This is a genomic window from Pseudomonas sp. AM14(2022) (genome assembly GCF_036346455.1).
GTDB lineage: Bacteria > Pseudomonadota > Gammaproteobacteria > Pseudomonadales > Pseudomonadaceae > Aquipseudomonas > Aquipseudomonas putida_A.
Genome location: NZ_JAOTNY010000005.1, coordinates 57672 through 286049, shown reverse-complemented (window position 1 = coordinate 286049; position 228378 = coordinate 57672). Strand labels below are relative to the sequence as shown.

Sequence of the window (228378 nt, the reverse complement as noted above, 5' to 3'; positions counted from 1 at the left end):
TATTGTTGCAGGCTACGGCGCGGGCGCCGCTGCATCGGTTGCTCAGCAGCTGGTTGCTGGAGCTGGAGCAGATGCCGAGCGGGCGCGCGGTGCGCTGGTCGCTGGATGTCGATCCCGTGGATCTGTATTGATCTGAAATCGCCTTCGCGAGCAAGCTCGCTCCCATAGGGTATGAGCCAGACAAGTGAACGCCGCTGATCCATTGTGGGAGCGGGCTTGCTCGCGAAGAGGCCCGAATTGTCACCACATATCCATAAGCTGCCTGCTAAGGTTGGCAAGCCCGTCTTCGCAACGGATAATGCCCAGTTTTTCCACCCGCGCATCGATGCGCCGCCGCGCTTGCGGTCGAAAGAGAAGACCATGAAAGACACCATTCGCCAGCTGATCCAACAAGCCCTCACCCAACTCGTCAACGAAGGTGTGTTGCCTGAAGGCCTGTCGCCGGCGATTCAGGTGGAGAACGCCCGTGACAAGACCCACGGCGACTTCGCCAGCAACATCGCCATGATGCTGGCCAAGCCTGCGGGCATGAAGCCGCGCGATCTGGCAGAGAAAATCATCGCTGCGCTGCCGGCCGACGAGAACGTCACCAAGGCCGAAATCGCCGGTCCAGGCTTCATCAATTTCTTCCAGAACACCCAGGCCCTCGCCTCGCGCCTCGACGCCGCTCTGGCCGACGCTAACGTTGGCGTGCGCAAGGCCGGCCCGGCGCAGCGCACCGTGGTCGACCTGTCGGCACCGAACCTGGCCAAAGAGATGCACGTCGGCCACTTGCGCTCGACCATCATCGGCGACGGCGTGGCCCGTGTGCTCGAGTTCCTTGGCGACGAAGTGATCCGCCAGAACCACGTGGGCGACTGGGGCACCCAGTTCGGCATGTTGATGGCGTATCTGCAGGAAAACCCGATCACCAGCGACGAGCTGTCCGATCTGGAAAACTTCTACCGCGCCGCCAAGCAGCGTTTCGATGAATCCGAAGAGTTCGCCGACCGTGCCCGTGGTCTGGTGGTCAAGCTGCAGGCCGGCGATGCCGAGTGCCTGGCGCTGTGGACCAAGTTCAAGGACATCTCGCTGTCGCACTGCCAGAAGATCTACGAACTGCTCAACGTCAAACTGACCATGGCCGACGTGATGGGCGAAAGCGCCTACAACGACGACCTGATCAACGTGGTCAACGACCTGAAAGCCGCCGGCATGCTGGTCGAGAGCAACGGCGCCCAGTGCGTGTTCCTCGACGAGTTCAAGAACGCCGATGGCGATCCGCTGCCAGTGATCATCGTCAAGGCTGACGGCGGTTACCTGTACGCCACCACTGACCTGGCGGCCGTGCGCTATCGTTCTGGCAAACTGAAGGCCGACCGCGCGCTGTACTTCGTCGACCAGCGTCAGGCCCTGCACTTCCAGCAAGTGTTCGCCGTGGCGCGCAAGGCCGGTTTCGTGACCCATCCGATGGAAATGGAGCACATGGGCTTCGGCACCATGAACGGCGCCGACGGCCGTCCGTTCAAGACCCGTGATGGCGGCACCGTGAAGCTGATCGATCTGCTGACCGAAGCGCAGGAACGTGCCTACAACCTGGTCAAAGAGAAAAACCCGACACTGGCCGAAGACGAACTGCGCAACATCGCCAAGGTTGTCGGCATCGGTGCGGTGAAATACGCCGACCTGTCCAAGCACCGCACCAGCGACTACAGCTTCAACTTCGACCTGATGCTGAATTTCGAAGGCAACACCGCGCCGTACCTGCTGTACGCCTACACCCGTGTGGCCGGGGTGTTCCGCAAACTGGGCAAGGACTTCAGCGAAGTCGACGGCCAGATCGTCCTCGAAGCGGCGCACGAGCAAGAGCTGGCGGCGAAGCTGGCGCAGTTCGGCGAAGTGCTGAACAACGTCGCGGAAAAAGGCACACCGCACATCCTCTGCACCTATCTGTATGACGTCGCCGGTCTGTTCTCCAGCTTCTACGAGAACTGCCCGATCCTCGCCGCCGAGACGCCGGTCCAGATGCAGAGCCGTCTGCGTCTGGCCGCGCTGACCGGTCGTACTCTCAAGCAAGGCCTGGAACTGTTGGGCCTGGAAACTCTGGAGCGCATGTAAGTTGGCTGCCAAGAAAAAACCTGCACCCAAGCGTGGCGCCAGCCGTTACCAAGCTCCTGCAAAGCAACCGATCCCGGGCTGGCTGTGGATGGCCATCGGCCTGACGGTCGGTGCGTTCATCGTGTTCCTGATGAAACTGGAGCCGGGCAAGGGCAGCGACACGGTCAAGCGCGAGAAAGTCGAGCAGGCGCAGCAGCAGAAAGCGTCGAAGATCGCCGAGGCCAACAAGACCCCGCCGAGCCCGACGCAACCGGTGAAGCCGAAGTACGACTTCTACACCCTGCTGCCGGAATCGGAAGTGATCGTGCCGCCGGATGCCGTGCCGGAGAAAACCCTGCCGACGCCACAAGTGCCGACCACGCCGGTCACCCCGGCGGAAGCGGCGAAGATCGACACCGCGCGGGCGCAGGCTGCGCTGTCAGGTATTACCCCGCCGCCAGCGCCACCGGTGGCGAAAGCGGCGCCGGTGACCAAGTTCTTCCTCCAGGCCGGTTCGTTCCGCAAAGAGGCCGATGCCGACAAGGTTCGGGCGCAGATCATTCTGCTCGGCCAGGCCGTTTCGGTGGAGTCGGGCACGGTCAAGGATGAGACCTGGTACCGCGTGCTGGTCGGCCCGTTCAGCAACCGTGAACAGCTGACCACCGCCCAGAAACAACTGGCCGGCAGCGGTTTCAGCAACCTGCTGTTACAACAACGCCAGAGCCGCTGATTCCGTCAGTCGCATCGCGTCATCGTTCATTCGCGAGCAGGCTCGCTCCCACAGGAATCACGCAGTCCCTGTGGGAGCGAGCCTGCTCGCGAAGGCGTCATAACCGGCACAACATATTCCCGGTCTGTCCTCCGCCGTTCGTCCCCCTGCGCCCTCCCCGGTTGAAATCCTATCCAGCACCCCCATATGAATGGGCATAAGGCATTTTCGCCCCGCTGCGTGGAGACTCTTCCCTTGACCACCATCGTTTCAGTCCGCCGCCACGGCAAAGTCGTCATGGGCGGCGACGGCCAGGTTTCTCTCGGCAACACCGTGATGAAAGGCAACGCGAAGAAAGTTCGTCGCCTGTACCACGGCCAGGTCATCGCCGGTTTCGCCGGTGCCACCGCCGACGCCTTCACACTGTTCGAACGTTTCGAAGGCCAGCTTGAGAAACATCAGGGCCACCTGATCCGCGCCGCTGTCGAACTCGCCAAAGAATGGCGCACCGACCGCTCCCTGAGCCGCCTCGAAGCCATGCTCGCGGTCGCCAACAAGGACGCCTCGCTGATCATCACCGGCAACGGTGACGTGGTCGAACCCGAAGACGGCCTGATCGCCATGGGGTCCGGCGGCGCCTACGCGCAAGCCGCAGCCAGCGCGCTGTTGAAAAAGACCGACCTGTCGGCCCGTGAGATCGTCGAAACTGCCCTCGGTATCGCCGGCGACATCTGTGTATTCACCAACCACACCCAGACCATTGAGGAGCAGGATCTCGCTGAATAAGCCTGACGCGGCCAAAGTGCCACGGCTTGTTTCTGCTTGAGGACCGTCAATTACTATGTCCATGACTCCCCGCGAAATCGTCCACGAACTCAACCGCCATATCATCGGCCAGGACGATGCCAAGCGCGCCGTCGCGATTGCCCTGCGCAACCGCTGGCGCCGCATGCAGCTGCCTGAAGAGCTGCGCGTTGAAGTGACCCCGAAAAACATCCTGATGATCGGCCCGACCGGTGTCGGTAAAACCGAGATCGCCCGTCGCCTGGCGAAACTGGCCAACGCGCCGTTCATCAAGGTCGAAGCGACCAAATTCACCGAAGTCGGCTACGTTGGCCGTGACGTCGAATCGATCATCCGTGATCTGGCCGACGCCGCGATCAAGATGCTCCGCGAGCAGGAAATGACCCGCGTGCGTCATCGTGCCGAAGACGCTGCCGAGGACCGTATCCTCGACGCACTGCTGCCGCCTGCACGCATGGGCTTCAGCAATGAAGAAGCACCGAGCAGCGATTCCAACACCCGTCAGCTGTTCCGCAAGCGCCTGCGCGAAGGCCAGTTGGACGACAAGGAAATCGAGATCGAAGTCGCCGAAGTGGCCGGCATCGAAATCGCCACGCCGCCTGGCATGGAAGAAATGACCAGCCAGCTGCAGAACCTGTTCGCCAACATGGGCAAGGGCAAGAAGAAAGCTCGCAAGCTCAAGGTCAAAGAAGCGCTGAAACTGGTGCGCGACGAAGAGGCCGGGCGTCTGGTCAACGAAGAAGAGTTGAAGGCCAAGGCGCTGGAAGCGGTCGAGCAACACGGCATCGTGTTCATCGACGAAATCGACAAGGTCGCCAAGCGCGGCAATGTCGGCGGCGCCGACGTGTCCCGTGAAGGCGTACAGCGCGACCTGCTGCCGCTGATCGAGGGCTGCACCGTCAACACCAAGCTGGGCATGGTCAAGACCGACCACATCCTGTTCATCGCCTCCGGTGCGTTCCACCTGAGCAAGCCGAGCGATCTGGTGCCGGAGCTGCAGGGCCGTCTGCCGATCCGTGTCGAGCTCAAGGCGCTGAGCCCGGAAGACTTCGAGCGCATCCTCAGCGAGCCGCACGCATCGCTCACCGAGCAATATTGCGCGCTGCTGAAAACCGAAGGCCTGAACATCCAGTTCCAGCCGGAAGGCATCAAGCGTCTGGCGGAGATCGCCTGGCAGGTCAACGAGAAAACCGAGAACATCGGTGCCCGTCGTCTGCACACGCTGCTCGAGCGCCTGCTGGAAGAGGTGTCGTTCAGTGCCGGCGACCTGGCCAGCGCGCATGACGACAAGCCGATCCTGATCGACGCTGCGTACGTCAACAGCCATCTGGGCGAATTGGCGCAGAACGAAGACCTGTCCCGTTATATCCTGTAAGCCATACTTACAGCGGTAGCGGACCCTGTGGGAGCGGGCTTGCTCGCGAAGAGGCCGTGCCAGTCGACACCAATGTTGGCTGACACACCGCATTCGCGAGCAAGCCCGCTCCCACATTTGAATCAGGGTCGCCCACACAACGGACGCCAGACCATGACCTCAATCCCCACCGACATCAAACTGCACAAAGCCTCGAAAACCCTGACGCTCAAATACGCGTCCGGCGAGGAATACACCCTGCCCGCCGAATTCCTGCGCGTGCACTCCCCCTCCGCCGAGGTCCAGGGCCACGGCAAACCGATCCTGCAATTCGGCAAGCTCAATGTCGGCCTCAGCGGCCTGGAACCGGCCGGTCAGTACGCACTGAAACTGACCTTCGACGACGGTCACGACAGCGGCCTGTTCACCTGGGATTATCTCTACGAGCTGGGGCGACGTCATGACGCACTCTGGGCCGATTATCTGGCCGAGCTCAAAGCGGCCGGGAAAACCCGCGATCCGGACCAGTCAATCGTCAAGCTGATGCTCTAGTCCGAGACTCTTGCTCTTTAGAGGGCATTTTCTAAATTCATCTGTTTGAATGCTCTGCTGTGTGGCCGAGGATCGGCCTGCTTGCGAAAAAAATTAAACTCGGGTAACCAATGGAGCTGGCAAGTTCCCTGCAGTGCTCTACGACTGTAAAGCAGCTATGCAGAATTAACGGTCACCCGAGCAGTAGTACCTGGCATTCGCTGTGGAACTGCACAGCAGAAACCGGGTACTCGTCTCAGGACAATGGAGCGTCGTAGATGAGTAACAAGAATAACGATGACCTGAAGTACCAAGCCTCGGAAAACACCCTGGGGCTTAATCCCGTCGTTGGGCTGCGCGGAAAGGATCTGCTGGCCTCTGCTCGAATGGTGCTGACCCAGGCCATCAAACAACCGATCCATAGCGTCAAGCACGTGACCCATTTCGGTCTCGAACTGAAGAACGTGCTGTTCGGCAAATCGGAACTGCAACCGGCCAGCGATGACCGTCGCTTCGCTGATCCGGCGTGGAGTCAGAACCCGCTCTACAAACGTTATCTGCAAACTTATCTGGCGTGGCGCAAGGAGCTCCACTCCTGGATCGACGACAGCAGCCTGTCACCCAAAGACATCGCGCGCGGCCACTTCGTGATCAACCTGATGACCGAAGCCATGGCCCCGACCAACACCGCCGCCAACCCGGCGGCGGTCAAACGCTTCTTCGAGACCGGCGGCAAAAGCCTGCTCGATGGCCTCTCGCATCTGGCCAAGGATCTGGTGCACAACGGCGGCATGCCGAGCCAGGTCAACATGGGCGCGTTCGAGGTCGGCAAGAGCCTCGGCATGACCGAAGGCGCAGTGGTGTTTCGCAACGACGTGCTGGAGCTGATCCAGTACAAGCCGATCACCGAACAGGTCCACGAGCGGCCATTGCTTGTGGTGCCGCCACAGATCAACAAGTTCTACGTTTTCGATTTGAGCCCGGACAAGAGTCTGGCGCGCTTCTGCCTGCGTAATAACGTGCAGACTTTCATCGTCAGCTGGCGCAACCCGACCAAGGCCCAGCGCGAGTGGGGCCTGTCGACCTATATCGATGCGCTGAAAGAAGCAGTCGACGTGGTCACCGCCATCACCGGCAGCAAAGACGTGAACATGCTCGGCGCCTGCTCCGGTGGCATCACCTGCACCGCCCTGCTCGGCCACTACGCCGCCCTCGGCGAAAAGAAGGTCAACGCCCTGACCCTGCTGGTCAGCGTGCTCGACACTACCCTGGACAGCGACGTCGCCCTGTTCGTCGACGAGCAGACCCTCGAGACCGCCAAGCGCCACTCGTATCAGGCCGGCGTGCTCGAAGGCAAAGACATGGCCAAGGTCTTCGCGTGGATGCGCCCCAACGACCTGATCTGGAACTACTGGGTCAACAACTACCTGCTCGGTAACGAGCCGCCGGTGTTCGACATCCTGTTCTGGAACAACGACACCACCCGGTTGCCGGCCGCGTTTCACGGCGACCTGATCGAGATGTTCAAAAACAACCCACTGATCCGCCCCAATGCACTGGAAGTGTGCGGCACGCCGATCGACCTCAAACAGGTTACCGCCGACATCTTCTCGCTGGCCGGCACTAACGACCACATCACCCCGTGGAAATCCTGCTACAAGTCGGCGCAACTGTTTGGCGGCAAGGTCGAGTTCGTGCTGTCGAGCAGCGGGCACATCCAGAGCATCCTCAACCCGCCGGGCAACCCGAAGTCGCGCTACATGACCAGCGAAGGCATGGCCGCCAATGCCGACGACTGGCAAGAGAACTCGACCAAGCACACCGATTCCTGGTGGCTGTACTGGCAGGCGTGGCAGGCCGAGCGCTCGGGTAATCTGAAAAAAGCACCAACCAAACTCGGCAACAAGACGTACGCGCCAGGTGAAGCATCGCCGGGCACATATGTTCACGAGCGGTAACTGACACACCTCATCCCCTGTGGGAGCGGGCTTGCTCGCGAAAGCGGTTGATCAGCCAACATCATTGGCGACTGACACGACGCCTTCGCGAGCAAGCCCGCTCCCACAAGGGATTGGAGGTGATATTGAGATTGACCCACAGGGCCTGAAGCATGCCGCAACCGTTCATTTTTCGTACCGTCGATCTGGATGGGCAGACCCTCCGCACCGCGGTACGCCCCGGCAAGCCTCATTTGACGCCCTTGCTGATTTTCAACGGCATCGGCGCCAACCTGGAGCTGGTGTTTCCGTTTGTCGCGGCGCTGGACCCGGATCTGGAAGTGATCGCCTTCGACGTGCCCGGTGTCGGCGGCTCGTCGACGCCCAACCGGCCGTATCGCTTTCCCGGGCTGGCGAAGCTGACGGCGCGGATGCTCGACTACCTCGACTACGGTCAGGTCAACGTGATCGGCGTGTCGTGGGGCGGCGCGCTGGCGCAGCAATTCGCCCACGACTACCCCGAACGCTGCAAGAAACTGGTGCTGGCGGCGACCGCGGCCGGCGCCTTCATGGTGCCGGGCAAGCCGAAAGTGCTGTGGATGATGGCCAGCCCACGCCGCTACATCCAGCCATCGCACGTGATCCGCATCGCGCCGTTGATTTACGGCGGCTCGTTCCGCCGCGACCCGACGCTGGCCGCCAGCCATGCGGCGAAAGTGCGTTCGGCGGGCAAGCTCGGTTACTACTGGCAACTGTTCGCAGGCCTGGGCTGGACCAGCATCCACTGGCTGCACAAGATCCATCAGCCGACTCTGGTGCTGGCCGGCGACGACGATCCGCTGATCCCGCTGATCAACATGCGCATGCTCGCCTGGCGCATCCCCAACGCCCAGTTGCACATCATCGACGACGGTCATCTGTTCCTGATCACCCGCGCCGAAGCCGTGGCGCCGATCATCATGAAATTCCTTGAGGAGGAACGACAGCGCGCCGTGATGCACCCGCACCCGACCCCGCTGGGCGGATAAATCACGGCGGCAGGCTTTATGCAGGGTTTTGAACAAAGTGCGCGGCAGGACGCCGCGCAGGCAGCAACCCGTAACAGCGACTATGGTGTTCTGGTTCGGTGAGTTTGTTTTTGACCTGAAGACGAAGGAGTGTTGAGTCATGCGCGACAAACCTGCGACGGGCGTAGTGCCCAGTCCCGCCGTGTTCATCAATGCACAAAGTGCAATGACCGGCCTGCGTGGGCGGGACTTGCTCTCGACCTTGCGCAGCGTCGCCGCCCACGGTCTGCGCAACCCGTTCCACAGTGCCAAACACGCCTTGAAACTCGGCGGCCAGCTCGGTCGCGTGCTGCTCGGTGAAACCCTGCACCCGACCAACCCGCAGGACGCGCGGTTCGCCGACCCGGCGTGGAGCCTCAATCCGTTCTACCGGCGCAGCCTGCAGGCGTATCTGGCCTGGCAGAAACAGGTCAAGAGCTGGATCGATGAAAGCAGCATGAGCGAGGACGATCGCGCTCGCGCGCACTTCGCGTTCACCCTGCTCAACGATGCCGTCGCGCCCTCCAATACCTTGCTCAATCCGCTGGCGGTCAAGGAGCTGTTCAATTCCGGCGGCCAGAGTCTGGTGCGCGGCCTGAGCCATCTGTTTGATGATCTGCTGCACAACGATGGCCTGCCACGCCAGGTTACCAAGCAGGCGTTCGAGGTCGGCAAGACCGTCGCCACCACCACCGGCGCCGTGGTGTTTCGCAACGAGATGCTCGAGCTGATCCAGTACAAGCCGATGAGCGAAAAGCAGTACGCCAAGCCGTTGCTGGTGGTGCCGCCGCAAATTAACAAGTACTACATTTTCGACCTCAGCCCGCAGAATAGCTTCGTCCAGTACGCGCTGAAAAACGGTCTGCAGACCTTCATGATCAGCTGGCGCAACCCGGACGTGCGCCACCGTGAATGGGGCCTCTCGACCTACGTCGAAGCGGTGGAAGAAGCGATGAACATCTGCCGTGCGATCACCGGCGCGCGCGAGGTGAATCTGATGGGTGCCTGCGCCGGTGGCCTGACCATCGCCGCGCTACAGGGTCATCTGCAGGCCAAACGGCAACTGCGACGGATCTCCAGTGCGACCTATCTGGTCAGCCTGCTCGACAGTGAGATCGAAACCCCGACCACCCTGTTCGCCGACGAACAGACCATCGAAGCGGCCAAACGCCGCTCCTATCAGCGAGGCGTGCTCGACGGTCGCGACATGGCCAAGGTGTTTGCCTGGATGCGGCCCAACGATTTGATCTGGAGCTACTTCGTCAATAACTACCTGCTCGGCAAAGAGCCGCCGGCCTTCGACATTCTGTACTGGAACAACGACAACACCCGCCTGCCCGCCGCGTTCCACGGCGACCTGCTGGACTTCTTCAAACACAATCCGCTGACCCACCCGGGCGGGCTGGAAGTCTGCGGTACGCCAATCGACCTGCAGAAAGTCACGGTCGACAGCTTCAGCGTGGCCGGCATGAACGACCACATCACGCCGTGGGACGCGGTGTACCGCTCGACCCTGCTGCTCGGTGGCGAGCGACGTTTCGTACTGTCCAACAGCGGCCACGTGCAAAGCATCCTCAACCCGCCGAGCAACCCGAAAGCCAATTACGTCGAGAACGGCAAGCTGAGCAGCGATCCACGCGCCTGGTATTACGACGCCAAGCGCGTCGACGGCAGTTGGTGGCCGCAGTGGCTGGAGTGGATACAGCAGCGCTCCGGCACACAGCACGAAACCACGTTTACCCTCGGCAACCCGAATTATCCACCGATGGAGGCAGCTCCCGGCACCTACGTGCATGTGCGCTGACGCTTAACCGAACTTTCCTAAGAAGACTGGATGAAAACCCGCGACCGGATTCTCGAATGTGCCCTGCAACTGTTCAACGAAAAGGGTGAGCCCAACGTCTCCACCATGGAAGTGGCCAATGAAATGGGGATCAGCCCCGGCAACCTCTACTACCACTTCCACGGCAAGGAGCCGTTGATTCTCGGCCTGTTCGAACGCTTCCAGAACGAACTGGCGCCGCTGCTCGATCCGCCATCGGATGCCGAGCTGGCGCCGGAGGATTACTGGCTGTTTCTGCACCTGATCGTCGAGCGCCTGGCGCAGTACCGGTTTCTGTTCCAGGACCTGTCGAACCTCGCCGGGCGCCTGCCGAAACTGGCCAAGGGCATCCGCAACCTGCTCAACGCGCTCAAGCGTACGCTGGCGTCCTTGCTGGCGCGGTTGAAGGCTTCGGGGCAACTGGTCAGTGACACCCAGGCGCTGGGGCAACTGGTGGAACAGATCACCCTGACCCTGCTGTTCTCGCTGGACTATCAGCGGATTCTCGATCGCGAAGGCGAGGTCAAACTGGTGGTGTACCAGATCATGATGCTGGTGGCGCCGCATCTGCTGCCGCCGGTGAAAGTCGCTACTGAACGGATGGCATTGCAGTACCTCGAAGATCACGACTGAAGGGGCTACACATTCCCCCCTGTGGGAGCGGGCTTGCTCGCGAAAGCGGTGGCTCAGCCAACATCAATGCTGAATGACACACCGCCTTCGCGAGCAAGCCCGCTCCCACAGGGGGAATGGTGTTGTTCCAGCGATTATCTGCACAAACAAAAACGCCCGACCTTCACAGGCCGGGCGTTTTGTTTTGCCCTGAAAAATCAGGACTGACTGGTTGGCGTCGACGGGGTCGATGCAGCAGTCGGGGTGGCTACCGGAGTCGGTGCAGCGGCGGAGTTCGACGCGCTGGCCGGGGTTGCCGGGGTAGCTGGCTTGGCTGCTGCGGGTGCAGCTGGCTTCGGCGCAGCGGCCTTCGGCGCGGCCGGTTTTTTCACTGCCGGTTTTTTCGCCGCAGCCGGTTTGGCCGCAGGCTTGGCAGCCGGTTTCGCGGCAGCGGTTTTCGCTGCTGGCTTGGCGGCTGGTTTGGCCGCGGACTTGGCCGCAGGTTTCGCAGCGGCTTTGGCAGCAACCGGTTTCGCGGCAGCCTTGGCGGCTGGTTTGGCAGCGGCCGTTTTAGCAGCAGGCTTGGCGGCAGCGGTTTTTGCCGCTGGCTTGGCCGCAGCTTTGGCAGCTGGTTTCGCAGCCGCTTTAGCCAGTGGCTTCGCGGCGGTTTTGGCTGCCGGTTTGGCCGCTGCGGTTTTCGCCGCGACCGGTTGGGTTTTCAGACCGGTGAGTTTCTCGATCTGCTTGGTCAAGGTCTCGACCTTGCTGTGCAGCGCTTTGACTTCATTGCGGCTAGGCACACCCAGGCGCGAAATCGCGCTGTTCAGGCGCTTGTCGAAAGCCCCTTCCAGCTCGTCCCACTTGCCCAGTGCGCGATCTTTCACGCCGCTGATGCGCGACTTGGCCGAAGAAGCGGAATCCTTGGCGGCATCGACTTTCTTGCCGACTGCCGACTTGGTGAGCTTCTCGGCTTTCTCGCCGTCTTTGACCAGTGACTCGAAGAGCTTGCTGCCGTCAGTGTCGATCTTCGAGTACACGCCTAAACCAGCCAGCCAGATTTTGCGGGAGTAGTCTTCGACTTTCCCAATCCACGAGCTGCCTTCTTTATCGGTGTTCTTTTTACCAGCCATCCCGTTCTCCTTAAGATTTACGCGCGACGCGTTCGAGCAATGCCGTCAGCTCATCGAGCTTAGCAGAGAGTGTCTCAACGTCATGTTTAGACGGAATGCCGATACGATTCAAGGCGCTTGCTACACGGGAGTCGAACGCCTTCTCGACCTTGTCGAGCTGAACTTCGACGCGACCTTTGAACGAGCTGACTTCATCCCTGGCTTCGTCGATCTCGGCGTTGGCGGCTTCGAGTTTTTCGGTGACGGCTTTTTTGCCTTTCTTTTCAACAGTTTGACCAGCCTTGATCAACTCTTGAAAGTAGTCGCTGCCCTCTTGGCCGACCTTGGTGTAGGCACCCAGGCCTGCCAGCCAGATCTTGCGGGCATAGGATTTGACGTCGCTCAGAGCAGAAGTCGAAGCGTCGATTTTTTTCTTCAGAATGACTTTGGCCATGGTGCACCTCACGCGCAGAAGGTTTGAGGAACTGCCCGCAGATGTGTCGGGCTCAGGCACAAAGTAGGGAGAAAAATTAGAAACGGCACCCTAACAACTGACATAAACAGCAGGAGCGCCACAGAACAAATGTAGGAGTGAGCCTGCTCGCGATAGCGGTCTGTCAATCAACATTCCAGTGACTGACAGACCGCTATCGCGAGCAGGCTCACTCCTACAGGGGATCGTGTTTCAGACCAGGGCTTTGTCCAGCGCCTTCTCGATCTCGGCTTTGATCATGCCGCTCATGGCCGACATCATGATGCCCAGTTCCACGTCGACGCGGATCGAGTCGTCGGCCACATGCACCGCGCCTTTCACGCCCGAGCGCTTGAGGTTCAGGGTGTCGCCCGACCACTGCGGCTTCAGACCATATTGATCGGAGAGTTTCTGCGCCAGCTTGTCGGCCTTCTCGCGGGCGGCTTCCTTGCCCAGGCTGTGGGCACGCTCAACACTGATTTTGGCCATCGAATGACTCCTGCTTGATGAATAGGTGACGGTAAATCTTGACCGCGTCTGCGGCAAATCGTCCCGAAGGTCGCCCATCTTACCTTTAGCCATTCCAAGACAAAGCATGGCTTGGGGATTAGAATGTCGCGCATTCTCTTTTGGTGACAGCGATATGACTGATCAGCGCAAAGGCAGCGATGCCGAACCCACCACTCACTTCGGCTTCAAAAACGTTCCGGAAAGCCAGAAAGCGGAAAAAGTCGCTGAGGTGTTCCACTCCGTAGCCGCGAAGTACGACCTGATGAACGACCTTCTGTCGGGCGGCATGCACCGTCTGTGGAAGCGTTTCGCGATCGAACTGTCCGGTGTGCGTGCAGGCAACCGCGTGCTCGACATCGCCGGCGGTACCGGTGACCTGACCAAAAAATTCTCGCACCTGGTTGGCCCGACCGGTCAGGTGGTATTGGCCGACATCAATGAATCGATGCTCAAGGTCGGCCGTGACCGTCTGCTGGATCTGGGTGTGTCGGGCAACGTCGAATTCGTTCAGGCGGACGCGGAAAAACTGCCGTTCCCGGACAACCATTTCGACTGCGTGACCATCGCCTTCGGCCTGCGCAACGTGACGCATAAAGAAGACGCCCTGCGCTCGATGCTGCGCGTGCTCAAGCCCGGCGGCCGCTTGCTGGTGCTGGAGTTCTCCAAGCCGACCAACGCGCTGATGTCGAAAGCCTACGACGCCTACTCGTTCGCCTTCATGCCACTGATGGGCAAGCTGATCACCAACGATTCTGAAAGCTATCGCTACCTGGCCGAATCGATCCGCATGCACCCGAATCAGGAAACCCTGAAGTCGATGATGGTCGACGCCGGTTTCGACCGCGTGACCTATCACAACATGACCGCAGGCATCGTCGCCCTGCACCGCGGCATCAAGCCCTGATGTTGCTCACCGGGCTGCTTGCCAGCGTCGAACTCGGTCTGAACCGGGTGCTGCGTCTCGACAGCACGGCGCTGCCGCGGCTGGCGCATCTGACTGGCAAAGTGATTGCCGTCGATTGCCGCAGCCCGGCGCTGCAACTGTTCATCCTGCCCAGCGATGAGGGCCTGATGCTCGCCTCGCACTGGGAAACCGGCGTCGACTGCACCCTGCGCGCCCCGGCCTCGAGCCTGGTAAAACTGGCCGTGAGCAAAGACAAGACCGCGGTGCTGCACGCCCCGGAAGTCGAGCTCGACGGTGACAGCGGCGTGCTGCTGGAACTGGCCGGGGTGCTGCAGGACCTCGAGCTGGACTGGGAATACGAACTCTCGCGCTGGCTCGGACCGGTCGCCACGCAACTGATTGGCGGTCACCTGCGCAGCCGCGCACGCTGGTATCAACAAGGATTTGCCAGCCTCAACCAGAACCTCGCCGAATACCTCGCCGAAGAATCGCGCACCCTAGTCGGGCAGCGCGAAGCCGAAGCGCGGTTCAGCGAACTGGACCGGATCAAAGTTGATCTGGAACGTCTCGAGGCGCGTTTCGAGCGCCTTTCCCGATCCCTCGACCCAAGCGATAACGCATGAAGCTGCTTGCCGTCCGCCGTCTGTTGCGCATCCAGCGCGTCGTGATCCGCTACCGCCTCGATGACCTGCTGTTCGAGCTGCCGCTGCCCTGGTTCCTCCTGGCGCTGCGCTATGTGCTGCCGTGGCGCTGGTTGCCGCGCAAGCAGTTGGAGCTGAGCCGTGGTGCGCGCCTGCGTCTGGCGCTGCAGGATCTGGGGCCGATTTTCATCAAGTTCGGGCAGATTCTCTCGACCCGCCGCGACCTGCTGCCGGAAGACATCGCCGATGAGCTGATGCTGCTGCAGGACCGCGTGCCACCGTTCGATTCGCAGCTGTCGATCAAGCTGATCGAAGAACAGCTGGGCAAGAAGATCAGCGAAGTGTTCAGCCGTTTCGACGTCGAACCGCTGGCCTCGGCCTCGGTGGCGCAGGTGCATGCCGCGCAACTGAAAACCGGCGAAGAAGTGGTGGTCAAGGTGATCCGCCCGGGCCTGAAACCGGTGATCGCCCAGGACCTGGCGTGGCTGTTCATCCTCGCCCGCGCCGCCGAAAAGGTCTCCGCCGACGCCCGCCTGCTGCACCCGGTGGACGTGGTGCAGGACTACGAAAAAACCATCTACGACGAACTCGACCTGCTGCGCGAGGCGGCCAACGCCAGCCAGTTGAAGCGCAACTTCGAAGGCTCGCCGCTGCTTTACGTGCCGCAAGTCTATTGGGACTGGTGCCGGCCGAAAGTGCTGGTGATGGAGCGCATCTACGGGATTCAGGTGACGGATCTGGCGACCCTCGCCGACCAGCGCACCGACATGAAAATGCTCGCCGAGCGCGGCGTGGAGATCTTCTTCACCCAAGTGTTCCGCGACAGTTTCTTCCACGCCGACATGCACCCGGGCAACATCTTCGTCAGCACCGTCAACCCGTGGAGCCCGCAGTACATCGCGATCGACTGCGGCATCGTCGGCAGCCTGACCCCGGAAGACCAGGACTACCTGGCACGCAACCTGTTCGCTTTCTTCAAGCGCGATTACCGCCGTGTGGCGCAGTTGCACATCGATTCGGGCTGGGTGCCGGCGGAAACCAAACTCAACGAATTCGAAGCGGCGATCCGCACCGTATGCGAACCGATCTTCGAAAAACCGTTAAAAGATATTTCATTTGGCCAGGTGCTGATGCGCCTGTTCCAGACCGCACGGCGCTTCAACATGGAAGTCCAGCCTCAACTGGTTCTGCTGCAGAAGACTCTGTTGAACATCGAGGGCCTCGGTCGTCAGCTGTACCCGGATCTGGATCTGTGGAACACCGCGCAGCCGTTCCTTGAGCGCTGGATGCGCGAGCGCGTCAGCCCGAAAGCCTTGCTCGGCAACGTGCAGAGCCAGTTCGAGCAGCTGCCGCACCTGGCCAACATGGCTCGCGATCTGCTCGAACGCATGTCGCAACCGCACGCCTACGACCCGCCGCCACCGTGGCACAAACGCAAGGACGACTGGTTCCTGCGCCTGCTCGGTTGCGCGCATCTGGCCGGCGGCACGATCCTCGCCGCGGGTGGCCCGCTGCACGAACTGGGGCATTGGCCGGCGGGCATCATGGTGGCAGTCGGCTTGTATCTGGTCGTTCGCCGATAGCCAGTTCGCTGATCGGCTGGCACACTGTTTCAACGCCTGAACCTGACAATTGAAGTACGGGTTCGCTGTCGGAGTCGAAGATGAAAAACTGGCTGGACGAGATCAAGTGGGACGCAGATGGCCTGGTGCCGGCGATTGCCCAGGATCACAAGACCGGACGCGTGCTGATGATGGCCTGGATGAACCGCGAAGCGCTGGAACTGACCGCTGCGGAAAACCGTGCAATCTACTGGTCACGTTCCCGTGGCAAGCTGTGGCGCAAGGGCGAAGAGTCCGGCCACGTACAGACCCTGCATGAAATGCGCCTGGACTGTGATGCCGACGTGATCATCCTGATGGTCGAACAGATCGGCGACATCGCTTGCCATACCGGCCGTCAAAGCTGCTTTTACCGCGTCTTCGAAAACGGCGACTGGAAAACGGTCGACCCTGTCTTGAAAGACCCGCACGCAATCTATTCCGCAGGACACAAACATGAGTGACACCCTGACCCGCCTCGCTCAGGTACTCGAAGAGCGCAAGGGCGCCGCTGCCGACAGCTCATATGTAGCTAGTCTGTATCACAAGGGCCTGAACAAGATTCTGGAGAAAGTCGGCGAAGAGTCGGTCGAAACCATTATTGCCGCCAAGGACGCCGCCATCAGCGGTGACTGCAGCGATGTGATCTACGAGACTGCCGACCTGTGGTTCCACAGCATGGTCATGCTCGCCCAACTGGGGCAGCATCCGCAGGCCGTGCTGGATGAACTGGATCGTCGCTTCGGTCTGTCCGGACACGTCGAGAAAGCCTCGCGTCCGTCCGCCTGAACAATTTTTAGAGAGGAACAGCAACATGGGCATTTTTGACTGGAAACACTGGATCGTCATTCTGGTAGTCGTGGTGCTGGTGTTCGGCACCAAGAAACTGAAAAACCTCGGCACCGACGTCGGCGAGTCGATCAAGGGCTTCCGTAAAGCCATGAACGATGACGAAAAACCGGCCGCCGATCCGACCGTAACGCCTGCGCAGCCGGTACCGCCGGTGCAGCCGCAAGCCACCGCTCAGGCCAACCCGCCGCACACCATCGACGTGCAGGCGCAGAAAGTCGAAGAGCCGATCCGCAAAGACGTGTGAGACTGACAAATGTTTGGTATCAGCTTCTCTGAACTGCTGCTCGTCGGCCTCGTCGCCCTGCTGGTGCTGGGCCCCGAGCGTCTGCCGGGCGCTGCGCGCACCGCCGGCCTGTGGGTCGGCCGGCTGAAGCGCAGCTTCAACGCGATCAAACAGGAAGTTGAACGTGAAATCGGTGCCGACGAGATCCGTCGGCAACTGCACAACGAGCACATCCTGTCGCTGGAGCAGGAGGCGCGAAAGATTTTCACGCCGGTTCAGCAGGAGCCGACGCCAGTTGAGCATGTCGGCGAGCAGACGATTCATGCGCCAGCCGCGCCCGCTGCACCTGCACCTGCACCTGTTGCTGCGCCGACAGAACCAGTGCCCGCTGCTGCAAATACTTCGGTTGAACACGTAGCCCCAACCGCCGCGCCGACCACACCAGCGCCTCACGACCCTACACTGCCGCCGCGAGCCCCATGAGCGATCTCCCTGAAAACGACCAGCACATGCCGCTGGTATCGCACCTCACCGAGTTGCGCACCCGCCTGCTGCGTTGTGTGGCGGCGGTGTTCATCATCTTCGCCGGGTTGTTCGCCTTCACCCAGCAGATCTACACCTTCGTCTCGACGCCGCTGCGCCAGTACCTGCCGGTCGGCGCGACGATGATCGCCACGGATGTGTCGTCGCCGTTCCTGACGCCGCTGAAGCTGACGATGATGGTCTCGCTGTTCCTCGCGATTCCGGTGATCCTGCATCAGATCTGGGGCTTCATCGCGCCGGGCCTGTACAAGCATGAGAAGCGCATCGCCGTGCCGCTGCTGGTGTCGAGCATCCTGCTGTTCTACACCGGCATGGCGTTCGCCTATTACTTCGTGTTCCCGCTGATCTTCAAGTTCTTCGCCGCCGCCACCCCGGCCGGCGTGGAAATGATGACCGACATCACCAGTTACCTCGACTTCGTCATGACGCTGTTCTTCGCCTTCGGCGTCGCGTTCGAAATTCCGGTGGCCGTGGTGCTGCTGGTGTGGATCGGCGTGGTCGACGTCAAATACCTGAAGAAGATTCGCCCGTACGTGATCATCGGCTGCTTCGTGGTCGGCATGATCCTCACCCCGCCGGACATCTTCTCGCAGACCCTGCTGGCGGTACCGATGTGGATGCTGTTTGAAATCGGCATTCTGTTCGGCGGCCTGATCAGCAAGCGCGAACGCCCGGACGAAACGCCAGCCGACGATCACAACGACCAGCCGCCAGCGACCCAGGCATGAACCTGCTGCTGCTCGAAGAGGCCGACTTCATCGCGGCCGACCGCGTCGTGCTGCGTGACCGGCGCCTGACCCACATGCAGGAAGTTCACCGCTCGGAAGTCGGTGACAGCCTGCGCGTGGGACGGATCAATGGCTTGATGGGCTCGGCTGAGCTGCTTCGCCTTGAGGCCGGTGAAGCCGAGTTGCGTGTCACCCTCGATCAATCACCACCGGCCAAGCTGCCATTGACGCTGGTATTGGCCCTGCCCCGCCCGAAAATGCTGCGACGGGTGTTCCAGACCGTGGCGACCATGGGCGTGTCGAAGGTGATTCTGGTCAACAGCTACCGGGTCGAGAAGAGTTTCTGGCAGACGCCGTTTCTCGAGCCGGAAGCGATTCGCGAGAACCTGATTCTCGGCCTCGAACAGGCCCGCGATACCGTGCTGCCGGAAGTCATCATCGAGAAGCGCTTCAAACCGTTCGTCGAAGATCGTCTGCCAGCGATCAGCGAAGGCACCCTCGGCCTGGTCGGCCATCCCGGCAATTACCCGCCGTGCCCACGGGCATTGAGCGAACCGGTGACCCTGGCGATCGGCCCCGAGGGCGGCTGGATTCCCTACGAAATCGACCTGCTGGGCAAATCCGGCCTGCAACCGGTGCAACTGGGCGAACGTATCCTGCGCGTCGAAACCGCCGTCACCGCCCTGCTCGCCCGCCTGTTCTGACACACCTCTCCCTGTAGGAGCGGTGTCGGACAAATCGGGTTACAGATTGCCATCACCCCGCCGATACAGTCCCCATAAGTCCAATTAGTGGTCCGAGGGGAGTCGTCGCATGTACCGTTGGTTAGCCGAGAATCTTGGGAACGTCAGCGTCAAACGCAAGCTGGGTATCGGTTTCGGCCTGGTGCTGTTGCTCACCCTGCTGATTACCTTTACCGGCTGGACCGGCATGGGCGGCATCATCAGCCGTGGCGACAAGCTGGGCTTCATCTCCAGCCTCAATGAACTGACCAAGGACCTGCGCCTGGCGCGTCTGGACTATGAAGCGCGTCGTGGCGAACAAGGCCCGGGCGCGGTCAACGAGTTGCTGGCCAAACTCGGCAGCGGCTTGCAAACCGCGCGCGGCCTGATCGAGCAGCCCTCAGATGCGGCCATGGTCGATCAGCAACTGGCCGCTGTCGCCGAGTACAAACGTGCCTTCGCCGACATGACACAGGCCACCGTGCAGCGTGAGGATGCGCGCAGCAAGCTCGGCGCCAGTGCCGACAATGCCGTGGCCAAAGTCTCGGAAGTCGAGAAATCCATGCTGCAGGGTGACAGCGTCGCGCAATTCAACAGCGTGATCGAACTGAGCAAACTGTTGCAGCAAGCGCGCTATCAGGTGCGCGGCTATACCTACAGCGGCAAGGCCGAGGCGGAGCAGCCCGCGCTGGACGCCATCGACAATGCACTGAAAAACCTCGACAGCCTGCCGGCGAAACTGCCCGAACAGCACATCGCCAACCTGCAACAGGCCACCGACTCGATCAAGGCTTATCGCGCGGCGGTCGCCCAGTTCCGCGACTCGCAGGTGAACAATGCCAAGGCCGGGGTAACCATGACGGCGCAGGGCGACATCTTGCTCGACGTCAGCAAGAAGCTCACCGAATCACAAACCGTGGTGCGCGACACCGATGCCGCGCACGCCAAGAACATGCTGATCATCGCCACCTTGCTGGCCGTGGCCTTCGGTTTGCTCGCCGCATGGGCGATCACTCGGCAGATCATCATTCCACTGAATCAGACCCTGAAGGTCGCCGAGCGCGTGGCTGCCGGCGACTTGACCCACAACCTGGTGTCTCAGCGTCGCGACGAACTCGGCCAGTTGCAACGTTCGATGCAGAGCATGACCCAAGGCCTGCGCGAGTTGATCGGTGGCATCAGCGACGGCGTCACGCAGATTGCCAGCGCCGCCGAGGAACTGTCGGCGGTCACCGAGCAGACCAGCGCCGGGGTCAACAATCAGAAGATCGAGACCGATCAGGTCGCCACCGCCATGAACGAAATGGCCGCCACTGTGCAGGAAGTCGCGCGCAACGCCGAGGAAGCTTCCGAAGCCGCTGTGGCCGCCGACCAGCAGGCCCGCGAAGGCGACAAAGTGGTGGGTGAAGCCATCGCGCAGATCGAGCGTCTGGCCGTCGAAGTCGGCCACTCCACCGAAGCCATGGGCGAACTCAAGCGCGAGAGCGACAAGATCGGCAGCGTGCTCGACGTGATCAAGTCCGTGGCCCAGCAAACCAACCTGCTGGCGCTCAACGCCGCGATCGAAGCAGCGCGTGCCGGTGAGGCCGGGCGTGGTTTTGCGGTGGTTGCCGATGAAGTGCGCAGCCTCGCCCAGCGCACGCAGAAGTCCACCGAAGAGATCGAAGAGCTGATCGTCGGCCTGCAAACCGGCACCCAGCAAGTGGCGACGATCATGGACAACAGCCGCAGCCTGACCGACAGCAGCGTCGAACTGACCCGCCGCGCCGGTGGCTCACTGGAAAGCATCACCCGCACCGTCTCGGCGATTCAGGCGATGAACCAGCAGATTGCCGCAGCGGCCGAGCAGCAGAGTGCCGTGGCCGAGGAGATCAACCGTAGCGTGCTGAATGTGCGGGATGTGTCGGATCAGACCTCGGCGGCGAGTGAAGAGACCGCGGCGTCGAGTGTTGAGCTGGCGCGGCTGGGGACGCATCTGCAGATGCTGGTGGGGCGGTTCAAGGTTTGAGGTGATTCATCCACCTCGGTTCGCTCTGAACCGAGGTGATGCATTCGCGAGCAAGCCCGCTCCCACAGTTGACCTGGTTGTCCATGCGGACGCGGTCTAATGTGGGAGCGGGCTTGCTCGCGAAAGCGGTAGGTCAGACGCTGAAATTAAAGGACCTGACGCAGAAAGGCCTGCGCCCGCGGATCCTTCGGCGCATCAAAAAACTCCGCCGGGGAAGCATCTTCCAGCAGTTTGCCGTGATCGAAGAACAGCACTCGATCCGCCACTTCCCGGGCGAAACCCATTTCGTGGGTCACGCAAACCATGGTCATGCCTTCCACGGCCAGATTCTTCATCACATCCAGCACTTCACCGACCATTTCCGGGTCGAGGGCCGAAGTCGGTTCGTCGAACAGCATCACTTTCGGGTCCATCGCCAGCGCCCGGGCAATCGCCACGCGCTGTTGCTGGCCGCCGGACAGGCGTGATGGATATTCCCGAGCCTTCTGCGCAATACCGACCTTCTCCAGCAACGCCAAGGCCTTGGCCTCGCTTTCCTTCTGCCCACGCTTGCGCACGACTTTCTGCGCCAGACAGAGGTTTTCCAGCACGGTCATGTGCGGGAACAGGTTGAAGTGCTGGAACACCATGCCGACTTCGCGGCGGTAGGCGTTGACGTCGGTTTTCGGGTCGGCCAGTTGCAGGCCGTCGATGCTCACCGAACCCGAGTCGAATTCTTCCAGGCCATTGAGGCAGCGCAGGAAGGTCGATTTGCCCGAACCCGACGGGCCGATCACCACCAGCACTTCGCCTTTGGCAACGGAAGTGGTGACGTTATCCACAGCCCGAACTACCTGGCCACGGGTGTCGAAGACTTTTACCAGATCGCGGACTTCAATCACTTTGCGCGAGCCTCCGCTCAAGACGGCTGGCGATTTTCGACAGCGGCAGGTTGATCAACAGGTACAGGCCGGCGACGCAGAACAGGATTTCGAACGGCGAGAACGAGGTGGTGATGACTTCACGGCCACTTTTCAGCAGCTCGGTGATCGCAATCACCGACACCAGCGAGGTGTCCTTGACCAGGCTGATGAACTGCCCGGCCAGCGGTGGCAGTACGCGTTTGAATGCTTGCGGCAGTACCACGTGGCGCATCGACTGGCCGGCGCTCAGACCGAGCGAACGCGCCGCTTCGTTCTGGCCACGGGCAATCGACTGCACCCCGGAACGGATGATCTCGGCCACGTAGGCGCCGGTAAACAGCGACAGCGCGGCGATCCCGGCGAACTCGCGGGACAGGTTCATCACCGTGCCGATGAAGAAGTAGAAAATGAAGATTTGCACCAGCAGCGGCGTGCCGCGTACCAGTTCGACGTAGATGCTCGACAGGTCGCGCAGGGTCGGGTTGTTCGACAGGCGGCACAGCCCGGTGACCAGACCGATCAGCAGACCGAGCACACCCGACACCACCGACAGCCACAGCGTGGTCCAAAGGCCCCACAGCAGCGGCCCTGCCGCCCAATGCCGGGTCACGCCCACGACGTCGCCTTCTGCCACATCGTCGCCCTGAGCGAATTGCAGGCTGTTTTCGTCGACGGTCAGGTGCTGCTCGTCACCGGCGTCGTTGCGCAGGGTGACCTGCGCGCTACCGCCCTTGCGCACCAGCTCGGTGACGGTGGAGATATCGGTGGCACGCTGGGATTCTTCGGCCTGATAGGCGAAGTACTGCGGCACGCGGTTCCAGCGCCATTCGTAGGACATCAGCGACGTGGCGTAATACAACGCGCCCGCCAGGCCGACCAGCACCAGCACGGTCAGGACGTGCCAGGGCCATTGGGCTTTTTTCTGTTTCATTGCAGGTTCCGGATTTTTGTTGCTATGGAGGGCCTCTTCGCGAGCAGGCTCGCTCCCACAGGGGAATGCATTCCAATGTGGGAGCGAGCCTGCTCGCGATTGGGGCGACTCGGTCTGACTGACCCAGTGTTATTCCATGTCCTTGAGCCACTCGGTGCTCTTGAACCACTTGTCATGGATGCGATCGTAGGTGCCGTCTTCGTGGATCTGGTGCAGGAAGTTGTTGATGAAGTTGATGCTGTCGTAATCACCCTTCTTCAGACCGAAGGCCAGCGGCTCGTAGGTGAACGGTTTGTCGAGGAACACCAGTTTGCCGGCGCCGACCTTGTTCACCGCGACCACGTTGTACGGCGCGTCGTAGATGAAGGCGTCAGCCTTGCCGTTAACTACATCGAGCACCGCTTCCTGCTCGTTGTCGTAGCCGTGGTACTTGGCTTTGGCAATCAGCTTCTTGGCAACCATCTCGCCGGTGGTACCGAGCTTGGAGGTGATGCGGTAGTCGGCGGTGTTCAGGTCTTTATAGGACTTGATGGTGCCTTCCAGTTCCTTGCGGATCAGCAGGGTCTGGCCGACCACGATGAACGGTTCGCTGAAGTTCAGGCGCAGGTTGCGCTCCTGAGTCAGGGTCATGCCGCTGCCGATCATGTCGAACTTGTCGGTCATCAGGGCCGGAATGATCCCGTCGTAACCGGTGGACACCAGCTCGAGCTTGACGCCCATGGCCTTGGACATGGCTTTGAGGATGTCGACTTCGAAGCCGATGATCTCGCCGCGCTTGTTGGTCATTTCGAACGGCATGTAGGTCGGATCCATACCGACTTTCAACGTGCCGCGCTTGACCGCGTCATCGATTGCACCGGCGTGCGCCGCATTGACTGCAACCAGTGCCGTGACGCCGACCAGCAGCATCGACAGATACTTCTTCATCTTCAAGTCCCCAAAACCATTGCAATTGCGGCGCGAAAACCGACTGAAATGGACAAGATCGTCCGGGCGCGCCAATTCGGGGACGGATGCTAACGCACTCGTTCGTTTGCACAAGGTTTTTTGATCGATTGCAGATCAGCGCCCGCTGTCGTCAGGACAAAAAAACCCCGCTTTCGCGGGGTTTCTTCATCAGGCCGGTTGCGCCTGCAAGCTCACAGGCTTGAGTGGCAACAGCGGCGCATGCGGATCGGCTTTCACCGAAGCACGCCAGGCATCCAGCCATTCCTTGTGATCTTCGGACCAGACCAGCTCGTGCAGACGCGCCAGGGCCACCGGATCGCTCAGCAGTTGCAGGCGATCGTGGTTGCTCAGTGCCGCCGGGCCAGCCTTCAGGGCATGACGTACACGTTCCTGACGCAGCCATTCGATCGGCTCGGCCTGACCGTGACGCGAGGTCGCCAGCGAGCACGCCAGGGCGTTCTGCTGCGGATCGACCACGGCGCGGATGAAGCCGTCGTTCAGCGCGTGCCAACGGTTCTCGTGGGTGTACTGGTCGGTCGCCAGCAGTGCCTGCGGCGGATTGTATTCCTCGGGGATGAGGAACAGGCTCTCGTCACGGGATTTGAGGCCCAGACCGACACGGCTGGAAATCACCGATACCGGGATCGACAGCATCAGCGAACCGACGATCGGGACCAGCCACCACAGGAAGCTCGGGTTCAGCCAGATCACCAGCAGCGCCCAGCAGAAGCCCAGCAGGGTCTGCGGACCGTGGCGCTTGACCGCCTCGCTCCATGGCGTGGAGTCGTCGTCACGCTGTGGCGAGTTCCAGGTAGCGGCCCAGCCGAGGAACGCGGCGAGCACGAAACGGGTGTGGAAAATCATCCGCACCGGCGCCAGCAGCATGGAGAACAACATCTCCAGCAGCATCGACAGGGTCACTTTGAACTTGCCACCGAACTCTTTCGCGCCCTTGGCCCAGATCAGGATGATGCTCAACAGCTTCGGCAGGAACAGCAGCACGATGGTCGTCGAGAACAGCGCGATCGCCTTGTCCGGGTGCCATTGCGGCCACAGCGGATAAAGCTGACGCGGTTCCAGGAAATACTGCGGCTCCATCAGTGTGTTCACCGCCAGCAGCGCGGTCGACAACACCAGGAAGAAGAACCACAACGGCGCCGACAGGTACGACATCACGCCGGTCAGAAACACCGCGCGGTGCACCGGGTGCATGCCTTTGACCAGGAACAGGCGGAAGTTCATCAGGTTGCCGTGGCACCAGCGACGGTCACGCTTGAGCTCGTCGAGCAGGTTCGGCGGCAGTTCTTCGTAGCTGCCCGGCAGGTCGTAGGCAATCCACACGCCCCAACCGGCACGGCGCATCAGTGCGGCTTCAACGAAGTCGTGAGACAGAATCGCACCGGAGAACGCACCCTTGCCCGGCAACGGCGCCAGGGCGCAGTGGTCGATGAACGGCTTCATGCGGATGATCGCGTTGTGACCCCAGTAGTGGGATTCACCCAGCTGCCAGAAGTGCAGGCCGGCAGTGAACAGCGGACCGTACACGCGGGTAGCGAACTGCTGCATGCGCGCATACAGGGTATCCATGCCCGACGCACGCGGCGCGGTCTGGATGATCCCGGCGTCCGGCGTCGCTTCCATCAGGCGTACCAGACTGGTCAGGCACTCGCCGCTCATCACCGAGTCGGCGTCGAGCACGACCATGTACTTGTAGTCACCGCCCCAGCGACGGCAGAAGTCGTCGAGGTTGCCGCTCTTGCGTTTCACACGGCGGCGACGGCGGCGGTAGAAGATCTTGCCAAAGCCTTTGGCTTCGCGGCAGACGTCCAGCCAGGCCTGTTGCTCGGCGACGCAGATATCGGTGTCGTTACTGTCGCTGAGGACGAAGAAGTCGAAGCGATCCAGATCACCGGTAGCGGCGACCGACTCGAAGGTGGCGCGCAGACCGGCGAATACCCGGGGCACGTCTTCGTTGCAGATCGGCATCACCAGCGCGGTACGAGCGTCTTTCGGAATCGGCTCGTTGCCGGCACTTTTGCCGGAGATACGGTATTTATCGTGACCGGTGAGCAACTCGAGGAAGCCCATCAGTGCCGTCCAGAAACCGGCCGAGACCCAGCAGAACAGAATCCCGAACAGGATCAGGATGCTGGTCTGCAGCGCATACGGCAGCACTTGCGTGGCGGTTTGCAGCAGCGGCTGGTGCAGCACTTCGTCCAGATCGACGAACGACCAGCCCTGGTACGGCATGATGCCTTTCATGTACCAGCCGGCAACGATGGTCTGACCGAGCATCAGCAGCAACAGAATGTAGCGACGGATCGAACCGACGGTACGCCAGCGCGCCGCCGGCAAGACGTTTTCGTCCTTCGGCGGCTGTGGCGGGTTGGTGCGCCCGGTGAGGCGGCGCCAGCCACGCACCAGAATATTGGTGCGCCAAGGCTCCGGCACGACTTTGGTCCGACGGATCGGCGGAGTCGCCTTCATGCTGACCCGACCGCTGGCGTCGAGCACCAGCATTTCCGCCTCTTCCAGCTCCTCGGCGGTGCTCAGGGTCAGGCGCTTGCCCACCGAAGCCTGGGCGGCTTCGGCAGGCGCGTCGAACGTCGGCGACGACAGACGCTGGTGCAGTTCGCTGAAGGACTGGCAGCCCGCGAGTTCCGCGCGCTGCTCGTCGGTCATCGGCAGATGCGCCAGATACTCGGACAGAGTCTCTGGCTGTACTTGAGAGTTACTCATCGGCAGGCAACTGATAGCTCCAGGTCTCGGTCAGGACTTCTTCAGTCGGTGCCGATTCCGGTGTGGCTGGGGCCGCGTTCGCAGCCGCTGGCTGCTTGGCGTCTTTGTTGGCCTTGTCCTTGGCATCTGCGGCTGGCTTGGCGTCGGCCTGTTTGGCCTCGGCTGCCTTGGCTTCCTTCTCGTCTTTCTCTTGTTGCTTGGCCGCGACCTTGTCCGCCTTGGCCACCGACGAGTTCGACGCCGGCACCGAAGACTTGGCCAGATCAGCGGTCACCACTGGCTGTACCAGGGCAGCGCGCATCTCGGTGGACTTGCTCGCGTCCTTGATTTTCATCCGCAGAGTCAGGCGCCAGCCCTTGGTTTCCGGGTTGTAGCGCACGCTGTTCTCGACCAGCTCGGCGTTATCGCCAACGCTGACCTGACTGCGCACGTCGGCATCCGGGGCCAGAGCCGCCAGCGATGGACCTTCGAAGTCGACCAGGTAAGCGACGCTGCCGTCCGGCTGACGGATCAGGTTCGACTGTTTGACGTCGCCGGTCGAACGCAGGGTCTGCTTGACCCAGGCGCTGTCGGGGGCGTGAATCGCCGCTTCGTCCATGGTCCAGTGCAGGCGGTAGGCGAAGTCCAGCGGCTTGCCTGGCTCCGGCATGGTTTCCGGGCTCCAGAACGCAACGATGTTGTCGTTGGTTTCGTCGGCAGTCGGAATCTCTACCAGATCAACGGTGCCCTTGCCCCACTCGCCCTTCGGCTCGATCCAGGCGCTTGGGCGCTTGTCGTAGCGATCGTCGAGGTCTTCGTAGTGGCTGAAGTCGCGGCCACGTTGCAGCAGACCGAAACCACGCGGGTTCTCGACGCTGAAGTTGCTCACGGCCAGGTGTTTCGGGTTGTTCAGCGGACGCCAGATCCACTCGCCGTTGCCGGCATGGATCGACAGACCGCTGGAGTCGTGCAGTTCACGACGGTAGTTGAGGACTTTCGACGGCTGGTTGGCGCCGAACAGGAACATGCTGGTCAACGGTGCGATGCCCAGTTTGCCGACCTTGTCACGCAGGAACATCTGCGCCTTGACGTCGACAATGGTGTCGCTGCCCGGACGCAGGATCAGGCGATAGGCACCGGTGGCGCGCGGCGAATCAAGCAGGGCGAAGATCACCAGGTGCTTGTCGCCCGGCTTCGGCTGCTGAATCCAGAACTCGCGGAAACGCGGGAATTCTTCGCCCGACGGCAGTGCGGTGTCGATCGCCAGACCACGGGCCGACAGACCGTAAGTGTGACCCTTGCCGACGACGCGGAAGTAGCTCGCGCCGAGCATGGTCATGATTTCGTCTTGTTTGTCGGCCTTGTTGATCGGGTACAGCACACGGAAACCGGCGTAGCCCAGTTGCTCGGTGGCTTTCGGATCGAACTTGAGGTCGCCGAAATCGAAGCGGGTCGGATCGTACTTGATCTCTTCGACGGTGTTCGCCGTGATTTCGTTGATTTTCACCGGCGTATCGAAGTGCATGCCCTGGTGATAGAAGGACAGCTTGAACGGTGTCTTCTGATCGGCCCACTCAGCCTTTTCGGTGAGGAAGCGGATTTTCTGATAATCCGCGAACTTCATGTCACGGAATTCGTTCGGCAGGTTGCTGCGCGGGGCTTCGAACTTCTGCCCGGCCAGCTCTTTAGCCTTGGCTGATACATCGTCAAGATTGAACGCCCAAAGCTGGCCGGCGCTGAGCAGGCACAGGAGCGCCGAGCCGGCTACCAGGGCACTTCGCATGCGTTTGGCAGACATTTTTGCTGCATTACAGGGACTAACAATCACGAGCAACCCTCGCCGAAAACAGATCAAAAAACCAACGGCCAGCTATCTATATGCCAGGTTGGCGAGCATTGTTCCGACTCCGCTGGGGCAAAATGATTCCCCAATCGGATCCAGACAAGTCTCTACCTAAGTCAAAAATGGAACAGCGAACGCTGATCCCCATAGCGCGCGATTATCTAGTAGCCCGCGTGACAACGCATCAGGGGTAACAAAGTATTTATCGCGAAAAACGCCTGTTTTCAGTCGAAAAGCCCTTGAAAAGCTGTTTCAAGCGCTTTCATGTCTGTAACAGGAAGGTTACCGGGCCATCGTTGACCAGGTGCACCTGCATATCCGCGCCGAATCTACCTGATGCCACAGTGCCATGCATCTGTTTCGCTTTGCTGAATAGATAGTCGAACAATTCCTCGCCCAATGCCGGAGGGGCCGCGGTCGAGAAACTCGGGCGCAACCCGCTCTTGGTGTCGGCAGCGAGGGTGAACTGAGAGACCAGCAGCAACCCGCCGCCCACATCCGCCAGGGACAGATTCATCTTGCCCTCAGCGTCACTGAATACCCGATAGTTAAGCAGCTTATGCAGAAGTTTGTCGGCGCTGGTACGGGTGTCGTCGGGTTCGACCGCCACCAGCACCAGCAAACCCTGATCCACCGCGCCGACTGTCTCTCCCGCAACCTCTACCCGCGCACCGCGCACGCGTTGTAAAAGCCCCTTCATGCTTCTTCGGGCGGCAGGTCGAGCAGGCGGCGGGCCATGTTGCTCGCGGCACGCACCAGCGCATCGGTGATACCCGGTTCGGACGCGGCGTGACCGGCGTCGCGAATCACCTGCAGCTCGCTGTTCGGCCAGGCCTGATGCAGCTCCCAGGCGTTGTCCAGCGGGCAGATCACGTCGTAGCGACCGTGAATGATCACCCCCGGCAGATGAGCGATCTTGCCCATGTCGCGGATCAGCTGATTTGGCTCGAGGAATGCGTTGTTGGTGAAGTAGTGACATTCGATCCGCGCGATCGACAGGGCGCGCTGCGGCTCGGAGAAACGGTCGACCACCAGCGGGTTCGGCCGCAGGGTCGCGGTGCGTCCTTCCCACGTCGACCAGGCCTTGGCCGCGTGCATCTGAGCGATCTGATCGTTACCGATCAGGCGCTTGTGGAAGGCGCTGAGCAGATCGTCGCGCTCGTCCAGCGGGATTGGCGCGATGTAGTCCTGCCAGTAATCGGGAAACAGACGGCTGGCACCGGCCTGATAGAACCACTCGATTTCCTGCGGACGGCAGAGAAAGATCCCACGCAGGATCAGACCGTGTACGCGCTCCGGGTGGTTTTGCGCGTAGGCCAGCGCCAGGGTCGAACCCCACGAACCGCCGAACAGCACCCATTTATCAATGCCCAAGTGCTTGCGGATACGCTCGAGGTCGGCGACCAGATCCCAGGTGGTGTTGTTTTCCAGGCTGGCGTGCGGGGTGGAGCGTCCGCAGCCACGCTGGTCGAAGGTGACAATGCGGTACAGGTTCGGATCGAAATAGCGACGGCTCTGCGCGTCGCAACCGGCACCCGGGCCGCCGTGGATGAACACCACCGGCAAGCCTTCCGGCGAGCCGCTTTCATCGACGTACAGCGTGTGGGTGTCATCGACAGCCAGATCGTGCCGGGCATGGGGTTTGATCTGCGGAAACAATGTCTGCATTGCGTGCTCCGTAAGGGGTCGAGGTCATCCCTGGGGGGACTTCTATTATTCTGCCGTCCGGCATCATAAACCCGATTTACGTCAATGAGCATGCCCGTACGCAGTCACAATTTTTCTGCTGCATACAAAACCTGTGGGAGCGGGCTTGCTCGCGAAAGCGCTGTGTCATTCAACGCATATGTTGCCTGATGCGCCGCCTTCGCGAGAAGGCTCGCTCCCACAGGGGTTATGCGGTGTAGTGCGACTTTGCCCAGGCCAGCAGGCCCTGCAGCAACTCCTTGAGCACCACCCGCGTCGGCTCTGCCAGATCGGCGCGGTAGCGGAACGGTACGAACTCTTCCATGTAGGTGCTCTGGCACAACTCCAGTTGCACGGCGTGGATGTTCTCGGCCGGGTTGCCGTAATGGCGGGTGATGTGGCCGCCCTTGAAGCGTCCGTTGAGCACGTGGCTGTAATGATCGTGACGGGCGCAGATGGCTTCCAGTTGCGTCGCCAATTGTGGATCGCAACTGGCGCCGTTGAAGGTGCCGAGGTTGAAATCCGGCAGTTTGCCGTCGAACAGGTGCGGAATGATCGAGCGGATCGAGTGCGCGTCGAACAGCAACGCGTAGCCGAACTCGGCCTTCAACCGCGCAAGCTCTTCCTGCAAGGTGCGGTGGTATGGCGTCCAGATCTGCTCCAGATAAGTCGCGCGCTCCTCTTTCGAAGGCTCCAGGCCTTCCTTGAACAACGGGATACCGTCAAACAGCGTCGCCGGGTACAGGCCTGTGGTGGCGCCGACATACAACGGTTTGTCATCGGACGGACGGTTAAGGTCGATGACGAACCGCGAGTATTCGGCGGCCAACGTGCTGGCGCCCAGTTCCTCGGCAAAGTCATAGAGCTGCGGAATGTGCCAGTCGGTGTCCGGCAGGCTTTTCGCGTCCGCGATGAGCCCGGCTTCGACCGCTGGCGTCAGGCGCACACCGGCATGCGGCATGCTGATCAGCAGCGGTACGCGACCTTGTTTGAAACTCAGAACCTTATCCACAACCGCTCTCCTACAGACTTGATTCGACGCCGTGACGCACGACGCATTTGTCCAGATCACCACCGAGCCAATAGGCCAGATCCGCCGGACGATCGATGTGCCAGGCGACGAAATCCGCGACCTTGCCGACTTCCAGCGAACCGTGGGTATCAGCCATGCCCAGCGCTTGCGCGGCGTGAATGGTCGCGCCGGCCAGGGCTTCTTCCGGAGTCATGCGGAAGCAGGTGCAGGCCATGTTGAGCATCAGGCGCAACGACAGCGCCGGCGAGGTGCCGGGGTTGAGGTCGCTGGCGATGGCGATCTTGACCTTGTGTTTGCGCAGGGCGTCCATCGGCGGCAGCTGGGTTTCGCGCAGGAAGTAGAACGCCCCCGGCAGCAACACCGCGACGGTGTCGGACTTGGCCATGGCGATGGCGTCGTCTTCGTCCATGAACTCCAGATGGTCGGCAGACAACGCGTGATACCGTGCGGCCAGACTGGAGCCATGCAGCGACGACAATTGCTCGGCATGCAGCTTCACCGGCAGGCCGAGTTTTTGTGCGGTGATGAACACCCGCTCGACCTGCTCCGGCGAGAACGCCAGGTACTCGCAAAACGCATCCACCGCATCGACCAGCCCTTCGGCGGCCAATGCCGGGAGCATCTCGGCGCAGATGTGCTCGATGTAGTCGTCAGCGCGATCCTTGTACTCCGGCGGCAGCGCGTGGGCGGCCAGACAGGTACTGCGCAAGCTGATCGGCAGCTCTTTTTCCAGACGACGAATGACCCGCAGGATCTTGCGTTCGCTGGCCAGGTCCAGACCGTAGCCGGACTTCATCTCGACCGTGGTCACGCCGTCGCGCATCAGACTTTTCAAGCGTTTCGCGGCGCTGGCGAACAACTCGTCTTCGCTCGCTTCACGGGTGGCGCGCACGGTGCTGGCGATGCCACCGCCCTGCGCCGCGATCTCGGCGTAGCTGACGCCTTGCAGACGCTTCTCGAATTCGCCGCTGCGGTTGCCGCCGAACACCGTGTGAGTGTGGCAGTCGATCAGGCCCGGGGTCACCCACGCGCCTTGCAGATCGTTGACCGCCGGGTATTCACCGGACGGCAGCAGATTGCGCGGACCGATCCACTCGATGTGCGCACCGGACGTCACAATGGCCGCATCCTCGATGATCGAGTAGACGCCCTGCGCCATGGTTGCGACGTGGCAGTGTTGCCAGAGGGTTTTCATCCCTTAGTCTCCACAGTATTCAAAATCGATTTCGCGAGCAGGCTCGCTCCCACAGTTGAAATGCATTCTCCTGTGGGAGCGAGCCTGCTCGCGAAGAGGCCATTACAGGCTAGGCAGCAATTTCGCCGGAACCAATTCGCTCAAGCAGCGCGAAGCCAACAACTCGGTCGCCGCATTGATGTCCGGTGCAAAGAAGCGATCCTTCTCATAGAACGGTACTTCGCGGCGCAGAATCGCCCGGGCCTGCTCCAGCTTGGCCGAGGTCTTCAGACCGTTACGCAGATCCAGCCCCTGCACCGCCGCCAGCCATTCCACCGCGAGAATCCCGCGGGTGTTCTCGGCCATTTCCCACAGGCGCTTGCCAGCGGCCGGGGCCATCGACACGTGGTCTTCCTGGTTGGCCGAGGTCGGCAGGCTGTCGACCGAATGCGGATGGGACAGCGCCTTGTTCTCGCTGGCCAGTGCCGCGGCGGTCACCTGGGCAATCATGAAGCCGGAGTTGACCCCGCCATTGGCCACCAGGAATGGCGGCAGTTGCGACATGTGCTTGTCCATCATCAGCGAGATACGGCGTTCGCTCAGCGAGCCGATTTCAGCGATGGCCAGGGCCATGTTGTCGGCGGCCATGGCCACGGGTTCGGCGTGGAAGTTGCCACCGGAAATCACATCGCCTTCAGCGGCGAACACCAACGGGTTGTCGGAGACGGCGTTGGCTTCGACCACCAGCACGTCGGCGGCCTGACGGAACTGGGTCAGGCAGGCGCCCATGACTTGTGGCTGGCAACGCAGCGAGTACGGGTCTTGAACCTTCTCGCAGTTCTGGTGCGAGTCGGAGACTTCACTGCGCTCACCGAGCAGATCGCGATACGCGGCTGCAGCATCGATCTGACCTTTCTGACCACGAGCGGCGTGAATACGTGCATCGAACGGCGAGCGCGAACCGAGCACCGCTTCAACCGTCAGACCGCCAATAGCCAGAGCACCGGCAAACAGGTCTTCACCTTCAAACAGACCGCGCAGGGCAAATGCAGTGGACACCTGAGTGCCGTTGAGCAGCGCAAGACCTTCTTTCGCCGCCAGGGTCAGCGGGGTCAGGCCGGCGACTTTCAGCGCTTCGGCGGCTTCCATCCACTCGCCCTTGTAGCGCGCCTTGCCTTCGCCCAGCAGCACCAGCGACATGTGCGCCAACGGTGCGAGGTCACCCGATGCACCCACCGAACCCTTGAGCGGAATATGCGGATAAACCTCGGCGTTGATCAGCGCGATCAGCGCGTCGATCACCACACGGCGGATGCCGGAAAAACCACGGCTGAGGCTGTTGACCTTGAGCACCATGATCAGGCGCACCAGCTCATCGCTGATCGGCTGGCCGACACCGGCGGCGTGCGACAGCACCAGCGAACGCTGCAGGTTTTCCAGGTCTTCGCTGGCGATGCGGGTCGACGCCAGCAGGCCGAAGCCGGTGTTGATGCCGTAGGCAGTGCGGTTCTCGGCGAGGATCTGCTCGACGCAGGCGACGCTGGCCTCGATCTGCGCCGCAGCGCTGTGGTCGAGGGTCACCTTGACCGGTTGCTGATAGACGTCACGCAGTTGGGCCAGGCTCAGTTGGCCGGGAATCAGGTTCAGCGCAGTCATTAAAATGCTCCTTTTGAACATTGTTATTAACTACCAGTCGCTCCGGAGCATTCCGTTATCCGTCGTTTCTCGTCTTGTGGACGATCCGCGCCTTGGCACGCTGGTATGGGTAGTTGTCAGTGCAGATTCGGTAATACGTTGTGCAGCGCATTCGGGTTTTTCAGCACGCTGGCAGCGGCGGCGATATCCGGCGCCAGCCAGCGATCCTGATCGTAGGCCGGGACGGTTTCACGCAACAGACGCCACGCCCGATCAGTGCCCGCGCCAAAGCGCTGCTCCTTGAGGAATTCAAAGGCCTGCGCCGCCAGCAGGTACTCGATGGCGAGAATCTGCGTGCAGTTTTCCAGGGCGCGGTGCAGCTTCAGTGCAGCGCTGGTGCCCATGCTCAGGTGGTCTTCCTGCAGGCCCGAGGTGACGTAGTTGTCGAGCACCGCCGGTTGCGCCAGTTGGCGATTCTCGGCACATAGCGAAGCGGCGACGTATTGCACGATCATCATTCCGGAGTTCACCCCCGGATTGGCCACCAGAAACGCCGGCAGACCGCTGACGTGCGGGTTGACCAGACGATCGAGGCGGCGCTCGGCAATCGAGCCGATTTCAGCCATGGCAATCGCCAGCAGATCCGCTGCCATCGCCACTGACTGGCCGTGCGGGTTGGCCTGCGACATCACCCGGAAGTTGTCCGGCGTGCCCAGCAGCAACGGGTTGTCGGTGCAGCCGTTGAGCTCGGCTTCCACCTGTTTTATCGCGTGTTCCAGTTGATCTCGCGCAGCGCCATGCACTTGCGGGATCGAGCGGATGCTCAGCGCATCCTGAGTACGAATGCCTTTACTGGTCGCGATCACTTCACTGCCATCGAGCAAGGCGCGCAGGTTGCTACCGACCTGCTGCATGCCGGGGTGCGGCTTGAGCGCGATGATCTCGGCATCGAACGCGGCGATCTGCCCACGCTGCGCTTCGAAACTCATGGCGCCGATCACATCGGCCCATTGCACCAGACGCGTCGCGTCGGCAATCGCCAGGCAGCTGAGGCCGGTCATGCACGGCGTACCGTTGACCAGGCACAAACCGTCTTTCGCGCCGAGTTGCACCGGTTGCAGGCCTTCTTCGGCCAGCGCCTGTTGCGCCGAAGTGATCTGCCCGCGATAGCTGACATTGCCCACGCCCAGCAGCGCGATGCCGATGTGCGCCATGTGCGTCAGGTAACCCACCGAACCTTGCGACGGAACCTGCGGGGTGATGCCGCGATTGAGCAGCGCCAGCAACGCTTCGACCACCCGCCGGTGAATGCCGGATTTGCCGTGGCTGTAGTTGTGGATTGCGGCGCAGATGATCGCGCGGGTCTGCTCATCAGGCAGCACCGGGCCGACGCCGCAGGCGTGGCTGAGCAAGGTGTTGCGTGAGAGCTGGCTGAGCTGTTCGTCCTTCAGCGAGACGTTGGACAGACCACCCAGGCCGGTGTTGACGCCATAGGCACGCTCGCCGCTTTCGACGATGCGCTGGACGATGCCCTGAGCGTTTTCGATGCGCGCCCAGGTCTCGCCGGACAGTTCCAGTTGCGCGCCGTGACGGGCGACGGCGACCACGTCCTGCCAACGCAGGGGGCTGCCGGTGATGATGATTTTTTCAGCCTGGGACATCTAAAACCTCATGCCTATTCTGTTGATACACCAACTGTGGCGAGGGAGCTTGCTCCCGCTGGACTGCGAAGCAGGCCCAAAATTTTTGCGACCGCTGCGCGCTCGAGCGGGAGCAAGCTCCCTCGCCACAAAAGCAGTCTCACCCTTAGTCGACTAAACCACCGCCGCCCGCCGCTGCACGAACCGGTCAACATACTCATCCGCCGGCGAATGCAGGATCTCTCTCGGGGTTCCGACCTGAATCAGCTTGCCGTCCTTGAGAATCGCGATGCGGTTGCCAATGCGCACGGCCTCATCGAGGTCGTGGGTGATGAAGACGATGGTCTTGTGCAGAGTCTTTTGCAGCTCCAGCAACTGGTCCTGCATCTCGGCGCGGATCAGCGGATCCAGCGCACTGAACGCTTCGTCCATCAGGATGATGTCGGTGTCCGCCGCCAAGGCGCGGGCCAGGCCGACACGCTGGCGCATGCCGCCGGAGAGCTGATGCGGGTATTTGTTTTCGTAGCCTTTGAGGCCCACGGTGTTGATCCAGTGCAGCGCACGTTCGGCGCACAGCTGTTTGCTTTCGCCGCGCACTTTCAGGCCGTAGGCGACGTTCTCGATCACGGTCTTGTGCGGCAGCAGGCCGAAGCTCTGGAACACCATGCTGATCTTGTGCCGGCGAAATTCGCGCAGCGCTTCCATGTCGTATTGCAGGATGTCCACGCCGTCGACCAGGATCGCGCCGCTGGTGGGGTCGATCAGGCGATTGAAGTGGCGCACCAGGGTCGATTTGCCGGAGCCGGACAGGCCCATGATCACGAAGATCTCGCCAGTGCCGATGCTCAGCGACAGGTCGTTGACCCCGACCACGCAACCGGTTTCGTTCAGCACCTGATCCTTGGTCTTGCCCTGGCCGACCATCGCCAGTGCGTCCTTGGCACGGTTGCCGAAAATCTTGAAGACGTTTTTGACTTCGATCTTGCTCACGGTTGCGTTATTCATTTGCTCACCTCATGCCGTGGCCGACCGTACGCCTGAGTAATACGGTCGATGACCACCGCGAGAATCACGATCGCCAGACCGGCTTCGAGGCCGCGTCCGACGTTGAGGGTCTGAATCCCCACCAGCACATCTTCACCCAGGCCACGGGCGCCGATCATCGAGGCGATCACCACCATCGACAGGGCCATCATGGTGGTCTGGTTGATCCCGGCCATGATGCTTGGCAGGGCCAGCGGCAGTTGCACGCCGAACAGTTGCTGCCAGCGGTTGGCACCGAAAGCGTTGATCGCTTCCATCACTTCCCCGTCGACCTGGCGGATGCCCAGATCGGTCAGGCGGATCAGCGGCGGCGCGGCGTAGATCACCGTGGCGAAAATCGCCGGGACCTTGCCCAGACCGAACAGCATCAGCACCGGAATCAGGTACACGAAACTCGGCATGGTCTGCATGATGTCGAGCAGCGGCATCAGCACCGAACGCAAGCGATTGCTGCGCGCCGAGAGGATCCCCAGCGGAATGCCGATCAGCACCGAAATGATCGTCGCGACCATCATCAGCGCCAGGGTCTGCATGAGTTTGTCCCACAGGCCGACAGCACCGACGAGGAACAGCAGACCGACGATGACAGCGGTGGTCAGCACTTTGCGCGTGGCGTGCCAGGCGACGACGCCGACGATCGCCAGCATCAACCACCACGGCGCCGCACGCAGCAGGCCTTCGAGGTTGACGATGGCCCACAGCAGCGTGTCCGAGATGTGGCGGAACACATCACCGTAGTTGGTGACCAGCGAATCGACCCAACCGTTGACCCAGTCGGCGATGGAAAAGGTAAAGCTTTCGGGAAACATAAGCGGCTCTCAATCAGAAATCTCAATCAAGCGATTTACGGCATATCTCCCGGCCAGCCTCACGGTTGACCGGGAGGTATCGACCTACAGCGCCGCGTCGATTTTCTTGGCTGCGTCGTCACTGACCCACGCATGCCAGACTTCAGGATGTTCCTTGAGGAAGATTTTCGCCAGTTTTGGCGACTCGATACGTTCCTTCGCCATGCGGCCCAGGTTTTGGTTCAGCAGGTCGATCGGCAGGTTGACCTTTTCCAGCACGGCCACCAGTTCCGGCGCTTGTTCGTGGAAGGTTTTCGACAGGCCGACCTTGATGCTCACGCTTTTGTCGACGCCCGGTTTTTCTTCCAGCTTGACCGCGTCGATCTGGCCCATCAGCGGGGTTGGTGACCAGTAATAGAACAGGATCGGCTCGCCACGCTTGTAGCTCGACAGCACCGCCGCATCCAGGGCCGGGCCGGTGCCCGGGCGGAAGTTGGTGTAGCTGTTTTCCAGGCCGTAGCTTTTGAGCATTTCGCTGTTGTCCAGCTCGCAGGTCCAGCCCGCCGGGCAGTTGTAGAAACGGCCCTTGGACGGCTCTTCGGCGTCTTTGAAAACGGCCGCGTATTTGCCCAGATCGGCGATGTTTTTCAGATCCGGGGCTTTTGCCTCGATCTTGCGTTTGGCGTCGCCTTCGATCACGTAGCGCGGCACGTACCAGCCTTCGATCGCGCCGACGATCGGGGCGCCGACACCGACGACCTTGCCGGCCTTCTCGGCCTTGTTCCAGACCTCGCTGCGGCCGACCCATTCTTCGGCGAACACTTGAATGTCGTTGCTGCTCAGGGCGTTCTCCATGGTGATGGAATTGCCCGGCAGGCTGTCGGTCTTGCAGTCGTAACCTTTCTCCAGCACCACTTGCAGCACGTCGGTCAGCAGCATGCCGCTTTCCCAGTTCAGACCGGCGAATTTCACCGGTTTGCCGGACTCGCACCAGCCGGCTGCCTGAGTGGCACCGGCACTGGCCAACAGGCCCATGGACAGCAGTGTGGTGAGCAGGGTCTTGTTCGATTTCATTGTTGCGACGCTCCTAATCATGAATTGGCTTACGGCAGTCAAGAGGCATCCAGCCCTGTCCACGTCCAATCAGGCCTGCGCCGCAGCGCGCCCGGCCCCACTTTTTTCAGGTGGTACAACGCTGTTCTGCTCGACCGGCAGAATCAGTTGATCAGGCACCGAGCCGTGCCATTTTTTTGCGCACACGTAATAGAGGGCAGCAGGTAGCACCAGACCGATGATCCAGGAGATATCCACGTCACCGAGGGCGGCCACCAGCGGGCCGGTGTAGAACTTGGTGGAGATGAACGGCAGTTGCACCAGCACGCCGAACACATAGACGCTGATCCCGAGCAGGTTCCAGCGCCCATAGCGACCGTTCGGATCGGCCAGCGCCGGCACGTCATAGCGCTCGCGGGTGATGCAGTAGTAGTCGACCAGGTTGATCGCGCTCCATGGCGTGAAGAACGCCAGCAGGAACAGGATGAACGACTTGAACGCACCGAGGAACGAGTGCTGACCGAGCAAGGCGATCAGGGTTGCCGCGCCGACGATCACCAGCACGAACACCAGACGCTGCATACGCGTAACGGTCAGGTGCCCTTTGAAACCACTGATGATGGTGGCGATGCACATGAAGCTGCCGTAGGAGTTCAGCGTCGAAATGGTCACCTTGCCGAAGGCGATGCTGAAGTACAGCAGCGCGGCGGTGGCACCGGTGCCGCCCAGACCGACGATGTAGGCCACTTCATGCCCGGCGAACTGGCCGTTGGCCGAAGCTGCCGCGAACACGCCGAGGACCATCGCCACCTGCGCGCCGATGACCGAACCTGCGCCAGCGGCAAAGAAGGTTTTCACCGAGGAAATCTTGCTCGGCAGGTAACGCGAATAGTCCGCCACATAAGGGCCGAACGCGATCTGCCAGGACGCCGCGAGCGACACCGCCAGCAGGAAGCTGCTCCAGCTGAAGTGACGGATCTGCAACAGTGCGCCCACGTCCACCTGGCTCAGCAGACGGCTGAACAGATACACAAAGGCAATCACGCCGATGACACTGGCAACCCGGCCGATCCAGTGGATCACCCGATAACCGAGCACCGTGACCACCACGATGACACTGGCGAACAGCAGGATGCCAACCGTGTCGCTGACGCCAAACAACTGGCCCAGCGCCTGCCCGGAAAGCACCGTACCGGTGGCGGTGAAACCCAGGTACATCAGGCACACCAGCACGATCGGGATCGCCGCGCCGTAGACGCCGAATTGCACGCGGCTGGAAATCATCTGCGGCAGGCCCAGTTTCGGCCCTTGCGCCGCATGCAGCGCCATCACGCCACCGCCCAGCAGTTGACCGATCAACAGACCGATCAACGACCAGAACACATCACCGCCCAGCACCACGGCCAGGGCCCCGGTGACAATCGCAGTGATTTGCAGATTCGCACCCATCCACAGAGTGAACTGGCTCAACAGACGACCGTGTCTTTCCGCTTCCGGGATGTAGTCGATCGAACGCCTTTCGATCAACGGTTTGTTGCCTGCACGATCGGGGGTTACAGCCATGATTCAACCTCTGTGGATTGTTATTCGAGTTCACTGAGCGTCTTGCGCGGGCGGCTTTTGGTGGGAGCGGGCTTGCTCGCGAAGGGGCCGGCACATTCGAAACATGTGCTGACTGATCCAACGCGTTCGTGAGCAAGCCCACTCCCACCAAAAGCATTTCCCACAGAATTGCGTTTATTTACCGGTAATCATCGGCAGGTTCAGCCCCTGCTCCTTGGAGCAGTCGATAGCGATCTGGTAACCGGCATCGGCGTGACGCATGACACCGGTCGCCGGGTCGTTGTGCAGCACGCGCGCAATACGCTCGGCCGCTTCGTCAGTACCGTCGCAGACAATCACCATGCCCGAGTGCTGCGAGAAGCCCATGCCCACACCACCGCCGTGGTGCAGGGAAACCCAAGTCGCGCCGCTCGCGGTGTTCAGCAGAGCGTTGAGCAGTGGCCAGTCGGACACGGCGTCGGAACCGTCCTGCATCGATTCGGTTTCGCGGTTCGGGCTGGCAACGGAGCCGGAGTCGAGGTGGTCGCGACCGATCACGATCGGTGCCGACAGCTCGCCGCTGCGCACCATTTCGTTGAACGCCAGACCGAGCTTGGCGCGCAGGCCCAGACCGACCCAGCAGATACGTGCCGGCAGCCCCTGGAAGCTGATGCGCTCGCGGGCCATGTCCAGCCAGTTGTGCAGGTGCGCGTCGTCCGGGATCAGCTCTTTGACTTTGGCGTCGGTTTTGTAGATGTCCTGCGGATCACCCGACAGCGCCGCCCAGCGGAACGGACCGATGCCACGGCAGAACAGTGGGCGGATGTAGGCCGGTACAAAGCCTGGGAAGTCGAACGCGTTCTCCACGCCTTCTTCTTGCGCCATCTGACGGATGTTGTTGCCGTAGTCGAAGGTCGGAATGCCTTGCTTCTGGAAGTCCAGCATCGCTTTGACGTGGACGGCCATCGACTGCTTGGCGGCCTTGATCACAGCGGCCGGCTCGGTCTTGGCGCGGGCGCGGTATTCGTCCCAGGTCCAGCCCGCCGGCAGGTAGCCGTTGAGTGGGTCGTGGGCGCTGGTCTGGTCGGTGACCATGTCCGGGCGCACACCGCGCTTGACCAGTTCCGGCAGAATTTCTGCCGCGTTGCCCAGCAGCGCGATCGAGATCGCCTTGCCTTCAGCGGTGTATTTGGCGATGCGCGCCAGGGCGTCGTCGAGGTCTTTGGCTTGCTCGTCGACATAACGGCTTTTCAGGCGGAAATCGATGCTCACCTGCTGGCATTCGATGTTCAGCGAGCAGGCACCGGCCAGGGTAGCGGCCAGTGGCTGAGCACCGCCCATGCCACCCAGACCTGCGGTCAGCACCCACTTGCCTTTGAGGTTGTCGTTGTAGTGCTGGCGACCAGCTTCGACGAAGGTTTCGTAGGTGCCCTGAACGATGCCCTGGCTGCCGATGTAGATCCAGCTGCCGGCGGTCATCTGGCCGTACATGGCCAGGCCTTTGGCGTCGAGTTCGTTGAAGTGTTCCCAGCTCGCCCAGTGCGGCACCAGGTTGGAGTTGGCGATCAATACGCGCGGGGCGTTGCTGTGGGTCTTGAACACGCCGACCGGTTTGCCCGATTGCACCAGCAGGGTCTCGTCGTCGTTCAGATTGGTCAGGCTTTCGACGATTTTGTCGTAGCACTCCCAATTACGCGCCGCGCGACCGATGCCACCGTAGACCACCAGCTCTTTCGGATTCTCGGCCACTTCCGGATCGAGGTTGTTCATCAGCATGCGCAGCGGCGCTTCGGTCAGCCAGCTCTTGGCGGTCAGCTTGTTGCCGCGTGCAGCGCGGATCTCGACGTCACGGTATTTAGTAGGTTTTGTGTCAGTCACGAAAAAGACTCCTCAGCGATCAATTCAAACCAACCCTGGCAGTGGGCAAGCAGCCTGCGCGCCTCAATGCGCGACAAGCGAATCAGTGGACGCTGCGGACTCATACGCATACGTCTTTACTTGTACATACAAGCATATGCAATCAAGCGGCCAACTTGCTGGAGGGGCGTTCAAGAAAAATTGCGGACAGGGCTGCAGAGCGCCTGAGACAAGGGTTGCGGCGTGAATGAAAATTTTTGCGGAGGTGTATGAGGGAAGTGTGCAGCTGTTACGAAAGTGTGGTTTTGCGCCACGCTGGGGCGTTCGGTAACAAGTTGGTGCGCCGAGGGAAACAGGATTGAAATGCAATTGTGGCGAGGGAGCTTGCTCCCGCTGGAGGCCGAAGGACTCCCATTCCGGCATTTACCGAAATGGCGCCGCTTCGCAGCCCAGCGGGAGCAAGCTCCCTCGCCAGAATGTGTTTTATATGAGCAGAAGGATCAGCGCGCAGTCAGCTCAATCACGCAGCAGCCCGCATTGACCGCCACTTCAACCAGCCCGGTGTTACTGTCCAGTTGCAGACAATCATGCCGACCCAGCTGCGCAGTGCTGTCACCGACCTGCACTTGCAGCAGCTCACTGACACTGAACACCAGCACCGTCGTCGCCGAGCTGAAAAACCGCTGCTCGCCATCCAGCCACTGCAACCGCGCGCTGTACCGCTGCGGCGCGTAGATCAGGTTGAAGTCGCGGATCGCGCCGCCGAGCAAGGTGCAGGACACCTGGCTTTCGCCGCTGAACGCAAACGGATCCAGCGGTAACAATGGGCGTGTGTCATCACCATCGACGCACAGGGTCATGCCATCGCCCTGCAGTACCGTGATCACCCGCTGGTAACCGGCAAAGGTCGAGAAACCACCGGACTCGGCAATGTCGGCAATCGACAGGCGCCAGCCGAAACCATCGAGGCCGGCACCCGCATCACGGGTAATCTCCTCGGTGCTGCCGCCGCCGTTTTTCCACGGCATGCGCGGGTAGCCTTCAGCGCGTAAAACCTTTACCTGACTCATTTATGAAAGCGTCCTTCCAGACGATGACGGGAACCTGGGTGAATCAAACGCGCGGCGGTCACCGGCTGCCGTCCCGACCACGTGCGGCGACGGATCAGCAGGCAAGGCTCGCCTTTTTCGATCTGCAGCAATTTGCACTCGGACGGCTCGGCGAGGATCGCCTCGACGACGTGCTCGCCTTCGGTCAGTGGCGCGACCTGGTTGAGATAGGCGTAAGGGGTCTGCAGGGTGAAGTCCTGCTTGAGGTATTCCGGGGCGACCAGTGCGTTGACGAAACGGTCTTCGATTTGCACCGGAATGTCGTTTTCGTAATGCACGATCAGCGAGTGGAAGACCTTCTGCCCTTCGCGCATGTCCAGCGCCAGCGCGCGCTCGGAACCGGCGGCCTCTTCTTCGAGGGTGATCACCTGGCAGGTGTGGCGATGGCCACGGGAGGCGATTTCGTCGGCGATGTTGTGCACTTCGAACAGCGCGGACTGGCTCTTCGGTTCAGCGACAAACGTACCGACACCTTGCATGCGCACCAGCAGGCCGTCGGCGGTCATCTCGCGCAGGGCGCGGTTGATGGTCATGCGGCTGAAACCGAGCTGGCTGACCAGTTCGCTTTCCGATGGCACGCGGTAGTGCGGTGGCCAGTTACCGCTGTCGATCTGCTGGGTGATCATCTGTTTGACGCGGGCGTACAAGGGCGCCGGACTGTCGCCCAGGTTCGCGGCCAACGGAGAGACTGGAGGCGGAGTCGGCACGGTTGATCCCTGTTCATTGGATGAAGGTTGCTAGCTTGCCGGAGTTTACCGGGCAGGCAAACGTCTGTATATGTATATACAAATAACACACGATGGGGTGCTGAACCATGTCCGCTTTCTTTGCCGAACGCGCGCTGCTGCCTAACGGATGGGCCAACAATGTACGTCTTGAGGTCAGCGCCGATGGCGTGCTGACCCAGATTCAGGCCGATTCCACCGCAGACGGCGCCGAACGGCTGAGCGGTCCGCTGCTGCCGGGCATGCCCAATCTGCACTCCCACGCCTTCCAGCGCGCGATGGCCGGGCTGGCGGAAGTGGCTGGTAATCCCAACGACAGTTTCTGGACCTGGCGTGACTTGATGTATCGCCTCGTCGGAAAAATCAGCCCGGAGCAGCTCGGCGTGATCGCCCGTCAGCTGTACATCGAAATGCTCAAGGCCGGTTACACCTCGGTTGCTGAATTCCACTACGTGCACCACGACAACAACGGTCAGCCGTATGCCGATCCGGCCGAACTGGCACTGCGCATCAGTCAGGCAGCGAGCGAAAGCGGCATCGGTCTGACCCTGCTGCCGGTGCTCTACAGCCATTCCGGATTCGGCGGCCAGACGCCCAATGATGGGCAGCGCCGCTTCATCAACAGCACCGAAAATTACCTGAGTCTGCAATCGCGCTTGCAGCCATTACTGGCTCAGCAAAAAGCGCAATCACTGGGTCTGTGCTTCCACTCGCTGCGCGCGGTCACCCCGCAGCAGATCAGCGAAGTGCTGGCCGCCAGCGACAAGCAGTGCCCGGTGCACATTCACATCGCCGAACAACAGAAGGAAGTCGATGACTGCCTGAGCTGGAGCGGTCGCCGTCCGCTGCAATGGCTCTACGAAAATACCGAAGTCGATCAGCGCTGGTGCCTGGTTCACGCGACCCACGCCAACCCGGAAGAAGTCACGCTGATGGCCAAAAGTCGCGCCATCGCCGGACTGTGCCTGACCACTGAAGCGAATCTGGGCGACGGGATTTTCCCGGCGGTGGATTTCCTCGCCCAGGGCGGACGCATGGGCATCGGTTCCGACAGCCATGTCTCGCTCAGCGTGGTCGAGGAATTGCGCTGGCTGGAATACGGCCAGCGTCTGCGTGATCAACGGCGTAACCGTTTGTATGGCGCGGATCAGCCGATGGTCGGACGCACATTGTATGACGCAGCGCTGGACGGCGGCGCCCAGGCTTTGGGGCAGCCAATTGGCGCGCTGCAAGTCGGCAAGCGTGCCGACTGGATCGTGCTCGATGGGAATGATCCGTATCTGGCGACGGCCAGCGGCGACGGGATCTTGAATCGCTGGCTGTTCGCTGGCGGCGATCGCCAGGTGCGCGATGTGCTGGTCAATGGTCAGTGGGTGGTGCGCGATGGCCGGCACGCGGGCGAAGAGGAAAGCGCACGCGCCTTCACCCAGGTTCTGCGCGAACTTTTAGGCTGACACAAAACAAAAATGTGGGAGCGAGCCTGCTCGCGAAAGCGGTGTATCAGCAACATTTTTGTTAACTGACACGCCCTCTTCGCGAGCAGGCTCGCTCCCACATTTGATTTGTGGTGACCTTTAGTTCGAAGTCTTGGCCATCTGCCGATCCGACGCCCGCCAGATCAGTCGCGTGGTGTCGTAACCCTGCTGACGGGCCTTGCTCAGCAGCTCCTCACGCACCACACCGTTGACGGTCGGCGTGCGCGACAGCAACCACATGTACTTGCGACTCGGGTCGCCGACGATGGCGGTCTTGTAGTCGTCGCTGACGTACAACACCCAGTATTCGCCTTTCGCCACACCCGGAATCAAGCGCGAGAACCAGGTATCGAACTCGACCCACAACTTGTCGGTCTTGCCCGGCACCTGTGGATAAGCCTTGCCTTTGGCTTCTTCCCACTGCCAGTCGGAGGTCAGGCAGCGATTGAGCACATCGACATTGCCGTCCGGTCTGAGCGAGTAATGGGCTTCGGACTGCGCGCAGTTGCGCTGGAAGTACATCGGCAGGCGCGCCAGTTCATACCAGGTGCCCTGATAACGCTTGAGATTGACACTGTGAGCCGTCTTGGGCGCCAGCGGATCTTCACCGTGGGTGGCGCAGCCGGCCAGTACCAGGCCGGCAAAAAGGACGAACAATAACCGCTTCATTATTTTTCTCCCGTGGGCGCATAGCCCCGGTTTACTTCAGGCCTTGGCCGGAAAACATCAGCACTTTGTCACCGGCGTACTGCACGCTGATAAAGCTGTTTTTATCGCCCCAGGTGCAACTGGACATGCCGAGCGCGCCCGAACAGTCGGTGGGTTTGCCGAGCAGCGTCTCAACCTCGGCCTTGGCCATGCCGGCCGAAAGCTTGGAATAGTTTTCCTGATTGACCTTGCTGCACGCGGCCAACAGCACGCAAAAAGTCAGAAGGGCGATAGATCGCAGCGACATGAAGTAACTCCTGGAGCGGAAGGGGGATGGCATGGTGCCAACCAGAAGCTTAGAAGAGAAAACCCTCATCTGGTTCCCTTCAGAAAGGGCTATTTATCGCTCCGCTCGTCTGGCATTTACCGGTAAATCAGACACTTTGTGCGGCTATTGAGCATTTCGTCGCATTTCATCAAAGACGCCTAATCTTTGGCGCGCGGCGGTCGAAATAAGAGCAGCGCAAAGCCCCCGAGTGTGGCAAATTGCCGCCCTTTCTCGACCAGCCCCTTCGCGGTAGTTCATTCGATGACCAGAAACATGAAATTCAGCCACAAGATCTTGTTGGCTGCCGCCCTAGTGGTGGCCGTTGCGTTCGCCTGTTTCATTTTGTTCAACGACTATCGACAACGCGAAGCCCTGAACAGCAGTACCGAAGCCTCGATGCAGGAACTGGGCAGCCTGACCACCAGCAACATCCAGACCTGGCTGGAAAGCCGCATCCAGTTGCTGCAATCGCTGTCGCAGCAGGTCGCCGCCGACGGCAGCGCCCCGGCCAGCCTCAAGCGCATCATCGACCTGCCCGCCTACACCGGCAATTTCCAGCTCAGCTACTTCGGCGGCGCTGACGGTGTGATGTTCTCGGTACCCGCCGGCAATCGCGCGCCGGACTACGACCCGCGCGCCCGAGGCTGGTACAAGGCAGCCAACAGCGCCCAACAGACCATCGTCACCGAACCCTACATCGCCGCCTCGTCGGGCAAACTGGTGATCACCGTCGCCACCCCGGTGCAGCGTCAGGGTCAGATGATCGGTGTGGCCGGCGCGGACATCGACCTGACCAGCGTCAGCGCGATCATCAACTCGCTCAACTTTGGTGGCCACGGCCATGCGTTCATCGTCAGCGCCGATGGCAAGATTCTGATTCACCCGGACAGCAAACTGGTTCTGAAAACCCTCGCCGAGGCTTATCCAAACGGCGCACCGAAAGTCAGCCCGGGCCTGAAAGAAGTCGAATTCGACGGCAAGACTCAACTGATCTCGTTCACCCGCGTTAACGGCGTGCCATCGGCCGACTGGTACGTGGCGCTGGTGCTGGACAAAGACACCGCGTTCTCGATGCTCAGCGAATTCCGCACCTCGGCGCTGATCGCCATGGTGATCGCCGTGGTGATCATCATCGCCCTGCTCGGCATGCTGATCCGCGTGCTGATGCAACCGCTGCTGACCATGGGCCGCGCCATGCACGACATCGCCGAAGGTGAAGGCGACCTGACCAAACGCCTGGTGATCCACGGCCACGACGAATTTGGCGCGCTGGGTCTGTCGTTCAACCGCTTCGTCGAACGTATTCACACTTCGATCCGCGAGGTGTCCTCGGCCACCGGCCAGGTTAACGAAGTCGCCCTGCGCGTGGTTGCCGCGTCGAACTCGTCGATGTACAACTCCGACCAGCAGGCCAGTCGCACCAACAGTGTGGCCGCGGCGATCAACCAGCTCGGCGCCGCCGCTCAGGAAATCGCTCAGAACGCCGCCCTCGCCTCGCAGCACTCCAGCGATGCGCGCAGCCTGGCGGTCGACGGCCAGCAGGTTGTGGATAAAACCATCCACGCGATGCAGCAGTTGTCGGCAAAAATCAGCGACTCCTGCGGCAACATCGAAACCCTCAACAGCAACACGGTGAACATCGGGCAGATTCTGGAAGTGATCACCAGCATCTCGCAGCAGACCAACCTGCTGGCGCTAAACGCTGCCATCGAAGCGGCCCGCGCCGGTGAGGCTGGCCGTGGTTTCGCCGTGGTCGCTGACGAGGTGCGCAACCTCGCCCACCGCACTCAGGATTCGGCGCAGCAAGTGCAGAAGATGATCGAAGAACTGCAGGTCGGCGCACGCCAGGCAGTCAGCATCATGACCGAGAGCCAGCGCGAGAGCGAAAGCAGCGTCGGCATCGCCAACCAGGCCGGCGAACGCCTGGGCAGCGTGACCCAGCGCATCGGCGAAATCGACGGCATGAACCAGTCGGTGGCTACCGCGACTGAGGAGCAGACGGCTGTGGTCGAATCGATCAACGTCGACATCAACGAGATCAATACGCTGAACCAGGAAGGTGTCGAGAACCTGCAGGCGACCTTGCGCGCTTGCTCGGATCTGGAGCAACAGGCGGCGCGCTTGAAGCAGTTGGTAGGCAGCTTCAGGATCTAAGGCGCGGCCACTGGCCTCTTCGCGAGCAAGCCCGCTCCCACAGGGATCTTCGGTGTTAACACAATGTGTGTTCCACCATGAGGCACTGTGGGAGCGGGCTTGCTCGCGAAGACGGCAGCAGCCTTAACGCAAGTTTAGAATCGGGAACCTGGCCCGGCGAGAAACTCAAGTTCTTCCGCCGTCGACTCCCGCCCCAACACCGCATTGCGATGCGGAAACCGTCCAAACCGCGCAATCACTTTCTGATGCCGCTCGGCATAGTCCAGATTGTCGGCAAACACCGCCCGCTCGGCTTCCGGCTGTTCAGCCAGCAGATCGATAAAGCGCGAAACGGCTTCGTTCTGCACCGCGAGGTTTTCGCAGTGTTCGAACACCAGATAAATGAATACCCGCTGAATCGGCTTCAGTTGCCGGTCGAAGTCCGCCGCAATGCCTTGGGCGACGAGTTTCTGCGCGCGCAGATCACCGGAAAACGCTTTGGGAGTGTCGCGAAAGATCATTCGCGGCAATTGATCGAGCAGCAACACCACCGCCAACCAACCTTCCGGACGTTGCGTCCACTCGGTCAATTCGCCGGCGAGGGCCTGATCGACAAAGACCCCGAAACGCTCACGCGCTTCGAGGTCCTGGCTGTCTTTCTTGCCGAACCACAACTTGCCCTTGTCAGCCGCAATCTCGTCCGGTGATTCGGCATGTCCGAACCACCAATCGAGCAACGGCTGCCAGGGCGCAGTCATGGTTTATTCCTTGTGGTAAGCCGTGGCGCGGGCGACTTCTTCTTTTGAGCCGAGGAACACCGCTACGCGCTGGTGCAGGCCTTCCGGCTGGATGTCGAGGATACGCTGGTGACCGTCGGTGGACGCGCCGCCGGCCTGTTCCACCAGGAACGACATCGGGTTGGCTTCGTACATCAGACGCAGTTTGCCCGGCTTGGATGGCTCACGGCTGTCGCGTGGGTACATGAACAGACCGCCACGGGTCAGGATACGGTGCACATCGGCCACCATCGCCGCGACCCAGCGCATGTTGTAGTTCTTCTTCAGCGGGCCTTCTTCGCCGGCCAGCAGTTCGCTGACGTAGCGTTGCACCGGTGCTTCCCAGTGGCGCTGGTTGGACATGTTGATCGCGAATTCCTGGGTGGTTTCAGGAATGGTGATGTCTTCGTGGGTCAGTACGAAGCTGCCCATTTCGCGGTCCAGGGTGAAGCCTTTGACGCCGTCGCCCAGGGTCAGCACCAGCATGGTCTGCGGGCCGTAGATCGCGTAACCGGCGGCAACCTGCTGGGTGCCTGGCTGCAGGAAGGCTTTTTCGTTCAGCGGCTCGTTCTGGCTCAGGTATTCGTTCGGGCAACGCAGTACCGAGAAGATGGTGCCAACCGGAGCGTTGATGTCGATGTTCGACGAGCCGTCCAGTGGGTCGAATACCAACAGGTAGGCGCCTTTCGGGTATTTGCCCGGGATCTGGTAGGCATTGTCCATTTCTTCGGACGCCATGCCGGCCAGGTGACCGCCCCATTCGTTGGCTTCGAGCAGGATTTCGTTCGACAGCACGTCGAGTTTCTTCTGCACTTCGCCTTGGACGTTTTCAGTGCCCATGCTGCCCAGAACACCACCCAGGGCGCCTTTGGACACGGCGTGGCTGATTTCTTTGCAGGCACGCGCCACCACTTCGATCAGGAAGCGCAGATCGGCAGGAGTGTTATTGCTGCGGGTCTGCTCAATCAAATAGCGACTCAGGGTAACGCGGGACATGGACGGCTCCGGTGGAATGGGGGGCTAAAAACCCGCGCAGTTTACAGGGAGTCTGAAAACGTAGCGAGCGATGACGCCCGGTAACGTGCATTGGGGCGCAATTGCTTGTATCAGACGTGATCGGGTCGAGAGAGTTCAGGTACCGGATTGAGCGTAGTTCGAAACGGGACGGGTGGTGCGTGGCGCAAACGTCCGGACAGAAATCTTTGTCGGCTGACCGGACGCCTTCGCGAGCAAGCCCGCTCCCACAGTGATCGCATCCATCAGGGCTACTCGGTCAACTGTGGGAGCGGGCTTGCTCGCGAATGGCGCGCAGCGCCAGCCATTCTCAGGAATTGGTCGGCGGCTTGCGCAACAGGCTCGCCGCCATCGCCCCGAGGAACACCACACTCACCAGCAACACCGCCCACAGGCCGATTTTCTTCCAGTTGGTCTCGGCTACTGCCGCCGTAGTCGCCGGCGCAGCCTGAGTGGCAACCACCTCACCCTGCACCGTCGCCTTGCCCAGCGTCGCGAGCTTCTGCGGTTTGAAATCCGGAATCAGCGTGCTCAGCGGCAAGTTCGCGGTTTTCACCGTCGGATTGCCCAGCGCCAGGCTGTAAGGCCCGTCACCCCGTGCGAGGAAAATCACCTGGGTCGCCCGCACCGCGTACTTCAGGCTCGGTGCCTGCTCACCCAGACCGCCGCCGCGCTCGTCCACGCTCAGTTTCAACTGCTGCACAGTTTGCCCGTACAACTGCAATTCGTTTTGCACCACGTCCTGACCGTTCTGGGTCAGGCGATACAGCAAACCGTTGCTCAACGTCTGCCACGGCAGGCTGCTTTCGCGCCGGCCCGCGAGTGTGACCGGAGCCAGACTGTTCGGTTGTTTCAGCTCGACTTGCACCCGCTCGACATTCAGGCCCATCGGCAATTGCCAGATGTACTCACCGGACTTGGTGCTGTTGCCCGCCAGCGCTTGCGACCAGACCAACGGCAGCGGCACGTTACGCGGATCGCTGCTTTTCAGTTGAGCGGACGTGAGGATTGGCGCCGAGGTTGGCGCATCCCACAGCAGACGCAGATAGCGCGCCGATTGCCCCGGCAGCGCCACCTCATGCTGCTCGATGCGCTCGTCGGAAAAGGTCAGCCGTGCCACCTGCCCCTCGCCCCACGCCTGCCAATGCTGCAAATCATCACTGGCCTCGATGCTGAAACGCTGGAAGCCGTCGCGCTCGCTGGTCCAGTCGAGAATCAACTGCTGCAGCGGCGCCTTGATCGCACTGGCATCGAGCAGCCAGCCACGCAGCACTTCTTCACCAGCCTCCAGCTGAGTCGACGGTTGCACTTCCACCAGTGTGCCGGTGGTGGTCGATTGCACGCGCACGTTCGGCGCACGCTCACTGGCATCGGCGGCGTTGTACAGCGGGAACCACTTCACCTCATGCAACTGACCGTCGTCGCGAGTCTGCGCCGATTCCCGGGCCAGGGCGTAGGCCTGTGGTTCGCCGGCGGCGTTGAACACGCGCAGGTCGCTGAGATCGGTCTGGCGGGCCTGCAATTGTGCGCTCAGCGGCAGGTCGAGGCGATACCACGGGCCGTTGCCGCTCACCGTCAGCGGCACCTGCGTGGCGAAGTCCGCCGGTTTTTCCTGCGCGCCAGCAGCCATCACCACGCCCAGCGCCAACCACCCCAGATTCAGCATGCGACTCAAGATGAAACTCCTTCGGTATCCGGCACGGGTTTGTCCGCCACCGGTTCGGCTTCGACACGTTTCGGTGGCAGCGGTGCGAAATAGCCCACCACCAGCAGCAACACGCCGACGCCGATAAACGAGACGATCCGGGCCAGTCCGCCACGGTTGCTCAATTCGACAAAAATCAGCTTTGCCACCACCAGCGCAATCAACGCCGCGCCGATCAGCCACACTTCGCGCCGGTGACGCAGGTGTCCGCCGATCATCAGCCCCAACGCCATCAGGGTCCAGACGATGGACAACCCGGCCTGCACCAGCATCGATTCGAGCAGCAGATCCAGCTCGAACGGAATGCCCACCCAATGGTGCGCAGCGCGGGTCACCAGCGCGGTGCAGAAAGCGAACAGCGAAACCCCGGCGACCAGTTGTGTGGCGTACTCGGCGTAATCCTTGCGCAGGGCAAACTGCGTCACCGCATGGCGCGACCACACGTACACCCCGAACAGGGCGAACAGCAGGCCCAATTCCAGCGGGTTGATCAGCGGCACGTACGGCAGCGGTTCGGCGTTACCGTCGCTAACGCCGTTGGCCAGCCAGAACCACGCCAGCATCAGCACTGCCAGCGGCGCGGCGGCGTACAAACGATATTCCCGCGGGAACGCTGCCACCGGCCACGGCCAGTTGCGCGGAGCCGCCGCCAACAGCAGATACAGGCTCGGCAGTATCGCCCAGCCCAGCCAGCGCCAGGCGTTGTATTGCTCGGACAACAGCAGCAGACCGTAGCGCAGCTCCAGCGCCAGTACGCCGATCAGCAGCCAGCAACCCAGCACGTGCGCCGTGCTCAAGGCGCGTGCCAGTAGCATCGGCGCCAGACGCCGCAGGCTGAAGAAATGCACGGCGAACACCAATACCCACGCCAGCCAACCAAAATTCGCCGCTGGGTGATAACGCGCATGCCACGCCGCCAGCAACACCAGCCCCGCCGCCGGAATCAGCAAGGTGCAGAGCAGGCCCAGCGCCGGCCATTTCAGGCGCAGCGCCAACAGCGTCCACAGCGCCACACTCAGCGCAGCAACCAGCAGCAATAGCGGCGCCTGCAGACTCAACGGCGCAAAACGCAGCACCTCACTGACCCACGCCAACGCCCACCAACCGGCGCCCCACACCAGCAGCACTTCAGACAGGCGTTGCAAACTCAGCGCATCGAAGGCCGAGGCGTGATTGCCCAATTGCAGGCGCCAGGCACCGACCAGCGCGGCCAGCCCCAGCACCAGCGGCGTCCAGAAGCCGCCATGGGCCAACGGCCGCAGACCTTCGCTGGACAGCGGCCCGAGCAGCTCGGGGCCGGCCAACAAGAATGCCGCGCCACCGATCAACTGCAACAACAGGCCGAAAACAAAACTGACGCGCTGCTTGAGGTACAGGCTCAGCCAGATGATCAGCAGACCGCTCGCCGCCCACACCGCACTTGCGGTTTGCCACGGCAGCACGAACAGCACCGCCAGATTGATCAGCACCAACCCCGCCAGCAACACCACCGACAAGCCGCGCAGCAGCCGCACATCGCCGCGCACCATCTCGTCGCGCGCCGCCAGCAGCATCCCGCCGATCAATGCCAGACCGATCACGGATGCGCTGAGCAAACCGCTCCACCCGGCGCTGAACACGGCCGCCGAATCCTCACCTGCACCTTGCAGACGCAACAGGAACAACGCACCACCGAGCAACTGCACAGTGAACGCGGTGAACAGGAACGTGCGCGATTGCAGGCGCAGACCGACGAACAAGGTCACCAATCCGGCCAAGGCCCAACTGATCGCTGTCAGCTGAACAAAGAAAAACAACGGCGCCAGCAAATACAGGAACGTCAGGCCCAGTGCCGCCAGCACCGGCAAACCCTGGCGCTCCCACGGCGAAGCCTGTTCCGCCGAGGCTTTGCGCAATTGATAGAAACTGAACAGCAGCGCGATGCCGAGCATCAACGCCCCCAGCGGTGCGCCGTCGAGCAGGCTGCTTTCGCCAACCCGCAACTGACTGAGAAAGGCCAGCGCCGACCCCAGTTGCAGCAGCAGGGCAAACGCTCGGGCGAACGGCCGATGCTGACGCAGGCCGAGCCAGAAAATCCCCGCGCCCTCCACTGCCCACGCCGCCGAAGTCCAGCGCGCATCGAGGCCCAGCGGGATCGCCAGACTGGCGAAAATCACCCCCAGCGCCAGACAGGTTTCACCCAGCAACAAGGCGCGGCCGCCCATCAACACCCGGGCCAGGCCCATGTAGATCACGCCCAGTGCGAGTGCGCTGAACGCAGCGGCGAACTCCAGGTGCTGCACCAGCGCAAACTGCAGACCGAAGCCCACGATCGGCGGGCCGAACAGCATCGTGCCGTCGACGTAGTCGCCCTTGCGCGCCGACCAGTGCAGCAGCGCCTCGCGATCGCCGTCTGCTGGCGCATCGGGCATGTCGAGCAACTTGCGTCGGGCGAACAACAGGCCGATGCCCAGGTACATCAGGAAGAACAGAATCAGGAACGGCTCGGTGCTCCACAGCAACTCGGGCGCATAGGAGCGCAGGCCCCAGGCGAAGCCGATACCGAACGTGCCGACGAACCCGATCAGGTTAAGCAGGCGCCAGGCCTTGAACCAGGCAATGGCGAGAATGCCGGCATTGAGCAACGCGAAATAGCTGAACAGCGCGACATGGTTGCCCTCCCCGGTCGAGGTCAGGATCGGCGCGGCGAAACCGCCCAATGCTGCAGCCGCCGCCAGCCCCAGCGCATCCTGAGTGATGGCGAGAATCGCCGAGAACACCGTGACCGCCACCAGCAACCCCAGCGCGGCGGACGGATCGAGCAACGGATGCAGACGCATCGCCGCAAACACCGCCAGGTACAGCACAGCGATCCCGGTGCCCTGCAGAATCAGCGCATAACTGCTGTTGCGCGTACGCAGCCACCAGCCCAGTGCCAGCAGGGCCAACGCCGCCGCCGCGACGCCGGCATAACGCAGTTCGATCGGCACCACCATGCCCTCGGTGGCGTAGCGCAGCAGGAACGCCAGACCGAAAAACAGCAGCACCACACCAACCCGCAGCACGGTGTTGCCACCGAACAGCCAGTCACGCGCAGCGCTGATGCCACGCTCGATCAGGTTCGGGCCACGAGGTTCGGCAGGCTGTGCCGGCGCTGCTGGCTCGTCGGTAACAGCATCCAGACGCCAGACATCCGCCGGCAGCGGCTGGCTGGTTTCGCTGGCAACGGTAGACATCGGTTCGAGTTCGGGTGGCAGTTCCCAGACCAGATCCGGCGTGGGGGAGGATGATTGTTCGGCGACGATGATCGGCTCAACGATGGCGTCCGGCATCGGCGCCACGCTCGGCGGCGTGCTGCGCAAGCTGGCACCTTCAAGCAGAAACAGACGCTGCTCGACGGCTTGCAGGGCGACCTTGGCCTGTTCCAGTTGACGCTGTTGGTCGGTGGCCTGCGAGCCAAGCCGGGCGATGCGTAGCGTTTGCCCGATCGCAAGCCCGAGCAGTGCACCAAGCAGCGCGGCACTGAACGACTCATCGAGCAGCCAGCCGAGCAGCAGCCCGATCAACATGAACATCCATTGCATGGTCGATATCCCTAAGCAGCCCCAAGGCGGGGCAATCCCGACAGTTGCTTCAGTCTAGGCACAAACCCTTGTAGGAGTGAGCCTGCTCGCGATAGCGATTTGTCAGTCAACGAAGCTGTTGAATGTGACGGCGCTATCGCGAGCAGGCTCACTCCTACATTGGATCAGTGGTGACTGAACAGCCCGGTAACCGGCGCTCAGTATATCGATCCGGCCCAACAATCGTTGGGCCTTACGCACATTTGTTGCAGAAAATCACTCCAGTGCCTTCCAGATATCCGTGGCGTACTCGCGAATCGTCCGGTCGGACGAGAACCAGCCCATCCGCGCCGTGTTGAGCACCGCCGAACGCCACCAGTTGTTGGCGTCGTGCCAGTGCGCATCGACGCGTTTTTGCGCTTCCCAATAGGAATCGAAGTCAGCGCAGACCAGGAAGCGATCGTAGTCCACCAGCGAATCGATCAGCCCGGTGTAGCGCGACGTGTCATCCGGCGAGAACACACCACTGCGGATCGCTTGCAGCACGTCGCTCAAACGATGCGACGCGGCGATGTCCGGTGCAGCGCTGAACTCGTGGTTCTGCTTGCGCGCTTCAACCTGCTGCGCGCTGAGGCCGAAGATGAACATGTGCTCGGCGCCGATGCGCTCGCACATTTCCACGTTGGCACCGTCGAGGGTGCCGATGGTCAGCGCACCGTTGAGGCCGAACTTCATGTTACTGGTGCCCGAGGCTTCGAACCCGGCCGTGGAAATCTGCTCGGACAAGTCCGCCGCAGGAATGATGCTTTCCGCCAAGCTGACGTTGTAGTTGGGCAGGAACACCACTTTCAGCAAACCACGCACTGTCGGGTCGTTGTTCACTACCCGGGCGATGTCGTTGGTCAGCTTGATGATCAGTTTGGCCTGGTGATAACTGGCCGCCGCTTTACCGGCGAAGATTTTCACCCGAGGTACCCAGTCGACTTCCGGCTCGGCACGAATTGCCTGATACAGCGCCACGGTGTGCATCAGGTTGAGCAACTGGCGCTTGTATTCGTGGATCCGTTTGACCTGCACGTCGAACATCGCCGCCGGATTGACCGCGATCCCCAGCCGCTCGTGAATCAGATAGGCCAAGGCCTTTTTGCTGTGCAGGCGCTGTTCGGCGAAGGCTTTGCGGAAGGCGGGTTGCTCGGCGAACGGTTCGAGGTCGAGCAAGCGTTCTTCCGGGTTATCCAGCACTTCCGGACCGAGGGAGTCGACCAGCATCGAGGTCAGTTCGGAGTTGGCCTGGAACAGCCAGCGGCGGAAGGTGATGCCGTTGGTTTTGTTGTTGATCCGCTCCGGATAGAGTTTGTGCAGTTCGGCGAACACGGTCTTGCGCATCAACTGCGTGTGCAGCCCGGATACGCCGTTGACGCTGTGCGAACCGAGGAACGCGAGGTTGCCCATGCGCACTCGGCGACCGTTGTCTTCCTCGATCAGCGACACCGCGCGCAGCACGTCGAAATCGTGAATGCCTTTGGCGCGCAGCGAGTCGATGTGCTGGGCGTTGATCAGATAAATGATCTGCATGTGCCGCGGCAGCATGCGTTCCATCAGGCCGACCGGCCAGGTTTCCAGCGCTTCGGGCAACAGCGTGTGGTTGGTGTACGACAGGGTGTCGACGGTGACTTGCCACGCCGCATCCCAGGCCACGTCGTAGACGTCGACCAGTTGCCGCATTAATTCAGCAACGGCAATCGAAGGGTGGGTGTCGTTGAGCTGGATCGCCGCGTGATCGCCCAGGGTCAGCACCGAGGTATGCATGTTGCGATGACGACGCAGCAGATCCTGCAAGGAAGCGGCGACGAAGAAGTATTCCTGGCGCAGGCGCAGTTCCTGCCCGGCCTCAGTGCTGTCGGCCGGATAAAGCACGCGGGAAATACTTTCAGCGCGGGCGACTTCGGCGACGGCACCCAAGTGGTCACCGGCGTTGAAACGCTCCAGGTGCAGATCTTCCATGGCGCGCGCACGCCACAGGCGCAAGGTGTTGACGCTCGCCCCGCGCCAGCCGACCACCGGCGTGTCGTAGGCAATCGCGCGTACGGTTTCCGCTGGTGACCAGACCTGTTTGGTCTTGCCGCTGGCATCGGTGACGGTTTCGACGCTGCCGCCGAAGCCGATCGAGTACACCACTTCCGGACGTTCGAACTCCCACGGGTTGCCGAAATCCAGCCAGTGCTCGGTCTGTTCCTGCTGCCAGCCATCGACGATGGCCTGCCGGAACAGCCCATGCTCGTAGCGAATGCCGTAGCCGTGTCCGGCGATGCCGAGGGTCGACATGCTTTCCATGAAGCACGCCGCCAGACGTCCAAGGCCGCCGTTGCCGAGTGCCGCGTCAGGTTCCAGCAGACGGATGCGTTCGAGATCGACGCCCAGTTCGGTCAGCGCTTCACGCGCGACGTCGAGCAGGCCGAGATTGCTCAGGCTGTCGTAGAGCAAACGACCGATGAGAAATTCCAGCGAGAGGTAATACACCCGTTTCTGGCCTTTGCGGTAGATCTGCCGGGTGTGGTCCATCCAGTGTTCGACCATGTGGTCGCGCGCCGCCAGGGCAATGGCTTCGAACCAGTCATGGTCGAAAGCGTGATCCGGGTCTTTACCCACTGCATAGGTGAGCTTGGTCAGGACGGCATCGCGGAATGCGGCCACCTCTGCTTCGCGAACTAGTGGTTCTTGAGTCATCGATAGGACCTCGAGCGAGCGGGGAATTGTCTGAGCCTAGACGGTCTGACCGACGGTAGAGGCGCAGGTTCGGCAGTTTTTCCGAAGTCGGTGAGATAGCCCGGCATTAGCTTGGCGAGCGGGCTAATGAATGCAGGGGCCGTGCCGGACTGAATGGCACTTGCACGCCATTCGCAAAAATCTGGCGAAAGGTTGTTCAAAAATCCACCAGTCCCGGTATGATCGCGCGCCCTGATGCACACACGCCTGGTAACCCCCGATGATGAAGCCCAACCTGATTGCCGCCGCCGAGATCGATCGTCTCGATACGTGGGCCAAATATTCGGCCCCGATGTGCGGCTCTTGTGTCTCCAGCTGCTGCACCCTGCCGGTCGAGGTCAAGATCAAGGACCTGGTACGCATCGGCGTGGTCGACGAGTTCGAACTGGGTGATCCGCCGAAGAACATCGCCAAGCGTCTGCAAAAGGAAGGGCTGGTCGAGCGCTTCAACCAGAAGTCGGGGATCTTCACCCTGCAGCGCATGAGCAACAACGATTGCTACTACCTGGATCGTAAGAGCCGCCTGTGCACCATTTATGACAAGCGCCCGGACACTTGCCGCAACCACCCGAAGATCGGCCCGCGGCCGGGGTATTGCGCGTACAAGCCGAAAGAAGTCGAGCGGGTGCAGAATTCGCGGTCGATCGAGAAGTTCTGACCTTTCCTGAAATTTGCGGCGGCTGATCCGCCGCCTTCGCGAGCAGGCTCGCTCCCACATTGGAATGCGTTCCCCTGTGGGAGCGAGCCTGCTCGCGAAGGGGCCGGCACAAACAACGCGTAAACCCCAGACAAACAAAAACGCCCCCGGTCTCGCGACCGGGGGCGTTTTTTTCAGCCTGGGCTAAATCTTATGCCTTGGCTTTCTTGGCAGCGCGGGTACGCTCGCTTTCGTCCAGGATCTTCTTGCGAAGACGGATGGACTTAGGCGTGACTTCGCACAGCTCGTCTTCCTGGATGTATTCCAGAGCCTGTTCCAGAGTGAAGCGAACAGGTGGTACCAGAGCGATGGTTTCGTCTTTACCCGAAGCACGCATGTTGTCGAGCTTCTTGCCTTTGGTTGGGTTCACACCCAGGTCGTTGTCGCGGCTGTTCTGACCAACGATCTGACCGTTGTAGATCTCCTGGCCGTGTTCTACGAACAGCTTGCCACGAGCCTGCAGGGTTTCCAGCGAGTAGGTCAGTGCCTTGCCGGTTTCAACCGAAACCAGAACGCCGTTCTGACGGCCGGACATGTGGCCCGACTTCACTGGAGCGTAACGATCGAAGATCGAGGTCAGGATGCCCGCACCGTTGGTCAGGGTCAGGAACTGGTTACGGAAACCGATCAGACCGCGAGCAGGGATGTTGTATTCCAGACGAACACGGCCCTTGCCATCCGGCACCATGTTGCTCAGGTCGCCCTTACGCAGACCCATCTCTTCCATGACCTTGCCCTGCGATTCTTCAGGGATGTCGATGGTGACGTTTTCGAACGGTTCCTGCTTCACGCCGTCAACTTCACGGATGATCACTTCAGGACGGCCCAGGGCCAGCTCGAAGCCTTCGCGACGCATGGTTTCGATCAGTACCGAGAGGTGCAGCTCACCACGGCCGGAAACCTTGAACTTGTCAGCCGAGTCGCCTTCTTCAACGCGCAGTGCAACGTTGTACAGCAGCTCTTTGTCCAGACGATCCTTGATGTTACGGGAGGTCACGAACTTGCCTTCTTTACCGCAGAATGGCGAGTCGTTTACCTGGAAGGTCATGGAAACGGTTGGCTCATCAACGGTCAGCGGCTTCATCGCCTCGACGGTGTTGATGTCGCACAGGGTGTCGGAGATGAACAGCTCGTCGAAGCCGCTGATGCAGACGATGTCGCCAGCCGCTGCTTCTTCAACGTCAATGCGGTGCAGCCCGTGGTGACCCATCAGCTTCAGGATACGACCGTTGCGGCGCTTGCCGTCGGCGCTGATCGCGACAACCGGGGTGTTCGGCTTGACGCGACCACGAGCGATACGGCCAACACCGATAACACCCAGGAAGCTGTTGTAGTCCAGAGCGGAGATCTGCATCTGGAACGGACCGTCACGGTCAACGGCCGGAGGCGGAACGTGGTCGACAACTGCCTGGTACAGCGCAGTCATGTCTTCGCCCATGGCGGTGTGATCCAGACCGGCGATACCGTTCAGGGCCGAAGCGTAAACAACCTGGAAGTCCAGTTGTTCTTCGGTAGCACCGAGGTTGTCGAACAGGTCGAAGATCTGGTCCAGAACCCAGTCCGGACGCGCGCCTGGACGGTCAACCTTGTTGATGACCACGATTGGACGCAGGCCGGCTTCGAACGCCTTCTTGGTCACGAAACGGGTTTGCGGCATAGGGCCGTCTTGAGCGTCAACCAGCAGCAGAACGGAGTCAACCATCGACATTACGCGTTCTACTTCGCCGCCGAAGTCGGCGTGGCCCGGGGTGTCCACGATGTTGATGTGGTAGCCGTTCCAGTTGATGGCGGTGTTTTTCGCCAGAATGGTAATACCGCGCTCTTTTTCCTGGTCGTTGGAGTCCATCACGCGCTCGTCGTTGAGCTCGTTGCGCTCCAGAGTGCCGGATTGACGCAGGAGTTTGTCTACCAGGGTGGTCTTACCATGGTCAACGTGGGCAATGATGGCGATGTTACGTAGATTTTCGATCACTTGTGTATCTCGATCAGAGGATTCGGTTTGCTGACAAGTCTTGGCAGCGATTAACAGTAGTGTCCGGCATGGCCGTTACAGCTTGACGGCGGTGTCGGGGGGCCGGTGACGCAGGCCACAGGCAAACAGCCCCGGGCACTTAGCTCGGTCGATAAACGCGCACATTGGCATGCCCCTCACTGAGCAAATGGTGAGCATGCAGGCGACTCATCACGCCTTTGTCGCAATACAGCAGGTACTGGCGAGTCGGATCCAGCTCCTTGAAACGAGCGTTCACTGCGTAGAACGGCATCGTCTGTACTTCTATGCCGGCGAGTTCCAGCGGGTCATCCTCGGCCGCATCCGGGTGACGGATGTCGATGACGATCTGACCGGCCAGCGCTTCGCCGACTTCTTCGATCTGCAAATCCTGGCCCAATTCGTCGATCACTCGGTCGATCGGCACCAGCTTGGCGTTTTCGAGCGCACGCTCGAGAACCGCCATGTCGAATTCTTTCTCTTCGTGCTCAACACGGTGGCGCTTGGCGGCGGTCTTCGGATTGACCGAGATGACTCCGCAGTACTCCGGCATGTGCCGGGCGAAATCGGCGGTGCCGATCTCGTTGGCCGTGTCGATGATGTCCTGCTTGTGCGCAACGATCAGTGGACGCAGGACCAGTTTGTCGGTCACGCAGTCGATCACCGACAGGTTCGGCAGCGTCTGGCTCGATACCTGGGAGATCGCTTCGCCGGTGACCAGCGCATCGATGTGCAGCCGGTCGGCGATGGCCGACGATGCGCGCAACATCATACGCTTCAATACGACGCCCATATGACTGTTATCGACTTTGCCGAGAATTTCGCCCAACACTTCTTCGAACGGGACACTGACAAATAGCACGCGTTGCGAGCTGCCGTACTTCTTCCAGATGAAATGCGCGACTTCCATCACGCCCAATTCGTGGGCACGCCCGCCCAGATTGAAGAAGCAGAAATGCGCCATCAGGCCGCGACGCATGATCTGGTACGCGGCAACCGTCGAGTCAAAGCCGCCGGACATCAATACCAGCGTCTGCTCCAGTGCGCCGAGCGGGTAACCGCCGATGCCGTTGTGCTGGCTGTGGATGACAAACAACCGTTGGTCGCGAACTTCGATGCGAACTTCGATTTCCGGGTATTTGAGGTCGATTCCGGCCGCACCGCACTCACGACGCAGCTTGCTGCCAACGTATTTTTCGACGTCCATTGAGCTGAACGGATGCTTGCCGGCACGCTTGCAGCGCACCGAGAAAATCTTCCCGGCCAGTACATCGCCGTAGTGCTGTTTGCACTTCTCGGTGATGTCATCGAAGTCGCCCAGTGGGTATTCGTCGATCTGCAGAAAGTGCGCGACGCCGGGAGTACAAGTGAGGCGCTCGCCCATCTCTTTCAAGGCTTTGGGGTCGGTAACGCGGGTTTCCAGCTCGAGATTGTCCCACACACCGTTCACCACCACGGCCGGGTCCAGATCGCGGAGCACGGCGCGGATGTTCTTGGCCAGCTGGCGGATGAAACGCATCCGGACAGGGCGGCTTTTGATGGTGATCTCGGGGAAGACTTTTACGATTAGTTTCATGAAAACAGCGCGCGCAGGGCCAGCCGAAAAAGGGGGGCGCGGATTATAGCGGAAATTGCTCAAGGTTTAACCAGTTAATATGCAGAAGGTTTCACTTGCACCAAAACGGGTCATTTCTGATTTGAAGCGCTACATTAAGGGGCGAGATTTTCACCCTTATGGCACTTTGCGGTGCTCAAAGCGTGAAATTGGGGCAAAAAACCCATGCTGGGGCACTGGCATGCAATTTGCTCCCTTGTGAGGCAGGTTGCCTTGGCAGAGTATCTGCGCCGGCATCACCCCTATTAAGGGCATCCACTACCAAGCCCTAAGCCACCCGGAGGACACTATGTCGAAGTCGGTTCAACTCATCAAAGATCATGACGTCAAGTGGATTGATCTGCGCTTCACGGACACCAAAGGCACTCAGCACCACGTGACCATGCCGGCTCGCGATGCGCTGGAAGACGACTTCTTCGAAGTCGGCAAGATGTTCGATGGTTCCTCCATCGCTGGCTGGAAAGGCATCGAAGCCTCCGACATGATCCTGCTGCCGGACGACGATACTGCCGTTCTCGATCCGTTCACCGAAGACGCAACCCTGATCCTGGTTTGCGACATCATCGAACCGTCGACCATGCAAGGTTACGATCGCGACCCGCGCGCCATCGCTCACCGCGCCGAGGAATACCTGAAGACCACCGGTATCGGTGACACCGTCTTCGCTGGCCCAGAACCAGAATTCTTCATCTTCGACGAAGTGAAGTTCAAGTCGGACATCTCCGGCTCGATGTTCAAGATCTACTCCGAACAAGGCTCGTGGATGTCCGACCAGGACATCGAAGGCGGCAACAAAGGCCACCGTCCTGGCATCAAAGGCGGCTACTTCCCGGTTCCGCCGTTCGACCACGACCACGAAATCCGTACTGCCATGTGCAACGCACTGGAAGAGATGGGCCAGACCGTTGAAGTTCACCACCACGAAGTGGCGACTGCCGGTCAGAACGAAATCGGTGTCAAGTTCAACACCCTGGTGAAGAAAGCTGACGAAGTTCAGACTCTGAAATACGTTGTCCACAACGTTGCCGACGCATACGGCCGCACCGCGACCTTCATGCCGAAGCCACTGTACGGCGACAACGGCTCGGGCATGCACGTGCACATGTCCATCGCCAAAGACGGCAAGAACACCTTCGCGGGCGAAGGCTATGCCGGCCTGTCCGAAACCGCCCTGTACTTCATCGGCGGCATCATCAAGCACGGTAAGGCCCTGAACGGCTTCACCAACCCGGCCACCAACTCCTACAAGCGTCTGGTGCCAGGTTTTGAAGCGCCGGTGATGCTGGCCTACTCGGCTCGCAACCGTTCCGCCTCGATCCGTATTCCTTACGTCAACAGCCCGCGCGGCCGTCGTATCGAAGCCCGTTTCCCGGATCCGGCTGCCAACCCGTACCTGGCTTTCGCAGCACTGCTGATGGCCGGCCTGGACGGTATCCAGAACAAGATCCACCCAGGCGATGCCGCTGACAAAAACCTGTACGACCTGCCGCCTGAAGAGGCGAAAGAGATCCCACAAGTTTGCGGCAGCCTGAAAGAAGCCCTGGAAGAGCTGGACAAGGGCCGTGCGTTCCTGACCAAGGGCGGCGTGTTCTCCGACGACTTCATCGACGCTTACATCGCGCTGAAATCCGAAGAAGAAATCAAGGTCCGTACCTTCGTACACCCACTGGAATATGAGCTGTACTACAGCTGCTGATCCGGTAGCGCCGCGCTACGCGGCGTGACAAAAAGAGGCCTCCTTCGGGAGGCCTTTTTATTGCCCACGATTTATGAAACTACGCAAAACCCCTGTGGGAGCGGGCTTGCTCGCGAAGGCGGTGGGTCATTGACAGGGATGGCGACTGATACGCCGCCTTCGCGAGCAAGCCCACTCCCACAGGGATTTTTGGCGTCTGAATGATCTCCGGATATGTCCCGGGTTGGGCCAACCGCCGCACCTGGCCTATGCTGCACCCCATCGCTTTCTTTCCCGGTCGATTTCATGGGTCGCACCTTTCTCTACATCCTGCTGCTGATCGCCCTGCCCGCCGCCGCGCAGATCTACAAGTACACCGATGCCAATGGCAACACGGTTTACAGCGATCACTCGCCGGACGGTGTTCAGGCGCAGCCGGTCGAGTTGCCGCCACTCAACCGCGTCGAGCCACAGGCACCGAGCGCGCCAGCGCCTTCAAGCACCGACACACGCCCCGCGGCACGCAGTGCCTACGAGGTGCTGGAACTGACCGGCCTGCCCAGCGAAGAAGCGCTGCGCGCCAACAACGGCACCTTCACTGTCAATGTGCTGATCAAGCCGCGCCTGCAGGCGCCGCACCTATTAAGGCTGGTGCTGGACGACACACCTTACGGCCAGCCGAGCAACGTGCCGATCCTGCAATTGGTGAATGTCGATCGCGGCGAGCATCGTCTCGCGGTGCAGGTGATCGACGGCGAAGCGATCATCCAGCAGAGCCCGGCGGTGGTGTTCACCGTGCAGCGGGTGCACAAGCCATGAGAATTTTCTGGCTGATCCTGTGCCTGTTCGCCCTGCCCGTTTCGGCAGAGGTCTTCACCTATGTCGACGCGCAGGGCAATCGCGTCTACACCGACCAGCCGCGCGGCAACGCCAAGCGCGTACCTATCGCGACCAGCAATCGCATGTCGGCCAACCCCACGGCAGCAGCACCGATCAGCGCTGTAAAAAAGGTCGCGGAACAACCACCGTTTCACTACGACATGCTGCGCATCCTGATCCCCGAGCCGGATGCGACCCTTCGCAGCAGCGCGGGCGAGGTGATCGTCAGCGTCACCAGCGAACCGGGCCTGCAGCAGGGCCATCGCTATCGCCTGCTGCTGGACGGTCAGGCCACTGGCGAGCCGGGCCTGAGTCCGGTGTTTCCGTTGAGCAACATCGACCGCGGCAGTCACAACCTGTCGGTGGAAATCCTTGATGAGCAGGGTCGCACTGTCGAGCGCACCGCCAACCAGCCATTTCACATGCTGCGCATCTCGCTGGCGCAGAAACGCCAGGTCAAACCCTGCGTCAGCGAGGACTACGGCGTGCGCCCGGAATGTCCGCTGAAAGACAAACCCGCCGAAGAAAAAAATCCCTTCCTGCGCTTCTTCTAACGCCATTCAGCTTTACGCACTATATTGGTGCAATAGGCTGCACCGTACCCAGATTCCAACCCATTTTGGTTCGAAACTTCCCGTTCGAGCTGGCATCCTGCCACGCAAACGAGCGTCAAACGCCTGTTTCACGGGTTGAACGCTTCTTTTCGGAGCCTTGGTTTGGTTTTTGCATTTTCCGTTTAACGACGCCTGCTTCTTGCGCACGCTCCGCCCCCAAAAGAGGCTCCGATGACTATTAGCGACGCAATCCACCGTTTGCTGCTCGACAACCTGACCACCGCCACCATCCTGCTCGACGCCGAACTGCGCCTTGAGTACATGAACCCGGCGGCCGAGATGCTGCTGGCCATCAGCGGTCAGCGCAGCCATGGGCAGTTCATCAGCGAGTTGTTCACCGAGTCCACCGAGGCGCTCAACTCGCTGCGTCAGGCGGTCGAACAGGCACACCCTTTCACCAAGCGCGAAGCGATGCTCACCGCCCTCACCGGCCAGACTCTGACCGTGGACTACGCAGTGACACCGATCCTCAGCAACGGCGCGACCATGCTTCTGCTTGAGGTGCACCCACGTGATCGCCTGCTGCGGATCACCAAGGAAGAGGCGCAACTGTCCAAGCAGGAAACCAGCAAAATGCTGGTGCGTGGTCTCGCCCACGAGATCAAGAACCCGCTCGGCGGCATCCGGGGCGCCGCGCAGTTGCTGGCCCGCGAACTGCCGGAAGACAGCCTGCGCGACTACACCAACGTGATCATTGAAGAGGCCGACCGCCTGCGCAATCTGGTCGACCGCATGCTCGGCTCGAACAAGCTGCCGTCGCTGGCGCTGTGCAACGTCCACGAAGTGCTGGAGCGCGTCTGCCAACTGGTCGAAGCGGAAAGCCAGGGCTGCATCACCTTGGTGCGAGACTACGACCCGAGCATTCCCGACGTATTGATCGACCGCGAACAAATGATTCAGGCCGTACTGAACATCGTGCGCAACGCGATGCAGGCGATCAGTAGCCAGAACGAGCTGCGCCTGGGCCGCATCAGCCTGCGTACCCGGACCATGCGCCAGTTCACCATTGGCCACGTCCGCCATCGCCTGGTGACCAAAATCGAGATCATCGACAACGGCCCGGGGATCCCTGCAGAACTTCAGGAAACCATCTTCTTTCCCATGGTCAGCGGCCGCCCGGACGGTACCGGGTTGGGCCTGGCCATCACCCAGAACATCATCAGCCAGCACCAGGGCCTGATCGAGTGTGACAGCCACCCCGGCCACACCACGTTCTCGATCTTTCTGCCACTGGAACAAGGAGCCACATCGACATGAGCCGTAGTGAAACCGTGTGGATCGTCGATGACGACCGTTCTATCCGTTGGGTTCTGGAAAAGGCCTTGCAGCAGGAAGGCATGACCACGCAGAGCTTCGACAGCGCCGATGGCGTGATGAGTCGTCTGGCCCGTCAGCAGCCTGATGTGATCATTTCCGACATCCGCATGCCGGGCGCCAGTGGCCTCGACCTGCTGGCACGCATCCGCGAACAGCACCCACGGTTGCCAGTGATCATCATGACCGCGCACTCCGACCTGGACAGCGCAGTGGCCTCCTATCAGGGCGGTGCTTTCGAATACTTGCCGAAGCCATTCGACGTTGACGAGGCGGTATCGCTGGTCAAGCGCGCCAATCAGCATGCGCAAGAGCAGCAAGGCCTGGAAGTAGTGCCGGCGCTGACCCGCACCCCGGAAATCATCGGCGAAGCGCCGGCGATGCAGGAGGTGTTTCGCGCTATCGGCCGCTTGAGCCACTCCAACATCACCGTGCTGATCAACGGCGAATCCGGTACCGGTAAAGAACTGGTGGCCCACGCCCTGCACCGCCACAGCCCGCGCGCGGCCTCGCCGTTCATCGCGCTGAACATGGCGGCGATCCCGAAAGACCTGATGGAATCCGAGCTGTTCGGCCACGAGAAAGGTGCGTTCACCGGCGCGGCCAACCTGCGTCGCGGGCGCTTTGAACAGGCGGACGGCGGCACGCTGTTCCTTGATGAAATCGGCGACATGCCAGCCGATACCCAGACCCGTTTGCTGCGGGTGCTGGCGGACGGTGAGTTCTATCGCGTCGGCGGCCATGTGCCGGTCAAGGTCGACGTGCGGATCATTGCCGCGACTCACCAGAATCTGGAAACCCTGGTGCATGCCGGGAAATTCCGTGAGGACTTGTTCCACCGCCTCAACGTGATCCGCATCCACATCCCGCGCCTGTCGGACCGTCGCGAAGACATTCCGACCCTGGCCAAGCACTTCCTCAGCCGCGCCGCGCAAGAACTGGCGGTGGAGCCGAAGCTGCTGAAAAGCGAGACCGAGGAATACCTGAAGAACCTGCCATGGCCGGGCAACGTGCGGCAGCTGGAGAACACCTGCCGCTGGATCACCGTGATGGCCTCCGGACGCGAAGTGCACATCAGTGACCTGCCACCGGAACTGCTGAGCCTGCCGCAGGACTCGGCGCCAGTGACCAACTGGGAGCAGGCGCTGCGCCAGTGGGCCGATCAGGCGTTGGCCCGTGGCCAGTCGAGCCTGCTCGACAGCGCGGTACCGGCGTTCGAACGGATCATGATCGAGACTGCACTGAAGCATACGGCCGGTCGCCGTCGTGATGCGGCGGTATTGCTCGGCTGGGGGCGTAATACCCTGACGCGCAAGATCAAGGAATTGGGGATGAAAGTGGACGGTGGGGATGATGATGAGGGGGATGAGGGCTGATCAACCACGCCCTCTGTGAGAGTGGGCTTGCTCACGAAAGCGCTGTTCATGAAACGTGTCAGTGACTGACGCGACGCCTTCGCGAGCAAGCCCGCTCCCACAGTGGTCCCGCCGTGCACCAACCTAATGCACTTTGACCCGTGATCGGGCATCGCAACCTGTGCAAAAACCATCCAGGCAAGACTGAAAAACCCAGCCAGTAAAAACACCAAAGCCCCGATTTACGGGGCTTTGGTGCATTTGAGGGATTTTTCTGTTTCCAAATACTAAAACTGGCACGCCGCCTGCAATAACCCTCACAGGTGATTCGATTCACCAACCCTTTCGGGGACCTTGGTACAGGCAGGCCGGGGATTCCCCTCTTTACACCGGGTTCAAACCGCAACGCGGCGAACCCACCCTTTTGGGATCCTTGGTACAGGCAGGCCGGGGGTTCCCTCTTTACACCGGACCGACGCTCTCAGCGAAGTCCACCCCGTTTTGGGAACCCTGGTACAGGCAGGCCGGGGATTCCCGCTTTTATTGCCCCCGGAGATGGATCTCCAGCCGCCAGCGGTCATCGACCTTGCTGCCGGCCCAGTCCCCCTGCAGCGGCCGCGCCGCCAGCACCGTCAGCAACAACCCACCGTCACTCACGCGCGTTCGCCAGTTCACGTCCTTGCCGTTGAGCTTGAGCTGACCCTTTTGCGCCTTGCCCTCTGCCTGAAACAACAGGGCCACCGTGCCATCGATGATTTCACCGTGCAGCTTCGGTTCGTTGCTGAACCACACCACCAGGCCGTCACCGGTCACGTCGACCTGCTGCAGCACGCTGGGGTCCGGCGTGGTCAGGCGACCGATCATCAAGCCGACCATCACGCCGACAATCGCCAGCGAACCGATCACCCGCGGGAATAGTTTCGAACGCGGGTCGGCTTGCGGCGTAGAATGCGCGTCATCTTTACCTTCGGAGCCGTGCATGTTTCACGTCATCCTTTTTCAACCAGAAATTCCGCCGAACACCGGCAACGTTATCAGGCTGTGCGCCAACAGCGGCTGCCACCTGCATTTGATCGAACCGCTGGGTTTCGAGATGGACGACAAGCGCTTGCGCCGGGCCGGTCTCGACTACCACGAATATGCCACGTTGCAGCGCCACGCCGACCTCGCCAGTTGCCTGGAAAGCCTCGGTAACCCACGGTTGTTCGCCTTCACCACCAAGGGCTCGCGGCCGTTTCACGATGCCGCGTTCGTCCCGGGCGATGCGTTCATCTTCGGCCCGGAAAGCCGTGGCCTGCCGGCGGAAGTGCTCGACGCCCTGCCCGCCGAACAGCGCCTGCGCCTGCCGATGCGTGAAGGCTGCCGCAGCCTGAACCTGTCCAACACCGTGGCGGTGGCCGTTTACGAAGCATGGCGGCAGAACGACTTCAAATAACACCGAATAACAAATGTGGGAGCGGGCTTGCTCGCGAAGGCGTCGGATCAGATGACATTGATGTCGCCTGACACTGCGCTTTCGCGAGCAAGCCCGCTCCCACATTGGACTTGCGTCGTCGCTCAGATACTTACTGAACGGTCGGCGTCTCGCCAGCTTCCTGCATGCGCTGCAGCTCTTGCGCGTACAGGGCGTCGAAGTTCACCGGCGCCAGCATCAGGGCCGGGAAAGAACCACGGGTCACCAGGCTGTCCAGGGTCTCGCGAGCATACGGGAACAGGATGTTCGGGCAGAACGCACCCAGAGTATGGCTCATCGAAGCCGCATCGAGGTTCTTGATCAGGAAGATACCGGCCTGCTGCACTTCAGCGATGAAGGCCACTTCGTCACCGTTTTTCACGGTTACGGACAGGGTCAACACGACTTCGTAGAAATCGCCTTCCAGCTCTTTCTGACGAGTGTTCAGGTCCAGGCCGACGGTCGGGTCCCACTGCTGGCGGAAGATCGCCGGGCTTTTCGGGGCTTCGAAGGACAGATCGCGTACGTAGATGCGCTGCAAGGAGAATTGCGGTGCGGTTTCTTCTTCGCTGGCTGCAGTGTTCTGTTGGTCAGTCATCTCAGATCCTTTCTGATCTTGGGTCTTTTAGGGAGTGCTGTACGTGGGTGCAGCCGTTCAGGCCTTGAGCAGCGCGTCGAGCTTGCCGGCGCGCTCCAGGGCATACAAATCATCACAACCGCCGATGTGCTTTTCGCCGATCCAGATCTGCGGCACGGACGTGCGTCCGGCCTTCTGGCTCATGGCAGCACGAATCTGCGGCTTGCCATCGACCTTGATCTCTTCGAAGGCCACACCTTTGTTCGCGAGCAATTGCTTGGCTCGCATGCAATAAGGGCAGTAGTCGCTGGAGTAGACGATGACTTCGCTCATATCACTTCACCAGCGGCAGGTTGTCGCCTTTCCAGCTGGAGATCCCGCCGGACAGCTTGGCGGCAGTGAAGCCGGACTTCATCAGCTCGCGAGCGTGGGTGCCAGCGGTCTGGCCCAGGGCGTCGACCAGAATAATGGTCTTGGCCTTGTGCTTTTCCAGCTCGCCGGTACGCGCAGCCAGTTTGTCTTGAGGAATGTTGATCGCGCCAACGATATGGCCGGCGGCGTAATCTTTCGCCGGACGGATGTCCACCACCACGCCTGCGTCCTTGTTGACCAGTGCGGTCAGTTCGCCGGTGCTCAGGCTTTTACCGCCGCCCTGCATCGTGTGCGCCAGCAGCAGAGCCAGCAGTACGACGAAGATACCGACAAGAATGTAGTGGTTAGTGGCAAATTCAATCAGGTGAGCAACCATCGAAGGAGGTTCCAGGGCGTTAAAATGTCGGCCAGTATACACAGCCACTATGGTGGGCCAAACCCCGTCCGGCGGTGACGTGGTCGGAACTAAGCATTAAACTCGCCACTCCCTTTTCCATCGCCCTCTTCTTTATTAGCCACGAGTGGATTCCATGACTACCACGCCTAAACCTTTGGTCCTGATGATTCTCGACGGCTTCGGTCACAGTGACAGCCACGAATCCAATGCCGTGTATGCGGCGAAGAAGCCTGTGCTCGATCGTCTGTGGGCCACGGTGCCGAACGGCCTGATCTCGGGCAGCGGCATGGACGTTGGTCTGCCGGACGGCCAAATGGGCAACTCCGAAGTCGGCCACATGAACCTCGGCGCCGGGCGCGTGGTGTATCAGGACTTCACGCGCGTGACCAAAGCGATCCGCGACGGTGAGTTCTTCGACAACCCGACCATCTGCGCTGCCGTGGATAAAGCCGTGGCCGCCGGCAAAGCCGTGCATTTCATGGGTCTGCTGTCCGATGGCGGCGTGCACAGCCACCAGGATCACCTGATCGCCATGGCCGAACTGGCCTTCAAGCGCGGCGCCGAGAAAATCTACCTGCACGCCTTCCTCGACGGTCGCGACACGCCACCGAAAAGCGCCGCTTCGTCGATCGAGCTGCTCGACGCGACCTTCCAGGCGCTCGGCAAGGGCCGCATCGCCAGCCTCATCGGTCGCTACTTCGCGATGGACCGTGACAACCGTTGGGACCGCGTATCTCAGGCCTACAACCTGATCGTCGACGGCAACGCCGAATTCAACGCCGCCACCGCTCAGGAAGGCCTCGACGCCGCCTACGCCCGTGGCGAGAGCGACGAATTCGTCAAAGCCACCACCATCGGCGAGCCGGTCAAGGTCGAAGACGGCGACGCCGTGGTGTTCATGAACTTCCGCGCCGACCGCGCCCGCGAGCTGAGCCGCGTATTTGTCGAAGACGATTTCAAGGAATTCGAGCGCGCGCGCCAGCCAAAAGTGCAGTACGTGGGCTTGACCCAATACGCTGCCAGCATCCCGGCCCCTGCAGCCTTCGCTCCGGGCAGCCTGGAAAACGTGCTTGGCGACTACCTGGCAAAAAACGGCAAGACTCAGCTGCGCATCGCCGAAACCGAAAAATACGCGCACGTGACCTTCTTCTTCTCCGGCGGCCGTGAAGAACCGTTCCCGGGTGAAGAGCGCATCCTCATCCCGTCGCCGAAAGTCGCCACCTACGACCTGCAACCGGAAATGAGCGCACCCGAGGTCACCGACCGCATCGTCGACGCCATCGAGCATCAGCGTTACGACGTGATCGTGGTCAACTACGCCAACGGCGACATGGTCGGCCACAGCGGCGTGTTCGACGCTGCGGTAAAAGCCGTGGAATGCCTGGACACCTGCGTCGGGCGCATCGTCGAGGCGCTGGAAAAGGTTGGCGGCGAAGCGTTGATCACCGCCGACCACGGCAACGTCGAAAAAATGGCCGATGAAGAAACCCATCAGGCGCACACCGCGCACACCACCGAGCCGGTGCCGTTCATTTATGTCGGCAAGCGTGACCTCAAGGTCCGTGAAGGCGGCGTATTGGCGGACGTCGCGCCGACCATGCTGATGCTGTTGGGCCTGGAGAAACCGGCGGAAATGACTGGTACCTCGATTCTGGTCTGACCGAATCCATCAAACGCCGCAAAACCCTGTAGGAGTGAGCCTGCTCGCGATAGCAATCTGACAGTCAACTACTCTGTTGAATGTGAGAACGCCATCGCGAGCAGGCTCACTCCTACATTGGTTTATGGTGGTTTCAAAGATTATTTGATGCTGTATCTCCAGCCAGTTATCACACAAGCCCAATTGGGCGTTTTTTTTGCAGCCTCGGGCGGGCATACTAGGCCGTCCATTACCCTGGTGCCGCCCGCCTCTATGCTCCGCGTCCTGATCGCCCTCGCTCTGACCTGCCTGCTCCAACCGGCCTTCGCTGACGAGCGCGCGCAAACCCAACAGCAGTTGGATGCCACGCGTCAGGACATTGCCGAGCTGAAAAAGCTGCTGGGCAAGCTGCAGGAAGAAAAATCCGGTGTGCAGAAAGAGCTCAAGGGCACTGAAACCGAGATGGGCAAGCTCGAGAAGCAGGTCGATGCCCTGCAGAAAGAGCTGAAGAAGAGCGAATCCGAGCTGCAGCGGCTCGATGCGGAGAAAAAAAAACTCCAGAGCGCGCGCACTGAACAGCAGCGACTGATCGCCATCCAGGCCCGCGCGGCCTACCAGAATGGCCGTCAGGAATACCTCAAGCTGCTGCTCAATCAGCAGAATCCCGAGAAATTCGCCCGCACCCTCACCTATTACGATTACCTGAGCCAGGCCCGCCTGGAGCAGTTGAAGAACTTCAACGAAACCCTGCGCCAACTGGCCAATGTCGAAAAAGACATCGCCATGCAGCAGGCGCAATTGCTGGTACAGAAAAGCAGCCTCGACACCCAGCGCGACGAGCTGGAAAAGGTCCGCAAGGAACGCCAGCAAGTCCTCGCCAAGCTCAACGATGACGTGAAAGCCCGCGACCAGAAACTGGCCGCCCGCGAGCAGGATCAGGCAGACCTGTCTAAAGTCCTTAAAACCATTGAAGAAACCCTGGCCCGTCAGGCCCGTGAGGCAGAAGAAGCGCGGCAGAAAGCGCTGATCGCCCAGCAGGAAGCGGAAAAAAAGCGTTTGCGTGAGGCGCAGGCTGACAACAGCGACGCCCCACGAAAACCCGTCAAATCACCCCCCGGCGCACTGGTGTCCAGCAGCGGCGAGACCTTCGGTGGCCCTTTTGCTGCAACCCGGGGAAAACTTCCGTGGCCGGTTGATGGTCGATTGCTGGCACGCTTCGGCGAAAGCCGTGGCGACGATGCCCGTACCAAGTGGGATGGCGTGATGATCAGCGCCGCTGCCGGCAGCCAAGTGCATGCCGTGCATGGCGGGCGCGTGGTTTTCGCCGACTGGTTGCGTGGCGCCGGGCTGCTGGTGATCCTTGATCACGGCAATGGTTATCTGAGTCTTTACGGTCACAACCAGACACTGCTCAAGTCGGCCGGTGACGTGGTAAAAGCCGGTGAGTCGATCTCCACTGTGGGTAACAGTGGCGGTCAGGACACACCAGCGCTGTATTTCGCAATTCGTCAGCAGGGTCACCCGAGTGATCCGGCGCAATGGTGTCACGCGCAAGGATAAGCGCGTCGCCTAATTCAGGAGTTCGTTCGACATGCTGCATTTGTCCCGCCTTACCTCGCTGGCCCTGACGATCGCTCTGGTGATCGGCGCGCCTCTGGCGTTCGCCGCTCAACCGGCCCCGGCCGTCGCTCCGGCAGGCACTGCCGCGACCGCCAAGGCCCCGTTGCCGCTGGAAGAGTTGCGCACCTTTGCCGAGGTCATGGACCGGATCAAGGCGGCGTATGTCGAGCCGGTGGATGACAAGACCCTGCTGGAAAACGCGATCAAGGGCATGCTCAGCAACCTCGATCCGCACTCCGCGTATCTCGGCCCTGAAGACTTCACCGAACTGCAGGAAAGCACCAGCGGCGAATTCGGCGGCCTGGGCATCGAAGTCGGCTCCGAAGACGGCTTCATCAAGGTCGTCTCGCCGATCGACGACACCCCGGCGTCGAAGGCCGGCATCCAGGCCGGTGATTTCATCGTCAAGATCAACGGTGCGCCAACTCGCGGCCAGACCATGACCGAAGCCGTGGACAAGATGCGCGGCAAGATCGGCCAGAAGATCACCCTGACCCTGGTGCGCGACGGTGGCACGCCGTTCGATGTGACCCTGGCCCGCGCCGTGATTCAGGTGAAGAGCGTCAAGGCGCAACTGCTGGAGTCGGGCTACGGCTACATCCGCATCACCCAGTTCCAGGTCAAGACCGGCGAGGAGGTCTCCAAGGCTCTGGCCAAGTTGCGCAAGGACAACGGCAAGAAGCTCAACGGCATCATCCTCGACCTGCGCAACAACCCGGGCGGCGTGTTGCAGGCGGCAGTGGAAGTGGTCGACCACTTCATCAAGAAAGGCCTGATCGTCTATACCAAAGGCCGGATCGCCAACTCCGAACTGCGCTTCTCCGCCACCGGCAAGGACGAAAGCGAAGCGGTGCCGATGGTCGTGCTGATCAACGGTGGCAGCGCCTCGGCTTCGGAAATCGTCGCCGGCGCCCTGCAGGATCAGAAACGCGCGGTAGTCATGGGCACCACCAGTTTCGGCAAAGGCTCGGTGCAAACCGTGCTGCCGCTGAACAACGACCGCGCGCTGAAGATCACCACGGCACTGTACTTCACGCCGAACGGCCGCTCGATCCAGGCCCAGGGCATCGTTCCGGACATCGAAGTGCGCAAGGCCAAGATCACCAACGAAGCGGACGGCGACTACTTCAAGGAAGCCGACCTGCAAGGCCACCTGGGCAACGGCAACGGCGGCGCGGACAAGCCGACCGGTTCCGGCACCAAGGCCAAGGCCATGCCGCAGGATGACGATTACCAGTTGGCCCAGGCCCTGAGCCTGCTTAAGGGCTTGAGCATCACGTCCGGCCGTTGAGGATGTCTTTGCGTTTGCTCTTCGTCCTGCTGTGCTGTCTGGCGGGTGCTGCTCACGCAGAACCCGCCAGGACGCCACCGCCAAAAGCCTACCTGACGCTGATCATCGACGACCTGGGGCAGAACCTGCCCCGGGATCGCCGTGTGCTGGCCCTGCCCGGCCCGGTGACCACGGCGATCATGCCCGACACCCCGCACGCCACTGAATTCGCCCGCGAAGCCCATCGCGCCGGCAAGATCGTGATCCTGCATATGCCCATGGACCCGGCCACCGGCCCGTATGCCTGGCATCCCGAGTTGCCGCTCGAGGAACTGCAAAAGCGCCTCGACGCCGCCTTCAAAATGGTTCCCTACACGGCGGGCATCAACAACCACATGGGCAGTCGCATGACAGCCCAGCCGGTGGCGATGGCGTGGCTGATGGGCGAGTTGCAGCGTCGGCACAAGTTCTTCGTCGACAGCCGCACCAGCGCGCAGACCGTGGCGGCGCAGCAAGCACAGAAGATCGATCTGGCGAGTGTTTCGCGCGATGTGTTTCTCGATGACGAACGCACCGAAGCCGCCATTTTCAACCAGCTGCAGGCGGCGATCAGCCTGGCCCGCAAGCAGGGCTCGGCCGTGATGATCGGCCACCCTTACCCGCAGACGCTGGCGGTGCTGGAACGTGAATTGCCGAAGCTCAAGGCGCAAGGCATCGAGTGGATCGATATCAAGCAGATGATCAGCGTGCGGAGTAACAAAGCGACAGCTGCACACGGGAAAAATGGAATTTATCGTTAAGCTATCAACTGATTAAATTCTTATAAGCCTCTACGTCCAAAATAAGCAGCAATAACTTATAGAACCGACTCAAGCCTAACTGTCTTATTCTGCGCCAGTCTTGCACCCATATATTAGCCAAGGACTGGCCATGAACTTTAAATATATCCCCCCAAGCTTTTTATTACTGACTGCCTTCTCACTTCCTGCCTGTTCCAGTCCTGTCGATTTCGGCAAGGGCGCTGAAAACTTCTCACCGTCGCGACACCTGACTAACAAAGATGGCGAAAATAACCACTGGATGGGGATCGGCGAGTACAAAAGCCGCGAGCACGGTTCCTGCACCGCCTTCCTGATCGATACAAACAGCTCTCGACCGTCCGATTCCGCCTATGCACTCACCAGTGCCCACTGCGTGGGCAAGGAAAACGGGGTCATGCGAATAGATGATCCTATCGAAGCCAGCATTACCTTCAACAACTTCATCGATACGACTGCTGCCTCCAGGACTGCGCCTGTGAGGAAAGTAGCCTGGAGCAGTATTCAGGGTGTCGACCTGGCTCTGTTGGAGCTTGGAGTGTCGCAGGGCGAACTTCTGGCACAGGGCATCACGCCCATGAAACTGGCCCGGCAGGCGCCGGCAGAAGATAGCGACATTCTGATTGTGCACAAACCCGTTGGTGCTCCATTACAAATGTCAGCCTGCACCCACATGCCCTCCCCGGCGATTTTCGAAAAGCCCTGGGTTTGGCGGCATACCGTCAGCAACCAATGCAAAGATATTGCTGCCGGCAGCTCGGGGAGTCCGGTCATCGTTCGAGCGACCAACGAGGTCTACGGCGTCCTTGGAACCTTGGCTCACCATCTGACGCCGCTGCCTGGATACGGTCAGATGCCGAACGGCAGTTACGGCAGTCCCGTCTCGGTTTTCAACGGCTGCTTTATCGATGGCAAACTCGATACGGATCCGCAGGTGTGCGAGTTATTTCCAGTGGCCTCTATCAGAATGCCTGCCCAACTGCCAACGCATGCAAAGATCAGCATAAACGCTCAGGGTAACTACGTTTATCCAGAGTGGAACTTTGAAATAACCGCCAGCACCCGGTTTATCCGAACCAAACGTACGCCTGACCCGGTCGATTGCGAAGTTCCGCAAGGCTACGGCCAGCCAATCACCACCGGCACTGCGCCCACTCGATTAAATGTTCCGATGGGACCTGAAACCGGGCCTAGCAACCTTTGCATCATCGCCACAAACAGTACTGAGGACATATTACCCGCAGGCACTTATCGCAGTGCCGTCACTGTTCCCACTTATCTGGTTGATGCGGGCCCGACGCCTGTTCCGACCATAGAGACTTCGTTTAACAAAGAGATAAACAGGGCACTGATTCTGTGGCCGGAACGCAAGAACGAGGGTCTTGATCGATACGAGGTAAAAGGCGGCCTTGCTGAAAAAGTCAGTTGCGAAGACCAGCAGGGTTATAGGCATGTGACCTCCAATTGGCTACGCCCGCAAAGCAACTTCCCCCTCAAACTCTGCGTTTACGCTGTCGACCCCAACAATCAGCGCTCAGAATTGAAGGAATACATCCTGGAATGGGAAGCGCTCGAAAACAGCGCCCCCTGAGCTGATCAGTGACGTCGGCCTTGTGCTTCTGCATCAATAGGCAAAACAGCAGCGCAAGGCTGCCCATGGCAAGGAACGGTTTTTTTGGAAATAACTGGTCACGACGTCATACATAGTTACCGCCAGAGACCGGTTGCGATTACCGATAGTGAGACCTGCAACGGGTCGCGACTCCCTTGAGTCGCCGTTCAACTATCAGGAGTGACCATGACCATTCATGACCAGGCCGCAGCGCCATCCAGGCAAATCGAGCCGATCCGCCACGACAATCTGCTGATCCATTTCACCACGGAATTTCACCGCATCTGGGACAGCACCGGCTCACGGGCTAAACCCGCGGCCTTCTGGCGCCCGACTCCGGCTCCGGATGTATTGCCGGGCTATTTCCCGCTCGGCGACGTGTTCGTCGCCGGGCACGACAACATTAACGGCAGCACCGTGGTAGCTGTGGTTTGCGAAGGCGATGCACCCAGTGCAGATCCGGCCAGGGGCCCGGCATTAAGGCGCCCGGAGGATTTCGAGCTGATCTGGAAAGATTCCGGCTCAGGCTCGAAGAAAGACGGGGCCGTATGGCGACCGATCGCCCCGCAAGGTTATGTGGCCATGGGCGCGGTCTGCTCCAATGATCACGAAAAACCTTCACTCAACGCGGTTCGCTGTGTACGCGCCGATCTGGTGATCGCCTCGGACGTTGGCGAACTGATCTGGAATGACAGGGGTAGCGGCGCCAAGCAGAGCTTCAGTGCATGGAGTGTCATACCACCCAATGCACCGCCGGGAGAGATTCATTTCGCACCGGGAACATTTGTTGCGGCCAGCAGTTTCAACCGGCCAGAGGGCAATGTCGGTGCCTATTCACTAAGCATGCAGATCGCGCCGCTGATCCAGTCACCGCCACAGCTACCAACGCTCTCCGCAGCGCAAGCCCCAGAAACCAAAGGCGCGGCCACGCTCTCCCAAGTCATCAAGCTGCCATGGTTCGTGGTCAAGGATGACTTGTCGCCAATTGATCAATTACGCACCACGCCTTTTTATCGCCTGGAAAGAACCGACCAGTACTATTTGGTTGGGAGCGGACACAACACAGGCGAGGAAGCACGGGCTTTCAAGTGGACTGCGCAGCGGCTGCAGAATCCGAAGACGCTGCGTCTGTTCACTCAACTTACCGCGATCAGTTTTGTGAGCCCGTGGGCAACGAAGGCAGACGCTCCTGTGTCACTCCCATTCTCGGCAAGACTGGACAGCCAGTTCACTCACAGCGAGACGTCAACCAGTGGCTGGCAGACTCCATTTGTTACCCATGTGATCGCGATGGCCGGCAAAGGCAAATTCGTCGCGGTTTATCAGCTGGAGAGTTTCTACGAGCTGCGTCGTGCTGACGGCTCGCAAGCGGGGATCAATCTGGCTTACACCCAGAACGATAACCTGAGTCTGCTGCAGTTTCCGCCGCAAGAATGCACCCACCAGGCAACAGACAAGTCGTTGCCGACGGCTACAGATAGCGCCCCATGATCTCGTCGACAACCCCGTCCTTGCGCATTTGATCCAGCGCCGCCTGCAGCCTGGCGACCGTTGCGTCCGACACATCCTTGTTCAGCGCCAGATATAACTCGGCGCTGTTGAAGCGCAACACGGTCTTGAGTCCAGTGACCCCGTCCTGCCGCGCCAGATAGCGCCCGGCAGGATCACCCGTGGCCCACAGGTCGATCTGGCCATTGACCAGTTTTTTCGCGTTGTCCTGATCGCGCAGCACGACCATAGGCTTCAAGCCCTGTTTGGTCAGCGTCTCGGCAATCGCGTCGCCCTTGTAGGCGCCGATCTTGTATTTGCGCGCATCGTTGAGGGTGTCGAGGGTGATTTTGCTGTCGGCCCTGGCCAACATGATCCAGTCGTCCGGACCGATCGGGCCGACCCATTTGAAGAGTTTTTCGCGATCCGGCAGGCGGGCCATCACGAAGGCGCCGTAACCGGGGTTTTCCAGCGCCAGTTTGTAGACGCGCTCCCATGGGAAGCGCAGCGTCAGGCTATAGGTGAGCCCGGCGCGCTTGAACATTTCGCGGACGATGTCGGCGGCAATGCCGTTGATGTTCTCGCCCTTGGCGAAATTCTTGCCGTCTTTCGCCATGTTGTAGGGCGGAAAGTTTTCGGTGAGGAGCACCAGATCGGTGTCGGGACTGTTTTCGGCCCGCGCCGTGATGAGCAGCAACACAGAGGCACTGGCGAGAACAAGAAGCAGGCGTTTGATCATGTCGGGCTACCGGAATCCATGGCGTGCCCAAGAGTGCCTTGGGTACGCCATGCTGTCCACTGGCCTGTACGGTTTAGCGCATCACGATGCCGCGTTTGGCCATGTACGCTTTCGCTTCCTGCACAGTGTATTCGCCGAAGTGGAAAATACTCGCCGCCAGTACCGCGCTGGCGTGGCCTTCAAGGATGCCGTCGGCCAGATGCTGCAGGTTGCCGACGCCGCCGGAAGCGATCACCGGAATGCCCAGCGCATCGCTGATCGCGCGAGTCACGCCGAGGTCGAAACCATTTTTCATGCCGTCCTGATCCATGCTGGTCAGCAGGATCTCGCCGGCACCCAGGCCTTCCATCTTCTTCGCCCACTCGACGGCGTCGAGGCCGGTCGGCTTGCGCCCGCCGTGGGTGAAGATTTCCCAGCGCGGGGTTTCGCCCGGGCCGGAGACCTTCTTCGCGTCGATGGCGACGACGATGCACTGCGAGCCGAAATGCTGCGCCGCTTCGCCAACAAACTCCGGATTGAACACCGCTGCGGTGTTGATCGAAACCTTGTCCGCACCAGCGTTGAGCAGGTTGCGAATGTCCTGCACGGTGCGCACGCCGCCGCCTACGGTCAACGGAATGAACACCTGGCTGGCCATGCGCTCGACGGTATGCAGCGTGGTATCGCGGCCATCGACGCTGGCGGTGATGTCGAGAAAGGTAATCTCGTCGGCACCCTGCTCGTCATAACGACGGGCGATTTCCACCGGGTCGCCGGCGTCGCGGATGTTCTCGAACTTCACACCTTTGACGACCCGGCCGTTGTCCACGTCCAGGCAAGGGATGATGCGTTTGGCCAGCGCCATGGTCAGTCCTCAGCCTTGGTACGCATCGCAGAAAGCTTGCGCTTCGGCGACGTCGAGGGTGCCTTCGTAGATCGCCCGGCCAGTGATTGCACCGATGATGCCCGGCGCCTTGGCGTCGAGCAGCGACTTGATGTCACCCAGATTGTGGATACCGCCGGACGCGATCACCGGGATCTTCGTCGCTGCCGCCAGTGCAGCGGTGAACGGTACGTTGCAGCCCTGCATCATGCCGTCTTTGGCGATGTCGGTATAAACAATCGACGAGACGCCGTCGGCTTCAAACTGCTTGGCCAGGTCGATGACCTGCACGGTGCTGATTTCAGCCCAGCCGTCGGTGGCGACGAACCCGTCTTTGGCATCCAGGCCAACAATGATCTTGCCCGGGAACGCGCGGCAGGCCTCAGCGACGAACGCCGGATCTTTAACGGCTTTGGTGCCGATGATCACGTAGCTGACGCCCGCCTTGACGTAGTGCTCGATGGTTTCCAGCGAGCGGATACCGCCACCGATCTGGATCGGCAGGTTCGGGTAGCGTTTGGCGATCGCGGTCACCACTTCACCGTTGACCGGCTGGCCTTCGAACGCGCCGTTCAGATCGACCAGATGCAGACGGCGGCAACCGCCCTCCACCCACTTGGCAGCCATGCTCACCGGGTCATCGGAGAACACTGTGGAATCTTCCATGCGGCCCTGGCGCAGACGTACGCAGGCACCGTCCTTGAGATCGATAGCGGGAATAATCAGCATCTGGCAAACCTTCAAATTTGAATGTTCAGCTTGGCTCGGAAATCAGTTTTTCTCGAGCGCCCACAGGTCGCTTTCGATGCTTTCAAACCGCTCTTTGAGGTGGGTCTGCACATCGAAAATCGCCCTGTTGTAATAGTGCGGAGCAATTTCGCGGGTAAACAGCTCAAGAATTTCCGCCGCTTCGAACGAACCCAGGTCAAGTTCGAACCGATCCTCCATGAACCGCTGGATCTTGCGGTTGGCCTCGTTCTCCTGTTCGGGAGTGAGGGTCAGGATCGGCGGTTTGGACTTCTTGGCAGCCATTTACCAGCGACCGTCCCACGCGGCGAAGTTCTGCAGCAATTGCAGGCCATGGGTATGGCTCTTCTCCGGGTGGAATTGCACGGCGAAACGCGAGCCTTCGGCCAGCGCGGCAGCGAAATCGACTCCGTAATGACCGCTACCGACTACCTGCCGCGCATTGGCGGCAGCGATGTAGTAGCTGTGCACGAAGTAGAAACGCGCCATGTCCGGAATGTCGTGCCACAGCGGGTGACTGACCTTCTGCTGCACTTCGTTCCAGCCCATGTGCGGGACTTTCAGGTGCTCGCCGTCTTCATGCAGGTCTTTGCCGAAGAACTTCACGGCGCCCGGGAACAGGCCGATGCAGTCGACGCCGTCGTTCTCTTCGCTGCTGTCGAGCAGGGCTTGCATGCCGACGCAGATGCCGAGGAACGGACGATCCTGGCTGACTTCACGCACCAGTGCGTCGAAACCGAGACGACGGATCTCCGCCATGCAATCGCGAATCGCACCAACGCCGGGGAACACCACGCGGTCGGCTTCGCGGATCACGTCGGCATCGCTGGTGATCAGCACCTTGCCGGCGCCAACGTGCTCGAGGGCCTTGGCGACCGAGTGCAGGTTGCCCATGCCGTAGTCGATAACTGCAACCGTCTGCATTACAGAACGCCTTTGGTCGATGGCATTTGCCCGGCCATGCGCTCATCCAGCTCAACGGCCATGCGCAGCGCGCGGCCGAAAGCCTTGAACACGGTTTCGATCTGGTGGTGGGTGTTGGTGCCACGCAGGTTGTCGATGTGCAGGCTGACCAAGGCGTGGTTGACGAAGCCCTGGAAGAATTCCTGGAACAGGTCGACGTCGAAGCCGCCCACGGTGGCGCGGGTGTATGGCACGTGCATCTGCAGGCCTGGACGGCCGGAGAAGTCGATCACCACGCGCGATAGCGCTTCATCGAGCGGCACGTAGGCGTGGCCGTAGCGACGGATGCCTTTCTTGTCGCCGATGGCTTTGGCGAAGGCCTGGCCGAGGGTGATACCGACGTCTTCCACGGTATGGTGGTCGTCGATATGCAGATCGCCCTTGCATTCAATATCCAGGTCGATCAACCCGTGACGGGCGATCTGATCCAGCATGTGCTCAAGAAAAGGAACACCGATATCGAATCGGGCCTTTCCGGTGCCATCAAGGTTGATCGAGGCTTTGATCTGGGTTTCCAGAGTGTCGCGCTCGACAGACGCCTTACGTTCGGCCATCACCAGCTCCGCAAAATCATTGGGCGAAAAAGGCAGCCATTATAGGCACGCGAGGCCGAAACAGAAACACGCGACGTGAGATGGCTGACGGATAGAACGCCCGGCTGTCGCGGGTAGACATGTCCATACAAGCCATTACAGCCACCCCGAAAACAAATGTAGGAGTGAGCCTGCTCGCGATGAGGGCGTGACAGCCAACATTTCCGTGACTGTCAGACCGCTATCGCGAGCAGGGCTCACTCCTACAGGGGTACTACGTTTTGCTTAGTGAAACAGTACCGCCGTCTTCTGCAGGGTCACCCACACGCCCCACGCCAACGGAATACCCACCACCAGCCATGCAGCGATTGCCAGCGGCTTGCTGCCCGGTGCGGCTTTCCACTCCAGCACGGTGCTGGCATCAGCACCTTTGTCGTGACCCAGCGCCTGTTCGGCGGCCAGTTCAGCGTCGGTCATGAAGTACTTGTCGGCCACCGGACGCACCATCAGGTTGCACAGGAAACCCAGCACCAGCAGGCCGGCGAGGATGTACAGGGTGATGTCGTAAGCGGCAGCGCGTTCAACGCCGATGCTCAACTGATACTCACGCAGGTAGTTCACCAGCACCGGACCGAGCACCCCGGCCGCAGCCCAGGCAGTCAGCAGACGACCGTGGATCGCACCGACCATTTGCGTGCCGAACAGGTCGGCCAGATACGCTGGAACAGTCGCAAAACCACCGCCGTACATCGACAGGATGATGCAGAACGCCGCCACGAACAGCGCTACGTTGCCCAGATGGCCCATGTTCGGAATCAATGCGTACAGGGCAAAACCGAGGGCGAAGAACACGAAGTAGGTGTTTTTGCGCCCCAGGTAGTCCGAGAACGAAGCCCAGAAGAAGCGGCCACCGATGTTGAACAGGCTCAGCAGACCGGTGAAGCCGGCAGCGATCGCAGCGATCGAAGCCAGTTGCCCGGCGTCCAGTTGACCGAACGGCACGTCAACGCCCAGCAGCTTGCCGCCGAACACTTCCTGCAGCAATGGCGAGGCCATGCCGAGGATGCCGATACCGGCCGACACGTTCAGGCACAGCACCAGCCACACCAGACGGAACTGCGGGGTTTTCCACGCCACATTCACGTGCACGTGACGGTGAGTGATCATCGCGTTCGACGCTTTCTTCGCTGGAGCGGTCCAGCCTTCAGGCTTCCAGCCGGTTGGCGGCACACGGTAAGCCAGGGCGCCACCGATCATGAACACGAAGTAGATCGCCGCCATGGCCACGAAGCTCTGCCACACGCCGACACCGGCAGGCGAAGCGAAGTGGCTCATCAGCGCAGTGGCCAACGGTGCACCGACCATCGCGCCGCCACCGAAGCCCATGATCGCCATGCCGGTCGCCATGCCGCGCTTGTCCGGGAACCACTTGATCAGGGTCGAGACCGGCGAAATGTAGCCCAGGCCCAGACCGATACCACCGATCACCCCGGAGCCGATCCACATCAGCCAGATCTGGTGGGTATAAATCCCCAGTGCCGAGATCAGCAGACCGCCGCACCAGCACAATGCCGACACAACGCCAGCCTTGCGTGGCCCGGCGTGTTCCAGCCAGCCACCCCAGATCGCTGCCGAGCAGCCGAGGAAGATGAAGAACAGGGTGTAGATCCAGCCGAGCATGGAGATCGGCCAGTCGCATTGCGAAGAGAAGACCTGAGCGATGAAGCTCATGTCCGGTGCGCAAGCCACCGGAGCCGTGACGCCCAATGCCTTGGACAGCGGCAACCAGAACACCGAGAAACCGTAGGCCATGCCGATGCACAGGTGGATGGCCAGAGCGGCCGGTGGAACCAGCCAGCGGTTGAAACCGGGCTTGGCGATGATGCGTTCCTTGGACAGGAACGCAGGCTGGTCGGCGCGAAGGCCGTCCGCCGTGATGCTCGTGCTCATTGTGTATCCCCCAATTATTAGTATGGTTCGCCAGCCACTGCTCACCCTCGGCCTTTATGCACGCAGGCATGACCGTTTTTTCGGGTGAAGCTCCTTGAAGGCGCGACGTTAAGTCGCAGAAGGACGGACGAACCGGCGAAGGTTACCATTTGCACGTGACAGAAAAACCAAACTGATATCACCTTTTTCATGTCATCTGATCTCGTCCCCACAGGAAAAAGCCATGCCGATCGCTGTCCAAACGCTGAACGATGCCAGTTACCAGGATCAACAGGACCTGCAAAAAATCTATCGTGACGCTCCGCAATGGCTGTTCGCACCGTATTCCGGGGACGCTCAACTGATCGAAATCAGCCTGGCTGACGGCTCTTTGATTGCAGGACGTTTCAACGATCGCCTGCTCGGTGCAGCACGCCTGACAAGGCACGACCGGGTTTGGTACTTGTCACATTTGTGTGTACGAAAAGTCACCCGGCGCCGGGGGGTAGCCGAGAGACTGGTGAACCAGGCACAGAAAATGGCGTCGCAAGCGGGTGCCCAACTGCGCCTGCTGGCACCGGCCGGGCACCTTGAAATCCAGGCGCTGGCCGCCAGATTGCAATTGCCGCTGGACGTGATCGCGACATGACAGCGCCCCGAATCGGGCGGATGCAGCGCTATACTCCCCGGCTAAATTACGAATTCGACTAACTACAAGGACTCGCCCATGAAAGCGTTCGGCAAAATCCTGGGTCTGGTACTTCTCGGGCTGTTGCTGATCATTGTGGCGGCGGGCTTCGCCCTGACCCACCTGTTTGATCCCAACGACTACAAAGACGAGATCCGCCAGATAGCCCGCGACAAGGCCCACATCGAGCTGACGCTCAATGGCGATATCGGCTGGAGCCTGTTCCCGTGGCTCGGCCTGGAACTGCATGAGGCCAGCATCGCCACCCTGATCAACCCGACCGAACCGTATGCCGACCTGCAGATGCTCGGCCTGTCCGTGCGTGTGTTGCCACTGTTGCGCCGCGAAGTGCAGATGAGCGATGTGCGCGTCGAAGGCCTGAACCTGCGCCTCAAACGCGACAAGAACGGCCACGGCAACTGGGAGGACATCGGCAAGCTGCCACCTCCTGCCACGCCTGCCGGCAGCCCGACGCCTGCCAGCCCACCTGCAGCAGAGGCCACCGCCCAGCCGGAAAAACCGCCGCAGCCGATCCGCCTCGACATCGACAGCCTGACCGTTAACAACGCCCGTGTTGAATACACCGACGAGCAGACCGGCAAGCAGTACAGCGCCGAAAGCATCCAGCTGAGCACCGGTGCAGTACACGACTCGACCAACATTCCGCTGAAAGCCACGGCGTTCCTCAGCACCAATCAGCCTGTGCTGCGGGTGCGCACCGAACTCAATGGCGAGCTGCGCATCGAGCGAGCCTTGCAGCGCTACAAGTTCGAAGACATGAAACTGTCCGGCGAACTGACTGGCGATCCGCTGCAGGGCAAGGCCATGACCTTCTCCGCCCAAGGCCATATTTCCCTGGACAAGGCGGCGAACGTCGCCGAATGGACCGGGATCAAGATCTCCGCCAACCAGTTGCGTGCCCTCGGTGAGCTGAAAGCCAACGACCTCGACAAGACCCCGCAGATCACTGGCGGAATCTCGATCGCCCAGTTCGATCTGGCAAAATTTGTCGACAGCATCGGCCAGACGTTGCCAGCCATGGCGCCCGGCAGCCTGAGCAAGGTCGAACTGGTCAGCCGCGTGGCCGCCACGCCAACCAGCGTCGCCTTCGACAACATCAACCTGAAACTCGACGACAGCAGCTTCAGCGGGCGCATTGCCGTGGAAGATTTCGCCAAGCAGTCGCTGCGCGCGATCCTCAAGGCTGACACGTTCGACGTCGACCGCTACCTGCCGCCGAAATCGGAAAAAGCCAAAAACGCCACGCAAGTGCGTCAGGCCGAAGTCGCCAGCACCGAAGCCGATGCCATGGCCGGCGCCGGCAGCACACCGTTGCCGGACAAACCAAGCAAAAGCGCCTGGAGCACCGAGCGTCTGCTGCCGGTCGAGCGTCTGGCCAAACTCGACGTCGATGCCGACCTGACCTTCGGCCAACTGACCCTCGACAAACTGCCGATCCAGAACGCCGCGCTCAAAGCCACTGGCCAGGGCGGCCTGCTGACGTTGGAAAATCTGCGTGGTGGCCTGTACAACGGCGACTTCGAAGCCAAGGGCACCCTCGACGTACGCCCAAGTGCGCCGGTGCTGAACCTGCAAACCAGGATCAACCGCGTGCCGGCCGAGAAAATCCTCGAAAGCCAAGGCAAGAATCCGCCGGTCAAAGGCCTGGTCACACTGACCAGCAGCCTCACCGGCAGCGGCAACAGCCAGCAGGCGCTGATCGAAACCCTCAACGGCAACGCCAGTTTCGTGATCAACAACGGTGTGCTGCTCAACGCCAACCTTGAACAGCAACTGTGCAAAGGCATCGCCACCCTCAACCGCAAAACCCTCAGCGGCGAGCCACGGGGCAAGGACACGCCGTTCCAGGAACTCAAGGGCAACCTGACCTTCCGCAACGGTATCGCCAGCAATCCGGACCTGAAAGTGCGCATCCCGGGCATGACCGTCAACGGCGATGGCGACATCGACCTGCGGGTGCTGGGCATGGATTACCGCGTCGGCATCATCGTCGAAGGCGACACCAGCGCGATGCCGGATCCGGCCTGTCAGGTCGGCGAGAAATTCGTCGGCATCGAGTGGCCGCTGCGCTGCCGCGGCCCATTGGAACTGGGCGCCAAGGCCTGCCGTGTGGACAACGAACGCCTCGGCCAGGTCGCGACCAAAATGGCCGGTGACAAACTCAGCGAGAAGATCGATGAAAAACTTGGCGACAAGGTCAGCCCGGAATTGAAAAACGCATTGAAGGGGCTGTTCAAGCGATGAGAGCGGAGCAGTTTTCCACGGCGGTGCTGGAATGGTTCGACCGCCACGGCCGCCACGATTTGCCTTGGCAGCAAGACATCAACCCGTATCGGGTGTGGGTGTCGGAGATCATGTTGCAGCAGACCCAGGTCAGCACCGTGCTCAATTACTTCGACCGCTTCATGGCCGCGCTGCCAACGGTGCAAGCGCTGGCCGAAGCGCCGGAGGACGAAGTGCTGCACCTGTGGACCGGGCTCGGTTACTACACCCGCGCGCGCAATCTGCAGAAGACCGCGAAGCTCGTCGTCAGCCAGTACGGCGGCGAGTTTCCGCGGGACGTCGAAAAACTGACGGATCTGCCGGGGATCGGCCTGTCCACCGCCGGCGCCATCGCCAGCATCAGCATGGGCCTGCGCGCGCCGATCCTCGATGGCAACGTCAAACGCGTTCTCGCGCGTTTCACTGCGCAAGAGGGTTACCCGGGTGAACCGAAGGTCGCCAAACAGCTGTGGGCCAACGCAGAGCGTTTCACGCCGCACGATCGGGTCAACGCCTACACCCAGGCGATGATGGATCTCGGCGCCACGCTGTGTACGCGCAGCAAACCGAGCTGTCTGCTGTGCCCGCTGGAAAAGGGCTGCGAGGCGCACATGCTCGGGCTGGAGACGCGCTACCCGATCCCCAAACCGCGCAAGGCCATCCCGCAGAAACGCACGCTGATGCCGCTGCTGGCCAACGGCGAAGGCGCAATTCTGCTTTATCGCCGCCCGTCCACGGGGCTTTGGGGCGGCTTATGGAGCCTGCCGGAACTCGACGATCTCGACGACCTGCAACATCTGGCCGACCAGCACTCGCTGACCATGGGCGAGCAGCAGGCGCTGCCAAGCCTCATCCACACGTTCAGCCATTTCCAGCTGTCCATTGAACCCTGGCTGGTTCAGGTGCAGGAGGCCGGTCAGCACGTGGCCGAGGCCGACTGGCTCTGGTATAACCTCGCCACCCCGCCGCGCCTGGGCCTTGCCGCCCCGGTCAAAACCTTGCTCGAACGCGCGGCCGCCGTATTGAACGCAGGAGAGTCGTCATGACCCGCACCATCATGTGCCGCAAGTACAAAGAAGAACTGCCCGCGCTGGAACGCGCTCCTTTCCCGGGCGCCAAAGGTCAGGATATTTTTGACCACGTCTCGGCCAAGGCTTGGGCTGACTGGCAGAAACACCAGACCCTGCTGATCAACGAAAAGCGTTTGAACATGATGAACGCCGAAGACCGCAAATATCTGCAGGGCGAAATGGACAAGTACTTCTCCGGCGAGGAATACGCCCAGGCGGAAGGCTACGTTCCGCCTGCGGAGTAAACCCGCAAAATCGGGGGGCGGATCGTAAGCGACGGAATTAATTTAAGAAATTTTAAAAAAGTCGTTGACGTAAATCCGAAAAACCCTTTTAATGCGCCCCGTTGCCCAGATAGCTCAGTCGGTAGAGCAGGGGATTGAAAATCCCCGTGTCGGCGGTTCGATTCCGTCTCTGGGCACCAAATACCGAAAACCCTGAATCGCAAGATTCAGGGTTTTTTTATGCCTGCGATTTGATGGCGGCTCAATCCAGTCTTTTTTCTGGGCTGCGCAAATGCGCGACGGGTTTCGAACAAAGGCGATCCGCGCTACTTTGGCCGCACCTTAAGGAAGAGGGTCATCCGCTCGATGAACCAGAAAAGAACCCGCGTCCCGCTGCCCCATCCGCCACCCTATCGCCAGAGCCGGGTGGCATTCTGGCTGACGGTGCTGGTCGGCGTACTGATCGCCTTCCTCATCGCCGCGTCGACTTATCTGATCATCCACAGCTTGATCAGCGGCTCCATCACCACCTGGAACCGATCGGGCCCACGCCATACCTACACCCTCGCGCTGCAACCCCGAATGTTCTGGTTCGAGATCGTGTCGCAGTGCGTTGGCACCCTGTTTTTCATAGCCGTGGGCTGGATCGGGTTGTGGATTCACCGAATGGCGCGCGAACCCGGCGACAAGCAGAAGTCCCAGCGTACGCGGGGATAAAGGAAGGCGCGGGATACCCGTGCCTCGATTCCTCAATGCACCCGAGGTTATCCAGCGTCATTCCAATGGAACACCAGATTGCGTGCAGTGCCGCTGCCAACGTCTGTCACGTCACGCCGTGTTTCGCCATTGCGCGTGGCGACCACGGTGTACTTACCGGGTGGCAGTTGCACGTACACCAGCGGCCCCGTTTGGGTGAGAGTCAGCACGGTTTGCCCCGGCGACTTTTGAATCACCACATCGACATCAGCGGTGTACTGGTCTTGCGCGCCCACCGCGAACGTCATGTGCAGGTTGTAGCCGGGGGTTTGCTGAATGGCTTTTGACTCGTCCAGGCCAATCCCGCCGGACAGGTAGTTGATGCCGTTTTGCTGTTGTTGCTGGACTTGCACGCCGGCACTGTCGATCAGGTCGAGGTTGGCCGCCTGCAACATCGCCGGAAAGACCAAGGCAGCCACCGCCGCGATGGGCAGCAGGAATGAAAGAACGCGCTTCATGATGACGACTCCCGGGCTCTTGTAGAGCCCAACCGTTACTCTTTGTTTGATCCGGCCAGGGAAGCACGTGTTTTAGAATGATTGGAACTTGGCCTGTGTCCGAAATGGACTACGCCGGCAGGACTGCATTGATTTTGTGACGCAGTGCGTCACGAATTCTCGAAAGCGCACTGCCTGCGGATCTGGAACGCAGCGCGTTCCAAATCGTTGCATTTACGCCTTGATGAAGCTCATGCTCAGGAGATCCCGCAAAGACCGAGTCCTTATGAACTCATGCAGCACTGCGCTCACCCACAGCGCCGTTATCGTCAATGAGCCCTTCCATGAGGCCGCGGCCGACGACTTTGTCCTTGGCGGCTTTACCTGGCGTCACGCCCTGCCCGACATCCAGCGACCAGTTGTCATCATCAACGCCGCCACTTCGGTCCGCTGCCGACACTATTCACGCTTCGCCGATTACCTGTTCGCCAACGGCTTCGACGTGATCACCTACGACTACCGCGGCATCGGCGAATCGCGTCCGGCAACCCTGAAAGACCTTGAGGCTACATGGACCGATTGGGGCGCGCTGGATTTCGAAGCGATGCTCAAGCGCGCTCAACGGGAATTCCCCGGCCAGCCAATCGATGTGGTCGGCCACAGTTTCGGCGGTTGCGCGGCTGGGCTCGGCGAGTCCGGGCAGGTCATTCGTCGACTGGTGACAGTCGGCGCGCAGTTCGCTTACTGGCGCGACTATGCGCTGGCACAGCGCTGGCGCATGTTTGGTAAATGGCATTTGCTGATGCCGCTGCTGACGCGGCTCTGTGGCTATTTCCCGGGCAAACGCCTCGGCTGGCTCGAGGACACGCCAGCAGGCGTCGTACGCGACTGGAGCACGCCTGCCGCGCGCTACGAGCAGCGTCCGAGCGGCCGCCGACTGCTGAAAGCAAGCGGTCGCCTGCCCTTCGCCAATGTCCGCGCAAAGACCTTGGCGATCAGCATCAGCGACGACCCTTACGGCACGATCCCTGCCATCGAACGCCTGCTCGGCTACTTCAGTCATGCGCACAAAACCCACTTGCGCATCGAGCCGCAGGACATCGGCGAACAACAAGTCGGACATTTCGCCTTTTTTCGCAGCGCATACCAAGCCACACTATGGCCCATTGCTCTGACCTGGCTGCAAACCGGCGAGTTGGCCCCCGACACACTCGGGCGGCCAGTGCCACGCAGCTGAGCCCTTTCAACGCACGACGGAACACACCATGGCCTCCGCCAACAAGCAGCAAAAACGCGCCGCCCGGGCCAAGACCAAGGCCAAGCAGAACCGCAGCAAACGCGCCGAGGCGCCGGTCGAACTGGACCCGAACGATGACCGTATCGACTTCGAGTCGGTGGACCTGACCGAGCTGTTCAAGAAAATGATCGACGCCGAGAAGATCAGCCAGCAAGCCATGTGCACCGCGTTCCTCGAAGACCCGTTGCTGGAACTGGTCTACGAGCAGGAAGGCGAAGAAGGCGCGATGGATTTCATCCTCGCCGCGCTGATCGAGTATCGCCAGTGGTCCCAGGAAACCGACGAAGCCGGCGCCCTGGCGTGGATCGAATCCCCGGCCTTCCAGGCCGACTATGTGGCGGCGTCCGACGCGATCGCCGCACAAACCCAACAGAAGAACTGAGTTCCCATGGCATCCCTGAACAAGCAACAGAAACGCGCCAAACGCGCCAAGGCCAAAGCCAAGCACATCCGCATGGTCGGCCGTAAGCCGCTGGACCAGGACGACAACCTCGGGCATCTGGACGAGCCGATCCCGGAATACACCCTCGCAATGTTCAGCAAAATGCGCGACGCCGAAGCCGTCAGCCGCAACGAAATGCTGCTGACCCTGCTGCGCGAACTGGCGTTCATCATCGTTGACCATCCAGAGCTGCTGGACATGGAAAACGCCGAGAACGAAGGCATGGCCGCCACTCACCTGGCCGCCGACATGCTGATCGACTACCGCATGTGGGCCGACGGCATGGACATCGAAACCGCCCAGGCCTGGCTGACCGAGCCACAGTTCATCACCGATTTCGGGGTTGCGCTGGATACTTATGGCAAGTCGGTTGAAGCGCAGGAAGACAAGAGCGAATAAATTACGCTCACAAACAAAAACGGCCGCTCGTCATCACTGACAGCGGCCGTTTTGCATTACGCGTTGCGGATCAGTTCAACACCACCGCACCACGGTTTTCCAGCTTGCGGCGGCGTGCCACCAGCAGGCCTGCGGCAACGACCATGAGGCTCAGTAGGCCGGTTGCGAGGATTTCCACGCGATGGGCTTCCTGGAACAGCATGATGGTCAGGGCGGCGACGATGAAGATGATCACCGCGTAGGTCAGGCCCGGGAACAGCCACATGCTGAAGACGATTTTCTCGCCGCGGGCCATGCGTTGTTTACGCATGCGCAGTTGCGAGAACGCGATTACCAGGTACACCAGCAGCGCGATGGCGCCGGAGCTGGCCAGCAGGAATTCGAACACGGCAGCCGGGGCCACATAGTTGGCGAAGGTGCAGAGGAACGCCGCGCCGGTCGACAGCATGACGGCCCAGTAAGGCGTACCGCTTTTGTTGACCCGAGTTGACATGGCCGGTGCGTCACCGCGCTTGCCGAGGGAGAACAGCATGCGCGACGAGGTGTACAGCGCCGAGTTCAGGCAGCTGGTTACCGCGACCAGCACAACGATGTCGACGATCATTTTCGCGTTCGGGATGCCCATGCGCTCAAGCACGGTCTGGTAGGAACCGAGGTTGGCCAAGGTCGGATCGTTCCACGGCACCAGGGCCACAACGATGAAGATCGATACGAGGTAGAACAGGCCGATCCGCCAGATCACCGAGTTGGTGGCCTTGGAAATCTGCTTGCCCGGGTTCTTCGATTCCGCAGCCGCGATGGTCACGATTTCGGTACCCATGAACGAGAACATAGTGGTCAGGATTGCACCCAGCACCGCGCCCATGCCATTTGGCAGGAAGCCGCCGGAATCAAACAGGTGCGAAACACCGCTGACCTGGCTGTTCGGCAGGAAGCCGAAAACGGCCGCAAGACCCAGCGCGATGAAGCCGATGATCGCCAGGACTTTGATCAAGGCAAACCAGAATTCGAATTCACCGTAGTTTTTCACGCTGAACAGGTTGGTGACCGTCAGCAGCATGGTGATGATCAGTGCAAACGCCCAGATCTCGATCCCCGGGAACCAGGCATGAAGAATGGTCGCGGCGGCGTTGGCTTCCAGTGGAATCACCAACACCCAGAACCACCAGTACAACCAGCCGATGGTGAAACCGGCCCAGTGCCCGATGGCACGGTCGGCGTATGTCGAGAACGAGCCGGTGTCGGGCGAGGCGACAGCCATCTCACCGAGCATGCGCATCACCAGCACCACCAGAGTACCGGCGGCGGCGTAGGCCAGCAGCACGGCGGGGCCGGCGGCAGCGATCGCGTGGCCGGAGCCAACGAACAGACCGGCGCCGATAACACCGGCGATCGACAACATGGTCACATGACGCGGTTTGAGCCCCTGTTCGAGGCCATTGGAGCTTGGGGTACTGCTCATCGGAACTACCTTTGCGAGGAAAGCGATTGCGTCCGTCCTGTCTGGTTTTCCTTCTCGTAAAAAGAAACCAACAGGGCGTTCCAGATTCTGCACGCAATAAATGCGCCAAAATGTTTCAAACTCTTCTGGGCCGCGGTTTTCAGCGAGACCGGACAGTCATCGCAAGTCATTGGAATGAATGGCAATTCGCCAGAGCGTTACCCTGCGACTCACTTTTCAGACGATTCAGCGCACCAGAAACACACTGAAAAAGTGTGGGATGCACAATAAAAGGGCGATTCAGGAACGTTCGGCCGGATAGCGCTTCCAACACCCCGCCAAAGCTGGCAACATCGCGCCTTTTTTTACGCAACACCCACGGGTTTGCACGATCAAACACCCGTTCGGTTGTTGATGGGGCGACAGTCTGCTGTGCCGATGCGACAACCTGCCACACGCCATCCGCTTACCGCCCGTAGCGCTGTTGGCTGCCATTGAAACGCTATGCTAGCTTGGCCGCCTCGCCAGGAAGGCCCGCCAACAGCAGGAGCGCAACATATATGAGGAACGCACATGGCTGAGGCCACGCCCGCGCTTGAAATCCGCAACTTGCACAAACGCTACGGACAGCTTGAGGTGCTCAAAGGCATCTCGCTGACCGCCCGCGACGGCGATGTGATCTCGATCCTCGGTTCCTCCGGTTCCGGCAAGTCCACGTTCCTGCGTTGCATCAACCTGTTGGAAAACCCGCACCAGGGTCAGATTCTGGTGGCCGGGGAAGAACTCAAGCTCAAGCCCGCCAAGAATGGCGAACTGGTTGCCGCTGATGGCAAACAGATCAACCGCCTGCGTTCCGAGATAGGTTTTGTATTTCAAAACTTTAATCTGTGGCCGCACATGAGCGTGCTCGACAACATCATCGAAGCCCCGCGCCGCGTGCTCGGCCAGAGCAAGACCGAGGCAATCGAAGTCGCCGAAGCGCTGCTGGCCAAGGTCGGCATCGCCGACAAGCGCCACGCCTACCCGGCGCAACTGTCCGGCGGTCAACAACAACGCGCCGCGATTGCCCGCACGCTGGCGATGCAGCCGAAGGTGATTCTGTTCGACGAGCCCACCTCCGCCCTTGACCCGGAAATGGTTCAGGAAGTACTTAGTGTCATCCGCGCACTGGCCGAAGAAGGCCGCACCATGTTGTTGGTGACCCACGAAATGGGCTTTGCCCGTCAGGTCTCCAGCGAAGTGGTGTTCCTCCACCAGGGGTTGGTGGAAGAGCAAGGATCGCCTCAGCAGGTGTTCGAAAACCCGCTTTCGGCGCGCTGCAAACAATTCATGTCCAGCAACCGCTAACGGAGCAACATGCATGCAGAATTTTAAAAAGGTCTTCCTGGCCGCCGCCGCCGCCGTCACCCTCGCGTTCAGCGCCGGAGCCATGGCCGAGACCCTGAAGATGGGCATCGAAGCGGCGTACCCGCCGTTCAACAACAAAGACGCCAGCGGCAACGTGGTCGGCTTCGACAAAGACATCGGCGACGCCCTGTGCGCCAAGATGAAAGTCGAGTGCAGCGTGGTTACCTCCGACTGGGACGGCATCATTCCTGCGCTGAACGCCAAGAAGTTCGACTTCCTGGTCTCCTCGCTGTCGATCACCGAAGAGCGCAAGGGCGCGGTGGATTTCACCGACCCGTACTACTCGAACAAACTGCAGTTCATCGCACCGAAAGATAAAGAGTTCAAAACTGACAAGGATTCGCTCAAAGGCAAGATCATCGGCACTCAGCGCGCAACGCTCGCCGGTACCTGGCTGGAGGACACCTACGGTAGCGATATCGAAGTCAAACTCTACGACACCCAGGAAAACGCCTACCTGGACCTGACCTCCGGTCGTGTCGACGCCATCCTGGCCGACAAGTACGCCAACTACGATTGGCTGAAAAGCGACGCCGGCAAGAACTATGAGTTCAAGGGCGACGCGGTCGTGGAAAGCGACAAAATCGGCATCGCCGTGCGCAAAGGTGATCCACTGCGTGAGAAGCTGAACGCCGCGCTGAAGGAAATCGTCGCTGACGGTACCTACAAGAAGATCAACGACAAGTACTTCCCGTTCAGCATCTATTGATCTGACCTGCGGGACCGGCACCGTGATCCGACGGCGCCGGCTCCCGGCCTTGCCTGCCGCGATTTGAAAAGAAATCCATGATTATCGACCTCTACGGATTCGGCCCGGCCCTCGCCGCCGGTGCGCTGATGACCGTCAAACTGGCGCTGACGGCCCTGTGCCTGGGACTGGTGCTCGGTCTGCTCGGCGCCTTGGCCAAGACTTCCCCGTACAAGCCGCTGCAATGGCTTGGCGGCACTTATTCGACGCTGGTGCGTGGCGTCCCGGAATTGCTCTGGGTGCTGTTGATCTACTTCGGTACGGTCAACCTGATGCGCAGCCTCGGTGAGTTTTTCGGCAATCCCGACCTGCAACTCAGCGCCTTCGCCGCCGGCGTGATTGCGCTGGGCCTGTGCTTCGGCGCCTACGCCACGGAAGTGTTCCGCGGCGCGATCCTTGCCATTCCCAAAGGCCATCGCGAAGCGGGTGTGGCGCTGGGACTGTCGAAATGGCGGATCTTCACCAAGCTGATCATGCCGCAGATGTGGCGCATCGCCCTGCCCGGCCTGGGCAACCTGTTCATGATCCTGATGAAAGACACCGCGCTGGTCTCGGTCATCGGTCTGGAAGAAATCATGCGTCACGCACAAATCGGCGTGACCGTGTCGAAACAACCGTTCACCTTCTATCTGGTGGCGGCGGTCATGTACCTGGGCCTCACCGTGCTGGCGATGACCGGCATGCACTTCCTGGAAAAACGCGCCGCTCGCGGCTTCGCGAGGAGCGCTTCATGAACTGGGAAGTGATCATCAAATGGCTGCCAAAACTGGCGCAGGGCGCGACCCTGACCTTGGAGCTGGTGGCGATTGCCGTGATTGCCGGCCTGCTGCTGGCCATTCCACTGGGCATCGCCCGCTCCTCAAAGCTGTGGTATGTGCGCGCCTTGCCCTACGCCTACATCTTCTTTTTCCGTGGCACGCCGTTGCTGGTGCAACTGTTCCTCGTCTACTACGGCCTGGCGCAATTCGATGCAGTACGTAACAGCGCGTTGTGGCCGTACCTGCGCGATCCGTTCTGGTGTACCACCGCGACCATGACCCTGCACACGGCGGCGTACATCGCCGAAATTCTGCGCGGCGCGATTCAGGCGATTCCACCCGGCGAGATCGAAGCGGCGCGAGCGCTGGGCATGTCCAAACCCAAGGCGATGTTCTACATCATGCTGCCGCGAGCGGCGCGCATCGGCCTGCCGGCCTACAGCAATGAAGTGATCCTGATGCTCAAGGCCAGCGCGCTGGCGAGCACCGTGACCCTGCTGGAACTGACCGGCATGGCCCGCACGATCATTGCTCGCACCTACCTGCCGGTGGAAATCTTCTTCGCCGCCGGCGTGTTCTATCTGCTGATGTCCTACGTGCTGGTGCGCGGCTTCAAGCTGCTGGAGCGCTGGCTGCGCGTCGATGCCTGCCAAGGGCGTTGATACTTCCCACGTGCTGACGGGCGAGAACCTACTCGCCCGTTTCACCGCGCTGGATGCTTTTCTGATTGAGCATCAGGCGCTGTGGAAACCTCGTCCGTTCACCTATCTTTCGCTTCCATGGGAAACCGCCTACCCCGAATTGGCTTCGTGGCTACGCGGACGATCGCTGGAAGATGCAGAGCGGGCGCATAACCACCCTGCCGACCTCATCGATGCGCCGGAGCCGTTCGCTTCATTGGCGGCATTGTCGATTGAGCTGAGCGCGGTTGGTGAGCTACCGGAGCATGCGCTGGAAACCCCAGGCCATCGATTGAATGTCGATGTGCCGGGGCGCAAGTGGCAGCAGATCGAGGCGTTCGCCAGTCGCTTGTCTTTCGCCTCGCCACCGGCGCATTGGCTGGACTGGTGTTCCGGCAAGGGGCATTTGGGCCGACGCCTGCTGGGTGCCGGGCAACAGCTGACCTGTGTTGAATACGATCCGGCGTTGGTCGCCAGCGGTCAGGCATTAAGTCAGCGCCATCATTTGCACGCCCTGCATGTCGAGCAGGATGTACTGGCGGCAGACGCAGCGAGCGTTATAAGCGCTCAGCACACCCCGGTCGCCCTGCATGCCTGCGGCGACCTGCATGTGCGCCTGATGCAACTGGCAAGCGCTGCCGGATGTCAGCAGATGGCCATCGCCCCGTGCTGCTACAACCGGATCGATCGCAGCGAGTATCAGGCCTTGTCCTGCGCCGGCATGCGATCCACCCTACAACTCTCGCTTGAAGATCTGGCACTGCCCATGAGCGAAACCGTCACCGCCGGTGCACGGGTCCGACGTCAGCGCGACACCTCCATGGCCCGACGTTTGGCCTTTGATCTGCTGCAACGACAAGTGCGCGGAGTAGACGAATACTTGCCCACCCCGTCCCTGCCCAGCGCCTGGCTGGACAAACCTTTCGCCGATTACTGCCGCGATCTGGCAGCGCTGAAAGAGTTATCCACAATCGGCACGCCAGACTGGCAGGCACTGGAAACTGCCGGTTGGCAGCGGTTGGCCGAAGTTCGCAACCTGGAATTACTGCGCGGACTGTTCCGACGACCGCTGGAGCTTTGGCTGAATCTTGATCGAGCCATTTTCCTCGCCGAACAGGGATACGTCGTACGCCTCGGCACCATCTGCGACGCACCGCTGACTCCGCGTAATTTCATGCTGCTGGCCGAGCGCGCTTGAAATCTTTACAGCCTGTGGATAACTCTGTTGATGGTTTTCCCGTGGATCCAATATTCACGGCCGTTAGACCGCTTAAACAGCATTGGTCATTTTTTGTTCATATTGATAAAAAACCTGTAAAACAGGGATTTGCGCACAAAATGAGAACGTGTCCACAAAATCCCCTGCAATACTGCAGTTGCGTCGATCCGTTGTGCATAAGCTTCCAATCAAAACGACATAAACGGGTGAAATGGATGCTTGAACGGTGCAGAAATCCTGCCCTCACGCTCATTCTGGCTTGATCGCGTAGCACCTCGGTTTTGCGGCTAAAAACTCGGCGACACCGCTCACGCCAAGCCTGATCCAGCGCCTGCGTAAAAATAGTCTGAATTCAGGGGTTTACAGAACCAACCCAATCGCTATAATCGTCGCCCACACGCCGGTATAGCTCAGTTGGTAGAGCAACTGACTTGTAATCAGTAGGTCCCGGGTTCGACTCCTGGTGCCGGCACCATACAAAACGAAGGCTCGCAGAAATGCGGGCCTTTGCTTTTTCTGCAGCGCGTAAAAACGCACGCAACAAGCATCCTACGGATCGGCTCTAGACGTACGCATCGTCTGAGGAACAGTGATGAAACGGAGTTTCGACTGGAAGTATCTTCTCGCGACCGCGCTTGCAGTTGTCGGTTTGGCGATTCCTGTTTATTTGTGGCAGTTCGACCTACAATCACACGACCTCTCCGCGCGACTCGTCTCGTCATCTTCACTGCAGCCCTTCGCTAGCGCAAAAATTTACGATGTCAAAGTGACGCTCAACGGGGTTCAGCTAGCGAACCCACACTTCACATCTTTCGAGTTAATCAACTCCGGATCGAAGCCGATCTTAAATTCAGATTTTGAATCACCTATTGAGCTTTCAGGCAACAACGGGTTGGAATTCGTAAGCGCGCGAGTCGACTACACCGATCCGAAAGAAATTCCGGTCAAAATTTCAGTCGACTCTAAGCATGTCTCAATATCCCCTTTTCTGTTTAATCCAAAGGACAAAGTCGTATTCTCGGTGATCACCTCTGGTGCCAACCCGGTGATCAGTATTAGGGCAAGAATTGCAGGGATACGTGAGATCACTTTCGTAGATGCGTCTGTGGATCGCGGCAGTCCAACACGGCTTGCCACTTACTTTATTCTCGGCCTCTCTGCGCTCGCAGCCTATTTTTCGTACATTTTGATTATTCCAAAACGGCGGAGCATTTTGCTTGACTGGCGCTTTGCGCTTGCGTCGACAGTGGGTTGCGGATTGGGCGGCATTCTAGCCATGGGAAAAGTCGTCGAGGACCTTGACCGTATGTTTGGTGGAGTCTCCGGCTACGCGGCTTGGATAAGCGGCGGCCTGGTAGCGTTCGGTGTGGGCGCTGGCGATGTGATCGTGAGGAAACTCAGACTTATCAAAGTAGACAAAGGCGATGACGATGGTTCGACTTAATGAGAGAGTCGGCTATGGGAACGCCGTAAAACGCCTATTCCGATCATGGCGTCAAAGCGCTTTATCATCGTGGCCATCCACGGTGGCCCGCTTCGAAAAACGAGTCTCGACACCGCTTGGCAACGCTTTATCACTTTGGTGATCGTAGACGGAAACGTAAATTCGGAAGATCGCTTCGCCCTGCACGACCTGAAACGGCGTGGCATAACTGACACGACCGAGACCCGGGCTGAAAAAAGCGAGTGGCCACTGTGACGCAAGGATGGTTTCCTACGAGCGCATCCTCGAAAAATCTGGAATGATGAACTTCGTAGGACCGGCTGATATTGGAAAACATTCAACCCTATGGTTCTGACTCTGAAAATATCGTTAAATGATGGCGCATCGCCACATTATTAGGCACACATTGATTTTAATAGAGAAAATGCGGCTCGAATGCAGCTCAGTAATTTGATCACACATCGAGCCATGGAAATCTCTAACGAGATTATTTAAAGGAAGACTTCAGATGCTTATCCGAATGCCGAGCGAGGCACTGCTTAAACTTACCAAATACGACCGAATTGTTGTGTATCTTTTCAGGCACTTAACTGTAGGAATGACTCCTACTTCCATGCCATATGAAATTCATTTTAGTCAAGAGCACGTACGCGTCGCCATGCGAGCAGCAGTCGCTGATGGTGTCATTGACGCTGAAGTAGCCAATGTGCCAGACATAAAATATACCTACGATGCACGACGCGAATTCCCTGCAGAGGTTGAACAGTGCGGGCCAGTGACTTGGCTGCAACGAGGAAAGGGTCTATACAAACTTCGTCGGACTCGACGTAAAAACATTATCGACTTTGATCAGTTTGTACCGCCACCACTTGAAATTGCCATCGACCAGACTACACCGTTTATTTCATCTCTCTTAGGTAATGATGAACAGGCAGTTTTCACTCGAGTCCGGAACATAGACCTGTTGAGTACTGTGCTCGGTTTCAAAGCATGGCCAATACAAGGGCACCACCGTACGTCCGTCAGTTATGGTCAAATTGAGATTGACGAAGTGCAAGCAGGTATTGATCGTGACGGTATTCAAACAATTGTCCCAATTTCAGGAAAAGGGGGGCAAGATAAACTTTCTTGGTCTCAAGCTTTGAATCTCAACACCTACGCATCGGAAAAACCGCCTATACCAGGACTGAAAATTCGTAGCATTGGCCTATGGCGTGACAATCTTAATACTGTGTGGATCGTCGAATTTTCTCCCCACACAGATATAGACCAAATAGATATAGTGAGCGTTCGACGGTTTAGCTTTCAATAACTAATTCAAGACGCTGTGCTTCCACTTCATGTTGCTTACGTTTTTTTATACCGCTTTTTTGATCACGCCGACCAATAGGATTCTTTATTCCCCAGTATCGTGAAGCCTCAGTAACCCCCATTCGTAAGAGCTCTACAGCTCCTAGTTCAACTTTTTTGTCTGGTCGAACAGGCTCAACTCCCATAGCAATCAGAACTTGACCCGCCACCGCCCTTGCAAGCGGTGGCGGTACAGCATTACCGATCTGTCTCGCGCCATGCCACTTAGTTTCATTAAAACGGAACCAGTCTGGGAAGCCATGTAGCCTGGCCATTTCACGGACAGTAATGCATCGATTATACTTATAATGTATCGGGCGAGGGCTAGTGAAAGCACCGCGGGCTGAGTCCGTTCCTGCACGCAAAGTATTTGATACCCCATCTAGTGGCAGCTTAAAAAAGCGCGACACCGGCTCTACACGACCAGGTGCAGTCTCTGAAAACCTACGTCTGGATATTTCCGTATGATCTGTTCTAAGGCTTGCAGTAAGTAGATCAGGCCTCCATTCCCGCTGATAACCGAAATACCAACCGTCCTCCCCCGTACACCTCATGAGCCGACCATATTCACTGGGTTGCCCCCACTCATTAGTCTGAACTTCATCTGTATTAAGAAGTTCTACGAACTGCTCTGCGTCTGGAAGATCAGCAAGAGCATCTAAACACGTGGGTCCATCAGGAAGCTCGCTTTCATTCCTTCCTGGGCGAGAGGTAATCGATAGTGGATATTCGGGGACGCTTAAACCTTTCTTAGCCCCCAACAGAAATAGACGCTGCCGATCCTGTGGGACACCGAAATTACAAGCATTTAGAACACGCCACTCCTTTCGGACTTGGTATCCTTTTTTTCCAAACTCAGCTATCAACTCTTCCAAAAATTTTCGATGCTTACCAACGGTTAATCCTTTAACATTTTCGAAAACAAAATATTTCGCGTCGAGTTCGTGAACAATGCGAACAAATTCATTGACCAATGAGTTGCGGGGGTCATCCAAGGCTCGCTGTCCTATCATTGAAAATCCCTGGCAGGGAGCCCCTCCGAAAACTACATCTACCTCTTTATTACCTAACCCTGCTTGTTCACGAATAATTGCGCCTGTCAAATCAGTAACTGATTGAGCAAGAACCTTGCACTGAGGAAAATTAAACTCATGGATAGCAGAATGCACCGGGTCAATTTCCACGGCAGCAACTACTTCGAATCCAGCCTGCTCAAAACCCAAGCTGAGTCCGCCAGCTCCGGCAAATAGGTCAATTCCAATTGGTCTGGACATTTCTATAGTGATTCTCTTGCTATTCAACACTGTATAAACCCCCAGTCTATCTCATCGATGCTATAGATCGAAGGCCGATTCTTGTAGACGCGACCAAACGCATCGGGGGAAGCTTTTTTCAGCCCATCGGATTTCAAGTATTTCCACAACCATCCCTATCATGAGCCATCACGTTGATGACACACGTTGTAGTCAGGGTTCACCTAATTCCGAAAAAGAAATTTTCACAGACTGCACCGTTTCTACCATTGAATAGGAAAGGGTCTCGTTTATAATTCAAAAGAATATTTTGCCTAACCTGTTCTCACAACCCACGACGCCAGCGCATTTGAAAAGAATTCCTCCACAATTTGGCAGACGGAAGATCCCCCCTCAAGCTGAAAATCGTGGATCGTCTTCCAAAATCGAACCGAAAGTCGCAGTGCTGTACGAAATCCAATGAGTGCCGAAGATAGCTCAAGCTGGGCGCAGATCCCGCAACGCTTCTGGATGCTGACTAGCCACCCTTAAGAGGGTTTGCGCTGCTCCTGTCGGCTGCCGGCGACCCTGCTCCCAATCCTGCAAAGTCCGCAGACTCACACCGATAAGTTTGGCAAACGCACTTTGTGAAACGCCCACTTTGGCACGTGCTTCCGCTGCCGCAGAGAGCGGCACCTGCGTAACGCGCGCGGCCTTTCCGGCCTTCATCTGACGTACAGATTCGAGCAAGTCCTGCTGGAATTGCTCCAGTTCATAGACCATCGCTGATTTCCTCCTTCAGTTGCTTAAGGAAGGCTACGGGCAAGTTGTCGAGCTTTGCCTTGGTGTAGGCAATGAGCAACCAAATCGAGCCTTCAGAAAGCGTGTTGTAATAAATCATGCGTGTACCGCCTCGCTTACCCATGCCGCTGCGAGTCCACCGCACCTTGCGCATACCCCCACTACCAGGCACGACATCTCCAGCCAGAGGGTTTGCAGCAAGCCAATTTATGAATTCATGGCGTTCACCATCGACCCATATAGCGTCTGCATAGCGCTTAAACATTTCCGTTTCGATGATTGTATACATGAATCGCACTATACGGCTACGCCGTATAAACAAACCATAAACGCTTATGGGTAAAGATCGACGAAATGCATGGCGTTAAGCGCTGTGAAATCTGCTGTAACGAGAAGCCACCACTAGCCACCGTTGCTCATTCGCCCATCGCAAAGCTACCGTTCAGCTCGTCGCTGCCAATTCAGCGACCGGGCCTGATAACCCGGGTAAGATACAGGCGCACCAGCGCCCCAATTCACGTTTGCCGGCGCTTTTTTGTGTCTGCATTACCGTGCAATGGCGGCTGTGCGTGGGAGATCTTCGGGTCTGCCGGGTTCCTGTATCTCCGGTTTATCAGCCCGCGCATAGCTGCCACCCATTCGCCTGATAACGAATTGGCAGCTCTCATTTGATACAGGGAGTTCACAAATGAATGCCATCGATCCATCCGTAATCCGCCGCTCTACCACACCGGTCACCTCACTTCACGCCTTGGATACGGCAGGTGAAACGAAATGACCGACTACCTCGATTTGAAAACCCCAGGCCTCACGCACTTTTCCTTCCAGGCCAATCAAGCGCTGTTCCGCACCAATCGTGGTGTGCCATTAATCGCCGCCCTTTCGCACGCCTCACACTTGCTTCACATCTCGAAGCTACTCACTGCAGATTCCACAGTTTCTCGCGATCCTTACCTTCACGCTTACGCCTCGCAGTATCTGCAGGAGTTGAGCAAGGCGCTGATTGACGATGTGGTGAAAGTTCTGGATGCGCCAACAACAAGCCATTGACGTAAACCGCCAATACGAAGCCCTCGCCATACCGCGAGGGCTTCTTGTGTTTCAAACCTGACTGATCTCAAACACAAACGAAATCCTGCGTTGACTCGCACTCCACACATAACGCAGATGTTTGCCCTGCTTCGGAATCGACACCGCTGGCGGCCGGAAAGCGGCGACACATTCGTGGCCCGGCAGGCGAACGCTGTTGTAGAGCATCCCCCACGATTCAGACTCGCGCAGTTGTCGGGCAAATGCCTGGGATGGGCCGTAGGCTTCCGGATCGGGTTGATGCAAATGTGCAAAACCATCACGAACATCGTGCAGCGGCTTAACCACATGATTGACGTAAGTACGCATGGTCAACTCAAGGTCCGCTTCGTTGGTGGCCGCGAGGAAACGCTCCTGGTGATAGCAGGTTTCGGCGATGGCCGCGGCCTGGCTGCTGGCGGCGTAGTAGACGCCGAAGGTGCCATCGGTGAAGCGGCTGCTTTTGCCGATGTGGGTAAACGCCGCCATCACCGGAGTTGAACCGGGGCCGGAGAGCCGGTCTTCGGGACGCACGCGGGCGAGAACGCCGGCCTGTTCGATCAGGCGATCGTTGGTCAGCGCTTCCAGCGCGTAGGCGATTTCCAGGTCTTCGGGGTCGAGCACGTCTTCAAATAGTGCAATCGGCGGGAAGCTGCTGTTGACGATCCGGTAGGCCTTGGGCCATTGCGGATCGGCCAGTGGCGGGGCCTTCAACCGCGCACCCCGTCGAGGTAGCGGCGCACGTCGGCGATATCGACCACCCTCCCCGCCAGCATGTAATCCAGCGCGGTCCGGCCATTGAATGGCGCCGCCGTGTTCGGGCTGCTGACCCATGTGTAGGCGCGCTCGCGGCTGTTGCTGAAGATGATGCTCAATGCCTTGTGAATGCCCATCAGGTACGAGATACGCTCCAGCGTGTCGTGTGGCAGGCGAATGTTCGGCGGCAGGTGTTTGTACTTGTAGAACGTGGTGTTGCCGACGCCGCCCAGCAGCGTGCGCTGCTGCTCGGCATTGCAGCCCCAGCGTTCCATGAGGTTGAAGAAGAACTTCAGCGCGACGCGCCCGGCTTCGGGGACGTCGAGTTGTTCACGCGGGGTGAGGGCTGGGGATGAGGTAGGCATGATTGTCCTTCTTCGCAGGTCCGCAAGCTGAGCGTAGTACAGATATGAATATTTTCAATAGAGTTATTCATATACGAATGAAAATCCTCAAAACCCAGGTTGACATCTCAATGCTCGGTGGCAGAGAATCCGGCTCAAGAGCGCGAAACCGACTGCCTTCAGGTGGCAATAGTCGGCGTTAGGAACCCCGTTGATGACCTGAAAATCAGCGCTCGGGTGAGACCTCTTCTCCCCTGCTTGAGGGAGCACAATATCAAGCAACATTCATGTGAAGGGCAGCCTGAGAAGGCTGCCCTTTTTCGTTTGAGCTACCGGTAACGTCGATACAACAGCTCACCATGCCGATGCTTGTTCAAGCCTTTCTTGTCACAATTCATGAAATTCCAGAGTACGTTGCCGCGCTCAACATGAACCACCACCAGCATTTGGTATCTCGCGTTGTAAGCACCGATGAAAGAGAGTCGAAACGAGGCGTCATCGTAGGAAACCCGCCATATCTCTAACGGCCTCGTCAGGGTATCTCGCGCAAATTCGGTGAACCGCTCACGGGCATTCGGGCGCTTTTCCACCGTATGAAGCAAATGCTCGCGCTTCACCAAAATCGGCACATATGGCGTTTCGATCAGAACAGCATCAAGACCATGATCAAGTCCGAAGACTCTGGCAACCTGCTCCCACGCTGCATTAAGACTCAGTTCACCTGGCAGCTCTCTAACCGCAGAAATCAGAAGGCCGGGGTCAATATCGCGAATATCCGGCAGGCCCAGATCTTTCCAGTTTTTTTGATCGGGTAACGCCCTGCTCCCCTGCAAACTCATGGCATCGACTCGCTAGCTTCGCGGATGCCGGCATTGCCTGGAAATCCATGGCCTCGGACTAGAAGTCCCGAAAATAACTACCTGATATTTCAGCCACTTGTGCTTCGGCGGTAAATAAGCCCGTTCGCTCTTTTCTATAGGAGGCTTCCGACAACGGTGCAAAACAGTGGCGTTTCGGTGTGGGAAACATTCAAAAAAGCTGTAGTCCGAGGCGTAAAAAAAGTGCCCGACTCGTCCGAATCGGGCACTTTTCTTGACCCCAATCACCCCCACGTCATCAAAAATCCCGATCCTGTGTCAGCTTCCAGCCATCGGCGGGGACATCAATTCGCTACTAAACCCGCGACAACTATGCTCAGGTGCTGGAATATAGCCGGCATATGACGCCGGATCGGCAGTCTCGTAAACAACAATACCCAGCCCACTTCAGAGGGCATTACCCATGGATAGCAGAACCTTACGCAACCTCATGCGCATCGTGCAGACCGGCTCGTTGTCGGCCGCAGCCGAGCATTCGTGCCTGACTGTGCAGGCCCTGGCCGCGCAGTTGAACAAGGTCGAAGAGCAGTTCGGTTTCCGCTTGTTTCGACGTTCCAACAAAGGGCTGACGCTGACGCCGCAAGGCACGGAGCTGACGCCTTACATGGACAAAGTGCTGATTGCCACGCGACAGATGGAAGAAAAGGTCGAGGCGCTCAAGGTGCCGGGGCAGCGCACATTGAAGGTCGCGTTGAACAACACGTTGTCGTCTGACTTCAACCGGCGAATGATCGGACGCCTGATCGAGGTGTTTCCCGATTACCAGATGGAATTCAGCTACGCCGAGTCGATGGAGAACCTCAGCAAGCTGAAGAATGAAGACTTTGATCTTGCGGTGCTGATCGGCCCGCAGCGGCCGGGTCTGCCGAGCATTGTTTTGCCGGATGTGCAGGTGCAGGTGGTCGGCGCCCATTGCGGGCAGGAAAACGATCCACTGACGTTGCTGGGCAACAAGTTTCAGGTGCGTCCTGCGGAAGATTGTCCGTACTCCCACAGTTTCCTGCGTTTTCTCGACGCCGGACTGGGCAATCACGAGAACGGTCAACGCATGGTCTATTCCTGCAGCGAGACCCTGACGCTGTCGTTGATCACGCAGATGGACGCAGTGGGCATGGTGTCTCGTGAGGCCGCGCAAAAGAACGGCCTGACGATTTTCCCCGGATTCGAGGATTTCCTCGAAGTGCGTCTGGCGGTGAACAACCCGAATCTTTCAGGCCAGGCCCTGAACGATGTGGTCGATCTGCCGCTACATGAACGAGCCGAGCGCAATGTACGCAGCCGTCCCAACCGCCACACTGAGAAAGAGGTTTTTGCTGAAATACGCACATAACAGCGTCGGAATGGCTGCATAAAATTCCGGGCGATCGAGCTGCAGGTGCTGATCCTTGATCAACAAGGGTGTCAGGCTGATCGCAGCGACGATCGCCACCGGCAGGTATTCCAGCGCTCGCGCAACGAACGGCGGCCAGTGCTCGGTGTTGACTTGCAGCGGCAGCGCGCGTGGCAGGAAGGTCACGGCCATCATCAGCGCGACCACCAGAATCAGGAACGTTTGGTCAGGCATACACCCACTCCGCAGCCCAAAAACGTGGCGATGAAAACGTTGAACGGCGAAGTGCCGACCAGGCTCAGCGCGCCCATGCAGACGACGGCAGCCGCGGCGGCGATGAGTTTGTTGCGGGTGTTGCACAGCGACACCAGCACGTAGAGCATCATCGCGGTCAGTGCGTAGTCGAGCTGATATTTGATCAGGTGCGATGCATATTGCGCGCAGACGGCGCCCAACAATCCACCCAGCACCCAAGAGGTGTGGCAGAACAGGTTGAAGCCGATCAGGTAACGGATGTTGACCGGCGCGCCGGTGCCCAGTTTGACGCTGTGGAACGCAAAGGACTCGTCGGTCAGGCCACCGGCGTAAGCCCAGCGCTCCATGCGGCTGAGCCCCAATGCGCGCAGGGCCTTGGCCATGTACACCGACATCAGCATGTGCCGCGCATTGATCAGGAAGGTAGTCAGCACGATGGTGGTCAGCGAAGCGCCGCTGGAGATCAGCGCCAGCGCAGCGAATTGCGAAGCGCCGGCGTAGACGAACAGACACATCGCTACCGGCAGCCACATCGGCAGCCCGGCATTGACCGCCATCAGCCCGAACACGAACGACACCGTGAAGTAACCGGCCACCACCGGGCTGGCTTCGGCAAACGTGCGCGATGGCTGATGAGCAGCCATCAGCGGCGCACTGCCGGACGTTTCATTCATAGATCCCTCTCAAATGTCCGCTCGCCGTGGGGTTCGCAAAAACCCTGGGCAGTCCAGAATCGCTTGCCCGCGAGGTTAGCATCGTCGACGAACAGAAACATCCGTAATACACCGACCCGTTTCATGTCGGATGACGCCGCTTCCACCAACCGCTGGCCGACGCCCTGACTGCGATAGCGTGGGCTGACCGCCAAGTGGTTGATGGTGCCGCGACTACCGAGCATGCCGCCGAGCACCGCACCGACGATTTCGCCTTCGACGTCGAAGGCCAGATAGGCCGTGGTGGTCTTCTGGATCAATACACCGCGCAGGCATTTGGCGTCCTGCCATTCGCAGAACGACACTTCGTCGAACTGCCGGAAGAAGCGCTCCATGCGCTGCGCGTCCTTGGCGGTGGCGCGTCGCAGCACCACCGGCGTCGAGCACTCGACGCCATCGATTGGGGTGATCTGATTAGCGAACAATGTCGAAAGCGGTCCCGGGCCGCGAGAAGGAAATCGCCAGAATCTGCCGGTACGCCATGGCATGCGTGTGGGTGTTGCGCGCCGGAGTCACGTAATGGCGCATGTCGCGATCAAGAAAGTACGTGGTGTCGAGGATTTCCTTGTAGGTGGTCGACGCCAGTTGATGCTCGTGAACATCGTACAAACGGCTTTCCGCGCCCTCGACGTTGTTGCGCCCCCAGAAGTGCACACCACTGAACGGATAGCCGTCGCAGTGAATCCCTTCCGGGGTGATTTCCAGTTGCTTGCCGGGTTTGATCTCGATGCGGATCTGATGAATCTGGCACTGCCAAATCTCATCGTGCAATTCTTCCGGCAACACGCTTTTGTACACTTCAAAATCGGTGTCGATCAGGCTGCGCATTACCGGCGAAGTGATCACTTCATCAGAGAAGTCCTGAAAGTGCCGCACAACACCGCCCACGTAGGCGTTGTTCTCTTTCGACTGCACGTACGCGCGATGCTCGAGTTGCTTCAATTCACGTGTTTTCGGGTTGTACTCAAAGTCGCTGTAACGACGGTAACGCATGCCGGCTTCGGCCTGACCGTAGTAACTGTCTGGCTCCATGTTTTCCCAACTTTTGGTCAGTCTGACGAAGTCGGCAAAATGACCGTAGAGATTGAAGTCACCACCCTGGACGTTGACATATTTGTCGCGCCGTAGCGATTCGCCCACTTCTCTATTCAAAACGATCATTACCAAATTCTCCGCTGCGTTGAGCGGCCTAATCTATTAGGTGGAGAATTTGCGTCCATGAGAAAGAATTTCAGGCATTTAAAGCCCTGCTTGAAACGGTACTTGAAGACGCTTCAAAACAACTTTTACGTGACAAAAACACGGGTTTTTTACGGTTTTTGCGAAAAAGACGTCGAAAAAAAACCCCGAGCCAGTCGGGGTTTTCTCATGTTTCTTACACCGGATCGTTCATCAGAAGATGTTGATCGGGTAGTCCACGAACACACGCACTTCGTTGCCGCTGCTGTTGTAGTCGGCGGATTTCTGCGACACGCGCAGAATCGAGCTGCGCAGTTTCACGCTAAGGTCTTTCGCCGGACCGCTTTGCACGACGTATTTGACCTGGTTGAAGATCTCACGCTCGGTGCCGCCACTGCTGGTGTCGGTGGTGATGTTGTCGCCACGCACGTAAGCAAAGTTGTAGCTCAGGCCAGGTACGCCAAAGGCACCGAAGTCCAGGCCGTAGCCCAGTTGCCAGCTGCGCTCGTCTTCAGCGTTGAAGTCCGACCAGTACGAGTTGGCCAGGTAAATGGTGTTGCCACCGTCGCCCTGACGACGACCATCGTTCTGATAACCGCCGTACGGATAACCCAGGTTGCTGTCACCGGTACTGCGCTGGTGCGCCACGGTGAACGAGTGCGGGCCGGTGGCGAATGTGGCCGCCAGGCTCCAGATCTTGTTGTCCTGGCCGCCGGTGTTCTTGATGTCGGCATAGGACTTGTCGAGCTTGGTGCGATAGCCGTTGAAGTCCAGGGTCAGGGACTGATCCTTGTCGATCGGGAACACGTAGTTGGCGTTCACGTACTGCTTCTTCATGACGTCTTCAACGTCGGAAGCGTACAACGCCGCCTTGAACTGTTCGGTGAACTGGTAGCTACCGCCCAACACGTTGATCGACTTCAGACCACCGCTGTCACGGCCTTCAGCGCTTTTACGCGATTCGGCGGTGAAACGACCGGCGTCCAGTTGCAGGCCTTTGATCTCTTTGGAGGTGATCAAGGTACCGGTGTAGCTTTCCGGCAGCAGACGCGAGTTGTCGTAGTTCAGCACCGGCAGGGCCGGCATCTGGTCGCCGTAGGTCAGCACGGTGTTGGACACGCGGAATTTGACCGCAGCGCCACCCTTGGACAGGTCGTCAGCCGCATTGCCGCTGTCACCCTGTTTGAAGAAGTCGATACCACCGGCGCCGCTGCGGCCCTTGCCGCCATCCAGACGCAGTGCATACAGACCGAAAGCATCCACACCCACACCCACGGTGCCTTGGGTGAAACCGGACGAAAACGTACCGATGGCCGCTTGGCCCCACTCGGCTTTGTCCGGGTTGCCGTCTTTGTAATCACGATTGATGTAGGCATTGCGCAGCAGCACTTTCAGGCTGCTGTCTTCAACAAAACCCTTGGATTCGGCCTGGCCGTCAGCCATTGCCGAAGTGGCACTCAACATCCCCAGTGCGATCAGACTGATTCGCTTGTTCAACATTTTGTTTTCCTTATTACGGGTTGAAACGCGCTGTGTCGAACGGCTGAAACGGCGCTATTGCACTCTTTTTTCACCCCGAAACAAAAAGACCCGCCCACGGCAAAACCGTGTCGGGCCCTTTTATTATTTTTGAGTCATGGCGGTTGGCCACAGGCGTTGGGCCGAATCGTAGCCGCGCCCTCAATAATGTGTCAATTTCAAGAATCGTCTTTAAATAGGTAAAAATCGTCTAAGAATCGTAAATTTTGCGATAGCGCATTGCTCGGAAATGCGCTCAGCCAGTGAATCCAGTGCGATTACGCACAGCCGTCGATACCGCATTGCGCGGCGGATTGCCTCCGCTCAACCGCGACCACCGCTTGCCCCAACCAGTCGGCGAAAGCCTGTGGTTTGCCAAGCCATGGGCTGATGTCGATCAAGGTGAACTGCCCGTCCCGCTCAAGCGCCAACGTCGGAAATCCCTGGCCGCCCAGTTGTGCCAAGAGTTCGCGGCTGGCTTTTACATGCGCTGTCGTATCAACGGATTTAAACGCAGCCGCAAAGGTGTCCTCGCTGTAGCCCAACTCCCGGGCGAGTTCGAAAAGTACGGATTCATCGGCAATCCGCCGTCCTTCCACGTAATGCGCCGTCTGCAAACGTCCGAGCATCTGCAAACCGCGACCGTCGATGGACTCTGCCGCCATCACCGCCGCAATCGGCGGCGTCGAATCGAAAACCGCCGAGTGATCACGCAGCAGACCCTCGAAATACGCTTCGCCAAAGGGTTGTCCGGTGTATTCGGCAATGCGCCGATCGTGGGGCATGACGTAATCGCGCAATTGCGGCGAAACTTGCTGGCGATTCGCACCGCTCATCATTCCGCCCGCATGGACAACGACCGGCAACACTTGCTGCGCCGCTTGCACCAGCGGTTTGGCGCCGTAGCACCAGCCGCACAACGGGTCGTAGATGTAATGAAGGATCATGGGAGAACTCCGGCAGCAAAGTAGAAAAATTCGATGCCGGCAGACTATTCCTACGCGTGTTGGGGAAAAACGCCGGAATGGCTCTCAGACTGTTTCGAGAATCGGTCGAATGGATCGACCAGTCAGGATGTATCGAAATCGACATAAATTGAAACAATCTGACAGGGGAACTTCTCAGGAATAAATTACGGGAGCAAATGCAAAGCATTACCATTCGCGCGTTTGAATTTCCTTACCCTTTCGGATGCGCTTTTCCATGCCTGCCCCGTTCCGCCTCACGCCTGTCACCCTTGGATTGTCTGCCTTTCTGTCCAGCGGTTTTGCTTACTCCGCCACCGAACTGCCTTCCACCGCGATCAGCGCCGAAGAACAAGCCGAGGACCCGCGCGTCAAGATCAGCAACACCGCGACTCGCACCTCCACCCCGGTGCGTTACGTGCCGCAGGCCATCGACTCGATCAAGACCGCGAACGTCGCCGACTACGGCACCAATGACATCGGTGACGCCCTGAGCGGGATTCCCAACGTCAGCAGCAGCGCCGACACGCGCTTCGACAGTCTGCGTATCCGCGGCTTCGACGCCAGCAACGACTTCTATCTGGACGGCATTCGCGACGACAGCCAGTACAAGCGCGACCTGCACAACATCGAGCGGGTCGAAGTGCTCAAAGGTCCGGCGGCGGTACTTTACGGCCGTGGCAGCCAGGGCGGGATCGTCAACCGCGTGAGCAAGCTGCCCGAGTTCGGCCGTCGTTCGACCATCGAAGCCCAAGGCGGCAGCGACGACCTGCGCAGCCTGTACGCCGACCTCAGCACCGACCCCAGCGAAAACCTCAGCCTGCGCCTGAACATGGGCAACATGGATGAAAACAGCTTCCGCGACGGCGTCAGCGGCAACCGCCAGCTGTTCGCGCCGTCGATGAGCTGGCAACTGACCCCAGACTTGAACTGGCTGGTGCAATACGAATACAGCCGCTACAACCGCACCCCGGATCGCGGTATTCCCGGTGTGAATGGCCGCCCGACGGACGTCAGTCGCGAGACCACTTACGGCAACGATCACGATTTCATCGACGACAAGGCGCAGTCCCTGCGCTCGAAACTCACCTACGAGATCAACGACAACTGGCAGCTGCGCCAGACCCTCGGCGTGTTCAAGCTCGACAGCGATTTCGACAACACCTACCTGACCAGCTTCGATCCGAAAACCAACAAGGTCGCGCGCCAGCACTGGCAGCAGGATCTGACCACCCGCAACGTCTACAACAACCTCGAACTGGAAGGTGGTTTCGATACCTTTGGCCTGGAGCATCGCCTGCTGACTGGCGTCGAGATCGGCAGCCAGCGCCGCGATCCGAAGTTGTACAACGCCGCGACCGGCCGAACCCCTGGCGCGCAGCCGGTGCCGTCACTTGACCTGTTCAACCCCAACCGCGAGCTCCGTCACACCGGCAGCATGCAGGTGTTCAGCGACAGTCACACCGAAGTCGAGAGCCGCGCGGTGTACGTGCAAGACCAGTTGCGCCTGAACGATCAATGGCAACTTCTGGCCGGCTTGCGCTACGACACGTTCGATATCGAGTCGACCAACCAGCTCAAGAACCTCACTGAGGATCGTGACAGCCACAGCACCAGCCCGCGCTTCGGGATTGTCTGGACGCCACTGCAGAATCATTCGTTCTACGCCTCGTGGTCGAAGACCTTCTCGCCCGTTGGCGGCGGCCTGATCGGCATCACCCCGGGGGCTGCCGGCAATAGCAACGACTTGAGTCCGGAGCTGACCAAACAGAAAGAAATCGGCGTGAAAAGCGACTGGCTGGATGATCGCTTGAGCACCACCCTGGCGGTCTACGACCTGGAACTCTACAACCGCCGCACCAGCGACCCGAACGATCCGACCCTGACCGTCATGACCGGTCTTCAGCGCTCACGGGGTGTGGAGCTGACCGCCACCGGCAAATTGGTCGGCAACTGGTACATGCGCGGTGGCGTCGGTGTGCAGGACACCACCATCGAAAAGGATAACAACGGCCTGGAAGGCAAACGCGTCAACAACGTGGCCAAACACAACGGCAGCCTGTTTCTGACCTGGAAACCGGAGATGGGCTGGTACGGCGAAACCGGTCTGACCCTGGTCGGCCAGCGTTATGCCGACAACGCCAACACCACCGTGCTGCCGGGTTACGGCCGCTGGGATGCGCTGGTCGGCTACCGTTTCAAGGACTGGGACTTGCGCGCGGCACTGAACAACATCACCGACCGCGAGTATTACGCCTCGGCCACCAGCCAATATCAGATCCAGCCAGGCGCACCGCGCAGTGTGGTGATGACCGGTACCTACAGTTTCTGAATGCACACAAACCCTGTGGGAGGGGGCTTGCTCCCGAAGGCGTCGAATCAGGCAACATCATCGTCACTGACTTACCGCATTCGGGAGCAAGCCCCCTCCCACAGGTTCAATGTTCGCAATGGTTTCCATCGTGCATAAAAAAGCGCCGCCATCCCGGCAGCGCTTTTACCAATCCCTGTTGTTTTTCTTATCCTTCCATCACAGCCCATAACGCTTCCAGTTCGGCCTCGCTGAACAGGCCAGCGGGGTAGCGCTCGATCATCATCCGGCGCGGATCAGGTTCCCTGATCTGACGCGTTCCATTGGACTTCAAAAAGTGCGCGACAATCTGGAGCGATTCGCCGTTGACGGCCATGGGATGCAAAGTCCGCTCGCTGACTACGTTCACTTCGGCGTTCATTTCAGCGCTCTCTCCCCGTTCGTGAGCGGCTACGTTATCCAAGGTATATGACAGAACTGTTGAAGTTCCCCCCTCTCCCTAGTGCACTTTGTCCGATACAAGAGCTATGCCAAGGTTTCCGATTTGTCGACAGGCGGATACAAACAAGCCCGCGGTCCAACAGGGCCGCGGGGCTTGTTTGAATGTGTAGCAAGCTAATCTTTGCCTGGCCGATTTATGAATCAACTCAAGCTGTTACGTCTCAACTCACTCTTTGTGCGGGGCTGGCTGTTGTTGGGTAAGGCAGTGGATATTGCCGCCGCCCAGTAACAGTTCACGGCCCGGCACCATCACCACTTCGTGTTGCGGGAACAGCTTCTGCAGGATTTCCCGCGCAGGCGCGTCCATCGGATCGTCGAAGCTCGGCGCGATGATGCCGCCGTTGACGATCAGGAAGTTCACGTAGGAACCGGCCAGGCGCACGGAAGGGTTGCGCTCCTGCGTACCGTCGACCGGATCGACACCGGCGCACTCCTCTTCGGTCGCGTACAGCGGCCCCGGAATCGGCATCTTGTGCACCGTGAACGGGCGCCCCTTGGCGTCGGTGCTGCTTTGCAGCACGTTCATCGCCGCCTGGCAGCGCGGGTAGTTCGGATCCTGCGGATCGTCGGTCCACGCCAGCAGCACTTCGCCCGGGCGCACGTAGCAGCAGAAGTTATCCACATGACCGTCGGTTTCGTCGTTGAACAGACCATCCGGCAGCCAGATGATCTTATCCACAGACAGATTGTCGCGCAGCACCGCTTCGATCTCTTCGCGGCCCAGGTGCGGGTTGCGGTTGTGGTTGAGCAGGCACTCTTCGGTAGTGATCAGCGTGCCTTCGCCGTCGACGTGAATCGAGCCGCCTTCCAGCACGAAACCTTCGGTGCGATAACGCGGGCTGCGCTCGATTTCGAGAATCTTGCCACCCACCTGCGAATCACGGTTCCACGGCGAATACAGACCGCCTTCAAAACCACCCCAAGAGTTGAAGTCCCAGTTCACACCGCGCACTTCGCCGCTGTTGTTGATGACGAATGTCGGGCCGGTGTCACGTACCCAGGCATCATCGCTGGACATCTCGACCACGCGGATATTCGGCACGTCGAGGCGTGCGCGAGCGTTCTCGTACTGACCGGCCGACACGGCAACCGTCACCGGTTCAAAACGGGCGATGGCCTTGGCCACGACGGCATGGGCCGCTTGCGCCGGCTTGCCGCCCAGGCGCCAGTTGTCCGGGCGCTCGGGCCAGATCATCCAGGTCTGGGTCTGCGGCGCCCACTCGGCCGGCATGTAGAAGCCATCGTCACGCGGGGTACTTTTCAAAGTGGTCATCGGAACAGGACTCCTGGGAACCGTCGAAGGGTTGCAAAGCGATGGCGACTTTATAACCGATAAATATCGTATTTTAAATGCTTTAAAATGACGCTCGTCTAAAAAAAACAGTTAAATACCGATACAAATCGAATTAGCACTGAACCCATGTGGGAGCGGGCTTGCTCGCGAAGGCGGCACATCCGTCGATATCAACTTTGAATGAAGAACCGTATTCGCGAGCAAGCCCGCTCCCACAAAAGCAGCGTTTACAGACCTTCTTCGAGTACCCGATCCAGCATGTCGACAAAGAAGTCCACACTGCGCCGCGAGGTGACCATCGGCGGTTTGATCTTGAGAATATTCAGGTCATCCCCGGTCGGTTGCATGAAGATTCCCAGCTCGCGCAGGCGATCGCACAACAACGTGGTCTCCTCGGTGGCCGGCTCCAGCGTCTCACGGTTGCGGATCAGCTCTACCCCCAGATAGAACCCGGAACCATGCACCGCGCCCACCAGCGGGTGTTTATCGATCAACGCCTCCAGCCGCGTCTTGAAATGCCCGCCAACCACCTGGGCGTTTTCCCAGAGCTTTTCTTCTTCCATCACATCCAGCACCGCCATGCCGATCTGGCAGCTCACCGGACTGCCGCCGGCCGAAGAGAAGAAATAGCCTTCGGCCTCCAGCGCTTCGGCGATTTCCCGACGCGTAATGACGGCGCCCAGCGGCTGGCCGTTGCCCATGCCCTTGGCCATGGTGATGATGTCCGGCACCACGCCTTGCTCTTCGAAGCCCCAGAAAAAGTGACCCATGCGCCCGTAACCGACCTGGACTTCGTCGGCGATGCACACCCCGCCCTGGGCCCGCACCAATGCGTAAACCTGCTTCAGATAACCGGGCGGCAGGGAAATCCCGCCGGCGTTGCCGTACACCGGTTCACAGATGAAACCGGCCAATTGGCGCTCCTGCGCGGCGATATGCGCCAGTTGCGCTTCGACGCTGCGCACATAGTCCGGCGCAGAATCCAGGCCACGGAATTGGCCACGATAAATATTCGGCGCGGTCACCGGGTGCACCCAGTCCGGGCGGCTTTCCAGCGCGCGCGGGTTGTCGGCAACCGAGGTCGACACCGCATCGGCGCCGACCGTCCAGCCGTGATAAGCCTCCAGCACGCTGAGCATGTCGCGCCCGCCGCTGTAGGCCCACGCCAGACGGATCGCCAGATCGTTGGCCTCGCTGCCACTGTTGACCAGAAACACCCGATCCATGCCTTCCGGCGCCAGCTTCAGCAAGCGTTCGGAGAACTGCGCCACGGCTGCATAGTTGAAGCGCGAGTTGGTGTTGAGCAGCGACCACTGTCGCGCCGCCACCTGAGCCATGCGCGGATGACCATGGCCGAGCACTGCAACGTTGTTGAGCATGTCGAGATAGGAACGGCCCTGCATGTCGATCAGGTGATTGCGCCAGCCACGCTCGATGCGCGGCGGGTCGACGTAATAATGTTTTTGCGTGCGGGCGAAACTGGCGTCGCGCCGTTCGAGCAAGGTTTTGGCGTCCAGCTCCGGCTCGGCATCGCAGGCCAGCCCCAGCAGTGCTGCCGGCGACGGGCACAACGCCTGCCACGCGGCAGCGCGCGAAGGACTGCAGAACAACGGCGCATCCAGCGATGCGACGCGGCTCAGCTGCACAATCAACGGGCCGCTGACCGTACCCAGCACCTGACCTTTGACCAGCGCCGCACCGCTGTGCAGCGAGGCGTTCACGCCCCTCAGCCGCACGCTGAGCTGCGGTCCGTCGAGTTGCAGCACACCATCCACCGCGTGATGCAGCACACCGGCAAACGGCGCTTCCACCGCCGAGCCCTGCGGCACGCGCAACTCAACGTGCAGCGGGAACGTCTCCGGTTCGACCGCGCTGTCCACTCGCGTCTGCGACAAGCGGTATTGCCCGTAACGACTGGCCGCCAGGCCATGCGTGGCAGCGGCTTCAGTCAGCAGTCGTTGATCGATACCCTCCTGCTCCCAGTTGCCTGCCTCAAAATGCGGACTCAGGACGCCAAGATCGATCAGCGCAAATTCACGCCCGACCAGCTCTGGCAACAGTGGCGCAAAACCCTCGCTGCCGACCGTCGGCAGACGCTGGCCGACTGACGTGAGGATCGCCGCTTCCATCAGCGCCAGGGGTACAGAAGTGGCCACGTGGAAAATTTCCCATTCGTGGCCAAGGTTGTCGCGGCTATAGGTATTACCCGGGTCGATGCTGACCTGTTGCTCGCCACTGAGCACCAGCACCGCCGCCCGCGCCACGATCAACGGCCACAACGCCAGCAATTCCTCATGTTGCAGTGGATTGACCGCGTGATAGGCCTGCACCGCCGGCAGAATCACAAACGGATCACCGCCGGCATGGTGCAGCAGCGCCGCGCACGTCACCGACAGATCGGTGATACGCCAGGTGCGCACCAGATCACCGAAGTCGATCACGCCCTGCAATTGCCAACGACGCTTGGCATCGCGTTGCCAGACAGCGTTATCGTCGGTGATGTCCATGTGGATCGCCTGCACCGGCAGCTTGTCCTGCAACGGCTGCAAGCGACGTTCGGCCTGTTCGGCGGCGTGCGCGATCAAGGCGCGCTGGCCCTCATCCCGAATCACCGGCAGCAGGTGGCTGATCAGCGCACTGGCGTGGCGCGCGTCCCATTGCAGCGTGCGCTGAAGGCCCGGGTGATCGAAGCCGGCCAGGGCCAGGTCCATCTCGCCACACAACCGACCGAATCCGGCCACCACGTCATGGCCCAAATGCTCAAGATGGGTCAGCGGCTGGCCTTCGATGTAGTCCAGCAACCGCACGTGCACCGGCTCGCCGTCGGCTTCCAGCGACAACAGATCCTCGCCGTTACTGGCCGGGATCACTTTGGGCACGTGCACCGACGAGTGCTCGGCAAGGTACTTGAGGCCTGCATGCTGAGCCTGCAACTCCACAAGTGCATAATCGCCGCGGCAGATTTTCAGGACAAAGCGCCCACGTTCAGTGTCGACCCGATAATTCAGGTCCTGCTGACTGCCCAGCGCCTGTAGCGTGCCGCTGAGCCCGTAATGCTCGGCCAACCACTGCCGTGCCTGCGCTTCAGAAACCTGCGGGCTGGGCAAACTGGCGCGATGAATCAACGTGGCGAGCGGCATGGGACGACCCCTGAGATTTTATTAGGTGCCTATATCGCCATTGCTGCAGTGGATGCGCAACCCCCGATCGCGGTTATTCCAGCGCTCGCATCCGTCGGGGCTTTGCGCAAGAATGTCGGCCATCCACACCTATCCGGAAACCCCTCATGAATGTAATCACCACCGATCTGCCCGGTGTTCTGATCATCGAACCCAAGGTATTTGGTGACGAGCGCGGCTTCTTCTACGAGAGTTTCAACGCCAAGGCATTCCAGGATGCAACCGGTCTGGACACTCAATTCGTTCAGGACAACCATTCGCGCTCGCAGAAAGGCGTGCTGCGCGGCCTGCATTACCAGCTGCAAAATACCCAGGGCAAACTGGTTCGGGTGACCGCCGGTGAAGTGCTTGATGTAGCCGTGGATATCCGTCGCAGTTCGCCAAATTTCGGCAAATGGACGGCTGTACATCTCTCCGCCGAAAACTACCGTCAACTGTGGATCCCGAAAGGTTTCGCCCATGGTTTCGTAGTGCTGAGCGAGTTCGCCGAATTCCTCTACAAGACCACCGACTACTACGATCCATCGTCGGAACGATGCATTCGCTGGGACGACCCTGCTCTGGGCATTGACTGGCAACTTGACGAAGCGCCGAAGCTGTCGGCCAAGGATCAGGTCGGCGCGCTGCTCAAGGACGCTGACGTCTTCGCCTGAGCCTAGGCATAATGCGCCTGTCACCACAGGCGCATCCGGCTCATGAAACCATCTCTCCCCCGCAGACCCCGCTGGCGCAGCCTCGCCCTGCTGGCGCTGTGCCTGGCGCCGCTGCTGTGGCCGCTGGAGCATCTGGCCGAGCGCTATTACCGCAGTGAACTGGCCGGACAAAACCGCCAGACCCTCGACCTCTACGTCGCCAACCTGCTGGGCACCCTGCACCGTTATGAAGTGTTGCCGCAGATCCTCGGCGACCTGCCGGCCCTGCGCGCCGTGCTCGGCGCACCGGACGACGGCGTCACCCAGGGCAATGCCAACCGCCTGCTGAAAAACATTGCCGCACAGACTGGCGCCGAAGTCATGTACCTGATGGACACCAGCGGCCAGACTCTCGCGGCGTCGAACTGGGACAAACATGACAGCTTTGTCGGGCGCAATTTCGCTTTCCGTCCGTATTTCAGCGAAGCGATGGCCGGACGTCTGGGGCGTTTCTTCGGCCTCGGTACCACTTCGGCCAAACGCGGTTATTTCTTCGCCGCGGCAGTGCGCAACGGCGAAAAAATCATCGGCGTGCTAGTGATCAAAGTCGACCTCGATCACACCGAAAGCCTGTGGGGCAAAACCCCGGAACAACTGCTGGTGACCGACCACAACGGCGTGGTGATTCTCACCTCGCGCCCTGAATGGCGCTTTCGTTCAACCCGCATTTTGAGCGACACCGAGCGCTCGGCAATCACCGCCATCCTGCCTTATCCGACCCGCGAGCCACGTCCGCTGAACCTCAGCGACAGCGCCTGGCTGACCCAAACCGTCGATATCGCCGAAACCGGCTGGAGCGTCAGTATCCTCGCTCCGCGCACGCTGATCGACCGTCCGGTGCGCACCGTGGTGGCGATCGGCGGCGCCACGCTGTTGGTGGTGATGCTGTTGCTGGGGCTGATGATGCAGCGCCGTCGGCATTATCTGGAACGCATCGCCTTTGAAGCCAAGGCCCGTCGTGAACTGGAAGGTCGGGTGGCCGAGCGGACCAGCGATCTGGAAGGCCTCAACCGCCGACTCAAGCAGGAAGTGCTGGAGCGCGAACAGGCCCAGCAGGAACTGGTGCGCGCTCAGGACGATCTGGTCCAGGCCGGCAAACTCTCGGCGCTGGGCACGATGTCGGCGAGTATCAGCCACGAGCTCAACCAGCCGCTGGCGGCGATCCGCAGCTATGCGGAAAACGCCGAAGTACTGCTCGATCATCAACGCACCGACGATGCTCGCGGCAACCTCAAACTGATCAGCGAGCTGACCGGGCGCATGGCCTCGATCATCGCCCACCTGCGTGCCTTCGCCCGCCGCGACCGCCATGCCCCGGAAAGCGTGGCCCTGCAACCGGCGCTGGACGATGCGCTGGCATTGCTGGCCAAACGGCGCCGCAGCATGGAAGTCGAACTGATCCGCGACCTGCCCGCCGCCACGCTGTGGGTCGAGGCCGGGGAAACCCGTTTGCGTCAGGTGCTCGGCAATCTGCTGGCCAACGCCCTCGATGCGCTGACCGAAAAAGGCCCGCCGCGCAAACTGTGGCTGAGTGCCGAATCCACGGCCGAGGGCGTCAATCTGTACATTCGCGACAACGGCCCGGGCTTTTGCATGGAAGCCCTCGGCCGCGCCAGCGAGCCCTTCTACACCACCAAGACCCGCACTCAGGGCCTTGGCCTGGGGCTGGCCATCTGTGAAACCCTGATGCGCGCCTTCGGCGGTGAACTGTCGTTCGCCAACCACAAGCAAGGTGGCGCCTTGATCACCCTGCGGCTGCGCGCCGGTGCGCCCGGGGTCAGCCTGCAACCGTCCGAGGATCGAAGTGCATGACCATCGACAATCGCATTCAGGTGGTGTTGATCGACGACGATCCGCACCTGCGTCAGGCCCTCGGCCAGACCCTGGACCTGGCCGGGCTGAAAATCCTTCCGCTGTCCGAAGCCAAAGGTCTGGCCGGGCAACTGGAGCGTGACTGGCCCGGCGTGGTGGTCAGCGACATCCGCATGCCGGGCATGGACGGCCTGGAGCTATTAAGCGAATTGCACGCTCAGGATCCGGAGCTGCCGGTGCTGCTGATCACCGGCCACGGCGACGTGCCGTTGGCGGTGCAGGCGATGCGTGCCGGCGCCTATGACTTTCTGGAAAAACCGTTCGCCAGCGACGCGCTGCTCGACAGCGTGCGCCGCGCCTTGGCCCTGCGCCGGCTGGTACTGGACAACCGCAGCTTGCGTCTGGCCCTGAGCGATCGCAACGAACTGAGCGCGCGACTGGTCGGCCACTCGGCGCCGATGCTGCGCCTGCGCGAGCAGATCGGCGCGCTGGCGGCGACCAAGGCCGACGTGCTGATCCTCGGTGAAACCGGCGCCGGTAAAGAGGTCGTGGCCCGTGCGCTGCACGATTTGTCGAGCCGGCGCAACGGCCCGTTCGTGGCGATCAACGCCGGGGCACTGGCCGAATCGGTGGTCGAAAGCGAGCTGTTCGGGCATGAGCCGGGCGCGTTCACCGGCGCGCAGAAACGCCGGATCGGCAAGTTCGAATTCGCCAACGGCGGCACGCTGTTCCTCGATGAAATCGAAAGCATGAGCATGGACGTGCAGGTAAAACTGCTGCGCATGCTGCAAGAGCGCGTGGTCGAACGTCTGGGCGGCAATCAGTTGATCCCGCTGGACATCCGCGTCATCGCCGCGACCAAGGAAGACCTGCGTCAGGCTGCCGATCAAGGGCGTTTTCGCGCCGACTTGTACTATCGATTGAACGTTGCACCGCTGCGCATTCCGCCACTGCGCGAACGCGGCGAGGACGCGCTGGTGCTGTTCCAGCATTACGCCGATGAAGCCAGCGCCCGCCACGGTTTGCCACCTCACGAACTGCAACCGGCGCAACGCGCATTGCTGCTGCGCCACACCTGGCCGGGCAATGTGCGCGAACTGCAGAACGCCGCCGAGCGGTTCGCCCTCGGTCTGGAACTGGCGCTGGATAACAGTGGAAGCGAAAGCGGCGGCACCAGCGTGGAAGTCATCAGTGGCGGCCTGAGCGAGCAAGTGGAAAACTTCGAGAAGTCGTTGATTGCCGCCGAGCTGGCGCGCTCGCACAGTTCGGTGCGCAGCCTCGCCGAAGCCCTGGGTATTCCGCGCAAGACCCTGCACGACAAACTGCGCAAGCACGGCTTGAATTTCGCCGACAGTAACGCCCATGGAGACGAAGCCGAATGAGCCGCGACAGTCACTATCTGGAATCGGTGCTGCATCACGACATTCCCCTGACCCGCGAGATGGGCCTCAAGGTCCTCGCCTGGCACGAGCAGCAGTTGAGTTTGCACTTGCCGCTGGAGCCGAACGTCAATCACAAAAGCACCATGTTCGGCGGCAGTCTCTACTGCGGCGCGGTGCTGGCGGGTTGGGGCTGGCTGCATCTGCGCCTGAAAGAAGAAGGCATCGAAGACGGGCACATCGTGATTCAGGAAGGCCAGATCAGCTATCCGCTGCCCGTGACCGGTGATGCCACGGCGATTTGTCCGCCACCGGAAGCGGCGGTCTGGAAGAAGTTTCTGGCGATGTATCAGCGTTATGGGCGCGCACGATTGACGCTCAACACGCGGATCGTCAACGCCGGCAGCGATGAGGATGCAGTGAGGTTCAGCGGCCAGTACGTTCTGCACCGCTGAGTCTTCGTGATGCAGCGATCATTTGTGGCGAGGGGATTTATCCCCGATCGACTGCGCAGCAGTCGCAATTCATGTCGTACGTAGAGTGGGGCCGCTACGCGGCCCATCGGGGATAAATCCCCTCACTACAATGCGATGTGCAGGACTCAGGAGCGAGCCAGCTCCAACAGTCTTGAACGCCACGCCGCCTTCGCCGGCAACGCCAGAAAGAACTCATTGAGCAGCGATTCCCGCGCCGGATAACAGAACGCTTCGCCCTGCAGATCCAACACTTCGCCGCCAGCACCTTCGAGCACGCCCTGCGCCGCCGCGGTGTCCCACTGCGAAGTTGGCGCCAATCGCGGATAACAATCCGCCGCCCCTTCAGCCAATAGACAAAACTTCAACGAACTGCCGATGTTTGCCAGTTGCAACTCGCCCAGGCTGGCGCTCAGACCGGCAAGCAGCCGCTCTTGCTCCGGACTCGAGTGCCGACGGCTCGCCACCACGGTGAACGCTTCACCGGGCGCGAGCACCTCACGCACCTCAATCGCCACCGGCGAACCACCTTTGTCCCCACGCCACGCGCCGAGACCGGCTCCGCCGACATAGAACCGGCCATTGGTCGGCATCGACACCACGCCAAACACCACCCGACCGTTTTCGATCAGGGCGATGTTGACGGTGAATTCTTCACTGCCGCTGATGAACTCCTTGGTGCCATCCAGCGGATCCACCAGCCACCAGCGCTGCCACCCGGCGCGCACGCTCTGCGGGATGTTGGCGTCTTCCTCGGACAGAATCGGAATACTGGAGTCCAGTGCGGTCAACCCGGCGACGATGACATGGTGCGCGGCCATGTCCGCTGCGGTCACCGGTGAATCATCGGACTTGGCGGTGACCTCCACGCCAGAGCGCCAGAACGGCAGGATCGCCTCGCCAGCCTGCAACGCCAGCTCAACCACCGGCGCCATCAACGGATGGGGAAAACTCATCGACATCTCACTCATGACTGAAAGAACCCGCGCTGCGTCAGCAGATCACGCGCCAGATACAGCGCCGCCAGGGCGCGGCCTTCGGTAAATTGCGGGTTCTGCGCCAGCGCCGCCAGTTCACGCAGGTTGACCTTGTCGACGCGCATCGGCTCCGGCTCGTCGCCCTCCAGACGCTCCTCGTACAAATCGGTGGCCAACACTACCTGGATCTTCTGGCTCATGTAACCGGGCGACAGCGACAACTCGGTCAGATGTTCCAGCTGGCGCGCGCCGAAACCGGCCTCTTCCTTGAGTTCGCGCTCGGCCGCTGCCAGTACATCCTCGCCCGGCTCGATCAGGCCTTTGGGCAGGGACAGTTCGTATTCGTCGGTGCCGCCGCAGTATTCCTCGACCAGCACCGCGTGTTCGCTGTCGAGCATCGCCACAATCATCACCGCGCCATAACCCGCGCCTTTGCCGACCAGACGCTCGTAAGTGCGTTCCACGCCATTGGAAAAACGCAGCTTCAGTTCTTCGACGCAAAACAGACGACTGGTGGCGACAATCTCGCGGGCGAGTACAGTGGGTTTCTGGCGCATGCAAAGCTCCTTGGCGTGAACGCGCTACTATAACGCGGCTTTCCCGATTGTTTGTGTCGGATATCTTTCTACCGCTCGAGACGTTGCCATGCCTTCTTTACCGTGGTCTGACATCGATACCGTCCTGCTGGACATGGACGGTACGTTGCTGGATCTGCACTTCGACAACCATTTCTGGCTGGAACACCTGCCGCAACGCTACGCCGAACTGCACGGGGTGAGCCGGGCCATGGCCGATATGGAATTGCAGCCGCTGTTCGAGCGCCATGCAGGGCAACTGCAGTGGTACTGCCTGGATTTCTGGAGCACCGAACTGAAACTCTCGGTGCGTGAACTGAAACTGGAAACCGCGCACCTGATCGCGCTGCGCCCGGATGCCGACACCTTTCTGCAGGCGATCAAAAAAGCCGGCAAACGGGTGATCATGATCACCAACGCCCACCGCGATTCACTGTCGTTGAAACTGGAACGGATCGAGCTGGCGCCGTATTTCGAACGGCTGATCAGTTCCCACGATTACGGTTATCCCAAGGAGAACCCGCAGTTCTGGGATGCCTTGCAGGCGGATATCGATTTTGACCCGGCGCGCAGTCTTTTCATCGACGATACGTTGCCGATTCTGCGTAGTGCGCGGGAATTTGGTGTGACGCATTTGTTGGCGGTGAAAGAGCCGGATAGCCGCAAGGGGCCGAAGGACACGGCTGAGTTTGCTGCAGTTGAAGACTACCGCGATTTGATTCGGGGACTCTGATTTCCTGTAAGAGCTGCCGAAGGCTGCGATCTTTGATTTTAAGAAGCAAGATCAACAGATCGCAGCCTTCGGCAGCTCCTACAGGAGTTGTGAGTTATTCCGGGATACGCAGGGTCTGGCCCGGGTAGATTTTGTTTACATCTTTGAGCATTGGTTTGTTGGCCTCAAAGATCTTGTTGTACTGATTGGCGTTGCCATACACCGCGAGGGAAATCGCACTGAGGGTGTCGCCTTTTTTCACCACGACAAAACGTGCGGCAGCCACAACCGGCCCGGTCACGGTGATCTGATCATCAACACTGCCCACGCCTTCGATGTTACCCACCGCCAGCAGAATTTTTTCCTTCTCCTCCTGACTTGCAACTTCACCGGTGACCGTCACCTTGTCACCGTCCACGGTTGCCTGAACATTCGGGTTGCCCAACCCGACCTTGCTGATATGTTCCTTCAACTGTTCGCTGGCATTGGCATTACCCGGGGTCAGCAGGTCGATCAGCTTTTCACCGGCCTCTTTCACAAAGCTCAACAGACTCATAGCGCACACTCCTTGATTGGGATTCCAGACGTCCAAGCCTAGACCACACCAGACCAACCCGGTTCCGGGCCGACCAATGACCCGGCAGCCGCTTGATCGACGCCATCTATCAATAGATCGACAGTACCGATTAGACGCGACAAGTTGCCGCGCCTAGTCTTAGCGTTGATCAATCCGTCGGTGATGCCATGAACGCCAAGCGCCCAACTTGCGCGGCGCCTGCAATCGAAACACCCGCGCCCGCCGCCAGCCAGACCTACAGCTACAGCGATCTGCCCCTCGTGGAATCGGCCAGCACCGCGCTTGCCGAGGAAGTCGCGTTGGCGATTGCCTACAACGGCATCAGTCAGGCGGTGATGCTGGTGACGCCGACCGATCTGGAAGACTTCATCGTCGGTTTCAGCCTTGGCAGCGGCATCATCGAAGACGCCAGCGACATTTATGACCTGCAACTGACCGGCGCGGGCTCGGCGCAATACGCGCAGGTGACCATCGCCAACCGCGCGTTCTGGAACCTCAAGCAACAGCGCCGACAACTGGCCGGCACCAGCGGTTGCGGGCTGTGTGGCGTCGAGGCGGTGGAACAGGCCTTGCCTGACCTCAAAGTGTTGCCCGGCGCACCGTTACCGCCCGCTGCCTGGCTCGACGGCCTGCGCCAGCGCATCGGCGCGTTCCAGCCGCTCGGTCAGCACTGCGGCGCGGTACACGCGGCGGTGTTCATGAACGCCAGCGGTGAATTGCTGCTGGGCCGTGAAGACATCGGCCGGCACAACGCCCTCGACAAACTGATTGGCGGACTGATCCGCCAGAAGATTTCCACCGAAGGCGGCCTGGCGATTGTCACCAGCCGTTGCAGTCTCGAATTGATCCAGAAAGTTTTACGCGCCGGCATCCAGACTCTGGTCAGCCTGTCCGCGCCCACGGGCCTTGCCGTGCAATGGGCCCGTCGCCACAACCTCAATCTCATCCACCTGCCGCAGAAGAATGCGCCGCGGGTCTACAGCCCAGCGATGGAGAATCAAGCGTGAGCCAACATCATCAAGCCGACCAGAAACCTGTCCCGCGCTACAAACCTTACAAAGGTGCAGCCGGCGGCTGGGGTGCGCTGATCAGCGTGGCCCAAGCCTGGTTGACCAGCGACAACGCGTTGAAAAACCTGCGAATGATGCTCAAGACCAACCAGAACGGCGGCTTCGACTGCCCGGGCTGCGCTTGGGGCGATTCGCCGGAAAGCGGCATGGTCAAGTTCTGCGAAAACGGCGCCAAAGCGGTGAACTGGGAAGCGACCAAGCGTCGGGTGGACGGCAAGTTCTTCGCCAAACACAGCGTGACCTCGTTGCTGGAGCAAAGCGACTACTGGCTTGAATACCAGGGCCGCCTGACCGAGCCGATGGTCTACGACGCCGAGACCGACCGCTACAAACCCATCGCCTGGGACGATGCCTTTGCAATGATCGGCAAACACCTGCAAGCGCTGTCGAGTCCGGATCAAGCCGAGTTCTACACCTCCGGTCGTGCCAGCAACGAAGCGACGTACCTGTATCAGCTGTTCGTGCGCGCCTACGGCACCAACAACTTCCCCGACTGCTCGAACATGTGCCACGAGGCCAGCGGTGTGGCGTTGGCGCAAAGCGTTGGCGTCGGCAAAGGCACCGTAACCTTCGACGACTTTGAACACGCCGACGCGATATTCGTCTGGGGCCAGAACCCCGGCACCAACCATCCGCGGATGCTTGAACCACTGCGTGAAGCGGTGAAGCGCGGCGCGCAAGTGGTGTGTATCAACCCGCTGAAAGAGCGTGGCCTGGAACGTTTCCAGCACCCGCAGCACCCGATCGAAATGCTCACCAACGGCGACAAGCCGACCAACACCGCGTACTTCCGTCCAGCACTGGGCGGCGACATGGCGGTGCTGCGCGGCATGGCCAAGTTCCTCTTGCAGTGGGAGCGCGATGCGCAGAAGGCCGGCACGCCGGCAGTGTTCGATCATGACTTCCTCAATGCGCACAGCGCCAACGTGCTGGAGTATCTCGGCGTGGTCGATGACACGCCGTGGGAGCAGATCGTCGCGCAGTCCGGCCTGTCTCTGGTGGAGATCGAGCAAGCGGCGCGCATGTACGCCAAAGGCAAGAACGTCATCATGTGCTGGGCGATGGGTATCACTCAGCATCGCCATTCGGTGCCGACCATCCAGGAAATCGCCAACCTGATGTTGCTGCGCGGCAACGTCGGCAAACCCGGCGCCGGCCTGTGTCCAGTGCGCGGTCACAGCAACGTGCAGGGCGACCGCACCATGGGTATCAACGAGCGTCCGCCAGTGGCGTTCCTCGATTCTCTTGAGCGGCGTTTCCAGTTCAAGGTGCCGCGTGACAACGGGCACAACGTGGTCGAAGCGATCCACGCGATGGCCGAGGGCCGCGCCAAGGTCTTCATCGGTCTGGGCGGCAACTTCGCCCAGGCCACACCGGACAGCCCGCGTACCTTCGCGGCGCTGAGCAATTGCGACCTGACTGTGCAGATCAGCACCAAGCTCAACCGCAGCCATCTGGCCCATGGTAAGGACGCACTGATCCTGCCGTGCCTGGGTCGAACCGACATCGATATCCAGGCCGAAGGCCCGCAAGCGGTCACCGTGGAAGACTCGTTCAGCATGGTTCACGCGTCCAACGGCCAGTTGCAGCCGCTGTCGAACCAGATGCGCTCGGAACCGGCGATCATCGCCGGCATCGCCGCCGCCACGCTGGGCAGCAAACCGGTGGACTGGAACTGGCTGGTGGCCGATTACCGGCGCATCCGCGACCTGATCGCCGATACCATTCCGGGCTTCAAGGACTTCAACGAGAAGGTCAAGAACCCGGGCGGTTTCTACCTCGGCAACAGTGCCGGTGCACGCAAGTGGAACACCCCGTCGGGCCGGGCCAATTTCCGCGCGAACATGCTGCCCAAGGATCTGGTGCACGAGCGTACCCGCGCCACCGGGCAACTGCCGGATCTGATCCTGCAATCGATGCGCTCCCACGACCAGTACAACACCACGATCTATGGCCTCGACGACCGCTATCGTGGGGTCAAGGGTCAGCGCGATGTGCTGTTCGCCAACGAGGCCGACATCATTCGTCTGGGCTTCCGCCCGGGGCAGAAGGCCGACATCGTGTCGATCTGGGACGATGGCCGTGAGCGTCGGGTGAAGGGCTTTACCTTGCTGGCGTTTGATATTCCGGCGGGTCAGGCAGCGGCTTACTACCCGGAAGTGAATCCGCTGGTGCCGCTGGAAAGCACCGGGGATGGCAGCCATACGCCGACATCGAAGTTCATTGCTATCCGGCTGGAGGCGGCGAGTGAGACTGGGTTGATCATGGCCAAATCTGCGTAAAGCGTTGCCTGGACTGACCCCTTCGCGAGCAAGCCCGCTCCCACATTGGAATGCATTTCAAATGTGGGAGCGGGCTTGCTCGCGAAAGCGGTGGCACATTCAACAAAACTCTTTGTACCCTGCACCCTTCCAACGCCCACAAAAAGGCCGCTTTTTCACAAAAGCGGCCTGTCCGAAGTAGCTAAAGACCGGCGAAAATCGCTTAAGTTCCGCATACAAAACAGTAACTTGCATAATTGTATACAAGTCGTGTTATTCGTCGGATTTCGATTGTCAGCCTTGTTACACAGCCTCAGGATCGGCGCCGTCATCCCTTTGAGGCTCCTCTATGAAGTTCTCCTCGATTCTCTTGTTGTCCCTTGGCCTGGTCAGTGGCTTCGCTTCTGCCGGAGGCACCACCGAAGCAGGTGTGGGCGGCGCATTGGGCGGGGTTCTTGGCTCGGTCGTCGGTCAGTCTTTAGGCGGCAGCACAGGTTCAACCATTGGCGCAGCCCTTGGCGGCGCGGGTGGTAGCGCGGTCGGCGCCAACAAACACAGCCGTGGCGAAGCGGCCATTGGCGGTGCGTTGGGCGCAGCCGGCGGTAACGTGGTCGGCCGCAGCATGGGCGGCACCACCGGCAGCCTGATCGGCGCCGCAGCAGGTGGCGGCGCCGGTGGCGCGCTGGGCAACTACATGGGTAACCAGAGCAATGACGAGGGTCGTCATTACGATCGCGGCCGTGACGACCGTCGCTACTATCGCGACCGTCACCCTGGCCGTGGCCACGCTTATGGCCACCGCAAGCATCACCGCTACTATCGCGACTAATCCGTTGCGTTAAGCGCGAAAGCAAAAATCGCAGCCCAAGGGCTGCGATTTTTTTTGCTCTGGTTCAAACCACCAGACGCTCCAGCGCGTCACGCAATCTGCCTGGAATCGGCACCGGCTGATTGCTCGCCCGATCCACGAACACATGGACAAAACGCCCCGCTGCACACGCCTCGCTTTCACCGACCTTGAACACCGCCAGTTCGTATTGCACTGAACTGTTACCCAGCTTGCCGACCCGCAGACCGATCTCGATCAGGTCCGGGAAAGCGATCGAGGCGAAATAATCGCAAGATGAACTCACGACAAAACCCACTACCTCGCCGTCGTGGATATCCAGGCCACCGACCTGAATCAGGTAAGTGTTCACGGCAGTATCGAAAAAGCTGTAGTAGGTGACGTTGTTGATGTGGCCATAAGCATCGTTGTCGTGCCAGCGGGTGGTGATCGGCTGGAAATGCGGGTAATCGGCGCGTTGCGCCATGGTGCTGGACATCGGTATCGACTCCTTGAGTTATCTGTCCAGTCTAAAGGTAAAAACCTTTGCCTCGCGCCGCCAGCTCGCCAATCAGTGGGGCCGGCCGCCATTGATCGCCCTGTCGCGTCTCCAGCGCCAGCAAGCGCTTGTGAATGTCCGCCAGCCCCTGATCGTCCGCCCAGGCCATCGGGCCGCCTCTGTCCGCCGGGAAGCCGTAGCCATTGAGGTACACCTGATCGATGTCATGCGCCGATTCGGCAATGCCTTCCTGCAGAATTTTCGCGCCCTCGTTAACCAGCGCCAGAAGACACCGCTCGAGGATTTCCTCGGACCCAATCTCCCGGCGCTGAAAGCCGAGGCCTTCGCTGACGCTCAATATCAGCGCATCCACCTCAGGATCATGCTCGGCCTGACGACTGCCCGGCTCATAGTGGTAATAACCATTGCCGGATTTCTGCCCGAAGCGGCCCATCTCGCACAAGCGGTTGTCGACCTGAACCTCCGGCGCATCCTGCCCCTTGCCGGCCAATTCGCGCGCGCGCCATTCCAGATCGATGCCCACGACGTCATACATGCGGAACGGCCCCATGGCGAAACCGAAGCCCTGCAAAACCGTATCGACCTGCTGTGGATAAGCTCCCTCGAGCAGCATCTTGCGCGCCTCCAGCACATACGGATGCAGCATGCGATTGCCGATAAAGCCGTGGCAGTTGCCCGCCACCACACTGACCTTGCCCATGCGTTTGCCCAGCGTCAGCGCCGCTTCCAGTGCGGCTGGCGACGTCTGCGCCCCGCGAACGATTTCCAGCAGTTTCATGATGTGCGCGGGGCTGAAGAAATGCAGGCCGAGCACTTGCGATGGACGTTTTGTTGCAGCGGCAATCGCATCAATATCCAGTGCCGAGGTGTTGCTCGCCAACAACGCCTCAGGCTTGAGCAGGCCATCCAGTTCGCGAAAGATCTTCTGCTTGAGCGCGAGGTTTTCGTACACCGCTTCGATCACCAGATCGACTTTACGGATTGCCGGGTAATCCGCCGCCGCGCTGATCCGGGCAAGACGTGCATCCGCTTCGACCTGATCGATCCGGCCCTGGCGCACGTTGTGTGCATAAGTCTGCGCCACGGTGCCCAGCGCCTGTTCGAGCATCTGTGGATTGTTATCGACCCACTGCACGGCGATGCCGGCATTGGCCAGGCACATGACAATACCGCGGCCCATGGTGCCCGCGCCGATCACGGCAGCTTGCTGAATATCGATGGATGTCTGGCTCATGTTGTTCTCTTGTTGACGATCCGAAGACAGCCTTCACCATAGTCAGGCACTGGGCGTTTTTGAAGTTTATTACCGTGATGAGCGACATTCAGCGCATGGATACAGGCCGCCATGGCATCACACGCTCCCACAGGGTTTGTATTTACTCGAGCAGATGATTGTCAGCCCAACTGCGGACTTCCGCGTACGGATACTGCTCCAGCGCCGCATACCCCGAGATCGTCCGCGCCTTCAACTTGGTAAACAGCGGCACGCTGATCCCGCACAGAAAACGCGTCAGGCGCTCCGCCGTCGGCACATGGCCGGTGTGCTGTTCGTGCCTGTGGATAAAATCACCGCACGACGCCGCGAAGTTCTTATCCACAAGCGCTGGCAACTCGGGAGGTGCCGGAAGCCGCGCGACATCACCGTGGCACACCGAACAGTGCCCGCAGTGCTCGGGCGCATTGTGGTCGCCGAAGTACTCGGCCAGGCGATAACCCAGGCAGCGCTCAGTGGCGAACAGTTCGAGCATGGCGTGAATCCGCGCGACTTCAGTCTGTTCATGCCGGGTGAAGTACTCGTGCAACTCGGCACTCAGCACAGCGCTGTCGAAATCGCTGTGCAGCACGTTGTAGACCTCGGTCATCTGCTTGCTCTCAAGCTCGACCCAGCCCTTCTCCTGAAAATAATCCAGCGCCGTCACCACCCGATTGCGCTCAGCCGAATACTGCGTGTACATCGCCTCGAAATTCACCGTGGCCCAGGTACGTGCGCGGCTGGAGGTGTGAATGATGGTCGCGACAAACTCCCTGCGCTCTCCCTCGAAACGCTCAAGCAACGCTTCCGGCTCCAGCAGGTATTTGAAACGGTACTCGGCGTAATAGGCATAGCGCGGAGCAATCAGGCCGCGCAGCTCCATTTGCACCAACAACGTCTTCAGCGGCAGCGTGCGAATGTTGCTCTGATCCGCCAACGGCCCGAGCAGAAACTCCCACTGTCCTTCAGCTGCGGCAGCCTGCATTTCCTCCAGCACACAACGTATCCCCTCGCGCTCCGGGGTATCGCCGTAGACGAAATTTTCCAGCACGTTGAGGCTGTCGCGGTTGGCCAGCACCAGGCAATCCGACGGCTGTCCGTCCCGTCCGGCGCGCCCGATTTCCTGACTGTAGTTCTCGATGGATTTCGGCAGGTCGAAATGCACCACGTTGCGGATATCGCTCTTGTCGATGCCCATGCCGAACGCAATGGTTGCGACTATGCAATTGGACTGCCCGGCCATGAAGCGCTTCTGGATCGCCTCGCGCTGATCGTTGGGCAACCCGGCGTGATAAGCCTCGGCCTGTATGCCGTTGCGCCCCAGATGTTCGGCGATGTGCTCGGCGGTTTTCTGCAGCGTGACGTAGACGATGCTCGGCTGGCTCGCGCGCTCGCTCATCCACTCCACCAGCCGCCGGCGCTTGTCCTGGCCACGCACCGGTTCCACCAGCAGATTGAGATTGGGTCGATAGAAACCGCTGGTCACAACATCCGCTTCGGCGATGGCGAATTTGGTCTGCATGTCGGCGATGACCTTCGGCGTCGCCGTGGCGGTCAGCAGCAGCGTTTGCGGGATATTGAACTGACGCTGGTAGTCCGGCAGCTTCAGGTAGTCGGGGCGGAAGTTGTGGCCCCATTCCGAGATGCAGTGCGCCTCGTCAATCACCAGCAGCGAGATCGGCACCTGCTGCAAAAAATTGCGAAAACGCTCGTTCTTCAGGCGCTCCACCGAGATCATCAGGATCTTCAATTCACCCGAACGGGCGCGGGCCATCACATCATTGGCGTCATCGCGGCTTTGTGCCGAATCGATGCTGCCGGCACTGATGCCGTGACGCTTGAGGAATGCCAGTTGATCCTGCATCAACGCCAACAGTGGCGAGACCACCAGGGTCAGATGTGGCAGCAACAGTGCCGGTACTTGATAGCACAGCGACTTGCCAGACCCGGTGGGGAAAATCGCTGCCGCCGAGCGCCCGGCCAGTACCGCGCTGATCGCGGCTTCCTGCCCGGGTCGAAACTGTGGATAACCGAAAACCTGTTCCAGGGTGTTGTGCATGCGCTGTCACTCCGTTGACCGCTGTGATGCCAACAGCCTAGCGGGCGATCGCAGCGAGTCGAGAAAAGGCCGGGGTCAATTCAATACGGGATGATACAGCCAATAGCGCAGACAACTCGGTCCACTGCAGGAGCGAGCCTGCTCGCGAAGGGGCACAAAACAGCGATACAAATTTACCTGTTCAGGGCCGCAAAACCGCCACTCGCAGTTGCTCGTTCAACACCTGCTCATGCACGCCCTGGCTCTTGCTCGCCCACAACGCATGAGCCGGGCTGATGTCACCGGTGAAGGCCGCCGCCAATTGCCGCAGTTCCGCAACACTGCGCACGCGCGGGCAGAACGGCTGCCCGTCACAGTCAACGCTGGCGTTGCGATAGGTGCTCAGCAAACGATCCCACAGACCGTCACGCACCTGCCTGACCGACTTGAGCTGCACATGCGGCACACCCAGTCGCTGCTCCAGCCCTGCCTCGTCCAGCGCTTCACTGGCGAGCAAGGCCCTGCCGAACATCAACACCTCGGCGCGCGAGGCGGTATCGATGCCAGTCTGGCTGGAGAGCGCATCGGGCCAACCGGTGCGTTCGAGGTCGGCAAACATCCAGCCGTTGCCGGCATCAGACGCCATGGCCAAACGGCAACCACTGGCCCACAGCAATAAAATCGAGGCCATACGTAGCCACTGCATACTCAATTCCCTTTAAGCGCGTATCGGACGTTTGGAAACGTCCTACAGATTCTGGCGCGCACCATACATAGATCTGCCAAGAAACGCCTGTGAATCCTGTGGGAAATTTCTGCGCTAGGGGTTTCACCCCGAAAAAACCGCAAAACCTTGTAGGGCATATGCCCGGCCCTCGGAAAATCCCCTACGAACGGCGTCCATTGCGGCGCTCTTGTGAGTGCTCGCCACGCACTTCTATAGTGGCCGGCGCGACTGACCACTGAATCAGCCCCGCCCGAGTGCCTTTGTAAAGGACAAGCCTCACCATGATTACCCGCTATCGCCCTTTGAAGACTTGCTACAACGAAAATCCCGTATTGGTCATCGACACTCAGTCCAGCCATCGCGATCTGCTTGATGCCGCTGACCAGCGACTGCGTGCCGCCAGCGATCTGCTGGAAACCCTTTACTGTTTATGTTTCAAACAGGCCGACGTGAAAGATATACCTAACATCGTCAATGCTCTTTATTTATTAGTGCAGGATGGCTGTGACTTGCTCGAAGTAGCAAAACACAAACCCCAACAACCAGACCGACACTGAAAACAACTAAAATCCAGAAACAACAGAAGGCTTTAATAAACAGCTAGAAAAGACCTAAGTTGTTGGCTCTTACTTTAACCGAGAGCAACACAATGACTGTTTTAACTATATTTTTTTGCGGAACTGGTTCCAATAAATTCGACGTCACCCACGAAAACTTCTGGAACGGTGAACTGATTTCCACCTTGGCTGCCAATCATACGGGTTACGAGTTTGCCGAGTGGATCGTGGTCGATGGCCCCGGCAGCGGCAACCTGCAGGCCGACGATCTATTCACCAAGACCAAGGAATACGGCATGAGCGGCACCTTGTTCGGCAAGGGCTGGGAAGAAAACGTGTTGCATGCGCTCAATATCATCAAGGGCAAGTGCGACTGGCAACGCGAGCAACTGACTGAAGCCGAATACAATCGCCTGAAAGCTGCCGGCATTCCTATCGAAGATGTAAAAGTCGAGGGTTCCTGGTTCTGGCGCAAATATAATTACGGTAATCGCAGCATTACCCAGCAGCAATTACAGGAAGGAATCATCAAAACCCACCGCAAGGATGGTGTTATTCCGACTCAAGTCAATCTCGTCGGTTGGAGCCGGGGCGGCATCAGTTGCCATATGTTGGCCAATGCAATGTTCAAGGACAGTCTGCTGAAAAACATCCCGGTCAATATCTTTGCGCTTGATCCCGTGCCAGGCATTGGTAACTTTCAGGAAGAGCGCGTCAAACTCGCGGGCAATGTCAAAGAGTATGTAGCGTTCTATGCTCGTGACGAACGCTCCAAAGGTTTCAGCTGCGTCATCCCACAGACCGCTACCGGCACTAAAACCTACATCTATCCTATGGCTGGCCGCCACGCCACCATGGCCGGCAATGCCACCAGCAGCGGCGGCGTCCCGACCGGCGCCAGTGATCTGAAAGCGCTGTCCGAGCCCGGACGCATCGTGCGCCACCTCGCCGAAACCTGCCTCAAACGCTGGGGCGTGCAACTGCAAAAAACGTTGAATCTGACCCAGGCCGATCTGGAAAACCTCACCAACGGCATCGCACGCGACGAAGCCAAATACACACTGATGCACAAACATTCCTACACCTACTTCACCGAGCTGGACCAAGGCGAGCGCTACGTTTCGCTGGGCAGCAAAGGTGTACCGTTCACCAGCGTGAAGGGCGAGATCTACAAGCCGGCGACCGGCCTGGCAACCAGCTTGCTGGATATTTCGGCGTATCAGCATTTACGTTGAAAAACGATTAAAAATCGGTAGGAACGTCCGATGCAATCTTCATCCCGTTCCTACCTGCCACGACTCTTTGTCGCCTATCGCGGCTTGAGGGCACAAATCTATAGTCGTGACTGTCGCTGGCAAATCAGCGGCTCGGGCTTGGTCACCCGGTGGGACACATAAATGCGTCCGTTGTATGCTGCCGGCAATTCAAATGTCTGCACGCTTAATGGTGGCTGTGTTTGGGACGCCTTTGAGCGTGCCGGACTTGTGTGTTCCTTCGGTTGACCAACCCGAACACAGTTCGCCTCCCATCGCTTGGTCACGGTGGGATGAATCCTCACGACATTTGGAATACACACTATGAAAGCATGGACCCCGCTTCCCCTCGATCGCTACCGCTCACTCGAATCCAACCTCACCGACACCAAGCCCCTGATCATCGACACAGAGGCCAACCCGCAAGACATCCTCGAATGCGCCGTCCAGCGCCTGCGTGCCTCCAGCGACCTGCTGAAAACCCTCTACTGCCTCAGTTTCAAACAAGCCGACGTCGAAGACATCCCCCATATCACCCACGCCCTCTATCTGCTGACGCAGGATGGCTGTGACCTGCTGCAGGTCGCGCAGCAGCAGATGCTCGGCTGGAAAGCACCGCTCTGAGGCTGACAGTCTTCCGGTCGCTCTCACGCCTAACCTGAGACAGATGAGCGACACTCGTGCAAGCATCGAAAATCCCAACCAATCCGTCCACACGATTGCGCTACACTGTAATCCTGCACCAAGAGGCCCATGCCATGAGCAAATTGACGTTCCAGCAAAAGCAGGCTTATTACGAAAAAGTACGTCGGTCTAACTACTTGGCGAGCCTGCGTCTAGAAGGGTTCGATACCAATCGTAGCGATGCTGAAAGACCGCTTCCATCACGGGAATCAGTCATCGAAAAATACCGTCAGAACACACGCTAATGGTGGACAAGTACGGGGTCGGGCAAGACCCCTACTGCTACCCTGGAAGTGATGTCCTGCGTAACTTGCTCAATATTCGCTGTGAAGAAGAACTGCACAAAGCAGAGCGAGAACTATCAGAGATCGCTATCAGTCGATTTCCTCTTCTTCCCCCTCCATATGATCTAACCCTTTTTCAACATATCCATAGAACTCTGTTTTGCGATGTCTACGACTGGGCCGGGCAGCCGCGAACAGTCAACATTCAGAAGGGGATACCTTTTTCTGCACCGCAGAAAGAATTCTCCCAGAGGCAGAGAAAATATTTCGCGCCATGGAACGTGATGCATGGTTCGTGGGGCTGAACAAAGAAGAGCTCGTCGTGGCTATCGCCGAAACCTATGGCGACTTGAATGTCATTCATCCTTTTCGCGAAGGTAACGGGCGTGCTCAGCGCATCCTTTTTGAGCAGATCATCATCAATGCGGGCTTTACGGTTGATTGGTGGCTGATCAAGGAAGACGCTTGGATTTCGGCAAATGTTGATGCGGTTGCATGTGACTATCGTGGACTTGAAGATATCTTCGAGAACTGTATTGGCGGGCCACTCCTCCCTTAAGTGGCATTATTCTGGCCGTTTACCCCAAATTCTGCGGGAATAATGGCAGTCAAGCCGATAACGACAGCTAAACCGTCACCCACAAAAAAGCCGCCCCTAGAGGCGGCTTTCTCATTACTGCAACCAATTTTACAACTTAGGACCCGCAGCCTTAATCGCGTCGCTCACTTCGAACTTCTTGAAGTTCTCGATGAACAGACCGGCCAGCGCCTTGGCAGCTTCGTCGTACGCAGCCTTGTCAGCCCAGGTGTTGCGTGGGTTGAGCAGGTTGGTTTCAACGCCCGGTACGGCCAGTGGCACGTCGAGGTTGATGGTGTCCAGGTGCTCGGTGGCAGCACCGATCAGCGCGCCGCTCTGGATCGCTGCGATCACCGCACGGGTGGTCGGGATGTTGAAGCGTTTGCCGACGCCGTAGCCACCGCCGGTCCAGCCGGTGTTGACCAGGTAGACCTTGGAGCCGAAGCCGCGGATGCGCTTGATCAGCAGTTCAGCGTATTCGCCAGCCGGACGCGGGAAGAACGGTGCGCCGAAGCAGGTGGAGAAGGTCGACTTGATGCCGCTGCCCGAACCCATTTCAGTCGAGCCCACCAGCGCGGTGTAGCCGGACAGGAAGTGGTAGGCCGCTTGTTCTTCGTTGAGGATCGACACTGGCGGCAACACGCCGGTCAGGTCGCAGGTCAGGAAGATCACCGCGTTTGGCTCGCCGCCCAGGTTCTTCTCGGAACGCTTGGCAACGTGCTCCAGCGGGTAGGCCGCGCGGCTGTTCTGGGTCAGGCTGACATCGGCGTAGTCAGCGTGTTTGGCGTCGTCGATGACCACGTTTTCCAGGACTGCGCCGTGCTTGATGGCTTTCCAGATGACCGGCTCATTCTTCTCGGACAGGTCGATGCACTTGGCATAGCAGCCGCCCTCGATGTTGAACACCACGCCTTCGCCCCAGCCGTGTTCGTCGTCACCGATCAGGTAACGGCTCTCGTCGGCGGACAGGGTGGTTTTACCGGTGCCCGACAGACCGAAGAACAGGGTCACGTCGCCTTCTTCGCCGATGTTGGCAGCGCAGTGCATTGGCAGCACGTCAGCGGCCGGCAGCAGGAAGTTCTGCACGGAGAACATGGCTTTCTTCATTTCACCGGCGTAACGCATACCGGCGATCAGCACTTTCTTCTGCGCGAAGTTGATGATCACGCAACCGTCGGAGTTGGTGCCGTCACGCTCAGGCACGCACTCGAAGTTGGCCACGTTGAGCACTTGCCACTCGTCACGACCGGCCGGGTTGTACTGGGCCGGGTTGATGAACAGGCAACGACCGAACAGGTTCTGCCAGGCAGTCTGGGTGGTCATTTTCACGGCCAGGTAGTGATCTTCAGCCGCACCTACATGCACGTGGGAAACAAAGTGCTCTTGCGCGTTGTTGAACGCCTCGACACGAGCCCACAGCGCGTCGAACTTGTCGGCCGGGAACTTGCGGTTGATCGGGCCCCAGGCGATAGCGGCCTGGGTGGAAGGCTCTTCAACGATGAAACGATCGACTGGCGAACGGCCGGTGCGATGACCGGTGCGGACTACCAGAGCGCCGGTATCGGCAAGCTCGCCCTCACCGCGTTGCAGGGCTTCTTTTACCAGATCATCAACACTCAGATCGGTGTACACGGCGTTATTGGCTTGCGTCATGAGGTTCCCCGTCGGCCAGTGGCCGAGTGTGCTCCAAACGTTTTGTAGTAGAAAGTCGTGCACTACTACCGCGAAAAAAGTGGGCCGGATTATGCCAGAAAAGCCCAAAAAGAGTAGGGTCCTCCCGTCGTAACGGCGAAATTCCGTCGTTACGCAGTGAATTTACCTGCGCTGAACCGTTTTAGTGCCGGGTATCTGACGGCGTGTCGACGCCTGCGCCAGCAAACAATTGAGCAATATCGGCCGCATCGAACAGGTAACGCTGGTTGCAGAACTGGCAATCGATCTCGACTTCGCCACCGCGTTCAGCCACCAGTGCCTGCGCATCTTCCAGACCCAGACTGACCAGTGCATTGCCCGAGCGTTCCCGCGAGCAGCTGCAACGGAAGCGCAGGTTCTGTACATCGAACAGGCGCACCTGCTCTTCGTGGTAGAGGCGATGCAGGACAGTTTCGTTGTCCAGGCTGAGCAATTCATCGGCGGTCAGGGTGCTGGCCAGGGCGGTGATGTGCTGCCAGCTTTCGGCGCGCTCTTCTTCGTCTTTCAGGCGGTCGGCCGGCAGTTGCTGCAGTAGCATTCCGCGAGCACGGCGGCCGTCGGCGAACAGCTTGAAGCGGGTGCCGACCTGTTGCGACATGACGAAATAATTGGTGAAGCACTCGGACAGGGTTTCACCATCGAGGTCGACGATACCCTGGTAACGCTGGCCGATCGTCGGGTCGACGGTCAGGGTCAGGTCACCGCCCGGCATCAGGTCGGCAAGGGTCGCGTCCGCGGCGATCTGCTCGGCGTTATAACGCGCCAGGCCACGGATCTCGCGCTCGCTGGAGCATTCGATCATCAGCAGCGGAATCGGCCCTTCGGAGCGTGCCTGCAAAATCAGCAAGCCGTCGAACTTCAGGGTGCCCACCAGCAGCGAGGCGGCCGCCATCAGTTCGCCCAGCAATTGCGCGACCGGCTCCGGGTACGGGTGCTTGGCGAGAACTTCGGCGTAGCTGCGTTCCAGCGCCACCAGTTCGCCGCGAGTGTCGCTGTCATCGAAGATGAAGCGTTGGGTGTAGTCGGTATCCGGTAGGTCGGTCATAGGTCTGGGTATCTGAATTGATGACAAAAAGGTTACAAAAGATGAAAATCCCGCGCTTCTCCGCACCCGTTTGGTGCGAAATGTTCAGCCACGGGAGGCATTTTATGAACAATCCGGGTTTGTTCCAATCAAGGTGGAACCTCGGCCGGCTGGTTCTGTGCAACGTAGTGCCATTAGCGCTACTGGCTTTCTGGTTATGGCCTACGGGCCAGATGCTGTGTGTGATTTTCGACGAGTGGCTGTTCCGCTCGCTCAATGCACCACTGGCCAGCAACCCCATATGGCTCCACATCTGGGCAATTGCAAGTCTGCGTCCGTTCGACATTGTCGTCGGACTGATTCTGCTGACGCTGCTGATCAAGGGCGACTGGGTGTTCAAGGCGATTGATGTACGTCGCGCCTTCTTCGGTTTTTTCTCGATTCTGCTGCTGATGGTGGTGATTCGCGCGCTGTTTTCCAAATTCGCCGACTACATGGACTGGCAGCACAGCAGCCCATCGATGGTGCTGGAAGGCGCGGTGCACCTGAGCGACTATTTCCCGCATCTGGAAAAAGCCTGGGAGCTGAAGGATCGCTCGAGCCAGAGCTTCCCCGGTGACCACGCTTCGGTGTTGCTGATCTGGGCGCTGTTCATGGGCGTGTTCAGTCGCTCAGTCGGCCAGTTCCTGACGATCTGGGGCCTGGCGTTGCTGTTCATGCTGCCACGTCTGGTAGCCGGCGCGCATTGGGGCCAGGACGATTACATCGGCGGCATGCTGCTGGCGGTGTGGGCGTTGGGTTGGGGTTACTACACACCGTTCGCTTATCACGCCGCCAACTTCTGGCTGAAGGTGACTGCGCCGGTTTTCGCTTTGCTGGGCAAACTGCCGCTGGTTTCGCGGATGAGCGTGGTGTCTGCCCGTTAATGGGTTGAATGCTGAAAAGATCGCAGCCTGCGGCAGCTCCTACATGTGAATACATTTTCCCGTAGGAGCTGCCGCAGGCTGCGATCTTTTTATTCGTGGCTGTTCCCACGAAATTTAAACAGATCCCGCCGCTGCTTCTTGCTCGGCTTGCCATCAGTGCTCACGCCTAACGCTCCGGCCTTGCGCATCGCCGCTGCCGCTTCACGTTTGGCAATACTCGCCTCCGTCTCGGTATACAGCGTCTGCGCCTCGGGTGCGCCGCGACGTACGATCGACAAGGCTTCAACCCTCACCGTGCGCTCTTCAAAGCCGGTACGAATCTCGAATTCATCGCCAATGCGTGGCTCTTTGCCAGGCTTGCAGCGGTCGCCTCGGCAATGCACCTTGCCACTTTCGATGGCCGCTTTGGCCAAGGCCCGGGTTTTATAAAAGCGCGCCGCCCACAACCACTTGTCGAGACGGACCTTGTCGTCCTCTTCGCTTTTTTGTGCCATGGAATTTCCTCATTCTGAAATATTGATGAACTGTACTACCGTTTCTGTCGTGCCATGAATGACCCCGTCCCGGATTACAATGCACACCTGCCGACACCTGCTTGAGGGGTCGGCGATCCGGGCCGTAGATATCTGTCGCCTTTTAACCCTTATTCTGCGTGAATACCGCGAATTCGGCCGCACGCGGCCCGAGCGGTTTCTGCCGGTTGAGCACCTTTGAAGACATTTGACCATTTGACCGTTGTCGGTCTGCGCGAGTGGGTGGCGCTCCCTGATCTGGGAGTCGCCGGTCTGCGGGCGAAAATCGACACCGGTGCCAGCACCTCCAGCCTGCATGCCACCGACATCGAGCCGTTCGAACGCGACGGCCAGAAGTGGGTGCGTTTCACGGCGCACCTGGGCACGGTGGTGCAGTTGCGTCACCGGCGCTGCGAAGCACCGCTGGTGACGCGCAAAACCATCAAAAGCTCCAACGGCCAGGCGCAGGTGCGCTATGTGATCAGCACCACCCTGGCCCTCGGTGATCGGGTCTGGGCAGTCGAGTTCACCCTCGCCTGTCGCAAGTCCATGCGCTATCGCCTGTTGCTCGGTTCCAAAGCCCTGATCGATGGCCAACTGGTGGTCAATCCGGGCATCAAATATGTACAAGACAAGCCGGTGTTCCCGGTATCTACCTCCTCCACAGGTGTTGCATGAAGATCGCTGTGCTGTCGCGGAACCCGCGTCTGTATTCCACCCGTCGTCTGGTCGAGGCCGGCACCGAGCGCGGGCATGAAATGGTGGTGATCGACACCCTGCGCGCCTACATGAACATCGCCAGCCACAAGCCGCAGATCCACTATCGCGGCAAGCCGCTGGAAGGCTTCGATGCGGTAATCCCGCGGATCGGTGCGTCGGTGACGTTCTACGGTTGCGCCGTGTTGCGCCAGTTCGAAATGATGGGGGTGTTTCCGCTCAACGAATCGGTGGCCATCGCCCGCTCGCGGGACAAATTGCGTTCGCTGCAACTGCTGTCGCGTCGTGGCATCGGCCTGCCGGTCACCGGTTTCGCTCACTCGCCGGATGACATTCCCGACCTGATCGACATGGTCAACGGCGCGCCGCTGGTGATCAAGGTGCTGGAAGGCACCCAGGGCATCGGCGTGGTGCTGTGCGAAACCGCCACGGCTGCCGAGTCGGTGATCGAAGCGTTCATGGGCCTGAAGCAGAACATCATGGTCCAGGAATACATCAAGGAAGCCGGCGGTGCCGACATCCGCTGCTTCGTGGTCGGCGACAAGGTGATCGCAGCGATGAAGCGTCAGGCCAAGCCTGGGGAATTCCGCTCCAACCTGCACCGAGGCGGCAGCGCCAGCCTGATCAAGATCACCCCGGAAGAACGCATGACCGCGTTGCGCGCGGCCAAGGTCATGGGGCTGGCCGTGGCGGGTGTGGATATCCTGCGTTCGAACCACGGGCCGCTGGTGATGGAGGTGAACTCGTCGCCGGGCCTGGAAGGGATCGAGACCACCACCGGCAAGAACGTGGCGGGGATCATCATCGAACACCTTGAGAAGAATGGCGGGCCGAACATGACCCGGACCAAAGGCAAAGGCTGATCCGTTTGAAATGTGGCAGCTGACAGGCCGCCTTCGCGAGCAAGCCCGCTCCCACATTTTGGAATGCGTTCCCCTGTGGGAGCGGGCTTGCTCGCGAAGGGGCCATCAGCCCCGCTGAATATCCCGACTGTCAGACCGCATCCCGCGGCAACATCAACCCCAACGGCAATCGCACCCGCGCTTCCAATCCGCCCCCGGAGCGGTTGCGCAGCTCGACATTGCCGCCATGCATCGACGCAATCCGCTTCACGATCGCCAACCCCAGCCCGGTACCTTTCCCGCCCCGGGCACGGTCGCCACGGGTGAACGGGTTGAAGATCGCCTCAAGCTCCGACGGATCGATCCCCGCCCCCCGGTCCATCACGCTCAACACCACGTACGGCGCGCTGGTGTCACCGGACACATAAGCCGCGACCTCGACGCCGCTGCCGGCATGGTTCAGCGCGTTGCCGATCAGGTTGTTCAGCAGGCGTTTCATCGACACCCGGCGCAGCGGAAACGGCTGGATCGGTTCCAGGCGCAAGCGCACCTTCTCTTCGCTCTGGTTGTACGGCGCGGCCACCTCACGCACCAGATCGCTCAGGTCCACTTCCTCCACCGACTCGTCACGACCGTCGCGAATGAACGCGAGGAACTGATCGAGAATCGCGTCCATATCTTCGATGTCGCGCACCATGTCGTCGGTCAGATCGTTGCGATCACCCATCAGCTCCAGCGACAGACGCAAGCGGGTCAGCGGCGTGCGCAAATCATGGGAGACCCCGGCCAGCATCAGCTCGCGCTCGCGACCGGCCTGTTCGACGTCTTCGGCCATCTGGTTGAAGGCGCGATACACCTCGGTCATCTCGCTGGGTGTGTCGCTGATCGGCAGGCGCACGCTGCGACCCTGACCGAGTTGCCGCGCGGCATATACCAGACGTTTCAACGGCTGGTTGAGCTGACTGACGAAAATCCATGCAGAGGCGGTGGACAGCAAACCGATGGCGAGGAACCAGCCGAGTACGTTCCAGATTTTCTGCCCGCGCAGCGGATGCGGGTACAGCGGCACTTTCAGCCAACCGTCGCCGAGGCTTGGCGCACGCACCCACAGCGCCGGCGGCGAGTGCATGCGCAAACGCACTTCGGTGTCGGCGCCCAGCTCCGCCTGCATCTGCCGCTGATAGATTTCACTGTACGGCCAGTGCTGTTCGCCCTCCGGCACACCAGCGCCGACCACCCGGATCAGGGTCGCGGCATCGGCGATCTTCGCGCGGTTTTCTTCATCAGCCGCCCAATAGGCGCGCAGCGTCAGGGCGACGCCGTGGCTGTATTGGCGATCCACCAGGACGTCCTCGTTCATCAACAGATAAACCAGGGTCAGCGCCTTGGAAAACAGCACGACGATGAGCACCAGCCACAGGGTGCGGGAGAAAAAACTTTGGGGGAACCAGACGGGGGTTTTCATCGATAACCGTTACACACTTGCAGGAGCGAGCCATGCTCGCATATTGCGGATTGCGAGTCTGCGTAGAGGGTCGATCAACCCGGTCTGCGCAGACCCGCTCCTACAAATCGCCGATCACTTGGTGGCGGCGCCATCCGGTACGAACACGTAGCCCACGCCCCAGACCGTCTGGATGTAGCGCGGTTTCGACGGATCCGGTTCGATCATCCGGCGCAGACGGGAAATCTGCACGTCGATGGAACGCTCCAGGGCATCCCACTCGCGGCCACGGGCCAGGTTCATCAGTTTGTCGCGGGTCAGCGGCTGACGCGCGTTCATTACCAGCGCCTTGAGTACTGCAAACTCACCGGTGGTGAGCATGTGCACTTCTTCGCCACGTTTCAGCTCGCGGGTCGCCAGCGACAGCACGTAATCACCGAAGGTGACGTTTTCGTCTTCGCTGCCCGGCGCGCCCGGCACCGGTGCGGCCTGACGACGCAGAACCGCTTTGACCCGCGCCATCAGCTCGTCCGGGTTGAACGGCTTGGCCAGATAGTCATCGGCGCCCAGTTCCAGGCCTTTGATGCGGCTCATTTCATCGCCCTTGGCGGTGAGCATGATGATCGGAATCTGATTGTTCGCCGCCCGCAGGCGACGGCAGGCGGTCAGGCCGTCTTCGCCCGGCAGCATCAGGTCGAGGACGACCAGATTGAACACTTCACGCGACAGCAGACGGTCCATTTGCTCGGTGTTCGGTACGGCACGGGCGCGGTAGCCCTTGCTGACGAAAAAGCGTTCCAGCAGGCTGCTCAGCCCCGGATCGTCGTCAACAATAAGAATTTTTTCGCCTTCAGCATTGTTTGCAGTGCTGCTCATTGGATGCTCCTTTTAGCTCGGCGCGCATTATGGCGTAGCTGCCGTTATACGCACCGTGTGCATTGTTAGCAGATTTTTCCTTCACTGCCAGAAAACCGGGGTTTCTACCTACAGACTGCTACACCCCCGAATGACAGAACGCTGGTTATAATGCGCGGCGTTTTGTGCCAGGCAACGTCTGAATCGTTACCGCAGGTAGCCGCGATATTTTCCGGGCCTGCGCAGTAATTATTCGATTTCACGGGTCAATGGGGTGCCTTTTGACCCAGGCAGCGGCAATTTTCTAGCCGCTCAACCAGACTCCGGGCCTTTATTTCCGTGCCTGCGAGCCTGCTTTCACAATATGTCAGGTGGTTTTATGGACAGCATCAACAGCCGCATCGCCGAGGAACTCGGCGTACGCCCGCAACAGGTCGAAGCGGCCGTCGCGCTACTCGATGAAGGCTCTACCGTTCCCTTCATCGCCCGTTACCGGAAAGAAGTCACCGGCAGCCTCGATGACACCCAGTTGCGTCATCTGGAAGAGCGTCTGCGCTACCTGCGAGAACTCGACGAACGGCGCATCAGCATCCTCGCCAGCATCCAGGAGCAGGGCAAACTCACCCCTGCCCTCGAACGCGACATCAAGCTCGCCGACACCAAGACCCGCCTCGAAGACTTGTACCTGCCGTACAAGCAGAAGCGCCGCACCAAGGGCCAGATTGCCCTGGAAGCCGGCCTCGGCGAGCTGGCCGACGGCCTGTTCAACGACCCGAACCTGACGCCAGAAACCGAAGCCGCACGCTTCGTCGACGCCGAGAAAGGCGTAGCCGACGTGAAAGCTGCGCTGGAAGGCGCCAAGTACATCCTGATGGAGCGCTTCGCCGAAGACGCCAGCCTGCTGGAGAAGCTGCGCAACTTCCTCAAGCAGGAAGCGACCATCAGCGCCCGCGTGATCGCCGGCAAGGAAGAAGAAGGCGCGAAGTTCCGCGATTACTTTGAACACGACGAGCCGCTGAAAAGCATGCCGTCGCACCGCGCACTCGCGATTTTCCGGGGCCGCAACGAAGGCATCCTCAGCTCCGCGCTAAAAGTCGGCGACGAACTGCCGGGCACCATGCACCCGTGCGAAGGCATGATCGGCCAGCAATTCGGCATCCAGAATCAGAACCGCCCGGCCGACAAATGGCTCGGTGAAGTGGTGCGCTGGACCTGGAAGGTCAAGCTCTACACGCACCTGGAAACCGACCTGCTCGGCGAGCTGCGCGACGGCGCCGAAACCGAGGCGATCAACGTCTTCGCCCACAACCTGCACGACCTGCTGCTGGCCGCGCCGGCCGGCCCGCGCGCCACCCTGGGCCTCGACCCGGGCCTGCGTACCGGCTGCAAAGTCGCGGTGGTCGACTCCACCGGCAAGCTGCTCGATCACGCCACGGTTTACCCGCACGTGCCGCACAACAAATGGGATCAGACCATCGCGATTCTGGCCGCCCTGTGCGCCAAGCACTCGGTTGACCTGATCGCCATCGGCAACGGCACCGCCAGCCGCGAAACCGACAAACTGGCGATCGAGCTGATCAAAAAATACCCAGCAATGAAGATGACCAAGGTCATGGTCTCCGAGGCCGGTGCATCGGTGTACTCGGCGTCGGAACTGGCTGCCAAGGAATTCCCGGATCTGGACGTGTCGATCCGTGGCGCGGTGTCCATCGCCCGTCGTCTGCAGGATCCACTGGCCGAACTGGTGAAGATCGATCCGAAATCCATCGGTGTCGGCCAGTACCAGCACGACGTGTCGCAGCTGAAACTGGCGCGTGGTCTGGATGCGGTGGTCGAGGACTGCGTAAACGCCGTCGGCGTCGATGTAAACACCGCCTCGGTGGCCTTGCTGGCGCGGATTTCCGGCCTCAACGCGACCCTGGCGCAGAACATCGTCGCTCACCGTGACGAGCACGGCGCGTTCAAGACCCGTGCAGCGCTGAAGAAAGTTGCGCGTCTGGGCGAGAAAACCTTCGAACAGGCCGCAGGTTTCCTGCGCGTGATGAACGGCGACAACCCGCTGGATTCTTCCGCTGTTCACCCGGAAGCCTATCCGCTGGTACAGCGCATCGCCGCTGAAACCGACCGCGACATTCGCTCGCTGATCGGCGACGCCGCGTTCCTCAAGCGTCTGGACCCGAAGAAGTTCACCGACGAGACCTTCGGTCTGCCCACGGTCACCGACATTCTGCAAGAACTGGAAAAACCCGGTCGCGACCCGCGTCCGGAGTTCAAGACCGCAGAGTTCCAGGAAGGCGTCGAAGACCTGAAAGACCTGCAACTGGGGATGATCCTCGAAGGCGTCGTCACCAACGTGACCGCGTTTGGCGCATTCGTCGACATCGGCGTGCATCAGGACGGCCTGGTGCACATCTCGGCGCTGTCGGAGAAGTTCATCAAGGACCCACGCGAAGCAGTGAAGGCCGGTGACGTGGTGAAAGTGAAGGTCATGGAAGTCGATATCCCGCGCAAACGCGTCGGTCTGTCGATGCGCATGAGCGACACCCCGGGCGAGAAGATCGACGGTGCTCGTGGCTCGCGTCCGGGCTCGGCACCGCGCCAGTCGTCGAACAACGCGCCACGCAAGGAAACGGCCACAGCCGCACCGGTGAACAACGCCATGGCTTCGCTGTTCGCCAACGCCAAGCAGTTGAAGAAACGCTGATGGAGATTCCGGCCGGGCTCGTCGAGAGCGCGTTTTTCAAGCTGTTGGGCTGCCGCCTGCACAGCCTGGAAACCGGGGTGGCGCAAGTCGCCCTGGTGCTGGAACCGCAACTGCGCAATCGCGGCGGCAAATTGCACGGTGGCGCGCTGTTCAGTCTGGTCGATATCGCCATGGGGCTGGCCTGTTCCAGCACCCACGGCTTCGATCAGCAGAGCGCGACCATCGAGTGCAAGATCAACTACATCCGCGCCGTATCCGACGGCGAGGTGCTGTGCACGGCGCGGGTGATCCACCCGGGCCGCCGCACGCTGGTGGTCGAGGCCGACGTGATGCAGGGCGACAAACTGGTCGCAAAAGCGCAAGGCACGTTCGCTGTCCTGTAGATGTTGTTCATCATTTTGAGTTAATTTCGGCGCAACGAATCCTGTGGGAGCGAGCCTGCTCGCGAAGACGGTGTGTCAGTCGACGGTGATGTTGGCTGCAATACCCTCTTCGCGAGCAGGCTCGCTCCCACAGGGATTGTGCAGTTCTTGACTGACCGGCAAATGGCCTGCCGCTACAAAACCAGGCGAAAACGCCAGTTTCAACTTCACCCTTGTAGACCGTCCTGCCCACCCCCATATTGGGGCGACTGACGCGTGAAGGAATCCAAATTGAGCGAACTTCTCAACCGCCGCCTGGCTCTGCTCGGCGAGCGCGCCAACCTCTCTCTGCTCGAACAGTGCCTCCACGGTATCGAACGTGAATGCCTGCGCGTGACCAGTGAAGGTCGTCTGGCGCAAACGCCGCACCCGGAAGCCTTGGGTTCCGCGCTGACCAATGAACAGATCACCACCGACTATTCCGAGTCGCTGCTGGAATTCATCACCCCCGCCCTGCCCGATCCGGCCGATACGCTGGCGAGCCTGGACAAGATTCATCGCTTTGCCTACAGCAAGCTCGGCAACGAGTACCTGTGGAGTCCATCGATGCCGTGCCCGTTGCCGGCCGAGGAAGACATCCCGATCGCCTATTACGGCACCTCCAACATCGGTCAGCTCAAGTACGTTTACCGCAAGGGCCTGGCCCTGCGGTACGGCAAGACCATGCAGTGCATCGCCGGGATTCACTACAACTTTTCCCTGCCGGAAAAGCTCTGGCCGCTGCTGCGCGAAGCCGAAGGTTTCGTCGGCACCGACCGCGATTTTCAGTCGTCGTCGTACATCGCGCTGATCCGTAACTTCCGCCGCTACAGCTGGCTGCTGATGTACCTGTTCGGGGCTTCGCCAGCGCTGGATGCGGGCTTCCTGCGCGGCCGTTCGCACCAGTTGGAACAACTGGATCCGGACACCCTGTACCTGCCGTACGCCACCAGCCTGCGCATGAGCGACCTCGGTTACCAGAGCAACGCCCAGGCCGGCCTGACGCCGTGCTACAACGATCTGGCGAGCTACACCGACAGCCTGCGCAAGGCCGTGGCCACGCCATACCCGCCGTACGTGGAAGTCGGCACGCACCAGGATGGCGAGTGGGTACAGCTCAACACCAACATCCTGCAGATCGAAAACGAGTACTACTCCAACATCCGCCCGAAACGCGTGACCTACACCGGCGAGCGACCGATCCAGGCGCTGATGGCCCGGGGCATTCAGTACGTCGAAGTGCGTTGCCTGGATATCAACCCGTTCCTGCCGATGGGCATCGACGTCACCGAATCGCGCTTCCTCGACGCGTTCCTGCTGTACTGCGCGCTGAACGACAGTCCGCTGCTGACCAACACTTCGTGCGGCAATGCCACTTCGAACTTCCTCAGTGTGGTCAAGGAAGGTCGCCGTCCGGGCCTGCAATTGCAGCGCGACGGTGAAGCGGTCGAATTGAAGGTTTGGGCAGCCGAGCTGCTGGAAAAAATCGCACCGCTGGCGGCATTGCTCGATCAGAGCCATGGCGGCGACGCACACAGCAAGGCGCTCGACGCGCAACTGGCCAAGGTCAAGGATTCGTCCCTGACCCCATCGGCCCAAGTGCTGGCGACCATGGCCGAGCACAAGGAAAGCTTCGCGCAATTCTCCCTGCGCCAGAGTCAGGCGCATGCCGAGTTCTTCCGCAGCGAGCCATTGGCGGCGGATGAACAGGCGAAGTTTGAGGAGCTGGCGCGTTCTTCGCTGGCGCAACAGGCGGAGCTGGAGCAGAACGAGGTCGGTGATTTCGATGTGTTTGTCGGGTCGTATCAGGCGAGCATTCTGGCGATCAGCAACTGACATCAGAAGGCTCTTCGAACCTTTTCGCGAGCAGGCTCGCTCCCACATTAGATTGCAATCTCCTGTGGGAGCGAGCTTGCTCGCGAATGACCGCGCAGCGGCCAGGCTTAGATTTTTCCGCTCATAAGCTAAGTCTAAAAAGTTATTTATTTTTAGATTCTTAGATCATTTAGTCTCCTTTCACGCCGATCGTCGGTCGCCTGATTTGGAGCACTCCCCCCATGAAAATGAATTTCCCGCTTCGCCTGCTGGCCGTGGCCTCGTTGGCTGCTGCGAGCTTTCTGGCGCAGGCCGCCGACCTCACCGTCGCCTACCAGACCACCGTCGACCCGGCGAAAGTCGCCCAGGCCGATGGCGCCTACGAAAAAGCCACCAAGGCCGACATCAGCTGGCGCAAGTTCGACAACGGCGCCGACATCATCGCTGCCATCGCTTCCGGTGACGTGCAGATCGGCTACCTCGGTTCCAGCCCGTTGACCGCTGCGATCACCCGCAAGGTTCCGGTGGAAACTTTCCTCATCGCCACCCAGATCGGCGCCGCCGAAGCACTGGTCGCTCGCGACGGTTCCGGGATCAAGACCCCGCAGGATCTGGTCGGCAAGAAAATCGCCGTGCCGTTCGTGTCCACCGGTCACTACAGCCTGCTCGCGGCGTTGAAGCACTGGAACATCGATCCGTCGAAAGTCACCGTGCTCAACCTCGCCCCGCCAGCGATCATCGCCGCGTGGAAACGCGGTGATATCGACGCCACTTACGTGTGGGATCCGGCACTTGGCGTGGCCAAGGAAAACGGTAAAGTGCTGATCACTTCCGGCGAACTGGCCAAGTTCGGCGCGCCGACCTTCGATGCCTGGATCGTGCGCAAAGACTTCGCCGAGAAACACCCGGAAATCGTCACCGCGTTCGCCAAGGTCACCCTCGACGCCTACGCCGATTACCGCAAGGATCCACAAGCCTGGCTCGCCGACCAGTCACACGTCGACAAGCTGGTGAAGCTCTCCGGTGCCAAGACCAGCGACATTCCATTGCTGCTGCAAGGCAACGTCTACCCGCTGGCGGCTGATCAGGTGATCACTCTCGGCGCGCCGACCACCAAAGCCATTACCGATACCGCCGCGTTCCTCAAGGAGCAAGGCAAGGTCGAAGCCGTACTGCCGGACTACGCGCCGTACGTCAGCGCCAAATACATCACCAATTGATCGGGAGTGGACTGCGATGGCCTTGCTACAGCTGGAGCGCATCAGCGCACAGTATCCCGGCAGCCCGGAACCGGTGCTGGCGGACATTTCCCTGACCCTCGGGCCTCAGCAATTGCTGGTCGCCCTCGGCCCGTCCGGCAGTGGCAAGACTTCGCTGTTGAACCTGATTGCCGGCTTCGTCGAACCCAGCGCCGGGCGCATCACCCTCGACGGCGTGCCGGTCAAAGGCCCGAGCGCCGAACGTGGCGTGGTGTTCCAGGATGACGCTTTGCTGCCCTGGCAGGATGTGTTGGCTAACGTGGCTTTCGGTCTGGAACTGGCCGGCGTTGCCAAGGACAAACGCGAAAAGATCGCCCGGGAAATGCTCGCGCTGGTCGACCTTTCCGGTTTCGAAAATCGCCGCATCTGGCAACTTTCCGGGGGCCAGAAACAGCGCGTCGGCCTGGCCCGCGCCCTCGCCGCCGACCCGCGCGTGCTGCTGATGGACGAACCCTTCGGCGCCCTCGACGCATTCACCCGCGAGCAGATGCAGGAGCTGTTGCTGCAAGTCTGGCAGCGCACTGCAAAACCGGTGTTCCTGATTACCCACGACATCGAAGAAGCGGTATTCCTCGCCACTGACCTGATTCTGCTGGCGCCGAATCCGGGGCAGATCGTCGAGCGTCTGCAGCTGGATTTCGGTCAACGCTACGCTGCCGGTGAGTCGGCGCGGGCGATCAAATCCGACCCGCGTTTTATCGAAACCCGCGAGCACGTGCTGAGCAAAGTGTTCTCGCAACGCAGCGCCGTACAACGGCAGGAGCGCGCATGAGCAGTTACGACGTTTCCGCCCAGGCAGTGAAAACCCCATCGGTGGCGATTCCCGTGCGGCGCAGCCTCAGCACGCGGTGGATCAGCCTGCTGACCCTGTTCGCCTTGCTGGTGATCTGGTGGGCCGTGACCGCCACTGGTTTGATCGAACCGCTGTTCCTGCCACCACCCTCCGCCGTGCTGCAAAAAGGCTGGTTGCTGGCGACCACGGGCTATATGGATTCAACTCTGTGGCAGCACCTGGGCGCGAGCCTGAGCCGCATCGGTCTGGGTCTCGGCTTCGCGATTCTGACCGCGGTGCCGGTGGGCATTGCCATCGGCGCCAACCGTATTGCCCGTGGCGTGCTTGATCCGTTGATCGAGTTCTACCGGCCGATTCCGCCATTGGCTTATCTGCCGCTGATCGTGATCTGGTGCGGCATCGGCGAGTTGTCGAAAGTGCTGCTGATCTACCTGGCGATTTTTGCGCCGATCGCCATCGCTACCGCGACCGGCGTGCGCACTGTAGACCCGGCGAAATTGCGCGCTGCGCAGTCGCTCGGTGCCACTCGCGCACAACTGATCCGCCATGTGATTTTGCCGAGCGCCCTGCCGGACATCCTCACCGGTGTGCGCATTGGTCTGGGCGTTGGCTGGTCGACCCTGGTCGCCGCCGAACTGATCGCCGCCACCAGCGGTTTGGGGTTCATGGTGCAGTCGGCTGCGCAATTTCTGGTCACCGATGTGGTGGTGCTGGGGATTCTGGTGATCGCCCTGATCGCCTTCGCCATGGAAATGGGCCTGCGCGCCCTGCAGCGCAAACTGGTGCCGTGGCACGGCCAAACCCACTGACAAATTTCATGTGCCCCCTGTGGGAGCGAGCCTGCTCGCGAAAGCGTCGGATCAGTCACCGCACTCTCGCCTGACACTCAGCATTCGCGAGCAGGCTCGCTCCCACAAAAGCATCACACCCCGAATTCGAAGAGAAAGACCATGAGCAGCCTGACCATCACCCCATTAAGCTCGGCCCTCGGCGCGCAGATCAGCGGCGTCGACGTCAGCCAGCCGTTGAACCTGGAACAGCGCGATGACATTGAGCAGGCGCTGCTCAAGTACCAGGTGCTGTTCTTCCGCAACCAGCCGATCGAGCCATCGCAACAGGCGCGTTTCGCCGCGTATTTTGGCGACCTGCACATTCACCCGATCTACCCGAACGTGCCGGAGCAGCCCGAAGTGCTGATCCTCGACACCGCCGTCACCGACGTGCGCGACAACGCGATCTGGCACACCGACGTGACCTTCCTGCCAACGCCGGCGATGGGCGCGGTGCTCAGCGCCAAACTGCTGCCAGAGTTCGGCGGCGATACGTTGTGGGCCAGCGGGATTGCCGCGTATGAAGCACTGTCGGCACCGATGAAAAAGCTGCTCGAAGGACTGACCGCGACTCACGATTTCACCCGCTCTTTCCCGTTGGAACGCTACGGCAATACGCCGCAAGCACTGGCCCAGTGGGAAGAGGCGCGACGCAAGAATCCACCGTTGTCACACCCGGTAATCCGCACCCATCCGGTCAGTGGACGGCGCTCGTTGTTCGTCAACGAAGGCTTTACCTCGAAGATTAACGAGCTGTCGGAAACCGAGAGCGAAGCGATTCTGAAATTCCTGTTCGCTCATGCAACGCGGCCGGAATTCACCATTCGCTGGCGCTGGCAGCAGGACGATATTGCGTTTTGGGACAACCGTGTGACCCAGCATTATGCGGTGGATGATTACCGTCCGGCGCGGCGGGTGATGCAGCGAGCAACGGTGTTGGGGGATGTGCCGTTTTTCAAATAAGGCCTGATTGCTGTGTTGTTTTCAAAGGCCCCTTCGCGAGCAAGCCCGCTCCCACATTTGATCGTGTTTCTTCAGGAGGAACACAGTTACCTGTGGGAGCGGGCTTGCCCGCGAAAGCGTCAGAGCAGGCGCCGAATAATTCGGCGCCAGTCACTTATTCAGCGGTCGACGGCTTCTCCCACAGATTGATCCCGCCCTCCAGGGCAAACCGGTCGATCTCCGCCAGTTCCTCGGCACTGAAACTCAGGTTGTTCAACGCCCCGACGTTCTCGATGATCTGCTCCGGCCGGCTCGCGCCGATCAGCGCCGAGGTCACCCGTGGATCACGCAGGGTCCAGGCCAGTGCCAGTTGCGCCAGGCTCTGGCCGCGACGTTTGGCGATCTCGTTCAACGCGCGCACGTGGGCAATGTTGGCCTCGGACAAGTGCGAAGCCTGCAGCGAACCACCACCCGGACGATTGACCCGCGCATCCGCCGGCACGCCGTTGAGGTACTTGTCGGTCAGCAGACCTTGCGCCAGCGGGGTGAAGGCGATCACGCCAGTGCCGAGTTCTTCGGTGGTGTCGAGCAGGTCTTTTTCGACCCAGCGATTGAGCAGGTTGTACGCCGGCTGATGAATCAGCAGCGGCACTTTCCATTCCTTGAGCAGCGCAGCGATCTCGCGGGTTTTCACCCCGGAGTACGACGAGATGCCGATGTACAGCGCCTTGCCCTGTTGCACGGCGGTGGCGAGGGCGCTGGCGGTTTCTTCCAGCGGGGTGTCCGGGTCGAAGCGGTGCGAATAGAAGATATCCACATAGTCCAGACCGAGGCGCTGCAGGCTCTGGTCCAGACTGGCCAGCACGTATTTACGCGAGCCGCCGCCCTGGCCATAAGGGCCGGGCCACATGTCCCAGCCGGCCTTGCTGGAGATGATCAGTTCATCGCGGTACTGCTTGAAGTCTTCACGCAGCAGGCGACCGAAATTGATCTCGGCGCTGCCGTACGGCGGGCCGTAATTGTTGGCCAGGTCGAAGTGGTTGATGCCCAGGTCGAACGCGGTGCGCAGCAGGGCACGTTGGGTGTCGATCGGCGTGCTGTCGCCGAAGTTGTGCCACAGGCCCAGCGACAGCGCCGGCAGCACCAGACCGCTGCGGCCGACGCGGCGGTAAGGGATGGAGTCGTAGCGATTTTCGGCAGCGGTGTAAGTCATCGAATCCTCTCTTGTTTGATTGACAGCAAATTGAGGGTGAATCCCAAACCTGTGGCGAGGGAGCTTGCTCCCGCTCGGTTGCGCAGCAACCGCAAACCCATCCAGCGCGGTATGCCTGGCTGAATGCGATTGCAGGTTTTAGGCCTGCTTCGCAGACCAGCAGGAGCAAGCTCCCTCGCCACAAAAGTCTTTACACAAATTTGTTTATGGGTCGGGCAAGCCCCAGGTTTTCGCGCAAGGTCCGGCCCTCATACTCGGTTCTGAACAGCCCACGCCGTTGCAGTTCCGGCACCACGCCGTGGGCGAAGTCTTCGAGCCCGCCCGGCAAGTGCGGTACCAGCACATTGAAGCCATCCGCCGCGCCCTGTTCGAACCACTCCTGCAAGCGATCAGCGATCTGCTCCGGCGTGCCGACCAGGCTGAAATGCCCGCGCCCACCGGCAATCCTGCGGCCCAATTCGGCGAGGGTCAGATTCTCTCGCCCCGCCAGTTCAGTCAGCAATTTCTGCCGACTCTGCTGGCCACTGTCGGTTCGTGGCAAATCCGGTAACGGGCCGTCCAGCGGGTACTTCGACAAGTCGAAGTTGCCCAGCATACGCCCAAGCAACGCCACGCCAACCTCCGGTTCGACCCATTGCTGAAACGTTTCAAATTTTTCCTGCGCTTCGGTTTCTGTCTGGCCGACGACGACAAACACCCCGGGCATGATTTTCAGCGAGTCGGCACTGCGCCCGTACTTGGCCAGGCGCCCCTTGAGGTCGGCGTAGAACGCCTGCGCGCCCGATAGCGAAGTCTGCGCGGTGAACACCACCTCAGCGGTCTGTGCCGCCAGCTCACGCCCGGTTTCGGATGAACCGGCCTGCACAATCACCGGTTGCCCCTGCGGCGAGCGCGCCACGTTCAGCGGGCCTTTCACCCGAAAGTGCTCGCCGACGTGATCCAGCACATGCAGCTTCGCCGGATCGTAATAGGCGCCGCTGGCCTTGTCGCGGACAAAGGCATCGTCCTCCCAACTGTCCCACAGCCCGGTGACCACCTGATGAAACTCGCGGGCACGGCTGTAGCGTTCGGCGTGGCCGATGTGTTCGTCGCGACCAAAATTCAGTGCCTCGGCGGCGTTGTCCGAGGTCACCAGATTCCACCCGGCGCGGCCACCCGACAGATGATCAAGCGAAGCGAATTTGCGCGCCACGTGATACGGCTCGTTGTAGCTGGTGGTCGCCGTGGCGATCAGGCCGATGCGCTCGGTCACCGCGCTCAGAGCCGAGAGCAAGGTCAGCGGTTCGAAGTGATCCGAGCGCGCCATGCGGCTGGCGATGTCCTGTGTCGGCGCGGCAACACTGTCGGCGACGAACAGCGTGTCGAATTTCGCTGCCTCGGCAATCTGCGCCAGACGCTTGTAGTGGGCGAAATCCAGACCGGCATTCGCCGGTACCTGCGGGTGCCGCCACGCGGCGACGTGGTGCCCGGTGGCCATGAGAAAGGCGCCAAGTTTCAGCTGTCTGCTCATCTCAGAAATCCTTGCGCAGTTGCACGCCGAAGTAGCGCTCGTCATCCCGTGGCACGGCGCGGTAGATGTAGCTGCCACCGCTGGCCAGCAACGGTGAGTAGGACTTGTCGGCGAGATTCTTGCCCAGCAGCGCCACGCGCCAGCCGTTGCTGTAATCGGCGAGCGCGACGCTGGCGTTCCAGATGCCGTAGGCACCCTGTTTGGTGTCGGCATTCTGGCTGATGTCGTACTGCACTTCGCTCTGCCAGCTGTAGTCGGTGCCGAGCTCGATATCGAGGCCGTTGTCCAGCGGGATGCTGTAGTCGGCGCGCACGTAGCTTTTCCAGTCGGGGCTGAACGGCAGTGGCTTGCCATTGACGTTGCACGAGGCTGCAGCGCCCGCCGGGCAGCTGAATTGGTCGATGCGTGCGCGGGTGTAGGCCAGCGCCCCGGAGAACTTCAGTTGCTGGGTCGCCTGCAAGGCGTAATCGAGTTCGACGCCTTCGGTGCTGACACTGCCGGCGTTGATCAGGCGCGTCACCACTTGCCCGGCAACGGTGTCGAAAAAGTTCGCCTGATAGTTGTCGTAATCGCTGTGGAACACCGCGAGGTTGGTGGTCAGCCGGTTGTTCCAGCTGGTGGCCTTGATCCCCGCCTCCCAAGTATTCGAGGTCTCCGGCTTCAGCGCTTCGGTGTCACGCGGCTGCATGTTGAAGAACACGTTGTACGCCGGGCCTTTGTAGCCGCGCGAATAGGTCAGATACGTGGTGACCGCATCGCTGAGGTCGTACTGCACGCCGAGCCGGCCGGACCAGCCGTCCTCGTCTACCGAACCGGAACTGCTGGTTGCAGGTTGAATACCACTGACCGTGGTCGCCGAGGTCGAGACGCGACGGTGATCGTATTCAAGATCATCGTGGGTGTAGCGCAGGCCGGCGATGCCACGAAAGTCCGAGGTGAAGTTCAACGTGGCTTCGCCGAACGCGGCGTAGCTGTCGCTGGTGGTGCTGTAATCGGCGACGCCACGGTCGGTGCGTGTGGTGGTGGTCAAGGTGCGTTGATAGGTCTCGTCATCCTTGCCGTGCATGTAGAACAGGCCGCCAACGTATTCAAGGAACTCACCTTTCGGCGAGGCCAGGCGCAGCTCCTGCGAGTACTGGTCGAAGGCCAGCTCGCCCTTGTCGGCGGTGCCGGGGAACGCTGCAGTGATCGTGCTCAGCCGATCGCCGTCCTGATACTGGGTGTTGTCCCAGCCGCGCCACGCGGTGATCGAGGTCAGTGTGTAATCGCCCAGTTGCCAGTCGAGCTGGCCGGACAGGCCCTTGTTGGTGTCCTCGACATGGCTGCGGGTATCGGTGTTGATGTCGCGGTTGTGGTTGCTCGCATAGACCGGGCTCAGCGCGTTGGCGAAGGCCGGGGTCAACGACTTGCTGACGACGCCGTTGGGACCGTCGTCGTGGGACTGCATGTAGTCGGCGATCAGGGTGAAGGTGACGTCATCGTTCGGAGTAAATTCGAGTTTGCCGCGCACCCCGCGATGGTTGTAGCCGTTGACTTCCTGGCCGTTGTGCTTGTTATCGACGTTGCCGTCGTAAGTGCCGAACAGGGTGCTGATCGACCCCTTGAGCGTGTCCGGAATCAGGCTGCCGCCAATGCCGAAGCGGGTGCGGCTTTCATTGCCGCTGTAGTACGACTGGTCGATGTAACCGTGGGTCTCGTTGGTCGGCGCCTTGCTGGTGATGTTGAGCACACCAGCCGAGGCGTTCTTGCCGAACAGCGTGCCCTGCGGGCCGCGCAGCACTTCGACGCGCTCCAGATCCAGCAAGTCGAGAGTGGATTGGCCGGGACGCGCATAGACCACGCCATCGATCACCGTGGCCACTGTTGGCTCGACGCCGGGCGAGGTGGAAATCGTGCCGACGCCTCGCACAAACAACGAGGTGTCCTTGTTCGACGCACCGGTACGGAAATTCAGCGACGGCACTTGCTGGACGATGCTCGCCACGCCGTTGCGGTTGTCGCGTTCCAGTTGTTCGCCGTCGATCACCGAGACTGCCACCGGCACCTTCTGCAGCGACTCTTCACGGCGGGTGGCGGTGACCGTGACGGACTTGAGGGTCGGCTCTTGTTCGCTGCTGTCGGCGGCGAAAGCCGTGGGCAGCGGCAACGCCGCCAGCCCGGTAAAGATCCAGCCAGCGGCGCGAATCGACTGCGCCAGTTTGTGTGTCGCCCCAGGAATGTTGTGCATGATTGCCCGCTCGAAATTGGCCCTGAACCGCTGCCGTTCTGCGACGACAGCGCCTGAATCGGTGTCTTGGGCATTCGCTCGAGCGAGTAGCAGACAATGCGCTTTGTTAGCGCTAACATCGCCAGTATTGGCAACCTCGGCATAGAGCGTCCAATACTGAAAAATTACTTTTATATGCGTTTTGGTTTTTAAGAAGGATCGAGCCTTGACCCAGGAAAAGCCCCGCAAACGCCGTGGCGCCGGACGCGTGACCCTCAATACGGTAGCGCGCGAGGCCGGGGTGTCGGCGATTACCGTGTCGCGCTATTTCAATCAGCCGGAAACCGTCTCGCCGGAGCGCCGCGAGCGCATTGCAGCAGTAGTTGCCGAGCTGGGTTATGTGCCGAATCTGGTGGCCGGCGGCCTGGCCTCGGCGCGAGGGAAAATCGTCGGCATGGTGATTCCGAACATCTCGGGGCCGATCTTTGCCAACACCATTCAGGGTTTCAGCGACACCCTCAGCCGCCACGGTTATCAATTGCTGCTGGCGTCGAGTTACTTCAGTACCGAACAGGAAGAAAACGCCGTGCGCGCATTTCTTGGCTGGTCGCCAGCGGCGCTGGTGCTGACCAGCCATTTCCATAGTGCGGGCACGGAAAAGATGATCGCCGAAGCGGAGGTTCCGGTGATCGAAACCTGGGATTACCAGCCGGATCGCGAGCCGATGCAGATCGGCTTTTCGCACTATGAAGTCGGCGTGACCGCTGCGCGTTATCTGCACGACAAAGGCTATCGCCGTATCGCCTTTGTGCAGAACAGCGCCCTTGGTGACCTCAGTGCCCTCGAACGTCGCGACGGTTACGCCGCCACCGTGCGCGAGTTCGGACTGCAACCGTGGGTGTTCGCCCCGAACGCCGACCGCGCGCCGTTCGAAGCCGGCAAGCAAGCGATGGAAGCGCTGATGAACGCCTCCCCGCGCCCCGACGCGATCATCTTCGCCAACGACAACCTCGCCGCCGGCGGCTTGCTCGCCGGGCAACGCGCCGGCATCAAGATCCCCGAAGACTGCGCCGTGCTCGGCTTCGGCGATTACCCGTTCGCCGAGATGCTGTTGCCGAGCCTGAGCACGATCAAACCCCCGGCACTGGAGATTGGCGTACTGGCGGCAACGCGGGTATTGGAAAGCCTTGGGGTGTTGCCGAGCGATGATGTGCAGCGGCTGAATCTGTTGCAGTGCAACGTGATCGAGCGAGAGAGCACCTGACATACATGCCTGCGGCAGCCCCTACAGGTTGTTCGTCATGCCGACAATTCGCGTAACGCAGCTGCGGCCAGAAATCCGGAGCGGGAACTGTAGCGTTGATCACGCCGGACTGTTTGATCAATACGCTCCAGCAGTTGCTCGGGCAGCGTGGCGTTGAAGCGTACCGACTTGCCGAAATAGGGCGTGATATCAAAGTCGACAACACCCCAGATTCCACCCGCGTAATCCGGGTTGTCGAGATGTGCATCAATATCCTGAACTCGAGGCAACGGTGCACCATCAGCCACCAGCCCCTCATAGTGCAGGGCCAGAGCCTCCTGAGTGTTTTCAAAAGCTTCGGCTACCGTGCTCCCTGCGGAGAAGCACCCCGGTACATCCGGGACAATCACTCCGTAGTCCGAGTCGGCATCCTTGTGCAAAACGACCGGGAATTTCATAAACGTGAATCCTTCCTCTGACGTGTCCATAAAAGGACTTTCACTTCCAATAACGGGCTTCATTTCAACCCCGCCTGTTTCAAAATGCTGTTGATCGTCCCTTTGGGAAGGTCTGAATCCGGATGCTTGATCGTCACCCGACCCGGCTTGCGCGGATGCTTGTACTGATGGTGACTACCCTTCACTGCAACCAGATACCAACCATCCTCCTCGATCATCCTGATCATTTCCCGACTACGCATTTCCTTCGCCCTTTTCGACAGCAAGAGCTGGTCACTTTTGGGCGTAAGCAACCGATTTATACACACGATACACACTCTGAGAAATATTAGCTGGGTGAACAAACGCTCGGTAATTGGTTCGACCAACGGCAGGCGCGAGCCAGCGAGAAAGGGCCTTGCTGTCCAGATACATTTGAATGCGTCGCGAAATGTGTCTGATCGAGGATGGTTGGCTTGTATTGATGCGGGCTGACTTGGCTATGCTCTTAATGACACCGAGGTGGCTCCTTCGCGGGCAAGCCCGCTCCCACAGGATTTTGGTTGTACACAGAATCTGTGAATGAGCGAGATCATTGTGGGAGCGGGCTTGCCCGCGAAGGCGTCCGATCAAGCACCGCATGACCCGCAGGCACGCCTATGCACACCGCAATCATCATCTTCTTCGGTCTGGTCCTGCTCGCCCTGATGCTCTACATCGGCGAGCGCATTGGCTTCAGCCGGCAGACCCTGGCCTACAGCTTCGCCGCGCTGTGGCTGGCGTTGACGGTGATCAATGGTGCGGTGGGGGTGGTGCATGCCGGGCAGCCGCTGGGTTCGGAGATCGCGGTGGGCAGTGCGGTGTTCGGGGTGCCGATGGCGGCGATGGTGTTGTTCATGGTGCTGAGCGCCGAGTCGTGAAACGTCCCGGCGCTCAGTTGCCGATCAACGCACCAGATGCAGGAACTGCATGTGGCGTTCGTACTGGTCGAGGATGTCGTTGATGATCTGCTCCTTGGTGTAGCCGACCAGATCGTAGTCCTGACTGCCCTCGCTCAAGTGCACTTCAGCGCGGTAGTAGCGGCGGTTGTTGAGTTGCTTGGACCCCATGCCACCCCGGGCGAACGACGGCGTGAAGTAGCCGCGCATCTGCACCTGATAGATGAACGGATGCTGCTCACCGTGGCCTATTTCCAGGCTGATGTTGTCGTGCGCCGGGTCCGGCTGGGTGACCACGTTCAGACCCTTCTCGACAAATACCGCCGTCACTTCTTCAATCGCCGGGCGCACCGTGGTGTCCATGAAGCGGTACACCTCGTCGCGTGACGGGAAGTGCACCGCCTGACTGAGACGTTGGCGCCAGCCGCCCGTGCCTCGCCGCGAACCGGAGACCGGTGCCAGCGAATGCAGTTGCGCGATCTGCTTCTGCGACTCCAGATAGAACGCCTTGTGCAGGCCCCACATCATCAGCAGCAAAATCATCGAGAACGGCAGCGAGGTCAGTACCACCGCCGATTTCAGCGCATCGATGCTGCCGGAGAACAGCAACGCGCTGGTGATCAACGCGGTCATCGCGCCCCAGAACACTCGCAGCCATTTCGGCCCGTCTTCGTCCGGGTTGCCGCCTTTGGCCGACAACGTCGACAGCACCACGGTGCCGGAGTCGGCGGAAGTGACGAAAAACACGAAGCTGATGAACACCGTCACCGCGATGACAGTCTTGCTCCACGGGTAGGTTTCCAGCAGCAGGTAAAGGCTCATCGACGGATTGTCGAGGGCCGACATGCCCAGTGCCGACATGCCGTGGTTGAGGACCTGATCGATCGCGCTGTTGCCGAAGATCGACATCCACGCCAGGGTGAAACCGAGCGGAATCAGCAGCACGCCGAAGACGAATTCGCGGATGGTGCGGCCACGGGAAATCCGCGCGATGAACAGGCCCACGAACGGCGACCATGCGATCCACCAGGCCCAGTAGAACACGGTCCAGCCGCCGAGCCAGTCGCTTGGTTTGTCGTAGGCGTAGAGGTCGAAACTCTTCATCGGCAACGCGCCGAGGTAATCGCCGAGGTTCTGGATCAGCGTGTTGAGCAGGTGCTGGGTGGGGCCTGCGAACAACACGAACAGCAGCAGCGCACAGGCCAGCAGCATGTTGATGTCGGACATCACCCGCACGCCCTTGTCCACACCCGACACGGCGACAATGATCGCCGCGCCCATCATCAGCGTGATCAGGCCGACCTGAATCCATTGGGTGTGAGCGATGCCGAACAGGTAGTCGAGACCGGAGTTGAGGTGCAATACGCCGAAGCCCATGTCGGCACCCAGACCGAACACCGTGGCGATGATGCCGAAGCCGTCCACCGCGTAGCCGATAGGGCCGTTGATGCGCTTGCCGATCAGCGGGTACAGCGCCGAACGCAAGGCCAGCGGCAGGTTATGCCGGTAGGCGAAATAGGCCAGCGCCATGCCGACGAAGGCGAACACGCCCCAGCCGTGCAGGCCCCAGTGCAGAAACAGAATCTGCATCGCCTGCCGCGCCGCATCGGCGGTGCCGGCCTCGCCTTGCGGCGGTTGGGCCAGGTGCGTCAGTGGCTCGGATACGCAGAAGAAAAACAGCGTGATGCTGATCCCGGCGGCAAACAGCATGCCGGCCCAGGACAGGTAACTGAACTCGGGTTCGTCGTGGTCGGCACCGAGTTTGATCTTGCCGTAGCCCGATAACGCGGTGACCACCACGAAGACCAGATACAGCGTCATCGCGAGCATGTAGTACCAGCCGACCGTGTTGGCCGCCCAGTTTTGCGCAGCCAGCAACCAGGCTCCGGCCTGCTCCGGCATGGCGATGACAACCAGACCAAACAGCAGAATCACCGTCGCGGCGAAGTAGAACACCGGCGGATTCATGCGCACCAAGCCGCTGGTGGGAGTAGACGATGCACTCATGAAACGTGCACCTCGAGGGGTTGAAACGTGGCTGAAATGATCGGACTCAGCAAAGGCAAGCCTCCTGTTGTGAGCGGGCAGCGAACCACCGGTTTAACTTGAATGAACGTTCAAGTTAAACATGGATAGGGTGGTAAGGACTAATCGCAGGGCCAGGCGGTAGTTTTCCTACAGTAGCCCAAGGAGGGGTATGACGCGGGTTTGAGGGGATTCGTTCAATGGAGAATTGGCTGAATGCCATTATCTCGATCTGACCCAAAAAACCATTCGCGAGCAGGCTCGCTCCCACATTTGAAACGCATTCCAGTGTGGGAGCGAGCCTGCTCGCGAAGAGGCCTGACGCGGCAACGCAGATTCAGGAACTTACTTCTGCGTCCCGTCATCATGCTGCAGATTGGCCTGAGTCAGGTTGCTCCCTGCCGGCACGCTGCGCGTCAGCCACACATTACCGCCGATGGTCGACCCCTGGCCGATAGTGATCCGTCCCAGAATCGTCGCGCCGGCATAAATCACCACGTCGTCCTCGACAATCGGATGGCGTGGATGGCCCTTCTGCAACTGCCCGTCTTCATCCGCCGGGAAGCGCTTGGCGCCCAGAGTCACGGCCTGATAGATCCGCACACGCTCGCCGATGATCGCGGTCTCGCCGATCACCACACCCGTACCGTGGTCGATGAAGAAACTGCGGCCGATCTGCGCGCCCGGGTGGATATCGATACCGGTGGCCGAATGCGCAATCTCCGAACTGATCCGCGCGAGTAACGGCAGCCCGGCGCGATACAAATGGTGCGCCAGACGATGGTGAATCACCGCCAGAATCCCCGGATAGCACAGCAACACTTCATCGACGCTGCGCGCCGCGGGATCGCCGTGATAGGCGGCCAGCACGTCGGTATCGAGCAGGCTGCGCAGGCCCGGCAAGGCCAGGGCGAAATCCTGAATGATACGGATCGCCTGAGCTTCGACGTCGGCATCGCCTTGAGCGCTGTGCCGCGCGACATAACGCAACTCCAGCCGCGCCTGCGCCAGCAAGGCATTCAATGAGGTATCGAGGGTGTGGCCGACATAGAAGTCCTCACTTTCCTCACGCAGATCCACCGGCCCCAGCCGCATCGGGAACAACGCACCACACAGCGCCTCGAGAATCTCGGCCATCGCGGCGCGAGACGGTAACTCACGGCCACCCTGCTCGCCGCTGGCCCGGCCATTCTGGGTACGCCACTGATCCCGCGCGGTACGCAGTTGGCTGACGATGGTCTGCAATTGCCAATGGCTGGAACGCTCGCTCACGGTAAAGACTCCTCACGGGCGGCCGGACGGTCTGGCCGCGTCAACGGCGATTACTTTACGGCATGCCGGCGAGGGCGAATTAAGAACCGATAGTGCTGGTCTAAGCACATTTGGCTATAAGCAATTCACGGTTGCCCCGCTAAAACGGCCTGCCTATAGTCCTGTCATCTTCCTCCGCCAGTACGGGCTCATGATCAAACAACAGCTGGATCGCTTTAACCGTCTCGACCTGCTCGGCCAACCCACGCCACTGGAAAAACTCGAACGCCTGTCCGCCTGGCTGGGCCGCGATGTGTACATCAAACGGGATGACCTGACGCCGCTGGCCATGGGCGGCAACAAGCTGCGCAAACTCGAATACCTCGCCGCCGACGCCCTCGCCCAGGGCGCCGACACGCTGATCACCGCCGGCGCCCTGCAATCGAACCACGTGCGCCAGACCGCCGCGCTGGCGGCCAAACTCGGCCTGGGTTGCGTGGCGTTGCTGGAAAATCCGCTCGGCACCGACGACAGCAACTACACCGGCAACGGCAACCGCCTGCTGCTCGATCTGTTCGACACCAAGGTCGAGTTGGTGGACAACCTCGATAACGCCGACGAACAACTCGCCGCACTCGCTGTGCGCCTGCGCAGCAATGGCAAAAAACCGTATCTGGTGCCGATCGGTGGCTCGAATGCCCTCGGTGCATTGGGCTACGTACGTGCCGGTCTGGAACTGGCGGAACAGATCAAGGACACCGGCCTGAATTTCGCCGCCGTGGTGCTGGCCTCGGGCAGCGCCGGGACCCACAGCGGTCTGGCATTGGCCTTGAGCGAAGCACTGCCGAAATTGCCAGTGATCGGCGTAACGGTATCGCGCAGTGAAGAAGACCAACGCCCGAAAGTGCAGGGTCTGGCCGAACGCACGGCGGAGCTGCTGGGTGTGAAATTACCAGTGAACTTCAAGGTCGAGTTGTGGGACGAATACTTCGGCCCGCGTTACGGCGAACCGAATGCCGGGACACTGGCGGCGGTGAAACTGTTGGCCAGTCAGGACGCGGTGCTGCTCGACCCGGTATACACCGGCAAGGCCATGGCCGGCCTGCTCGACGGGATCGGCCGCCAGCGTTTCGACGAGGGCCCGATCATCTTCCTGCATACCGGTGGGGCGCCGGCGTTGTTTGCCTACAAGGACGCTCTGAGCGGTTGAAGCGCCTTTGTGGCGAGGGAGCTTGCTCCCGCTGGGGCGCGCAGCGCCCCCAAACTTGCTTCCCCATTTTCAGTTGAACACTGGCGGCAGGTATTGCGACTGCTGCGCAGTCAGGCGGGAGCAAGCTCCCTCGCCACAGGTCAAGGCCTCATATTCCATATATGAATATCAAATTAGATATTAAGTATTTTCAAGTCTAAAGCAGACATCTTATAGTCTCGCCGCAGGCGAATTTCGGGCAAGACGCATAAGCTGCTTTAGGGCACGATAACGCAGTCGTTCAATTCCCGGATTCGCCAACTTTCCTTAAGCGTCTTCCATAAGAAAACACAGGGGCTTGTCATGAATTTTTCCGCACTACGTCGCACTCTGCTGGTAGGTTCGCTGGGCCTTGCACTGAGCGCCGGCCTGATCGGCCAGGCAACCGCCGGTGAGCAGCTGCAACAGATCAAGGACAAAGGCGTTATCAACGTCGGTCTGGAAGGCACTTACCCACCGTTCAGCTTCGTTGACGAGAACGGCAAACTGTCCGGTTTCGAAGTCGAACTCTCCGAAGCCCTGGCGCAGAAACTCGGCGTCAAAGCCAAGATTCAGCCAACCAAGTGGGACGGTATCCTCGCTGCGCTGGAATCCAAACGTCTCGACGTCGTGGTCAACCAGGTGACCATCTCCGACGAACGCAAGAAGAAGTATGACTTCTCCGAGCCGTACACCGTATCCGGGATTCAGGCGCTGGTGCTGAAGGACAAGGAAGCCAAGTTGAACATCAAGACTGCCGCCGACCTGTCCGGCAAGAAAGTCGGTGTCGGCCTGGGCACCAACTACGAACAGTGGGTCCGCGCCAACGTGCCGGGCGCTGACGTGCGTACCTACGACGATGATCCGACCAAGTTCGCCGACCTGAACAACGGCCGCACCGACGCCATCCTGATCGACCGTCTGGCTGCCCTTGAATACGCCAAGAAAGCCCCGAAAACCGTGGCTGCCGGTGAAGCGTTCTCCCGTCAGGAATCCGGTATCGCCCTGCGCAAAGGCGAGCCTGAACTGCTGGCTGCGGTGAACAAGGCTCTCGACGAACTGCGTGCCGACGGTACCCTTGAGAAGCTGTCGAAGAAATACTTCAACGCTGACGTCACCAAATAATGGAAGAAGCTTTCCAACTCGCACTGGACTCCGCGCCCTTTCTGCTCAAGGGCGCGTACTACACGGTCATCCTCAGTCTGGGCGGCATGTTCTTCGGCTTGCTGCTGGGCTTCGGCCTGGCCTTGATGCGCCTGTCGCGCTTCAAACTGGTGAGCTGGATTGCCCGCATCTACGTGTCGTTCTTTCGCGGCACGCCGTTGCTGGTGCAACTGTTCGTGATCTATTACGGCTTGCCGCAATTGGGTCTGGAACTGGATCCACTGCCAGCGGCGCTGATCGGCTTCTCGCTGAACATGGCTGCCTACGCCTGTGAAATCCTCCGTGCGGCAATCGGTTCGATCGAGCGCGGCCAGTGGGAAGCCGCCGCAAGCATCGGCATGACCCGCGCGCAAACCTTGCGCCGGGCCATTCTGCCGCAGGCCATGCGCACGGCACTGCCGCCGCTGGGCAACAGCTTCATTTCGCTGGTCAAGGACACGGCACTGGCCGCCACCATTCAGGTGCCGGAACTGTTCCGCCAGGCGCAACTGATTACCGCCCGGACTTTCGAAGTCTTCACCATGTATCTTGCCGCCGCGCTGATCTACTGGATTCTGGCCACGGTGCTGTCGCACCTGCAGAACAAGCTGGAAGAGCGGGCCAATCGGCACGACCAGGAGTCCTGACCCCATGATTGTCGTGGAAAAACTGACAAAGCAGTTCAAGGGTCAAGAGGTGCTCAAAGGCATCGACCTTGAGGTGAAGGAAGGCGAGGTCGTGGCCATCATCGGCCCCAGCGGTTCGGGCAAGACCACGTTCCTGCGCTGCCTGAATTTCCTTGAGGAGCCCACCAGCGGCCGGATCAAGGTCGGCGATATCGAGATCGATACCCGCCGCCCGCTGAGCCAGCAGCAGAGTCTGGTGCGCAATCTGCGCCAGCACGTGGGTTTCGTGTTCCAGAACTTCAACCTGTTCCCCCACCGCACCGCACTGGAAAACGTCATCGAAGGGCCGATCGTGGTCAAGAAGATGCCGCGCGAGCAAGCCGTTGCCCTGGGCATGAAGCTGCTGGCCAAGGTCGGTCTGGCCGGCAAGGAAGATGCGTATCCGCGTCGTCTGTCCGGTGGTCAGCAACAGCGCGTGGCGATTGCCCGGGCGCTGGCGATGGAGCCGGAAGTGATCCTGTTCGACGAGCCGACTTCGGCCCTCGACCCGGAACTGGTGGGCGAAGTACTGGCAACCATTCGCGGTCTCGCTGAAGAAAAACGCACCATGGTCATCGTCACCCACGAAATGGGTTTCGCCCGCGACGTGGCTAACCGTGTGGTGTTTTTCGACAAGGGCGTGATCGTCGAGCAAGGCGAAGCCAAGGCGTTGTTTGCCAACCCGAAAGAAGAACGCACCAAACAGTTTCTCAGCAAGTTCCTGAATCACGCCTGAGATACTTATTGTCTTGAGTCATCAACTTCCATGGACGGAAGTTTTACTTGCCCCGCCTGAAAACTTCCAAATCCCTCCAGCTTAAACCTGTCAAAACAATACATATATGTTCTGCAACAGATACAAGTAATCTGCGGCGCGCTTTCGTGCCTGTGAAATGATCTAAATCGACCGGCACAAAAATCGCAAAACTCGCGAAAAACCGTAGTTCCATTCGCCATCACCGCTAGGCAGGATGCCTCATCAGCGTAGGACGCTTCTGATTAATCGGTAATTCACAGATTAACTAAGGCACTCTATTGACACTCTTTCCGGCACGCTCTTATCTAGTCGACAACCGGCACCCATTAGTTGAATCAACGCTTGCTCAGCCCGAACAAAGTTCACGGTTGTATTACCGATTCATCACGCCTTTTGTTGTTTCAAGAAACGGACTTCGCCGCAAGACTTCAAGGAGAGAACCCGATGACCCGCACTTCGCACGCCCCCGAACTGGCAGCGCCGAATCTGGCGTCCGCATCCAAAAACGCCATCAATCTGGCCGCTGCCGCGCATTTGCTGATCGATGTCCTGCCCTACTCCGGCATGGACGTCGGTGATCTGATCGAACTGTTCTGGAACAACTGCTACGTCGCCTCGCGGGTCTTGACCAGCGAAGACATCGGCGCCTCGATCAGCCTGCGGGTGCCGGAAAGCTTTATCGCCAGTGGCACTGCACGGATCCACTATCGGGTAATGCAGATCGGTCAGGGACCGGCGCTGTCGGCGGCCACGCGGGTGCAGGTCAAGCTCGACTGCCCTGGCGGCCAGCCTTCGCCGCTCTGCGGTGACGAGAATCAGCAACTGGCGCCCGTCTCGCTGCCCGACACCATTCGCCGCCAGGGCGTGAACCCCAATCAGATCAAACGCGGTGTGCCACTGACCATCGAACCCTACCTGAACATGGCCGAGGACGACGCCATCACCTTGCGCTGGGGCGACGTGCGTATGGACCTGGCCCGGATCACCGCTGCCGATGTCGGCCTGCCGATTCAGGTCTGGGTGCCACCGGCAGTGATCGTCGAGGGCGGTGAGGATCTGCGTCTGGACGTTACCTACTGCGTCATCGACTGGGTGGGCAACAACTCACGCTGGGCGCCGCCCCGGACGCTGAAGATCGGTTGCGTGAATCCTTATCTGAAGGTGCCGCTGCGCCAAGCGCTGAAGGCTGCTGAATCGACCAAGGATTGATGCCGCATTCCTGTGCTCATGGGGCTTTGTAGTGAGGTGATTTAGCGAAACGTCGCTCCGCCCCGATGGACTGCGAAGCAATCCCGTTTTTTATGGCTGAGAAAAGGCCGCTGCGCGGCCTGTCGGGGATGAATCCCCTTACCACAGGTTGTATTGCCACGGCTGAGAGACTGTTAACCAACCCGACCACCGCCCCTTCTATACATATTCCTAAAAGTTAGTTTATTTAATATTTATACACGCTTAGGGTATATGAACCGGACCACCGGACATTCTTTCGTTCGCCGCACTTTTGCGGCGTTTTTCATAAGATGTGAGGTAGGTAGTATGGTCCGGAACACAATCACCCCAGTGCAGATCGCCAGGGCATTGCGTGCAGCCAAGGAGCGGCACTGATGTCCAGTCTGGCCGATGCAAACGTCCAGTCGGATCTGGACATCGCCCCGTTGTTGTTGCCCGCGCAGGTCTTGCGCAACGACGCCCAAGCCATCAAGGCTGCTCACGAACTGGCGCAAGTCGCCCGCGCGCAGGCCGCGAAGCGCGACCGCCAGCGCAAGCTGCCATGGTCGGAAATCGAACAGTTCACCCGCAGCGGCCTCGGCAGCATTGCCATCCCGCGTGAGTACGGGGGCCCACAGGTTTCATTCGTCACATTGGCCGAAGTGTTCGCGATCATTTCCGCAGCCGACCCGGCGCTGGGACAGATCCCGCAGAACCAGTTCGGCATCATCAATCTGGTACTCGGCAGCGCCACCGAAGCGCAGAAAAAACAGCTGTTCCAGAGTGTTCTGGAAGGTTGGCGCATCGGCAATGCGGGTCCTGAGCGCGGAACCAAAAATACCCTGGAATTGAAAGCCCGCATCACCGCCGACGGCGATGACTACGTGATCAACGGCCAGAAGTTTTATTCCACCGGCGCGCTGTTCGCGCACTGGGTGGCGGTCAAGGCGCTCAATGACGACGGCAAACAAGTGCTGGCCTTCGTCCGCCGTGGCACCCCGGGCCTGCGCATCGTTGATGACTGGTCGGGCTTCGGTCAGCGCACCACCGCCAGCGGCACGATTCTGCTGAACAACGTTCGCGTCGAGTCGAGCCTGGTCGTCGATAACTGGAAGATCAACGAGAAGCCCAACACCCAAGGCGCGGTGTCGCAGCTGATTCAGGCAGCCATCGACGCCGGCATCGCCCGTGGCGCCATCGACGATGCCATCGAGTTCGTCAAAACTCGCGCGCGGCCCTGGATCGACGCCAAGGTCGAGCGCGCCAGCGATGACCTCTACGTGATCGCCGACATCGGCAAACTGAAAATCGAACTGCACGCGGCTGAAGCACTGTTGCGTAAGGCCGGCAAAGTGCTCGACCAAGTCCATACCGCGCCGCTGACCGCCGAGTCCGCCGCCCGCGCTTCGATTGCGGTGGCCGAAGCCAAAGTGCTGACTACCGAGATTTCCTTGCTCGCCAGCGAGAAGCTTTTCGAACTGGCCGGCAGCCGCGCGACCCTCGCCGAATTCAACCTCGACCGCCACTGGCGCAACGCCCGGGTGCACACCCTGCACGACCCGGTGCGCTGGAAATATCACGCGGTCGGCGCCTATCGCCTCAACGGCACTCTACCGGCTCGCCATTCCTGGATTTAACGACCAGACATCTGGAGAAGCATATGACTTATTCTCACCCCGTCGCGGTCATCACCAGCGATGAGCAAGCCCTGATCGTCGCCAGCGACCTGGCCGAAGATTTCAAACGCGACAGTGCCGTGCGCGACCGTGAACGCCGCCTGCCACTGCCGGAACTCGACGTGTTTTCCCGCTCCGGCCTGTGGGGCATCAGTGTGCCCAAGGAATACGGCGGCGCCGGTGTGTCCAACGTGACCCTGGCCAAAGTCATCGCCCTGATCGCTCAGGCCGACGGCTCTCTTGGGCAGATTCCGCAGAACCATTTCTACGCCCTCGAAGTGCTGCGCGTTAACGGCAGCCACGAGCAGAAACAGCGGCTGTACGCCGAGGTGCTGGCCGGTCAACGTTTCGGCAACGCCCTGGCGGAACTCGGTACCAAAACCGCCCACGACCGCGTCACCAGCCTCAAGCGTGACGGCGACGGCTACCGCATCAACGGGCGCAAGTTTTATGCGACCGGCGCGATCTACGCGCAGCGCATCCCGACGTCGGTGGTTGATGAAAGTGGCGTGCAGCAACTGGCCTTCGTCCCGCGTGACAGTAAAGGCCTGACGGTCATCGACGACTGGAGCGGTTTCGGCCAGCGCACCACCGGCAGCGGTTCGGTTGTATTTGAAGACGTCTACGTTGCCGCCGAGAACGTGATCCCGTTCCAGAGTGCCTTCGAGCGTCCGACCACGGTCGGCCCGCTGGCGCAGATCCTTCACGCCGCCATCGACACTGGCATCGCTCGCGCCGCTTACGAAGATGCCCTGCACTTCGTGCGCAGCAAGACCCGTCCGTGGATCGACTCCGGTAACGACAAGGCCACCGAAGACCCACTGACCCTGAAGAGCTTCGGCCACCTGAGCATTCGTCTGCACGCCACCGAAGCACTGCTGGAACGCTCCGGCGAATTCCTCGACAAGGCCCAGGCCGAGACCAATGCCGAAACCGTCGCTGCCGCGTCGATTGCCGTCGCCGAAGCACGGGCGATCAGCACCGAAATCTCGCTCGCCGCAGGCAGCACGCTGTTCGAACTGGCCGGCAGTCAGGCGACCCTGATCGAGCACGGCCTTGACCGTCACTGGCGCAACGCCCGGGTGCACACCCTGCACGACCCGGTACGCTGGAAGTATCACGCGGTGGGCAATTACTACCTTAACGATGAAAAGCCGCCACTGCGGGGCACTATCTGATGAGCAAGAAAAAGATCCTGCTCAACGCGTTCAACATGAACTGCATCGGCCACATCAACCACGGGTTGTGGACGCATCCACGCGATACCTCGACGCGCTACAACACAATTGAATATTGGACCGAACTGGCACAGTTGCTGGAGCGCGGGCTGTTCGACGGGCTGTTCATCGCCGACATCGTCGGTGTGTACGACGTCTACCAGAACTCGGTGGACGTCACGCTCAAAGAGTCGATCCAGTTGCCGGTCAACGACCCGTTGCTGCTGGTGTCGGCAATGGCCGCCGTGACGAAAAATCTCGGCTTCGGCCTCACCGCCAACCTCACCTACGAACCGCCCTATCTGTTCGCCCGTCGCATGTCGTCGCTCGATCATCTGAGTCGTGGGAGGGTCGGCTGGAACATCGTCACCGGTTACCTCGACAGCGCCGCCAAGGCCATGGGCCTGCGCGAACAGGTCGAGCATGACCGTCGTTATGATCAGGCCGACGAGTACCTCGAAGTGCTCTACAAACTCTGGGAAGGCAGTTGGGAAAACGGCGCGGTGCTCAATGACCGTGAGCAGCGCATCTACGCGCAGCCGGAGAAGGTGCACAAGGTCGAGCACCACGGCGAGTTCTATCAAGTCGAGGGTTATCACCTCTGCGAGCCGTCGCCGCAGCGCACGCCGGTGCTGTTCCAGGCTGGCAGTTCGGACCGCGGTTTGCTGTTCGCCGGGCGTCACGCCGAGTGCGTGTTCATCAGCGGCCAGAACAAGCCGTCGACCAAAGTGCAGGTGGACAAGGTCCGCGCCAGCGCCGTCGAAGCCGGACGCAATCCCGAGGACATCAAGGTGTTCATGGGCCTCAACGTGATCGTCGGCGCGACCGAAGAGGCCGCATGGGCCAAGCACGCCGAGTACCTGAGTTATGCCAGCGCCGAGGCCGGCGTCGCGCATTTCTCAGCCTCCACCGGCATCGACTTTTCCCAGTACGAAATCGACGAACCGATCCAGTACGTCAAGAGCAATGCCATCCAGTCCGCGACCAAGAACCTGCAGAACAACGACTGGACCCGACGCAAATTGCTCGAGCAGCACGCCCTCGGTGGCCGCTACATCACCGTGGTCGGCTCGCCTGAGCAGGTGGCGGATGAACTGGAAGCGTGGATCGCCGAAACCGGGCTGGACGGCTTCAACCTCACGCGCATCGTTACCCCGGAAAGCTATGTCGATTTCATCGAGCTGGTGATTCCGGAGTTGCAACGGCGTGGGTCGTACAAGACTGCGTATGACAGCGGCAGTTTGCGCGAAAAGCTGTTTCACGGGGCGGCGCAACTCCCTGAGCAACACATCGGGTCTTCATTTCGCCGCTAAAAGCTTCGCGAGCAAGCCCGCTCCCACAGGGGGAACGCATTCCAAAATGTGGGAGCGGGCTTGCTCGCGAAGAGGCCCGACCAGACACCACAAACTTATGCACTGACTGGAAAAACCACCATGACCCAGAAATTCCTGTCCCACCCAGTCAAAGCACTGGCCCTGGCCTTCGGCCTGTTCAGCTCGGCGGTGTTCGCCGCCGATGCACCCCTTAAAATCGGCACCACCGCCGCGTTCGCGATTCCGCTGGAAGCCGCCGTCGAAGAGGCCTCCAAACAAGGCCTGAAAGTCGAACTGGTGGAGTTCACCGACTGGATCGCACCGAACGTCAGCCTCGCCGCCGGCGACATAGACGTGAACTACTTCCAGCACATCCCGTTCCTCGAAAACGCCAAAGCCGCCTCCGGTTTTGACTTGGTGCCGTTCGCCCCGGGGATCATCAACAACGTCGGCCTCTATTCGAAAAAATACAAAAGTTTCGACGAGTTGCCGGAAGGTGCCAGCGTCGCCATCGCCAACGACCCGATCAACAGCGGTCGCGGTCTGCAACTGCTGGCCAAGGCTGGTCTGATCACCCTGAAACCGGGGGTCGGCTACAAGGCCACCGAAGACGACATCGTCGCCAACCCGAAGAAGATCAAGATCCTGCAAGTCGAAGCCGTGCAACTGGTGCGCGCCTACGATGACGCCGATCTGGTCCAGGGCTACCCGGCTTACATCCGTCTGGCGAAGACCTTCGACGCCGGCTCGGCGCTGCTATTCGACGGTCTCGACCACAAGGAATACGTGATCCAGTTCGTCATCCAGCCCAAGAGCAAAGACGACCCGCGCCTAATCAAATTCGTCGACATCTACCAGCACTCGCCGGCCGTTCGCGCCGCGCTGGATAAAGCTCACGGCAAGCTGTATCAGGCCGGTTGGGAAAGCTGAACATGACGGCCGCGATCCAACGGCGACTGGAGATTCCAGAGCCAAAAAATGCTGAAAAAACCGAACTGCATCCCGAGCTGAATCGCGCCCACGTGCGCTTCATCGGCCTGGGTAAAATCTACGAAGGTCGACAAGGCCCGGTGGCGGCCCTGCAAGGCATCGATCTGGCGATCCAGCGCGGCGAGGTGTTCGGCATCATCGGGCGCAGCGGCGCCGGCAAGTCGTCGCTGATCCGCACGATCAATCGTCTGGAACAACCGACTGCGGGGCGGGTGCTGATCGATCAGGTCGACATCGGCGAGTTCGACGAGGACCGTCTGGTCGCCCTGCGCCGGCGCATCGGCATGATCTTCCAGCACTTCAACCTGATGTCGGCCAAGACCGTGTGGCAGAACGTCGAACTGCCGCTGAAAGTCGCGGGCGTGCCGAAGGCGCAACGCGAGCAGAAGGTGCGTGAACTGCTCGAACTGGTCGGCCTGCAAGCCAAGCACAAGGCCTACCCGGCGCAGCTTTCCGGTGGGCAGAAACAGCGTGTCGGCATCGCCCGCGCATTGGTGCATGACCCGGACATTCTGCTGTGCGACGAAGCCACTTCGGCGCTCGATCCCGAGACCACTCAGTCGATCCTCGGCCTGCTGCGCGAGATCAATCAGCGCCTGGGCCTGACCATTGTGCTGATCACTCACGAAATGGCGGTGATCCGCGAAATCTGCGACCGCGTGGTGGTCCTGGAACACGGGCGGATCGTCGAGCAAGGCCCGGTCTGGGAAGTGTTTGGCAATCCGCAGCACGAGGTCAGCCAGACCTTGCTCGCGCCGCTGCAACACGCCTTGCCGGCAGAACTGCAGAATCGCCTGCATGCCCAGCCGCCCTCCTCCGAGGCGGCGGTGGTGCTGCGTTTACAGTTCACCGGCAGTGCCAGCGACGAGCCGGATCTGGCAGCGCTGTTCGCCGCCCTCGGCGGACGCGTGAAGTTGCTGCAGGGCGGCGTCGAACGGATTCAGGGGCATGCGCTGGGACAACTGTTGCTGGCGGTCAGCGGCTCGGCCCTGAGCGCCGAACAATTGCGTGAGCGCGCCGGGCAGTGGGCGCAACGAGTGGAGGTATCGGGTTATGTGGTTTGATCGTTTGCTGCAGGGATTCATCGACACCTTCCTGATGGTCGGCGTGTCGTCGCTGATCGCGTTGCTGGTGGGGATCCCGATGGCGGTGATTCTGGTCACCAGCGACAAGGGCGGGATCTATCAGGCGCCGCTGCTCAACCGGGCGCTGGGCGCGTTCGTCAACCTGTTCCGCTCGATCCCGTTTCTGATTCTGATGGTCGCGCTGATTCCATTTACCCGACTGATTGTCGGCACCACGTACGGTGTGTGGGCGGCGGTGGTGCCGCTGACCATCGCCGCGACGCCGTTCTTTGCGCGGATTGCCGAAGTGAGTCTGCGTGAGGTCGATCACGGCTTGATCGAGGCGGCGCAGGCCATGGGCTGCCGACGCTGGCACATCGTCTGGCATGTGCTGTTGCCTGAAGCGCTGCCGGGGATCGTCGGCGGGTTCACGATTACGCTGGTGACCATGATCAACTCGTCAGCCATGGCCGGGGCGATTGGTGCCGGCGGTTTGGGCGATATCGCTTACCGCTACGGATATCAACGTTTCGACAGCCAGATCATGCTGACGGTGATTGTGTTGCTGGTGGCGTTGGTGGCGGTGATTCAGTTGGGTGGAGATCGTCTGGCGCGGGGCCTGAACAAGCGTTAAGGCATGCCGCGCCTCTGAAACCGCTATCGCGAGCAGGCTCACTCCTACAGGGGAACGCATTTCAAATGTAGGAGTGAGCCTGCTCGCGATGGGCTGCGCAGCGGCCCCGCTGGTTGGCGTATATTCGGCAAATCCCAACTGCCGCGCAGCCCTCGACCATGAAGCAAACGCCCTCCGATCTGGAACAGATCACCGCCACCACCCTCGGCCACTACAACGCGGTGGCCGAAGACTTCCGCGAAGGCACCCGCGATCACGATGTCAGCCAGAACATCGACGCGCTGCTACGGCACATCCACGGCACTGCGCCGTTCAAGATTCTCGATTTCGGCTGCGGCCCGGGGCGCGACTTGCAGGCGTTTACCCGCCTGGGCCATGTCGCGGTCGGTCTCGATGGCGCGGAAAAATTTGCGCAGATGGCCCGCGAAGACAGTGGCTGTGAAGTGTGGTGTCAGGACTTTCTGAAACTCGATCTGCCAGCTGAGCGCTTCGACGGGATCTTCGCCAATGCGGTGCTGTTTCATGTGCCGTTGCAGGAATTGCCGCGAGTGCTCAAGCAGTTGCATGGCACGCTGAAACCGGGCGGGGTGTTGTTCAGTTCCAATCCGCGCGGGGATAACCGTGAGGGCTGGAATGGGCCACGCTACGGCTCATATCACGACCTGGACGCGTGGCGCGGGTTGCTCACGGCAGCGGGGTTTGTCGAGCTGGAGCATTACTACCGGCCGGCGGGATTGCCGCGCGAGCAACAGCCTTGGCTGGCCAGCGTCTGGCGTAAATCTGCGTAGTCAGTTCTGACGCCTTCGCGAGCAAGCCCGCTCCCACAGTTGGAATGCGTACCCCCTGTGGGAGCGGGCTTGCTCGCGAATAGAGTGCGTAGCGCTCGCTCTTTAGCGGGTCTCTTTCTGCGGCTCGCGAATCTTGTACCAGGCCACATACAGCGCCGGCAAAAACAGCAGGGTCAGCAACGTCGCCACCACGATCCCGCCAATCATCGCGTAGGCCATCGGCCCCCAGAACACTTCCCGGGCAATCGGAATCATGCCCATGCTCGCCGCCGCCGCGGTCAGCAGGATTGGTCGGCGGCGGTGCTCAGTCGCTTCCACCACTGCATCCCACGGCGCGGAGCCGTTGCGCTCGAACTCATCGATCTGCGTCACCAGAATCACCGAGTTGCGAATGATGATGCCGATCAGCGCCAGAATCCCGAGGATCGCCACGAAGCCCATCGGCGTACCGGTCGGCACCAGCGCCAGCACCACGCCGATCAGCCCCAGCGGCGCGACACTGGCCACCAGGAACATCTTCTGCACGCTGTGCAGCTGGATCATCAGGAAGGTCGCCATCAGGAACAGCATCAACGGCAAGACCTTGGCGATCGGCCCTTGGGCTTTGCCGCTTTCCTCGACCGTACCGCCGGTGGCGACTTTGTAGCCGACCGGCAGTTTTTCAGCGAAGGCATCGATCGACGGCTTGAGCAGTTTCACCAGATCGGTCGGCTGGATCTCGTCACGCACCGAAGCCTTGATGGTGATGGTCGGCAAGCGGTCGCGACGCCACACCAGCGGCTGCTCGAGCTCATACCGCACGGTGGCGAAGGCCAGCAGCGGAATCGACGTGCCGTTGGGTGTGACGATCTGCAGGTTCTGCAGGGTTTCCGGCGTGCCGCGTTCCGAGTTCACCGCCCGGCCGACCACGTTGATCAGGTAGATGTCGTCGTTAACCTGGGTCAGCGGCGCACCACTGACGATGCTGTTCATCAACTTCGCCACATCTTCCGACGACAGCCCGAGCTGACGCGCCTTGTCCTGGGCGATGTCGATGCGCAGGACTTTGCCCGGCTCGTTCCAGTCGTAAATGATCTCGCCGATGTGTTCGTTCTTGTCCAGCTCGGTCGCCAGATCGATGGCGTGCTTGCGCACCTGATCGATGTCCTTGCCGCTGACCCGATACTGAATCGGACGTCCCACCGGCGGGCCCATTTCCAGCGCCTGCACGTAACTGCCGATGCCGACGAAGTCTTTGTGCAAACGCTCGCGCAGGCGTTGGCTCAGCGCCTCACGGGCCTCGAAATCCTTGCTGACGATCACCAGTTGCGCGTAGTACGGGTTCTGCAATTGCTGGTCGAGCGGCAGGTAGAAACGGATCGCACCCTGACCGATGTAGGTGCTCCAGCGCACGATGTCCGGATCGCCCTTGAGCGTGGCTTCGAGCTTGTCCACTGCCTTGCGGGTTTCGTCGATCGAGGCGTTTTGCGGCAGGTTCAGGTCGACGAGAATTTCCGGGCGATCCGACGACGGGAAGAACTGGTTCTGCACAAAGCGCATGCAGAACACCGCCAGCACAAACAGCAGCACGGTGATGCCGATCGCCCACCAGCGGTTGCGCATGCACCACAGCAAACCACCGTTGAACGCCCGACCGATGCGGCCCGGCTCGGCTTCATGGGGTTTCACGTTGGTGCTGAGGATGTGCACGCCGATCACCGGCGCAAAGAACACCGCCACCACCCACGACACCAGCATCGCCACCGCGATCACCGCAAACAGGGTGAAGGTGTACTCGCCGGCGGAGCTGGCGTTGAGGCCGATGGGCACGAAACCGGCGACGGTCACCAGCGTACCGGTGAGCATCGGGAATGCGGTCGAGGTGTAGGCGAACGTCGCCGCCTGCTCCTTGGTCTCACCCATTTCCAGGCGCGTGACCATCATCTCCACGGTGATCATCGCATCGTCCACCAGCAGGCCGAGGGCGATGATCAGCGCCCCGAGGGAAATCCGCTGCATGGTGATGCCGCTGTATTCCATGAACACGAAGACCATCGCCAGCACCAGCGGAATCGAGCACGCCACCACCAGCCCGGCGCGCACGCCGAGGCTGATGAAGCTGACCACCAGCACGATCACCACCGCTTCGAACAGCGCACTGGTGAAACCGCCGACCGCCTCTTCCACCACCACGGCCTGATCGGACACCGTATGGACGCCGACGCCAACCGGCAAATCAGCGGTGATCTGGTCGATCCGCTGGTGCAGCGCCTTGCCGAATTCCTGGACGTTACCGCCCTTCTGCATGGCAATCGCCAGACCGATTGCCGGCTTGCCGTCGAAACGGAATTCCGGGGTGGCCGGGTCAACGTAACCGCGACTGATGTCGGCGACGTCTGCCAGGCGATAGAAGCGGTCATTGAGTTTGAGATTGACCTCGGCCAGATCCTTCTCCGAAGCGAACTGCCCCGAGGTGCGCACCGAAATGCGCTCCGGGCCGGCTTCGATCACCCCCGCCGGGGTCACGGCGTTCTGCGATTGCAGGCTCTGCACCACCTGACGCTGGTCGATGCCCAGCGCGGCGAGTTTGCGGGTGGAGAAGTTCAGGTAAATCACTTCGTCCTGCTGGCCGATCATTTCGATCTTGCCCAGCCCCGGGACGTTGCGGATCTCGGCGCGGGCCTGCTCCACGTAATCGCGCAACTGGCGCATGGTCAGGCCGTCGGCGGTAAACGCGTAGACCGAACCGTACACATCGCCAAACTCGTCGTTGAACCCGGGGCCTTGAATGCCCTGGGGAAACTGGCCGCGAATGTCATCGATCTTCTTGCGCACCTGGTACCAGATCTCTGGAATGTCCTTGGCGCTGGTGGTGTCGCGCAGGTACACGTAAACCGTTGATTCGCCCGGGCGCGTGTAGCTTTTCACGTAGTCGAGGGAGTCGAGCTCCTCGAGTTTTTTCTCGATGCGGTCGGTGACCTGCTTGAGGGTTTCCTCCTGGGTCGCGCCCGGCCATTTGGTCTGGATGACCATGGTCTTGATGGTGAACGAGGGGTCTTCTTCGCGGCCCAGATTGAAGTACGAAAACACCCCCATCAGCAGCGCGACGAACATCAGGTACCAGACAAACGACTGATGCTTGAGGGCCCATTCGGAGAGATTGAAAGAGCCTTTCATTGACTGTCCTCGTCGAGTTTCACGGCTTGTCCGGGTTTGAGACTGTTAACGCCTGCGGTGACCACCTGCTCGCCGGACTTGACCCCGCCGGCCAGCACCACCGTGCCGTCGGTGCGGCTGATCACGCTGACGTCACGGGGCGCGACGGTTTTGCTTTGGGTGTCGATCACCCAGATGCGGGTCTTGCCGTCGGCTTCCTGCAGGGCGGTGGCAGGCAATTCGATGCGCGGCTTGATCGCCGAACTGAGGGTCACGCTGATCGCCGTGCCGAGGCGGAAACCGTCTGGCGTGTTGGCCAGGGTCAGCCGCGCGCGGCGGGTGCGCGTGGCGCTTTGGGCCTGCGGTTCGATTTCGCGAATGGTTGCGGTGGTGTTGATGCTCGGGTCGAGTTGCCCGGCCACCAGAAACACCACGTCGGAAGGAATCTCGTCGACCAGCGTGTCCGGCAGATCGATCACCGCTTCCTTGATGTCCGGTTGCGCCAGGGTCACCACTTGCTGACCTGCTGTCACCACTTGACCGGCCTCGGCATTCCACGCGGTGACCACGGCTTTGTGGTCGGCGCGCAATTCGGTGTAAGCGAGTTGATCCTGGCTCTGGTTGACCGCCGCCCGCGCCTGATCGAGCGAGGCCTGGGTGGTTTTCAGGTCGGTGGTGGCGATGTCCAGTTGCGCCTGCGCGCCAACCCCGCGATCGAACAGCGCCTGCTGCCGACGGGCATTGGCCTGGGCGTTGATCAGTTGCGCCTGGACCTTGGCCAGGTCGCCTTGGGCCGAACGCAACTGGTTCTGCTGATCGGACGGATCGAGGGTCGCCAGCAGCGTACCCTTTTGCACCTCGGCGCCGACATCGACGTTGCGACTGGCAATGCGCCCGCCGACGCGGAACCCGGTGTTGCTCTCGTAACGCGCCTGAATGCTGCCGGCGAAACGCCCGAGGGTTTCCTCGTTCAGCGCCTGTACCTTGATCGACAATACCGGCCGAACCGGCTCCGGCGGTGGCTCGCTTTTCGAGCAGGCGGCCAGCAGCACACCAATGGACAACAGCCCCAGACGCTTCATGGCTGCGCTCCCGGTTGCAGACCTTCGTAGGTGTTTTCGGCGATTTCGACTTTCATGCCCGGGTGCAGCAGTTGCCCACCCGCGACAATCACTTTCTCACCGCCCTTGAGGCCGTCGCTGATGATGACCTTGCCGATCAGGTAGCGGCTGACGGTGACGTTGTGCAGTTGCGCTTCACCCTTGTCGTCGACCATCCACACCGCCGGATCGCTGATGTTTTTGGTCAGCGCCGACCATGGCAATTCCACCGCCGACTTGCCGCTGCCCTTGGCCGTGGCGCTGACCACCGAGCCGAGCTGCATGCCCTGTGGCAGGCTGTCGAGGGTGACCTTGACTTGCACCGTGCCGGACTGCGCCGACACCGCCGGGGTGATTTCACGCACCGTGCCGGTGGTCTTGATGTTGGGGTTGTCGAGCAGGCTGACGACAATCGAACGCTCCGCCGGGCGCTCAGCCAGCAACGACTCATAAACGTTGAACACCGCGTCACGATCGCCATCGCGGGCCAGTTTGAAAATCGGCGCGGTGGCCTGGACCACCTGGCCGACTTCGGCCTGGCGCTCGGTAATGATGCCGGGGGCGTCAGCGACCAGCGAGGTGTAACTGAGTTGATCCTTGGCATTGGCCAGTTGCGCCTGCGCCGCGCTCAGGGCGCTCTGGCTGCTGCGCAACGCGGCTTGTGCGGAATCGAATTCGCTCTGGCTGGTGTAGCCCTTGGGCAGCAGCTTCTGCTGACGCACGAACGCCGCCGCACTCTGCTTGACCCGCGCCTGTTCGGCGATGACCTGGGCTTGTGCGGAATCGACGTTGGTCTGCAAATCCTTGGGATCGAGCTTGGCCAGTACCTGTTTGGCGCTGACCCGGTCGCCGACATCGACCATGCGCTGAATGATCTTGCCACCGACCCGGAACGACAGTTCGGTCTGCACCCGCGCCTGCACGTCACCGGTGAGAGTCACGGCAGCGGCATAGTCCGCCGGTTTGACCTCTTGCACAAAGACCCGTGGCAGGTACTCCGCCGGGGCTTCTTTCTTGCCGCAAGCGGTCAGCAACGTGAGCAGGCTCAGCACGACAACTGTTTTCAATCCGGGACTCGCCATGCAGACTCCTTCCTGTGTACGAACGTGCAAGTGACGATACGACTGTGAGCTTAGAACAGGGTTCAACGTTCGCCTGCGTGATCTCTATATTTCCCCTGTAGGAGCTGCCGCAGGCTGCGATCTTTTGACTTTACAAAAGCAAGATCAAAAGATCGCAGCCTTCGGCAGCTCCTACAATGGTCGCCTCAAGAGAAGGATTTTCATGCTCAAGACCCTCGCGGTGGCCAATTACCGCTCGATCAACAAACTGGTGATTCCGCTGGGCCGGCTGAACCTGATCACCGGCCCCAACGGCAGCGGCAAGTCCAATCTCTATCGGGCCTTGCGCCTGCTGGCGGAGACCGCCCAGGGTGGCGTGGTCAATGCGCTGGCCCGCGAGGGCGGGCTGGATTCGACGTTCTGGGCCGGGCCGGAAACCCTCAGCCGGCGCATGCGCAACGGCGAAGTGGCGATCGAGCCGACGGTGCGTCAGGGCGTCAAACGTCTGCGCCTGGGGTTTGCCGGCGAGGATTTCAGCTATTCGATCAGCCTCGGATTGCCCGACTCCAACGGACATTTCATGCTGCCGGGGGACACTCATCCCAGCCCCTCGCGCTTCAGTCTCGATCCGCAGATCAAGCGCGAATGCATCTGGGCCGGGCCGCTCTATCGCCCGGCCAGCCTGCTGGTGGATCGCAACGGCCCGATGATTCGCGCCCGCGAAGGCCGCAGTTGGGACGTGCTGGCGCAGCACACACCGAATTTCGACAGCCTGTTCGATCAGATCGGCAGTCTGCGCAGTTCGCCGGAAGTGTTCCAGATGCGCGAGTTCATTCGCCGCTGGCGCTTCTACGATCACTTTCGCAGCGACGCCGACGCCCCGGTGCGCCAACCGCAACTGGGTACGCGCACGCCGGTGCTGCACCACGACGGCCGCGACCTCGCCGCAGCCCTGCAGACCATCAATGAAATCGGCGACCCCGAGGCGTTGCAGGCGGCGATCAGCGACGCGTTTCCCGGCGCAAGACTGAACATCGCACCGCTGGCCGGCGGACGCTTTGCCATCGAGTTCTTTCAGGAGGGGTTGCTGCGGCCATTGTCGGCGGCGGAATTGTCGGACGGCACGCTGCGTTATCTGTTGCTGATCGCCGCGCTGTTGACGCCACGCCCGCCGTCATTGATGGTGCTGAACGAACCGGAAACCAGTCTGCACCCGGATCTGTTGCCGGCGCTGGCGCGCTTGATCATTCGCGCGTCGCAGGCATGTCAGGTGTGGGTGGTGTCGCATGCGCGGCGGTTGATTTCGGCGTTGCAGGAAGATCCCGAATGCAACTGCATCGTGCTGGAGAAGACGCTGGGGCAGACCGGAATTGTTGGCCAGCGGGTGCTCGATGAGCCGGCATGGAACTGGCCGGATTGAGCGGCACCTGAGCGAGCCCTTTCGCGAGCAAGCTCGCTCCCACAGTTGGAATGCGTACCCCTGTGGGAGCGGGCTTGCTCGCGAAGAGGACCTTCAGGTCAGCGCAGATTTAACGGCCAATCACCCCTGCCACTTGCCACCCTCGACAATCACACTCTCAGGCTGGGTGTCATCGCTCAGTTCTTTACGCACATATTGGTCGTACAGCTTGAGCAGATACTTCTCCTCACCCAACTTGGCCAGCTCGGTATTCACCCAGTCACGCAGCTCGACGTTGCCCTTCTTCACCGCCGGGGCAATCGGTGCTTCGGCGCCGAGTTTTTCGTCCAGCACGCGGTAGCCCGGGTTCTGCTTGGCCCAGCTGAACAGCACCAGATTGTCCTGCGCGTAGGCATCGCCGCGCCCGTTGGCCAGGGCTTGCAGCGACTCGGAGTTTTTCTCGAACTTCAGCAGTTTCCAGTCCGGATGATTCTTGGTCAGCCAGATGTCTGCAGTCGTGCCGGTGGTGACGATGGTGGTGCGGGTCGCCAGGTCATCGAGTTTTTTCACCGAGCTGCCTTGCGGTACCAGTGCCTGCACCGCGACCTTGAGATTCGGGTTGGTGAATTCCACCGCTTCCTTGCGCTCCGGGGTCACGGTCATGTTGGCGAGGATCAGGTCGACCTTGTCGCTCTGCAGGAACGGAATGCGGCTCGCCGGTTCCACGGCCACGAACTCGACCTTGTTCTCGTCGCCCAGCAGATCCTTGGCGAAACGCCGACCGATATCGGTGTCGAAGCCGACGTAGCGCCCGGCTTCATCGACGAAACCGAACGGCGGCTTGTCGGTGAATACGCCGACGATCAGTTTGTCGCGGGCCTTGATCTTGTCCAGGTAACCGGCTGGCGCGGTGCTTTCGCTGGCGACTTTCAGCTTGGCCGGTTCTTCGGATTTGTTGCAGCCGGCGAGCAGCGCGAGCCCCAGCAGCGGCAGTAAAAACAGGGATGACTTGGCAATTTTCATAGCGGTTCCAGTTCCTTTGTCGGATTCGTTTCAGGCAGTGTTGCAACGAAGGAGAACTTCTCCAGAAACTGCTGCGCGCGTGCGGTTTGCGGGTTCGTAAAGAAAATCTCGGGCGGGTTCTGTTCAAGGATGCGTCCGGCATCCATGAACACGATGCGGTCGGCCACCGCGCGGGCGAAGGCCATTTCGTGGGTGACGATCAGCAGGGTCATGCCCTCGCGGGCCAGGCCCTGAATCACTTGCAGCACTTCCTTGACCATCTCTGGATCAAGCGCGGCAGTGACTTCATCAAAGAGCATGACCCGCGGGTTCATGCACAACGAGCGGACGATGGCGATGCGTTGCTGCTGGCCGCCGGAGAGCTGGCGTGGAAACGCATCGCGCTTGTCCGCCAGGCCCACCCGTTCGAGCAAGGCTTCGGCTTGCTGCTGCGCTTCACGGCGCTGGCGCTTTTGCACCTTGAGCGGGCCGAGCAGCAAATTGTCGAGCACGCTCATGTGCGGGAACAGGTGATAACTCTGGAACACCATGCCGATCTGCTGACGCACTTCGCGCCAGTCGGTGGCCTTGTCCAGCAGCTCGCGGCCGACAAACTTCAGGCTGCCGCTGTGGGCTTCTTCCAGACCATTGAGGCAACGCAGCAGCGTGCTTTTGCCACAACCGCTGGGGCCGAGGATGACGATCACTTCGCCGCTGCGCACTTGCAGGTCGATGCCCTTGAGCACCTGCTGCTCGCCGTAGAATTTGTTGAAACCCTGAAACTCGACCAATGCGCTCATGCTTGCGTCCAGCGCCGCTCCAGCACGCGCGAAGCGGCCGACAGCGGGTAGCAGATGAAAAAGAAAAACAGAAACAGCGCGCCGTAGATCAGCACCGATTCGTAAGTGCGCTCGATGATCTGCTGGCCGACCTTGATCACATCGACCACGCCAATCAGCACCGCCAGCGAGCTGGTCTTGATGATTCGCGTGTAGACGTTGATGGTCGGCGGCGTCATGCGTTTCAGCGCCTGCGGCAGCAGCACGTAGCCGTACAGTTGCGCCGCGTTCAGGCCGATCGACAGCCCTGCTTCACGCTGCCCGCGCGGCAAAGAATGCAACGCACCGCGCGCCACTTCGCCGACCTCGCTGGCGCCCCACAGCGACAGCACCAGCACCGCGCACCAGAAGCTCGGCAGACTCAGTCCGAAGAAAATCGGCAAGCCGAAAAACAGCAGGTACAGCCAGACCAGCACCGGAATCGCCCGGAACAGTTCCAGATAAACCCGCAGAATGACGTTCAGCCACGCCACATTGAGCGTGCGCAATACGCCGTAGAGCACCCCGCCAATGGTGCTGATGGCGATGCTCAGAAACGAGATCGACAGGGTTTGCCCAGCGCCTTTTGCCAATTGCGGCAACGACACCCAGAGCAGTTCAAGACCCGAACTGGCCATGCTGGAGCCTCCTTTCCAAACGACTGAGCAACAGCGACAGCGGCAAGAACAGCAGCACGCAGATCAGCGTCAGCACGGCGAGCATTTCGTAGGTTTTGTAGTAGAGCGCGATGTAGCTCTTGGTGGTGTAGAGGATTTCCGGCACGGCCACTGCCGAGACCACGGTGGTTTCCTTGAGCAGGAAAATGAAATTGGCGAACAGCGACGGCAAGCTGAGAATCCCCGCTTGCGGCAGGATTACGTAGCGCAGCAACTGGCCGTGGGACAGGCCGATGGAACGCCCCGATTCGAGCTGCGCCTGCGGCACCGCGTCGACGCCAGCGCGCAGCACTTCAGTGAGGTAGGCGCCACCGAGAAACGTCATGGTGATGATTGCCGCGGTGAATCCGGAAACCTGGATGCCGATGGCCGGCAAGGCGAAGTAGACGAAGAACAGTTGAATCAGCAGCGGCGTGTTGCGCGCCAGTTCCACATAAAGGCCCACCAGTTTTTGCAGGTACGGTGTGCGGAACACCAGGAACGTTGCATTGAGCAGCGCCACCAGCAGCGACGTGCCGATGGCGATGAACCCGACTTGCAGCGTCACGCCCACAGCCTTGAGAAAGGCCGGCAGGGTACTGAGGATAAAGGCGTAATCGAAAGTCATGAAGCATCCTGGACGTCGCTCGGTAAGCGACGGTCATGCAGTCCATGGACAGCGGGTAACTGTCCGGCAGGCGTTGACTTTATAGGTATAAAAACAAGAATTTAAATACCGTTAAAGCATATTGATATCACGCAAAAAACTATCCTGTGGGTTTGCCGGGAAGGAATAAGAAGGCTATTTTCCCTTGCGCTGTAGGAAGGATCTTTTTTGCACGAAAGCCCTCCAAGGACGAACAGCTTTTGGCCAGACTCCCCCGGCCAAACCATTACAAGGAAGACAACATGGACGTAAAAGTGCCGCAGCGACTGGATCCGCAGGACATCGTGAAATTGCTCGTGGCGTTGCGCCGGGCGTTGAAGGCTCAAGTGGCCTGCACCCGATCTGGCTTTTGATATTTTGTGGCTAGGAGCTTGCTCCCGCTCGGCTGCGCAGCAGTTGCAAACCGGGCACGCCATTGGGAGTCCTTCGGCCTCCAGCGGGAGCAAGCTCCCTCGCCACAGGAATGTCGATCCCATAAATCGAGCACGCACAAAAACGCCGATGACCATCACTGGCCATCGGCGTTTTCATACCTTGAAGGGGTGGTTCAAGCGTCGGATCAGAACGCCGGCAATACCGCGCCGTTGTACTTCTTCTCGATGAACGCTTTGACTTCCGGGCTGGTCAGGGCAGCGGCGAGTTTCTTGATGGCGTCGCTGTTCTTGTTGTCCTCACGGGCTACCAGGAAGTTCACGTAAGGCGAGTCAGCGCCTTCGATCACCAGCGCATCCTTGGTCGGGTTCAGCTTGGCTTCCAGCGCGTAGTTGGTGTTGATCATGTCCAGATCAACTTCCTTCAGGACGCGTGGCAGCAGGGCCGATTCCAGTTCCTTGAACTTGAAGTTGTGCGGGTTCTTGGCGATGTCTTTCGGGGTCGCCAGGGCGTTTTTCGGATCTTTCAGCTCGATCAGGCCAGCCTTCTGCAGCAGGATCAGTGCGCGGCCGCTGTTGCTGCCTTCGTTCGGGATGGCGATGGTCGCGCCGTCTGGCAGATCAGCCAGTTTCTTGTACTTGCTCGAGTAGCCACCGAACGGTTCAACGTGGACACCTTGCACGGTCACCAGGTACTTGGACTTGTCGTCCTTGTATTTGCCGGCGTTGAAGCTGTCCAGGTAAGGCTTGGTCTGGAAGTAGTTGGCATCCAGACGCTTCTCGCCTACCTGCACGTTTGGCTGCACATAGTCGGTGAAGACCTTGATTTCCAGATCCACGCCTTCTTTGGCCAGGGTCGGTTTGATCAGCTCGAGAATTTCCGCGTGCGGCACCGGAGTCGCCGCCACCACCAGTTTCTCGCCAGCCTGGGCCAGGGAAGCAGTCAGAGCAGCCGCCAATGCGGTAAACAACAGAACCTTTTTCATGCAGTGTCCTTATCGAGAATCACGGTCGCGAATGGCGACGGCTATTAATACGAGTGCCAGTGAAGTGCTATCCCCGGCGTGAAGCGGACAATACCGGGATTTTTTATTCCCGCACAATAACGTTTATTCACTTTGATATTCCATTTCGTTCATACAGAACCGAACGGCTACAACTGCTGGCTCAAACCAATCAGCAGATCTTTCAAAGCCTTACGTTCGTCAACGCTACCGCCAATATTGATTTGTGCTACCAGTCGTTCGATCTGAAGCTGCGGCCCAGACACTTCGGGCAGGTTCAGGTGCTCCGGCAGGATTTCATCGCCGGTGCTGACCAGCAGCGCAAAGTGAATGACGTTTTCCAGCTCACGGGTGTTGCCCGGCCAACTGTGGCGCTCCAGCAGGTGCTGCGCCGCTTCGCTGATCAACGGCACCGGCAGATCAAGGCGCTGGCTGTAGATACCGAGGAAATATTCCGCCAGCGACAGGATGTCGCCAATCCGCTCGCGCAGGGCCGGCAATTCCAGCTGACCTTCGCTAAGGTAGTGGTAAAGCCGTTCGTGGAATTTTCCGGCGTCCACCGCTTGCGCCAGATCAATGCTGGTTGCCGCCACCAGCCGCACATCCACCGGGCTTGGCTGATGTGCGCCGACGCGGGTGACTTCGTGGTTTTCCAGGGCGGCGAGCAGTTTGATCTGGATCGGCAACGGCAGATCGCCGATTTCGTCCAGATACAAGGTGCCGCCATTGGCCGAACCGAACCATCCGGCGCGACTGCTCGCCGAACCGGTGTAACTGCCGGCGGCATAACCGAACAGCTCGGCATCGGCGTAAGTAGGACTGATCGCGCCGCAATTGACCGAGACGAACAGACCGCTGCGATCACTGGCTCGGTGAATGTGACGGGCGAGCAACTCTTTACCGGTGCCGGTCTCGCCGCGAATAAGCACCGAGATGGCACGCGGCGCCAGGTGTTCCAGCTCTTCGCGCAACTTGCGGGAGCGGGGATCGACGAACACCAGCGCCTTGGCGCGAATGCTCAGGGGACTTTTTTCCGCATCGGGAAAGGTCAGCAACGGCTGACCGAACGTTTCGAAACTCATGGCAGACTCCCGCCCAGAACCGCCGGCAGACGGGGGCGTTCAGAAAAGAAAAAGGTTCAAGCGCGACGCCGGGCGTGGTGTTCCATACGGTTTTGCAGGCGATACAGATAAGCGAAACCCTGCTCCCAACGCTGATGCCCGGACTTGACGTTGATGTGCCCCGCCCCGGCAAGAATTCCCGCCTCGGCGCCCCAGTTGCGCGCCAGCTCCAGGGCACGCGGGGCGCTGACGGCGGCGTCGTTGTCGGAACTGACCACCTGACTGGGGAACGGCAGCAAGTCGGTGGGGATCGGGGCGAAATTGCGCAGTGCAGGCGCGCAGGCCGGACGCTCGACATCCGCCGGCGCCACCAGCAACGCACCGCGCACCTGACGCAGGTATTGCACAGGCGCGGTAGCCGCCCAATGTGCAACGGTGATGCAACCCAGGCTGTGAGCAATCAGGATCACCGGCGTGCTGTCGGCAGCAATCGCTTCGGCCAGCGCCGCGACCCAGTCTTCACGGCGCGGCGTCAGCCAGTCGGCCTGCTCCACGCGTGCGCTGTTGGGCAGACTGTTCTGCCAGTGGGTTTGCCAATGATCTTCTGGCGATCCTTGCCAGCCCGGCACAATCAGGTAGCGGATTGATTCGTTGCGCATGGGGAGCTCTCCTGCGTCGTGTCTGTTCCTGATCGAGTATAGGGACGGGATTTATATTCGTTAAGGAATAAGAAGCTATTTATTAAGACTCGAAAAGAATATTAAATGCAAACCTGTGGGAGCGGGCTTGCTCGCGAAAGCATCAGCTGCATCGACATAGATGTTGGCTGAGCCACCGCATTCGCGAGCAAGCCCGCTCCCACAATAGGTCGGTGGGGTGGCTGGTTTTGCGGAATAAAAAAAGGGCCGCACCCTGCCAAGGAGACGGCCCCGGAAAAACGTAAATCCTGTTACCGCGCGGTGATCACCGACAATTTGGTAATCCCCGCCCGCTCGATCGAAGCCATGGCCCGCGCCACTTCGCCGTAGTTCACCCCGTCGTCGGCCTGCAATTGCACGCGCACTTCCGGGTCCTTGGCCTTGGCCGACTTGAGGTTGAATTCCAGCAAGTCCGGCTGGATTTCATCCTTGTTGATAAACAGTTTGCCGGTGCCGTCGATGCTCACCACCAGCGGGTCTTTCTGCTCGACCGGCGCCACCGCTTCGGTCTTCGGCAGGTTGATCGGGATCGCATTGGTCAGCAGCGGCGCGGTGACGATAAACACCACCAGCAGCACCAGCATCACGTCCACCAGCGGTGTCACGTTGATCTCGCTCAGCACCTCGTCGCTGTCTTGTGTGGAGAAGGCCATGTCAGGACGCCTCCTTCACTTTTGTCGCGTTGCCCGGTGCCGCGACCTTGTGCGCCGTCGGGTGGATCAGCACGCGAAACGAGCTCTTTTGCGCCAGGCTGTAGAAGTCGTGGGCGAAGTCATCCAGGTCCGCCGCCGTCAGTTTCAGACGACGCAAAAAGTAGTTGTAAACCAGCACCGCCGGTACCGCGACGGCGATCCCCACACCGGTGGCGACCAGTGCCGCGCCAATCGGACCGGCGACGGTTTCCAGGCTCGCCGAGCCTGCCGCGCTGATGCCTTTCAACGCCTCCATGATTCCCCACACCGTGCCGAACAGGCCGATGAACGGCGAGGTGCTGCCAATACTCGCGACCACCGCCAGACCGGTTTCCAGCGAACGCCGTTCGCGGACGATCTGCTGACGCAGGGCACGCTCCAACCGATCCTGATGGTTGATCGCCTGGCTCAGGTCATTGGCCTGCGGCGCCTCACCCACCTGAATCGCCGCGTAACCGGCCTGTGCCACCCGGGCCGCAGCGCCAGGTTGGGTTTCGCTCAACTCAGCGGCGGAATCCAGACTCGACGCTGCCCAGAAGCGTTTATGAAACTTGCGATCCTGCGCCTTCAGACGACCGAACTGCACAGCCTTGAGCAGCGCCAGTCCCCAGGTGGCAACGGAAAAAACCACCAGCAGCCAGATCACCGCGCTTTCGATGGATTCCAGTGGAGAGGCCAGTAACGTCATGATGTATTCCCTCGTGTAAACATTTAGCGCGAATAGGTTTCGGTTTAATGAATCTTGAAATCGATGGGCACGCTGACCCAGCCGTCCTGGGCGACATCACCCTGCTTGGCCGGCACGAAGCTCCACTGCTTGACGGCATTGAGTGCCGCATCGTCGAGCTGTTGCCGACCACTGCTTTTCTGAATCTGGATCTCGCCCGGTTTGCCATTGGCCAACACGTGCACCCTTAACATCACCGTGCCTTCCCAACCGCGACGCTGGGCCAGCGACGGATATTCCGGCGCCGGATTCTTCAAATACGCGGCGTTGGCCGAAGCCGGCGTCACGGGCGCCGGGGCCGGTGGTGCAGGTGGCGCCGGGGCGGCAACCGGAGCTGCCGGTTGTGGCGGCGCGGGTGGTTGTTCAACAGCTTTCGGTGCTGGTTTCGGAACCGGTTTGGCCACCGGTTTCGGCTTGGGCTTGGGAATCGGTTTGGGCGGCGGCGGCTTTACGGCCAACTCGTCTTCAACCGGTGGTGGTGGCTCCACGACCGGTGCCGGTGGCGGCGGTTCGACCACCGGCGGCGCGGGTGGCGCCGGCCGCGAAAACTCGATGGTCATCGGCGGAATTTCCGGCGGCACGATTGGCAACGCCGGCGTCGGATGCTGGTTGATCCAATAGATCACCGCGCCGTGCACCAGCAGCGCCAGCACGCCGAGCAGAATGGTTTCACGGCGGCTCAGAATGCCCTTGGGCGCACGCTGCAAACGCAGTTGCCCCAGCGGCACACGATGCGGCCGGCCGAGATCGACCAATTCGCCACTCGCCGTCTGACGCCACAGCAATTCCTGTGCGCTGGCGGCGGTCTGGACATTGCCCATTGATTCACTCCCTGCGGTCTCTTTGCGAAGTACCCGACCGGTCGCCGCAAACATCCCCCGGGCGACCGGTCGTTGGGTGAATCATTGGAGCAATCGCTTATCTCCGAAAGTAACTTTTATCGATGTGTTTAGATTTTTTACGAATATCAGTTTTCGCAGATTGTCGCGAAGCCACGGCCTGCAAGGCCTGGCGCCGAGGGCTGAATTTACAATGCTTTTCAAGCATGAAAAATATTCGGCGAAGGCATGCGAAACCCGCTCATTTCGCGCTTCTTCAGCGGTTTTGCCGGATAAATTCCAGGCCATTCAACCCGGTGTTGCCCATCATGTCCGCCGCGCTGCCCATTGCCCGCAAGCGTGTGTAGGCCTGATCGGGCGAGAACATCACCCAGGCTTGCGCGGTGCCATCGGCCGTCAGCGTATTGAAAGAGATAGCGACCGGGCCTGTTGAAAAGCCATGCCTGAAATGAAAATTGCCAAATGCGATCGGGTAATCGGTGCCGGACACGGACAACGTGCCGGTGAAACTGCCGGTGCGGTCATCGCCCTCGGTCAGGGTCAAGGTTGTATCTGAAGGTTCATGACGATAAACGCCATTGATCGTGGACATGTGCAGCATCCTTGCTTGTGTTTGAGAAGAAATCTGGCGCTGGCTGCGCCTCATGCGTGGCGAACGAAGTCGCCCGGCAGGCTGCTGACCACGCCGTCATAAGTAACGCGCACGCAGTGCCCCTGCAGTTCATGAGTGCCGCGACTTGGCGAGAACAGGGTCAGGGCGAAATAACCGTGATCCTGGTTATTGGCAATCAGCGTGACCACAGTTGGCGGCTGGTAGCCTTTGAGACTGGCATAACGGCCACTGACAATGCCGTAGTTGATGCCTTGGTGATGCAACGTGCCGCCGAAGACCCCGGTGCGGTCATCGGAATCGACAATGGTCAGAGAGGGCCCATCGAGGGTGTTGGAATAAAGCGCGTTTTGCATGTAAGCGTCCTGCTCGAATGATTGAGTTCACCTCGAGCTTAGAATCAGACGCCAGCAAACGCTGTCATCCATAGGAAGCGCAACCAACATGAAAATGACTTATTTCATGTAAGAAAAAAGCCGCCAGGCTCAATAGCATGACGGCTTTTTTGTGACACAAAATTACTGTTTAACAAACTCTCCAGCCAGACTAACAACATCACCATCAAAGTTGGTGCGCGAACCCGCCGCACGAACTTTCGAATAGGTGTGATCCGGCGAGAACAGCGCCCAGGATTGATAACCCGTGCCGTCATTCAGAGCCGCGAAGGTGATGATCGTAGGCTGCCCGGTGCTGTTCTGGAAATGGTAATGCCCGTAAGCGATGTCGTAGTTCACGCCGTTCTGGTTCAACTTGCCGCTGAAGGTGCCGTTGGAGTCGTTGCCATCGGTAATCGTCAGTTTGGCGCCAGCGTTAGCGTTTACATAAGTTCCATTAATGCTCGACATAACGTGATTTCCTTTATCGTTGGATAAGTGTCTTCCGATGAGAGCAAGTTCCCTCCTGGAAACTCACGACACTCAGGATGGTTGGCCATTCACTTATTGTCCACGCGACTTTTCAACGAAATTGCAATAAGCACTATTCATCTCGCACATAACTTATCGCGATTCACTCGAGCATTAATTCCATTTCAACTAACGACTGGCACTGGTCTGCTGCACTGCCGATATCGGGGCAATCACGGCGGTCTCGGAGCGCGGCGTACCCTTCGGCACCCAGTCGTAACTCACGGGCAACGCCCGATAGACCCAGTTGCTGATCGCGTCGCTGCCCGGTGCTTTACCCAGATAAGGACTGACGTATTCCCAGACGTTTTCGCCGCCGGCCGTGACCTGGAAAAAGCGCCCGTTCATGCCTTCGTCGATCAGCGTATTGCCGTTGGGCAAACGTCGCGCGCTGCTGATGAACGAGCTATAGAACGCCCACCCCGGCTGCTTCGAATTCGCCGCGCTGTACTGCCAGACGATTTCATTTTTCTGCGGGTCGATTTCCAGCACTCGCGAGCCGGAAATAAGCCCGAGGGTGACGTTCGGATACCCCGCCGAACCCTGGTTGTCGAACACCAGCAGGTTGCCCGCACCGGGCAGCCCGGCAGGGATGATGTGCGCGTCGTGCTGGCCGACAAATTGATCCACCGGACGCGGCAGTTTCTGTGCGGTTTTCGGGTTGATCAGCGGCAGGTTCGGGCCGAGGCGCCAGACCACTTTGCCGCTGTGTTTGTCGATGATCGCGATGAAGTTGGCGTTGCGTGAATCGAGCAACAGGTTATCTGGATTGAAGCGCTTGTCCCCGGCATCGAACCACTTGTTCGGCCCGACCACGCTGAGGTTGTTGATGTGCAGGTAATCCGGGTTGTCGCTGGCGCGCACCAGCTTCAGTTGCTCCTGGGTGAAGCCGAATTCGTTGAGGTGTTCCGAGGCCAGCCACTGCCATTTCACCTGCCCGTCGGGGCTGACTTCGTAGATCGCATCGTCGATCACCTCGGGCACTTTGAAGCCTTTGACCTTGTGCACCTTGTTCGCCAGCACCACGGTGTTGCCGTTGCTCAGGCGCCGCTGATCATGGTGTTGCTGCGCTGCGCCGCCGGGCGCCTTGTCGCCCCACTGCCAGACCACTTTGCCGTTCCAGTCCAGCTCGCCGACGCTCTGATTGCCCAGGCCGTTACCGGCGGAGCCGAGCTTGCCCGGATCCTTGTCGCTCAGTTGCAACAGCACATGCCCGCGCTCGCCGCCGACCAGTTGCGGGTCGATGATCGCCGACGGAAACCCCGCCTGCGGCCAGGTTTTCACCTCGTTGCCGTTCATGTCGATCAGGTGCGTCTGCTTGTCGGCACCACTGAAGATCACGTACTGATTGAACGCCTTGTCCGGGTCGTAACGGGTGACGCCGGTCGGGTACACGCTGGGTGCGGCGAACACCGTGGTACTCAACGCTGCGCCGGATAACAACAGCGCTAAAGCGGTTTTGCCTGGCAACATGATGCAGCTCCTTGAATGACAGATCAGAAGTCGTAGCGACCGGTAACGCCAAGGGTGCGCGGCGTACCGAGCAGGCCTTCATAACCGCCGTTGCCGCCGGTCCACAGGGTCGTGTAGTAGGTCTTGTCGAAGGCGTTTTTCAGCCACAGCGAAACGTCCCACTGGCCCTGATTGAAATCGCCGCGCAGACCGGTGGACAGGTTGACCACCGCGTAGCTCGGGATCTGCCCGTAATCGGAATCCTCGACCGTGCCCACCGCTTTGGAGCGGAACGCGTAACTGCCGGTGACGTAGGGTTGCAGACCGTTGGCCAGATTCCATTCGTATTTGCCGTTGGCGTTGCCGATCCATTTCGACGCGCCGACCACCTGGTGGCCGCTGAGGTCGCAAGAGGCCGGTGCGCCCGGTGCCTGGCTGACTTCCGGCGGGCACGGTGCATCTTTGTACGAGAGGTAGCTGACGTCGTTGTACGAGCCGTTGAAGTTCAGGGTCAGGCCGCGCAACGGGATCACCGTGCTTTCAAATTCGACGCCGCGCGAGCGCACCGAGCCGGCGTTGGTCAGGTATTGCACGCGGTTGACGTCGTCGTAGGCGTTGGTCTGATAGGCGTTGACCTGAGTCCAGAAAACGTTGGCGTTGAGCTGCAGACGCCGGTCCCACAAGGTGCTTTTGAAACCGAGTTCGGCGTTGTTGGCGCGCTCGGTGCCAATCAGCAGCGAGTCGGCGCCGGCGGTTGGCGCCGAACCCACCGCAAGGTTCACCCCACCGGATTTTTCGCCGTGGGACAGCGTGGCATAGCCGAGCAGATCATCGGTGAAGCGATAGCTGAGGTTGAGCAACCCAGAGGGGCTGGAACTGTACTGATTGAGATCGCCGGAATCGTAGGTGCCAGTGCGTCCGCGGCGTGCCGTGGCCGCTGCGCCGGTGACAGTGGCGCCACCGACCGGCGCATCGCGAGTGACCCAGGCGTTCTTCTCTTCATAGGTGCCGCGCACCCCGGCGGTGAAGTCCAGGCGCTCAGTGAGGTGCCAGGTGCCTTGGGCGAACAGCGCGAAACTGTCGGTCTTGATGTGGCCGTTGCCGACGCTGCCGACGTTGGCCAGCGCACCGCGTGGCGTGCCGTTCCAGATGTCGGCTTGCGGGCCGTAATAGGCGAAGGATTTGTTGTCCAGATCCGAGCCGAAGTAGTACGCGCCCACCACGTAATCGAAGAACTCGCCCTTGGGCGAGGCCAGGCGGAATTCCTGCGAGTACTGTTTGTCTTCGACCGAAACCCCGGCATTGTAGGTCGCCGCAACGTTGAGACCGTCGTCGTTGGCCGGAGTGAAATTCCAGAAGCGATAGGAGCTGATCGAGGTCAGGGTGAAATCGCTCGGCAGCGTCCAGTTGGCCTCCACCGATGTGCCGCCCTGATGCACGGTGACGTGCTGGTCGTTGTCCAGATTGACCTTGCGGTGCGAGCCGTTGACCAGCGTCGCGCCGGCGGCATTGGCCCGCGATTGGTAGAGGTTGACGCCGTTGATGGTCGGTCCGGTGTTGTACAGCACGCGCGTGCCGGCGCTGGAGTCCTCTTCGTTGTAATCGCCGATCCAGCGCAGATTGAAATCTTCGTTGGGCTTGAACAGCAATTGCGCACGGAAGCCATCGCGCGAGCCTCCGTTCAGCTCATGGCCGTTGTATTCGTTCTTGATATCGCCGTCGCTGCGGGTGCGATAGGCCGAAAAGCGCCCGGCCAGTTCATCGTTGATCGGCCCGGAAATGGTGCCCTTGGTCTGGAAGTAGCCGTCCTCGCCGAACGAGGTTTCGATGCTGCGCTCAGGGGTGAACGTCGGTGCGCGTGTGCTGATGTTGATCACCCCTGCGGTGGTGTTCTTGCCGAACAGCGTGCCCTGCGGCCCGCGCAGGACTTCGAGCTGTTCGATGTCCATCAGGTCGAACACCGCCATCCCCGGACGACCCAGATACACGTTATCGATGTACAGACCGACGCTGCCTTCCAGGCCGTCGCTCGCCGGGTTGTTGCCCAGACCACGAATCGACACGCTGGACTGGCGCGCGTGCATGTAGGCGACGTTGACGCTCGGCACCAGTTGCTGCAAATCCTGAATCCGGTAGACCCGCTGCGTCTCCAGATTCTGCCCGCTGACCACGCTCATCGGCGTCGGCACGTCTTGCGAACTTTCTTCGCGCCGGCGCGTGGTGACGGTCACGGTTTCCAGCTGCGAGCTGTTGGCCGCCGGTTTGCCGGCCGGCGCCGGTGGCGGTGCTTCGGCCTCGGCGGCGTAGCTGTGAGTCCAGCTGGCGCTCCCCGCCAGCAACAGGGCCAGAGGCAGGCGTTTGAGCCGTCGTGGCGTTAAGGGTGACGCAAGGTTCAACGGACTCATGGCGCGGCTCCTGGTCAAAAAACACACAGACATCTTCAGTACTGCATATTCTTTTCAGTTATTTATTTATGGATTTACAAATATTTACTGCATAAGAGATTGCCTTTATAAGGAGTCGACCTAATGCATATCCAATGCATTTCCCGGATATTTTTTATGTGAAAAATGCATATCGACTTGCGCCAACTTCGACACTTCATCGCCCTCGCCGAACAACGCAGCTTCGTCGCCGGCGCGCAGGCGGTGAACCTGTCGCAGTCGGCGTTCAGCCGCAGCATTCAGGCGCTGGAACACAGCGTCGGCTGTCAGTTGGTCGATCGCGGGCGCAAGGATCTGCCGCCGACCAAGCAGGGTCAGGTGCTGCTCGAACATGCACGGCGACTGGTCAGCGGCGCGCAGCAGATGGCCAACGAGATCAGTCAGTTCAATGGTCTGGAGGCGGGCGAGTTGCGCTTCGGTTGCGGCCCGGCGCCGGCGGCCGGATTGATCCCGCGCGCGATCGGCGCGTTCATCGGGCGCTACCCGAAAGCGCGGGTGCAATTTCAGGTCGATGACTGGCAGAGCCTGAGCAAACGCCTGCTCAGTGAGGAGTTCGAGTTCTTCGTCGCCGACACTCGACACTTCGAGGCCGATCCGGATTACCTGACGTACCGCTTGCGGCCGCGCAAATGGCATTTCTGTTGCCGTGCCGGGCATCCGTTAGCGGCATTTGAACGGGTTTCGGCCGAGCAATTGATGAGCTATCCACTGGCAGTGAGCATTCGTCCGCCGAACTTGCGCAAGGTCATCGTCGACCTCAGCGGCCGCCCGGATTTCACGCCGAATGTGGAATGCGAAAACAGCTCGAGCCTGCTCAGCGTGGTGCTGCGTTCGGATGCGATCGGCATTGTCGGGGCGTATTCAGATGCGCTGCATCAGGCCAAGGGTGAGCTGGTGTGTGTGCGGATCGAGGGTCTGGCGGATGATCTGGAAGAGCTGTACACCCGCTACGGGATTGTCAGTCGCGCGGGGTATCGCTTGTCGCCGTTGGCCGAGGCGATGATTGAGCAGATCAAGGCGATTGATGCGGTGGATGAGGAGGTGTGTTCGCTGGAGAATTTTGCCGTCTGACAGCACGCCTTCGCGAGCAGGCTCGCTCCCACAGAGTTAGCGTCGATCACAAATTCTGCGCTCACCACAATCCACTGTGGGAGCGAGCCTGCTCGCGAAGAGGCCGTTACAGGCGCCAATGCAATCCCCGCATAAAACCCATTCCCCAAATGCACTTGCCGAACACCCCCGCCGAAAGCGAAAACCCTCGCCTGTCTTTCTGACCGGTGAACCCCATGTCCAACCCGCAAAACCCTGTGCGTAACGTGCTGTACATCATGTGCGATCAGCTGCGCCGCGATTACCTGTCCTGTTACGGTCATCCGCATCTGCACACGCCAAACATCGATCGCCTGGCCGCCGCTGGCGTGCGCTTCAGCCGTGCCTACACCCAGGGCACGATCTGCGGCCCGTCGCGGATGTCGGCCTACACCGGGCGCTATGTCAGCAGCCATCAGGTCGCGTGGAACGCCGTGCCGTTGCCGCTGGAAGAACTGACGATCGGCGATTACCTGCGCCCTCACGGCATTCGCACCGCGCTGGTCGGCAAGACCCACGCCACGGCCAATGTCGACGCCTTGCAGCGTCTGGCGATCAACCCGGACAGCGCGCAGGCCGAGGTGCTCAACGAGGTCGGTTTCGAGCCGTACTTTCGCCACGACGGGATCTTCCCCGACGACCCACTGTTCGACGACAAGCGCGAATCCGCGCCCTACACCCATTACCTGCGCGAGCAGGGCTTCGACGGGCGCAACCCCTGGCACGACTGGGCCAACGCCGCCGAAGGCGAGAACGGCGAAATCCTCAGCGGCTGGCAGATGCGTCATGCGCATTTGCCAGCGCGAATTCCCGAGCAGTTCTCAGAGACTGTCTACACTACAAATCGAGCCATCGACTTCATCACCGAGCAAGGTGAGAAATCCTGGTGTTTACACCTCTCCTACATCAAACCGCACTGGCCCTACATCGTACCGGCGCCATACCACGCCTTGTACAGTACGAAATCGATTCTCGAACCGGTCCGCGCGACGCCCTCCGAAGCGAGCAAACACCCCGTATACGCGGCGTTTCGCCAGCATGAGGAAAGCCTCAACTTCTCCCGTGATTCAGTACGATTGAATGTAATCCCCACCTACATGGGCCTGATCAAGCAAGTGGATGATCAGCTCGGGCGGCTGTTCGATTTTCTGCAGAGCAACGGTCGTTGGGATGACACCTTGATCGTGTTCACCAGCGATCACGGCGACTTTCTCGGCGACCACTGGCTGGGCGAGAAGGAGTTTTTGCTGGAACAGGCAGTGGGCGTGCCCCTGATCGTGCGCGACCCGCGCGCCGCGGCGGACATCACTCGGGGCACGGTGGATGAGCGGCTGGCGGAAACCATTGATGCCTTGCCAACGTTTCTCCAGGCGCTGGGCCTTGCGGGCGCCGAGCATCGGCTGGAAGGACACTCGCTGATCCCGCTGTTGCACGGGGAAAATCCCGACTGGCGCCGCTACGCCATCAGCGAATACGACTACGCCTTTCAGGCCCCGGCACGCGAGCGACTTGGCCAGCCGATCGACCGTTGCCGCATGACCATGGTGCGCAGCGAGCGCTGGAAATACCTGGCGTACGACGGCTTCCGGCCGCAGTTGTTTGATCTGCTGAATGATCCGCAGGAGCTGCGCGATCTGGGTGAGGATCCGGCCTACGCGGCGGTGCGCGAAGAGCATGCGGGGTATCTGTTCGAGTGGGTGCGCGGGTTGAAGCGGCGGACCACGATCAGTCATCAGGAGATTGATTTGCGTGGACAGCGGTTTCGCTATGGCGAGCCGGAGACCGAGAAGGTCGTGCAAATCGGTGTGTGGTAGTTAAAAGCATCGCTGGCAAGCCAGCTCCCACAGGTTTTGCGTTGTTCACATCCTTTGTGTCCAACACAAATCTCTGTGGGAGCTGGCTTGCGAGCGATGGGGCCTTATCAAACGCCGACGATATCCGCACCTTTAATGGTTTGACTACGCTGCCCCGAAGCCCCGACCGGCACCTCACCCTTGAGCGTCACCCGGCGCACGATGCGATCCTGAGTGCCGTAATCATCAATCGCATAATGCTGGGTCGAACGGTTATCCCAGATCGCCACATCACCCGCCTTCCAGCGCCAGCGCACGGTGTTTTCCTGACGAATCACATGGCTCTGCAACAGGCCGAACAGGTGTGCCGAATCGGCTTGCGAATACCCCTTGATGCGTTTGACGAAGTGCCCCAGCAACAAACTTTTCTCGCCGCTGATCGGATGCACACGCACCACCGGATGCTCGGTCTCGTAGACAGTCGAGGTGAAGACCTTGCGATAGCGCTCCAACTTCTCCGCCGACACGTCCGGCTTGGCCCCGGCGTAGTCGTATTCATTGCTGTGCACGGCGACCAGTTTGTCCGCCAGCTCACGCAGCTCGCTCGGAAGTTCGTTGTAGGCGGTCGCGGTGTTGGCCCACAGCGTGTCGCCACCGAAGGCCGGCGCCACCACCGAGCGCAGGATCGAGGCTTTCGGGTAGGCGTCGACGAAGGTCACGTCAGTGTGCCAGGAGTTGGCGCGCTGGCCTTCGGCCCCGTCCAGCTCCAGCAGATAACGCGTGCCTTCACGCACCGGTACGGTCGGATGCGCCACCGGCTCGCCGAGCAGATGGGCGAAGGCTTCCTGGCGCTGATCGTCGAGCTGGGTCTGCTCGCGGAAGAACACCACCTTGTACTGGATCAGCGCTTGCTGAATGGCTTCGACCGTGGCGGCGTCCAGTTCACCGGACAGGTGCACGCCACGAATCTCGGCGCCGATACGGCCGGCCACCGGATGGATTTCCAGCGCGTGGACAGCAGGTTTTACAGCGAGTGCGGCATTGCTCATGGGTAGACCCTCATCGACTGCTTGCGGTTAGGCGGCAGCGAAACATCGCTCTATCTATATTCCATTTACATCTAATAGATATTCACATGCTTCGTTGACGGAATAAGAGCTTGCATTTAAAACCTCAAGCAACCCTCGTCGCAAATGCCTTCGAGCTATTTTTAGGATGCCGGAAAAGCATATGGATCTTCGCCAGTTGCGCTACTTCATCGCCCTCAACGAACACCGCAGTTTTGTCCGTGCGGCGGACGCGATGGGCATCACTCAACCGGCATTCAGCCGCAGCATTCAAGGGCTGGAGCAGGAGTTCGGCTGCGTGCTGGTGGATCGCGGCAACAAGGATCTGCGCCCGACGCCCGAAGGCCAGGTGGTGCTGCAACACGCCCTGACCCTGGTGCAAGGCGCGGCGCTGCTCAGCGCGGAAGTGACGCAGATGACCAAGCTCGATGCCGGTGAACTGCACTTCGGCTGCGGCCCGGCCCCGGCGGTGAAACTGGTGCCGGATGCGGTGGCGCAATTCATCAACGCGCACCCGAAAGTGCGCACCTGTTTTCAGGTGGATAACTGGGAAAAACTCAGCCGTGCGCTGAGCCGTGAAGAGATCGAATTCTTCATCGCCGACATCCGCCACTTCGAAGCCGACCCGAACTTCCAGACCCAGGCCCTGACGCCCAAGCGCGGGGTGTTTTTCTGCCGTCCCGGGCACCCGCTGCTGGCCAAGGAGAGCCTGTCGACCAACGACATGTTCGACTACCCGCTGGCGACCACATTGATCCCGCCGGGGATTCGCAAACTGCTGGCGAACCTCAGCGGCCGGATCGACTTTTCGCCGACCATCGAGACCGAGCATTTCCCGGCGCTGGTGAAAGTGGTGCTGCAATCGAATGCCATCGGCATCGGTACGGAAGAGGCGTTTTACGAGGACATTGCTCAGGGTTCGCTGGCGCTGCTGCACTGGCGCAACCTGCCGCAGAATCTGGAGAGCATGAACGCGCGCTGCGGGATTGTCAGTCGTACCGGGTTTCGCTTGTCGCCGGCAGCCAGAGCGATGATCGAGACATTGGTGGCGGTGGATAAGCAGGAAGTCTGCGTCGCGGTTTGAGGACGCCTTCGCGAGCAAGCCCGCTCCCACGGTGAATTGTGGTGAACACAGATTTTGTATTCACGCCGATCCACTGTGGGAGCGGGCTTGCTCGCGAAGAGGCCCGTCCAGACACTGGAGATTCAGAGCTTGGCCGCCGCCAGTTCAGGCGCCACCCAATCACTGACCTTGAACGGCTTGCGAATCAGCTTCTGCTGCGCCGCCAGGTCTACCGAGTCCTGCAACTTGCCGAGGAACACCGGGTCCAGCGTCGACGGGAACACTTCGCTGAGTTTCTGATCCTGAAGGTCCTGGGTCAGGATCACCGGTGGATAACTCGCCAGCCCCGACACCAATTGCACGTAGGCAGCCTTGTTGCTGTCCTGAGTCAGCCACTCAACCGCCTGCTGCTGCGCCTTGAGCAGTTTTGCCACGACCTCCGGGTGCCCGTCGACGAACTTGCCGGTGCCAACCAGCACCGATTGCACACTACCGGCACCACCCAGATCCTTGGTGTTCAGCGGCAATTCCGCCAGCCCCTTGGCTTGCAGTGCCGTCAGCCCTGAGCTGCCCCACGACGCGTCGATCTGTTTCGCCGCCAGTGCCGCGACCGCGCCGCTGAAGTCGAGATTGATCACTTTCAGGTCCTTCTCGCTCAAGCCCTGACTGGCCAGCGCCGCATCAAACGACAGCTGCGTGGCGGTGCCACGGAAGATCGCCACGCGCTTGCCTTTCAGATCCTGCAGGGTCTTGATCCCCGACCCCGGCACCACGCCCAGATATTGTTTCACCCCACGCGCACTGGCGCTGAGCAAACGCGTGTCGAGGCCATTGGACTTGCCGATGATCGCCGCCAGGTCGCCCAGATATGCCAGATCGACCTGACCATTGGCAAACGCTTCGTTGATCACCGGCCCGGCGCCCTTGAAGAAGCTCCACTGAATCTTGATGCCCTGATCGGCGAAGGCTTTTTCGAAGATCTGCTGGTCACGCAGCACGTCCACCACACCGCCGCCGCTGTGCTGGGTGCCGGCGCTCAGGTCAGGCACGGCGATCCTGATTTCCTTGAGTTCGTCAGCCTGCGCGTTAAACGCCAGCAGGCCCGCCAGTGCCGGAATGGCAAACAGACTGAAGACTCGTTTGAAGGGAAGGTTCATGGGTACGGCTCCTAGATCACGACAGGCGTTGAGGAGCCGAAAGTAGGCCGAAGCATGACCTTCGCTTAAATACTATAAATGCACATTTTTATAGCCTTTAGCGCTAAGCGTGAAATCACGCGGGCTGCAGCGGCGTATGCATTAACAGCATCGAAAATATTCTTCGAATGCATTGGATGCGCGTCGCGCTGCAAGCCTTAAATGGTCTGGCTTATCTCTCAATAGAATTGATTTGAATTTTTATAGATCGATTTTGCATACACCGCTAGCCAATTGTGGGAGCGGGCTTGCTCGCGAAGAGGCCGTGTCATTCACCATCATCGGTGCCTGACACTCCGTCTTCGTGAGCAAGCCCACTCCCACACAGGCACAGCGGTTCGCCATGCAACCCGACAACGGAGGTCACCCATGGCCCGTGATTCCCTGCTCAGCCTGCCGCTGCCCGCGCCGCCCCTGAAAAGCCGGCGCGCGTGGCCGAGCCTCAACCAACGTCTGTTGCCATGGCTGTTGCCGATCAGCCTGTTCGCTCTGTGGTGGCTGGCCGCACGCAATCAATGGATGAGCGAGCAGATCCTGCCGGCGCCATCGCTGGTGTGGAACAGCGCCATCGAGCTGTCCCAAGGCGAGTTGTGGAGTCATTTGTGGATCAGCCTGCAACGTCTGCTCTGGGGCTTGCTGGCAGGGATCTCAGCTGGTGCGCTGCTGGGTGCCGCGCTGGGCTTCAGCCGGCGTCTCGAACGCCTGGTCTTCCCGACGTTCGCCGGTCTGGCACAGGTACCGACGCTGGCGTGGATTCCGCTGTTCATGGTGTTTTTCGGCATCGGCGAAGTGCTGAAACTGGTGGTGCTGATCAAGGCCATCGTGGTGCCGGTGACCCTGCACACCCTGGTCGGCGTTCGTGATGCGCAACCGAAACTGCGCGAAGCCGCCGCCGTATTGCGCCTGCCGTCGTATTTGCTGATCCGGCGCCTGGTGCTGCCCGCTGCACTGCCGGCGTTCATGGCCGGCGTGCGCCTGGCCCTGGCCGCTGGCTGGACTTCATTGCTGGCGGTGGAGCTGTTGGCGTCCAGCGAAGGCATCGGCTACCTGATGGTCTGGGCACGGCAACTGTTCATGCTCGACATCGTGTTCGTGTGCATCGTGGTCATCGGTGTACTCGGTGTGGCGATGGATCGCGGCATCGGTTTTCTCGACCGCAAACTGGTGCACTGGCCGCACCCGGCGACTGCGGAAATCCGCCGAGGCCCACGTTATCAAGGCTGGCAACGGCTGCAACCGTGGCTGTTGCCGCTGAGCCTGATCGGCTTGTGGCAAGTGGCGAGCGATCAGCAGTGGGTCGATGTGAATATTCTGGTCAGCCCGCTGGCGGTACTGGAAACGACCAGGAACGGTCTGCTCGACGGCACGCTGATCAGCGGCATGGCCTTGAGCCTCGGTCGTACCCTTGGCGGGTTGCTGCTGGGCGGCGGACTCGGTTTCGCCCTCGGCCTGTTGCTGGGTCTGTCGCGCACCAGCGAACGGCTGCTCGGCCCGACTCTCGCCGCCATTCGCCAGATCGCGATTTTCGCCTGGGTGCCGCTGCTCACCGCGTGGTTCGGATTGGGTGAATTGGCGAAGTGGGTGTTCGTCGCCCTCGCCGCGTTTTTCCCGCTGTTCATCGCCACCCAGCGCAGCGTCGCCAACCTCTCGCCACAACTCAACGAAGCCGCGCAGGTGCTGCGCCTGAGCCTCGGCCAGCGCCTGCGTCGTCTGGTGCTGCCGGGTGCGGCGCCGGGGATTTTCGCCGGGCTGCGCCTGAGTCTGATCTACGCCTGGCTCGGCACCATCGGCGCCGAATATTTCATGCCGTCCAACGGCGGCATCGGCAGCCAGATGATCGGCGCCCAACAACTGCTGCGCATGGACCTGATCATGGCCGGGATGCTGCTGGTCGGCCTCACCGGCGCCCTGCTCAACCTCATCGGCCAACGCCTGGAAATTCGCGCTACTCGCTGGAGACACGCATGAACGCACCGATTGTCAGCTTCACCCATGTAGGCAAATCCTTCGACGTTGACGGTTTCGAACTGGAGGCGATTCGCGAATTCAACCTCGACATCGCCGAGGGCGAATTTGTCGCCATCGTCGGGTCCAGCGGTTGCGGCAAATCCACCTTGCTGCGTTTGCTGGTGGGTCTGGATACGCAGTTTCGCGGGCAGATCAGCGTCGATGGCAAAGCCGTCAACGGCATCGGCGGCGAGCGCGGCATCGTGTTTCAGGAGCATCGGCTGTTCCCGTGGCTGACCGTGGCCGACAACATCGGTCTGGGCCTGGTCAACGAGCCGCTGAGCACCGCCGAAAAGCAGCAGCGCATCAACGATTTCATCGATCTGGTCGGCCTGCGCGATTTCACCCGCGCCTATCCGCACCAGCTCTCCGGCGGCATGGCCCAGCGCGTGGCGATTGCTCGCGGACTGGTCGCCAGCCCACGGATTCTGCTGCTCGACGAACCCTTCGGCGCACTCGATGCGCTGACCCGCCAGCAGATGCAGGACGAGCTACTGGCGATCCGCGACCGGGCGAAAATCACCACGATCCTCGTCACCCACGACGTCGAAGAAGCGATCTTTCTCGCCGATCGCGTGGTGGTGATGGAGCCGCGTCCGGGACGGATCAAGCAAGTGGTCGACATCGCCTTGCCGCACCCGCGTCAGCGCAGCAGTTTCGACTTCCATCAGCTGCGCGAAGAGCTGCTGCACGAACTGACCAGTGACGACCATTACCAACCGAGCCTGCCGGTCCAGATCCGCGATCTGCCGCTGTCGTTCATTGCCTGCTGAGAGGAGCTTTTCGATGCCGCAACGCCCCAACTTTCTGGTGATTCTGGCCGACGATCTCGGCTTCTCCGACATCGGCGCCTTCGGTGGCGAAATCGCCACGCCGAACCTCGATGCCCTGGCCAATAACGGCCTGCGCCTGACCGATTTCCACACCGCACCGACCTGCTCGCCAACCCGTTCGATGCTGCTGACCGGCACCGACCACCACATCGCCGGCATCGGCACCATGGCCGAAGCGCTGACCCCGGAGCTGATCGGCAAACCGGGTTACGAAGGCTACCTCAACGACCGCGTCGTCGCCCTGCCGGAGCTGCTGCGCGAGGCCGGTTATCAGACGTTGATGAGCGGCAAATGGCACCTCGGCCTGACTGCTGAACTGGCACCGCAGGCTCGTGGTTTCGAGCGTTCGTTCTCGCTGCTGCCGGGTGCGGCCAACCATTATGGTTTCGAGCCGACCTACGATGAACACACCCCTGGCCTGCTGAAATCGACCCCGGCGCTGTACATCGAAGACGACACCTTTATCGATGAACTGCCCAAGGATTTCTACTCGTCCGATGCCTTCGGCGACAAGCTGCTGCAGTACCTCAAGGAACGCGATCAGAGCCGGCCATTCTTCGCTTATCTGCCCTTCTCCGCACCGCACTGGCCGTTGCAGGCACCGGCTGACATCGTCGAAAAATACCGTGGTCGCTACGACGCCGGTCCCGAAGTCTTGCGTCTGGAACGCCTGGAAAAACTCAAGGCGCTGGGCCTGATCGAGCCGGATGTCGAGCCGCATCCGCTGATTCAACTGAACACGCAATGGGCTGCGCTGAGCGCTGAGCAACGGCAGATTTCCGCGCGGGCCATGGAGGTCTACGCGGCGATGGTCGAGCGCATGGACTGGAACATCGGCCGGGTGGTCGATTACCTGCGCCAGCAGGGCCAACTCGATAACACCTTCATCCTGTTCATGTCCGATAATGGTGCCGAGGGCGCGCTGCTGGAAGCGTTCCCCAAGTTCGGCCCGGAACTGCTGACCTACCTCAATCAGCATTACGACAACAGCCTCGACAACATCGGTCGTGCCAATTCCTATGTCTGGTACGGGCCGAGCTGGGCGCAGGTGGCGACCGCGCCGTCACGGCTGTTCAAGGCGTTCACCACTGAAGGCGGGATTCGCGTACCGGCGCTGCTGCACTATCCGCAACTGCCGATCAAAGGGCAGATCAGCCACGGCTTTGGCACGGTGATGGACATCACTCCGACGATTCTCGATCTGGCCGGCGTGCGTCATCCGGGCAAGCAATGGCACGGCAAACCGGTGGCGCCGCTGCGCGGTAAATCATGGCTGGGCTTTTTGTCCGGCGAGACGGCGCAGGTGCATGACGAGCACACCGTCACCGGTTGGGAGCTGTTTGGGCGGCGGGCGATTCGTCAGGGCTCGTGGAAAGCGGTGTGGATCCCCGGGCCGGTGGGGCCGGCGACCTGGCAGCTTTATGACTTGAGCAGGGATCCGGGGGAGATTCATGATCTGGCGGCGCATCAGCCGGACAAGCTCAGCACCCTGATCGGGCATTGGCAGAAATATGTGGAGGAGACCGGGGTAATTTTGAGTGCTTCGCCGTTTCAGCCGGATTGAGGTTGCCTGATAGATCGCTTTCGCGAGCAGGCTCGCTCCCACAAACTGGATTTGCGAATACGATCCAGTGTGGGAGCGAGCCTGCTCGCGAATAGGCCTTCACACTCACCCATCAAGCCCGGGCAGTGCGCACCTCTTCCGGCACCAATTCATCCCTGCGAACAAACCGGTTCGCCCGCCCAAACGTGCCGAAATCATTGAACCGCACGCCCATCTCGCGCATCACCTTGTGCGCCACCGGCACGGTCAGCTGCCGGATGTAAAACGGTTCCTTCACCACAAAATGGTGAATCCCGTGGCTGCTGCCGAAGTTGAAGCAGAATGCCTGCAACGGCCACAGCCACCATGGGTTCAACACCTGGCATTGCTGCAGCACGTTGCCCGCCTCGATGTCACCGTAGTAATGCATGTTCGAGCTGATGAAGTGCAGGCAAAAGGTGCGCAGCACGTTCGGGCCGATGATCACCACCGCCGCGATATCGATCACCTGCATCACCGACAGCGTGGTCGCCGACCATTCAATCGGCGAACCCATGAGGTAGGCAATGCCATTCGCCGCATGGAAGCCGAGAAACACATACCACGCGCCCCAATGCACCAGCGCCAGCGGCGCGTAAACCTTCAGGGTACGTTTGATGATGTTGATTTTGTGTGCCCAGGTCTTGGCCCTAAGCATGCGGATGAACGCCGACATCACGTTGTCACCGACCATCAGTAACCGCGCAAAACCCCAAGGCTCGCCGTTGGTGATCGCGCGTTCTTCCATGTCGGTTTCGGTGCCGGAAACCTTATGGTGGTTGAGGTGCAGATGACGACGGATCCACGGATTGATCGTGCTCGGCCGCGCCAGCCACACCAGGCCCATCATCAGGTTGTGCGGCACGCGCTGCTTGCGGAAATACATGCTGTGGATCAGGTCGTGTTCCAGCTCATGGGTCAGGGAGGCGAAAAACGCGTTGAGCAACAGGCATACCCACCACGCCATGTGGCCAGTGATGTACAGCGTCGCCGAACCGATCATCCCGGCCAGGGCGAAGGCCAGAATGCCCGCGCCGAGTGCGTCCTGGTGTTGCAAAATCGGATAGCGCTGACGCAACTCGACGCCCTTGGCCAGCACCACTTCGCGAATATGCGCTGATCGCTGGGCAGCATTGTGTCGCTGGGGACTTGCAGAAGTACGGTCCATGCTTCCATCCTCTGGTTATTGATGTTCGCATCCTGCCTTGCGAAAGCTGTATTGATGGTAGCCGTGAACGCCAACCTGTTGACCGGAAGCGCCAATCAGCATGAAGGAACCGACCTCGCTCGCCAGCTGGACCCGTGCCTTGCGCAAACAACTCGATGCGCTGGGGCTGGACAGTCTCGGCCTGTGCCAACAGGCCGGGCTCGATCCGCAGTTGATGGACGACCCGAACGCGCGTTATCCGTTGTCCGGCACCACGCGCCTGTGGCAACTGGCAGTACAGTTCAGCGGCGATCCGGCGATCGGCCTGCGAGTGTCGCGGTTCGTCAGCCCGACCACGTTCCATGCGCTGGGTTACGCGCTGGTGGCCAGCGGCAGCCTGCGTGAGGTATTCGAGCGCATCGTGCGTTATCACCCGGTGGTCAGCGATGCACTGGAACTGGAGCTGAGCCGCAGCGATGACCGCTATCTGTTTCGTCTGAAAATTCCGTCAGGCAATCCGGCGCCGGCCTTCGAAGCCATCGATGCCTTTGCCGCGATCTACGTGCGTACCTGCCGCAATCGCCTGGGTCGCGATTACGCGCCGCTGGCGGTGTACCTGCGTCGCCCGGAACCGTCCGATGCGCATCAGTGGCACAAGGTGTTCCGCGCTCCGGTGCATTTCTCCTGCGCCGAAGATCGCCTGGAGTTCGCCCTCGCCGACTTCGACAGCCACCTCGACGACGCCAACCCGGAACTGGCCGAACACAACGAAGCGGTGCTCAAGCGCACCCTGGCCCAGCTCCAACCGCTGACCTGGGAGCGCAAGGTGCGCGACGCTATCGAAGAGCAACTGCCTGAAGGCGAACCTAGCGCCGAACGCATCGCCCAGGCCTTGCACCTGAGCTTGCGCAGCCTGCAACGGCACTTGGCGGATGAGGGCTGTCGCTTCGACACGCTGCTCAACGAGAGCCGCGAAAACCTCGCGCTGCTGCACCTGCGCGATCCGCAGTGTTCGTTGAGTGAAGTCAGTTACCTGCTGGGGTTTGCCGACACCAGCAGCTTCAGCCGCGCGTTCAAGCGCTGGACGGGAATGACGCCGGGGCAGTTTCGCGATCAGTTGCGCTGACCATCAGCCCTTGACCAAGCTGCGTTGCAGGCCGGATGTCCACTGTTCGATCATCGCCTCGCCTACTTCGGCAAACTCGGGATGCTTGCGACTGTATTCGGCCATTTCCTTCATCGCCATCTGCATGCCGTGAGCCACTTGTTGCAGTAATTCGTTACAACGCGCCTCGGTCAGGTTGCATGCCGTACGACCGAACCGCACCAGCATCTTGTACTTGGGCCAGGCTTTTGAACCGCCCAGCAGCAGCGCCATGCTGTCGCTCTTGATATAAACCGACGTTGTAATGATGTCGTATGCCGGCGCGAGCCTGACGGATGACTGCTCTGCACAATCTTCGTAAAGCACGCCGAAATTCTTCAGATGCGCATCACCGTTTTTCAGCCCCGCAGACAACGCGACAATCTTGAAAAACGCTTCCAGGGCAGAGCCCAGCAACTGCGGCGAAACGAATGCCTTGATCTGCCGCGCGGCACCTTCATAGGAACCGTCGTATTTGGCTTTCGACGGCCACCCGTTCAGTACACAGAAATCCTCGAAACCGAGGTCCCCCGAATCGCTCAGGTCAAAACGCTCGACCACCAGAAATTTGCCGCGCTCGCTGAGCTCGAATGTTGGCACTTCGAGGCCGCAGTGCTGTGCCGCCCACATACAGAAATATTCATTGGTTGCCAGCTGCGGATACTCTTCGGCGCGAAAGGCCTTGACCAGATGAGTCGCCCCCCGATGAGTCAGGCGATCAATCGCGGCAGCGCTGTCACGCACCAGCACTTTGGGCTGCACGCCTGACACTCCGGAATACTGACCGTAGGTCTGTAACAGATCTTCGAACAGCCCCTGAGCACCATCGTGCACCAGCAGATCGCTGAGGGATGTTGCCGGAGGCTGATCAGTCGCCGGTGTGCTGGCAATTGCCAGACGGCCGAGCTGATGGGGGCCGACGATAGCCAACAAAGCAAAATCATCGAAGCCACGCACGGCTTTACTGAAGCGCCGCATCAACTCCTCACGCAGCGCGCCTTCGGGCAAGTTCATCTCGAATACGGGGTGAATGCCATGTTCCCAGCCATAGCTGTCCAGGCGAGTGGGCATCGTCAGCGATACCGCATTGTCGGCGCTGGCATCTTCGCGATAACTGAACACACTGTCGTCGCGAATCTGCCCGCGCCCCAGCGTCCCAACCACCTGCTCACCTACACGGATTTGCAACCTGTCCGGCGTTTCAGTCATGGAAATTCACTTTTTGCAGAGTGTCGAGGGTTGGGCGATTGGACTTGCGGGGAACGGCAACCAGCTCGTAACCGAAGCCATTGAGTATCGCCTCAACCTTGCGCAGGCCGATTTCGGAGACCGTGTTGTTTTCGATCCCCGAGATGGTGGCGCGGCTCATGCCGTATTGTTGAGCCAGTGCCTGCTGAGAGAGTTTGCGCGCCTTGCGCAAGCTTCTGATCACTTCGCCGATCTGTTCCATTGCGCAAACCTGCACTGTTTACGATGCATTTATAGATAAATAAATGAAATGCATCACATGCGATGCACCAGTCACCAAACTCTAGCTGAGTTTCAGAATACTTGCACGGCGCATCATTGGCTCAGGACAAAACCCAACTCAAACACTGTGCCACTCGCATCACTGCTCACCCTGACCTGCCCGCCATGCAACAGCATGATCGACTGCACGATCGCCAGCCCCAGCCCACCGGAATCCCCAGGCTGCGCCCGTGAAGGATCGACGCGATAGAAGCGGTCGAACAGTTTGCCCAGATGTTCTGGCGCAATCGCCGGGCCGTGGTTGTGTACCTGCAACCAGCACACACCCGGCTCATCGCGGCGGCGCAGGCTGATCAGCGTGCCTTCATCGGCGTGACGCACCGCGTTGGCCAGCAGATTACCGAGGGCGCGTTGCAGCAGTTGCTGGTCGGCCAGCAGTTCGCCGTGCAACCGGTTTTCCAGTCGCAACTGGCGGTCATCGGCCAGGGCCTCGAAGTAATCGCACAGCTCGCTGCCGACGCTGTGCAGATTCAGTGTTTGCAAGTCGAGCGCGCGCTCCGCCTGTTCGGCGCGGGCGAGGAACATCAGGTTCTCGGCCATGCGTTTGAGGCGTTCGAACTCTTCCATGTTCGACGCCAGCAGCTCCTGATACTCCGCCGTGCTGCGGGGGTGGTTCAGCGCCTGGCCGTTGCTGGCGAGCAAGGTGTGCAGCGGTGTGCGGATCTCGTGAGCCAGATCGGCAGAAAACTGCGACAGCCGCTGCACGCTGTCGTCCAGCCGCGCGAGCATGCCGTTGAGCGCCTGCACCGGTTCGAGCAGTTCGGCGGGGGTGCCACTGGCGGGCAGACGCTGGTCGAGGCTGCGCAGATCAATGCCACGCACCGCCGCGCTTAACTGGCGCAACGGTTGCAGACCACGGCGCAGCAAAACCAGGCCCAGCGCGAACGCCAGCAACGCGCCAAGCCCGACGGCCAGATACAGGCGCAAGCGATAACTGGCGAGCATCTGTTCACGTTCGGTCAGTACCTTGCCCGCGATCACCGTCAGCGGTTCGCCGTTCGGCCCTTGGACGTCACCGGACAGCAGCGCCAGCTCGGCACCGTCCGGCGCCTGCCAGGTCAGCACGTCGCGACGCTGCGGCGTTTGCTCGCGTGCGATTGCGTTCAATGGCGGTAGGTCGCGCTGGCGCGGGTTGATCGCAATCACGTTCGAGCCATCGGCGCGCCGCACCAACAGCAGGCTGTCGAGGTTACCGAGCATGTTCTGATAGAGACGTGGCCGCGCCTGCAAGGCGCCGAGGCTGTCACTGTCGGCGAGCAAGGCGCGCACCTGCTCCAGACGGCCGAGCAACGCGAGGTCGTCGCGGTAGGCGATTTCCGAGTCGAGCGAGCGGTAGAGAAACACACCAATCGCACTCAACACCAACGCGCAAACCACGGCGAACGCCAGCGCCAGACGCCAGGCGATCGACCTAGACCGCATCGTCGGGCGCCTCCAGCTGATAGCCGACCCCGCGCACGGTGTGGATCAGTTTCGGCATGTACGGATCATCGACCTTGGCCCGCAAGCGGCGCACTGCAACTTCGACCATGTTGGTGTCGCTGTCGAAATTCAGGTTCCACACCTGCGAGGCGATCAGCGTGCGCGACAGCACTTCGCCCTGACGGCTGGCGAGCAATTGCAGCAAGGCAAATTCCTTGTTGGTCAGGGCAATGCGCTGACCGCCGCGACTGACCCGACGCCGTAGCACGTCGATTTCCAGGTCGGCGATGCTGTAGGACTCGGCCTCGCGCAGCGGCCCACGCCGCAGCAGGGTGCGCACCCGCGCGAGCAATTCGGCGAAGGCGAAGGGTTTGAGCAAGTAATCATCGGCGCCCAGTTCGAGGCCGCGCACGCGGTCTTCGATGGCGTCCTTGGCGGTCAGGAACAGCACCGGCGTGGCGCCGCGCTGGCGGATCAGTTGCAGCAGCTGCCAGCCATTGAGGCCCGGCAGCATCACGTCGAGGATGATCAGGTCATATTCCTGCTGCTCGATGAAATAGCGCCCATCGAGACCATTGAGCGCCACGTCCACGGCAAAACCCGACTCGCCCAGGCCCTTGGCCAGGAAATTCGCGGTTTTGGCTTCATCTTCTACGACCAGCAAACGCATGGCACACCTCGATTGATCAGGCACACAGGCTAGGCGCCTTCGGCCCGATTGCCCATTACAAACTTGTAATCCGACTGACGGGGTTCTGACGAAGAGCGGCGGCTAAGGTGATGTCCTTCGCTTTCGGAGCCTGTCCATGACCGTCAAATACCTTGCAGCCAGCCTTGCCCTCGGCCTCAGCGTCAGTATTTTCGCCGCCCCTGAACTGCAGCGCCACGCTGACCTCGATCTGAAAACCGCACGCCTGCTGGCCGACACAGCGCTGAGCAATTGCACCGCCACGGTATCGGTGCTCGACCGTGGCGGCAACTTGCTGGTAACCCTGCGCGGCGACGGCATCGGCCCGCACAACACCGCTGCCAGCCAGCGCAAGGCCTACACCGCGCTGTCGACGAAAACCCCGACCCGGCTGTTCGCCGAACGCGCCCGCAGCAATCCGGAAACCGCCAACCTCAACACCCTCGATGAGCTGCTGTTGCTCGGCGGCGGGATCCCGTTATTCGCCGCTGATGAACTGGTCGGCGCCATGGGCGTGGCCGGCTCCGGCGGCGGCGAGCAAGACGAAAGCTGTGCCATCAAGGCCGCCGAAAAGGCCGGCCTGACCCTGACCCGTTCCCAATAAGGAGACTGACCATGACCACCCTGCGCATGACCTTCGCCGCACTCGGCCTGAGTGCCTTCTCCAGCCTGTCGCTGGCCGCCGGCAACCCGCTGAGCGTGCACGTGCTCAACCTGGAAAACGGCCTGCCCTCACCGGGCGTCAACGTGACCCTGGAAAAACACGTCGGCCAGGACTGGCAGCCACTGGCTCAGGGCACCACCAACGAACAGGGGCGCATCGCCGAACTGTTCCCGGCCAAACAGCCTTTCGAGGCGGGCGAATACCGGGTGGTGTTCAAGACCGGCGAGTATTTCGAGAAGAACAAGCGCGAGACGTTTTTCCCGGAGATTCCGGTGATTTTCCAAGTGAAGCAGACTGACCAGCACTACCACATCCCGCTGCTGCTCAGCCCTTACGGTTTCTCGACCTATCGCGGCTCGTAAAAACAACAGCGATCATATGTGGGAGCGGGCTTGCTCGCGAAAGCGATGTGTCAGTGCATGATGTGCTGGCTGACACGACGCCTTCGCGAGCAAGCCCGCTCCCACAGGGATGGCAGTGTTCTTTAGAGTGTGGCCAGCGCGCGCAATCGCTCGGCATCGAGAATCTCGATCTCGCCATACCCCAACCCGATAATCCCCTGCCCCTGCAGATCCTTGAGGATCTGGTTGGTGGTCTGCCGTGACAGCGACAGCATCGACGCCAGCTGCTCCTGCGGCAGTTGCAGCACCCGGCGTGGCGCATCGATTTCACCGTAGCCCTCGGCGATCATCAGCAAGCGATGCGCCAGGCGTGCCGGGGCCGGCAGCAGGCTCAACTGTTCGAGATTGATAAAGGTCAGGCGCAGTTTGTGGCTCATCAGCAATGCCAGATGGCGCCAGTACACCGGCTGTTCGTCGAGGATTTTCAGCAGCGTGGCCTGCGGGATATTCAGCAGGCTGCACGGCCCGACCGCATACGCATCATGAGTGCGTGGCTGGCCGTCGAACAGGCAGATTTCGCCGAACCAGTGCGGCGCCTCCACCAGGCTCAGCAACGCCTCCTTGCCCTGCTCGCTCACCGCGCCGATTCGGATCGCGCCGTCGAGCACCGCGTACAGGCCGCAGGGCGGATCACCGCGCTGGAACAGGCGCTGCCCCGCCGTCAGCCGCCGCTCCCGGGCCGCCGCCAACAGACTATCCTGAAAGGATGCCGGCAGATGACTGAACCATTGCCCGGTCAGCAGCCGTGAACGCTTATCCATGATCACTCCCAATTGTCGCCTGCCTGACAGAGCGAACGCCGAACCCGAGGCATGCTGCACGCACCCTACAGGAGGAACAACAATGAAAAGCCTCGTCGACCATCTCAGTCAATACGCCGCCTACCACCGCGACCCGCGCAACATCGCCAGCCACTTTATCGGCATTCCGCTGATCGTGGTGGCGGTGGCGGTGTTGCTGTCGCGACCAGAATGGTCACTGGGCGGCTTGTGGATCTCTCCGGCGGTGCTGCTGGCGCTGGCGTCGGCGTGGTTCTACCTGCGCCTGGAACTGAAGCTGGGCGTGCTGATGACGCTGTTGATGGGGCTGTCGGTCTGGGCCGGGCACACGCTGGCGCAGCAGAGCACCATGGTCTGGCTGAGCAGCGGGCTGGCGATGTTCGTGATTGGCTGGGTGATCCAGTTTGTCGGGCACCACTATGAGGGGCGCAAACCGGCGTTCGTCGATGACGTGAGCGGGCTGATTGTCGGGCCGCTGTTTGTCGTGGCCGAAGTGGCGTTCCTGCTCGGCATGCGCCATGAGTTGAAAGAGCAGATCGAGGCGCGGGCGGGGGTGGTGCGGGTCAATCCGAATCGCGCGGCTGTGTAGAGCGCATTCGCGAGCAGGCTCGCTCCCACATTTGGAATGTATTTCCCTGTGGGAGCGAGCCTGCTCGCGAAGCTTTTGATCTTAAAGACTGGCGACTTTCTGCCAGACCTTCGGCTTGAAGAACAGCGTTTCACCCTTGGCCAGTCCGATCAGGCTGTCGTGATCCTTCACCACTTCGGCCTCGATCAGATCGGTCTGCCCTTCCACCTTCAACGTCACCCGCGTGGTCGCACCCAACGGGCGAATATCGCGCACTTCCGCGGCGTGGTGATCTTCCAGTTCATGCTTGGACAACGACACTTCGTGCGGACGGAACAGCACATGGTTGTCGTCGCTGAGCAGCAAGCGGTTCGAGTCGCCGAGGAAGTGATAAACGAAATCGCTGGCCGGGTTTTCGTAGACGTCGCCCGGTGAGCCGATCTGCTCGATCACGCCCTTGTTCATCACCACGATGCGGTCGGCGACTTCCATCGCTTCTTCCTGGTCGTGGGTCACGAACACCGAAGTCAGGTTGATGTCTTCGTGCAGGCGTGCGAGCCAGCGGCGCAGCTCTTTACGCACCTTGGCGTCGAGAGCGCCGAACGGCTCGTCGAGCAGCAGCACTTTCGGTTCCACCGCCAAGGCACGGGCCAGGGCGATACGCTGACGCTGACCGCCGGACAGTTGCTCCGGGTAGCGATCCGACAGCCAGTCCAGCTGCACCATGTTCAGCAGCTCATGCACCTTGGTGGCGATCTGGCTTTCACTCGGGCGCTGGTTTTTCGGTTTCATGCGCAGGCCGAACGCGACGTTGTCGAACACCGTCATATGCCGGAACAAGGCGTAGTGCTGGAACACGAAACCAACGTTGCGATCACGTACGTCGTGACCGGAGACGTCTTCGCCGTGAAACACGATGTTGCCCTGATCCGGGGTCTCCAGGCCGGCGATGATCCGCAGCAGCGTGGTCTTGCCGCAGCCGGACGGGCCGAGCAGCGCCACCAGTTCACCGCTGTGGATGTCCAGGCTGATGTTGTCCAGCGCCTTGAACGCATTGAAATTCTTGCTGACGTTACGCACTTCGATCGACATGAATTATTCCTCCGCGGCGCTGGCGCGCAGGCGGTTGATACGGTTTTCGCTCCACTGCTTGAGCAGCAGGATGAAGAGCGCCAGGATCAGCAACAGGCTCGCCACGGCGAACGCGGCCACGTGGTTGTATTCGTTGTAGAGGATCTCGACGTGCAGCGGCAAGGTGTTGGTCACCCCGCGAATGTGCCCGGAAACCACCGACACCGCACCGAACTCACCCATGGCCCGCGCGGTACACAGCACCACGCCATAGATCAGCCCCCACTTGATGTTGGGGACGGTGACATGCCAGAACATCTGCCAGCCATTAGCGCCGAGCAGCCGCGCGGCTTCTTCTTCCTGCGTGCCTTGTTCCTGCATCAGCGGGATCAGCTCACGGGCCACGAACGGCACGGTGACGAAGATCGTCGCCAGCACGATGCCCGGCAGGGCGAAGACGATCTGGATGTCGTGATCCTGCAGCCACGGCCCGAACAGGCCCTGAGCGCCGAACATCAGCACGTAGACCAGACCTGCGATCACCGGCGACACCGAGAACGGCAGGTCGATCAGCGTCACCAGCATGCTCTTGCCGCGGAACGAATATTTGCTCACGCACCACGCAGCGCTGACGCCGAACACCAGGTTCAGCGGCACCGAAATCAGCACGGCGATCACCGTGAGTTTCAGTGCCGACAAGGCGTCCGGTTCGAAGATCGCCGTGAAGAATGCGCCGAGGCCGTTCTTCAGACCCTGCGAGACCACGATGAACAGCGGCAGTACCAGAAACAGGAAAAAGATCAGCCAGCCGAGACCGATCAGCACGCGCCGCGAAGTAGCGCTGCCACGGCGTGCAGCGTTGGCCGAGGACGCGGCCGCAATAGACGATTGGGACATGGTTCGCGCCTCCTTATGGGGTTTCGATGCGCCGCTGCAGCAAGTTGATCAGCAGCAACAGGACGAAGGAAACCACCAGCATCAGCACGCCGATGGAAGTGGCACCGGTGTAATCGTACTGGTCGAGTTTGACCATGATCAGCAGCGGCAGGATCTCGGTTTTCATCGGCATGTTGCCGGCAATGAAAATCACCGAACCGTACTCGCCGACCCCGCGGGCGAACGCCAGGGCGAAACCGGTCAGCCAGGCGGGCAACAGCGCTGGCAGCAGGATATGGCGGAACACCTGCAACGGTTTCGCGCCGAGGCAGGCGGCGGCTTCTTCGACTTCACGGGGAATGTCAGCCAGCACCGGTTGCACCGTGCGCACCACGAACGGCAGCGTGACGAAAGTCAGCGCCAAGGTGATGCCCAACGGGGTGTAGGCGATCTTGAAACCGAGGTCGGCGGCAAACTGGCCGACCAGACCGGTCGGGGTGTACAGCGCGGTCAGGGCGATACCGGCCACCGCCGTCGGCAGGGCGAACGGCAGGTCGATCATCGCGTCGATCACCTTACGCCCGGGGAAGGTGTAGCGCACCAGCACCCAGGCCAGCAGCGTACCGATGATGCCGTTGATGATCGCCGCACACAGCGCGGTGCCGAAGCTCAGCTTCAGAGCAGCCAGCACGCGCGGTGCGGAGATGATCGTCCAGAACTGATCCCAGGTGAGTTGGGCGGCGTGGACGAACATCGCCGCCAGCGGGATAAGCACAATCAGGCTGAGGTACACCAAGGTGTAACCCAGCGTCAGCCCGAAGCCGGGTATGACGGGGGAGATACGACGCGACATAAAAGTCCCTGGTTGAAAACGCATCAATGTGGGAGCGAGCCCTGTGGTGAGGGGATTTATCCCCGATGGGCAGCGTAGCTGCCCCAAAACCAGAGCTCGCGGTAGATTTGATCCACCGCAAAGGTCGGCATTGGGGCTGCTGCGCAACCCATCGGGGATAAATCCCCTCACCACAAAAGCTCACTCCCACATCTCAAGTGCCTGAACTTCAGGCTCATTTTGATTCAGATTACTGCGCCTGATAGATCTGGTCGAACACGCCACCATCGTTGAAGAATTTCGGCTGCGCGGATTTCCAGCCGCCGAAGTCCTTGTCGATGGTCACCAGTTCCAGTTTCGGGAACTGCTGGGCGTACTTCGCCGCCACGTCCTTGTCGCGTGGACGGTAGAAGTTCTTCGCGGCGATCTCCTGACCGGCCGGGCTGTACAGGTGTTTGAGATAGGCTTCGGCGATCTGCTCGTTGCCCTTCTTCTCGGCGTTCTTGTCGACCACCGCCACCGGTGGTTCGGCAAGGATCGACAGCGACGGCACAACGATATCGAACTTGTCAGCGCCGCCGTCTTCTTTCAGTGCCAGGAACGCTTCGTTTTCCCAGGCCAGCAACACGTCACCCTGACCGTTGTTGACGAAGGTGATGGTCGAGCCACGAGCACCGGTGTCCAATACCGGCACGTGCTTGAACAGGGTCTGTACGTATTCTTTGGCTTTTTCTTCGCTGCCGCCGTTGGCTTTCAGGCCATAGGCCCACGCGGCGAGGAAGTTCCAGCGCGCACCGCCGGAGGTTTTCGGGTTCGGGGTGATCACCGAGACGTCGTTCTTGACCAGGTCGCCCCAGTCCTTGATGCCTTTCGGGTTGCCCTTGCGCACCAGGAACACGATGGTCGAGGTGTACGGGGTGCTGGCGTCCGGCAGACGCTTCTGCCAGTCGGCCGGCAGGGTCTTGCCGAGCTTGGCGATTTCGTCGATGTCGCCGGCCAGTGCCAGGGTCACGACGTCGGCGCGCAGACCGTCGATCACCGCCCGGCCCTGCTTGCCCGAACCACCGTGGGACTGCTGGATTTTCACGGTGTCGCCGGCATGATCCTTCTGCCAGAACTTGATGAATTCGGCGTTGTAGTCCTGATACAGCTCGCGCGTCGGGTCGTACGACACATTGAGCAGTTCGTAATCCTTGGCAACCGCGGAACCGGCAAACACAGCACTGGCCAGAGCGGCCAAAGCGTAACGGCGAATCGACGACATGGTGAAAGCTCCTGGAATTCTTGGTGGTGGCTTTTTCTTATGTGTTGCTGGAATCGGGTTGCTCATTCAAAGATCGCCGCCTGCGCCAGCGCTTGCGCACAGCCCCCTGCAAAAGCTGGCGCAGGCTGCGATCTTTTTCAGCTCGGCTTGTTACCCGGCTGCTGCAAACGGAATTTCTCTTTGCGTTCGATCTGCACGACCTGGGCGTTGTGCACAGTGATCTCCACCGCGCCAAACCGCAGATCGCGCAGGGCGCTCTGGATTTCACGCAAGATGGTGGTTTCGTCCTGACCGTCAACGCTGCGAAGGGATGCGCTCATGGTGCTGCTCCTTTGAATGGGATGTGCCTGGCAGTGGGCGGCACTGCGTTCGGCGTGGGAGCAATATAAGAGAGGCGCAGATATTCTTAAAAAGACTATTTAAGAATGTTTATATAACTAGAAAACATTATCTGACGGGGCAAGGGTTTGCGCGGTGTTCAACGAGTTTGAAGCCTGTATGAAACCTTGTAGTGAGGGATTCATCCCCGATGGACTGCGTAGCAGTCCCTGTTTTTCAGGGCCGCTGCGCGACCCATCGGGGATGAATCCCCTCACCACAGGTTTTTGTGTCAGCCATGACAGGACTGTTAACCGATAACAGGGGCTTTCGCCCAATCAATCTCCCCCGCCGACACCGGCCGCCCAAACCAGTACCCCTGCCCCAGATCACATTCCTGCTCCAGCAGAAACGCCGCCTGCTCGGCCTGCTCGATGCCTTCGGCATGCACCTGCATGCCCATGCTGCGAGCCAGGGCGACGATCACGCGAACGATGGCTGCGTCGTCCTCGTCCCACGGCAGACCGGCGACAAAACCCTGATCGATCTTGAGCTTCTGCACCGGCAAGCGCTTGAGCCGCAACAACGACGAGTACCCGGTGCCAAAGTCATCGATGGCCAAGCGAATGCCCAATTCACGCAAGCGATGCATCTGCTCCAGCGCCACTTCCGGGTCATCCATCACCGCGCTTTCGGTGACTTCCAGCTCCAGATACGCCGGATCCAGCCCGGTCTCGTGCAGCACCTGCGCCACCTGCTGATACAGCTCACGCCGGGCAAACAGGCGCGACGACACATTCACCGCGACAAACGACAACACAATCCCGGCCTGCTGCCATTGACACATCTGCGAACACGCCTGACGCATCACCCAGGCGTCGATTTCGGCGATCAGCCCGGTGCGCTCGGCGATCGGGATGAATTCCGCCGGTGACACCAGACCGCGCTGCGGATGCTCCCAGCGCACCAGCGCTTCGACGCCGATCAGCCGACTGCTGTGCAAATCGTGAACCGGTTGGTAATAGACGCGCAGCTCCTGCTGCTCCAGCGCGCGACGCAGCTCGAAGGCAATCTCGACCCGTTGCTGCGCATGGGCGGTCAACTCTTCGGTGTACAGCGCGTAGCCGTTACGCCCGCTGCTCTTGGCCTTGAACAGCGCGGCGTCGGCATTGCGCAGCAATTGATCGGCACTCAATGCATCACTGGGGAACAGGCTGATACCGATACTGGCGTTGATGAACAGCTGATGCCGCTCGATGCTGAACGGTTCCTTCAGCGCATCGAGAATGCGCTGGGCCAGCGCCGCTGCCTGAACCAGTTGTGGACAACTTTCCGCCAGCACCGCGAATTCGTCACCGCCGAGCCGTGCCAGGGTAATCCCGGGGCCGAACAGGTCCTGCAGGCGCGCCGCCACCGCTTTGAGCAGGCGATCGCCGACGTTGTGCCCGAGGCTGTCGTTGATCATCTTGAAGTGATCCAGATCGATCATCAGCAGGGCGCAGCCACGCTTGTGGATCTGCGCCGAGGCCAGCGCCTGCTCGGCGCGGTCGCTGAACAACAGGCGATTGGGCAGGTCGGTCAGCGGGTCGTGGTGTGCGAGGTGCTTGAGCTCGTGTTCGGAGTCCTTGATCGCACTGATGTCGGAAAATACCGCCACGTAGTGACTGAGCCGGCCCTGATCATCGTGAATCACGCGGATGGTCTGCCACTGTGGATAAATCTCGCCGCTCTTGCGCCGGTTCCAGATCTCACCGCTCCATTCGCCCTCGCTCTCCAGCGTGGCGAACATCGCCCGGTAAAAGCCCGGCGGATGGTGGCCGGACTTGAACAGGCTTGGCTGATGGCCGAGAACTTCGTCGTACTGGTAGCCGGTGATTTCCATGAACGCACGGTTGACGTGCACGATCAGGCCCTGACGGTTGGTGACCAGCACCCCTTCGCGGGTGCAATCGAACACGGCTGCCGCCTGACGCAAGCGTTCACGGTCAGACTGACGCTCGCGTAGCCGCGCACCAATGCCGAGAAATTCGCACAATCTGGCCCGTGCCAGGAAAATCAGGCCAGCGCTGACGGCAGCCCAGACGTAACCGTTGATCAGTTGCCATCGCTGCAGATCGACAGACTCATCAAAGAAACTGTTCAATAAGTAACCAGTTCCCTGCAGCCAGACCACAGCAAGCAACAGGTAAAGCAGCGCTGCACGCAAGGCATCGCGGTAAGTGGCAGGCATTCGGCTGTCCATGTCCCTACAAAAAAGGTTGGAATTATAGGTCAAGAAACATCCAGCGACTCTTATCTGAAAGGGCGACTGGTTTTATCTGTGTGCTTGGTGATAATGCAACGGCTGTTTTTATCTTTATCGAGGGCCCTATAGCCTATGTGGTACGAAGGTTTTCTTGGCTTGTCGGCCTGGTCTCTGGTCGCGGTCACCCTGCTGATGACCCACGTGACAATTGTCGCCGTCACGGTCTATCTGCACCGTTACTCGGCCCATCGCTCGCTCGAGCTGAATGCCGGCCTGAAACACTTTTTCCGTTTCTGGCTGTGGCTGACCACGGCGCAGAACACCCGCGAGTGGACTGCCATCCACCGCAAACACCACGCCAAATGCGAAACCGAAGATGACCCGCACAGCCCGGTCATCAAGGGTCTGTCCACCGTGCTGCGCAAAGGCGCCGAGCTGTATCGCGCCGAAGCCGAGAACCCGGAGACCCTGCGCATCTACGGCAAGAACTGCCCCGAAGACTGGATCGAGCGCAACCTCTACAGCCGCTACCCGTTGCTGGGCGTGGCGATCATGGGCGTCATCGACCTGCTGCTGTTCGGCACCATCGGCATCACCATCTGGGCGATCCAGATGATGTGGATCCCGGTCTGGGCGGCCGGCGTGGTCAACGGTCTGGGTCACGCCATCGGCTACCGCAACTTCGAATGCCGCGACGCGGCGACCAATCTGGTGCCGTGGGGCATCCTGATCGGCGGCGAAGAACTGCACAACAACCATCACACCTACCCCAACTCGGCCAAGCTGTCGGTGAAGAAGTGGGAGTTCGACCTCGGCTGGGCGTGGATCAAGGTCTTCAGCTTCTTCGGTCTGGCCAAGGTGCAGCGTGTGGCACCGATTGCCCACCGCGTCGAAGGCAAGGGCCATCTGGACATGGATACCGCCATGGCGATCCTCAACAACCGCTTCCAGATCATGGCCCAGTACCGCAAATTGGTGATCGGCCCGCTGGTCAAGCAGGAGCTGGACAAGGTCGATCATTCGGTACGCCATCAATTCCATCGGGCCAAGCGCCTGCTGTCGCGGGAAACCAGCCTGCTGGAAGACCGTCATCACTTGCGCATCCAGAACATGCTCGAGCACAGCCAGGCGCTGAAGGTCATTTACGAAAAACGCCTGGCCCTGCAGCAGATCTGGGTCAAGACCAGCGCCAATGGCCACGACATGCTCGCCGCCATCAAGGAATGGGTGCACGAGGCCGAAGCCAGCGGCATCCAGTCCCTGCGTGAATTCGCCGACCAGCTGAAAACCTACTCGCTGCGCCCCGCCGCAGCCTGACCGCCATGAACGAATCCCCTGTGGCGAGGGGATTCATCCCCGATAGGTAGCGCAGCTACCGCAAATTTGTCGACGCGTTCTCATTGCTGAAACGCGTCATCTCTACCGCCCGGCGGGAGCAGGCTCCCTCTCTACAAAAGCGCGGAACTTAGCACCGAAAGCCCTATCTCAAAGACACTTCGCCACCCCGGCGGGCTGTACTGTGGCCGTTGTCGAAATTGCGGCACACCTTTTGAGAAATGTGCCGATGGTCAACAACAATCAAAAAGACTCATCCCTTGCGCAGTGGCCCGAGGCCGCGCAAACCCTGATGGCGCTGATGCACGCTCAAGGCGAAGTCGCCCGGCTGAGCGAGCGCGAACAACTGTTCAGTTCATTACTGGTGAGCGTCAACGCGGTGCTCTGGGCGTTCAATTGGGAAACCCGTCAGGTGCTGTATGTCAGCCCTGCCTACGAGCGGATTTTCGGTCGCTCCGCAGGCCTGTTGCTGGCCGACTACAACCAGTGGCGCGACAGCATCTACCCCGACGACCTCGACTATGCCGAACGCAGCCTTGCCGAAGTGCTGCAAAAAGGTGCTGTGGAAGACCGCGAGTACCGGATCATCGCCGCCGACGGTCAGGTGCGCTGGCTCAGCGACAAGTGCTTCATCAACCGTCAGGACGAACCCGGGCAACCGGTGATCATCGTCGGCATCGCCGAAGACATCACCGACAAGAAGCACATGGAAACCGAGCTGCATCGCCTGGCGACCACCGACGTGCTGACCCAGAGCAGCAACCGCCGACACTTCTTCGAATGCGCCAACCGCGAGTTCGAAGAGGCGCGCCTGCAAGGTGCACCACTGGCCTTCCTGCTGCTGGACATCGATGATTTCAAGCTGATCAACGACAGCTACGGCCACCCGGCGGGTGACAACGTGCTGCAACGGATCGCCGAATGCGGACGTGGGTCGTTACGCCGGGGCGATCTGTTCGGGCGCATTGGC

At 60.3% G+C, this 228378-nt stretch carries 211 protein-coding genes, 2 tRNA genes and 4 pseudogenes (2 of these 217 running past the window's edge); 108 read left to right on the top strand and 109 right to left on the bottom strand.

Annotation, left to right across the window (positions count from 1 at the left end; genetic code table 11):
- The 10 genes from V3W27_RS13235 to V3W27_RS13190 all read left to right on the top strand — a co-directional run.
- Positions 1–131, top strand: the 3' end of a protein-coding gene (locus tag V3W27_RS13235) for a primosomal protein N' (RefSeq protein WP_330206772.1). Its footprint begins 2089 nt before the window's first position; 131 of the gene's 2220 nt are visible here — the last part of the coding sequence; its start codon lies beyond the left edge, outside the window; it ends in the stop codon at positions 129–131.
- A gap of 229 nt (positions 132–360) precedes the next feature.
- Positions 361–2097, top strand: a complete 1737-nt coding sequence (argS, locus tag V3W27_RS13230; protein WP_098966806.1) for an arginine--tRNA ligase — start codon at positions 361–363, stop codon at positions 2095–2097.
- A 1-nt stretch (position 2098) separates the two neighbouring features.
- Positions 2099–2806 carry an SPOR domain-containing protein gene (locus V3W27_RS13225; RefSeq protein ID WP_041074932.1) on the top strand — a complete coding sequence of 236 codons (708 nt, stop codon included), beginning with the start codon at positions 2099–2101 and terminating at the stop codon, positions 2804–2806.
- Between the two features lie 234 nt (positions 2807–3040).
- Positions 3041–3571 carry an ATP-dependent protease subunit HslV gene (hslV, locus tag V3W27_RS13220; protein ID WP_007968352.1) on the top strand — a complete coding sequence of 177 codons (531 nt, stop codon included), beginning with the start codon at positions 3041–3043 and terminating at the stop codon, positions 3569–3571.
- Between the two features lie 55 nt (positions 3572–3626).
- Positions 3627–4964 carry an ATP-dependent protease ATPase subunit HslU gene (hslU, locus tag V3W27_RS13215; protein ID WP_007968354.1) on the top strand — a complete coding sequence of 446 codons (1338 nt, stop codon included), beginning with the start codon at positions 3627–3629 and terminating at the stop codon, positions 4962–4964.
- Positions 4965–5117: 153 nt separating this feature from the next.
- Positions 5118–5495: a gamma-butyrobetaine hydroxylase-like domain-containing protein gene (locus tag V3W27_RS13210; RefSeq protein ID WP_103368729.1), complete on the top strand. Its 378-nt coding sequence runs from the start codon at positions 5118–5120 to the stop codon at positions 5493–5495.
- 257 nt (positions 5496–5752) lie between these two features.
- A complete protein-coding gene (phaC, locus tag V3W27_RS13205) occupies positions 5753–7432 on the top strand; it encodes a class II poly(R)-hydroxyalkanoic acid synthase (RefSeq protein ID WP_330206771.1) in 1680 nt (559 codons plus the stop codon).
- 152 nt (positions 7433–7584) lie between these two features.
- Positions 7585–8439 carry a poly(3-hydroxyalkanoate) depolymerase gene (gene phaZ, locus V3W27_RS13200; RefSeq protein WP_027611303.1) on the top strand — a complete coding sequence of 285 codons (855 nt, stop codon included), beginning with the start codon at positions 7585–7587 and terminating at the stop codon, positions 8437–8439.
- 139 nt (positions 8440–8578) lie between these two features.
- The gene (gene phaC, locus V3W27_RS13195; RefSeq protein ID WP_098966801.1) at positions 8579–10261 is read left to right on the top strand and encodes a class II poly(R)-hydroxyalkanoic acid synthase; all 1683 of its coding nucleotides are present in this window, start codon (positions 8579–8581) and stop codon (positions 10259–10261) included.
- 30 nt (positions 10262–10291) lie between these two features.
- A complete protein-coding gene (locus V3W27_RS13190) occupies positions 10292–10912 on the top strand; it encodes a TetR/AcrR family transcriptional regulator (RefSeq protein ID WP_115988384.1) in 621 nt (206 codons plus the stop codon).
- A gap of 197 nt (positions 10913–11109) precedes the next feature.
- Here the strand turns inward: V3W27_RS13190 and V3W27_RS13180 are convergent, their stop codons facing one another.
- From V3W27_RS13180 to V3W27_RS13170, 3 genes are all read right to left on the bottom strand, one after another.
- On the bottom strand, positions 11110–12021 hold the full coding sequence (locus tag V3W27_RS13180; protein ID WP_096794687.1) for a phasin family protein: 912 nt from the start codon (positions 12019–12021) through the stop codon (positions 11110–11112).
- Positions 12022–12031: 10 nt separating this feature from the next.
- Positions 12032–12454 carry a phasin family protein gene (locus V3W27_RS13175; RefSeq protein WP_097087009.1) on the bottom strand — a complete coding sequence of 141 codons (423 nt, stop codon included), beginning with the start codon at positions 12452–12454 and terminating at the stop codon, positions 12032–12034.
- Positions 12455–12685: 231 nt separating this feature from the next.
- The gene (locus V3W27_RS13170) at positions 12686–12961 is read right to left on the bottom strand and encodes a polyhydroxyalkanoic acid system family protein (RefSeq protein ID WP_330206770.1); all 276 of its coding nucleotides are present in this window, start codon (positions 12959–12961) and stop codon (positions 12686–12688) included.
- A gap of 154 nt (positions 12962–13115) precedes the next feature.
- On the opposite strand from V3W27_RS13170, the gene ubiE reads away from it, so the two are divergent.
- From ubiE to V3W27_RS28175, 11 genes and pseudogenes are all read left to right on the top strand, one after another.
- Entirely contained in the window at positions 13116–13886 is a 771-nt protein-coding gene (ubiE, locus tag V3W27_RS13165) for a bifunctional demethylmenaquinone methyltransferase/2-methoxy-6-polyprenyl-1,4-benzoquinol methylase UbiE (RefSeq protein ID WP_007961779.1), read from the top strand.
- On the top strand, positions 13886–14509 hold the full coding sequence (locus V3W27_RS13160) for a ubiquinone biosynthesis accessory factor UbiJ (protein WP_007961778.1): 624 nt from the start codon (positions 13886–13888) through the stop codon (positions 14507–14509). The genes ubiE and V3W27_RS13160 overlap by 1 nt, the downstream gene beginning before the upstream one ends.
- Positions 14506–16110: a ubiquinone biosynthesis regulatory protein kinase UbiB gene (gene ubiB / locus V3W27_RS13155; protein ID WP_097087007.1), complete on the top strand. Its 1605-nt coding sequence runs from the start codon at positions 14506–14508 to the stop codon at positions 16108–16110. The genes V3W27_RS13160 and ubiB overlap by 4 nt, the downstream gene beginning before the upstream one ends.
- An 80-nt stretch (positions 16111–16190) precedes the next feature.
- Entirely contained in the window at positions 16191–16592 is a 402-nt protein-coding gene (gene hisI / locus V3W27_RS13150) for a phosphoribosyl-AMP cyclohydrolase (RefSeq protein ID WP_007909357.1), read from the top strand.
- Positions 16585–16917 (top strand): phosphoribosyl-ATP diphosphatase, encoded by a 333-nt coding sequence (locus V3W27_RS13145; protein ID WP_003220849.1) that lies wholly within the window; start codon positions 16585–16587, stop codon positions 16915–16917. The genes hisI and V3W27_RS13145 overlap by 8 nt, the downstream gene beginning before the upstream one ends.
- Positions 16918–16942: 25 nt before the next feature.
- Positions 16943–17224 (top strand): twin-arginine translocase TatA/TatE family subunit, encoded by a 282-nt coding sequence (locus V3W27_RS13140; protein ID WP_003220847.1) that lies wholly within the window; start codon positions 16943–16945, stop codon positions 17222–17224.
- Between the two features lie 9 nt (positions 17225–17233).
- On the top strand, positions 17234–17686 hold the full coding sequence (gene tatB / locus V3W27_RS13135; protein WP_330206769.1) for a Sec-independent protein translocase protein TatB: 453 nt from the start codon (positions 17234–17236) through the stop codon (positions 17684–17686).
- Positions 17683–18474 carry a twin-arginine translocase subunit TatC gene (gene tatC, locus V3W27_RS13130; RefSeq protein WP_027611295.1) on the top strand — a complete coding sequence of 264 codons (792 nt, stop codon included), beginning with the start codon at positions 17683–17685 and terminating at the stop codon, positions 18472–18474. The genes tatB and tatC overlap by 4 nt, the downstream gene beginning before the upstream one ends.
- Entirely contained in the window at positions 18471–19178 is a 708-nt protein-coding gene (locus V3W27_RS13125) for a 16S rRNA (uracil(1498)-N(3))-methyltransferase (protein WP_027611294.1), read from the top strand. The genes tatC and V3W27_RS13125 overlap by 4 nt, the downstream gene beginning before the upstream one ends.
- Positions 19179–19287: 109 nt before the next feature.
- A pseudogene (locus V3W27_RS28180) lies at positions 19288–20349 on the top strand (methyl-accepting chemotaxis protein); the annotation flags it as partial.
- Complete coding sequence (locus tag V3W27_RS28175; protein WP_442962653.1) at positions 20332–21204, top strand: methyl-accepting chemotaxis protein; 873 nt, start codon at positions 20332–20334, stop codon at positions 21202–21204. The pseudogene V3W27_RS28180 and the gene V3W27_RS28175, both read left to right, overlap by 18 nt.
- Before the next feature lie 146 nt (positions 21205–21350).
- Here the strand turns inward: V3W27_RS28175 and V3W27_RS13115 are convergent, their stop codons facing one another.
- The 18 genes from V3W27_RS13115 to hutC all read right to left on the bottom strand — a co-directional run bounded on the left by V3W27_RS13115 (position 21351) and on the right by hutC (position 43733).
- On the bottom strand, positions 21351–22085 hold the full coding sequence (locus V3W27_RS13115; RefSeq protein WP_007961769.1) for an amino acid ABC transporter ATP-binding protein: 735 nt from the start codon (positions 22083–22085) through the stop codon (positions 21351–21353).
- Positions 22078–23037 carry an amino acid ABC transporter permease gene (locus tag V3W27_RS13110; RefSeq protein WP_103485248.1) on the bottom strand — a complete coding sequence of 320 codons (960 nt, stop codon included), beginning with the start codon at positions 23035–23037 and terminating at the stop codon, positions 22078–22080. Before V3W27_RS13110 ends, V3W27_RS13115 begins: the two co-directional genes overlap by 8 nt.
- Positions 23038–23166: 129 nt before the next feature.
- Positions 23167–23964, bottom strand: a complete 798-nt coding sequence (locus V3W27_RS13105; protein ID WP_003220833.1) for a transporter substrate-binding domain-containing protein — start codon at positions 23962–23964, stop codon at positions 23167–23169.
- 189 nt (positions 23965–24153) lie between these two features.
- Positions 24154–26724 carry a glucans biosynthesis glucosyltransferase MdoH gene (mdoH, locus tag V3W27_RS13100; RefSeq protein ID WP_115988388.1) on the bottom strand — a complete coding sequence of 857 codons (2571 nt, stop codon included), beginning with the start codon at positions 26722–26724 and terminating at the stop codon, positions 24154–24156.
- Positions 26717–28501 carry a glucan biosynthesis protein G gene (locus tag V3W27_RS13095; protein ID WP_167734086.1) on the bottom strand — a complete coding sequence of 595 codons (1785 nt, stop codon included), beginning with the start codon at positions 28499–28501 and terminating at the stop codon, positions 26717–26719. The genes mdoH and V3W27_RS13095 overlap by 8 nt, the downstream gene beginning before the upstream one ends.
- A gap of 307 nt (positions 28502–28808) precedes the next feature.
- Positions 28809–29246 (bottom strand): D-aminoacyl-tRNA deacylase, encoded by a 438-nt coding sequence (gene dtd, locus V3W27_RS13090; RefSeq protein ID WP_098966789.1) that lies wholly within the window; start codon positions 29244–29246, stop codon positions 28809–28811.
- Positions 29243–30214, bottom strand: a complete 972-nt coding sequence (gene pip / locus V3W27_RS13085; protein ID WP_330206767.1) for a prolyl aminopeptidase — start codon at positions 30212–30214, stop codon at positions 29243–29245. The genes dtd and pip overlap by 4 nt, the downstream gene beginning before the upstream one ends.
- 226 nt (positions 30215–30440) lie before the next feature.
- Complete coding sequence (hutG, locus tag V3W27_RS13075; protein ID WP_330206766.1) at positions 30441–31244, bottom strand: N-formylglutamate deformylase; 804 nt, start codon at positions 31242–31244, stop codon at positions 30441–30443.
- A 10-nt stretch (positions 31245–31254) separates the two neighbouring features.
- Positions 31255–32460 (bottom strand): imidazolonepropionase, encoded by a 1206-nt coding sequence (gene hutI, locus V3W27_RS13070; protein WP_330206765.1) that lies wholly within the window; start codon positions 32458–32460, stop codon positions 31255–31257.
- Between the two features lie 102 nt (positions 32461–32562).
- Positions 32563–34095 (bottom strand): histidine ammonia-lyase, encoded by a 1533-nt coding sequence (hutH, locus tag V3W27_RS13065; protein ID WP_330206764.1) that lies wholly within the window; start codon positions 34093–34095, stop codon positions 32563–32565.
- Between the two features lie 116 nt (positions 34096–34211).
- Positions 34212–35735: a histidine ammonia-lyase gene (gene hutH, locus V3W27_RS13060; RefSeq protein ID WP_330206763.1), complete on the bottom strand. Its 1524-nt coding sequence runs from the start codon at positions 35733–35735 to the stop codon at positions 34212–34214.
- A gap of 153 nt (positions 35736–35888) precedes the next feature.
- A complete protein-coding gene (locus V3W27_RS13055) occupies positions 35889–36719 on the bottom strand; it encodes a quaternary amine ABC transporter ATP-binding protein (RefSeq protein ID WP_007961757.1) in 831 nt (276 codons plus the stop codon).
- Positions 36716–37567 (bottom strand): ABC transporter permease, encoded by an 852-nt coding sequence (locus V3W27_RS13050; protein WP_027611284.1) that lies wholly within the window; start codon positions 37565–37567, stop codon positions 36716–36718. The genes V3W27_RS13055 and V3W27_RS13050 overlap by 4 nt, the downstream gene beginning before the upstream one ends.
- A gap of 84 nt (positions 37568–37651) precedes the next feature.
- Complete coding sequence (locus V3W27_RS13045) at positions 37652–38620, bottom strand: ABC transporter substrate-binding protein (protein WP_134785230.1); 969 nt, start codon at positions 38618–38620, stop codon at positions 37652–37654.
- A 69-nt stretch (positions 38621–38689) separates the two neighbouring features.
- The gene (locus V3W27_RS13040; protein WP_103368322.1) at positions 38690–40162 is read right to left on the bottom strand and encodes a purine-cytosine permease family protein; all 1473 of its coding nucleotides are present in this window, start codon (positions 40160–40162) and stop codon (positions 38690–38692) included.
- Between the two features lie 174 nt (positions 40163–40336).
- Positions 40337–42019 (bottom strand): urocanate hydratase, encoded by a 1683-nt coding sequence (gene hutU / locus V3W27_RS13035; protein ID WP_330206762.1) that lies wholly within the window; start codon positions 42017–42019, stop codon positions 40337–40339.
- A gap of 479 nt (positions 42020–42498) precedes the next feature.
- Positions 42499–43068 (bottom strand): HutD/Ves family protein, encoded by a 570-nt coding sequence (locus V3W27_RS13030; protein ID WP_330206761.1) that lies wholly within the window; start codon positions 43066–43068, stop codon positions 42499–42501.
- Entirely contained in the window at positions 43065–43733 is a 669-nt protein-coding gene (hutC, locus tag V3W27_RS13025) for a histidine utilization repressor (protein ID WP_230679353.1), read from the bottom strand. Before hutC ends, V3W27_RS13030 begins: the two co-directional genes overlap by 4 nt.
- A 188-nt stretch (positions 43734–43921) precedes the next feature.
- On the opposite strand from hutC, the gene V3W27_RS13020 reads away from it, so the two are divergent.
- Positions 43922–45286 (top strand): formimidoylglutamate deiminase, encoded by a 1365-nt coding sequence (locus V3W27_RS13020; protein WP_330206760.1) that lies wholly within the window; start codon positions 43922–43924, stop codon positions 45284–45286.
- Between the two features lie 120 nt (positions 45287–45406).
- On the opposite strand, the gene V3W27_RS13015 is transcribed toward V3W27_RS13020, so the two are convergent.
- Together V3W27_RS13015 and V3W27_RS13010 are read right to left on the bottom strand one after the other, a co-directional pair.
- On the bottom strand, positions 45407–45976 hold the full coding sequence (locus V3W27_RS13015) for a lipocalin family protein (RefSeq protein WP_096794672.1): 570 nt from the start codon (positions 45974–45976) through the stop codon (positions 45407–45409).
- 31 nt (positions 45977–46007) lie between these two features.
- On the bottom strand, positions 46008–46262 hold the full coding sequence (locus V3W27_RS13010; protein WP_003220802.1) for a hypothetical protein: 255 nt from the start codon (positions 46260–46262) through the stop codon (positions 46008–46010).
- Between the two features lie 282 nt (positions 46263–46544).
- On the opposite strand from V3W27_RS13010, the pseudogene V3W27_RS28170 reads away from it, so the two are divergent.
- Positions 46545–47579, top strand: a pseudogene (locus tag V3W27_RS28170) (cache domain-containing sensor histidine kinase); the annotation flags it as partial.
- 93 nt (positions 47580–47672) lie between these two features.
- Complete coding sequence (locus V3W27_RS28165; protein WP_371260421.1) at positions 47673–48437, top strand: methyl-accepting chemotaxis protein; 765 nt, start codon at positions 47673–47675, stop codon at positions 48435–48437.
- Between the two features lie 134 nt (positions 48438–48571).
- Here the strand turns inward: V3W27_RS28165 and V3W27_RS13000 are convergent, their stop codons facing one another.
- From V3W27_RS13000 to V3W27_RS12980, 5 genes are all read right to left on the bottom strand, one after another.
- Positions 48572–49174 carry a DUF924 family protein gene (locus tag V3W27_RS13000; RefSeq protein WP_115985293.1) on the bottom strand — a complete coding sequence of 201 codons (603 nt, stop codon included), beginning with the start codon at positions 49172–49174 and terminating at the stop codon, positions 48572–48574.
- Positions 49175–49177: 3 nt separating this feature from the next.
- The gene (locus tag V3W27_RS12995; protein ID WP_007961744.1) at positions 49178–50188 is read right to left on the bottom strand and encodes a class 1 fructose-bisphosphatase; all 1011 of its coding nucleotides are present in this window, start codon (positions 50186–50188) and stop codon (positions 49178–49180) included.
- Positions 50189–50516: 328 nt separating this feature from the next.
- Positions 50517–51881, bottom strand: coding sequence for a DUF3999 domain-containing protein (locus V3W27_RS12990; protein WP_247269366.1), 1365 nt, complete (start codon positions 51879–51881; stop codon positions 50517–50519).
- The gene (locus tag V3W27_RS12985) at positions 51878–55474 is read right to left on the bottom strand and encodes a DUF2339 domain-containing protein (RefSeq protein ID WP_330206759.1); all 3597 of its coding nucleotides are present in this window, start codon (positions 55472–55474) and stop codon (positions 51878–51880) included. The genes V3W27_RS12990 and V3W27_RS12985 overlap by 4 nt, the downstream gene beginning before the upstream one ends.
- 255 nt (positions 55475–55729) lie before the next feature.
- Positions 55730–58180: a glycogen/starch/alpha-glucan phosphorylase gene (locus V3W27_RS12980; RefSeq protein ID WP_027611270.1), complete on the bottom strand. Its 2451-nt coding sequence runs from the start codon at positions 58178–58180 to the stop codon at positions 55730–55732.
- A gap of 259 nt (positions 58181–58439) precedes the next feature.
- Here V3W27_RS12980 and V3W27_RS12975 point away from each other — a divergent pair, with 259 nt between their 5' ends.
- A complete protein-coding gene (locus V3W27_RS12975) occupies positions 58440–58877 on the top strand; it encodes a YkgJ family cysteine cluster protein (protein ID WP_007961740.1) in 438 nt (145 codons plus the stop codon).
- A gap of 190 nt (positions 58878–59067) precedes the next feature.
- Here V3W27_RS12975 and typA read toward each other — a convergent pair whose 3' ends face one another.
- Positions 59068–60888: a translational GTPase TypA gene (gene typA / locus V3W27_RS12970; RefSeq protein ID WP_007961739.1), complete on the bottom strand. Its 1821-nt coding sequence runs from the start codon at positions 60886–60888 to the stop codon at positions 59068–59070.
- A gap of 139 nt (positions 60889–61027) precedes the next feature.
- Complete coding sequence (gene thiI, locus V3W27_RS12965) at positions 61028–62482, bottom strand: tRNA uracil 4-sulfurtransferase ThiI (protein ID WP_330206758.1); 1455 nt, start codon at positions 62480–62482, stop codon at positions 61028–61030.
- Positions 62483–62810: 328 nt separating this feature from the next.
- Here thiI and glnA point away from each other — a divergent pair, with 328 nt between their 5' ends.
- From glnA to ntrC, 5 genes are all read left to right on the top strand, one after another.
- A complete protein-coding gene (gene glnA / locus V3W27_RS12960) occupies positions 62811–64217 on the top strand; it encodes a glutamate--ammonia ligase (RefSeq protein ID WP_003220788.1) in 1407 nt (468 codons plus the stop codon).
- Positions 64218–64502: 285 nt separating this feature from the next.
- Positions 64503–65015, top strand: coding sequence for a DUF4124 domain-containing protein (locus tag V3W27_RS12955; protein WP_330206757.1), 513 nt, complete (start codon positions 64503–64505; stop codon positions 65013–65015).
- Positions 65012–65629 carry a DUF4124 domain-containing protein gene (locus V3W27_RS12950; RefSeq protein WP_115988403.1) on the top strand — a complete coding sequence of 206 codons (618 nt, stop codon included), beginning with the start codon at positions 65012–65014 and terminating at the stop codon, positions 65627–65629. Before V3W27_RS12955 ends, V3W27_RS12950 begins: the two co-directional genes overlap by 4 nt.
- A gap of 231 nt (positions 65630–65860) precedes the next feature.
- Positions 65861–66946, top strand: a complete 1086-nt coding sequence (gene glnL / locus V3W27_RS12945; protein ID WP_007961730.1) for a nitrogen regulation protein NR(II) — start codon at positions 65861–65863, stop codon at positions 66944–66946.
- Entirely contained in the window at positions 66943–68379 is a 1437-nt protein-coding gene (gene ntrC / locus V3W27_RS12940; protein ID WP_007961729.1) for a nitrogen regulation protein NR(I), read from the top strand. The genes glnL and ntrC overlap by 4 nt, the downstream gene beginning before the upstream one ends.
- Positions 68380–68898: 519 nt before the next feature.
- Here the strand turns inward: ntrC and V3W27_RS12935 are convergent.
- Positions 68899–69339, bottom strand: a complete 441-nt coding sequence (locus tag V3W27_RS12935) for a hypothetical protein (protein ID WP_330206756.1) — start codon at positions 69337–69339, stop codon at positions 68899–68901.
- On the opposite strand from V3W27_RS12935, the gene trmL reads away from it, so the two are divergent.
- Positions 69338–69793, top strand: a complete 456-nt coding sequence (gene trmL / locus V3W27_RS12930; protein WP_027611265.1) for a tRNA (uridine(34)/cytosine(34)/5-carboxymethylaminomethyluridine(34)-2'-O)-methyltransferase TrmL — start codon at positions 69338–69340, stop codon at positions 69791–69793. The genes V3W27_RS12935 and trmL overlap by 2 nt on opposite strands.
- A 130-nt stretch (positions 69794–69923) precedes the next feature.
- Here the strand turns inward: trmL and secB are convergent, their stop codons facing one another.
- The 3 genes from secB to V3W27_RS12915 are packed head-to-tail and all read right to left on the bottom strand — an operon-like array spanning position 69924 to position 71136.
- Positions 69924–70409, bottom strand: a complete 486-nt coding sequence (secB, locus tag V3W27_RS12925) for a protein-export chaperone SecB (protein ID WP_027611264.1) — start codon at positions 70407–70409, stop codon at positions 69924–69926.
- A 57-nt stretch (positions 70410–70466) separates the two neighbouring features.
- Positions 70467–70721 carry a glutaredoxin 3 gene (gene grxC, locus V3W27_RS12920; RefSeq protein ID WP_003220774.1) on the bottom strand — a complete coding sequence of 85 codons (255 nt, stop codon included), beginning with the start codon at positions 70719–70721 and terminating at the stop codon, positions 70467–70469.
- Between the two features lies 1 nt (position 70722).
- Positions 70723–71136 (bottom strand): rhodanese-like domain-containing protein, encoded by a 414-nt coding sequence (locus V3W27_RS12915; RefSeq protein ID WP_007961724.1) that lies wholly within the window; start codon positions 71134–71136, stop codon positions 70723–70725.
- A gap of 154 nt (positions 71137–71290) precedes the next feature.
- Here V3W27_RS12915 and gpmI point away from each other — a divergent pair, with 154 nt between their 5' ends.
- From gpmI to V3W27_RS12885, 6 genes are all read left to right on the top strand, one after another.
- Positions 71291–72817, top strand: a complete 1527-nt coding sequence (gpmI, locus tag V3W27_RS12910; protein ID WP_202370820.1) for a 2,3-bisphosphoglycerate-independent phosphoglycerate mutase — start codon at positions 71291–71293, stop codon at positions 72815–72817.
- Positions 72818–73069: 252 nt separating this feature from the next.
- On the top strand, positions 73070–74356 hold the full coding sequence (locus tag V3W27_RS12905) for a murein hydrolase activator EnvC family protein (protein WP_330206755.1): 1287 nt from the start codon (positions 73070–73072) through the stop codon (positions 74354–74356).
- 31 nt (positions 74357–74387) lie between these two features.
- Positions 74388–75707, top strand: a complete 1320-nt coding sequence (locus tag V3W27_RS12900) for a S41 family peptidase (RefSeq protein ID WP_027611261.1) — start codon at positions 74388–74390, stop codon at positions 75705–75707.
- Between the two features lie 2 nt (positions 75708–75709).
- Positions 75710–76486: a divergent polysaccharide deacetylase family protein gene (locus V3W27_RS12895; RefSeq protein WP_330206754.1), complete on the top strand. Its 777-nt coding sequence runs from the start codon at positions 75710–75712 to the stop codon at positions 76484–76486.
- Between the two features lie 130 nt (positions 76487–76616).
- Positions 76617–78095, top strand: coding sequence for a S1 family peptidase (locus V3W27_RS12890; protein WP_330206753.1), 1479 nt, complete (start codon positions 76617–76619; stop codon positions 78093–78095).
- A gap of 207 nt (positions 78096–78302) precedes the next feature.
- Positions 78303–79607: a Vps62-related protein gene (locus V3W27_RS12885; protein WP_330206752.1), complete on the top strand. Its 1305-nt coding sequence runs from the start codon at positions 78303–78305 to the stop codon at positions 79605–79607.
- Here V3W27_RS12885 and V3W27_RS12880 read toward each other — a convergent pair.
- The 7 genes from V3W27_RS12880 to V3W27_RS12850 form a co-directional block, all read right to left on the bottom strand.
- Complete coding sequence (locus V3W27_RS12880) at positions 79588–80343, bottom strand: substrate-binding periplasmic protein (protein WP_330206751.1); 756 nt, start codon at positions 80341–80343, stop codon at positions 79588–79590. The genes V3W27_RS12885 and V3W27_RS12880 overlap by 20 nt on opposite strands.
- Before the next feature lie 73 nt (positions 80344–80416).
- The gene (hisF, locus tag V3W27_RS12875) at positions 80417–81187 is read right to left on the bottom strand and encodes an imidazole glycerol phosphate synthase subunit HisF (protein WP_007909211.1); all 771 of its coding nucleotides are present in this window, start codon (positions 81185–81187) and stop codon (positions 80417–80419) included.
- Positions 81188–81196: 9 nt separating this feature from the next.
- The gene (hisA, locus tag V3W27_RS12870; protein WP_097086957.1) at positions 81197–81934 is read right to left on the bottom strand and encodes a 1-(5-phosphoribosyl)-5-[(5-phosphoribosylamino)methylideneamino]imidazole-4-carboxamide isomerase; all 738 of its coding nucleotides are present in this window, start codon (positions 81932–81934) and stop codon (positions 81197–81199) included.
- Positions 81935–81976: 42 nt separating this feature from the next.
- A complete protein-coding gene (locus tag V3W27_RS12865; protein WP_003220751.1) occupies positions 81977–82237 on the bottom strand; it encodes a DUF2164 domain-containing protein in 261 nt (86 codons plus the stop codon).
- Positions 82238–82876 carry an imidazole glycerol phosphate synthase subunit HisH gene (hisH, locus tag V3W27_RS12860; protein ID WP_027611254.1) on the bottom strand — a complete coding sequence of 213 codons (639 nt, stop codon included), beginning with the start codon at positions 82874–82876 and terminating at the stop codon, positions 82238–82240.
- Complete coding sequence (gene hisB / locus V3W27_RS12855; protein WP_007909204.1) at positions 82876–83469, bottom strand: imidazoleglycerol-phosphate dehydratase HisB; 594 nt, start codon at positions 83467–83469, stop codon at positions 82876–82878. The genes hisH and hisB overlap by 1 nt, the downstream gene beginning before the upstream one ends.
- A gap of 264 nt (positions 83470–83733) precedes the next feature.
- Complete coding sequence (locus V3W27_RS12850; protein WP_096796694.1) at positions 83734–85398, bottom strand: OFA family MFS transporter; 1665 nt, start codon at positions 85396–85398, stop codon at positions 83734–83736.
- Positions 85399–85621: 223 nt separating this feature from the next.
- Between V3W27_RS12850 and V3W27_RS12845 the strand changes: the two genes are divergently transcribed.
- The 6 genes from V3W27_RS12845 to V3W27_RS12820 all read left to right on the top strand — a co-directional run bounded on the left by V3W27_RS12845 (position 85622) and on the right by V3W27_RS12820 (position 90359).
- Positions 85622–86026 carry an acetyl-CoA sensor PanZ family protein gene (locus tag V3W27_RS12845; RefSeq protein WP_330206750.1) on the top strand — a complete coding sequence of 135 codons (405 nt, stop codon included), beginning with the start codon at positions 85622–85624 and terminating at the stop codon, positions 86024–86026.
- A gap of 78 nt (positions 86027–86104) precedes the next feature.
- Positions 86105–88330: an AsmA family protein gene (locus V3W27_RS12840; RefSeq protein ID WP_330206749.1), complete on the top strand. Its 2226-nt coding sequence runs from the start codon at positions 86105–86107 to the stop codon at positions 88328–88330.
- Positions 88327–89394: an A/G-specific adenine glycosylase gene (gene mutY / locus V3W27_RS12835; RefSeq protein WP_330206748.1), complete on the top strand. Its 1068-nt coding sequence runs from the start codon at positions 88327–88329 to the stop codon at positions 89392–89394. The genes V3W27_RS12840 and mutY overlap by 4 nt, the downstream gene beginning before the upstream one ends.
- Positions 89391–89663, top strand: coding sequence for an oxidative damage protection protein (locus V3W27_RS12830; protein ID WP_330206747.1), 273 nt, complete (start codon positions 89391–89393; stop codon positions 89661–89663). The genes mutY and V3W27_RS12830 overlap by 4 nt, the downstream gene beginning before the upstream one ends.
- A gap of 103 nt (positions 89664–89766) precedes the next feature.
- A tRNA-Phe gene (locus tag V3W27_RS12825) sits at positions 89767–89842 on the top strand.
- A 166-nt stretch (positions 89843–90008) separates the two neighbouring features.
- On the top strand, positions 90009–90359 hold the full coding sequence (locus V3W27_RS12820; RefSeq protein ID WP_330206746.1) for a hypothetical protein: 351 nt from the start codon (positions 90009–90011) through the stop codon (positions 90357–90359).
- A 47-nt stretch (positions 90360–90406) separates the two neighbouring features.
- Here V3W27_RS12820 and V3W27_RS12815 read toward each other — a convergent pair whose 3' ends face one another.
- Entirely contained in the window at positions 90407–90856 is a 450-nt protein-coding gene (locus V3W27_RS12815; protein WP_330206745.1) for a carboxypeptidase regulatory-like domain-containing protein, read from the bottom strand.
- Positions 90857–91121: 265 nt separating this feature from the next.
- Between V3W27_RS12815 and V3W27_RS12810 the strand changes: the two genes are divergently transcribed.
- Genes V3W27_RS12810 through V3W27_RS12800 form a run of 3 tightly spaced genes read left to right on the top strand, consistent with a single transcriptional unit; the run spans position 91122 to position 92973 of the window.
- Positions 91122–92072 carry an alpha/beta hydrolase family protein gene (locus tag V3W27_RS12810; protein WP_330206744.1) on the top strand — a complete coding sequence of 317 codons (951 nt, stop codon included), beginning with the start codon at positions 91122–91124 and terminating at the stop codon, positions 92070–92072.
- A 28-nt stretch (positions 92073–92100) separates the two neighbouring features.
- Entirely contained in the window at positions 92101–92514 is a 414-nt protein-coding gene (locus V3W27_RS12805; RefSeq protein WP_123585613.1) for a hypothetical protein, read from the top strand.
- Positions 92515–92520: 6 nt separating this feature from the next.
- Positions 92521–92973 (top strand): hypothetical protein, encoded by a 453-nt coding sequence (locus tag V3W27_RS12800; RefSeq protein ID WP_123585614.1) that lies wholly within the window; start codon positions 92521–92523, stop codon positions 92971–92973.
- Between the two features lie 70 nt (positions 92974–93043).
- Here V3W27_RS12800 and gabP read toward each other — a convergent pair whose 3' ends face one another.
- Entirely contained in the window at positions 93044–94435 is a 1392-nt protein-coding gene (gene gabP / locus V3W27_RS12795; RefSeq protein ID WP_027611243.1) for a GABA permease, read from the bottom strand.
- 552 nt (positions 94436–94987) lie between these two features.
- Between gabP and V3W27_RS12790 the strand changes: the two genes are divergently transcribed.
- From V3W27_RS12790 to V3W27_RS12755, 9 genes and pseudogenes are all read left to right on the top strand, one after another.
- Complete coding sequence (locus tag V3W27_RS12790; RefSeq protein ID WP_150369457.1) at positions 94988–95761, top strand: ABC transporter ATP-binding protein; 774 nt, start codon at positions 94988–94990, stop codon at positions 95759–95761.
- Between the two features lie 13 nt (positions 95762–95774).
- Positions 95775–96530: an ABC transporter substrate-binding protein gene (locus V3W27_RS12785; RefSeq protein WP_330206743.1), complete on the top strand. Its 756-nt coding sequence runs from the start codon at positions 95775–95777 to the stop codon at positions 96528–96530.
- Between the two features lie 77 nt (positions 96531–96607).
- Complete coding sequence (locus tag V3W27_RS12780; protein ID WP_007961693.1) at positions 96608–97303, top strand: ABC transporter permease; 696 nt, start codon at positions 96608–96610, stop codon at positions 97301–97303.
- Entirely contained in the window at positions 97300–97989 is a 690-nt protein-coding gene (locus V3W27_RS12775; protein WP_007961692.1) for an ABC transporter permease, read from the top strand. Before V3W27_RS12780 ends, V3W27_RS12775 begins: the two co-directional genes overlap by 4 nt.
- Entirely contained in the window at positions 97970–99205 is a 1236-nt protein-coding gene (locus V3W27_RS12770) for a methyltransferase (protein ID WP_330206742.1), read from the top strand. The genes V3W27_RS12775 and V3W27_RS12770 overlap by 20 nt, the downstream gene beginning before the upstream one ends.
- 420 nt (positions 99206–99625) lie before the next feature.
- A tRNA-Thr gene (locus V3W27_RS12765) sits at positions 99626–99701 on the top strand.
- A gap of 117 nt (positions 99702–99818) precedes the next feature.
- Positions 99819–100670 (top strand): hypothetical protein, encoded by an 852-nt coding sequence (locus tag V3W27_RS12760; RefSeq protein ID WP_330206741.1) that lies wholly within the window; start codon positions 99819–99821, stop codon positions 100668–100670.
- Between the two features lie 6 nt (positions 100671–100676).
- A pseudogene (locus tag V3W27_RS28160) lies at positions 100677–100913 on the top strand (site-specific integrase); the annotation flags it as partial.
- Positions 100914–101178: 265 nt separating this feature from the next.
- Entirely contained in the window at positions 101179–101982 is an 804-nt protein-coding gene (locus V3W27_RS12755; protein ID WP_330206740.1) for a hypothetical protein, read from the top strand.
- Here the strand turns inward: V3W27_RS12755 and V3W27_RS12750 are convergent.
- The 3 genes from V3W27_RS12750 to V3W27_RS12740 all read right to left on the bottom strand — a co-directional run bounded on the left by V3W27_RS12750 (position 101969) and on the right by V3W27_RS12740 (position 104342).
- Positions 101969–103294, bottom strand: coding sequence for a DNA cytosine methyltransferase (locus tag V3W27_RS12750; RefSeq protein WP_330206739.1), 1326 nt, complete (start codon positions 103292–103294; stop codon positions 101969–101971). The genes V3W27_RS12755 and V3W27_RS12750 overlap by 14 nt on opposite strands.
- A gap of 456 nt (positions 103295–103750) precedes the next feature.
- Complete coding sequence (locus V3W27_RS12745) at positions 103751–104035, bottom strand: helix-turn-helix domain-containing protein (RefSeq protein WP_330206738.1); 285 nt, start codon at positions 104033–104035, stop codon at positions 103751–103753.
- Positions 104025–104342 (bottom strand): transcriptional regulator, encoded by a 318-nt coding sequence (locus V3W27_RS12740; RefSeq protein ID WP_330206737.1) that lies wholly within the window; start codon positions 104340–104342, stop codon positions 104025–104027. Before V3W27_RS12740 ends, V3W27_RS12745 begins: the two co-directional genes overlap by 11 nt.
- Positions 104343–104827: 485 nt before the next feature.
- Here V3W27_RS12740 and V3W27_RS12735 point away from each other — a divergent pair, with 485 nt between their 5' ends.
- Positions 104828–105103, top strand: coding sequence for a DUF3077 domain-containing protein (locus V3W27_RS12735; protein ID WP_330206736.1), 276 nt, complete (start codon positions 104828–104830; stop codon positions 105101–105103).
- 51 nt (positions 105104–105154) lie between these two features.
- On the opposite strand, the gene V3W27_RS12730 is transcribed toward V3W27_RS12735, so the two are convergent.
- From V3W27_RS12730 to V3W27_RS12720, 3 genes are all read right to left on the bottom strand, one after another.
- The gene (locus V3W27_RS12730; protein ID WP_247268377.1) at positions 105155–105835 is read right to left on the bottom strand and encodes an RES family NAD+ phosphorylase; all 681 of its coding nucleotides are present in this window, start codon (positions 105833–105835) and stop codon (positions 105155–105157) included.
- A complete protein-coding gene (locus V3W27_RS12725) occupies positions 105832–106242 on the bottom strand; it encodes an MbcA/ParS/Xre antitoxin family protein (RefSeq protein WP_007961687.1) in 411 nt (136 codons plus the stop codon). Before V3W27_RS12725 ends, V3W27_RS12730 begins: the two co-directional genes overlap by 4 nt.
- Positions 106243–106550: 308 nt before the next feature.
- The gene (locus tag V3W27_RS12720) at positions 106551–107060 is read right to left on the bottom strand and encodes a PBECR2 nuclease fold domain-containing protein (protein WP_159988108.1); all 510 of its coding nucleotides are present in this window, start codon (positions 107058–107060) and stop codon (positions 106551–106553) included.
- 442 nt (positions 107061–107502) lie between these two features.
- Between V3W27_RS12720 and V3W27_RS12715 the strand changes: the two genes are divergently transcribed.
- The gene (locus V3W27_RS12715) at positions 107503–108429 is read left to right on the top strand and encodes a LysR family transcriptional regulator (RefSeq protein ID WP_007961685.1); all 927 of its coding nucleotides are present in this window, start codon (positions 107503–107505) and stop codon (positions 108427–108429) included.
- Here the strand turns inward: V3W27_RS12715 and V3W27_RS12710 are convergent.
- From V3W27_RS12710 to V3W27_RS12685, 6 genes are all read right to left on the bottom strand, one after another.
- A complete protein-coding gene (locus tag V3W27_RS12710; protein WP_003220702.1) occupies positions 108346–108663 on the bottom strand; it encodes an AzlD domain-containing protein in 318 nt (105 codons plus the stop codon). The two genes, V3W27_RS12715 and V3W27_RS12710, sit on opposite strands and share 84 nt — an antisense overlap.
- The gene (locus tag V3W27_RS12705) at positions 108642–109358 is read right to left on the bottom strand and encodes an AzlC family ABC transporter permease (RefSeq protein WP_330206735.1); all 717 of its coding nucleotides are present in this window, start codon (positions 109356–109358) and stop codon (positions 108642–108644) included. The genes V3W27_RS12710 and V3W27_RS12705 overlap by 22 nt, the downstream gene beginning before the upstream one ends.
- Positions 109355–109732 (bottom strand): GNAT family N-acetyltransferase, encoded by a 378-nt coding sequence (locus V3W27_RS12700; protein WP_003220700.1) that lies wholly within the window; start codon positions 109730–109732, stop codon positions 109355–109357. The genes V3W27_RS12705 and V3W27_RS12700 overlap by 4 nt, the downstream gene beginning before the upstream one ends.
- Positions 109733–109811: 79 nt before the next feature.
- Positions 109812–110558 (bottom strand): 2OG-Fe dioxygenase family protein, encoded by a 747-nt coding sequence (locus V3W27_RS12695; RefSeq protein WP_003220699.1) that lies wholly within the window; start codon positions 110556–110558, stop codon positions 109812–109814.
- Between the two features lie 231 nt (positions 110559–110789).
- On the bottom strand, positions 110790–112076 hold the full coding sequence (locus tag V3W27_RS12690) for an OprD family porin (RefSeq protein WP_027611233.1): 1287 nt from the start codon (positions 112074–112076) through the stop codon (positions 110790–110792).
- Between the two features lie 296 nt (positions 112077–112372).
- Complete coding sequence (locus tag V3W27_RS12685; RefSeq protein ID WP_330206734.1) at positions 112373–113041, bottom strand: DsbA family protein; 669 nt, start codon at positions 113039–113041, stop codon at positions 112373–112375.
- Positions 113042–113297: 256 nt separating this feature from the next.
- On the opposite strand from V3W27_RS12685, the gene V3W27_RS12680 reads away from it, so the two are divergent.
- Complete coding sequence (locus tag V3W27_RS12680; protein ID WP_330206733.1) at positions 113298–115391, top strand: TonB-dependent receptor; 2094 nt, start codon at positions 113298–113300, stop codon at positions 115389–115391.
- Between the two features lie 187 nt (positions 115392–115578).
- Here the strand turns inward: V3W27_RS12680 and V3W27_RS12675 are convergent, their stop codons facing one another.
- The 3 genes from V3W27_RS12675 to V3W27_RS12665 all read right to left on the bottom strand — a co-directional run bounded on the left by V3W27_RS12675 (position 115579) and on the right by V3W27_RS12665 (position 120305).
- Positions 115579–115791: a hypothetical protein gene (locus V3W27_RS12675; protein ID WP_007961849.1), complete on the bottom strand. Its 213-nt coding sequence runs from the start codon at positions 115789–115791 to the stop codon at positions 115579–115581.
- Between the two features lie 246 nt (positions 115792–116037).
- The gene (gene aguA, locus V3W27_RS12670) at positions 116038–117144 is read right to left on the bottom strand and encodes an agmatine deiminase (RefSeq protein ID WP_330206732.1); all 1107 of its coding nucleotides are present in this window, start codon (positions 117142–117144) and stop codon (positions 116038–116040) included.
- 248 nt (positions 117145–117392) lie between these two features.
- Positions 117393–120305, bottom strand: a complete 2913-nt coding sequence (locus tag V3W27_RS12665) for an aminotransferase (RefSeq protein WP_330206731.1) — start codon at positions 120303–120305, stop codon at positions 117393–117395.
- A 146-nt stretch (positions 120306–120451) separates the two neighbouring features.
- Here V3W27_RS12665 and rfbC point away from each other — a divergent pair, with 146 nt between their 5' ends.
- The 4 genes from rfbC to V3W27_RS12645 are packed head-to-tail and all read left to right on the top strand — an operon-like array spanning position 120452 to position 124682.
- Entirely contained in the window at positions 120452–120997 is a 546-nt protein-coding gene (gene rfbC / locus V3W27_RS12660) for a dTDP-4-dehydrorhamnose 3,5-epimerase (protein WP_247268382.1), read from the top strand.
- 42 nt (positions 120998–121039) lie between these two features.
- The gene (locus V3W27_RS12655) at positions 121040–122848 is read left to right on the top strand and encodes a sensor histidine kinase (protein WP_330206730.1); all 1809 of its coding nucleotides are present in this window, start codon (positions 121040–121042) and stop codon (positions 122846–122848) included.
- A complete protein-coding gene (locus tag V3W27_RS12650) occupies positions 122845–124230 on the top strand; it encodes a sigma-54-dependent transcriptional regulator (RefSeq protein ID WP_103368290.1) in 1386 nt (461 codons plus the stop codon). Before V3W27_RS12655 ends, V3W27_RS12650 begins: the two co-directional genes overlap by 4 nt.
- Positions 124227–124682, top strand: coding sequence for a YiiD C-terminal domain-containing protein (locus tag V3W27_RS12645; RefSeq protein WP_330206729.1), 456 nt, complete (start codon positions 124227–124229; stop codon positions 124680–124682). The genes V3W27_RS12650 and V3W27_RS12645 overlap by 4 nt, the downstream gene beginning before the upstream one ends.
- A gap of 146 nt (positions 124683–124828) precedes the next feature.
- On the opposite strand, the gene cysQ is transcribed toward V3W27_RS12645, so the two are convergent.
- On the bottom strand, positions 124829–125662 hold the full coding sequence (gene cysQ, locus V3W27_RS12640; RefSeq protein ID WP_330206814.1) for a 3'(2'),5'-bisphosphate nucleotidase CysQ: 834 nt from the start codon (positions 125660–125662) through the stop codon (positions 124829–124831).
- 5 nt (positions 125663–125667) lie between these two features.
- Entirely contained in the window at positions 125668–126234 is a 567-nt protein-coding gene (gene nudE, locus V3W27_RS12635) for an ADP compounds hydrolase NudE (RefSeq protein WP_047600934.1), read from the bottom strand.
- 88 nt (positions 126235–126322) lie between these two features.
- Between nudE and yrfG the strand changes: the two genes are divergently transcribed.
- Positions 126323–126985: a GMP/IMP nucleotidase gene (gene yrfG / locus V3W27_RS12630; RefSeq protein ID WP_330206728.1), complete on the top strand. Its 663-nt coding sequence runs from the start codon at positions 126323–126325 to the stop codon at positions 126983–126985.
- A 94-nt stretch (positions 126986–127079) separates the two neighbouring features.
- Here yrfG and lysM read toward each other — a convergent pair whose 3' ends face one another.
- A complete protein-coding gene (lysM, locus tag V3W27_RS12625) occupies positions 127080–127520 on the bottom strand; it encodes a peptidoglycan-binding protein LysM (protein ID WP_027611221.1) in 441 nt (146 codons plus the stop codon).
- Between the two features lie 188 nt (positions 127521–127708).
- On the opposite strand from lysM, the gene fdhD reads away from it, so the two are divergent.
- The 3 genes from fdhD (at position 127709) to V3W27_RS12610 (ending at position 131701) form a co-directional block, all read left to right on the top strand.
- Positions 127709–128548, top strand: a complete 840-nt coding sequence (gene fdhD / locus V3W27_RS12620; protein ID WP_330206727.1) for a formate dehydrogenase accessory sulfurtransferase FdhD — start codon at positions 127709–127711, stop codon at positions 128546–128548.
- Complete coding sequence (locus V3W27_RS12615; protein WP_330206726.1) at positions 128545–130893, top strand: FdhF/YdeP family oxidoreductase; 2349 nt, start codon at positions 128545–128547, stop codon at positions 130891–130893. Before fdhD ends, V3W27_RS12615 begins: the two co-directional genes overlap by 4 nt.
- A gap of 328 nt (positions 130894–131221) precedes the next feature.
- Positions 131222–131701: a glycine zipper domain-containing protein gene (locus V3W27_RS12610; protein WP_027611218.1), complete on the top strand. Its 480-nt coding sequence runs from the start codon at positions 131222–131224 to the stop codon at positions 131699–131701.
- A 64-nt stretch (positions 131702–131765) separates the two neighbouring features.
- On the opposite strand, the gene V3W27_RS12605 is transcribed toward V3W27_RS12610, so the two are convergent.
- The 4 genes from V3W27_RS12605 to V3W27_RS12590 all read right to left on the bottom strand — a co-directional run bounded on the left by V3W27_RS12605 (position 131766) and on the right by V3W27_RS12590 (position 136214).
- The gene (locus tag V3W27_RS12605) at positions 131766–132197 is read right to left on the bottom strand and encodes an acyl-CoA thioesterase (protein ID WP_103368287.1); all 432 of its coding nucleotides are present in this window, start codon (positions 132195–132197) and stop codon (positions 131766–131768) included.
- Positions 132198–132228: 31 nt separating this feature from the next.
- On the bottom strand, positions 132229–133452 hold the full coding sequence (locus tag V3W27_RS12600) for a 3-hydroxyacyl-CoA dehydrogenase (RefSeq protein WP_330206725.1): 1224 nt from the start codon (positions 133450–133452) through the stop codon (positions 132229–132231).
- A 142-nt stretch (positions 133453–133594) separates the two neighbouring features.
- Positions 133595–135529, bottom strand: coding sequence for a RecQ family ATP-dependent DNA helicase (locus V3W27_RS12595; protein ID WP_330206724.1), 1935 nt, complete (start codon positions 135527–135529; stop codon positions 133595–133597).
- Between the two features lie 181 nt (positions 135530–135710).
- The gene (locus V3W27_RS12590) at positions 135711–136214 is read right to left on the bottom strand and encodes a polysaccharide deacetylase (protein WP_285373151.1); all 504 of its coding nucleotides are present in this window, start codon (positions 136212–136214) and stop codon (positions 135711–135713) included.
- A 302-nt stretch (positions 136215–136516) separates the two neighbouring features.
- On the opposite strand from V3W27_RS12590, the gene V3W27_RS12585 reads away from it, so the two are divergent.
- The 5 genes and pseudogenes from V3W27_RS12585 to V3W27_RS12565 all read left to right on the top strand — a co-directional run bounded on the left by V3W27_RS12585 (position 136517) and on the right by V3W27_RS12565 (position 139572).
- Positions 136517–136792: a hypothetical protein gene (locus V3W27_RS12585; RefSeq protein ID WP_183784575.1), complete on the top strand. Its 276-nt coding sequence runs from the start codon at positions 136517–136519 to the stop codon at positions 136790–136792.
- A gap of 92 nt (positions 136793–136884) precedes the next feature.
- The gene (locus V3W27_RS12580; protein ID WP_223008833.1) at positions 136885–138027 is read left to right on the top strand and encodes a hypothetical protein; all 1143 of its coding nucleotides are present in this window, start codon (positions 136885–136887) and stop codon (positions 138025–138027) included.
- Between the two features lie 342 nt (positions 138028–138369).
- A complete protein-coding gene (locus V3W27_RS12575) occupies positions 138370–138669 on the top strand; it encodes a hypothetical protein (RefSeq protein WP_096796726.1) in 300 nt (99 codons plus the stop codon).
- 134 nt (positions 138670–138803) lie between these two features.
- Positions 138804–138974, top strand: a complete 171-nt coding sequence (locus V3W27_RS12570; RefSeq protein WP_096796727.1) for a YhfG family protein — start codon at positions 138804–138806, stop codon at positions 138972–138974.
- Positions 138974–139572 (top strand): annotated as a pseudogene (locus V3W27_RS12565) (putative adenosine monophosphate-protein transferase Fic). The gene V3W27_RS12570 and the pseudogene V3W27_RS12565 overlap by 1 nt, the downstream one beginning before the upstream one ends.
- Positions 139573–139701: 129 nt before the next feature.
- On the opposite strand, the gene V3W27_RS12560 reads toward V3W27_RS12565, so the two are convergent.
- A complete protein-coding gene (locus V3W27_RS12560; protein WP_027611209.1) occupies positions 139702–141243 on the bottom strand; it encodes a phosphoenolpyruvate carboxykinase in 1542 nt (513 codons plus the stop codon).
- 181 nt (positions 141244–141424) lie between these two features.
- On the bottom strand, positions 141425–142327 hold the full coding sequence (gene hslO, locus V3W27_RS12555) for an Hsp33 family molecular chaperone HslO (RefSeq protein WP_098966688.1): 903 nt from the start codon (positions 142325–142327) through the stop codon (positions 141425–141427).
- Positions 142328–142431: 104 nt separating this feature from the next.
- Here hslO and V3W27_RS12550 point away from each other — a divergent pair, with 104 nt between their 5' ends.
- The gene (locus tag V3W27_RS12550; protein ID WP_115988444.1) at positions 142432–143232 is read left to right on the top strand and encodes a phosphatase PAP2 family protein; all 801 of its coding nucleotides are present in this window, start codon (positions 142432–142434) and stop codon (positions 143230–143232) included.
- An 89-nt stretch (positions 143233–143321) separates the two neighbouring features.
- On the opposite strand, the gene V3W27_RS12545 is transcribed toward V3W27_RS12550, so the two are convergent.
- Positions 143322–143726 carry an RNA-binding S4 domain-containing protein gene (locus V3W27_RS12545; protein WP_027611206.1) on the bottom strand — a complete coding sequence of 135 codons (405 nt, stop codon included), beginning with the start codon at positions 143724–143726 and terminating at the stop codon, positions 143322–143324.
- A 216-nt stretch (positions 143727–143942) separates the two neighbouring features.
- Between V3W27_RS12545 and rimB the strand changes: the two genes are divergently transcribed.
- Together rimB and rimK are read left to right on the top strand one after the other, a co-directional pair.
- A complete protein-coding gene (gene rimB / locus V3W27_RS12540; RefSeq protein WP_095137912.1) occupies positions 143943–144422 on the top strand; it encodes a retropepsin-like aspartic endopeptidase RimB in 480 nt (159 codons plus the stop codon).
- Positions 144419–145324, top strand: coding sequence for a 30S ribosomal protein S6--L-glutamate ligase (gene rimK, locus V3W27_RS12535; RefSeq protein ID WP_007949201.1), 906 nt, complete (start codon positions 144419–144421; stop codon positions 145322–145324). Before rimB ends, rimK begins: the two co-directional genes overlap by 4 nt.
- Before the next feature lie 130 nt (positions 145325–145454).
- On the opposite strand, the gene V3W27_RS12530 is transcribed toward rimK, so the two are convergent.
- Together V3W27_RS12530 and ompR are read right to left on the bottom strand one after the other, a co-directional pair.
- Positions 145455–146768, bottom strand: a complete 1314-nt coding sequence (locus V3W27_RS12530) for an ATP-binding protein (protein WP_027611205.1) — start codon at positions 146766–146768, stop codon at positions 145455–145457.
- A 114-nt stretch (positions 146769–146882) separates the two neighbouring features.
- On the bottom strand, positions 146883–147623 hold the full coding sequence (gene ompR, locus V3W27_RS12525) for an osmolarity response regulator transcription factor OmpR (protein ID WP_003220637.1): 741 nt from the start codon (positions 147621–147623) through the stop codon (positions 146883–146885).
- A 358-nt stretch (positions 147624–147981) separates the two neighbouring features.
- Here ompR and V3W27_RS12520 point away from each other — a divergent pair, with 358 nt between their 5' ends.
- The 7 genes from V3W27_RS12520 (at position 147982) to tauD (ending at position 156367) form a co-directional block, all read left to right on the top strand.
- On the top strand, positions 147982–150306 hold the full coding sequence (locus tag V3W27_RS12520; protein WP_007964702.1) for a Tex family protein: 2325 nt from the start codon (positions 147982–147984) through the stop codon (positions 150304–150306).
- Positions 150306–150689 (top strand): PaaI family thioesterase, encoded by a 384-nt coding sequence (locus V3W27_RS12515; protein WP_086793980.1) that lies wholly within the window; start codon positions 150306–150308, stop codon positions 150687–150689. Before V3W27_RS12520 ends, V3W27_RS12515 begins: the two co-directional genes overlap by 1 nt.
- Before the next feature lie 270 nt (positions 150690–150959).
- Positions 150960–152543, top strand: coding sequence for a glutamate--cysteine ligase (gshA, locus tag V3W27_RS12510; RefSeq protein WP_285373155.1), 1584 nt, complete (start codon positions 150960–150962; stop codon positions 152541–152543).
- Between the two features lie 221 nt (positions 152544–152764).
- Positions 152765–153742 carry a taurine ABC transporter substrate-binding protein gene (gene tauA / locus V3W27_RS12505; protein ID WP_330206723.1) on the top strand — a complete coding sequence of 326 codons (978 nt, stop codon included), beginning with the start codon at positions 152765–152767 and terminating at the stop codon, positions 153740–153742.
- Between the two features lie 16 nt (positions 153743–153758).
- A complete protein-coding gene (gene tauB, locus V3W27_RS12500) occupies positions 153759–154553 on the top strand; it encodes a taurine ABC transporter ATP-binding subunit (RefSeq protein WP_027611202.1) in 795 nt (264 codons plus the stop codon).
- Positions 154550–155383, top strand: a complete 834-nt coding sequence (tauC, locus tag V3W27_RS12495) for a taurine ABC transporter permease TauC (protein WP_247268396.1) — start codon at positions 154550–154552, stop codon at positions 155381–155383. Before tauB ends, tauC begins: the two co-directional genes overlap by 4 nt.
- A 141-nt stretch (positions 155384–155524) precedes the next feature.
- Positions 155525–156367 carry a taurine dioxygenase gene (tauD, locus tag V3W27_RS12490; protein WP_027611200.1) on the top strand — a complete coding sequence of 281 codons (843 nt, stop codon included), beginning with the start codon at positions 155525–155527 and terminating at the stop codon, positions 156365–156367.
- A gap of 154 nt (positions 156368–156521) precedes the next feature.
- Here the strand turns inward: tauD and mgrA are convergent, their stop codons facing one another.
- The 3 genes from mgrA to V3W27_RS12475 all read right to left on the bottom strand — a co-directional run bounded on the left by mgrA (position 156522) and on the right by V3W27_RS12475 (position 161296).
- On the bottom strand, positions 156522–157559 hold the full coding sequence (mgrA, locus tag V3W27_RS12485; protein WP_330206722.1) for an L-glyceraldehyde 3-phosphate reductase: 1038 nt from the start codon (positions 157557–157559) through the stop codon (positions 156522–156524).
- 190 nt (positions 157560–157749) lie between these two features.
- Positions 157750–159069 (bottom strand): LLM class flavin-dependent oxidoreductase, encoded by a 1320-nt coding sequence (locus tag V3W27_RS12480; RefSeq protein WP_330206721.1) that lies wholly within the window; start codon positions 159067–159069, stop codon positions 157750–157752.
- Between the two features lies 1 nt (position 159070).
- Positions 159071–161296 (bottom strand): TonB-dependent receptor, encoded by a 2226-nt coding sequence (locus V3W27_RS12475; protein WP_330206720.1) that lies wholly within the window; start codon positions 161294–161296, stop codon positions 159071–159073.
- A gap of 205 nt (positions 161297–161501) precedes the next feature.
- Between V3W27_RS12475 and V3W27_RS12470 the strand changes: the two genes are divergently transcribed.
- On the top strand, positions 161502–162539 hold the full coding sequence (locus V3W27_RS12470) for a LacI family DNA-binding transcriptional regulator (protein WP_330206719.1): 1038 nt from the start codon (positions 161502–161504) through the stop codon (positions 162537–162539).
- 35 nt (positions 162540–162574) lie between these two features.
- Here V3W27_RS12470 and V3W27_RS12465 read toward each other — a convergent pair whose 3' ends face one another.
- Positions 162575–162976, bottom strand: coding sequence for a type II toxin-antitoxin system HicB family antitoxin (locus V3W27_RS12465; protein WP_003220616.1), 402 nt, complete (start codon positions 162974–162976; stop codon positions 162575–162577).
- 59 nt (positions 162977–163035) lie between these two features.
- Positions 163036–163218, bottom strand: a complete 183-nt coding sequence (locus V3W27_RS12460; protein WP_027611194.1) for a type II toxin-antitoxin system HicA family toxin — start codon at positions 163216–163218, stop codon at positions 163036–163038.
- 396 nt (positions 163219–163614) lie between these two features.
- On the opposite strand from V3W27_RS12460, the gene V3W27_RS12455 reads away from it, so the two are divergent.
- Entirely contained in the window at positions 163615–163875 is a 261-nt protein-coding gene (locus V3W27_RS12455; protein WP_025110994.1) for a hypothetical protein, read from the top strand.
- Between the two features lie 24 nt (positions 163876–163899).
- Here V3W27_RS12455 and betT read toward each other — a convergent pair whose 3' ends face one another.
- Both betT and epsC read right to left on the bottom strand, forming a co-directional pair.
- Positions 163900–165861: a choline transporter BetT gene (gene betT / locus V3W27_RS12450; RefSeq protein WP_166496387.1), complete on the bottom strand. Its 1962-nt coding sequence runs from the start codon at positions 165859–165861 to the stop codon at positions 163900–163902.
- 402 nt (positions 165862–166263) lie between these two features.
- A complete protein-coding gene (gene epsC, locus V3W27_RS12445; protein ID WP_027611192.1) occupies positions 166264–167190 on the bottom strand; it encodes a serine O-acetyltransferase EpsC in 927 nt (308 codons plus the stop codon).
- 190 nt (positions 167191–167380) lie between these two features.
- Here epsC and V3W27_RS12440 point away from each other — a divergent pair, with 190 nt between their 5' ends.
- From V3W27_RS12440 to V3W27_RS12385, 12 genes are all read left to right on the top strand, one after another.
- Positions 167381–168379, top strand: coding sequence for a D-cysteine desulfhydrase (locus tag V3W27_RS12440; RefSeq protein WP_330206718.1), 999 nt, complete (start codon positions 167381–167383; stop codon positions 168377–168379).
- Between the two features lie 342 nt (positions 168380–168721).
- Positions 168722–169522: a cystine ABC transporter substrate-binding protein gene (tcyJ, locus tag V3W27_RS12435; RefSeq protein WP_086794003.1), complete on the top strand. Its 801-nt coding sequence runs from the start codon at positions 168722–168724 to the stop codon at positions 169520–169522.
- On the top strand, positions 169522–170187 hold the full coding sequence (tcyL, locus tag V3W27_RS12430) for a cystine ABC transporter permease (protein ID WP_003220607.1): 666 nt from the start codon (positions 169522–169524) through the stop codon (positions 170185–170187). Before tcyJ ends, tcyL begins: the two co-directional genes overlap by 1 nt.
- Before the next feature lie 4 nt (positions 170188–170191).
- Positions 170192–170941, top strand: a complete 750-nt coding sequence (gene tcyN / locus V3W27_RS12425; RefSeq protein ID WP_047290800.1) for an L-cystine ABC transporter ATP-binding protein TcyN — start codon at positions 170192–170194, stop codon at positions 170939–170941.
- 465 nt (positions 170942–171406) lie between these two features.
- Complete coding sequence (locus tag V3W27_RS12420; protein ID WP_247268403.1) at positions 171407–172171, top strand: hypothetical protein; 765 nt, start codon at positions 171407–171409, stop codon at positions 172169–172171.
- A gap of 395 nt (positions 172172–172566) precedes the next feature.
- The gene (locus V3W27_RS12415; RefSeq protein ID WP_330206717.1) at positions 172567–173808 is read left to right on the top strand and encodes an SfnB family sulfur acquisition oxidoreductase; all 1242 of its coding nucleotides are present in this window, start codon (positions 172567–172569) and stop codon (positions 173806–173808) included.
- A 23-nt stretch (positions 173809–173831) separates the two neighbouring features.
- On the top strand, positions 173832–175025 hold the full coding sequence (locus tag V3W27_RS12410) for an SfnB family sulfur acquisition oxidoreductase (protein ID WP_330206716.1): 1194 nt from the start codon (positions 173832–173834) through the stop codon (positions 175023–175025).
- The gene (locus tag V3W27_RS12405) at positions 175025–176377 is read left to right on the top strand and encodes an LLM class flavin-dependent oxidoreductase (protein ID WP_330206715.1); all 1353 of its coding nucleotides are present in this window, start codon (positions 175025–175027) and stop codon (positions 176375–176377) included. Before V3W27_RS12410 ends, V3W27_RS12405 begins: the two co-directional genes overlap by 1 nt.
- A gap of 120 nt (positions 176378–176497) precedes the next feature.
- Positions 176498–177307 carry a MetQ/NlpA family ABC transporter substrate-binding protein gene (locus V3W27_RS12400; protein WP_083367342.1) on the top strand — a complete coding sequence of 270 codons (810 nt, stop codon included), beginning with the start codon at positions 176498–176500 and terminating at the stop codon, positions 177305–177307.
- 2 nt (positions 177308–177309) lie between these two features.
- Positions 177310–178431 carry a methionine ABC transporter ATP-binding protein gene (locus tag V3W27_RS12395; RefSeq protein ID WP_330206714.1) on the top strand — a complete coding sequence of 374 codons (1122 nt, stop codon included), beginning with the start codon at positions 177310–177312 and terminating at the stop codon, positions 178429–178431.
- Positions 178421–179065 carry a methionine ABC transporter permease gene (locus V3W27_RS12390; RefSeq protein WP_027611182.1) on the top strand — a complete coding sequence of 215 codons (645 nt, stop codon included), beginning with the start codon at positions 178421–178423 and terminating at the stop codon, positions 179063–179065. Before V3W27_RS12395 ends, V3W27_RS12390 begins: the two co-directional genes overlap by 11 nt.
- A gap of 158 nt (positions 179066–179223) precedes the next feature.
- Positions 179224–179853 carry a class I SAM-dependent methyltransferase gene (locus V3W27_RS12385; RefSeq protein ID WP_330206713.1) on the top strand — a complete coding sequence of 210 codons (630 nt, stop codon included), beginning with the start codon at positions 179224–179226 and terminating at the stop codon, positions 179851–179853.
- A gap of 102 nt (positions 179854–179955) precedes the next feature.
- Here V3W27_RS12385 and V3W27_RS12380 read toward each other — a convergent pair whose 3' ends face one another.
- From V3W27_RS12380 to V3W27_RS12370, 3 genes are read right to left on the bottom strand one after another with little or no spacing between them, the layout of a single operon-like run.
- The gene (locus V3W27_RS12380) at positions 179956–183009 is read right to left on the bottom strand and encodes an efflux RND transporter permease subunit (protein WP_330206712.1); all 3054 of its coding nucleotides are present in this window, start codon (positions 183007–183009) and stop codon (positions 179956–179958) included.
- Complete coding sequence (locus tag V3W27_RS12375) at positions 183006–184070, bottom strand: efflux RND transporter periplasmic adaptor subunit (RefSeq protein ID WP_098966644.1); 1065 nt, start codon at positions 184068–184070, stop codon at positions 183006–183008. The genes V3W27_RS12380 and V3W27_RS12375 overlap by 4 nt, the downstream gene beginning before the upstream one ends.
- Positions 184067–185170: an efflux RND transporter periplasmic adaptor subunit gene (locus V3W27_RS12370; protein WP_096797448.1), complete on the bottom strand. Its 1104-nt coding sequence runs from the start codon at positions 185168–185170 to the stop codon at positions 184067–184069. The genes V3W27_RS12375 and V3W27_RS12370 overlap by 4 nt, the downstream gene beginning before the upstream one ends.
- Before the next feature lie 202 nt (positions 185171–185372).
- Here V3W27_RS12370 and V3W27_RS12365 point away from each other — a divergent pair, with 202 nt between their 5' ends.
- The gene (locus V3W27_RS12365) at positions 185373–186569 is read left to right on the top strand and encodes an AAA family ATPase (protein ID WP_330206711.1); all 1197 of its coding nucleotides are present in this window, start codon (positions 185373–185375) and stop codon (positions 186567–186569) included.
- A gap of 120 nt (positions 186570–186689) precedes the next feature.
- Here the strand turns inward: V3W27_RS12365 and V3W27_RS12360 are convergent, their stop codons facing one another.
- The 15 genes from V3W27_RS12360 to V3W27_RS12290 all read right to left on the bottom strand — a co-directional run bounded on the left by V3W27_RS12360 (position 186690) and on the right by V3W27_RS12290 (position 200455).
- Positions 186690–187571 (bottom strand): transporter substrate-binding domain-containing protein, encoded by an 882-nt coding sequence (locus V3W27_RS12360; protein WP_330206710.1) that lies wholly within the window; start codon positions 187569–187571, stop codon positions 186690–186692.
- Positions 187568–188350 carry an amino acid ABC transporter ATP-binding protein gene (locus V3W27_RS12355; RefSeq protein ID WP_183784539.1) on the bottom strand — a complete coding sequence of 261 codons (783 nt, stop codon included), beginning with the start codon at positions 188348–188350 and terminating at the stop codon, positions 187568–187570. The genes V3W27_RS12360 and V3W27_RS12355 overlap by 4 nt, the downstream gene beginning before the upstream one ends.
- Positions 188347–189006: an amino acid ABC transporter permease gene (locus V3W27_RS12350; RefSeq protein ID WP_330206709.1), complete on the bottom strand. Its 660-nt coding sequence runs from the start codon at positions 189004–189006 to the stop codon at positions 188347–188349. The genes V3W27_RS12355 and V3W27_RS12350 overlap by 4 nt, the downstream gene beginning before the upstream one ends.
- On the bottom strand, positions 188987–189652 hold the full coding sequence (locus V3W27_RS12345) for an amino acid ABC transporter permease (RefSeq protein ID WP_330206708.1): 666 nt from the start codon (positions 189650–189652) through the stop codon (positions 188987–188989). Before V3W27_RS12345 ends, V3W27_RS12350 begins: the two co-directional genes overlap by 20 nt.
- Positions 189653–190250: 598 nt before the next feature.
- Positions 190251–191048 carry a MetQ/NlpA family ABC transporter substrate-binding protein gene (locus tag V3W27_RS12340; protein WP_027611172.1) on the bottom strand — a complete coding sequence of 266 codons (798 nt, stop codon included), beginning with the start codon at positions 191046–191048 and terminating at the stop codon, positions 190251–190253.
- A 167-nt stretch (positions 191049–191215) separates the two neighbouring features.
- Positions 191216–192148, bottom strand: a complete 933-nt coding sequence (locus V3W27_RS12335; protein ID WP_096797445.1) for a sigma 54-interacting transcriptional regulator — start codon at positions 192146–192148, stop codon at positions 191216–191218.
- 56 nt (positions 192149–192204) lie between these two features.
- Positions 192205–192786, bottom strand: a complete 582-nt coding sequence (locus V3W27_RS12330; protein ID WP_003220572.1) for an alpha/beta hydrolase — start codon at positions 192784–192786, stop codon at positions 192205–192207.
- A gap of 290 nt (positions 192787–193076) precedes the next feature.
- Positions 193077–193478 (bottom strand): ExbD/TolR family protein, encoded by a 402-nt coding sequence (locus V3W27_RS12325; protein ID WP_096797443.1) that lies wholly within the window; start codon positions 193476–193478, stop codon positions 193077–193079.
- A gap of 1 nt (position 193479) precedes the next feature.
- Positions 193480–194205, bottom strand: coding sequence for a MotA/TolQ/ExbB proton channel family protein (locus V3W27_RS12320; RefSeq protein WP_027611170.1), 726 nt, complete (start codon positions 194203–194205; stop codon positions 193480–193482).
- 44 nt (positions 194206–194249) lie between these two features.
- Positions 194250–195065, bottom strand: a complete 816-nt coding sequence (locus V3W27_RS12315) for an energy transducer TonB (protein ID WP_330206707.1) — start codon at positions 195063–195065, stop codon at positions 194250–194252.
- Between the two features lie 274 nt (positions 195066–195339).
- The gene (locus V3W27_RS12310; RefSeq protein ID WP_225137059.1) at positions 195340–195675 is read right to left on the bottom strand and encodes a hypothetical protein; all 336 of its coding nucleotides are present in this window, start codon (positions 195673–195675) and stop codon (positions 195340–195342) included.
- 50 nt (positions 195676–195725) lie between these two features.
- Positions 195726–196049 (bottom strand): hypothetical protein, encoded by a 324-nt coding sequence (locus V3W27_RS12305; RefSeq protein ID WP_330206706.1) that lies wholly within the window; start codon positions 196047–196049, stop codon positions 195726–195728.
- Positions 196050–196211: 162 nt separating this feature from the next.
- Positions 196212–196538, bottom strand: coding sequence for a hypothetical protein (locus V3W27_RS12300; protein ID WP_096797777.1), 327 nt, complete (start codon positions 196536–196538; stop codon positions 196212–196214).
- 189 nt (positions 196539–196727) lie between these two features.
- Positions 196728–198071 (bottom strand): aryl-sulfate sulfotransferase, encoded by a 1344-nt coding sequence (locus V3W27_RS12295; RefSeq protein ID WP_330206705.1) that lies wholly within the window; start codon positions 198069–198071, stop codon positions 196728–196730.
- Positions 198072–198094: 23 nt separating this feature from the next.
- Positions 198095–200455 (bottom strand): TonB-dependent receptor, encoded by a 2361-nt coding sequence (locus tag V3W27_RS12290; protein WP_330206704.1) that lies wholly within the window; start codon positions 200453–200455, stop codon positions 198095–198097.
- 165 nt (positions 200456–200620) lie between these two features.
- Here V3W27_RS12290 and V3W27_RS12285 point away from each other — a divergent pair, with 165 nt between their 5' ends.
- Both V3W27_RS12285 and V3W27_RS12280 read left to right on the top strand, forming a co-directional pair.
- Positions 200621–201565, top strand: a complete 945-nt coding sequence (locus V3W27_RS12285; RefSeq protein ID WP_183784531.1) for a LysR family transcriptional regulator — start codon at positions 200621–200623, stop codon at positions 201563–201565.
- A 215-nt stretch (positions 201566–201780) separates the two neighbouring features.
- Positions 201781–203397: an alkaline phosphatase family protein gene (locus tag V3W27_RS12280; RefSeq protein ID WP_247268420.1), complete on the top strand. Its 1617-nt coding sequence runs from the start codon at positions 201781–201783 to the stop codon at positions 203395–203397.
- Positions 203398–203504: 107 nt separating this feature from the next.
- On the opposite strand, the gene V3W27_RS12275 is transcribed toward V3W27_RS12280, so the two are convergent.
- Positions 203505–204425 (bottom strand): TauD/TfdA dioxygenase family protein, encoded by a 921-nt coding sequence (locus tag V3W27_RS12275; protein ID WP_182403364.1) that lies wholly within the window; start codon positions 204423–204425, stop codon positions 203505–203507.
- Between the two features lie 181 nt (positions 204426–204606).
- Here V3W27_RS12275 and V3W27_RS12270 point away from each other — a divergent pair, with 181 nt between their 5' ends.
- Positions 204607–205527 carry a LysR family transcriptional regulator gene (locus V3W27_RS12270; RefSeq protein WP_330206703.1) on the top strand — a complete coding sequence of 307 codons (921 nt, stop codon included), beginning with the start codon at positions 204607–204609 and terminating at the stop codon, positions 205525–205527.
- Between the two features lie 122 nt (positions 205528–205649).
- On the opposite strand, the gene V3W27_RS12265 is transcribed toward V3W27_RS12270, so the two are convergent.
- Positions 205650–206663 carry an ABC transporter substrate-binding protein gene (locus V3W27_RS12265; RefSeq protein ID WP_097086835.1) on the bottom strand — a complete coding sequence of 338 codons (1014 nt, stop codon included), beginning with the start codon at positions 206661–206663 and terminating at the stop codon, positions 205650–205652.
- Between the two features lie 408 nt (positions 206664–207071).
- Here V3W27_RS12265 and V3W27_RS12260 point away from each other — a divergent pair, with 408 nt between their 5' ends.
- Genes V3W27_RS12260 through V3W27_RS12250 form a run of 3 tightly spaced genes read left to right on the top strand, consistent with a single transcriptional unit; the run spans position 207072 to position 211106 of the window.
- Positions 207072–208670 carry an ABC transporter permease gene (locus V3W27_RS12260; RefSeq protein ID WP_330206702.1) on the top strand — a complete coding sequence of 533 codons (1599 nt, stop codon included), beginning with the start codon at positions 207072–207074 and terminating at the stop codon, positions 208668–208670.
- Positions 208667–209482, top strand: coding sequence for an ABC transporter ATP-binding protein (locus V3W27_RS12255; RefSeq protein ID WP_096796901.1), 816 nt, complete (start codon positions 208667–208669; stop codon positions 209480–209482). Before V3W27_RS12260 ends, V3W27_RS12255 begins: the two co-directional genes overlap by 4 nt.
- A 13-nt stretch (positions 209483–209495) precedes the next feature.
- Positions 209496–211106 (top strand): arylsulfatase, encoded by a 1611-nt coding sequence (locus V3W27_RS12250; protein WP_330206701.1) that lies wholly within the window; start codon positions 209496–209498, stop codon positions 211104–211106.
- Between the two features lie 112 nt (positions 211107–211218).
- On the opposite strand, the gene V3W27_RS12245 is transcribed toward V3W27_RS12250, so the two are convergent.
- Positions 211219–212292: a fatty acid desaturase gene (locus V3W27_RS12245; protein WP_330206700.1), complete on the bottom strand. Its 1074-nt coding sequence runs from the start codon at positions 212290–212292 to the stop codon at positions 211219–211221.
- 100 nt (positions 212293–212392) lie between these two features.
- On the opposite strand from V3W27_RS12245, the gene V3W27_RS12240 reads away from it, so the two are divergent.
- Positions 212393–213397 carry an AraC family transcriptional regulator gene (locus tag V3W27_RS12240; protein ID WP_115988474.1) on the top strand — a complete coding sequence of 335 codons (1005 nt, stop codon included), beginning with the start codon at positions 212393–212395 and terminating at the stop codon, positions 213395–213397.
- Positions 213398–213400: 3 nt separating this feature from the next.
- Here the strand turns inward: V3W27_RS12240 and V3W27_RS12235 are convergent, their stop codons facing one another.
- From V3W27_RS12235 to V3W27_RS12220, 4 genes are all read right to left on the bottom strand, one after another.
- The gene (locus tag V3W27_RS12235) at positions 213401–214624 is read right to left on the bottom strand and encodes a type II toxin-antitoxin system HipA family toxin (RefSeq protein ID WP_330206699.1); all 1224 of its coding nucleotides are present in this window, start codon (positions 214622–214624) and stop codon (positions 213401–213403) included.
- Positions 214617–214865, bottom strand: a complete 249-nt coding sequence (locus V3W27_RS12230) for a helix-turn-helix domain-containing protein (protein ID WP_007963482.1) — start codon at positions 214863–214865, stop codon at positions 214617–214619. The genes V3W27_RS12235 and V3W27_RS12230 overlap by 8 nt, the downstream gene beginning before the upstream one ends.
- A gap of 113 nt (positions 214866–214978) precedes the next feature.
- Positions 214979–216367 (bottom strand): heavy metal sensor histidine kinase, encoded by a 1389-nt coding sequence (locus V3W27_RS12225; RefSeq protein WP_330206698.1) that lies wholly within the window; start codon positions 216365–216367, stop codon positions 214979–214981.
- The gene (locus V3W27_RS12220; RefSeq protein WP_027611153.1) at positions 216357–217037 is read right to left on the bottom strand and encodes a heavy metal response regulator transcription factor; all 681 of its coding nucleotides are present in this window, start codon (positions 217035–217037) and stop codon (positions 216357–216359) included. Before V3W27_RS12220 ends, V3W27_RS12225 begins: the two co-directional genes overlap by 11 nt.
- A 136-nt stretch (positions 217038–217173) precedes the next feature.
- Between V3W27_RS12220 and V3W27_RS12215 the strand changes: the two genes are divergently transcribed.
- Positions 217174–217659: a GlcG/HbpS family heme-binding protein gene (locus tag V3W27_RS12215; protein ID WP_330206697.1), complete on the top strand. Its 486-nt coding sequence runs from the start codon at positions 217174–217176 to the stop codon at positions 217657–217659.
- Positions 217660–217670: 11 nt separating this feature from the next.
- Positions 217671–218081 carry a hydroxyisourate hydrolase gene (gene uraH / locus V3W27_RS12210; protein ID WP_330206696.1) on the top strand — a complete coding sequence of 137 codons (411 nt, stop codon included), beginning with the start codon at positions 217671–217673 and terminating at the stop codon, positions 218079–218081.
- Positions 218082–218203: 122 nt separating this feature from the next.
- Here uraH and V3W27_RS12205 read toward each other — a convergent pair whose 3' ends face one another.
- A complete protein-coding gene (locus V3W27_RS12205) occupies positions 218204–218881 on the bottom strand; it encodes a Crp/Fnr family transcriptional regulator (RefSeq protein ID WP_247268430.1) in 678 nt (225 codons plus the stop codon).
- A gap of 82 nt (positions 218882–218963) precedes the next feature.
- On the opposite strand from V3W27_RS12205, the gene V3W27_RS12200 reads away from it, so the two are divergent.
- Positions 218964–219488: an Mpo1 family 2-hydroxy fatty acid dioxygenase gene (locus V3W27_RS12200; RefSeq protein WP_096796908.1), complete on the top strand. Its 525-nt coding sequence runs from the start codon at positions 218964–218966 to the stop codon at positions 219486–219488.
- An 81-nt stretch (positions 219489–219569) separates the two neighbouring features.
- Here V3W27_RS12200 and V3W27_RS12195 read toward each other — a convergent pair whose 3' ends face one another.
- From V3W27_RS12195 to dibA, 6 genes are all read right to left on the bottom strand, one after another.
- Entirely contained in the window at positions 219570–220559 is a 990-nt protein-coding gene (locus V3W27_RS12195) for a sulfate/molybdate ABC transporter ATP-binding protein (RefSeq protein WP_003220514.1), read from the bottom strand.
- Positions 220560–220562: 3 nt separating this feature from the next.
- Complete coding sequence (gene cysW / locus V3W27_RS12190) at positions 220563–221435, bottom strand: sulfate ABC transporter permease subunit CysW (RefSeq protein ID WP_003220512.1); 873 nt, start codon at positions 221433–221435, stop codon at positions 220563–220565.
- A 13-nt stretch (positions 221436–221448) separates the two neighbouring features.
- Positions 221449–222267 carry a sulfate ABC transporter permease subunit CysT gene (gene cysT / locus V3W27_RS12185; RefSeq protein ID WP_007952818.1) on the bottom strand — a complete coding sequence of 273 codons (819 nt, stop codon included), beginning with the start codon at positions 222265–222267 and terminating at the stop codon, positions 221449–221451.
- A 229-nt stretch (positions 222268–222496) separates the two neighbouring features.
- Complete coding sequence (locus V3W27_RS12180; protein ID WP_027611146.1) at positions 222497–223510, bottom strand: sulfate ABC transporter substrate-binding protein; 1014 nt, start codon at positions 223508–223510, stop codon at positions 222497–222499.
- A 137-nt stretch (positions 223511–223647) separates the two neighbouring features.
- A complete protein-coding gene (oscA, locus tag V3W27_RS12175) occupies positions 223648–223830 on the bottom strand; it encodes a sulfur starvation response protein OscA (RefSeq protein ID WP_003220508.1) in 183 nt (60 codons plus the stop codon).
- A gap of 308 nt (positions 223831–224138) precedes the next feature.
- The gene (dibA, locus tag V3W27_RS12170; RefSeq protein WP_103368628.1) at positions 224139–226058 is read right to left on the bottom strand and encodes a phosphodiesterase DibA; all 1920 of its coding nucleotides are present in this window, start codon (positions 226056–226058) and stop codon (positions 224139–224141) included.
- 147 nt (positions 226059–226205) lie between these two features.
- Here dibA and desA point away from each other — a divergent pair, with 147 nt between their 5' ends.
- The gene (gene desA / locus V3W27_RS12165; protein ID WP_027611144.1) at positions 226206–227390 is read left to right on the top strand and encodes a delta-9 fatty acid desaturase DesA; all 1185 of its coding nucleotides are present in this window, start codon (positions 226206–226208) and stop codon (positions 227388–227390) included.
- A 247-nt stretch (positions 227391–227637) separates the two neighbouring features.
- On the top strand, positions 227638–228378 hold the 5' portion of the coding sequence (locus tag V3W27_RS12160) for a GGDEF domain-containing protein (RefSeq protein ID WP_330206695.1). It continues 249 nt past the right edge of the window; 741 of the gene's 990 nt are visible here — the first part of the coding sequence; its start codon is at positions 227638–227640; its stop codon lies beyond the right edge, outside the window.

Bases quoted from the DNA above. Each gene is read 5' to 3' on its own strand.
- argS (WP_098966806.1), top strand. From the start codon at position 361: ATGAAAGACACCATTCGCCAGCTGATCCAACAAGCCCTCACCCAACTC.
- hslU (WP_007968354.1), top strand. From the start codon at position 3,627: ATGTCCATGACTCCCCGCGAAATCGTCCACGAACTCAACCGCCATATC.
- V3W27_RS13210 (WP_103368729.1), top strand. From the start codon at position 5,118: ATGACCTCAATCCCCACCGACATCAAACTGCACAAAGCCTCGAAAACC.
- phaC (WP_330206771.1), top strand. From the start codon at position 5,753: ATGAGTAACAAGAATAACGATGACCTGAAGTACCAAGCCTCGGAAAAC.
- phaZ (WP_027611303.1), top strand. From the start codon at position 7,585: ATGCCGCAACCGTTCATTTTTCGTACCGTCGATCTGGATGGGCAGACC.
- phaC (WP_098966801.1), top strand. From the start codon at position 8,579: ATGCGCGACAAACCTGCGACGGGCGTAGTGCCCAGTCCCGCCGTGTTC.
- V3W27_RS13190 (WP_115988384.1), top strand. From the start codon at position 10,292: ATGAAAACCCGCGACCGGATTCTCGAATGTGCCCTGCAACTGTTCAAC.
- V3W27_RS13180 (WP_096794687.1), bottom strand. From the start codon at position 12,021: ATGGCTGGTAAAAAGAACACCGATAAAGAAGGCAGCTCGTGGATTGGG.
- V3W27_RS13175 (WP_097087009.1), bottom strand. From the start codon at position 12,454: ATGGCCAAAGTCATTCTGAAGAAAAAAATCGACGCTTCGACTTCTGCT.
- V3W27_RS13170 (WP_330206770.1), bottom strand. From the start codon at position 12,961: ATGGCCAAAATCAGTGTTGAGCGTGCCCACAGCCTGGGCAAGGAAGCC.
- ubiE (WP_007961779.1), top strand. From the start codon at position 13,116: ATGACTGATCAGCGCAAAGGCAGCGATGCCGAACCCACCACTCACTTC.
- V3W27_RS13160 (WP_007961778.1), top strand. From the start codon at position 13,886: ATGTTGCTCACCGGGCTGCTTGCCAGCGTCGAACTCGGTCTGAACCGG.
- ubiB (WP_097087007.1), top strand. From the start codon at position 14,506: ATGAAGCTGCTTGCCGTCCGCCGTCTGTTGCGCATCCAGCGCGTCGTG.
- hisI (WP_007909357.1), top strand. From the start codon at position 16,191: ATGAAAAACTGGCTGGACGAGATCAAGTGGGACGCAGATGGCCTGGTG.
- V3W27_RS13145 (WP_003220849.1), top strand. From the start codon at position 16,585: ATGAGTGACACCCTGACCCGCCTCGCTCAGGTACTCGAAGAGCGCAAG.
- V3W27_RS13140 (WP_003220847.1), top strand. From the start codon at position 16,943: ATGGGCATTTTTGACTGGAAACACTGGATCGTCATTCTGGTAGTCGTG.
- tatB (WP_330206769.1), top strand. From the start codon at position 17,234: ATGTTTGGTATCAGCTTCTCTGAACTGCTGCTCGTCGGCCTCGTCGCC.
- tatC (WP_027611295.1), top strand. From the start codon at position 17,683: ATGAGCGATCTCCCTGAAAACGACCAGCACATGCCGCTGGTATCGCAC.
- V3W27_RS13125 (WP_027611294.1), top strand. From the start codon at position 18,471: ATGAACCTGCTGCTGCTCGAAGAGGCCGACTTCATCGCGGCCGACCGC.
- V3W27_RS28175 (WP_442962653.1), top strand. From the start codon at position 20,332: ATGCAGAGCATGACCCAAGGCCTGCGCGAGTTGATCGGTGGCATCAGC.
- V3W27_RS13110 (WP_103485248.1), bottom strand. From the start codon at position 23,037: ATGAAACAGAAAAAAGCCCAATGGCCCTGGCACGTCCTGACCGTGCTG.
- V3W27_RS13105 (WP_003220833.1), bottom strand. From the start codon at position 23,964: ATGAAGAAGTATCTGTCGATGCTGCTGGTCGGCGTCACGGCACTGGTT.
- mdoH (WP_115988388.1), bottom strand. From the start codon at position 26,724: ATGAGTAACTCTCAAGTACAGCCAGAGACTCTGTCCGAGTATCTGGCG.
- V3W27_RS13095 (WP_167734086.1), bottom strand. From the start codon at position 28,501: ATGTCTGCCAAACGCATGCGAAGTGCCCTGGTAGCCGGCTCGGCGCTC.
- dtd (WP_098966789.1), bottom strand. From the start codon at position 29,246: ATGAAGGGGCTTTTACAACGCGTGCGCGGTGCGCGGGTAGAGGTTGCG.
- pip (WP_330206767.1), bottom strand. From the start codon at position 30,214: ATGCAGACATTGTTTCCGCAGATCAAACCCCATGCCCGGCACGATCTG.
- hutI (WP_330206765.1), bottom strand. From the start codon at position 32,460: ATGAAAACCCTCTGGCAACACTGCCACGTCGCAACCATGGCGCAGGGC.
- hutH (WP_330206764.1), bottom strand. From the start codon at position 34,095: ATGACTGCGCTGAACCTGATTCCCGGCCAACTGAGCCTGGCCCAACTG.
- hutH (WP_330206763.1), bottom strand. From the start codon at position 35,735: ATGTCCCAGGCTGAAAAAATCATCATCACCGGCAGCCCCCTGCGTTGG.
- V3W27_RS13055 (WP_007961757.1), bottom strand. From the start codon at position 36,719: ATGAATAACGCAACCGTGAGCAAGATCGAAGTCAAAAACGTCTTCAAG.
- V3W27_RS13050 (WP_027611284.1), bottom strand. From the start codon at position 37,567: ATGTTTCCCGAAAGCTTTACCTTTTCCATCGCCGACTGGGTCAACGGT.
- V3W27_RS13045 (WP_134785230.1), bottom strand. From the start codon at position 38,620: ATGAAATCGAACAAGACCCTGCTCACCACACTGCTGTCCATGGGCCTG.
- V3W27_RS13040 (WP_103368322.1), bottom strand. From the start codon at position 40,162: ATGGCTGTAACCCCCGATCGTGCAGGCAACAAACCGTTGATCGAAAGG.
- V3W27_RS13030 (WP_330206761.1), bottom strand. From the start codon at position 43,068: ATGAGTCAGGTAAAGGTTTTACGCGCTGAAGGCTACCCGCGCATGCCG.
- hutC (WP_230679353.1), bottom strand. From the start codon at position 43,733: ATGATCACCCAGCAGATCGACAGCGGTAACTGGCCACCGCACTACCGC.
- V3W27_RS13020 (WP_330206760.1), top strand. From the start codon at position 43,922: ATGTCCGCTTTCTTTGCCGAACGCGCGCTGCTGCCTAACGGATGGGCC.
- V3W27_RS13015 (WP_096794672.1), bottom strand. From the start codon at position 45,976: ATGAAGCGGTTATTGTTCGTCCTTTTTGCCGGCCTGGTACTGGCCGGC.
- V3W27_RS13010 (WP_003220802.1), bottom strand. From the start codon at position 46,262: ATGTCGCTGCGATCTATCGCCCTTCTGACTTTTTGCGTGCTGTTGGCC.
- V3W27_RS28165 (WP_371260421.1), top strand. From the start codon at position 47,673: ATGTACAACTCCGACCAGCAGGCCAGTCGCACCAACAGTGTGGCCGCG.
- V3W27_RS13000 (WP_115985293.1), bottom strand. From the start codon at position 49,174: ATGACTGCGCCCTGGCAGCCGTTGCTCGATTGGTGGTTCGGACATGCC.
- V3W27_RS12995 (WP_007961744.1), bottom strand. From the start codon at position 50,188: ATGTCCCGCGTTACCCTGAGTCGCTATTTGATTGAGCAGACCCGCAGC.
- V3W27_RS12985 (WP_330206759.1), bottom strand. From the start codon at position 55,474: ATGCAATGGATGTTCATGTTGATCGGGCTGCTGCTCGGCTGGCTGCTC.
- V3W27_RS12980 (WP_027611270.1), bottom strand. From the start codon at position 58,180: ATGACTCAAGAACCACTAGTTCGCGAAGCAGAGGTGGCCGCATTCCGC.
- V3W27_RS12975 (WP_007961740.1), top strand. From the start codon at position 58,440: ATGATGAAGCCCAACCTGATTGCCGCCGCCGAGATCGATCGTCTCGAT.
- thiI (WP_330206758.1), bottom strand. From the start codon at position 62,482: ATGAAACTAATCGTAAAAGTCTTCCCCGAGATCACCATCAAAAGCCGC.
- glnA (WP_003220788.1), top strand. From the start codon at position 62,811: ATGTCGAAGTCGGTTCAACTCATCAAAGATCATGACGTCAAGTGGATT.
- V3W27_RS12955 (WP_330206757.1), top strand. From the start codon at position 64,503: ATGGGTCGCACCTTTCTCTACATCCTGCTGCTGATCGCCCTGCCCGCC.
- V3W27_RS12950 (WP_115988403.1), top strand. From the start codon at position 65,012: ATGAGAATTTTCTGGCTGATCCTGTGCCTGTTCGCCCTGCCCGTTTCG.
- glnL (WP_007961730.1), top strand. From the start codon at position 65,861: ATGACTATTAGCGACGCAATCCACCGTTTGCTGCTCGACAACCTGACC.
- ntrC (WP_007961729.1), top strand. From the start codon at position 66,943: ATGAGCCGTAGTGAAACCGTGTGGATCGTCGATGACGACCGTTCTATC.
- trmL (WP_027611265.1), top strand. From the start codon at position 69,338: ATGTTTCACGTCATCCTTTTTCAACCAGAAATTCCGCCGAACACCGGC.
- V3W27_RS12935 (WP_330206756.1), bottom strand. From the start codon at position 69,339: ATGCACGGCTCCGAAGGTAAAGATGACGCGCATTCTACGCCGCAAGCC.
- secB (WP_027611264.1), bottom strand. From the start codon at position 70,409: ATGACTGACCAACAGAACACTGCAGCCAGCGAAGAAGAAACCGCACCG.
- grxC (WP_003220774.1), bottom strand. From the start codon at position 70,721: ATGAGCGAAGTCATCGTCTACTCCAGCGACTACTGCCCTTATTGCATG.
- V3W27_RS12915 (WP_007961724.1), bottom strand. From the start codon at position 71,136: ATGGTTGCTCACCTGATTGAATTTGCCACTAACCACTACATTCTTGTC.
- gpmI (WP_202370820.1), top strand. From the start codon at position 71,291: ATGACTACCACGCCTAAACCTTTGGTCCTGATGATTCTCGACGGCTTC.
- V3W27_RS12905 (WP_330206755.1), top strand. From the start codon at position 73,070: ATGCTCCGCGTCCTGATCGCCCTCGCTCTGACCTGCCTGCTCCAACCG.
- V3W27_RS12900 (WP_027611261.1), top strand. From the start codon at position 74,388: ATGCTGCATTTGTCCCGCCTTACCTCGCTGGCCCTGACGATCGCTCTG.
- V3W27_RS12895 (WP_330206754.1), top strand. From the start codon at position 75,710: ATGTCTTTGCGTTTGCTCTTCGTCCTGCTGTGCTGTCTGGCGGGTGCT.
- V3W27_RS12890 (WP_330206753.1), top strand. From the start codon at position 76,617: ATGAACTTTAAATATATCCCCCCAAGCTTTTTATTACTGACTGCCTTC.
- V3W27_RS12885 (WP_330206752.1), top strand. From the start codon at position 78,303: ATGACCATTCATGACCAGGCCGCAGCGCCATCCAGGCAAATCGAGCCG.
- V3W27_RS12880 (WP_330206751.1), bottom strand. From the start codon at position 80,343: ATGATCAAACGCCTGCTTCTTGTTCTCGCCAGTGCCTCTGTGTTGCTG.
- hisF (WP_007909211.1), bottom strand. From the start codon at position 81,187: ATGGCGCTGGCCAAACGCATCATCCCTTGCCTGGACGTGGACAACGGC.
- hisA (WP_097086957.1), bottom strand. From the start codon at position 81,934: ATGCTGATTATTCCCGCTATCGATCTCAAGGACGGTGCCTGCGTACGT.
- V3W27_RS12865 (WP_003220751.1), bottom strand. From the start codon at position 82,237: ATGGCTGCCAAGAAGTCCAAACCGCCGATCCTGACCCTCACTCCCGAA.
- hisH (WP_027611254.1), bottom strand. From the start codon at position 82,876: ATGCAGACGGTTGCAGTTATCGACTACGGCATGGGCAACCTGCACTCG.
- hisB (WP_007909204.1), bottom strand. From the start codon at position 83,469: ATGGCCGAACGTAAGGCGTCTGTCGAGCGCGACACTCTGGAAACCCAG.
- V3W27_RS12850 (WP_096796694.1), bottom strand. From the start codon at position 85,398: ATGAGCACGAGCATCACGGCGGACGGCCTTCGCGCCGACCAGCCTGCG.
- V3W27_RS12845 (WP_330206750.1), top strand. From the start codon at position 85,622: ATGCCGATCGCTGTCCAAACGCTGAACGATGCCAGTTACCAGGATCAA.
- V3W27_RS12840 (WP_330206749.1), top strand. From the start codon at position 86,105: ATGAAAGCGTTCGGCAAAATCCTGGGTCTGGTACTTCTCGGGCTGTTG.
- mutY (WP_330206748.1), top strand. From the start codon at position 88,327: ATGAGAGCGGAGCAGTTTTCCACGGCGGTGCTGGAATGGTTCGACCGC.
- V3W27_RS12830 (WP_330206747.1), top strand. From the start codon at position 89,391: ATGACCCGCACCATCATGTGCCGCAAGTACAAAGAAGAACTGCCCGCG.
- V3W27_RS12820 (WP_330206746.1), top strand. From the start codon at position 90,009: ATGAACCAGAAAAGAACCCGCGTCCCGCTGCCCCATCCGCCACCCTAT.
- V3W27_RS12815 (WP_330206745.1), bottom strand. From the start codon at position 90,856: ATGAAGCGCGTTCTTTCATTCCTGCTGCCCATCGCGGCGGTGGCTGCC.
- V3W27_RS12810 (WP_330206744.1), top strand. From the start codon at position 91,122: ATGAACTCATGCAGCACTGCGCTCACCCACAGCGCCGTTATCGTCAAT.
- V3W27_RS12805 (WP_123585613.1), top strand. From the start codon at position 92,101: ATGGCCTCCGCCAACAAGCAGCAAAAACGCGCCGCCCGGGCCAAGACC.
- V3W27_RS12800 (WP_123585614.1), top strand. From the start codon at position 92,521: ATGGCATCCCTGAACAAGCAACAGAAACGCGCCAAACGCGCCAAGGCC.
- gabP (WP_027611243.1), bottom strand. From the start codon at position 94,435: ATGAGCAGTACCCCAAGCTCCAATGGCCTCGAACAGGGGCTCAAACCG.
- V3W27_RS12790 (WP_150369457.1), top strand. From the start codon at position 94,988: ATGGCTGAGGCCACGCCCGCGCTTGAAATCCGCAACTTGCACAAACGC.
- V3W27_RS12785 (WP_330206743.1), top strand. From the start codon at position 95,775: ATGCAGAATTTTAAAAAGGTCTTCCTGGCCGCCGCCGCCGCCGTCACC.
- V3W27_RS12780 (WP_007961693.1), top strand. From the start codon at position 96,608: ATGATTATCGACCTCTACGGATTCGGCCCGGCCCTCGCCGCCGGTGCG.
- V3W27_RS12775 (WP_007961692.1), top strand. From the start codon at position 97,300: ATGAACTGGGAAGTGATCATCAAATGGCTGCCAAAACTGGCGCAGGGC.
- V3W27_RS12770 (WP_330206742.1), top strand. From the start codon at position 97,970: ATGCCTGCCAAGGGCGTTGATACTTCCCACGTGCTGACGGGCGAGAAC.
- V3W27_RS12760 (WP_330206741.1), top strand. From the start codon at position 99,819: ATGAAACGGAGTTTCGACTGGAAGTATCTTCTCGCGACCGCGCTTGCA.
- V3W27_RS12755 (WP_330206740.1), top strand. From the start codon at position 101,179: ATGCTTATCCGAATGCCGAGCGAGGCACTGCTTAAACTTACCAAATAC.
- V3W27_RS12750 (WP_330206739.1), bottom strand. From the start codon at position 103,294: ATGTCCAGACCAATTGGAATTGACCTATTTGCCGGAGCTGGCGGACTC.
- V3W27_RS12745 (WP_330206738.1), bottom strand. From the start codon at position 104,035: ATGGTCTATGAACTGGAGCAATTCCAGCAGGACTTGCTCGAATCTGTA.
- V3W27_RS12740 (WP_330206737.1), bottom strand. From the start codon at position 104,342: ATGTATACAATCATCGAAACGGAAATGTTTAAGCGCTATGCAGACGCT.
- V3W27_RS12735 (WP_330206736.1), top strand. From the start codon at position 104,828: ATGACCGACTACCTCGATTTGAAAACCCCAGGCCTCACGCACTTTTCC.
- V3W27_RS12725 (WP_007961687.1), bottom strand. From the start codon at position 106,242: ATGCCTACCTCATCCCCAGCCCTCACCCCGCGTGAACAACTCGACGTC.
- V3W27_RS12720 (WP_159988108.1), bottom strand. From the start codon at position 107,060: ATGAGTTTGCAGGGGAGCAGGGCGTTACCCGATCAAAAAAACTGGAAA.
- V3W27_RS12715 (WP_007961685.1), top strand. From the start codon at position 107,503: ATGGATAGCAGAACCTTACGCAACCTCATGCGCATCGTGCAGACCGGC.
- V3W27_RS12710 (WP_003220702.1), bottom strand. From the start codon at position 108,663: ATGCCTGACCAAACGTTCCTGATTCTGGTGGTCGCGCTGATGATGGCC.
- V3W27_RS12705 (WP_330206735.1), bottom strand. From the start codon at position 109,358: ATGAATGAAACGTCCGGCAGTGCGCCGCTGATGGCTGCTCATCAGCCA.
- V3W27_RS12700 (WP_003220700.1), bottom strand. From the start codon at position 109,732: ATGGAGCGCTTCTTCCGGCAGTTCGACGAAGTGTCGTTCTGCGAATGG.
- V3W27_RS12695 (WP_003220699.1), bottom strand. From the start codon at position 110,558: ATGATCGTTTTGAATAGAGAAGTGGGCGAATCGCTACGGCGCGACAAA.
- V3W27_RS12690 (WP_027611233.1), bottom strand. From the start codon at position 112,076: ATGTTGAACAAGCGAATCAGTCTGATCGCACTGGGGATGTTGAGTGCC.
- V3W27_RS12685 (WP_330206734.1), bottom strand. From the start codon at position 113,041: ATGATCCTTCATTACATCTACGACCCGTTGTGCGGCTGGTGCTACGGC.
- V3W27_RS12680 (WP_330206733.1), top strand. From the start codon at position 113,298: ATGCCTGCCCCGTTCCGCCTCACGCCTGTCACCCTTGGATTGTCTGCC.
- V3W27_RS12675 (WP_007961849.1), bottom strand. From the start codon at position 115,791: ATGAACGCCGAAGTGAACGTAGTCAGCGAGCGGACTTTGCATCCCATG.
- aguA (WP_330206732.1), bottom strand. From the start codon at position 117,144: ATGACCACTTTGAAAAGTACCCCGCGTGACGATGGCTTCTACATGCCG.
- V3W27_RS12665 (WP_330206731.1), bottom strand. From the start codon at position 120,305: ATGCCGCTCGCCACGTTGATTCATCGCGCCAGTTTGCCCAGCCCGCAG.
- rfbC (WP_247268382.1), top strand. From the start codon at position 120,452: ATGAATGTAATCACCACCGATCTGCCCGGTGTTCTGATCATCGAACCC.
- V3W27_RS12655 (WP_330206730.1), top strand. From the start codon at position 121,040: ATGAAACCATCTCTCCCCCGCAGACCCCGCTGGCGCAGCCTCGCCCTG.
- V3W27_RS12650 (WP_103368290.1), top strand. From the start codon at position 122,845: ATGACCATCGACAATCGCATTCAGGTGGTGTTGATCGACGACGATCCG.
- V3W27_RS12645 (WP_330206729.1), top strand. From the start codon at position 124,227: ATGAGCCGCGACAGTCACTATCTGGAATCGGTGCTGCATCACGACATT.
- cysQ (WP_330206814.1), bottom strand. From the start codon at position 125,662: ATGTCGATGAGTTTTCCCCATCCGTTGATGGCGCCGGTGGTTGAGCTG.
- nudE (WP_047600934.1), bottom strand. From the start codon at position 126,234: ATGCGCCAGAAACCCACTGTACTCGCCCGCGAGATTGTCGCCACCAGT.
- yrfG (WP_330206728.1), top strand. From the start codon at position 126,323: ATGCCTTCTTTACCGTGGTCTGACATCGATACCGTCCTGCTGGACATG.
- lysM (WP_027611221.1), bottom strand. From the start codon at position 127,520: ATGAGTCTGTTGAGCTTTGTGAAAGAGGCCGGTGAAAAGCTGATCGAC.
- fdhD (WP_330206727.1), top strand. From the start codon at position 127,709: ATGAACGCCAAGCGCCCAACTTGCGCGGCGCCTGCAATCGAAACACCC.
- V3W27_RS12610 (WP_027611218.1), top strand. From the start codon at position 131,222: ATGAAGTTCTCCTCGATTCTCTTGTTGTCCCTTGGCCTGGTCAGTGGC.
- V3W27_RS12605 (WP_103368287.1), bottom strand. From the start codon at position 132,197: ATGTCCAGCACCATGGCGCAACGCGCCGATTACCCGCATTTCCAGCCG.
- V3W27_RS12600 (WP_330206725.1), bottom strand. From the start codon at position 133,452: ATGAGCCAGACATCCATCGATATTCAGCAAGCTGCCGTGATCGGCGCG.
- V3W27_RS12595 (WP_330206724.1), bottom strand. From the start codon at position 135,529: ATGCACAACACCCTGGAACAGGTTTTCGGTTATCCACAGTTTCGACCC.
- V3W27_RS12590 (WP_285373151.1), bottom strand. From the start codon at position 136,214: ATGCAGTGGCTACGTATGGCCTCGATTTTATTGCTGTGGGCCAGTGGT.
- V3W27_RS12585 (WP_183784575.1), top strand. From the start codon at position 136,517: ATGATTACCCGCTATCGCCCTTTGAAGACTTGCTACAACGAAAATCCC.
- V3W27_RS12580 (WP_223008833.1), top strand. From the start codon at position 136,885: ATGACTGTTTTAACTATATTTTTTTGCGGAACTGGTTCCAATAAATTC.
- V3W27_RS12575 (WP_096796726.1), top strand. From the start codon at position 138,370: ATGAAAGCATGGACCCCGCTTCCCCTCGATCGCTACCGCTCACTCGAA.
- V3W27_RS12570 (WP_096796727.1), top strand. From the start codon at position 138,804: ATGAGCAAATTGACGTTCCAGCAAAAGCAGGCTTATTACGAAAAAGTA.
- V3W27_RS12560 (WP_027611209.1), bottom strand. From the start codon at position 141,243: ATGACGCAAGCCAATAACGCCGTGTACACCGATCTGAGTGTTGATGAT.
- hslO (WP_098966688.1), bottom strand. From the start codon at position 142,327: ATGACCGACCTACCGGATACCGACTACACCCAACGCTTCATCTTCGAT.
- V3W27_RS12550 (WP_115988444.1), top strand. From the start codon at position 142,432: ATGAACAATCCGGGTTTGTTCCAATCAAGGTGGAACCTCGGCCGGCTG.
- V3W27_RS12545 (WP_027611206.1), bottom strand. From the start codon at position 143,726: ATGGCACAAAAAAGCGAAGAGGACGACAAGGTCCGTCTCGACAAGTGG.
- rimK (WP_007949201.1), top strand. From the start codon at position 144,419: ATGAAGATCGCTGTGCTGTCGCGGAACCCGCGTCTGTATTCCACCCGT.
- V3W27_RS12530 (WP_027611205.1), bottom strand. From the start codon at position 146,768: ATGAAAACCCCCGTCTGGTTCCCCCAAAGTTTTTTCTCCCGCACCCTG.
- ompR (WP_003220637.1), bottom strand. From the start codon at position 147,623: ATGAGCAGCACTGCAAACAATGCTGAAGGCGAAAAAATTCTTATTGTT.
- V3W27_RS12520 (WP_007964702.1), top strand. From the start codon at position 147,982: ATGGACAGCATCAACAGCCGCATCGCCGAGGAACTCGGCGTACGCCCG.
- V3W27_RS12515 (WP_086793980.1), top strand. From the start codon at position 150,306: ATGGAGATTCCGGCCGGGCTCGTCGAGAGCGCGTTTTTCAAGCTGTTG.
- tauA (WP_330206723.1), top strand. From the start codon at position 152,765: ATGAAAATGAATTTCCCGCTTCGCCTGCTGGCCGTGGCCTCGTTGGCT.
- tauB (WP_027611202.1), top strand. From the start codon at position 153,759: ATGGCCTTGCTACAGCTGGAGCGCATCAGCGCACAGTATCCCGGCAGC.
- tauC (WP_247268396.1), top strand. From the start codon at position 154,550: ATGAGCAGTTACGACGTTTCCGCCCAGGCAGTGAAAACCCCATCGGTG.
- tauD (WP_027611200.1), top strand. From the start codon at position 155,525: ATGAGCAGCCTGACCATCACCCCATTAAGCTCGGCCCTCGGCGCGCAG.
- mgrA (WP_330206722.1), bottom strand. From the start codon at position 157,559: ATGACTTACACCGCTGCCGAAAATCGCTACGACTCCATCCCTTACCGC.
- V3W27_RS12480 (WP_330206721.1), bottom strand. From the start codon at position 159,069: ATGAGCAGACAGCTGAAACTTGGCGCCTTTCTCATGGCCACCGGGCAC.
- V3W27_RS12475 (WP_330206720.1), bottom strand. From the start codon at position 161,296: ATGCACAACATTCCTGGGGCGACACACAAACTGGCGCAGTCGATTCGC.
- V3W27_RS12465 (WP_003220616.1), bottom strand. From the start codon at position 162,976: ATGAAATTCCCGGTCGTTTTGCACAAGGATGCCGACTCGGACTACGGA.
- V3W27_RS12460 (WP_027611194.1), bottom strand. From the start codon at position 163,218: ATGCGTAGTCGGGAAATGATCAGGATGATCGAGGAGGATGGTTGGTAT.
- V3W27_RS12455 (WP_025110994.1), top strand. From the start codon at position 163,615: ATGCACACCGCAATCATCATCTTCTTCGGTCTGGTCCTGCTCGCCCTG.
- betT (WP_166496387.1), bottom strand. From the start codon at position 165,861: ATGAATCCGCCGGTGTTCTACTTCGCCGCGACGGTGATTCTGCTGTTT.
- V3W27_RS12440 (WP_330206718.1), top strand. From the start codon at position 167,381: ATGATCAAACAACAGCTGGATCGCTTTAACCGTCTCGACCTGCTCGGC.
- tcyJ (WP_086794003.1), top strand. From the start codon at position 168,722: ATGAATTTTTCCGCACTACGTCGCACTCTGCTGGTAGGTTCGCTGGGC.
- tcyL (WP_003220607.1), top strand. From the start codon at position 169,522: ATGGAAGAAGCTTTCCAACTCGCACTGGACTCCGCGCCCTTTCTGCTC.
- tcyN (WP_047290800.1), top strand. From the start codon at position 170,192: ATGATTGTCGTGGAAAAACTGACAAAGCAGTTCAAGGGTCAAGAGGTG.
- V3W27_RS12420 (WP_247268403.1), top strand. From the start codon at position 171,407: ATGACCCGCACTTCGCACGCCCCCGAACTGGCAGCGCCGAATCTGGCG.
- V3W27_RS12415 (WP_330206717.1), top strand. From the start codon at position 172,567: ATGTCCAGTCTGGCCGATGCAAACGTCCAGTCGGATCTGGACATCGCC.
- V3W27_RS12410 (WP_330206716.1), top strand. From the start codon at position 173,832: ATGACTTATTCTCACCCCGTCGCGGTCATCACCAGCGATGAGCAAGCC.
- V3W27_RS12405 (WP_330206715.1), top strand. From the start codon at position 175,025: ATGAGCAAGAAAAAGATCCTGCTCAACGCGTTCAACATGAACTGCATC.
- V3W27_RS12400 (WP_083367342.1), top strand. From the start codon at position 176,498: ATGACCCAGAAATTCCTGTCCCACCCAGTCAAAGCACTGGCCCTGGCC.
- V3W27_RS12395 (WP_330206714.1), top strand. From the start codon at position 177,310: ATGACGGCCGCGATCCAACGGCGACTGGAGATTCCAGAGCCAAAAAAT.
- V3W27_RS12390 (WP_027611182.1), top strand. From the start codon at position 178,421: ATGTGGTTTGATCGTTTGCTGCAGGGATTCATCGACACCTTCCTGATG.
- V3W27_RS12385 (WP_330206713.1), top strand. From the start codon at position 179,224: ATGAAGCAAACGCCCTCCGATCTGGAACAGATCACCGCCACCACCCTC.
- V3W27_RS12380 (WP_330206712.1), bottom strand. From the start codon at position 183,009: ATGAAAGGCTCTTTCAATCTCTCCGAATGGGCCCTCAAGCATCAGTCG.
- V3W27_RS12375 (WP_098966644.1), bottom strand. From the start codon at position 184,070: ATGAAGCGTCTGGGGCTGTTGTCCATTGGTGTGCTGCTGGCCGCCTGC.
- V3W27_RS12370 (WP_096797448.1), bottom strand. From the start codon at position 185,170: ATGGCGAGTCCCGGATTGAAAACAGTTGTCGTGCTGAGCCTGCTCACG.
- V3W27_RS12365 (WP_330206711.1), top strand. From the start codon at position 185,373: ATGCTCAAGACCCTCGCGGTGGCCAATTACCGCTCGATCAACAAACTG.
- V3W27_RS12360 (WP_330206710.1), bottom strand. From the start codon at position 187,571: ATGAAAATTGCCAAGTCATCCCTGTTTTTACTGCCGCTGCTGGGGCTC.
- V3W27_RS12355 (WP_183784539.1), bottom strand. From the start codon at position 188,350: ATGAGCGCATTGGTCGAGTTTCAGGGTTTCAACAAATTCTACGGCGAG.
- V3W27_RS12350 (WP_330206709.1), bottom strand. From the start codon at position 189,006: ATGGCCAGTTCGGGTCTTGAACTGCTCTGGGTGTCGTTGCCGCAATTG.
- V3W27_RS12345 (WP_330206708.1), bottom strand. From the start codon at position 189,652: ATGACTTTCGATTACGCCTTTATCCTCAGTACCCTGCCGGCCTTTCTC.
- V3W27_RS12340 (WP_027611172.1), bottom strand. From the start codon at position 191,048: ATGAAAAAGGTTCTGTTGTTTACCGCATTGGCGGCTGCTCTGACTGCT.
- V3W27_RS12335 (WP_096797445.1), bottom strand. From the start codon at position 192,148: ATGAGTTTCGAAACGTTCGGTCAGCCGTTGCTGACCTTTCCCGATGCG.
- V3W27_RS12330 (WP_003220572.1), bottom strand. From the start codon at position 192,786: ATGCGCAACGAATCAATCCGCTACCTGATTGTGCCGGGCTGGCAAGGA.
- V3W27_RS12325 (WP_096797443.1), bottom strand. From the start codon at position 193,478: ATGGCCTTCTCCACACAAGACAGCGACGAGGTGCTGAGCGAGATCAAC.
- V3W27_RS12320 (WP_027611170.1), bottom strand. From the start codon at position 194,205: ATGACGTTACTGGCCTCTCCACTGGAATCCATCGAAAGCGCGGTGATC.
- V3W27_RS12315 (WP_330206707.1), bottom strand. From the start codon at position 195,065: ATGGGCAATGTCCAGACCGCCGCCAGCGCACAGGAATTGCTGTGGCGT.
- V3W27_RS12310 (WP_225137059.1), bottom strand. From the start codon at position 195,675: ATGTCCACGATCAATGGCGTTTATCGTCATGAACCTTCAGATACAACC.
- V3W27_RS12305 (WP_330206706.1), bottom strand. From the start codon at position 196,049: ATGCAAAACGCGCTTTATTCCAACACCCTCGATGGGCCCTCTCTGACC.
- V3W27_RS12300 (WP_096797777.1), bottom strand. From the start codon at position 196,538: ATGTCGAGCATTAATGGAACTTATGTAAACGCTAACGCTGGCGCCAAA.
- V3W27_RS12295 (WP_330206705.1), bottom strand. From the start codon at position 198,071: ATGTTGCCAGGCAAAACCGCTTTAGCGCTGTTGTTATCCGGCGCAGCG.
- V3W27_RS12290 (WP_330206704.1), bottom strand. From the start codon at position 200,455: ATGAGTCCGTTGAACCTTGCGTCACCCTTAACGCCACGACGGCTCAAA.
- V3W27_RS12285 (WP_183784531.1), top strand. From the start codon at position 200,621: ATGCATATCGACTTGCGCCAACTTCGACACTTCATCGCCCTCGCCGAA.
- V3W27_RS12280 (WP_247268420.1), top strand. From the start codon at position 201,781: ATGTCCAACCCGCAAAACCCTGTGCGTAACGTGCTGTACATCATGTGC.
- V3W27_RS12275 (WP_182403364.1), bottom strand. From the start codon at position 204,425: ATGAGCAATGCCGCACTCGCTGTAAAACCTGCTGTCCACGCGCTGGAA.
- V3W27_RS12270 (WP_330206703.1), top strand. From the start codon at position 204,607: ATGGATCTTCGCCAGTTGCGCTACTTCATCGCCCTCAACGAACACCGC.
- V3W27_RS12265 (WP_097086835.1), bottom strand. From the start codon at position 206,663: ATGAACCTTCCCTTCAAACGAGTCTTCAGTCTGTTTGCCATTCCGGCA.
- V3W27_RS12260 (WP_330206702.1), top strand. From the start codon at position 207,072: ATGGCCCGTGATTCCCTGCTCAGCCTGCCGCTGCCCGCGCCGCCCCTG.
- V3W27_RS12255 (WP_096796901.1), top strand. From the start codon at position 208,667: ATGAACGCACCGATTGTCAGCTTCACCCATGTAGGCAAATCCTTCGAC.
- V3W27_RS12250 (WP_330206701.1), top strand. From the start codon at position 209,496: ATGCCGCAACGCCCCAACTTTCTGGTGATTCTGGCCGACGATCTCGGC.
- V3W27_RS12245 (WP_330206700.1), bottom strand. From the start codon at position 212,292: ATGGACCGTACTTCTGCAAGTCCCCAGCGACACAATGCTGCCCAGCGA.
- V3W27_RS12240 (WP_115988474.1), top strand. From the start codon at position 212,393: ATGAAGGAACCGACCTCGCTCGCCAGCTGGACCCGTGCCTTGCGCAAA.
- V3W27_RS12235 (WP_330206699.1), bottom strand. From the start codon at position 214,624: ATGACTGAAACGCCGGACAGGTTGCAAATCCGTGTAGGTGAGCAGGTG.
- V3W27_RS12230 (WP_007963482.1), bottom strand. From the start codon at position 214,865: ATGGAACAGATCGGCGAAGTGATCAGAAGCTTGCGCAAGGCGCGCAAA.
- V3W27_RS12225 (WP_330206698.1), bottom strand. From the start codon at position 216,367: ATGCGGTCTAGGTCGATCGCCTGGCGTCTGGCGCTGGCGTTCGCCGTG.
- V3W27_RS12220 (WP_027611153.1), bottom strand. From the start codon at position 217,037: ATGCGTTTGCTGGTCGTAGAAGATGAAGCCAAAACCGCGAATTTCCTG.
- V3W27_RS12215 (WP_330206697.1), top strand. From the start codon at position 217,174: ATGACCGTCAAATACCTTGCAGCCAGCCTTGCCCTCGGCCTCAGCGTC.
- uraH (WP_330206696.1), top strand. From the start codon at position 217,671: ATGACCACCCTGCGCATGACCTTCGCCGCACTCGGCCTGAGTGCCTTC.
- V3W27_RS12205 (WP_247268430.1), bottom strand. From the start codon at position 218,881: ATGGATAAGCGTTCACGGCTGCTGACCGGGCAATGGTTCAGTCATCTG.
- V3W27_RS12200 (WP_096796908.1), top strand. From the start codon at position 218,964: ATGAAAAGCCTCGTCGACCATCTCAGTCAATACGCCGCCTACCACCGC.
- V3W27_RS12195 (WP_003220514.1), bottom strand. From the start codon at position 220,559: ATGTCGATCGAAGTGCGTAACGTCAGCAAGAATTTCAATGCGTTCAAG.
- cysW (WP_003220512.1), bottom strand. From the start codon at position 221,435: ATGTCCCAATCGTCTATTGCGGCCGCGTCCTCGGCCAACGCTGCACGC.
- cysT (WP_007952818.1), bottom strand. From the start codon at position 222,267: ATGTCGCGTCGTATCTCCCCCGTCATACCCGGCTTCGGGCTGACGCTG.
- V3W27_RS12180 (WP_027611146.1), bottom strand. From the start codon at position 223,510: ATGTCGTCGATTCGCCGTTACGCTTTGGCCGCTCTGGCCAGTGCTGTG.
- oscA (WP_003220508.1), bottom strand. From the start codon at position 223,830: ATGAGCGCATCCCTTCGCAGCGTTGACGGTCAGGACGAAACCACCATC.
- dibA (WP_103368628.1), bottom strand. From the start codon at position 226,058: ATGCCTGCCACTTACCGCGATGCCTTGCGTGCAGCGCTGCTTTACCTG.
- desA (WP_027611144.1), top strand. From the start codon at position 226,206: ATGTGGTACGAAGGTTTTCTTGGCTTGTCGGCCTGGTCTCTGGTCGCG.